The sequence below is a fragment of the Bradyrhizobium sp. ISRA442 genome (assembly GCF_038085055.1).
In the GTDB taxonomy this organism is placed as follows: Bacteria; Pseudomonadota; Alphaproteobacteria; order Rhizobiales; family Xanthobacteraceae; genus Bradyrhizobium.
In genome coordinates this window covers 492,499-672,302 of sequence record NZ_JALGCN010000003.1, presented here as the reverse complement: position 1 = coordinate 672,302, position 179,804 = coordinate 492,499, and the positions used below count along the sequence as shown (strand labels likewise).

The window sequence follows — 179,804 nt, the reverse complement described above, 5'->3', positions numbered from 1 at the left end:
ATCTCAAATAGCGCTTCCTGGATGTCGCGCGGCATATCGCCCCATACGTCCATCGCCGCCCATCCCAGCAGGTTGGGCGAAGCGTTCCGATCCATCCATGTCGGCGGGAACGGCGGCTGGTCGGCGGCGTTCCATTGCCAACATTGCGAAAGGAGCCGTTGAATGGGACTCTTCACCAAGGACATAAAATCGATGGAAGACCTGCTGATCCACGGTCTTCAGGACATGTACTACGCGGAGCAGCAGATCATCAAATCGCTGCCCGACATGATCGAAAAGGCAACCAACCGCGACCTTGTCGCCGGCCTGAAAGGCCATCTCGAGGAGACAAACAAGCAGGTGGAGCGGCTTCAGAAGGTGTTCGAGAAGCTCGGCAAGCAGCCCAGCGGGACGCAGTGTCCGGCGATCGACGGCCTCATCAAGGAGGCCGACGAGATCGCCAGCGAGGTCGAGGACAAGGCCGTACTCGATGCCGCCATCGTCGCTGCCACTCAGGCCGTCGAGCACTACGAGATCTGCCGCTATGGCACGCTGATCGCTTGGACCGAGCAGCTCGGCCACGACGAGATCGTCCGTTTCCTCACGACCAACTTGAACGAGGAAAAGGCGGCCAACACCAAGCTCAACACGGTGGCGTTGCGCAAGGGCGTCAACGCCAAGGCTTCGACCGCGGTTTGATGCCGGAGTCGAACTCTCTTAGCCGCTTCGCCGAACCGCGGAGCCGCTGCCCTTGTTGTACGGTCCACGCTTTTCGCACTGTGCACGTCTTGTGCCGCACATATCAAGCCGCGACGGAGGATCAACCAGGCGAGCGACGCGCTCATGAAGTCAGCCGCGAGGCTACTTTCCGCCGTCAACGAAAAGACGACCGCAAAGGCCAGCATGCCGAGCGCGGTGCCAGCGAAGTCGACCGCGGCTGCCATTTGCCTGCGGCTCGCCGACGAAGCCGGGCCTCCCGCTCGCCGCGGATTTCGTCCGTCGCGATCAACATGATACTGGCGCACAAGATCGCCGGAAGGGCCGAGGAAAAGCCTACGACGCGGGATAGCAAAGTGGCGGGTAAGGCCTGCAGCCGCGCGCGAGCGAGGATTTGACAAACGACGACACTGTAGAGGGCGAGCGCGATCAATCGCTTGAGTTCGCAGGATAGTGGGCTCCAAGCTGGTACACAGCGATTCCGAGCGTGGCGAGCGCGACCGATGGCGCGGCCGCGAAGAGACCGGCGAAGCTAAAGCTCGCGCGCAACAATGCTCAAGTGCGACAGTTCATGACGGCGCCGGAATCGGCCCTGTTACGGCTCTTTGCTTTCTTGCAACGATCGACGACGCTAGGCGCTTTAGAAGGTCAAGAAGCGTCGGAGCCTATGTCGGATTAACGACCCGACGGTATGCTTCCGGCGAGCTCGACTGGAAGGGTCGAATCTCGAAGTGCGGCGACAAGATGTTGCGCAGCTACCTCTACGAGGCAGCCAACGTACTGCTCACCCGCGTAGCAAAATGGTCGACGCTCAAAGCCCGGGTCATTCGGCTCGCGAAACGAAGCGGACTGCGCAAAGCCAACGTTGCCGTTGGCCGAAAACTTGCCGTCATTCTGCACCGGATGTGGGTTGACGGGATCAACTTCACATGGTCGTCAAAGGAGACTGCCGACCAAACAGCGTAAGACTATCGAACCCCGCCGACGACGGCGGGAACCAATGTCCCTGCCGGGACGCTGGCGTTGGTGCGATCGCCCCTGACTTTGCGATGTTCAAAAAGAGCAAGCGCGCTTCACACATTGATCCATCAGCGTCATCCTACGACATCATGCGGAGGGCATGCCCCTACCGCGGAGAGAACCATGAACCCGGCAAGATGTATCTGGAGAGTCTTAACCGCATGCCCGGAATTGGAGAACAGCCAGGGTCGCTTTCGACGGATTCGGCGATGGTCATCGGTTGGTTGATGTCCGGCAGAGTTGCAGGCCAAGATCGGCCGCGCCCCGGGAGCGCCAAGCCGTACGTCACCAAAGCGAGACGCGCGCGCAGAATGCGCAGAGCGCCGCCTCGCCAAGGCCAAGCGACGAGTCCGACGAATTCGAGCGTTGAGCGGCACGCCTGCATCGTAGCTGGTTCCGTTCCGTAGATTCCCGGAGTCGGACATTGTCGCTGGTAGCGATAGTGTCATTGCACCGGAAGGCATTTGAGCACGATTTCATGGTACCGGATGGAGGCTGCAGGCGGTGCTTGCGGCCTCTTTCGTTCCCGCTCGCGGCTGGACCGCCGCTTCCCGGGCGTCGTGGCAGCACCACGCCCTTTCGCACTTCGCGCTCGACGAGCGGTCAGGTCGTGTTGTCGCTCAGAAGGTCCAACCGCCCGAGTGATCCCGTGGAGCCACAGCGTGGCTCGACCGACCTTCAGCGCGTCCTTGACCTCGCGCACTGGCCAGCTCTCGCCGATGGGCATCACGCGCACCTTCACGCCGCCGCCGAGCAACGCATGAGGAGAACTGAGGTCATCGTCGGCCTGGACAACCGTCAGATCCGTTTCGGGCTTCCAGTTCAGCGAGAGATCGATTCTCCGGGAAAGATCCGCCATCGTGAGCCGTCATCGAGCTCGACGACGTGACTCTCGGAATGGGAGCTGATTTTCATCGCGTTAGGCTGCGTCCAGATCCCGAAGCAAATCCGCCTGCAGGACCGCGCCTAGGCGCAGCCGGCCGGCCTCCGCCATGGCACCTTGGGCACTTGAGACGGAGCTCGGGCTGCGCGGACGTCGGTCTCAGTACGTTGGCGGCCATCGGCCAAGCCCCGCAATTGGGACACTTCACCAGTAGGGTGTCCGTTTCGATCATTCTAACGGCTCCTAAATCTTTGCTCCCCCGCCAACAAATACGGATTGCGACCGTTCCCGCCGCATCCGGCCGATGCCGAGAACGGTCGAGAATCGGCAACTTTTCTGCCCTTTCGAGCTTGCCAGGCCTACGATGCGCGAGCATCAGAAAAGCCGCGCTCGGTCTTGAAGCGCCGCTCCGTCCGCGTTCGCGCGCTTGTGGCTCTGGACTGATAGGACTTGTCCGCAGTTTCGTGCACATTGTGATTGCCCGCGCGTGGGGGCGGTGCTGGAGCATTGGCATGAGAAGCCCCTCCATCGCCACCGGCGATCGTACCGGTTCGCTCGCGGCATCGGAGCTGGTCGAGATTGCGACCCACCTCGGGCTCAAGAAAGACGAGAGGATCGCGAGCTAGGTAGCGATTATCGTATCCGCCGCTGCCTATGTCCGGCAAGGGTCTCAGAAGGCGATCACGAGAGATGGATGGGTAGATGCTTCGTCTCCAAAACCAACATCGCCCTTCAATGACATTCGCACTGCGCCGGCACGGCGTACGTGGCCGACCGCCTGTCCATCTGACGAATCGAATGATGTCGCTGATGTGGCACAGAGATTACCTGACGACATCAGTTCAACCGGTGGTCTTCCTTCGCTCCAGCATCTTTTGCTCGACTTTGTCTGCAAGCACCGTCAATTCGCGCTTGGCTTTGTCAGTCGCCAGATCGCGAACGAGGGCACATTCCGCCGCATCCTTGCGCAGCTTCTCAAGCTGTGCCTGATAGTCCTTCATCGGTAGCCTCCGATGCCACTTTTCCCGAATGATGTAGTGGCGGAACTACCAAGTCGATTAAGCAGGATGGCGAAACGTGCTTCCGCCTAGCGGGTTGGGGAGGCAGGCCGGCGAAAACCTGTCCTATGTTATGGCGGGAACATCACGGGAGTGCGGAAATGCAACCTTCAATGGTTGTCCCGGAACGGTCCCGCTGCCGGATGGAAGCACGGGGCCGTTTTGTTTTCTTTCGCATTCATCCTAACGGTTGCCGCTCGAAACGGCATGTAGGTAGGAATATGTCCTTTGACCCAATGGCCGCTGCGGTTAACTGGCTTGATGCCTACCGCGCTGGCGACGTCGATGCACTTCTTGAGATGTACGCGGATGATGCGGTGGTCCATTGTGGCTGCGGAGGGATCAAAACGATCACTGGGAAGGAAGGTCTGCGGGCCTATTGGGTGAAGCGCCTTCGGGAATACCCCGCATCCGACCTGGATAACCTCCAACCATCGGAAGGCGGGACAATAATCGCGTATGTCGCGCCAGACGGCGTGGTCAGTGCCGTGTTGACATTCAACGGGGCCGGACAGATTGCATCGCTTACTTGCGGTCCATCAAGTGGCGCGACCTATAATGCCGTAAGCGGTTTGGTAGTCGTGTCCGGCGCGGTGTGAAGCATCTGCCGCACTCTGCCTCGCAAGCGTGGAGAACGCTCCACGGAACAAAGTTGGTCGGCAATGGTTCGTGGTGCAGCGTGAGTTGCGAACCATGCACGGCACAAACCGCGACCCTCTGCTTGCACGGGCGGAGGATGCCATAAAGGACGCTCATCGGCTGCTTGCCGAGGCAGACACGCTGCTCGCGACGGCGGTCGCACTATGCCGGATCGCGGAACAATCCAAGACCCTCCAGACGGGCTTGCTTCCTGCGTGGTCGATTGCCCTGCGGGTGAGGAGGGACATGTCTACGGCATGGGCCTTGAACGCATCGCGGGTGCGACACTGGCCGTCGAACTCGACAGCAGTTTCCTGCTCTTCGCCAACACGCGATAGCTCTGCTCGACCTCGGCGAGGTGATTGCGGATGGCACCGTCTTGAGCCGAGCCTTTCAAATCACCGTAGTGCGCAGCGATGATCAGGAAGTCATCGAGCGCATGCGCCTTGAAATGCTGTTCGCTCACATTGCGTACTAGACCGAGGTTCGGAAAATGGCTGCCCCAAAAGACAACGCAAGAAATCAACTATTCGGTCGCGATCAAAGCTTCTTTTTCGATTCAACCGATCCAAGGATTCGATACCCGGATCGAAACCGCCCAGGGTCTCGCTTTTTTCGCGTGATCCAGGCGTGACCCAAGTCGTGACGCCAATCGACGTAAGTTCTGAGTGCCTTCTAAGATGATTGATTTACGCTTGATTTTGGTGGGCGCACCAGGGCTCGAATCTGGGACCCGCTGATTAAGAGTCAGCTGCTCTTGTCCGCACAATTCAATGTTTCAGCAAATCGCGAAGTCACCGACCCGCATCGCCAAAGTTGCACTTATTGTTCCGAGCTCTTTCTGGTGACGAAGCATCCGGCTGCCAAACGGTAGCACCGCAGCCTCTTGGTTTCCTCCGGCAAACGAATACTTGCTGAAGAGCAAAATCGCCGCGCGTGAGCTTCAGGAGTCTGCGACGTTTACCCGATCGAATTGTCCCCTCAAATTCCACAGGAACGAGGTAGGGGAAGCTGGCGAGCTGAAGCTGATAATGCGGCATGACCGAAGGCAAGCGGCTTCAAGGAGTCGAATGATGACGAAGCCATTTGCGCAGGCGAGACACCAACTGGACACTTGCCCCAGCAATCCAGCCAAGTACTTGAAAAATGGCGCTCCCTAGGGGAATCGAACCCCTGTTTCAGCCTTGAGAGGGCCGCGTCCTAACCGCTAGACGAAGGGAGCGTGAGGGCTAGCCAATAGCCTCGAAATTTGTCCGCCGCAAGGACCGAACCTGCCTTTTATGGCTCATTGGCAAATTTCAGCTTGCCGGCCGGCCTCAAGGTGTGGGCGTCGAAGGTGCGGATCTCGATCGCCCCGCCGACGTCGAGCGTCACCACCAGGCGGTCCCCCGCAACCCCGGTCGAGACGATCCTGGCGCCCTTCGGCAGGGTGGCGGTGACGTCGCTCAAGGCCTCGGCCGGCCTTCCCTCCGACTTGAAAAGGCGGTAGCCCACCGCGATCAGCACGGCGCAGATCGCCAGCGCCGTGGTCAACCCCGCGATCAGCATCATCCGCCGCACCCGCGCGAACAACGCGGCCTGCTCGGGGGTCGGTTCGGGAACAGCGGTTTCGGTCGTCATGCAGGGCTCTGGTTCAGCGCAAAGGTTGGAGGTTGTCGTTGCCGGCGACGAGGGTTCGGCCCGGCTCGACCGGGTGCTGGCCGCGCGCCTGCCGGACCTGTCGCGATCAAGGCTGAAAGCCCTGATTCTGGCGGGCGCGGTGAGCCAAAGGGGCGCCGCGGTCCGCGACCCCGCTTATCACGTCGCCGCGGGCGATACGATCATAATCGACGTGCCGGAGGCAGCGCCCGCCGAGCCCCAAGGCGAGGACATCGCCCTCGATATCGTGTTCGAGGACGACGACATCATCGTCATCAACAAGCCGAAGGGGCTGGTCGTGCACCCGGCGGCCGGCCACGAGACCGGGACGCTGGTAAATGCGTTGGTCGCCCATTGCGGTTCTTCGCTGTCGGGCATCGGCGGGGTGCGCCGGCCCGGCATCGTGCACCGGCTCGACAAGGACACGACCGGCTTGATGGTGGTCGCCAAGAACGACCTCGCCCACCAGTCGCTGACGGCGCAATTCGCCGATCACGGCCGGACGGGCGCGATGCGGCGCGGCTACATGGCCTTTGCCTGGGGGCTGCCGAACCGCCAGCGCGGCACGGTCGACGCGCCGATCGACCGCCATCCGTATGCGCGGGAGAAGATGGCGGTGCGCCAGAGCGGCCGCGAGGCCATCACCCACTGGGAGATCCTGGAGAGCTTTGCGGGGCGCGACGGCAAGGGCGTGGCGGCGCTGCTCGCGTGCGAGCTCGAGACCGGACGCACCCACCAGATCCGCGTCCATCTCGCCCATATCGGCCATCCCCTGCTGGGCGACGCCGTCTATGGGCCGCATTTCAAGACGAAGGCGAACCAGCTCGGCCCTGAGTCGCAGGCAGCTTTGGCGGCCCTTGGACGACAGGCCTTGCATGCTTATCTGCTGGTATTGGAGCACCCGAGGACAGGAGAATTACTCCACTGGGAGGCGCCTCTGCCGGAGGATTTGCTTCTCCTCGAGAGTGCCCTGAAAGCGGCGCTATGACGCAGGCGGCTTCAGAAAGCCCTTACCTTACAAAAAGTTATAGCTGCCACACGGGGACGTGACGTCAGCAATCCTTCCCTAAATGACCCTCGATGGGGTATATTGCGCGTGCGTTGGAAGACCAACGCGGAACATCGCAGTCCGGCCGGCTTTAACCAAGCGGTCGTCTGCCTGGCCCGCCGCTATCGGGGGCCTGAACCTTTGGAGGGCGCACTATGGCCCGTACCGCTGCTTTGCCGGTCCTCAATGGAGAATCCGGCCTCTCCCGCTACCTCGCCGAGATCCGTAAATTTCCGATGCTGGAACCCCAGCAGGAATACATGCTCGCCAAGCGTTGGCGCGAGCACGACGATCGCGACGCGGCACATCAACTCGTCACCAGCCACCTCCGGCTCGTGGCCAAGATCGCCATGGGCTATCGCGGCTACGGCCTTCCGATTTCCGAGGTCGTGTCGGAAGGCAACGTCGGCCTGATGCAGGCGGTAAAGCGTTTCGAGCCCGAGAAGGGCTTCCGCCTCGCCACCTACGCCATGTGGTGGATCAAGGCGTCGATTCAAGAGTACATCCTGCGTTCCTGGTCGCTCGTGAAGATGGGCACCACCGCGAACCAGAAGAAGCTGTTCTTCAACCTGCGCAAGGCGAAGAGCAAGATCAACGCGCTGGACGAGGGTGATCTTCGCCCCGACCAGGTGAAAATGATTGCAAAGCGCCTCGGCGTCACCGATCAGGACGTGATCGACATGAACCGCCGCCTCGGTGGCGACGCGTCGCTCAACGCGCCGATCCGGGACGACGGAGAAGCCGGCGAATGGCAGGACTGGCTGGTCGATAATTCACCCAACCAGGAAGCCATGATGGCCGAGCACGAGGAGTATGATCACCGCCGTGACGCCCTCAACGGCGCCATGGGCGTGCTCAACCCGCGCGAACGCCGCATCTTCGAGGCGCGCCGCCTCGCCGATGAGCCGATGACGCTGGAAGACCTTGCGGCCGAGTTCGGCGTGTCGCGTGAACGCGTCCGCCAGATCGAGGTCCGCGCCTTCGAAAAGGTGCAGACCGCGGTCAAGGGCGCGATCGCGAAGCAGGAACAGGCTGCGCTGGAAGCCGCGCACTAAGCGCGACTTTCGGCCCCAGAGATTGGCGGATCGAAAAGACAGAAAAGCCGGCGGCAACGCCGGCTTTTTTCTTGCCTTGAAGAAGATGCGGCTACACTTTCGGTGTCATGCCCCGGCTTGACCGGGGCATCCAGTACTCCGCGATGTCAATTGCGAGAGCGAGATCCCAACACAGGTCTCTGGAACACTGGATCGCCCGGTCAAGCCGGGCGATGACGGCCGTGGTTGCAGCCTAATAAAACGCGCGATTGTTCGGCTGGATGACGGCGGCGGTTTAATCCCTCTTGTCATTCCGGGGCGCGACGGGGCTTTACTCTCCCCACACCCGCGCCAGCGTCGCGAGCCAGCAGCCTTCGCAATAGCGCGCGTCCTTGTAGTCGATCCAGTTGTGCGCATAGACGTGGTCGAGCGGGATGTCGTAGCGCGCGCGCAGGACGCGGACGAGGATCCGCCAGGCCGCGACCTGCGCCTCGGTCGGCCCCGCCGCGACGTCCGGATAGTTGCCGGCGAACTCGACGCCGATCGAGTTGTCGCGCACAACCTGGCGATAGGTCGCTTTGTTGTCGATGTACTTGTTGTCGTTGCGGTTGGCACCGTCGCCATGGGTCGGCACCAGATTTTCCGCGACCGCCCAATAGACCGTGCCGTCAGTCTCGACCCAGACAGTGACGCCCCGCCGGGTCGGATTCTTCGACTGCTCCTGCGCGCCGCCGCGTGCCGAGCCCGCAGGCCCCTCGGTCTGATGCACGATGATGTTGCGCCAGGCGTGGGCCTGCGCGACGTCACCCCACGGTGCGAGCCAGACGATCTTCAGGCCGGGAATGTCGGGCGTGCCGGCGACATGCGCGAGCCTGGCGAGGTCGGCATCCGTTGCAGCGGCGTGAATGGTCAAAGCAAGGGCGGCGAGAACGGCCGCGAGCAGGCGAGACATCATCATGCGGGTCCAAATGCGGACCCGAGCCTACAGCATGATCCGGAAAAGTGTGCACCGGTTTTCCCGCGCGACAAACGCGGGACGCGTTTGCGCGGAGATCATGCTCAAACAACAAGTTTGAGCGCGACGACGATCGCGCTTGCTTCAAGCGAATTTGCGCGCGGCCGGAGCGGTCAGCTCGGGCGAGAGCGGCGGCGCCGGATCATAGAGCGCAAAATCGTTCTTGCCGTTCTTCTTGGCGGCATAGAGCGCCTCGTCGGCCCGGGCCATCAGGCGGTCCGGGAATTGGCCGATGGCACGATCCCATTGCGCCACGCCGATCGAGATCGCGATCGGAATATCGTTGCCGGTGCAGGCGGCGGCATCCTGGCGGCAGACCTCCAGCACGCGGCGGGCGATCAGCGCGCCCTCGTGCAGGGATGAGGACGGCAGCACGACGCAAAACTCGTCGCCGCCGGTGCGGGCGAGCATGTCGCCCGGCCGAAGCCGTGTCTGCGCCATCAGGGTGAAGTGCTGCAGGCAAGCATCGCCCGCGGCGTGTCCGTGGGTGTCGTTGATCGTCTTGAAGCCGTCGATGTCGATCAGCAGCAACGCGAAGGGCTGGCCGCTGCGCTCCGAGCGGGCGCATTCCTCGGCGAGGCGCTGCAACAGATGCCGCCGGTTGGCGACGCCGGTGAGATCGTCGAGCAGCGCGAGGTCGGCGACCTCGTTGCGCAGCCGTTCGATCGCCATCAGCAGGCAGCCGAAATTCCAGGCCATTGCCAGGAAGACCAGGATCAGGATCAGCAGCGCCTGCAGCCCGTTGAAATTGACCGCGGTGATGCCGCCGCCCAGCCCGGTGAGCGCCGCGCCGGAGCGGACCACGTGCACGCCAAGGATCATGAACGCCACGATCGCAGCGAGGCGCGCGCCGGGATTTTCGCGTCCGTCCTGCCTACCTAGGAGGCGCTGCAGCACCATCAGGATCGGGGTCGACTGTCCCACAGAATAGATCAACACCCGCATCGGCATGTTATCGACGACGACCAGAAACCAGGTGAGGCCGGCGCAGCTCAGGAGCGAAACGGCGATCGCGGCGGGCCAGGACACCGGCCGGTGGTAGAAGCGCATCACGCCCATGCAGGCGAGGCAGGACGCGAAGATCATCAGCCCGCCGCCGGCGATCAGCGGAAACGCTGGATCCATGACATCGCGCAGCATGGAGATGCCTGCGCCGACGGCCTGGAGCACGGCCGCCGCCATCCAGTATCGGGCCGCCTGGAATTTCGGATAGGAGCGCGTCACGTAGGCCCAGATCAGGCCCAGCGCCAGGAAGTTGATGACGATGACCGTCCAGAGTGTCGGCACGCTCAGCATGGCGACCGCAGGACACGCAGCGTCCCGCTCCCTTCATTTGGCAACCGCCCGTCCATAACCCGCCCCCGTGTTCTTGCGGAGGACCATGCGCGTGGTGCGCTTAATGGAGTCTCACCGCAATCGCGCAAACACGACGTTTGGTTTTGGATTGATGAATCGTGGAGGCGGATACCCGCTTCGTTAAGCAAAGCCTGATGCCCAGGCGCTGACCGTGCCGCGCCGTCGCGATGCGGATTCGCAGGCAAAAATCATCCAAAAATGCTTCTGAGCTGTGGATAACGCAATGACGGAGATGTGACGGCGCGAGGCAGTTGCCCGCGAATCTGCTGAGCTTGCCATTGAGGATGTTGCGAGGCTGGCCCTCCGCCGAGCATCCCTCGTGTCGCGTTTCACCATTAACCCTTGAGAGGATACTATGGCTAAGAAAGCGAAGAAGGCGGCGAAGAAGAAGGCGAAAAAGGCCAAGAAGGCGAAGAAGAAGTAACGCGGCTTCTTTTTCTTTGCCCGGGTGGGGCCTCGCTCCGCCCGGGCGTCGGGTAGGGTTGAGAGAGTTTGAAGGTGGCGGGCGCGGGGCCCGCTTTTTTGTTGACCGGCGCTTAGCTCTCTCACTCTCTCGCCCCGCTCTTGCGGGGAGAGGTGAAGGGAAGATCGCAGCGCTCTTTCTATCGCTCCGCAAACGCCAGCTTCGCGCCGAGCAGCGCAAAGCCGGCTGCAAAACTGCGGCGCAGCCAGGCCATGACGCCGGGGCGGGAGATGACGCGCGCGCGCACCGAGGCCGCAGAGAGCCCGTAGACGACGAACACCGCAAACGTCATCGCCATGAAGACGCCGCTCAGTTCCAGCATCCGCGCCAGCACATGGGGCTCGTCGACCGCGATGAACTGCGGCAGGAAGGCGAGGAAGAAGATCGACAGTTTTGGATTGAGGATGTTGATCAGGAAGCCGGTCATGATGACGCGGCTACTCGAGCGTTCCTTGATCTCGCCCTCGACCGCCAGCGCGCCGGTCTCGCGCAGTGCCTGCCATGACATGTAGAGCAGATAGGCCACGCCGCACCACTTTAGCGCGGCAAAAGCCAGCGCGCTGGTGTGCAGCACCGCGGCAAGGCCGAGCATCGCCGCCGTCATGTGTGGAACGATCCCGAGCGTACAGCCAAAAGCTGCGGCGATACTTGCGCGCGAGCCGCGCGTCAGCGCCGCCGCCAGCGTGTAGAGGACGCCGGTACCCGGCGAAGCGACCACGATCAGTGAGGTGAGCAGGAAGGATAAGGTCATGGATGGACCCTATCACTGCCTCTCGCGCCGAGAAAGCGAGCTCCCGGAACGTACCGTCAGGACAATTGCGCGATCTCGGCCTCGCGCAGCACGTCGAGGGGCGCCCAGGGCTTGGCCCAGAATTTTGCGCCGTCAGGCAGGGGCTGCGCCAGGGGACGGCCCGAGGTGACGACGACGTCGAGCTTCGGATTGCGATCCTTTGCGACATAGGCGAGCTCGACTCCGTTCATGCGGCCGGCAAGCTGCACGTCGGTCAGCATCAGGCATAGCGCACCGGCATCCTTGTCCAGGACGCGCGCGGCCGCCTCGGCACTCTCGCACTGGATCACTTCGTAGCCGCTTTCCTCCAAAAGGAGGCACAGCATCGCACGCTGCATGGCATCGTCTTCGACAATCAGCGCGGTCGCCCGATATGGTTCTGCCTGTCCCATGTGGCCGCTCCAAAAAATGATCGTCCTTGCTGAAGTAACGTATGTTAAGGGCGCTTTCGCGATATGGTTCAGTTCCAAACTGAAAAAATGTACATGTAAGTTCCTTCTTCCGAATTTGGTGTGGTCGCCCTGGCGACCCATAACCACCGAATTCAGTTTGGCGGAGGCTGCTAGTGCTCAGCCAATAGAAGTTGATTGCGAGTCGTCGTAACGACTCCTCCCCGGGGTAATAGGTCCTGGCTTTCGCCAGGACGACGTTGGAGAGAGTCTTCGCCAATATCTCTGCGGTCATGCCCCGGCTTGACCGGGGCATCCAGTACACCGCGGCTCCTCCCTATCGCGTCACTGCTTCGGGAATACTGGTTCACCCGCTTTCGCGGGTGATGACGCAGAGTGTGTGGCGTGAGCGCTCCTTCTCTCAGCCGTGCGAGATCACTGCGCCATCAGCCGATCGGCAAAATACCCGATCGTCTTGCGGTAGATCAGCGCCCTGTTCCACTCGCGCATGGCTTCGAAATTAGCGGTGCCTTCGCCGTAGGGCTGGCCCATCTTGAAGCCGTTGGTGTGGAGCAGGTTCGCGGTGGAGGCGAGCACGTCGGCGGCGCTGTGGCGCAAGTCGACGCGGCCGTCGCCGTCGAAGTCGACACCGTATTTGATGTAGGACGACGGCAGGAACTGGGTCTGGCCGATCTCGCCGGCATAGGCGCCGATGAGGTCGCGCTGCGGCAGGTCGCCACGCTGCACAATCTTGAGCGCGGCCAGCAGTTCGCCCTGGAACAGCTCGGTGCGGCGGCAATCATGCGCGAGCGTGGCGAGCGTACGGATCACCGGCAGCTTGCCCATGTCGCCCTTGCCGAAATCGCTCTCCAAGCCCCAGATCGCGACCAGGATCTGCCGGGGCACGCCGAACTGCTGCTCAATGCGCGACAGCAGCGCGGCGTGACGCTGGAGCAGCGCACGACCGCCATTGATGCGACCCGGGCCGACGCGTGTCGAGACATACTGCTCAAAGCTCTTCTTGAAGGTGTAGCGCTGGCGCCGGTCGAAGGCGAGCACGGCGCCGTCCGGCGTCACGCCGCTGAACGCCGCGCTCGTCACGCTCGCCGAGACGCCGGCGGCCTGCGCCTCCGCAGACATGCCGGCAATGAAGCTGTTGAAATCGCCGCCACAGCGCGCAGCCTCAGCGGAGCCGCCAGCCAGACAAACCATGGAAGCGACGGCCAGAGCAAATCTCAGCATATGGAATGATCCCCCAATTCGCGGCGGGCGATCATGCCCGGGAACAGGAGTCCCGTCAAAGCGGCAAACCCTCGCCAACGGCCCTGCGACGCGGGAGCAGATCGCAAAGTTGCTCGCAAGTCAGCCACAGCTCAACGGTCGTCATCGCCGACCACGCCGACATCGATACCGCGCTACGCGAGACACACGCGCCCTCCTGTCGGGGCGCGCGTCAGCGCGAACCCGGATTCCATCGTACGGCAGTGTCGGTGGCACAATGGAATCCGGGCTCGCGACTCGTCGCGCCCCGGAATGACGAGAGGACAGTGCGCGCCATAGAATTGAGTTTCGTCCGGCGCTAACAATTTGGGCGCGGGAAACGCGAGGTGTGCGCTGCGAGATGGAACTCTCAGCGTGCGTCGGATCCGGACATCTGCGCACAAGACGTAAGACGTGCAGCTCTACGCACTCCCGAGCAAGGCACGCAGCTCTCGTTGCGGCACAGAGCAGACAATGATGGGCAAATGCTTCGACCATCCAAACCATTTGATTCAGGAACAGGTTGGAACCAGAACTCGCAATCAACGCACATCTGTTCCGCCTGCTGCGACATCGACGCCGCAATGATTGGCCTTGCCATCGTAGAGCGCGAGCTATAGTATTCTATTCTAGGTTGTTGCCCTGCCAGCCCCGGGCGACGCTGAAGACCAAAAATAAACGGCGGGCTTTTCGGCCCGCCGTTTATTGAGTCAGAAGCCGGACCTCGCCGGCCAAATCAATCCCGATCAGTTATCCAGGAACGAGCGCAGCTTCCGGCTCCTTGACGGATGCTTCAGCTTGCGCAGCGCCTTGGCTTCGATCTGGCGGATGCGTTCGCGGGTGACCGAGAACTGCTGGCCGACTTCTTCCAGCGTGTGGTCGGTGTTCATGCCGATGCCGAAGCGCATGCGCAGCACGCGCTCTTCGCGCGGGGTGAGCGAGGCGAGCACGCGCGTGGTGGTCTCGCGCAGGTTCGACTGGATCGCGGCATCGATGGGGAGGATCGCGTTCTTGTCCTCGATGAAATCGCCGAGGTGTGAATCCTCTTCGTCACCGACGGGCGTCTCCAGCGACAACGGCTCCTTGGCGATCTTCAGGACCTTGCGCACCTTCTCCAAGGGCATGCCGAGCTTCTCGGCGAGCTCTTCGGGCGTCGGCTCGCGGCCGATCTCGTTGAGCATCTGACGCGAGGTGCGCACGATCTTGTTGATTGTCTCGATCATGTGCACGGGGATACGGATGGTGCGCGCCTGGTCGGCGATCGAGCGGGTGATCGCCTGCCGGATCCACCACGTGGCGTAGGTCGAGAACTTGTAGCCGCGGCGGTACTCGAACTTGTCGACCGCCTTCATCAGGCCGATGTTGCCTTCCTGGATCAGGTCGAGGAACTGCAAGCCGCGGTTGGTGTACTTCTTGGCGATCGAGATGACGAGGCGGAGGTTGGCTTCCACCATCTCCTTCTTGGCCTGGCGCGCTTCGCGCTCGCCCTTCTGCACGGAGTGCACGATCTTGCGGAATTCGCCGATCTCGAGACCGGTGAGAGCTGCGAGCTGATGCACCTCGTGGCGGAGGTCCTTGATGCGGTCCTTCTCGTGGTGGACGAAGTTCTTCCAGCCCTTGGCCGAAAGCTTGGACACCCGGTTGAGCCAGCGCGGATCGAGCTCCGAGCCGGTGTAGTTGCGCAGGAAGTCGTCGCGCGCCACGCCATGGCTGTCGGCAAGGCGCATCAGGCGGCCTTCATGCGAGACGAGGCGCTTGTTGATGTCGTAGAGCTGCTCGACCAGCGAGTCGATGCGGGCCTGGTTGAGGCGCAGCGACTTCACCTCGACGATGATCTCGTCCTTCAGCTTCTTGTACTTGCGCTCCTGGTGCGGCGAGAGCGACTCGTTCTGGAGCTGGTTGGCAATGTCCTGCTCCTGAAGCTTGCGCAGCTTCTTGTAGTTTTCGGCGATCTTGTCGAAGATCTCGACGACCTTCGGCTTGAGCTCGGCCTCGATCGCCGCGAGCGACATCTGGTTTTCGAACTCGTCATCGTCCATGTCGGCTTCGGCTGCGGCCTCGCCCGGATCCTTCTCCTCGCCACCTTCGCCGTTACCGGCAGCGGGCGCGGGACGGAACGGGGTTGGCGACGGCGGTGCCGCGGGCGGAGCGACATGCGCGGGCGCGGCTGCGGCCGGAGCGGCCTCGCCGCCCTCGGCCGTCGCTTCGCCGTTCTCGCCAGCGGGACCGCCGATCATCGCGGTGTTCATGCCGCCCTTGGCGTCGGGGCCGGCATAGGTCGCTTCGAGATCGATGATGTCGCGGAGGAAGATCTTTCCTTCGTTGAGCTCGTCGCGCCAAATGATGATGGCCTGGAAGGTCAGCGGGCTTTCGCAGAGGCCCGCGATCATCGCCTCGCGGCCGGCCTCGATGCGTTTGGCGATCGCGATTTCGCCTTCGCGGGAGAGCAGCTCGACCGTGCCCATCTCGCGCAGATACATGCGCACGGGATCGTCGGTGCGCTCGCCCGGTTCGCTCTTCTTGACTTCGGTGACGGCCTTCTGCGTGACCTCGACGAGTTCGTTGTCGGTCTCGTCCTCGCCATCGTCCTTCTCGTCCTCACCTTCGCTGTCGTCGGCTTCGGTGACGTTGATGCCCATGTCCGAGAGCATCGACATGATGTCCTCGATCTGCTCGGGCGAAGTCTGGTCGGACGGCAGGACTTCATTGAGCTGATCGAAGGTCACGAAGCCGCGCTTCTTGGCCTGCTTGATCATCTTCTTCACTGCCGCGTCGGACAGGTCGAGCAAGGGCGAAGGCGCGTCCTGTGAATCTTTCTCGGGAGCGTCCGCTGCCTTGTCGTCCTTTTCCTTGTCCTTCGCCTGCAGCGTCTTTGCCTTGGTGGCCATCCATTGCTCCTAAACGCGCTTCACACAGACGTTCGCCGCGCCTGCCTGAATTCACCTGAACCTGTTGCTCGACGCTCTCGCTTCGTCGGCTCTCGACACGGAAAGGGCGGCGCAAACCTCTTTCGCCACCCCAAAACTTCTCTCGCCGGATTTGCCTAACGCTTCGTGAGCACCTTTGTCGCGGCGGATGCAGGTGTAATGTCAACAGTCCTGCGCGGATTCATCCCTGACGCGTCTGTTCTGCCTGCGGCCGCCTGTGGGCCAAAGTGCTACAATTCCGTTAAGCCTCGATTAACCCTGTTTCTGCCGCCAAACCTTGGATTTGGCGAGTCTTTTAGCGGTTCCGGCCCCGGCCGTCCGCATGATTCTTCATCAAACGCTCTTCTGGAACCGGCCCGACAGCTCGCCAAAACCCTCGATCAGAGCCTCGGTGCCATCGACCTCACCCATCCGGGCCTTGACGTCACGCAGCCACGCCAAATTGGCCTCGCTAGGGTCCTCCCCCAAGGCCAGCTCAGCGTCTTTCAACTCCCTAAGTAGTGAATGCCACTGCCGATGCAAGGCAACGAGCTGGTGCCAGGTGGCGAGAACATCATCCCGCGCCGCGCCCTCCCGCGCGCCCCATACCGCCTGGGTCGTGATCGCGCGCTCAACCCTTTGAAGTAACGGGATAAATCCTCCTTTCTCAAGATCGGCGCGCATCTTCTCAGCCTGCTCGGTGGGGTCGGGGCTGTGGTGGTGGTCGTGGGCAAAGGCGGCGATGATGCCGGCCCTCAGTTTGTGGGCCTCGGGATGGGCGAGCTCCAGTGCCGCTATCTCCTCCAGGTGCTCATGCAGCAGCCAGGGGTGGTTGATCAGGCATTGCAGGATCAGCGCCTCGCGGCGCGAGATGGCGCTGCGCTGGCCGCGCATAATCGGGCTAGCCGCGAGCTGCGGGCTCGCCGCCTGGTAGGGGCCGGACGGGAGCAGGGTCGGAACGGGCCCGCCACGGCGACCTGATCCAGCGAATCGATTCGCACCGCCGGCGCCGCGCGGCTGGAACGGACGGCCGGAGCCGCCCCGGAAATTGCCGCGGCCGGCGAAGCCGCCACCTCCGCCCTCGGGTGCAAAGGCGCGCTGGAGCCGCTGGACAAAATCGTCGCGATAATAGCGCCGCACCACTTCGTCGCGGATGCCGTTGGAGAGCTCCTTGATACGCGCCTCCAGCGCGGCACGGCGCTCGGGCGTGACGAAGCTGCCGCCTTCGAGTTCGCGCGACCAGATCATGTCGGCGAGCGGACGCGCCGCGGCGATCACCTCCTCGATCGCGCCGCGGCCACCAGACCGTGCGAGGTCGTCGGGATCCTGCCCCTCCGGCAGCAAGGCGAAGCGCAGGCTCTTTCCCGGCGCGAGGAACGGCAGCGCGAGGTCGGCGGCACGATAAGCGGCCTTCTGTCCGGCCCGATCGCCGTCGAAGCAGAGGATCGGCTCATCCGCCATCTTCCAGAGCAGCGCGAGCTGGCTTTCGGTGAGCGCGGTGCCGAGCGGCGCCACCGTACCGGCAAAGCCGGCGGTCACCATCGCGATGACATCGACATAGCCTTCGACAACAATCAGCGGCGCACCATTGTGGGAGGCCGCGCGTGCGGTCTGGTGGTTGTAGAGATTATCGCCTTTGTGGAAGAGCGGCGTCTCCGGCGAGTTCAGGTATTTTGCTGGAACGTCCTTCTCCAACGCGCGGCCACCGAAGGCGATAACACGGCCGCGCAAGTCCGTGATCGGAAACATCACGCGGTCGCGGAAGCGGTCGTAGGGAACGGGAATGTCGTTGCCGCCGATCAGGAGACCGGTCTCGACCATGTCGTCGACGGAGACGCCTTGTTTGCCGAGATGCTCCTTCAGCGCAAAGCGATCGGGCGGCGCATAGCCGAGGCGAAACTGCAATTGCGTCGCCGGCGAGATCGCGCGATCGGCGAGATAGCCGCGCGCTTTTGCGCCGACGCGCGAGGCCAGCGTTTCCGCGAAGAATTTTGCCGCGAGATCCATCACGTCATGCAGCGACTTGCGCCGCTGCTCATGTCGCGCCGCATCGGGCGTCACCGCCGGTAGCGGCAGGCCCGCCATGTTGGCAAGCCGCTCCACGGCTTCGCTGAACGGGACGCCGTCGGTCTCCATCACGAAGGTGATGATGTCGCCATGCTTGCCGGACGAGAAGTCGTGATAAAAGCCCTTCTGGTCGTTGACATAGAAGGACGGCGTCTTCTCCTGCTGGAACGGCGACAGCCCCTTCCACTCCCTGCCGGCCTTCTTCAGCTTCACGCGCCGGCCCACGACTTCCGAGACCGGAAGCCGGGCACGCAATTCATCGAGGAATTGGGGCGTGAAGCGCATGGGCCTGTGTTTAGCGCGAAATCGTGTGAGTCGGACGAAGGGTTACGGATATAGGTGCGGCTCGCCGAAAAGTCAGGATTGTCAGGCTTATCCGGGTTATCCGCGCTGTTCACAGGCCTTTCCGTCATTTCTCTATCATTCCGGGGCGCGCTAGCGCGAGCCCGGATTCCATTCCTCCCAACATACCGGCGGCGCAATGGATTCCGGGCTAGCCTGTTCGAGGCGCCCGGAATGACGGAGCGGCGAAAAAAAGCAGCCTTGAACCCCGGCCGGTTCCGCGCTTCCATAGCGCCATGTTCATGACGTTTCGAGGCGGCCATAGCGGGGGTTGGCGTGTCACCTCGATGTCATCAGTGACGGGCGACCCCCTGCCCTTCGTGCCGGCGCTGTCGGTGACGGACAGCGATGCGGTCTCGTTGCCGTTGGTGCCTTCGCGCAATGCGTGGCGGCTGGTCGGTGTTGCGAGCCATCCGCGCTACACCACGCGCGCCGAGAGGGAGCAGCTCACGGCCGCGCAGGCCGGGCTCGGCCGACCCGAGGCAACCAGCGCGGCGCTGATCCCGATCCGCAAGTCGCAAGCCTGGTGGGAGCTCGCGCCCGAGGAGCGGCGCAAGATCTTCGAGGACAAGTCGCACCACATCGCAAGCAGCCTGCGCTTCCTTCCCGCAATCGCGCGGCAGCTCTATCACTCTCGCGACCTCGGCGAGCCCTTCGACTTCCTCACCTGGTTCGAGTTCACGCCGGCGGATGCCTCGATGTTCGAGGAGCTGGTCGCGATGCTGCGGCGGACCGAGGAGTGGACTTACGTCGAGCGCGAGGTCGACGTGCGCCTGGTGCGGGAGGTGCTCTCAGCCTAATGATCGAGAAAGCGGCCCGACTCGATCAGCGGCAAGTCGGTCACGGGCCAATTGTAGATGTAGGTCCAGGCTTGAGTGGCCACGCCGTCCGCAATCATCACGTCGATCAGCTTACGCAGATATTCGGTCGGCTCCGGAAAGCTCTCGCCACAGGCTTCGTACATGTCGAGCTCGCGCAGCAGCTCGTCGGGCGCGCGCAGGCGGAACAGCTCGCCATGGACGAGGTCCGACGACGTGTCCGACAACAGCAGCCCCGGATAATGCTTCACGAGAACGAGCCGGCCGCGACAGGTCGCCTCCCCCAGGAAATCCGCATGCATCGACAACAGCCGCGCCATCGGATGATCGAAGCCGCGCATCAAGGTGCCGTAGACGAAGAGAAGATCGGAGCTCATGTGCGCTTGTTATCCTGCGCGCACGCGTCGATTCAAGTCGTCTTGCAAGCCATCTCGTCTTGACGATGGTGCTTTGAGGCCGCCTCCTCTATAGCGTTGTCCGATCTCGACCAGAGTGCTGCTTCGATAGGCAATCCGAATGACTTCAGACGCAACGAGCGCGCCGGCTCGACTGCTGGGCACGAACGACGCCGATCCGGTTCATGAGGCCAATCGAGCGGGGCGATCTCCGTTCCTGCTCACCTCCGACCATTACGGGCGGCTCCTGCCGCACGCGCTCGGCGACCTCGGCGTAGCCGGAAGCGAGCTGACGCGGCACATCGCCTGGGACATCGGCATTGCCGGCGTTGCCGAACGATTGGCCGATATGCTCGACGCGCATCTGATCGCGCAGCGCTATTCGCGGCTCGTGATCGACTGCAACCGTCCGCCGAGCGTCGCAAGCTCGATCCCGGCGATCTCGGAAGCCACCGCCATCCCGCGCAATGAGGGGCTTTCGGCGGAGGAGCGCGAGGCGCGGCGCCGCGAGATCTTTGATCCCTATCACAGCCGCATCGATGCCGTCGTCAGCGGCCGCGTGCACGCCAAGCGGCCGACGGTGCTGGTGTCGCTGCACAGCTTCACGGCGGTCTACGCCGGCGTCGCCCGGCCCTGGCACATCGGCACGCTCTATCACCGCGACACGGTGCTGCCGCGCCTCTTGTTGAAGCATTTGCGCAGCGAGGGCGATCTCGTCGTCGGCGACAACCAGCCCTATGCCGTGAGCGATATCACCGACTACACCATCCCCGTACACGGCGAAGCCCGCGGCCTGATCAACACCGGAATCGAAATCCGCCAGGACCTGATCACCGATCAATCCGGCCAGCAGCAATGGGCCGAACGGCTGTCGCGGATCCTCGGCCAGATCGAAGCGGAGCTGCGCGCAGAGGGATTGGTGTAAGCGGCTTGCGTCCCAACCGCCGCGATGCAGTCCGTCTCGACGCATCAAACGCTACAGCCCCATCGCACACCCGATCTCGACCACGGCTGCACCGTTTCCTCGGCTACCCCCTCCCCGGCCCCCCCCCGCAAGGGGGGAGGGAGCAGAGCGGAACGCGCGGATCAATCTACGCCTGACAGCTTCAACCAGGGCTACTTCGCCCGGGTCAGCGCCAGCCAGATTCCGCCGCCGATCATGAAGCCGCCGGAGACGCGCGACAGCATCCGGGTGCGGCGCGCGGAAAAGAATTTTCGCGCACGGCCAGCAAGCGTGGCGTAGAGCGCATCGGTCATCGCCGCCGTCACCATGAAGGTCGCTCCCAACAGCGCGACCTGCGGAAAGTGGTCGCGGTTCATGTCCATGAACTGCGGGATGAAGGCGCCGAAGAATACCAGCACCTTCGGGTTCGACAGCAGCACCAGAAAGCCTTGCAGGAAGAAGCCGCCGCGCGGCGGCGCCGGCGGCTCATCCACATGGACGCCTTCGACCGGCGCCCAGATCAGCTTGATGCCGAGCCAGATCAGGTAGGCAGCGCCGGCAAAGCGCACCCAGTCGAACCAATAGCCCATCGTCGCCATCAGCGAGGTCAGGCCGATCGCGACGACGCCGATCACGATCGCGAGTCCGGCCTGCGCGCCCGCGACATTGGTCAGCGCCGCCCGGGTGCCGTGGCGCAAGCCATTGGCAATCACGAGCGTGACGATCGGACCAGGCAGCAGCGCCAGCGCAATGCAGGCGGCGACGAAGGCGAGATAAGCTTGCAAGGACATCATGGGGAAGGCTCGCTGAAGGCGTTTGGGTGCAATTAATGCATGTTTGGCGCGTGGACGAAAGCTCGACGTGTGTCGCACGCACGGGTCACAAACGCCGTCGTCATACCCCGCGACCCGGCTACGCCAAGGCTTCGCCGGGGCGCACGCTCTTGGGCCGCCGAAGCTTTGGCGTAGGCGGCAAGCGGGGTATCCAGTGGGCCGCGCCCTCTCCGTATCCCACGACCGTCTCTGGAATACTGGATCACCCGCTTTCGCGGGTGACGACGGCGGAAAAAGTGGCGCGATAAGGCCTGCATCACCTTCCGTCCAATGCTGCCGTAATCCATCGCTTCATTTCCTGCGTCTCCAAAAACTCCAGCGCCGCGTGCTTCACAGCCACCACCTCACCCGCCCCTTGCACGACCGCGACCAGCAGATCGCAGCGGCGCGAGAGAGCGATGCCGGTGGCGGCGCGGCGCGCGCCGTCGGGCATGTCGAGATCGTAGGGCCGGGTACGGCCGCGCAACTCGCCGACGCGCGCTTCCTCGCCCGGCGCCATCGCCACAAAACGCGGGCTGATCAAGTCGATGTCGGTGACCTGATCGACCTCGTCGTCATCGGCGACGCCGCGGTCGCAGTTGCAGAAGCCGAGCTTGGCGCGGATGTAGAGCTCGACACCCTCACAGGCCCCATCGCAACGAAATGCGCGGCCGGCGGGCCAGCCGTCGCGCGGGAACGGCCAGGCGATCTCGCGCCAATGCGTCGGCCCGTCCGTCGGCGCCGGCGCGAGTTGATTGGCTCCGACGCCCGACGCACCCAGCGCGATCAGCGCGAGCGCTATCGTCACCGCACGGCGCATCGTCAGTTCTTCGGCAGGCCGGCGACGGCGCGCGCGGGCCCGGTCAGCTCGAGGATATGCAGGCCGGTATTGGCGCGATCGACGATGTAGATGTAGCCGCGATCATCGGTCTCGACATTGTTGGTCTGGATCGCGACCTTGCAGCGCTCGCCACCCTCGACCGGAATGCAGCGCTTGTCGGTCGCGCTCGTGATCGAAGGAATGAAGTAGCCGACTTCCTTGGGATGATAGGGATCTCGGATGTCGAGCGCACGCACGCCGGCATTGAAGAAGGCGATGAAGGCCATCTTCTTGTAATAGACCGGCGCCATGCTCTCGTTCGAGGAATGCGAGCCGAAGCGGCCGCCGCGCTGGCAGAACTGCCCGCTCGCCTCGGGCACGGTGTAACTGGAGATCATCATCGGCCGCGTCTCGGTGGTGACATCGGCGAACCACACCATCTGCCGCGCCTCGCCGCATTCATTCAGAATCGCCTCGTCCACGATCATGACGATGTCGCGGGTCTTGCCGTCCTTGTCCTCGGCGAATTCGGCGATGGGCATGTCCAGCATCGGAAACGTCGTGTGCGCGCCGTTGAAGGCCGACATCGGCAGTCGCGCAATCTCGGGATAGCGCAGATTGTCCGGCGTCGGCTCCTTCGGCCCGTTCAAGAGCTTTTCGCGATCGACGATCTGCAGAATGCCGCCCTTATTGGTGCCGTAGCCGAAATAGACGCGGTTGCCTGTGGGGCCGGTCGAGATCGGCCCGTGCAATTCGGTCGGCACCGCGCCGGTCGCGCCAGGCTCCTGGCCGGGCAGGCCGAAGTCGCGGATCTTCTGCGGATGCGCGGGATCGGAGAGATCATAGACTTGTGTCATGCGGCGCGTGCGCCAGTCCGGCGCGCCCGAGACGAGATAGGCAATGCCGGTGTCGCATTCCCACCAGCTCTTGTGCGTGTCCTTCAGGCCAGCGATGCGGGTGACGAGCGCGGGATTGGCGGGATCGGCAACGCTCCAGATTTCGTGCGCCTCGCTGCCGAAGGTACGGAGCATGTAGACCGCGTTGGGATCGCCCTTCGGCAACGCCTTGCCGTCGCAGACCCGCACCATCTGCGCGCCGCCGGATTCGTACTTGCCCTCCTGCCCCGGCAGGTGCCGCAGGTACTTGGGATGCGCGGGATCGGTGACGTCGACGATCGAGGTGCCGTTGGGCTCGGCCTGTCCCGTCATCGGATTGACAGGGCTCGGCACCGCGTCGGTGCCGCCGTGATGTCCGATATAGGCGATCCAGCGATCGCCCTGGTGATGGATGGTCGGCTGATAGGCGCTGCGCGCCTGCAGGTCGTTCGTGCCGACCAGCTTCATGTTGGAAGCTTCCGGCGGCGCGCCGATCACCTGCTGCTTCTGCGCATGGAGGCATGTGCTGCCGGCGAAAAGGACAAGGCAAGCAGCAAGTTGAACGCGGCTGATCATTGATCCTCCCGGAACCAATCTGCGTTGGCTGAGATGCAAGGCTAACACAGGGGTTCGCGCCCGCCAAAGACACCATCTTGACATGCAACCATTTGGTTGCCTATTATCTCCGCCATGGATGAAGTCTTCAAAGCGCTGGCCGACGCGTCACGACGGTTACTCCTTGACAGACTTCACACCAAGAACGGTCAGACGTTGAACGAACTCTGCGAGGGCCTGGAGATGACGCGCCAGGCCGTCACCAAGCACCTTGCCATCCTCGAAGAGGCCAATCTGGTCACGACCTTCAAGCATGGCCGCGAGAAGCTGCATTACCTCAACCCGGTGCCGATCCATCAGATCGGCGAACGCTGGATCAGGAAATTCGAGCGCGGCAAGCTTGCCGCTCTCAGCGAGTTGAAACGTCAGTTGGAGAAACGCGATGAGTAAGCCGAGCTATGTCTACGTGACCTACATCGAGACCTCGCCCGAGGCGCTGTGGCAGGCCCTGACCGACGGCGATTTCACCGAACGTTACTGGTTCGGCCACCGCATCGCCTCCGACTGGAAGGAAGGCGCGCCGTACCGCTTCACCAATAACGGCAATCCAACGGTCGAGGGCGAGGTCATCACTTTCGATCCGACGCGGCGACTCGCCTATAGCTGGTACAATCGCAAGCCCGAAGCCGCGGGCGAGGGAATCTCGCGCGTCAGCTTCGATCTCGAGCCACGCGGCAAGGTCGTCAAGCTGACCGTCACTCATGACGAGCTCGGCGAAGACGGCAAGACCCTGCGCGATATCTCCGGCGGCTGGCCGATGGTGCTGTCGAACCTGAAGAGCCTGCTCGAGACCGGGCATACGATCGGAATCGTCCCGCCCAGCTACTCGAAGGACGCTGCGTGATGGCCCGGCCCGAATTCATCTATGTCACCTATATCGAGACCACGCCGGAAAAGCTGTGGGACGCGCTCACCAAGAGCGAGTTCACCCGGCAATACTGGTTCGACACCGAGGTCAGGTCCGACTGGAAGGTCGGCTCGTCCTTTGCGCTGGTGATGAGCGGCACGACCACCGACACCGGCGAGATCCTCGAGGCCGACCGGCCGCGACGGTTGTCGTACACGTTCAAGCACGAAGTGAATGAGGAGATGCGGAACGAAGGACCGACCAAGGTGGTTTTCACGCTCGAGCCTTGGGGCAGCCTTGTGAAGCTGACCGTAACCCACGAAGGCTTCGCCGCAGGCAGCAAGCTGCTCGATGGCATTTCCAAGGGCTGGCCGGCGATCCTGTCCGGGCTCAAGAGCTTACTTGAAACCGGCAAGGCACCGACGATCCCGCCCGCGGCGCTTGGCATCGAAGGATTTGAATGATGAACCTCGATCAGTTCAAGCCGCTGACGGTCTACACCATCTACATCGCCTCCACGCCCGAGAAGGTGTGGGAGGCGCTGACCACCGCCGAGTTCAGTCGGAAGTATTTCTTCGGCAATGCGGTCGAGGTCGAGCCGCGGCTCGGCGGCGCCTTCACCGTGCGCACGCCGGACGGGGCGCTGCACATCAGCGGCGAGGTCCTCGCCTACGACCCTCCGCGAAAGCTCTCCGTCACCTTCAACGTCAACTGGCCGGAGCTGGTCGAGAAGCTCGGACCGACGCTCGTGACCTACGAGATCGAACAGGTCGGCGACGCGGTCCGGCTCACCATGAGCGAAGGCCACGACCGGCCGCTCAGCGACGACATTCTGGCCGGCGGCCGCTCGGGCTGGCCGGCGATCCTGTCCAGCCTCAAGAGCGTACTCGAAACCGGCAAGCCACTGGTCATCAAGCTGGGCCCGCCGCAGCGGATGCTCGATGCGCTCAAGGCGATGGGAATCAAGACGCCGTAGCGCCGCCAGTGAATGACCTGACCTTATCCCCTCGCCCGCAGCTCGCGCCGCAGCACCTTGCCGGTGGCGGTCATCGGCAGCGTCTCCGCGAATTCCACGAAGCGCGGATATTCGTGGGCGGCGAGCTGCACCTTGACGAATTCCTGGATCTCGCGCGCGAGCGTATCGCTTGCGGCAAAGCCGGGGCGCAGCACGATCCAGGCCTTGATCGATTCGGTGCGGATCGGATCGGGAATGCCGACCACCGCCGCCATCGCTACCGATGGATGCTTCATCAGCGTGTGCTCGATCTCCGAGGGGCCGACGCGATAGCCGGCGGTGGTAATGACGTCGTCCTCGCGGCTGACGTACCAGAAATAGCCGTCCTCATCCTGCACGCCGAGATCGCCGGTGAGCAGGAATTCGCCGGCATATTTCTTCGCCGTCGCCTCAGGATTGCGCCAATATTCGATCATCGTGACAGGGCACGGCTGGCGCACGCCGATGATGCCGCGCTGGCCGCGCGGCATTTCCTCGCCCTTGTCGTTGACGATGCGGACATCGAAGCCCGGCGTCGCCTTGCCCATCGAGCCGGGGCGGATCGGAAACAGATTGGAGTTGCTGCCGATCACGAGATTGCACTCGGTCTGGCCGAACACCTCATGGGCGTCGATGCCGAAGGTTTCGTGCACCCAGCCCAAAAGCTCGCCGCCAAGGGATTCACCGCCGGTGAAGATGCTGCACAGCTTCACCCCGGGATGCTTCACGCCGGCCTGCCGCATCAGCTTCAGCGCCGTCGGCGGCAGGAAGACGTTGCGCACGCCGAGGTCAGCCATCATCTGCATCGCCGCCTGCGGCTCGAATTTGCGCGCGCGGTGACCGACCAAGGGAATGCCGTGATACCAGAACGCGAACAGGCCATTCACGAGTCCGCCGATCCAGGCCCAGTCCGCCGGCGTCCACATCAGATCGCCGGGACGCGGCAGGAAGTTGTGACACATCTCGACGTTCGGCAGATGGCCGAGCACGACGCGATGGGCATGCAGCGCGCCCTTGGGATTGCCGGTCGTGCCGGAGGTGTAGATGATCAGCGCGGGATCGTCGGCGGAGGTGTCGACGGGCGCAAAGTCCTCGGATGCGGTTTCGATCGCTGACCAGAACGGTTTTGCGCCGGCGTGGACGGCGCCGCTCGTGACATAGATGTCCTGCAAATAAGGCAGCCGATCGCGGATCTTCGTGAGTTTCTCCCAGCCCGCCTCATCGGTGATGATGGCTCTTGCTTGCGAATTCGACAGGCGGAATTCCAGCGCGTCCTCGCCGAACAGGGCGAACAGCGGGATCGAGATCATGCCGGAACGGAACGCGGCCATATGCGCGATCGGCAGTTCCAGCGACTGCGACAAGAACACCGCGACGCGGTCACCGCGCGTCAGCCCGTCGGCCTTCAGCACATTGGCGAAGCGGCGCGACAGCTCCGCGATCTCGTCGAACGAGGTGCGGCTCGTCGTGCCGTTCTCGTCGACATAGACCAGCGCGAGGCGGCCGGTGCCGTCGGCGTGGCGATCGCAACAGGCCTCCGCCATGTTGAATCGCGCCGGGATGTCCCAGCGGAAGTTGCGGTAGAGCTCATCGTAAGTTGCGGCTTCGGTCAGCATGGCTGCGGGCGTTTCCCTCTGGCGTGGACAGCCGGAGTTTCCTCCATCCACGTGCTTCTTGCTTAACCGCCAGTTTAAGGCCGTGAATGCCCGGGACAAGCCCGGGCATGACGATAGGGAAACGTCTCGCCTCGGAATCCATTGATCAACGGATTCGCCGGCGCCATGGTTTCTCGGATGCGCAACTCCGCATCCCGGTTCGACGCTTCGCGTCGCCCGGAATGACACCTATCCGGTGAGCGCAGCCTTCACGAGACCAGAGGCTTTGCCGAAGTCCATCTGTCCGGTGTACTTCGCCTTCAGCGCCGCGATCACCTTGCCCATGTCCTTCATACCGGCCGCGCCGGTCTCGGCGATGACGTCCGAAATCGCCTTCTTCACGTCGTCGTCCGACATCTGCTTCGGCAGGTACACCGAGATCACCGCAATCTCCGCGCGCTCCTGCGCGGCGAGCTCGGCGCGGCCACCCTTGTCGTAGAGCTCGACCGCCTCCTGGCGCTGCTTGATCATCTTCTGGAGCACGCCGAGCAGGTCGGCATCCGACAGCGGCGGCTTGCCGCTGCCGCGCGCCTCGATGTCGGCGTTCTTGATGGTCGAGTTGACCATGCGCAGCGTCGAGAGCTTGCGCTCGTCCTTGGCCTTCATGGCCTCCTTGACCGCATTGTTGATGTCGTCGCGCAACATGGCCGTGATCCTCTCAATCTATCGCGCCTGATCTAAGCCGTTCGCTGGCAAGAGGCCATACCGGACACCAGGCTGTCTCTGGTTCATTGTTTCCCCGTCGACCGCGGAAATTGCTCAAAATTGCCAGTTCCAGCCTAAGTGCCCGGGTGGGCCTGTCAAATATGCAAAAACGCATGTGAATCCGGCCTCTCCCGCTTTGACGGGCGCCACTTGCCGGACTATGAAGCGGGCTCATGACACAACATGACAACGATCCCGCTTGGCCGGACCACAAACCGACCGCGCTCCTCGTGCTCGCCGATGGTACGGTGCTCGAGGGCTTTGGTCTCGGCGCCGAAGACCACGCCGTCGGTGAAGTCTGCTTCAACACCGCGATGACCGGCTATGAGGAGATCTTGACCGATCCCTCCTATGCCGGACAGATCATCACCTTCACCTTCCCGCATATCGGCAACGTCGGCACCAACGAGGAAGACATCGAGACGGTGAACATGGCCGCGACGCCCGGCGCGCGCGGCGTGATCCTGCGCACCGCGATCACCGACCCCTCGAATTACCGCGCGACCAGGCACCTCGACGCCTGGCTCAAGGCGCGCGGCATCATAGGGCTCTCCGGCATCGACACCCGCGCCCTGACCGCGCTTATCCGCTCCAAGGGCATGCCGAATGCGGTGATCGCGCATTCGAAGAACGGCGAGTTCGACCTGCACGGCCTGAAGGAACAGGCACGCGAATGGCCCGGCCTGGAGGGCATGGACCTCGTGCCGATGGTTACCTCGGGCCAGCGCTTCACTTGGGACGAGACGCCCTGGGCGTGGAACAACGGCTTTGGCCGGCAGGACAAGCCGGAGTTCAACGTCGTCGCCATCGACTACGGCATCAAGCGCAACATTCTGCGCCTGCTCGCCGGCGTCGGCTGCAAGGTGACGGTGGTGCCGGCAACGACCTCGGCCGAAGACATCCTGGCGATGAAGCCCGACGGCGTGTTCCTGTCCAATGGTCCGGGCGATCCGGCCGCGACCGGCAAATATGCGGTGCCGGTGATCCAGGACGTGATCAAGTCCGGCACGCCGACATTCGGCATCTGCCTCGGCCACCAGATGCTGGGCCTTGCCGTCGGTGCCAAGACGAAGAAGATGCATCAGGGCCATCACGGCGCCAACCATCCCGTCAAGGACGAGACCACCGGCAAGGTCGAGATCACCTCGATGAACCACGGCTTTGCCGTTGACCAGGCGACGCTGCCGAAGGGCGCGACGCAGACTCATATCTCGCTGTTCGACGGCTCCAATTGCGGCATCCAGCTCGACGGCAAGCCGGTGTTCTCGGTGCAGTACCACCCCGAGGCCTCGCCGGGCCCGCGCGACTCGCATTATCTGTTCCAGCGCTTTGCGGACCTGATGCGGCAGAAGAAGAGCGCCTGAGGCGCTCTCTCGCATTTCCACAACATCTTGCCCGGGCTTGGTCCCGGGCATTTTCGTTTTTGGCTGCAGCCCGTCATTCTGGGGCGCGCCACTTGGCTCGAGCCCGGAATGACGGAGGCTACGACAAAGGAACGTCGCTTCACGCCCCTCGTTGATCCCTGCTACTCTGACGCTGGAGCCCCTCATGTCCGTCGTCCGCGACAATGCCGAGCCGCTCGCCATCGTCTTCGAGGACGACGGTCTCGTGCCGAACAATATCCTTCCCTTCCTGGTCTATCAGGGCGCACTCACGCTCGACCCGAAGACCCCGGAGGAAACGATCGAGACGTTGTTCGGCGCTAACGGCTGGGGCGGCACGTGGCGCAACGGTGTCTACGACTATCTACATTATCATTCGACCGTGCATGAGGTGCTCGGGGTCGCGCGCGGCCATGCCCGCGTCCGCTTCGGCGGCGATCACGGCCAGGAGCTGGAGATTGCGGCCGGCGACGTCGCGATCCTTCCCGCCGGCACCGGACATCAATGCATCAGGGCCAGCGACGATTTCAGCGTGATCGGCGCCTATCCGCCCGGCGCGAAGATGGAGATCACGCGGGCAACGCCCGGGAACCACGCCAAGGCGCTGAAGACGATTCCGCAGGTCGCGATGCCGCCGGCCGATCCGGTGACTGGCAAAGAGGGAGCGCTGATGCGGCTGTGGCGATAGCCGTCAACACGGTGCTGTAGGTGGGTTAGCCGAAGGCGTAACCCACCACGTCTATCGACGCGGAAATAAAAGAGGTGGGTTACGCTTCGCTAACCCACCCTACAGCAAAGCGCCTTACGCCGCGTTGCTGCCTTCCTGGCGGGAGGCTTCGAACAGGAACCACGTGCGGCGCTCGGTCTCGTCGATGAAGACCTCGAGGATACTCGCGCTCGCGACATCGCCGGCCTCGTCGCACACCTCGTGCGCCTTGCGCATCGCGCTAGCGACGTGCTTGTTGTCCTGCATCAGTTCGCGCAGCATCTCACGCGGCGGTACGTAAGGCTCGTTGTTGTCCTTGATGGTCTGGAGCTTGGCGACCTGTCCGATCGACTTTAGCGTCGTACCGCCGATCTTGCGGACCCGCTCGGCGAGCTGGTCGGTGGTGGCGAAGATCTGGTCCGACTGCTCGTCGAGCAGCAGGTGGTAGTCGCGGAAGTGCCGCCCGCTGATGTGCCAGTGGAAATTCTTGGTCTTGAGATAGAGCGCGAACGCGTCGGCCAGAAGCACATTGAGTGCCTCCGAAACCTTGTTGACCGCCTGGGGCGACAGATCGGTGGGGGTGTCTAGGTCGGGCGAGACCTTGTTGTTGGCTTTGCTCACGGGAAACCTTCCTGTTAGGACGCGGACATTGACGGCGCGCCGTCGCACCCCTAACGCAAGGCGGGCAGCGCCGGTTCCTGCACAGGAACTGTTTGGCCGGGACCCTCGAGTACCATGGACGATTGGATCGATTATTACGACTCCACGCACACGATCTATGTCAGCAAGCTGCATCGCGACTTGCACTTCCAGATCATCGCGCGGGACATCATCAGTTATATCCCGTCGCCCGACGCGACGGTGCTGGACTATGCCTGCGGCGAGGCGCTGTCGGCGGGCGAGGTGGCGACGGCCTGCGGCAAGCTGATCCTTGCCGAGCCTGCGCCCGGAGTCCGCGGCCGGCTGATCGCGCGGTTTGCCCCGAACACGAAAATCCGCGTCCGCTCGCTCGAGGACGTCAGGAAAATGCAGGAGCAGTCCGTCGATCTCGTCGTGATGAATTCGGTCGCGCAATACATGACGGCGGACGAGCTCGATTCCGCGCTTCGCAACATCCGCCGGTTGCTCAGACCGTCCGGCAAGCTGGTGCTCGGCGACATCCTCCAGCCGAACGTCGGCATGGGCCGCGACGTGATGGCGCTGCTCAGCTTCGGCCTGCGTCACGGCTTCCTCAAGGACGCGCTGATCGGGCTGATCAGCACCGCGCTGTCGGATTATCGTCACCTGCGTACGCGCATTGGGCTGCAGCGCTACAGCGAGGGTGAGATCACCGCCAAGCTGACCGCAGCCGGGTTCGCGGTCCAGCGCGCCCCTGCCAATATCGGCCACAACCGCTGGCGCATGACCTTCATCGCACGGCCGCCGTTAGTGCGCGGTTAGGGTTAAAACTTAGCTGAGGTGGCTTGCGGTATCCCGATCAGCCATGATCGCGACGGCCCGGTGGCGGAAGCTCCACGCGAGAGCGGTGCATCGCTCTTTATCCTGGTTCAAGTCCAGGCCGGGTCTCCAGCCTTCGCGGCTAACGCCGCTTCCGCTCGGCAAGCCAGCCGAACCAAAATATCGAAAACACCCCATGCAAAATAGCCGGTGATTCCGGCGCGATGCTTGGCTGCATTTTTGCGAAAGCATTGACGCGTCGGGCAGACCGGGCGCCGCGGTGCCTCTCATCTTCAGTCAACCTCCACCACGTCGCACTCGGACAGAAGCAGAAGCCGATCGGCGTCTTTGGCGGCGGAGTTGATCACGGCATCGAGCAGACCTGGGAAGCGCGCCTCCAGATCCGCGCGGCGGAGCTTCGTCAGCCGGCTGGTGCCGACGATGCGGGTCTGCGTCAATCCGCATTCGCGCAGCTTAGCGAAGTGATAGGCAAGATTCGACTTTGCCCCGAGGCCGCTGAAATCGCCGCAGCGCAGCTCGCTGCTGCCACGTTCTTGCTGGGCGAGCTGATAGACGATCGCAAGCCGGATCGGATCGCCCAGGCAATCCAGAACCATCGGGAGTTCGATCTGCTCTCGGGTGGGATGCAGTGGGGTGCGGCTCATATCTGGATGATAGCGCGGCGAGGCCAATGTTCAATAGTTCTTGAACCAATTGACATGGGAAACCCGACAAACAATAGTTCAATAAACATTGAACATAGGGATGCTTCGAATGAGCGTGTTCTGGCTGGCCATGGCAGCCTTTGCGATCGGCACGGAAGGCTTTGTGATTGCAGGACTTTTGCCTGGGATCGCCGCCGACCTGCAGATCTCGGTGTCGGCAGCCGGGCAACTCGTGACGGCCTACGCCCTCACCTACGCGGTGGGCTCGCCCATCCTGGCGGTGACGCTGAACAACGTCGACCGCCGCACCGTGCTGGCGCTGGCGCTGTCGACCTTCATCGCCGGCAATCTCGTGGCGATGATGACCTCGGGCTATATGCTTCTGCTGGCTTCGCGCATGCTGATGGCGCTTGGCGCCGGACTTTGCATGCCGACAGCGCTCGGCGTCTCGGTGGCGGTCGCCTCGCCCGAGCGGCGCGGCCGCGCGGTGGCGCTGGTCACGTCGGGCATTACGGTTGCGACCGTCGTCGGTGTCCCGCTCGGCAACTTCGTCGGCAGCCTGTTCGGCTGGCGCGCGACCTTTGCCATGGTCGCCCTGCTCGGCACCGTTGCGCTCGCCGGCCTCTTGTTCGGCCTGCCCCGCGGCTTGCCGCGCAATACGGCTTCGCTTGCCGAGCGGCTGGCCGTGGCCCGGCACGGCAACGTCCTGATCGCGCTTCTCATCACCATCCTGTGGGCGCTCGGCGGCTTCACCGTCTTCACCTATTTTGCGGTCCCGCTGAAAAGCCTCGGGTTCGATGCCTCCAGGATCAGCCTTGCGCTCCTGGTCTTCGGCGGCGCCGCCGCAATCGGGAACATGCTCGGCGGCGTCCTCGCCGACCGGCTCGGCACGCTGGCCACCGCCGCGCTCGGCCTTGCCGGTATGGCGACAGCCCTAATCCTGCATTCGCTGGTGCTGAAGCTGATGCCGGGCCAGCCGCATTACGCGGTGCTTGGCGCGATCTTGCTCTGGGGCATCTCGGGCTGGGCATTCTACCCGGCCCAATTGGCCAGCATCATCCGGATCGAGCCGCAGGCCTCGATGATCGCGCTCTCGCTCAACGCCTCGGCGATGTACCTCGGCTTCGCGATCGGCGGCGCGCTGGGAGGCGCTGTGCTGACGACGCTCTCGCCAACCGACCTCGGCTGGGTCGGCGGATCGAGCGTCACGGCCTCGCTCCTGGTGCACCTTGCCCGCGGCTGGCAAGCTCGACCAAAACCCGTGAAAATTGCCGGTTGATGGGCATTTTTCGGGGTTTCGCCGCCCCGAAAACTGGTCTAAGACCCACCCGCGCGCGAGGGAAACCCGCGCTCTCGGCTAAAGGGGACGCGCGGCGAGCGCGCCCTTTTTTTGTGCCCAAATTCCAGCCCGCGAGCGGTGATGCCCAAACGAACCGACATCTCGACCATCCTGATCATCGGCGCCGGTCCCATCGTGATCGGCCAGGCCTGCGAGTTCGACTATTCCGGCACCCAGGCCTGCAAGACGCTGAAGGAAGAGGGCTATCGCATCGTCCTCGTCAATTCCAACCCGGCCACCATCATGACCGACCCGGAATTGGCCGATGCAACCTATATCGAGCCGATCACGCCCGAGATCGTCGCCAAGATCATCGAGAAGGAACGCCACGTCATCCCCGGCGGCTTCGCGCTGCTGCCGACCATGGGCGGCCAGACCGCGCTGAACTGCGCGCTCTCACTGCGCAAGCAGGGCACGCTGGACAAGTTCGACGTCGAGATGATCGGCGCGACCGCGGATGCGATCGACAAGGCGGAGGATCGCCAGCTCTTCCGCAACGCCATGGAGAAGATCGGGCTGCAGACGCCGAAGTCGCGGCTCGCCAACGCCTCGGCGCTGAAGAAATCCTATCGCGACAAATACCTCGCCGAACGCGAGAAACTGTCCGGCGCCGCGCTGGAAGAGCTCGACCGGCAGTGGTCGCTGGGCGAGAACGAGCGCCGCAAGCGCTATCAAGAGCACGCGCTCGGCGAAGCGATGATGGCGCTGTCCGAGATCGGACTGCCCGCGATCATCCGCCCCTCCTTCACGCTCGGCGGCACCGGCGGCGGCATCGCCTACAACAAGGAAGAGTTCCTCGACATCATCGAGCGCGGCCTTGACGCGTCCCCCACCAACGAAGTCCTGATCGAGGAATCCGTTCTCGGCTGGAAAGAGTTCGAGATGGAGGTGGTGCGCGACAAGAAGGACAATTGCATCATCATCTGCTCGATCGAGAACTTCGATCCGATGGGCGTGCACACCGGCGACTCCATCACGGTCGCGCCGGCGCTGACGCTGACGGACAAGGAATACCAGATCATGCGCGACGCTTCGATCGCGGTGCTGCGCGAGATCGGGGTGGAAACCGGCGGCTCCAACGTGCAGTTCGGCATCAATCCGGTCGACGGCCGCATGGTCGTGATCGAGATGAATCCGCGCGTGTCGCGTTCCTCGGCGCTGGCCTCGAAAGCCACGGGCTTCCCGATCGCGAAGGTCGCGGCCAAGCTCGCGATCGGCTACACGCTGGACGAGGTCGCCAACGACATCACCGGAGGCGCGACGCCGGCCTCGTTCGAGCCGACGATCGACTACGTGGTGACCAAGATCCCGCGTTTCGCCTTCGAGAAATTCCCGGGCGCCTCGGCCACGCTGACGACCTCGATGAAATCGGTCGGCGAGGTCATGGCGATCGGCCGCACCTTCCAGGAAAGCCTGCAGAAGGCCCTGCGCGGGCTCGAGACCGGGCTCACCGGCCTCGACGAGATCGAGATCGAGGGCCTCGGCCATGGCGACGACAAGAACGCGATCCGCGCGGCGCTCGGCACGCCGACGCCGAACCGGCTGTTGCAGGTCGCGCAGGCGATGCGGCTCGGCTGGTCCGACGAGGAAATCTTCAACTCCTGCAAGATCGATCCGTGGTTCCTCGCCGAGATGCGCGGCATCGTCGAGATGGAGGAGAAGGTCAAGAAGAACGGGCTTCCATCCAATGCCTTCGGCATGCGCACACTGAAGGCCATGGGCTTCTCTGACTCGCGGCTCGCGGTACTTTCGCAAACCACTGAGGCGGAGGTCGCGGCGAAACGCCACGCGCTCGCCGTCCGTCCCGTGTTCAAGCGCATCGACACCTGCGCCGCCGAGTTCGCCTCGCCCACCGCCTACATGTACTCGACCTATGAGGCGCCGTTCGCGGGTGCCCTCGCGGATGAGAGCGCGCCGTCGGACAAGAAGAAAGTCATCATCCTCGGCGGCGGCCCGAACCGGATCGGACAGGGCATCGAGTTCGACTATTGCTGCTGTCACGCCTGCTTCGCGCTGGACGACGCCGGCTACGAGACCATCATGGTCAACTGCAATCCGGAGACGGTGTCGACCGACTACGATACCGCCGACCGGCTCTATTTCGAGCCGCTCACGGCCGAGGACGTGCTTGAGATCATCGCGACCGAGCGCAAGAACGGAACGCTGCATGGCGTGATCGTGCAATTCGGCGGCCAGACCCCGCTGAAGCTCGCGCGCGCGCTCGAGGCGGCGGAAGTGCCGATCCTCGGCACCTCGCCCGACGCCATCGATCTCGCCGAAGACCGCGACCGCTTCAAGCGCGTGCTCGACAAGCTGCGGCTGAAGCAGCCCAAGAACGGCATCGCCTATTCGGTCGAGCAGGCCCGCCTCGTCGCCGCCGATCTCGGCCTGCCGCTGGTGGTACGCCCGTCCTACGTGCTCGGCGGCCGCGCGATGCAGATCATCCGCGAGGAGAACCAGCTCAACGACTATCTGCTCGGCACGCTGCCGGAGCTGGTGCCGGCCGACGTCAAGGCGCGCTATCCGAACGACAAGACCGGGCAGATCAACACCGTGCTCGGCAAAAACCCGCTACTATTCGACCGCTATCTCACCGATGCCACCGAGGTCGATGTCGACTGCCTCAGCGACGGCAAGGACGTCTTTATCGTCGGCATCATGGAGCACATCGAGGAAGCCGGCATCCACTCCGGCGACTCTGCCTGCTCGCTGCCGCCCTATTCGCTCGATGACAAGATGATCGATGAGCTGGAGCGACAGACGCGTGAACTGGCGCTTGGCCTCGACGTCGTCGGCCTGATGAACGTGCAATACGCCATCAAGGACGACGAGATCTACGTCCTCGAGGTCAACCCGCGCGCCTCGCGCACGGTGCCGTTCGTCGCCAAGGTGATCGGCACGCCGGTCGCGAAGATCGCCGCGCGCGTCATGGCCGGCGAAAAGCTTGCCGACTTCAAGCTGAAGAAGCGCGAGCTCAAGCATGTCGGCGTCAAGGAGTCCGTGTTCCCGTTCGCGCGCTTCCCGGGCGTCGACACGGTGCTTGGCCCCGAGATGCGCTCGACCGGCGAGGTCATGGGCATCGACAGCTCCTTCGAGGTCGCATTCGCCAAGAGCCAGCTCGGCGGCGGTACGCGGGTGCCGGGCAAGGGCACGGTGTTCGTCTCGGTGCGCGAAAGCGACAAGCTCCGCATCACCGAAGCGGTGCGCCTATTGCATTCGCTCGGCTTCAAGGTGCTGGCGACGTCGGGCACGCAGCGCTTCCTCACCGACCAGGGCATCCCGACCGAGAAGGTCAACAAGGTGCTGGAGGGCCGGCCGCACATCGTCGACGCCATCACCAACGGCGATATCCAGCTCGTCTTCAATACCACCGAAGGCCCGCAGGCGCTCGCCGACAGCCGTTCGCTGCGGCGCGCGGCCCTCTTGCATAAAGTGCCGTATTACACCACTCTTTCCGGGGCCGTGGCGGCCGCGCAGGGCATCCGCGCCTATCTGGGCGGGGACCTTGAGGTTCGTACCCTGCAGAGCTATTTTTCGGAAACCTGATCGTTGGCGGAGGCCAGCCTTTCGCTAAGTGATTGGCAATGAAGCTACAATGGCCGGAGGAACTGTCCGGCCATGTGGTTGTTCTGTTCCGGCGCCAGACCCACATAACGTTCCGGTGGCCGCGTGTTCCGCCTCCGGAAACAGAGACGAATCATGGTCGCGGCGCCCTTTCTTTTTGGGGACCCGCGACCGGAGAACGAGAGAAGCGATGGAAAAGGTTCCGATGACTCTGGCCGGTTTTACCGCGCTCGGGGAAGAATTGAAGCAGCGCCAGTCCGTGGACCGTCCGCGGATCATCGAGCATATCGCGGAGGCGCGCTCGCACGGAGACCTGTCGGAAAACGCGGAATATCATGCCGCGAAGGAAGAGCAGTCCCACAATGAGGGCCGCATCGCCGAACTTGAGGACAAGCTCGCGCGCGCCGACATCATCGACATCACCAAGCTATCCGGTGACACCATCAAGTTCGGCGCCACCGTGACGCTGATCGACGAGGACACCGAGAAGAAGACGGTGTGGCAGATCGTCGGCGAGGTCGAGGCCGACGCCAAGAAGGGCCGCATCTCCATCACCTCGCCGCTCGCGCGCGCGCTGATCGGCAAGAAGAAGGGCGCCTCCGTCGAGGTCAACACGCCCGGCGGCGCCAAGGCCTATGAGATCACCAAGGTGGAGTGGCGGTAGTCAGCGCCACATCTGACAATGTTTTGAAAAGGCCGCGCCTCGCGCGGCCTTTTTGTTTCGGCGTGTTGTTTGGCGCGGAAGGTGGGCTCGCAGGCTCACCACCCGTCATTGCGAGCGCAGCGAAGCAATCCAGAATCTTCCCGCGGCGACAGTCTGGATTGCTTCGCTTCGCTCGCAATGACGGAGAAGATGGATGACTCGTCACCAAGGATGGGCTTAACGCCGCCCCCTCACATCGAGCGGCACGGCGGCTTCGTATTTCGAATTGTGCAGCACAAGCGAGGTCCGCACGTTGCGCACGTGGGGAGCCGCGGTGAGATGTGTGACGAAATCCTGGAAGGTCGCCATGTCGGGCGCGACGCATTTGAGGATGAAGTCGACCTCGCCCGACAGCATCCAGCACTCCCGCACCAGGGGCTCGGCGCGGACGAACTCCTCGAACGCCCTTAAGTCGGCCTCGGCCTGGCTGGAGAGATGCACCGCGGCGAATACCGTGACATCGAAGCCGAGCTTTCGCGCATCGAGCAGGCCGCGGTAGCCGTGGATATAGCCCTCCTCCTCCAGCGCGCGGACGCGGCGCAGGCAGGGCGGCGGCGAAATCCCGACGCGCTTGGCCAGCTCGACATTGGTGATTCGACCGTCGGCCTGGATCTCGGCGAGAATTTTGAGATCGATCTCGTCTAGGTTCCGCGACACGTGATTGGAACTCCTGGCCTTGCGGCGATATCGGATGGGTCTGTCGCAATCCTCATAGCCGAGTCCGCACCGGGTGCGCAATTTTATTGCGCGTGCAGCGCAATCGACTTTTGTTCCTTGTTGGAAAAATCCGCCGAGAGGGAATGCAATTCTTGCATAGCTCACCAGAAGGCTTAGATTAGCTCTGATATTCCAGCGCCTCCGCAAGCCTTCCTTGGCACGTTCCGCGCCCGCGCTGCGATTCCCCCGAGAAAGGCGTCCCAAGAAAATGCCAACTCCCGTCCATGCAAAGGTCGTCATCATCGGCTCCGGCCCCGCCGGCTACACGGCGGCGATCTATGCCGCGCGCGCGATGCTCGAGCCGATCCTGATCCAGGGGATCCAGCCGGGCGGCCAGCTCACCATCACCACCGACGTGGAGAACTATCCCGGCTTCGCCGACGTGATCCAGGGCCCCTGGCTGATGGAGCAGATGGAGAAGCAGGCGCTGCACATGGGCACCCAGATCAAGACCGATCTGGTGACCAAGCTGGAGACTTCGCAGCGTCCGTTCCGCCTCACCTGCGACTCTGGCGATGTCTATCTCGCCGACACCGTCATCCTGGCCACCGGCGCCCAGGCCCGCTGGCTCGGGATCCCCTCGGAGGAAACCTTCAAGGGGTTCGGCGTCTCCGCCTGCGCCACCTGCGACGGCTTCTTCTATCGCGGCAAGGAAGTGATCGTGGTCGGCGGCGGCAACACCGCGGTCGAGGAGGCACTGTTCCTGACCAATTTCGCCTCACAGGTCACCCTCGTTCACCGCCGCGACCATTTCCGCGCCGAGCGCATCCTTCAGGAGCGCCTGTTCAAGCATCCCAAGATCAAGGTGGTCTGGGAGAGCGTCATCGACGAAATCCGCGGCGAGACCAATCCGAGCAAGGTCACCCACGTCCGCCTGAAGAACGTCAAGACCGGCAAGCTCACCGAGCTGAAAGCCGACGGCGTGTTCATCGCCATCGGACACGCGCCGGCAACCGAACTCGTGAAGGATCAGGTCAAGCTCAAACCGTCGGGCTATGTCGAGGTCGCCCCGAACTCGACCGCCACCTCGGTGCCCGGCCTGTTCGCCGCCGGCGACGTCGCCGACGAGACCTATCGCCAGGCCGTCACGGCCGCCGGCCTCGGCTGCATGGCAGCTCTCGAAGCCGAACGTTTCTTGGCCCTGCGCGCCAGCGAGCGCGCGGCAGCGGAATGAAGACCATGGCACGAACACGCGACGGATTCACGGATATGGACTGGGACAAGCTGAAGGTGTTTCACGCGGCGGCGGAGGCGGGCAGCTTCACGCATGCGGGCGAACAGCTCGGCCTGTCGCAATCGGCGGTCTCACGCCAGGTCAGCGCGCTGGAGCAGGAGCTGTCGGTCTCGCTGTTCCACCGCCACGCCCGCGGCCTGATCCTCACCGAGCAGGGCGACCTCTTGTTCCGCACCGCGCATGACGTCTTCATGCAGCTCCAGGCGGCACGCGCGAAATTGACCGACAGCCGCGAGCGGCCGAGCGGCGACCTAAAGATCACCACCACGCCCGGCGTCGGCATCAACTGGCTGATCCCGCGGCTCGGCGAATTCACCGCGCTCTATCCGGAGATCCGTATCTCGCTGATCGTCACCGACGAGGAGCTGGACCTGTCGATGCGCGAGGCCGACGTCGCGATCCGCACCCGCAAGCCGACGCAACCCGACCTCATCCAGCGCAAGCTGTTCGCGATGGGCTTCCACGCGTATTGCTCGCCGGAATACATCAAGCGCTTCGGCACGCCGCGCACGCTGGAGGAGCTCGACTCGCACCGCATCATCACGCTCTCGGACGGCAACTTCGCTGCGCATCTTCAGAACCGCAACTGGCTGATCGAGGCCGGGCGCAATGGCAGCGGTCCGCGCGAAGCCTACTTCAAGGTCAACAACATCTTAGGGCTCGTGCGCGCCTGTCAGCAGGGCCTCGGCATCGCCGCGCTCCCCGATTACCTCGTCGAGGAGCAAAGCCGTCTGGTGCAGCTCTTCGGCGAATCGGATTCGATCCAACTCGACACGTATTTCGTCTATCCCGAGGAGTTGAAGACGGTCGCGCGCGTGCAGGTGTTCCGCGACTTCGTGGTGAGCAAGGCGCAGCGCTGGCCGTCCTGATTTCCGCATGACTGACATGCGACCTCAACGGTTGCTGCAGGGCGCGGGGCGAGCCCATAATGTTTGCACGCTGAGCCTTCGCGTTGCGCATTTGTCCCCCTCCTCCAGTGGCGCGGGAGTTCAGTAATCCCTCTTGGAAGGTGATTGTGTCGGCCTCACGTGGCCAATACCTAAGCCGGGCCCTTCGGGTCCGGCTTTTTTTCGTCGATTTTGGCCTTCGCGCTCCGCGTGTATTGACAGTTCCAGGCATACCCCGCATCATTTGCCAATGATCACGAAGTCGTGCGCACCTATCTCGAAAAAAGGCCCCCATCCGGGGACCAGGGATATTTGCGCGCGCTAGGTAAAGCTTCGTCATCGTCGCAATCCCGAAAACCCCGCCACCTGGACGGGGTTTTTTCATGTGCCCTCCGTCTCAGGTCAAATCTGAAGGAGATGGAACATGACCGGTCTACGACATCATCTGCACGGACTCTGGCTGCCGCTGGTGACACCGTTTCGCGACGGCCGCCTCGACGAGATGTCGCTGCGGCGATTGACACGGCACTACACCGCGCAAGCCATCGACGGCTTCATCCTGGGTGCGACCTCCGGTGAAGGCATGACGCTGAGAGACGCGGAGCTCGAACGCCTCGTCGCCATCGTGCGTGACGAGATGGCAGCCGGCCGCCGCACAGTGCCGATCTGCCTCGGCCTTTCCGGTGCCGACACGTCGCGGCTCAAGGATCGTCTCGACGAGACCGCGGACTGGCCGATCGACGGCTACCTGATCGCAAGCCCCTACTATGTGCGGCCGTCGCAGCGCGGAATGCTGGCGCATTTCGAGGCGCTCGCCGATCACGCCGCCTGGCCGCTCGCGCTCTACAACATTCCCTATCGCACCTCGGTCAACATCACCAATCAGACGCTGCTGCGTCTTGCCGAGCATCCGAACATCGTCGGCCTGAAGGATTGCGGCGCGAGCCGCGAGCAATCGATCGCGCTGCTGCGTGATCGTCCGAAGAATTTCCGCGTGCTCACCGGCGAGGACGCCAACTATCACGATGCGCTCACCGATGGCGCCGACGGCGGCATCCTGCTCTCCGCCCATATCGAGACCGCGACTTTCGCCGCCGTCTACACGGAGCTGAAGCGCGGCAACTCAAGCGCGGCGCTGGCGCACTGGCAGGAGGTAAAGGAGCTGACGCGCCTGTTGTTCGCCGAGCCAAGTCCCGCGCCGGCGAAGTACTGGCTGTGGCGCAGCGGCCTGATCGACAGCCCCGAAGTGCGGCTGCCGATGGTGGAGGTAAGCAGCGAGCTCGCCGCCACACTCGATCGCGAGATCGAGCGACGCGTGAAAGTCGCGGCGTAGCTGCTTCTTGCCTCTCCCCGCTCGCGGGGAGAGGCCGGATTGCATCGAAGATGCAATCCGGGTGAGGGGGACTCTCCGCGAGTCCAGCTCTCACCGTGATCGCGGATAGAGCCCCTCACCCCACCCTCTCCCCGTAAGAACGGGGAGAGGGAGCGAGAGACCGGCATCCTTGGTTAACCCCGCCCCAATCGTCTTCGCAGGCGCCGCATAGCGCATCCACGTCTCGTTTACGCAATCGCGCCTATCGTCGTCCTAAGATCTTCCAAAGGGGGAAAGCCATGGGACATCGAACCCGGCCTACGGCCGCGCGCCAATTCGCGCCCGCCGATCTCTTGCAGGGAATCCTGGTGGTATCGTCGTTCGGCTTCTGGGCCGTGATGCTCGGCCTGATGCCGGTGCTGCTCTTCCGCGTCTGGCTCCTGGGCTGACGCTGGTCGAGCGCGGATGGTTAATCCGCGGTAGCACCTGTGTTCAAATGCGAGCGGAGTTGCGACCCGGATCTTAAAACATCACGCTTATCACTTAAGCCCATCAGCGAAGAAATCGCGGGGGCGTTTGTGAATAGTCAGAATGATATGGCGTCGCATTACGACGCCGGACGGCAAGGCTTTACCAACCAGGACTTGGCCAACCAAGACTTGGCCAATCAGGACTTTGCCGACCAAGGCTTTAGCACCGAGGACATTCTCTGGGCCGTCGGCATCTGGTCGGTGATCCTGACCCTGTCGCCGGTGATCGTGTTCTACATGCTGATGGTGGCGTAAGGCGCTTCTACCAGCTCTTCCGAAACGCAAAACGCGCGGCTCGCCCGCGCGTTTTTCGTAAGCCAGCAATGAACAAAGAAATTAAGCCGCCTGCTTGTGCATTGCGCCGGATGCCGACGCCGTGCCGCGAATAGCCTTCACTGAACGCTCGATCGCCGCCCACAGCCTTGCGATTTCCTGAGCCGCGCGGCTCTCGGCCTGATATTCCCGCGCGCCTTCGCCGTGGCTCAGCGCCATCAAGAGATCGGAACGGTTGGTGATCTGGCCGCCCCACACCGGCGCACGGAATTTCGCCAGCGCCTCGCGCGCGATGGTGACGATCGGGCTTTCGGCCTCGTCGCGACGAGCCGGCGCACCGTTCAGCACGACCGCATAGGGCTTGCGCGCCGCGCGGCACATCTGGATCGTTTCCTGCACCGCGTTGACGTCGAACACGCCGGGACGCGCTGGAATGATCACCATGGTCGCGTTCCTGATGGCATCGTCGACGACGGCCGACAGGTTCGGCGGCGTGTCGATCAACACCCATTCATAGCCGTCGCGCCTGGCAGCGGAGACGATGCCGCTGACGGAGTTCACCGCAGCCTTGATCTGCGGCTCGTTGGTGCCACGCAGCTTGTGCCACAGCGTGAGCGACCCTTGTGGATCGGCGTCGACGAGCAGAACGGGCTTGGTCGCCTTGATCTGCGCGGCGAGATGTGCAGCCAGGGTACTCTTGCCCGAGCCGCCTTTACGCGATGCAAAAACAATAACGTTCATACCTTGGCCTCCAGATTGACCCCAGGTCGCGAAAATGAATCACCACGCTGATTCGTGAAAGAAAAATTTACCGGGAGTTGCGTTGCGGCCACGAAATAACAAGACGTGTTGGCTTTTGAGTCACACTGCAGCGCGCGACGCAGACGCGAACTGTAACAAAACGCCTGTCAGACCAGCATACCGTGCGCTCTTTGAGCAGCGAGCCGGGAAAATGACGGATGCAACCTCGCCGCGCAAATCCTATTCCGGCTCTTTTCCGCCAATCGCGACGCTGTTCGCTGCAGTCGCGTGCGCGCGATGGGTGAACAAAAGGAGTCCGCTGGCTTTCGCGAAGCTGATGCCGCCAGCCATTTTGACTCAAGGCAGATCAGCCCTCGTCGGTCTTTCTCTTCTTGCTCGCCTTGGAAGTCGGCTTCGAGGTCGGCTTGGTGCTCTTCTTCGCCGTATGCGGCTTGATCTCGGTCGGCCGCCGGGCGCGGACTTCGCCCGGCTCCGGTCCCTGCCGGAAGAACACCCGGCACGGCGGCGAGAGCTGCGCCTTCTTCTGGATCATGCAGGCGGTGATGGCATCGACGTTCGGAACGAACTCGCCACACAGCCGCATCGCGTCCGGCGTGCAGGCCTGCTGCTGCTCCGGAGTGTAGGCGAAGCCAGCGCCAGGCTGGACGAGGATGGCCAGGGCAATCCCACAGATTGCAGCCAAGGACTTCCTAGAGCGAAACGCCATCGATCCCCTCCAATCGTCAAGTTGGAGGGGATAGTGGGTGAACGCTCATTCGTTGGCAACCGAGCCGAGATGCGAAAACCGCAAGCTGTGCGCTCTCGGCAACAGAGCGGTCAGCCCACGGCCTGAGGCTCCGGTGACGGTCCGACAAAAAAACGCGAAAACAACCCCATGCAAAGTAGCCGATGGGGCCGAAGCGGCCGATTGCTGATTTTACGAAACCCGTTTGACACGTCGGGCAAAACAGCGGCATGATGCCATCATCGAGGGTGTGGGGTGGTCTCAGCGGATATCCCCGTAAAGTGAGGGCCGCATGGCCACCGTGTTGATCGTCGCGCCGGTCTTTGCCCTGATCGCGGCCGGCTATGCCGCGGTACTGTTTCGCTTCGTCTCCGAGACCGCGCACAAGGGCATCTCCGAATTCGCCTTCAGCATCGCCATCCCTGCGCTGCTGTTTCGCACCATCGTCGTCTCGGAATTCCCGCATCTGAGTCCTTTCCGGATGTGGGGCGCCTATTACGGCGCCCTCGCCATCACCTGGATCGCCGCGCTCGCGCTGTCGACCCTGCTGCGCGAGCAGCGCGAGGACCGCGCGGACCGCGTCGTGTTCGCGATCGGCTCGGTCTACGGCAACATCGTGATGCTCGGCATTCCGCTAACGCTCTCGGCGCTGGGAAACGAGGCGGCAGGACCGATGGCGCTGATCCTGTCGGTGAACACGCCGCTGCTCTGGCTCTGCGGCACGCTGCAGATGGAATGGACCGGTCGCAAGCAGAAAGGCCCGGCCTTGTCCGTCATCCTGCCGGTGCTCCTGGATCTTTCGCGCAACCCGATCATGCTGGCGATCGGCTTCGGCCTGGTCTGGCGCCTTGCCGGACTCGGCCTCCATCCCGTCGTCGACAGGACGATCGAGCTGCTCGCACAGGCGGGATCGCCGGCGGCGCTGATCGCGCTCGGCATCACGCTGTTCCGCTTCGAGATCAAGGGCGAGAAGCTCGGCATCACCGTCATGTGCGCGCTCAAGCTGCTGGCGATGCCGGCAGTCGCCTTCCTGCTGGCAAAACTATTGGAGCTGCCGCCGCTGGCGGCCGGCGTGGTCGTGCTGTTCGCGGCGATGCCGACCGGCGCGAACGCGTATATCTTTGCGGTCCAGTATCAGCGGCTGGTGAACCCGGTGTCGGGCGCGGTGGCGCTGGGCACGCTGCTGGCTGCGGTGACGCTGCCGGTGGTGGTGATCGTGGCGGGGATGGGTTAGCTCCGGAAAGCGGTGCTTGAGGCCCCCTTGACTGTCCCTAGTCATTTCGATAATCGTTGAATTATGGAAAAGACAGATGCTGTCGCGGCCCTTTCTGCGCTGGCCCAGGAAAACCGGCTCGATGCCTTTCGGCTCCTCGTGCAGGCCGGACCGGAAGGCATGGCCGCGGGCGCCATCGCGGCTACGCTTGATGTTGCGCCGAATACGCTGACCTTCCATTTCGACCGCCTGCGCATGGCCGGCCTCGTGACCGTCCGCCGCGACGGCCGCTCGATGATCTACGCCGCGCAATTCGAGCAGATGAACGCTCTGCTCGCCTTCCTGACCGAGAATTGCTGCGGCGGCGCACCATGCGCCCCAGCGACCGCGTGCAAGCCTACGCGCAAGACCAAAGTGCCAGCTTGAAAGGACACGCCATGAAGCGCCTTCACGTTCACGTCTCCGTCGAAGACATCACGCACTCCATCGGCTTTTATTCGGCGCTCTTCGCGTCCAAGCCCACGGTCGTGAAGCCGGACTATGCGAAGTGGATGCTGGAAGATCCCCGCGTCAATTTCGCGATCTCTACGCGTGGCCGTCAGCCCGGCCTCGACCATCTCGGCATCCAAGTGGAGAGCACCGAGGAGTTGCACGAAGTCTACGAGCGGCTTCGGCAAGCTGGCGGCAATATCATCGAGCAAGGCCAGACGGCATGCTGTTACGCGAAGTCGGAGAAATCGTGGATCGACGATCCGGCCGGGATCGCCTGGGAGACTTTCCACACCACAGGCGAAAGCACGACCTATGGCGATGGCTCCGGCGAGAACGGTGCACGCGTGGCTCATGAGAAGCAGGGTGCTTGCTGTGCTCCGCAAGCCGCCGCCAAGCCCAATTCGGCGTGCTGCTGATGGATGTCATCATCTACCATAATCCCGATTGCGGGACCTCCCGGAACACGCTCGCGCTGATCCGCAATGCGGGCGTGGAGCCGCATGTCGTCGAGTATCTCAAGACACCGCCATCTCGGGCGATGCTGCAGGCGCTGATCGCTCGCATGGGCATCAGCGCACGCGAGCTCCTCCGCGAAAAGGGCACGCCCTACCAAGACTTGGGGCTGGACGACGAGAGCTTGAGCGACGATGCGCTGCTCGACGCCATGATGGCGCACCCAATTCTCATCAATCGACCGATTGTCGTATCACCGCTCGGCGTGCGGCTTTGCCGGCCGTCGGAGGCCGTCATTGACCTTCTTCCGCCCCAGCAGGGCGAATTCGTCAAGGAAGACGGCGAGCGAGTCATCGACAAGAGAACGAAGGGCGCGACATAGATGCAGTCGCTGGGGCGGCGACTATTTGCCGAATGGCTAGGGACGTCATTCCTTTTGGCCGCAGTCGTCGGCTCAGGGATCATGGCCCAAAAGCTCGCCGGTGGGAATGTAGCGATTGCGCTGCTCGGCAACACCATCCCGACCGGCGCAATCCTCGTCGTACTCATCTTGATCTTCGGACCCGTTTCCGGCGCTCACTTCAATCCAGCCGTCACCCTGGCTCTGGCTGCACGCGGCGAACTGCCTTGGCGACTGTCGCCAGCCTACATCGTGGCCCAGCTTGCTGGTGCTATCGCGGGGGTCTGGATCGCCCATCTGATGTTCGAGCTTCCCCTGTGGCAAGTCTCGATGACGCAGCGGACGGGCGGCGCTCAATGGCTGGCGGAGGGCGTGGCGACCTTTGGCCTTGTGCTCACGATCTTCGGCTGCGCTGCCAAATCGCCGAGCGCGATCCCTTATGCGGTCGGCCTTTACATCACGTCGGCCTACTGGTTCACGGCCTCGACATCGTTCGCCAACCCTGCCGTGACGATAGCAAGATCACTATCCGATACATTCGCCGGAATTGCGCCCGCGGGCGTTATCCCCTTCATCATCGCTCAGCTCTTGGCCGCCGCTGCTGCGACCGCATTGAGCGGCTGGCTCTGGCGGACGCCTTCCTGCTGGCAACGCTCTTGAACCTGCAGCCGCTAGCGGCCGGCCTGGTCGTGCTGTTCGCGGCGATGCCAGCCGGCGCGAACGCGTATATCTTTGCGGTTCAGTATGAGCGGCTGGCGAACGGTGTCGGGCGCGGTTGCGCTGGGGACACTGCTGGCGGCGGTGACGTTGCCGGTGGTGGTGGCTGGGATGAAGTAGCTTCCTGAGCGGAGGCCTACGCTCGGGCCATTCACGCGAAGCGAGGATCGGAGAGCGGTACACTCCGCGCAATAGAGCTGGTCAACGCCAGATCAGCCAGAGCAGCGGCGCCAGGACGCAGAGGCTCAAGCCAACGCCGAGAGACAACCGCGCGCGCTTGCGCCACGACACATCCGGCTGAATGTCCGGCCAGCGGCGAAAGCACTTGAGCAGCCATCCGATCAGACGGCCAACGATCTCGATCAGATCGATCAGCAGACCGAATATGAACTCCGCACCGTCGAAAACGAGTTCGAACAGGATCTCCATGCGCTACGGGTCGCTGCCTGCGGCAATTGACGTGGGGCGGCCGGCAGGGCTAGGCGCATCGCCTTCCGGGGAACGCTGCGTGAGCTCGGCTTAAGTCATTGAGAGCACTGGTACAGTTGGTGGGGCTGCCTTACCGCCACCTTGCTATTGATTTTACTGCAGATTTTCGGAAAAGACGCCTTTGCTTTGTAGCGGATTTTGTATCGGAAGAACCCGCGAGGGCAAATTCATTGTGGGGCTGTGTAGAGGCGACCACACGCGTTAAGGATTGCTCCAAGTAGTTTTGGCTCTCTGTCCGAGACACTGGAAATCAGCTATCCTATCAATACATTTGTGCGCCTACCCTCGAAAGAAACGATCAACATGAGAAGCCGCTTTGACTGGATCATCCAAGGACAAACCGTGGGGCCAGACCTAAAATGCGACGTAGACCTCTTGCCCGGCGGTCCGTTCGCCGTCGTTCCGAGCCTTGGTTCTCTTTGCCCGGGCTGGGTCTTGGCCATCCCGAGAAAGCCGCTCCTCTCGATTCGCCAGCTTCCGACCAATGAACGAACGGCATTTCTGAGGTCCTGCGAAGCGGTCGCGGACTCGCTTTCTGGCTTTAACCCGAACGTCCATTACTTCGAGCACGGTCCCAGTACGAGGAAGAGCGTTGTCGGTTGTGGGGTCGATCAAGCGCACCTGCACATCGTGCCTACGCCGCTAAAGCTCTTGGAGTTCGTTTTGGCTGACAAGTCGGTGGGATGGACAGAAGTTGACAGTGTCGATCCTTGGGCCACGGTCCGCCCTGACGCCGAGTACTACCTGATTGCGACCTCAACGACAGCGTACGTAGGCATCCCCACAAAGCCGGAATCGCAGTACTTCCGTAAGCATCTGGCGGCCCTAAGTGGCATTCCGAATAGATGGAACTACCGAGAGTGGCCGCACTATGAGCACATCGAGCGAACAGTCGACTGTTTTGCCATTGAGCGCGCCCGCGAAGCCGCCTGAGGTTTTCACTGCGCCCCCAAGCGTAACCGACTTAAACAGTCTCACTGATGGTCGCAATGAAGGTGCCTACGCAACAAGATATGGTGTAGGCGCATGGATCCAAATAGCACTCGAGCTGGGCTACTTGGTAGGCATGCTCGCGGCCGCACTCATTGGCCTTGTGCTGCTGGCCAAGTACGCTGTGTTCAAGGAGCAATCCGGTTTCATCTTCTCCCTGCTTGGGCCCGCAGAGCGCAGCAAAGCGTTGCAACTCTACGCGACGATTTCTCTGTCGGGCATTTGCGGCGGTTGCAGTTCGGCACTCAAATGGCTGTACCACACCGTGGCCAAGCAGAGATGGCACCGCGACCGGGTTGTCTGGCGGCTAACTGTGCCAGTGTTATCCGGCACCTTGGCAGTCTTCACGGGCATGATGATCGTGTCCGGGCTCGTCCCCTTCCTAGCTCGCACCTGGTTGACGGGCCTCACTGCCGCCGCCGCGTTCGGCTTTTTTGTGGGTCTTTTTTCTGATAACCTTCTGGCAGCACTAGAAAAAGTAGCATTCAACATCTTTGGTACGATGAACGACCGTACACCGAAACAGACGGATCAAACCGATTCTACCTCGAAATGACTGATGCAGTTCCGCCCTCCAAGCTCACCGTCTTCTCGCAGCTCGGGCGCTATCTGCTAAAGCCATCACGTGACCAGATCACTCAACCGCAGAAGCTTGCAGACCGCGATCTCGCCGGATCGAAGGCATGTGGTCTCTTGGCGCTGCCGTTAGCGTGGACACCTCCCTTCCTTATTTTGAGTGCGGAGCTTCATCAAGATTGGCTCGCCAGCAATAAATCCGACGAAATACTGCGCAACGCCGGCGAGGAAATCGTCGATCACTGCAATGCTTGGCAGAGAACTTGGCCGCGCGGACTCATTCTGCGATCCAGTGCCGTTTCCGAGACCCTCCACGACCGCGGCGCCTACAAATCTTATGAACTACCGGCTGATTTTAACCCAGACAGCATCGCACTTGTCATTCGCCAAATCTACGATGCGTTTGAAGCGGAAGGCGGTGACGGTTTCATGGCCGTTATCGTTCAAGCATTGGCAGGTGGCGACATTCGGGGTCACGTGTCGAATGAATTGCGTGTCGCAAAATCGATAAACCACTGGATGTGGGAGATAGAGACTCCCAGTCCGGCAGCCGACCGCTTCAATTCGCAAAGGTCAGCAACTCCAGACATCTCATCTCCCCTCGCAGTCAAATCTGCGACCGCTAAGCACCTAACAACAGTACTGAAGAGTGTTTGTCGTTGGGTGACGACGAAACACGGGCGACGCTCACACTTGGAATGGGGTTTGGTGGGCGGCAGCCTTTGGCTCTTTCAGATCGATTTCGAGGATGACCTCGCGGACATTGGTTGCGATCCAAGAATGCTGCTGCGCGAGAACGACAATCGTCCAGCGGGAACGCCGCAACCTGGATCGCCTTGGAAACGGGTGGATTCCAGTGAGGAAACAGGTTGGTCAAAAATCGACAAGATCAAGTTGTTCGTTGAGGATCGAGTAGATCCCTATCCTTCCCTGTACTACCTAACCGCTGCGGAGGCTCTCGAAGCGATAGCAACGGGCTATGACCTCGTTGCCGACATCGAGCAGATCACCCACGGACGAGCCGTCTGCCGTACCGATTGCACCTCCCCGTGTGTTAGCAGGCTGAACCTGCCTCGAACGGACAGCGTCTCCGCGACGAAAGCACTTGAATTTATTGTTGGAGCAACGAGCGAACTGAAAACGCGAGGGGCTCTCGAAAGTGAAATCTGCTTCATCTTACACAAGTTCATTCCCGCGCGCGTAGCTGCTTGGGCTGTCGCGCGGCCAGACCAGCAAATCGTGCTTGTCGATACTTTGTGGGGGCTAGACAAGGCAGAATCTCGTGCAGCATTGGTGGTCAAGCTGTTTGAGGAGGCCCAGGAGTTACTAAGTGCCAGCAGCCCCGATGAGGTGACTGCCGAGCTGGCGGACCTCGCAGAAGTCTTGCGGTCACTTTGCGCGGCTACAGGAGTCGATTGGGATGCGGTCCAGCTTGCGGCGGAAGAAAAACGTCGAGCTCGCGGAAGCTTCGAACACAACGTAGTTCTTATGGAGACCTCGTGGCCCAGATGGAAGGATCAAGCCCTGACCTCAGAGGCCAAGGTTATCCCACTGTCCGCGCTAGCGTTGGTCACGAGCAAAGATAAAGAGCACAATGTCAACTTCTCGGCTGCAGCAGCAAAGGGAGCCGACAATGTCGTGACTTTGACAAGCGGGCGAAGGATCAGTGTGTCGATTACCCGCGACGGCATTCGGCTTGTCGAGCGCGATGAGCCATCTGACTCAGATACGCAGCTTACCTTCCGGTTCTGACGAGGCGTACGCCTTACCTCTTGCGGCCCCATCGCTCGATCTACCGCGACCACGCGCAACGCGCCCCGCACATGTCTTCAAGGCGAAAAAAGTTAAGCTTGTCAGTACGATAAAGAACTGCAGGCTGATCTGAAATCATTGGTACAGTTGGGTGGGCTCGAACCACCGACCTCCTGTTCCACAGACAGGCGCTCTAACCAACTGAGCTACAACTGCATCCTTGCGAGCCGCTTTGGGCGCCTTGAGCAGGCCGGGCCAAGGGGGCTGGACGGGGCGGAAACTAGGTGCAACGGGGGTTTTTGGCAAGGCCGCAATCCCCGCGAATCGCCCCTTCAAACGACGTTATTTCCAAAACAAAACCCGGGCCACTGGGCCCGGGTTTCTTAACTAAAACGGGCCAAATCGATCAGGCGGCGGGCCTGCCGAATTTCGCGGCGCTGGCCTTGATCGGCTCGGCGGTCTCGGCGGCGACGCGCTGGCTGATCTCGACGAGCTCCTTGGCCTGGCTCTGGAAGGTCTCGAGCTGCTTGCGGGTGTGGCTGGTCCACAGCTCCATCGCTTCCGACGGCGATTTGACGCCGAGCAGCTCCTGGGCGAAGTCCAGATGGGCGCTGGTGTTGGCCTTCATGAACTCCATCAGCTTGGCGGTGTACTCGCTCGCGCCCTTGCTGGCGGTGGTGAACACCGCCTCGATGGTGCCGTTCTGGCTTTCGGCCGCGTCCTTGAACTTGGCGTAGCTTTCGCGGGCCTGCGAAACGCCCTTCTCGGCGAACGCCCGCATCTGTTCCGGAACCTCGAACGGAATGATCGAGGCGGAGAATGGATCAGTCGCACCTGTCATGATTGTCCCTCACGATTAAGTTGAAAATCGAGTGAGCCGTCCGGCGCGCCCGCCGGCCAAGATCGGCGGGTACGAAAACTGCTAACGCTTCAAACGAGAGATGGCTCGCCCAGCGCCAGCATTCTCCACGCCTATCATGTCAACATTGTGCAATGCAATGTGATCGGAGGTGCGTCGCGAAAATTTAACCCGGCCAGGATGCGGTTCCTCGCCGGGGGAACTCTTGGTTGCGGCAGCTCCTCTGTCATTCCGGGGCCCGAGCGGAGCGCGGGAGCCCGAAATCCATCGGGCCGCAGCGAACGTGGATGAATCGATTCCGGGCGCACGCCAAGTGGCGCGCCCCGGAATGACGTTTTCCTAGTGCTTGGGCTTGGTCGCGTCGATCGCGGCGCGGCTGACGACCTGGCTCATTTCGCTGGCCTGTTCGGCAAGCGTATGCATCTGAGCCTGCACATATTCGCCGTGCAGCCGCATCACCTCGGAGAGGTCCCTGGCGTGGGCCAGCGACTGGGCGTAGTCGAGGGAAGCCTGCACATTGGTTTCCGCGAAGGCGCTAGCCTTCGCGCCGATGTCCCTGGCGCCTGCGCGCATGGTCGCGCCGCGCTCCTCCATCGAGCCGGCCGCGGCCTGCGCGCCGGCGAACAGCTTCTCGAACGTCTCGCGCGCCCGCTTGAAGTTCGTTTCCGCCATGGATCGCATCTCCGCCGGAATCTCAAAACGTTCATGCGCCTGCTGGGTCATGCCTGCTACTCCTGTCAATGTTGCTGTCGGCCTTTGCGCCCGTCCCCCGACGCGCCCGGGCCGTCCCTGACCTGCCCGCGATGAGACTAGCAGCGGGGATATTGCCGGTATGACGCAGCACCCGGCCCCTCGCGAATCTCAGGGGAAGCAACGCAGGCCCACCCTTGCGGGTTCATCCAGATTAAGGTTATCGCGGCTTTCGGCTCCTCCTTTGGCCTAGCGGCGTGGACCTGCCCGCGCCCGCGCGCGATACTAACCCTTTCTTAAGGCTGTCATTCCGGCAGTCCCCGCAACCCGACGCCCAAGACGCGTGAGAGCGACGCGTGAGAGTGAAAAGCAAGCCGGTTGGATGACTAGTTCGGATTTCCAGTTGCGAGGCGTGGGCGATCCGCGGCTGGCCGTGCATGCGACCTCTCCGCTGCCTGCGTGGCTCTGGTCGACCGACGGCACGCACGTGCTCTGGGCCAATCCCGTTGGCGCAAGGCTGTTCGGCGCGCCCAATGCCGCAGCGCTCGCGGCAAGGACGTTCGGACCTGCGGATCCGCATCGCCGCCAGGTTGCCCGTCTCGCGCGCCAGCTTGCGGCGAGCGGCGCGGTCCGGCTCGAGCGGCTGCGCGGCTTCGGCGCCCGGCTCGGCACGCTGATGACCTGCGCCTGCGCACGGCTCGACTTTCCCGACGGCGGCCGCGGCGTGCTCGTCACCGCGATGGACCCGACCGGCCGCACCATGCCGCTGGTGGAGCGCCTCCAGCGCCTGGTCGAAGGTGTCCACCTGCCGATGGCCGCGTTCGCGCCCGACGGGCTTTTCATCGGCGCAAGCGAAGCCGCCCGCCCCCTGCTCGGCTTTCGCGATCTCGGCGAGGCCGGGCTCGAACAGGCTCGCAGCGAGGCGCTGGGGCAGGGCCGCGTCGAGGCGCCGATCGGTATCGGCCACATGGTGCTGCAACGGGTCGGCCTGGGGGCCGATGTCGGTCTCATCGCGCTGCTCGCGCCGGACACCAGGCAAGTGCCGCCTGAGACGACGGCTGGGGCCACTGAAGACACCGGGCGCGAGCCGGCCGGGGTGCCGGACTATGAGCAGCCGGCGCTGTCGAACGAGGCGCCTGCCGAATTTGCGCTGTTCGACGCGTTCGCCGAGCCCGTCGAGATGCCGGCGCCCGTGCCGACCGAGCCGGAGCCGCCCGCGTCCAACGCGGCGCTGGCGCAGGCTGCAATCGATTCTCCGGTTGATAGCTTGGCAGAGGCCATTGTCTCGCCCCAAGCCGAGCCGATCACGGCTGTCATGGTCGAGCCGCCGTCAGCACATGCGGAGCCGCCTGCACCGCGCCATCAGCCGCTGCGCTTCGTGTGGCAGATGGATGCGCAGGGACGCTTCGTGCTCGGCTCCGACGAGTTCATCCGCCTGATGGGCGCGCACACGGCGGCCAGCTTCGGCCGGTCCTGGCACGAAATCGCGCAGGAGCTTTCGCTCGATCCGGACGGCCGCGTCGCGGAGGCGCTGGCGAGCCGCGACACCTGGGCCGGGATCACGGTGAACTGGCCGGTCGACGGCGACGAACGAATCCCGGTCGAGCTCGCCGGCCTGCCGGTCTATGACCGGATGCGCAACTTCGCCGGCTTCAAGGGCTTTGGCGTATGCCGCGATCTCGACCGCCTCAACCGGCTCGACGCGCTGCGGCGGTTCGAGCTGTTCACGGAATCTCCGACGCCGCAGCGCCATTCCGCCGACATCGTCGAGCCTGGGCCTGAGCCCGAACCGGAGGGGCCGCCTCCGCCGCTCGAGCCGATCTCGTCCGCACCCGAACTGCCAGAACCTGAACCATCCGAGCCTGAACCGAACGAAGCCGAGCTGCCCGAGCCTGCAACCGACGCGAATTCACACCCAACCGATCTGGAAACATCAGTGGAAACGCCTCCGCCCGTGGAAACGCCTCCCAACGTTGTGCCGTTCCGCCCGCTCGGCGATGCCAAATCGCCGACGCTCACGCCGGTCGAGAACAGCGCGTTCAACGAGCTTGCCCGGCAATTGTCGGAGCGGCTCGAACGCGAGCGGGAGGCGATGGGGAGCGCACCGTCCGAGCCGCCGACGGGCGAGGTCGCCGCCGAGCCATCGCCGCCGGAGCCGGAGCCGCCGCGCTTGCCTGCGGGATGGCTGATCGAGCCCGAGCCGCCGGCGCATGGCGACAGCGGGCGCGACCGCACGCTGCTCGACCTGTTGCCGACAGGCATCCTGATCTATCGCCTCGACCGCCTGCTCTACGCCAACCCCGCCTTTCTCGCGCGCATCGGCTATGACAGCCTGAGCGCGCTGGAGAATGCCGGCGGACTGGACGCGCTCTACATCGAGGCGGGCGTCTCTGCGGCGAGCAGCACATCGCAAGCCGGCACGCCGGTCACGATCAGCACGAGCATGACGAATGGCGATCAGCCGCTCGCCGCCACCGAGGCGCATCTGCACGCAATCGCCTGGGACGGCGACACCGCGCATGCGCTGATCTGCGCGCTGCCGCAGGCCGCCGCTGTTGCTGCCGAGCCCGCGGTTGCGGAGGGTGTGGTGATGATCGCCGATGCGCCCGAGCCGGAGCTGGATGCCGGCGAGGCGGATGCCGAGGACCTTGCGGCGATCCTCGACACGACAGCCGAAGGCATCGTCATGTTCGATGCCGAAGGCAACATCCACGCCTGCAACCGCAGCGCCGAGGCGCTGTTCGGCTATGACGGCGAGGCGCTGTTGCAGCAGAACCTGCTGACCCTGTTCGCGCCCGAGAGCCAGCGTGTCGTCACCGATTATCTGGAAAGCCTGAGGAGCCAGGACATCTCGAGCCTGCTCGACCACGGCCGCGAGGTGCTGGGACGCGAGAAGAAGGGCGGCGTCATTCCGCTTGCCATGATCATGGGCCGCACCAGGCCCGACGGCCCGAACTTCTTCGCCGTGTTCCGCGACCTGTCGCAGAGCAAGAAGGGCGAGAGCGAATTGAAGCAGGCGCGGCGGCTCGCCGACGGCGCCGCCAGTGCCAAGGCCGACATGCTGGCGCGGATCAGCCACGAGATCCGAGCGCCGCTGAACGCCATCATCGGCTTTGCCGAGGTGATGATCTCCGAACGCTTCGGCGCGCTCGGCAACGAGCGCTACGGCGAATATATGAAGGACATCCGCGCCTCCGGCGAGCGCGTGATCGCGATCATCGACGATCTCCTCGAGCTTTCGCGCATCGAGACCGGCAAGCTCGACCTCAACTTCGCCAAGCTCCACCTCAACGATCTCGTCGAAGCCTGCGTGACGGTGATGCAGCCGCAGGCCAACCGCGAGCGCATCATCATCCGCACCTCGCTCGCGCACGCGCTGCCGCAGGTCATGGCCGATGCACGCGCGGTGCGGCAGATCACCATGAACCTGATCTCCAACTCGATCCGGCTCGCCAGCGCCGGCGGCCAGGTCATCGTCTCGACCGCGCTGACCGATCGCGGCGAGGTTGCCCTTCGCATCCGCGACACCGGCCATGGCCTCAGCGAGAAGGAGGTCGCGGCCGCGATGGAGCCGTTCCGCACGCCGCCGCCCGGCGATGCCTCGGACAATTCAGCGCTCAGCCTGTCCTTGACCAAGGCGCTGGTCGAAGCCAACCGCGCCCAGTTCAACATCAAGAGCGCCGCCAATTCCGGCACGCTGATCGAGGTCGTGTTCGCGCCGGCGCTGGCGCGGGCTTAAAGCGAGATCAGGTTGATTGCTGCCAAGGGTGAGGTGCGCTCCGCCGCGCTCGCCATGCGAGGCGCGAGTGAGGGAACGACGCGTCAGAGACCGGACCGACGTCTTGCCGCTCTCATCAAGACCCCCATGTTTCCGAGAAGATGCCTTGCCGCTATCGCCGCACTCTTGCCTTCGGTGACTTCCTGTAGCTTGTACTCGAAGTAGTCCGGCAAGACACGATCCAGATCGAAGGCTCCGGTCGTCGGGGAATAGCCTTGGGGGCAATAATCGCCTCGACAAAAGACGAGAAGGTTCTGTCGATACCAGGGCCGAATCCGGCGATCGTCGTAGATCTGCGGCCGGATGCAATCGACGGCGTGGTAACCGTGGCTACTGAAACGTCTTGCCCAATAGGATGGCCACTGTTCGTTCAGGTGGTTTCTTCCGCCTTGTCCTTTGACGGCAGCAGAGAACAGCACGACCGGTGCAGCGACCACGAGCGCGGAAACGAAATCATCGGCACTACTCTCGGGCAAATGCTCCGCGACTTCCAACGAGCACGCCAAATCGAATTTGCGGCCGACATCGGTGATGTATCGAAGGTCCATGGATTTGAACCTTTCTGACGGAATCCTGAGCTGATCCCGAGGCACATAGTCGCCGTCAATTCCGAGATAGTCGCCAACACCGTTCGTGGCGAATTCATGTAACCAGGCGCCGACGCCGCAACCGACGTCGACGACCGAATTCACCCTGAAAAGTCGAAGCACCAGCGGGACGATGACCGACGCAGATTCGAAAGACCCGCCGGATTGCTCCCTGTAGAACTGCGCCCCGTAATGCCCGGCTACAGAATTCGCCATATCAATACCTCCGGTCACTCGCAGAAGGCTGCGCCATGCCGCCGCAGAACGTCAAGCCCATCGCTCATTGAGATTTGCAAAGAGGTGGCTCGCGCCATCGAGTTCCACGATGTCACCGCGTTGCCATCATCGTTAGGTTTAATTTTCCGGTGGGCTGTTCGGGCGACAAGAACACAGGCGAATTCGCTATGCTTAGGGCGCCGCTACACATTGCCGGTCGATTGCGCCGCTATCTCTATCGCCGCGTTTACGGCGATCCGGACAACTATCTGCAACTATGTTCCGGTGTGATTCATGTCGGCGCAAATGCTGGCCAAGAACGAGACCTCTATGCTCGACACAAGCTCAAGGTGGCGTGGATAGAGCCTATCCCGGAACAATTCGAGAAGCTTCAGCAAAACATCCGTTCCCTGCCCGACCAGCGAGCAATCAATGCGCTGATCGCAGATAGCGATGGCAAGCCCTACACCTTCCATGTCTCGAACAATGATGGCCTGTCGTCATCTATTCTGGATTTGCGCGGCCACAAGGACATTTGGCCAGATGTGCACTACGTCCGCGACATAACGATTCATTCGTCAACCTTGAAAACGGCTCTTGAGATGTCGGGGATCGATCCGGGTCGATACAATGCCCTTGTGTTGGACACTCAGGGCTCGGAGTTGCTGGTCCTGCGAGGTGCGGAGGACATCTTGCGGCAGTTCCGATTCATCAAGGCCGAAGCGGCGGACTTCGAGTCGTACCGAAATTGTGCGACCGTTGACCAACTATGCTCGTATCTGAAACCCTTCGGATTTCAGGTGAACCGCGAGGATCGGTTTGCGAAGCGCGCATCCGGTGGCGCCTATTTCGACATCTTGTTCGAGCGACTCTGATCGAAGAAGGTCTGACCAGAATCACGCCACGAACCTATGACCGAACCGAGCGTTTGGCCGGCCCCAAACAAAAAGGCACGGCGCTTGCGGCGCCGTGCCTTTTGCATTCTTACGGCCTTGATCAGCTATAGATCTCGAACAGGCCGGCGCCGCCCTGGCCGCCGCCGATGCACATCGTCACGACGCCCCACTTGGCCTTGCGGCGCGCGCCTTCCTGGAGCAGGTGGCCGGTCAGGCGTGCGCCGGTCATGCCGAAGGGATGGCCGATCGCGATCGAGCCGCCGTTGACATTGTACTTGGCCGGATCGATGCCGAGCTTGTCGCGGCAGTACAGGCACTGGCTGGCGAAGGCTTCGTTGAGCTCCCAGAGATCGATGTCGTCGATCTTCAGGCCGGTGCGCTTCAACAGCTTCGGGATCGCGAACACCGGACCGATGCCCATCTCGTCAGGCTCGCAGCCGGCGGTCGCCCAGGCGACGAAGCGGCCGAGCGGCTTGAGGCCGCGCTTCTCGGCGTCCTTGGCTTCCATCAGCACCACGGCCGCGGCGCCGTCGGAAAGCTGGCTGGCATTGCCGGCGGTGACGAACTTGCCGGGGCCCTTGACCGGCTCGAGCTTGGCGAGACCTTCCATCGTGGTCTCGGGGCGGTTGCACTCGTCGCGGTCGACGATGTAGTCAACGATGCTCTCCGCCTTGGTCTGCTTGTCGACGACCTTCATCTTGGTCTTCATCGGGACGATCTCGTCCTTGAACTTGTTCGCCTGCTGCGCCGCCGCCATGCGGCGCTGCGACTCCAGCGAGAACTCGTCCTGATATTCGCGGCTGAGCTTGTAGCGCTCGGCGACGATGTCGGCGGTGTCGATCATCGCCATGAAGATGTCGGGCGCGACCTTGAGCAGTTCCGGATCGATCGATTCCTTCGGCGAGCCGCCGCCGGGAATCGAGATGCTCTCGACGCCGCCGGCGACGATGCAATCGGCGCCGTCGGAGCGGATCGAGTTGGCGGCCATCGCGATGGTCTGCAGCCCCGAGGAGCAGAAGCGGTTCACCGACACGCCGGCGGTGGTCTTCGGCAGGCCTGCGAGCAGCGCGGCCTGCCGGCCGATGTTCGGCGCGCCATGGGCGCAATTGCCGAGATAGCAGTCCTCGACATAGTCCTTCTCGACACCGGCGCGATCGACCGCATGGTGGATGGCGTGGGCCGCGAGAGACATCGGCGGCGTGATGTTGAATCCGCCGCGGGCGGACTTCGCCAGGCCCGTGCGCGCATAGGAAACGATGACGGCTTCACGCATTGGTTTCTCCCTTTTCGAACGATTTGGAGCTAGCGACTTGGAGGTCGCATCCTCGCGCCATTGGTACACAAAGTTTGGAGGTCGCGGGGAAAATAAAGCGCCGGCCTGATCAAACAAAAACGCCGCCCTCGCAGGAGAGCGGCGTTTGTTCCGTAGGTCGGAATATATGATATGATATCCGTCATTCCGGGACGCGCGAAGCGCTCCGGAATGACAAAATCGTCGATCAGAACGTCAGCGCCTTGACCTGCTTGACCTGCGGCAGGGCCTGCACCTTGGCGAGCACGTCCGCCGGCACCGCGCCGTCGACCTCGACGAGCGCGATGGCATCGCCGCCCTGCTCGACACGGCCGAGATGGAAGGTCGCGATGTTGATCTTGGCGTCGCCCAACAGCCCCGCGAACTTGCCGATGAAACCCGGCTTGTCCTCGTTGGTGACATAGATCATCGACTTGCCGAACTCGGCGTCGACGCGGATGCCCTTGATGTCGACCAGGCGCGGCTTGCCGTCGTGATAGACGGTGCCGGAGACCGAACGCTCCTGGCGTTCGGTCGCGACCGTGACGGTGATCAGGCTCTCATAGTCGCTCTGCGCGGCGCGGGTCACCTCGTCGACCACCATGCCGCGCTCCTTGGCGACGACGGGTGCGGACACGACGTTGACCTCGCCCAGCATCGGCCGCAGCAGGCCCGACAGCACCGCGGAGGTCAGCGCCTTGATCTTCATCTCGGCGACGTGGCCCTCATAGGTGATCGTGACCTTCGAGATTCCGGTTTCGGTGAGCTGGCCGGCGAAAGAGCCGAGCTTCTCGGCAAGCGCGATGAACGGCCTCAGCTTCGGCGCTTCTTCCGCGGTGATGGACGGGAAGTTGATCGCGTTGGAGATCGCGCCGGAGATGAGATAGTCCGACATCTGCTCGGCGACCTGGAGCGCGACATTCTCCTGCGCCTCGGTGGTGGAGGCGCCGAGATGCGGCGTGCAGATCACGTTGGGATGGCCGAACAGCACGTTCGAGGTGGCGGGCTCCTCGACGAAGACGTCGAAGGCGGCGCCGGCGATGTGCTTGGAATTGAGCGCCTCGACCACCGCCTGCTCGTCGACCAGGCCGCCACGGGCGCAGTTGATGAGGCGCACGCCCTTCTTCATCTTGGCGATCGCGGCTGCGTCGATGATGTTCTTCGTCTTGTCGGTGAGCGGGGTGTGCAGCGTGATGAAGTCGGCGCGCCTCAAGAGGTCGTCGAGCTCGACCTTCTCGACGCCGATGTCCTTGGCCCGCTCCGGCGACAGGAACGGATCATAGGCGATGACCTTCATGCGCAGGCCGAGCGCGCGGTCGGCGACGATCGAGCCGATGTTGCCGCAGCCGACCACGCCGAGCACCTTGCCGGTGATCTCGACGCCCATGAAGCGGTTCTTCTCCCACTTGCCGGCCTGGGTCGAGATATCGGCCTGCGGAATCTCGCGCGCCAGCGCCAGCATCAGCGTGATGGCGTGCTCGGCGGTCGTGATCGAATTGCCGAACGGCGTGTTCATCACGATGATGCCCTTGGCGGTCGCCGCGGGAATCTCGACGTTGTCGACGCCGATACCGGCGCGGCCGATCACCTTCAGCTTCGTCGCCTTCTCGATGATCTTGGCGGTCGCCTTGGTCGCGGAACGGATCGCTAGGCCGTCATAGTTGCCGATGATCTCGGCCAGCTTGTCCTTGTCCTTGCCGAGATTGGGCTGGAAGTCGACCTCGACGCCGCGATCCCTGAAGATCTGCACGGCAGCGGGAGAGAGCGCGTCGGAAATGAGAACTTTGGGTTTGGTCATGGGAATAGTCCTTCACCTTCCCTGAGGAGAGGATCGGCCTACGAGGGCCGGAATGGGTGAGTGTCGCGGAAGTTCGTTCTCTCCCTCTCCCCGTCCTTACGGGGAGAGGGCTGGGGTGAGGGGCAGCCACAAGCACCAGCGCAGGCGGTGAGAGCCCCTCACCCGGATTTGCGCTGGACGATGCTTCGCGTCGCCAGGTGCAATCCGGCCTCTCCCGTAAAAGCGGGGAGAGGTGAAAAAGTTACGCCGCCTTCGCCAGCGCGGCCTTGGTCTCGGCGAAGGCCCAGTCGATCCACTGGGTCAGGAGCTCGACGTCCTTGGCCTCGACCGTGGCGCCGCACCAGATGCGCAGGCCCGCCGGGGCATCGCGGTAGTACGCGAAGTCGAAGCCGGCGCCTTCCTTCTCGACCAGCGCGACCAGCTTCTTGCAGAAGTCGGCCTGCGCGTCCGCGGGAAGCGAGGTGATCGCCGGGTCGGTGAACTTCAGGCACACCGAGGTGTTGGAGCGGATCGAGGCGTCCTTGGCCAGGAAATCGATCCAGGGCGTCTTCGCCTTCCAGTCGGCGAGCACCTTGGTGTTGGCGTCGGCGCGCGCGATCAACGCCTTGAGGCCGCCGATCGACTTCGCCCAGTTCAGCGCATCGAGATAGTCCTCGACGCAGAGCATCGAGGGCGTGTTGATGGTCTCGCCGACGAAGATGCCTTCGTTGATCTTGCCGCCCTTGGTCATGCGGAAGATCTTGGGCAGCGGCCAGGCCGGCTTGTAGGTCTCGAGCCGCTCCACGGCGCGGGGCGAGAGGATCAGCATGCCGTGCGCGGCTTCGCCGCCGAGCGCCTTCTGCCAGGAGAAGGTGACGACGTCGAGCTTTGCCCAGTCGAGCGGCTGCGCGAACGCTGCCGAGGTGGCGTCGCAGATGGTCAGGCCTGCGCGCGTCGCGCTGATCCAGTCGGCGTTCGGCACGCGCACGCCGGAGGTGGTGCCGTTCCAGGTGAAGACGATATCGCTGTTCGGATCAACCTTGGACAGATCGGGGATTTCACCATAGGCCGCATTGAGCTTGGTGACGTCCTTGAGCTTCAATTCCTTGACGATGTCGCTGACCCAACCTTCGCCGAAAGATTCCCAGGCGAGCGTGGTGACGGGCTTTGCTCCGAGCAGCGACCATAGCGCCATCTCGACCGCGCCGGTATCGGACGCCGGCACGATGCCGATGCGATAATCGGCGGGCACCTCGAGCACTTCGCGCGTCAGATCGATCGCGAGCTTGAGCTTGGTCTTGCCGATCTTCGCGCGATGCGAGCGGCCGAGAGCTGCGTCTTTGAGATTTTGGGCGTTCCAGCCGGGGCGCTTGGCACAGGGGCCGGAGGAGAAATGCGGCACGTTCGGCCGCGAAGCGGGCTTCGCAACAGTCATAATCTACCCTTCCAGATAGTAAGCCTCCCGTTGGGGGGAGGTGTCCCGCCGCGGCTCATACGGGAAACGGGTAGCATCGTCAAGGAAGTTCGGGTGGCTCACGCTGGAGTGATGGCGATTCCGGTGCAGTTTCCGGGGCTTCGACTGCGGCCAGCGCATTCAGCAAATCCGTTGCCTCGCTGATCAATTGCGCGGCCCGGCGGCGGCTACCGACTTTCAAAATGCTTTTGTCGCCGGCCTGCACGACATAGTCGTTGCCGACCTTGATCAGAGAATAGCTTGTCATCGAAATCCCCGAACCAACCGAGCCCGGTGTTCGACGCTGCGTAGCACCGTTCGCCCGCCGGCAAACGTGAACGACGGCCCGGTAGTTTATCAGCTCTTAACACGAACGAATGCGCGATCCGATTTTGCAAGCAACGCAACGGTCGCGGCGGCGTCCTCAAAAGCGGACAGTCATGCCGACATGACTCGGTTCAAATCCAAGCCGCTTGTAGAAGCGCTGTGCATCGACGCGGCTCGCGTGCGTCAGCAGCTCGACGAGATTGCAACCGCGCGCCTTCGCTTCCGTCACCGCCCATTGCACGAGTTGCTCGCCGATGCCGCGGCTGCGGCAGTCGGAAGCCACGCGGACATCCTCAAGCAAACCGCGCACGCCGCCTTGCGAGCTGAGGCCGGGCAGGATGGCGAGTTGCAGGCAGCCGACCACCTTGCCCTCGCTCTCCGCGACCACGAGCTGGAGATTGGGATCGCGCTCGACCCGCTCGAACGCCTCGTAATAGGAGGCGGGCAAGGGATCCTCGAGCCGCTCGCGGGCGCGCCCGAGATGGTCGTCGGCGAGCATCGCCACGATCGCCGCGACATCGTCGCGGCGCGCGCGGCGGATGGAGACGGATTTCGCATTCATGCTTAGAACTCCAGAGTCAGCGCGCCGGCGGAAGGTCGAGACCGGCCTCGGCCTCGCCGATCCAGCGGCGGATCGCCGCGTGACGGTCGAGGTCGAAGCCGCCTTCATGCGCGAGGCGCGTATAGGCGAGCAGCGCGACGTCGGCGAGCGAAACGGCATCGCCAACGAAGAAGCGGCTTGCCGCAAGATGCTGCTCCATGCGGTCGAGCGCCGCATAGCCGCGCTTGACTTTCTCCGGATCGAGCTCGGACGCGGACTTGCCGAGATAGACGATAAGGAAGCGGCACACCGCGATATAGGGCTCGTGGCTGTACTGCTCCCAGAACAGCCATTCGTCCATCTTGGCGGCCGTGAAGGCATCGCGCGGAACGAGCGCGCTGTCGCGAGCGAGATAGCGGATGATGGCGTTGGACTGCGCCAGCGTGCGGCCGTCGTCGAATTCGACGGTCGGCACCTGGCCGGCGCCGTTCAGCTTCAAAAATTGCGGCGTGCGGGTTTCGCCCTTGCGCGTGTCGATCTCGATCCAGCGATAGGGCAGCGCGAGCCTGTCGCAGACCCACCTCACCTTCAGACAATTGCCGGAATTGCTGTCGCCGTAGATCTTCATCGCTGCCGCCCCGCTTCGCGCGACAGAGCATCAGGACGGCGCGAGCCTGTCAACCACGGCGCCGCGCAGCCGCGTCAGAACTTGTAACCGAGCCCGACGCGCGCATTGTTCAGCGTCACCGAGGTGTTCATGACGGGAGAGAATTTTACATACTCGTACTCCACCCGCGCGAACAACCCTTCCCACAGGCAGTATTCCAGCCCGAGGCCGGCGACCCAACCGACCGCGAAGGCGTTGGTTCTATGCTGGCCCTGCGTCTGCGACTGCGCCGGAACTGGGTTCGGTCCGACCGAGGTGACCGTCGTGTTGCCGAAGATGTCCGTTGTCGTCGTATCCTGGCGCAGGGTCACGTTGCTCGTCACCGTGCGCGAGACGTCCATGCGGCCGACGGCGGCGCCGGCGAACATGTAGGGCATGAAGTCGCCCCCATCCCAACCCATGCGCCCGCGAAGCGTGATCATGTCCTTGACCTGCGCCGTCGCGGCACCGGTCAACGACACGTTCCAGTGGTCGATCGTGTTGGCGGGCGGGGTGTCGCCTGGCGGGTTGATGATGTCGAGCGCGTTGGTGCCTCTCGTCGCGGTCGCCATGTTGTTGAAATAGCTGTAGGTGCCCTCGAGACCGAGAATGGCATCGTACCATTGCCAGTTGCGCCCGATGAAGGCGCCGAAATTGGTGCCTTGCGTGGTGGTCTTGTTCATCAGCGACCACGTCGACGTCGGCTGCTGCAGCACGCTGTCGCGGAAGATGTAGTTCGTCAGGCCGACGACGCTCTGGCTGAAATCCGTCGAGTCGCTGGTGTAGCCGACATGACCACCGACATAGACGCCGTCCCAATTGTGGGTCGTCTTCGACAGGCCGTCGGTGAAGCCGCCGCGCAGGACGGGCAGATCCGGCATATCGGCCGCCTGTGCCGCAGACGCTGCCGCCGCCATCGCCGCCGCCAACCAAAGCCTACGCATTGCAACGCTCCATCAAACTCGAACTTTCGCTGTAATCATCGCGCGTTAACCTTAACCAATGGTTGAACTAGGCAATTTCGTCACGCCCAGCCGTGAAAAATACGCAAAGCAAAACGGCGCGAGATGATCCCGCGCCGTTAAGAAATTTTAAAGCGACCTGAGTTGCCGATCAGCCCTTGGTGACGAGCGGCGGCGGCGCATAAACCGGCGGGCTGCTGAGATCCCAGCGCACGCCGAGCTTCACGTCGTGCGAGGTGATGTCCTTGATCTGGATCGTGGATGGGCCCGAGATGCTGTTGTCGAACGCACGGTAGTTGCCGGGCGCCGCATCGCCGAGATTCATGTAGCTGTAGGCCAGTTCGACGGTGAAGCCGGGATTGACCTTGTAAGCGAGACCGGCATGCGCGGCCCAGGCGAAATTCCACTTTCCGTTGTCGCCGAAGTAGGTGACGCTGTTCGACAGCGCACCGGCGGTGTAGCGGACGCCGTCATCGCGGAAGCCGCTGAGCTTGTTGAAGGAGCCGCCGACGCCGGCGCCGATGAACGGCGTGATGCACCACCAGGTGCCGAGATCGACATAGGCATTGGCCATGACGACCCACTCGGACTTGCTGCCGCTGTAGTTGTCGGCTTCGACGTCGGCGGGGCCGAGGATGACGTTGTCGGAGCCGTGCAGGTTGGCCTTGCCGCGATACTGGCCGATCAAGTCCGCGCGAAACCAGTTGTTGAAGCGGTAGCCGACGCCGAGGTCGAACAGCGGCGAGGAGTCGAAACCGAGGCCCACCGTCGTGGTCGGGAACGCCCGCGCGGTCGCGCTGTCGATCCGGTTCGCGCTCTGGTTCGTCATGCCGATATCGCCGCGCAGATACCAGCCGCCGAAGTCGGCGGGCGGAGCCGGCGCGTACATAGGGGGCGCCGCGATCGGCATATCGGCAGCAAACGCCACCGACGAGATCAGGGTTGCCGCACCCGCGGCAAGGAGAGACTTAACGCTACGCATTTGGCTTCGTCCTTTTGGCCGGTGAGGCAAAATACGCAGGCCTCACGTTCTGGAAACTCACGGACGGACGATGGCACTAAATGCTTAAGCGCCACTTAACCCTAATTTTTAAGGTTGATTTTTTCCCACTACACACGCAGCCGCCGTACGAGCGTTGCAAAAATGCGATGCCCACGGGGCCCAATTGCTAACGATGTATGAAAGCGCGAGACCGAAGGAGAGGATGCGTTCGTGCCGCGGCAGTTTCGGCAGGAATACCGCGAGCAAGCCGATCGCCGGCAAATAGGCGCAGACCTGGTAGACGAACTCGATCGAGGTGTGATCTGCGAGCTTGCCGAGCACCGCCGCCCCCAAGCCGCCGATGCCGAAGGCGACGCCGAAGAACACGCCGGAGATCATGCCGAAGCGATGCGGTACCAATTCCTGCGCAAACACGATGATCGACGACGTCGTCGAGGAGATGATGAGTCCGATGATCACGGAGAGCACCGCGCTGCCGACGAGACCCGCATAGGGCAGCGCCAGCGTGAACGGCAACGCGCCGACGATCGAGATCCAGATCACGATCTTGCGGCCGAAGCGGTCGCCCAGCGGCCCGCCGAGGAACGCACCGACCGCGTTCGCCGCCAGGAAGACGAAGAGATAGATCTGCGCCGCCTGTGTCGACACGCCGAAGCGGTCGATCAGATAAAAGATGTAGTAGCTCGACAGGCTCGAGACGTAGAGCTGCTTGGAGAACAACAGCGCCACCAGCACGAGAAGCGCAACCGCGACGCGGCGCGAGCTCGGCCCGCCGGGCTGGGCGTGCGCCGGTGCCACCTTCTTCGTCGTGATCTGCGGTGCATACCAGCGGCCGATGCGCCAGAGGATGAGGATCGCAAGGAACGCGATCGAGGAGAACCAGGCGATGCTGCCCTGTCCGAACGGCACGACGATGAGCGCGGCGAGCACCGGCCCCATCGAGGTACCGAAGCTGCCGCCGAGCTGGAACACCGATTGCGCGAAGCCGTAGCGGCCGCCGGAGGCGAGCCGCGCGATGCGCGCGGATTCCGGGTGGAATACCGCCGAGCCGAGGCCGACCAGCGCGGCGGCAACGAGGATGACAAGATACTGATGCGCGATGCTGAGCAGCAGCAGGCCGAAGAAGGTCGACGCCATGCCGATCGCGAGCGAATAGGGCTGCGCCTTCTTGTCGGTGTAGTGCCCGACGACCGGCTGAAGCAGCGAGGCTGTGAACTGGAAGGCCAGCGTGATCATGCCGATCTGCGCGAAGTCGAGCGCGTAGGTGTCCTTCAGGATCGGATACACCGAGGCGATCAACGACTGCATGGTGTCGTTGAGGAAATGCGAGAAGCTGATGCCGGCAAGCACGATGTAGGCCGGCCCCGCGCTCGGCCTCACTGCTGCGGACGCCATATCATCCACGACGACTGGCTCGGTCAGCGTTTCCTCAGGTACGACGACTGGCTTGTTCAATGGAGGAATCCCGGCAGGCGCGGCGAACCGCCACATCCGCTAGATACGACGCCCATGGCGGTGGAACCAGCGCCAATCGCCGATGGCTGGGATGCGCTTGCCCGGTTTCACTTCGAAGCAGAGCGGCCTGCATCCTTCGAGACGCCCGCCTCTGGCGGGCTCCTCACCATGAGGGTCCTAGATCTCATCGAGAAGCACGACCTCATCCTGAGGAGCCCGCGAAGGCGGGCGTCTCGAAGGATGGCTATAAGCTCAGGCGGCCGCGTGCCCAAGCGCGGAGACGATGGTGTCGACGATATCCTCGACCAGGACGCGGTCCTCGCCCTCGCCCATCACACGGATCACCGGCTCGGTGCCGGAGGAGCGGATCAGGAGGCGGCCGTGGCCGTTGAGGCGCTTCTCACCGTCGGAGATCGCCGATTTGACGTCGGAATCGTCGAGCGGCTTGCCGCTCTTGTAGCGGACGTTCTTCAGGATCTGCGGCAGCGGATCGAAGCGGTGGCAGACTTCCGAGACCGGCCGGCGCAGCCTCTGCACCACCGCCAGCACCTGCAATGCCGCGACGAAGCCGTCGCCCGTCGTCGCATAGTCGGACAGGATGATGTGGCCGGACTGCTCGCCGCCGAGATTGTAGCCGCCGCTCAGCATCTGCTCGAGCACGTAGCGGTCACCGACCGGCGTACGCACGAGATCGAGCCCCTGCCCTTTCAGGAAGCGCTCGAGCCCGAGATTGGACATCACGGTCGCGACGATGCCGGGCCGCGACAGCCGTCCATCTTCCTTCCAGCTCTGCGCGATCACGGCGAGGAGCTGATCACCATCGACGAGATGGCCGCGTTCGTCGACCAGGATGACGCGGTCAGCATCGCCGTCCAGCGCGATGCCGATGTCGGCGCGCATCTCACGCACCTTCTTCGCCAGCGCTTCCGGCGAGGTCGAGCCACATTCCTTGTTGATGTTGAAGCCGTCGGGCTCGACGCCGATCGGCACCACGTCGGCACCGAGCTCCCACAGCGCTTCCGGCACGACCTTGTAGGCGGCGCCATTGGCGCAATCGATGACGACGCGCAGGCCGTCCAACGACAGGTCGCGCGGCAGCGTGCGCTTGGCGAATTCGATGTAGCGGTCATGCACGCCGTCGATACGGCGGGCGCGGCCGAGGCTCGCGCTCTGGGCCAGCCGCTTGTCGAGGGATTCGTCGAGAAGTTGCTCGATCTGCTTCTCGACGTCGTCGGAGAGCTTGAAGCCTTGCGGCCCGAACAGCTTGATGCCGTTGTCTTCGAACAAATTGTGCGAGGCCGAAATCATCACGCCAAGATCGGCGCGCATCGACTTGGTCAGCATCGCCACCGCCGGCGTCGGCATCGGGCCGACCAGCAGCACGTCCATGCCGACGGAGGTGAAGCCCGCGACCATGGCATACTCGATCATGTAGCCGGACAGGCGGGTGTCCTTGCCGATCACGACGCGATGGCGGTGTTCGCCGCGCTGAAACGCAAGGCCGGCCGCCTGACCGACCTTGAGCGCGAGCTCCGGCGTGATCAGTCCGTTAGCGCGGCCCCGAATCCCGTCCGTCCCAAAATATTTGCGGCTCATATGATCCCCCACGCAACTATCAGGGATCCCCGCTACAACCATCGGGTGCCCGAGCGGGCCCCGCATCCCTGATTTGCTTTCTGCCTTATAAAGCCAACAGGGCTAACTTGGCTTCAAAAAATATGATGAATCGTTACGGAACCGGGCGCGCCGGTACCCCGGTAACCACATGTTAACGTTGAAATTCCCGCTGAGGCGGGGGAGCGGAATGGAACCGGCCCGCTAGTCCGTGCGCTTGACGTGGCCATCCTCGCGGGACGGCGGCGGCTGGGTGACATTGACGGGATCCGAGGCCGGAAAGGTCTCTTCCAGACCCTCCTCCAGCGCCTCTTCGAGACGGTGCTTTTCCTTGGTCGCTTCCGACGTCGCTTCACCGCGCGGCTTGCTCATGGCGGCCTCCCTAGAAAACGATCCGGCAAATGATTTGGCTGTGCATCCAACCATGGTAGATGACCCCTGAAATCTTCTGACGCAAGATGGGCCGGGGAACGTTCATGAAGCATATCACCTGTATCGACGATCTACGCGCGCTGCATATGCGCCGCGTGCCGAAAGCCTTCTTCGACTATTGCGACCGTGGCTCCTATGCCGAGGAAACGCTGCGCGCCAATCGCGAGGATATGCAGGCGATCAAGTTCCGCCAGCGCATCCTGGTCGACGTCTCCAAGCGCGACACCTCGACCACGATACTCGGCGAGCCCTCGACCATGCCGCTGATCCTGGCGCCGGTGGGCCTTTTGGGCATGCAGCATGGCGACGGCGAAATTTACGCCTGCCGCGCCGCGCAGGCTGCCGGCATCCCGTTCACGCAGTCGACGATGTCGATCTGCTCGATCGAGGATATCGCCGCCAATGTCGACAAGCCGTTCTGGTTCCAGCTCTACGTGATGAGGGACCGCGGCTTCATCAAAGATCTGGTCCAGCGCGCGATCACAGCGAAGTGCAGCGCGCTGGTCCTGACCGTCGATCTCCAGGTGATCGGCCAGCGCCACGCCGACATCAAGAACGGCATGACCGTGCCGCCGGAATGGTCGCTGTCGAAGCTCTTGGATTTCGCCAGCAAGCCGGCCTGGGTCTCCGGCGTGCTGCGCGGCAAGCGCCGCACCTTCGGCAACATCGCCGGCCACGTGAAGAACACCGAGGACCTCAACCGCCTCGCCGAATGGACGGCGTCGCAGTTCGACACTTCGTTGAACTGGAAGGACGTCGAGTGGGTCCGCAGCATCTGGCCGGGCAAGCTCATCATCAAGGGCATCCTCGACGTCGAGGACGCCGAGGAAGCCGCCAAGACCGGCGCACAGGCACTGGTCGTGTCGAACCATGGCGGCCGCCAGCTCGACGGTGCGCCGTCCTCGATCGAGGTGCTGCCCGAGATCGTCGACGCCGTGGGCTCGAAGATGGAGATCATGTTCGACGGCGGCATCCGCTCCGGGCAGGACGTGATGCGCGCACTCGCGCTCGGCGCAAAGTCCTGCATGATCGGCCGCGCCTACGCCTATGGCTTAGGTGCCGGCGGCCAGGCCGGCGTCGCCAAGGCGATCGACATCATCCAGAAGGAGCTGCTCACGACCATGGGCCTGTGCGGCGTCAACAGGATCGACGAGATCGACGATCACATCATTGCGGTGTGAGGCGCGGGCGGCCCCGAGGCTTCAGAAGGCCCGCGCTCCAATAACCAAAGTCGTTTGGCGAGGACTCGGGGTTGCCTGCTCGCGCCAAACTTCTCCCTGGGGTAATGGGTCCTGGCTTTCGCCAGGACGACGTTAGACGTCACATCGGCGGCGTCAGGCCGTCACGGCCGACGCTGACGCGGTTGGCTTCGAGCGAACCGTCCGGCAGCGGCTTGACGAAGGCGATGATCTTGGCGCCGGCCTTCAGGTCGGACTTTTCGCCGGGCACGTAGGTGACCACCGGCGTTTCCGGGGACACGAAAACCTTCTTCTCGCCGTCCTTGTATTTGACCAGCAGGGTGTGACCGTCATTGCCGACCACGCTCTCGGCGACCGTCGCATTGGTCATGCTCGAGTTCGGCTTCAGATCCCAGGGACGCGAGCCCTCGCCGGTGCCGCGCATGCTCTCCGGAAAGACGTGGACCTCGACCGCGTTCTGGCCACCATCCGGACCCGGCACCGTGGTCGCGCCGACGAAGGAGCCGACCTTGATATCCGAGAGCGAAATCTTCGTGATCCCGGACACCATCAGATCGGAAGGGATGTGCAGCTTGACGTCCTCGCCACTGCGAGACTTCACGGAAAGCGTATCACCATTAAGGCTTTCGATCGTGCCGCGCACGCGCGTCGGCACCGGCGGTTTCTGCGCGAATGCGTAAAGGGTCGAGACGGCCACCATGGCCACGGCGAGAAGCGGGCGTGCGAAAGTTACACGTTGAACAGTCATTGACGATCTCCGATTACCCCACAGGGACAGAACTCCGGAGATCGCCCGCTCTTCCCTCAAGTCTTTGTGAGATCGGTCTCGACCAGCGCGCGCAGTTCCGCCGTCACTCGCGGCCTTTGACCGAACCACAGCTCGAAGCCGCGCACGGCCTGGTGCAGCAGCATGCCGAGCCCGTCCGCGGTCCTCAGCCCGCGCGCCTGGGCAGCCGCGAGCAGCGGCGTGACCAGCGGAACATAGACGAGATCCGCGACCACGGCGGCCTGCGGCAGGCGTGTCACATCGACATCGAGTGAAGCCTGGCCGTGCATGCCGAGCGAGGTGGTGTTCACCAGCAATTTCGCTCGCGGCAGAACGTCGTTGATCCCATCCCATGCGATGGGATGGACGTTCGGCCCGAACTGCTTCGCAAGCGCCTCGGCCCGAACAACGGTGCGATTGGCGAGATGAACGCGACTGATGCCGCGTTCCAGCAGGCCGAACACGACCGCGCGCGAGGAACCGCCGGCGCCCAACACCAGCGCCTCCTCGGCGGCATCCCAACCGGGTGCGCTGGCATCGAGATTGTTGATGAAGCCCTCGACATCGGTGTTGGTCGAACGCAACTCGCCGCCCTCGAACCACAGCGTGTTGGCGGCACCGACCGCCGCGGCACGTGCGTCGGGCGTGGACAGCGCCAGCACGCCTTCCTTGTGCGGAATGGTGACGTTGGCGCCGACGAAACCTCGCAGCGACAGCCGCAGCACGAAGTCGCGCAGATCCTCAGGGGGAACGGCCTCGATGACATAGCCACCGGCGATGCCGAGCGTGCGCAACCAGTAATGGTGGATCAGCGGTGAGCGCGAATGCGCCGCCGGCCATCCGATCAGGCAAGCTGCGGGAGCCTTGGTCACGATCGTCCTCTCAAGCCGCAGGCCTGCATGGTCCCCTCCCCGGTGCTGTCGCGGCGATCCATTTCGCGTCCCGCCAGCCCTGTCAAGCGCGCGCCACGAGGCGGCGGCGATAATGGCGGCGGCCGCGGACGCGGTCGCGGCCCGAGCGCCCTTGATGTCGGCGATCGCGCGCTCGATCGTCTCGCGGTAACGCGCGCGTGGCGGCAACACGCCATGGGTGAGCAGCGCCCGGCGGACCGTGGGCGAGGCGCCGGTGACGAACAGCCTGAGCAGCCCCTCACCGCACCCTCTCCCCGAAAAGACGGGGAGCGGGTGTGAGAGGGCGGTGCGTCTCTTACCGCGAGAGTTGGCTCACGCCGCGTGTGCGGCAATGATCTGGTCGGCCGCGCGCCCGGTCACCTCGGCCATGTGGTCGAAGGTACGGGTAAAGCTGCCGGCGCCGGCGGTGGCCGAGCGCAGCTCCACGATCAGCTCGCCGATCTCGGCCTCCGGCATCATGGCGCGGACGCAGTCCCAGCCGCTCCAGCCGTCGCGGGTGTCGAAGCCGAGGATCTGCCCGCGCCGCGCCGACAGGATCGCATTGATCTTGGCGGTGGCGTCGGTCGGACAGACGATCTCGACCACGTGGATCGGCTCCAGCAGCACCGGCTGGCATAGCGGCAGGCCTTCGTTGAGCCCGATCCGGGCCGCCGTGCGAAACGCGAGGTCGGAGGAATCGACGCTGTGAAAGGAGCCGTCGGTCAGCGTCACCTGCACGTCGGTGACGGGGAAGCCGAGCGGCCCGCGCGCGAGTCCGTCGATGACGCCTTCTTCCACCGCCGGGATGTAATTGCGCGGCACGGCGCCACCCACCACCTTCTCGGCGAACTTGAAGCCATCGCCGCGCGGCAGCGGCCTGATGTCGAGCACGACGTCGCCGAACTGCCCGTGGCCGCCGGACTGCTTCTTGTGCCGGCCACGCTGGGTGATCGGCTTGCGGATGGTCTCCTGATAGCCGATCGCGGGTGGATGCGACTTCACGTTGACGCCGAAGCGGTCGCGCAGCCGCTCGACCGCAACACGCAAATGCATCTCGCCCTGTCCCCACAGCACGGTGTCGTGGGTCTGGGCGTTCATCACGATGACGAGCGAGGGATCTTCCTCGTGCAGCCGCGCCAGCGCCTGTCCGAGCTTCACATCGTCCTTGCGATCGCTCGCCGCGATCGAGGCCGCGAGCACCGGCGGCGTCGGTTCTGCGGCGACCAGGGCCGGCGGCTGGGTCTTTCCGCTCGAGACCATGTCGCCGGTCTTGACCGGATCGAGCTTGCCGAGCGCCACCGTGTCGCCGGCTTCCGCCGCGGCACGCTTGGTGTCGTAGGCGCCGTTGACGGCGAGAATGCCGGAGATGCGGCCCGCGCCTCCGGAAGAGGACTGCAGCGTGGCGCCGTCATCGAGATGGCCGGCGATGAGCCGCGTCAGCGACAGCTTGCCGCCGTGCTGGGAGTGCAGCGTCTTGAAGACGTAGCCGAGCGCGTCCTTGGCTTCCGGCGTACCGAGACGCTTGGCAGTCTCGGCAATACCGGGCGCCTCATGGCGCAGCGCCTTCATCAGGCGCAGCACGCCGTTCTCGCGCGCGGCGGCGCCTATCAGCACGGGACAGATGAGGCCCTCGCGCAATTCGCGGGCAAGATCGTCGAACACGGCATCGCGCGGCGGCTGGATGTCCTCAAGCAACTGCTCCATCAGCGCGTCATCGTGATCGGCGAGCTTCTCCAGCATCGAGAAGCGGGCTTCCTTCTCGCGGTCGAGATTGCCGCCTTCAAGCGCGATCACCTCGGACGCCTTGTGCTCGCGATAGACGAACGCGCGCTCCAGCGCGAGATCGACGAAGCCCTCGATCAGCTCGCCATTCCAGATCGGGATCTGGCGCAGCACCAGCGGCACGCGGGAGGCCGGCTGGAGCATCGCAAGCGTCTCGCGGATGCGTTCGTTGGCGCGGTCGATCTTGTTGAGGAACAGGAAACGCGGAATCTTCAGCTCCTCCAGCTCGCGCAGGATGATCTGAAGCTGCGGCAGCTTCTTCTCGTCGGCCTCGCAGACCACGACCGCGGCATCGACCGCGGGCAACGCGGCGCGCATGTCGTTGGCGAATTCGACGGAACCGGGACAGTCGAGAAAGGTGTAGCTGTCGCCCATGAAACTCGTGGTGGCAGCAGTCAGCCCGACGGTCATCTTGTGATGACGGGCCTCGGGACTGGCGTCGCCGACGGAAGTTCCGGCGTCGACGCTTCCAGCGCGCGGGATTGCGCCCGTTCGCGCCAGTATTGCTTCAAGAAGAGTGGTTTTACCGCTTTGGAAAGGGCCCACCAGCGCAATGCACCGTGGACCTCGGGGACTTCTGACGTCTTGTCCCATTCGCCGCCTCCTTCATCTGGAGCTCGGCCCGTGATTGGGTCGGCAAACGTTGATGCTCTGCCCGTCCTCACGGTTTGGCAAGCATCAAACGTCGCTGCGGTGCGTCGTCAGTTAGATCAAGTCTTAGCGACTAAATGAGATCAGGTACGACCTATTGCCCCAGGGGCATTTACCTCTTCGGGAGAGGTGAAGGGAGAGCTCCTCCGCTGGCACTCACTCAACCTACAATTGATTCAGCGACCCGGGCGCAGTTCCAGGCTCTCGAGACCGGCGGCGACGTTGAGGCCGACCTGGCCCTGCACGCTAAGCGGTTGAAGTGCGATCGAATTGTTGGAGCCGCCGACGAGCACATTGCCCCCTAAGCCGACGCCGACCGACGCGCTGCCCTGCGCGCCCGCATAGTTACCGGAGAGATCGCCGGGGCCGAGCCGGTCGACCGGCGCGAACACGCCCCAGGCGAGCGCAGTCTCCTGCGTGATGCCGATGTCGAGGCCGACCTTACGGATCGTCGCGACGTAGCGGTCCTCGGGCACGCCGTCGGCGCGCAGGACGCAGCCGAGATGGGTCACCGATCCCACCACGAAGCCGACGCTGGCGCCGCCGCGGCATTCGAGCACGCCGACCCGCGCCATCCGCTGCTGCGCGCCGGCACAAGCGATGGAGGCAACGAGGCTCGCGACAGTGAGGCCGGCGAGGAGGAATGAGCGGCGCATGAAATGTCTCCGGCTATGATGTGATGCGAGGATGGAGGGGGCGGCACAAGCGCGGGACGTTCTATGCCACAATCGTCCCGGTGGTACCAGTTCGCGCGGACGTGAAAGAAAAAGGGCCCGCAGGATGCGGGCCCTTTCATGTCACATCGTTACCGTCAGCTTAGCGCAGATTGCCGCAGAAGCGCTGGATGCGCTTGCAGGCGTCTTCGAGGTCCGAGGTCTTGGTCGCATAGGAGATGCGGAAGGCCGGACCGAGGCCGAAGGCCGAGCCCTGCACGACGGCGACGCCTTCGGTCTCCAAAAGCTCGGTGACGAACTGCTCGTCGTTGGAGATCACATTGCCCGACGGCGCGGTCTTGCCGATGGTGCCGGCGCAGGACGGATAGACATAGAACGCGCCCTCCGGCCGCGGGCACTCGATGCCGTTCGCCTGGTTGAGCATGGAGACGACGAGATCGCGGCGCTCCTTGAACACCTTGTTGTTGGCGGGGATGAAGTCCTGCGGACCGCTCAGCGCCTCCACCGACGCCCACTGCGCGATCGAGCACGGGTTCGAGGTCGACTGCGACTGGATGGTCGCCATCGCCTTGATGAGCTGCGCCGGACCGCCGGCGTAGCCGATGCGCCAGCCGGTCATGCAATAGGCCTTCGACACGCCGTTCACGGTCAGCGTGCGGTCATACAGCTTCGGCTCGACCTGGGCGACGGTGGTGAACTGGAAGTCGTCGTAGACGAGATGCTCGTACATGTCGTCGGTCATCACCCAGACATGGGGATGCTTGACCAGCACGTCGGTGAGCGCCTTCAGCTCGGCCTTGGTGTAAGCCGCGCCGGTCGGGTTCGAGGGCGAGCACAGGATGACCCATTTGGTCTTCGGCGTGATCGCGCGTTCCAGCGCCTCGGCCTGGAGCTTGAAGCCGGTCGCGGCGGTGCAGACCACCGGCACCGGCTCGCCGCCGGCGAGCGCCACCATCTCGGGATAGCTGACCCAGTAGGGCGCCGGGATGATCACCTCGTCGCCCGGATTGATGGTCGCCATCAACGCATTGTAGAGCACCTGCTTGCCGCCGGTGCCGACGATCACCTGGTTCGGCTTGTAGCTGATGCCGTTCTCGCGCTGGAATTTCGCGATGATGGCGTCCTTCAGCTCGGGGATGCCGTCGACCGCGGTGTACTTGGTCTTGCCGGCTTCGATGGCGCGGATCGCCGCCAGCTTGATGTTGGCGGGCGTGTCGAAGTCGGGCTCGCCGGCGCCGAGGCCGATGACGTTGCGGCCCGCCGCTTTCAGCGCGCGTGCTTTATCCGTGACCGCGATGGTCGCGGACGGCTTCACACGGTCGAGCGCAGCGGCAAGGAAGGACATCATCATCTCCTGGCAAGCGTCGTGAACCCTTGGGGCCTCACGACTCTGATTGTGGGAATGCGCCACCCTAAAACGTGCGCCGCTGCACCGCAAGAAACTTCGGCCCGATCTTCGAAAAGTTTACGAATTTGGCGCGCTTCGCGTACGGCGGAACGCAATATTGCGCAACTTTGCCGCCGGAATCCCTCATATCCGGCAAGGCCTGTCCTCGGAGCAATTTACGCTTCCAAAGCGCCAAGAGACTGCCAAGAGACTGACGCCGGGCTGACGGTGCGAGCCGGCGCCCGATCGACACCGGCTGATGAGAGCACAGCCCAAGATCCTCGCACACGATCGCGCGCGGGCGAGCGTTCGCATGTTGACGCAAGCGTGATCCGGTTTGCATCAGCGCCGCGGAAATGATTTTCCGCAGCGCTGCAGTGCGGTAGGCTTTTCGAGTTTTTCTATTGGTCAGGCCTTGCGGCGGATTCGCAACGGCATCATTGTTTAGCCGCGTTGCGGGGCAACAAGCGCCGCGCCTTCCCGTCGCTGGAATTGAATTCTTAAGAATGTACAAGCTCTACTCGATGCAACGCTCCGGCAACAGCTACAAGGTCCGCCTTGCGCTGGCGCTGCTGAATGTGCCCTACGAAGCGATCGAGGTGGACATTCTGCGCGGCGAGAGCCGCACGCCGGAGTTTCTGGCGAAGAATCCGTCCGGACAGGTGCCGCTGCTCGAGGTCGGCGACAACCGCTACATCGCCGAGTCCAACGCCATCCTCTGGTACGTCGCGGTCGGCACGCCGCTCGCGCCCGAGAACCGCATCGAACGCGCCGAGGCGCTGCAATGGATGTTCTTCGAGCAGCACGCGCTCGAGCCGAACCTCGGCGCGGCCTATTTCTGGCTGTCGTTGGTCAAGGGCGGGCGCGATCTGCAGACCCACGCGCTGGAGGACTGGATGGAGCGCGGCTATGGCGCGCTGCAGGTGATGGAAAATCACCTCAGGACCAACGCCTACTTCGCTGCGCGCCAGCTCACGGTCGCCGACATCGCGCTCTACGGCTACACCCATCTCGCCGATCGGTGCGACTTCGACCTCTCGACCTTCCCGGCGATCCGGAACTGGCTGAAGCGGGTCGAAGAGACGCCCGGCTTTGTCACGATGGACTGGCGGCCGGCCGATATCGACGACCCTGCCAGCATTGCGGCCGGCGCCTGACGGCCCGCCGCCAGGGTTGGGGGAAATAGCGGGCATAACGAAAGCCGCTGCCGCAATCTCGCCGTAATCGGCGCGGCAGCCGCCCCAATGTTGCCGGTTGAAGTTGTGAAATTCTCCGCGTCGCGGGTGATTCGCTCGCGCGTTGAAGGATTTAGACCATGATTCGGGCGTCCGGCACGGCAGGCTTTCAGGGCCGCCCCGTCATCGCCGCCTCTTCCCGGTTGACCAACGCTGTCGCGGCCTCGCTCGCGATCGCTGCGCTTTCGCTCTGCCTGATCGTCACCCTGACGGTGCTGTCGACAAAGGCGACCATGGCAATGGGTCTTCCGGTCTGATCCCGTCTCATCCTGGACCAGCCTTCAGGGCGCCCTGTGAGCACCCGCGCCGATCGGCACCGCTACAGGACATCGATGAAGTCACCGGTGATAGTCGTTGCAATTACCCTGACTGCGGCCATCCTGGTCGCGGCGTCGCTCTTGATTTTTGCGGGCACGCGCAAGAACACCGGAACCTTGACGCTGAACGCGCCCACGCTGCAGCGGCACGTCATGCCCGCACATTTGCTCTAAAATCATCGATAAGCTTTGCGCTTGCGCGCAAGTCCTTCTTAAGCGCGACGCACGAATTCCGTCGCCTTTGTGCAACGATCGGTCAGTCTGACGGCCTTACTCGTTCGTGGAGCAGCGAGACGGGCCATGCGATTCGGATGGCGTGCGATCTCCGGTCCGGCGCTGACGGCAGCGGTCGCGCTGCTGGCGACCCTGCTCGACCAATCCCTTACTGTCCCCTCACCCGCGCCGCTGTTCGTCTGCATCGTGGCCGTTGCCGGCTCGCTGTCGGGCTTCGCCTCCGCCGCGGCCAGCGCGGCCATCGCGGTGATCGGCGCGGCGCTGTTCCGCTTCTATCATGGCGCCGTTCCCGGCATCACTGCGATCGATCTGGGCCGGCTCGGCCTTCTGGCAATGACGGCTGCCGGCACCGCCGCCATCACCGGGCTGATGCGCGAGCGCCTGCTCGAGGCGTTCGCCGCCGAGCGTCGCAACCACGCCACCGCCGCCCGCCTGTCGGCGGCGCTTGACCAGGTCGATATCGGCATCGTGCTGCTCGATGCCGAGACCCGCGCCGAGTTCATCAACCGCGCCTTCCGCGATTATTTTGCGCTGCCCGATGCGAAGGCCGACGGCAAGCCGCCCTTCATCGCGCTGATGTATCACGGCCGCGACACCGGCGCATTCGAACTGCCGGAGGACGAGCTCAGCACTTTCATCGCGCAGCGCATGGAGATGGTGCGGATCGGCGACGCCACGCCGATCAACATCAACCTCGCCAATGGCGAAGTGCTGCGCTTCGTCTGCACCGTGCTGCCTGATGGCGGGCGCATGCTGAGCTACACGCCGGTGACCGACCTCGTGCGTCACACCGACACGCCGGCACAGGCCGACTACTACCGTTCGCTGCGCGATCCATCGAACCGCAAGCTGATCCGGTATCTGCGCGTTGCGGAGTAGCGATTGATCGGCCCGCCCGTCATCACGTATGAAGGACGCCACACCGGCACTTCGCCTTGCGTCCTCCGAGATCGGGAAATTTCCAGATGTCGCTCACCGTTCGCTCCGTCACACGGCAGGATTACGATCAGTGGCTCCCGCTGTGGGACGGCTACAATGCCTTCTACGGCCGCTCCGGCCCGACCGCGCTCGCGCCCGAGATCACGCGCATGACGTGGCAGCGCTTCTTCGATGCCTACGAGCCGGTGCATGCGCTGGTGGCCGAGAGCGAGGGCCGTTTGCTCGGGCTGACGCACTATCTGTTCCACCGCAGCACGACTGCGATCGAGCCGTCCTGCTATTTGCAGGACCTGTTCACGCTCGAAGCCGCGCGCGGCAAGGGCGTCGCCTCGGCGCTGATCTACGGCGTCTATGAGCGGGCAAAACTCGCAGGTTCGCCGCGCGTCTATTGGCAGACGCACGAGACCAACCTCACGGCGCAGAGCCTCTACGACAAGGTCGCGGAACGCTCCGGCTTCATCGTCTACCGCAAGCTGTTCTGATCGCTGCGGCCTAGACGCCCTGTGGATAACTTGGCCTGTCACCCGCACGTTACAGTAGAGGGCTAGGCTCGCGCCTGCGTCTGATCAGGCCCCCGTCACCGATCAAGCGCCTCGAAGCGGTCCCCGTCAGTCGCCGCGTCTGACAGGGGCCGCGTTTTTTGCCTGCAATTCTCATGTCAGCATGGCAGCAACGCATTCGCCGCCTTGCCGGTGCGGCGCATGGCGGGCCACAATGCCATCGCTGCTTGCTTCTGACAGGATCTCCCATGGAAATTCGCAATCTCGGCGCCTCCGGCCTGCGCGTCTCTGCGGTCGGGCTCGGCTGCAACAATTTCGGCCAGCGCACGGATCTGGAGACCTCGCGCAAGGTGATCCATCGCGCCCTCGACCTCGGCATCACGCTGTTCGACACCGCCGACATCTATGCGGGCATGGGCGGATCGGAGACCGTGCTCGGCATTGTGCTCGGCGATCGCCGCAAGGACATCGTGCTCGCCACCAAATATTCGAAACCGATGGCGACCGACGGCACCAAGCAGGGCGCCTCGCGCCGCTACATCATGAACGCGGTCGAGGCGAGCTTGACGCGGCTCAAGACCGACTACATCGATCTCTACCAGCAGCATGACTACGACCCGCTGACGCCGATGGAAGAGACGCTGCGCGCACTCGACGATCTCATTCGCCAGGGCAAGGTCCGCTACATCGGCAATTCCAACTTCCCGGCCTGGCGCATCGCGGAAGCCGAGTTCACCGCCCGCGCGATGAACGTCAGCCGTTTCGTCTCCTGCCAGGACGAATACAGCCTCCTCGTCCGCGACATCGAGAAGGACCTGTTGCCCGCCGCGCAGGAATACAGGCTGGGCCTCTTACCATTCTTCCCGCTGGCAAGCGGCCTGCTCACCGGCAAATACCAGCGTGGCGCAGCAGCGCCCGCCGACACGCGCTTTGCCAAGGCGCCGGCGCTGCGCGACCGCTATGTCACGCCGCGCAACGAAGACATCGTCGAAAAGCTCCAGTCCTTCGCCAAGGCGCGCGGCCACACCATGCTCGAGCTGGCCTTTTCCTGGCTCGCGGCGCGCCCGCAAGTGTCGAGCGTGATCGCAGGCGCCACCCGCGTCGAGCAGGTCGAGGAGAACGTCAAGGCGATCGCCTGGCAGCTCGGCGCGGATGATCTGGCCGAGATCGATGGGATCACCAAGGCCTGATGCCTGCAGCGCGGCGCTATTTCGCGCCGCGTGCCACCGTCTGCATCACCTCAAAACCCTCGAACTGCGGATGGCCGAGATAGAGCGGCTTGTTGTCGCCGGCCCGTTGATGCGCCGCGCGAAACGCCTCCGACTTGGTCCAGGCCTCGAACGCCGCGTGGTTGGCCCACACGGTGTGGGAGGCATAGAGCGTATGATCCTCGAGCTCGGGTCCCCTGAGCAGATGAAATTCGATGAAGCCCGGCACCTTGTCGAGATGGGTGTCGCGGCTGAGCCAGACCTGCTCGAAAGCAGCCTCCGAACCCTTGGCAACGCGAAAGCGATTCATGGCGATGTACATTGCGGAAGGTCTCCTGATGTTCGGTCAAATATTTCGTCATTCCGGGATGCGCCGCAAGGCGCAGGCCCGGAAGCCATCGCTCCGCGGATGAATGGATTCCGGGTTCGCGCTGACGCGCGCCCCGGAATGACAGTGTTGGTTAGATGATCAACCCCTTCATCGGCCGCGCCGCGGCGCTGTCGGGAAACACCGTCTCGGCCAGCACGCGATCGGACAGGCCGAACTGGTCTTGCAGCACGCCCTTGATCACCGAACGCAAATCGGTGGTGGGCTTGAGGTCGCGGCCTTCGTAGAGGTTGGCGAGCTTGAGGCCAGGCCAGTCGGAGATCACCCGGCCACCCTTCACGGCGCCGCCGGCGAGCAGCGCGACGGTAGCCGTGCCGTGGTCGGTGCCGTCGGTGCCGTTGATGCGCGCGGTGCGGCCGAACTCGGTTGCGACCACGATGACGGTGTCGCGCCAGCGCTCGCCGAGGCCGCTTTCGAATTCGCCGAGCGCGCCGTCGAGCCCGCCGAGCAGGAACGCCAGGCGACCGACCGGGCCGCCTTCATTGGCGTGCGTGTCCCAGCCGTCGAAGGCAAGCGCCGCGATGCGCGGGCCGTCGGCGGCGGCCATCAGCTTGGCGGCGCCGCGCGCCACTTGCCGCATCTGCGCGACCACATTGCCGGGCTTGCGCTTCATGTCGTCGCCGCTCGCGGCCTTTTCGAGCTGGAGACCTTGCGACAGTGCCGACGCCAGCGCGGGATCGCGATGGCGGTAGAGATCGACGAGCCGCATTGCGGTGTCGTCATCGGCCTGCGGCAGCGCAACCGGCGCCCAGCCAACGGTCGGAGCAGCGCCGCGCAGCACCAGCGGCGTGGTGGGGCCGACCGCAAGCCCGCTGGACACGCGCTCGCCACGCGGCAGCGCCTCGAGCGCACGGTTGAGCCAGCCGGACTGCACGCGGCCGGGACCCGCGTAGCCGCTTTCGAGCACGTCCTGGCCATCGAAATGCGATCGGTCACGATAGGGCGTCGCGACGGCGTGGATCACCGCGGCACGCTTGTCGCGATACATGCGTGCGAATTCCGGCATCGCCGGATGCAGCGCAAAGAAGGTGTCGAGCATGATCGCGGGGTGTGCGCCATCCGCCGCGAGCGCGATCGAGCCGTGCAGGCCCGCATAGTCGGGATCGCCGATCGGCGCGACGGTTGAGAGCCCATCCAGCGCGCCGCGCAGGATCACCACGACCAGCCGGGGATCGCGCCCGTCCGCCGCGCGCGCAAATTTCGGCAAGTAAGCCCACGCCGCGAAGCAGGCGCCGCCGAGCAAGAGGCCGCGACGCGAGGTGAGGAGCCGGTTCTCGGTGCAATCCATCACATCATCTCCTCTGCATTTCCGGCGACATCAACAGCAGCGCCAAGGCCTGCTGGCGCGATTCCGCGCGCTCGATGGTCCGCCGCGTCTCGATGGAGGCCGCATCGGCCGCCGCGAATTCCAGAAGGTCGAGCGGGTCGATGTTGTTGCCGAGCCGCGCACCCATCTGCGAGGCGATATCGAGCCGGAGCTTGATGCCTTCGGGCGCGGCCCAGGCGGCACTGGTGTCCGGGAAACCATTGGGCCCCGCCGGCGACCATAGCGGCTGGCCGAGCAGATTGAGACTGTTGAGATATGGACCGGGGTCTTCCGGCACACGCGCGAGCAGCCTGCCGCTCGCGACCAGGAAATCGTAAGGCGAGCGCATCTTGGTCAGCGGCGCCTTCCAGGCCTCGTCCGAATCAACCAGCACGGTCGCAAGCGCCTTCAGATCGCCGTCGGTCCTGACGAAGACGTCGCGCAATCGCGCGACCAGAGCGGGCGGCGGGTCATCGGCGACGAAATGACGAACGAATTTGGTGGCGATGAAGTTTGCCGTCGAGGGATGCCGCGCGATGTCGGCGAGCGCGGCCTCGCCCTGCGCGAGGCCGGTCGGCTGATAGGTCTTGCCGAGCAGCACCTGCGGCCCCGGCTGGTGCGCATTGCTATTGAACACGAACGAGCCGGGCACCCCTAGCTGCCCCTGCCGGCCGGCAAAGGTCCAACCCGTGATGATGCGCGCGAGCGAGGTGACGTCCTCCTGGGTATAGCCGCCGCTGACGCCGAGCGTATGCAGCTCCATGATCTCGCGCGCGAGGTTCTCGTTCAGCCCGCGCTTGCGATTTTGGCCCGCGCGCGAGTCCGGACCGAGCGATTGCTGGTTGTCGAGAAAGAACAGCATCGCCGGGTGCTGCTCGACCGCCTTCAGCATGTCGGCGAAACGCCCGAGCACATGCGGGCGGATCGCCTCGCGCTCGAACGCGCCGGCCCACATCCGCGCCAATTCGCCCTTGCTGGCGGAGATGCAGAAATGGTTGGACCAGAACACGACCAGCCGCTCGGTAAAGCCGCAGTCGGCCAGCGTCGCGCGCTGCAACCGCGCCAGCGCTTCGGCGCGGAAGGTCTTCTGGATGACGTTGAGCGGCTGCGGCGCGGGCTTTGTGGGCGTCGGCGCGGCCGCATCGGGCTGCATGGTATCAGGCTTGGCCGCATTGTCCGCCGGCTTCGTCTTGGCCATCTGGCCGGCGATCTCGGTCATCACGGCGTTGAGCGACGGGTTGCGGCGCAGTTTGGTATCGGACTTCGGATCGGCCGGCGCCTGCGGAGGCGGCGCTTCGGCGGGCGCAGCCGTCTTTGCGGCCTCGCGCGCCTGCCTGACCTGGTCCTGATAGGCGAACACGGCCTGCCCGAGCTGCGGCGTCGATTGCAGGCCTGGCGCCTCTAGCAGCACACCGTTGGGCCGGCTGAGTTCCGCCTTCACGAAACCGCGCGGATCGGAAGCCGCGTTGATGAGATCGCCGGAGGCCCCGCCCCGCGCGCCAAAGCCGAACCGGTTGAGCGCAACAAGGGCGGCATGCGAATCGCGGGCCATCGATTTGTCCTCTGCGCCTCGCCCAACGCTTTCCGGGCGTATGCGCGACGTTTAATATATCGCGGTGGGGGATGAACCCGACATGAAAATGACGGCGAAGCTTCGGCGTAGATCATGACAAATCCGAAAGAATTGACCCTGCAGGATTCGCCGGCTCGCCGCCTCGCCTGTTCCCGTTGCGGCACCGAATTCGGCTGCGACCTCTCGGGCACCTGCTGGTGCGTCGAAGAGACGGCGCGCCTGCCGATGCCGGTCGAGGCTGAGGATTGTTTGTGCAGGGAGTGTTTGCGGAAGCTGGCGGCGGAGGGGACGAAATAGCTTGCGATCGTTGCGCGCTAAATTAGACGCTAGCAGCCGCCAGGCCTCCGGTGTCGTCCTGGCGAAAGCCAGGAGCCCCGCGCGAGCGCTTTTGCGCTCGTCGCGATTACCCCAGGGAGAGGTTTGGCGAAGGCTCGTGGTTCGGTACTACGACCATTCGCGCTCGATAGATCACGCGGTATGGGCCCTGGCTTTCGCCCGGACGACGTTAGGGAGAGAGCCTACATTCAAACCGCATGCCCCGGCGACTTGCGCGCCATGCCGTCGAACGCGTCCAGCAGTTTTTCGCGCCACGCATACACGGGATCATCCGCCTCGAGCAGCTTGAACGGGCTGACGACGCGCGCCCATTGGAAGCCTCCGAACACGATGTAGTCGGCATAGTTCGGCGCGCTGCCGCCGAGATAGGCTTGCGTCTTGAACGTCTGGCGCAGCACTTCCAGCGACTTGCGGAAGGCAACCACACCGGTGTCGCGGCTTGCCATGATGTCTTCCAGCGCCTTGCCGCCGAAGCGCGCTTCGCGCGACTCGCGGAAATAGGCGGCATCGGCCTTGGCGAGATTGTTCGGGATGTCGGCGATGATCAGCGGGAAGATGCCGCCGACGATCGCGATGTCGCCCCACGCGTTGAGCATCCGCGCCATGGCGCGGCCGCCCTCACCGCCGAACAGCGACGGACGATCCGGAAAGGTCTCTTCGAGATAGTTCGCGATCGTCCAGGAATCGACCACCGGCTTGTCGTGATGCAGCAGCACCGGAACCTTTTCCGAGCCATGCGGCGCGATCGCGCTCTTCTCGGTGAAACGCCAGGGCAGCGATTCCGCAGAGAGGCCTTTGTGCGCGAGTGCCATGCGCGTGCGCCAGCAATACGGGCTGAAGGGGCGGCTGGCGTCGGTGCCGACGAGTTCGTACAGTTTGAGTGACATGGCAGGCTCCACAGTCTCCGTCATTGCGAGCGAAGCGAAGCAATCCGGACTATCGCCGCGGAAACATTCTGGATTGCTTCGCCGGCGCTCGCAATGACGATGTGGAGAGAAGTGCGTACACCAATTTCCGTCGTCATGTCCTCGCGACCCGGCTACGCCAAGGCTTCGCCGGGGCTTACGCTCCTGGGCCGCCGAAGCTTTAGCGAAGGCGGCAGGCGGGCATCCAGTACGCCGCGGCGGTCGAATGACCCACTGCCGCTTGTGATTACTGAATCATCCGCCTTCGCGGATGATGACGACGGAAATCCTACCGCACCACCGACGCCGTCTGCCCGAACAGGATCTTGCGCTCCTCTTCGGTGCGGATGGCCGGCTTGCCGAAGTTCGGATTGACGTCTTTCGCGAGCGCATAGGCGCGCTCGGTGGCGGGGCGTGCGCGGATGGTTTCGAGCCAGCGCTTCAGATGCGGGAAGTCGTCGATGTTCTGGCCCTGGTTCGCATAACCGACCACCCAGGGATAGGACGCCATGTCGGCGATCGAATATTCGCCGGCGATGAATTCGCGATCGGCGAGGCGCTTGTTGAGCACACCATAGAGACGGTTGGTCTCATTGACGTAGCGGTCGATCGCATACGGAATCTTGTCCTGCGCGTAGTTGCGGAAATGGTGGTTCTGGCCCGCCATCGGGCCGAGGCCGCCCATCTGCCAGAACGTCCATTGGATCACGTCATAGCGGCCATAGAGATCGGCCGGCAGGAATTTTTCGGTCTTCTCGGCCAGATAAAGCAGGATGGCGCCGGATTCGAAGACCGACAGCGGCTTGGTCCCGCCTTTCGGCGCGTGGTCGACGATCGCGGGAATGCGGTTGTTGGGCGCTACCGCCAAGAACTCCGGCTTGAACTGCTCGCCCTTGCCGATGTTGACCGGAATGATCTTGTACTTCAGCCCGGTCTCTTCGAGGAACATCGTTATCTTGTGGCCGTTCGGCGTGGTCCAGTAGTGCAGGTCGATCATGGCTGGATGTCCCGGGCTGGAAGGAAAGGCGATCGCAAATAGATGCGATTGCATGAACTTCGCGCCAAGCCCGGCCTGTGTCAATGGTTCCGGCAATGACGGCCGCGTGATTGCAGGAGCGCGCTTTCTTCTCCCCTGTCCGTTCTGACGGGGAGAGGCGAGGATGTCACCGCCCGTTCGCGCGCAAAAAGCTTTCGCCGTCTTCGGTCACCGCGATGATCAACCCGACGCCGGCAACGGTCTCGCGTGCGACGTAGCCGCGATCAGCGGCGTCTTCCCAGATGGTGAGGCGCGGGCAGGATGTTTTCCAGGTCGAGACCACCTCGGCGTAGGCGCGCGGCTCGCGCGCGATCCACTCGACGAAATCAAGCACCAGCGGATCGGCCATCTCGCTCATTGCAGTCCTCCCTTGTCGAAGGCCGCCAGCACCGGTGTGCGGACCAGCAGCCAGCCTCCATAGGCGATGTAATAGCAGGCGATGGTGGTGATCAGACGCGTCGCCCAGACACGGTATTGCTGGTCGCTCATCGCCTCGAGCAGGCGGCGGGCGAGGCTAGTGCCGAGCATCGAGGCGGCGATCGCAACCGCAGCCAGCACCGGATCGAGCGAGGCGGCCTGGTCGACGATGCCGCCGAAATAGAGCAGCTTGGTGAAATGGCTCGCGACCTGGCAGGTCGCTTTCGTCGCCACGATCTCGCGCCGGCCGAACTTGCCGCCGAGGAAGAACGTGTCCATCAGCGGACCCGAAACGCCGGTCATCAGCATCAGACCCATGCAGACCGAGCCGTAGAAGGCGCCCTGCCAGATGCTGTCCGGATTCGGCTTGATGCCCGCGGGCATCATCCGCGCCATGAACGGCGTGACGCCAAGCATCAGGAGCGCGACCGGCTTGTCCGGCACGTAGCGCGTGATCGACCATAGCGCCAGGGCCAGCGCGCAGCCGATCAGATAGACGAACACCGGCCGCCACCGGATATGCGCACGCCACAGCAAGGCGCGCCAGCCGTTCGACGCCATCTGGGTGATCGCATGCAGCACCATCGCGGTCGGCAGCGACATCAAGGCCAGTAGCACGCCGATCAGAATCAGCCCGCCCGCCATGCCGAACAGCCCCGACAGGAATGCGGTGCCGACCATCAGCAATCCGAGGGCAGCGATCATGATGGGCGTCACGAAGGTCTCCTGTGGCAAGTGAGGGACGCAGGCTGTCCATTCTCCCTCTCCCTGTTCTTACGGGGAGAGGGTTGGGGTGAGGGGCTGCGTCCGCGATCACGGTGACAGTTGGACTCGCGGAAGCTCCCCCTCACCCGGCGCGCCTTGCGCGTCGGCCTCTCCCCGCAGGCGGGGAGAGGCGAAGGCCGCCATCCTCGCTTCAACAGATCAGCACAAATTTACGCTGCAAGTTGTGCCTCGCTTGTTCCCCTCGCGCAAACTGAGTTATCTTGGCCTGGCATCAGCTTTCCTGAGGGTACGGCATTTGCGGCGGCTGCTCTTTCTCAACGGCATCAAGGCGTTCGAGGCGGCGGCGCGGACCGGCAGCTTTGCCTCCGCCGGCGTCGAGCTGAACGTGTCGGCCGCCGCCGTCAGCCGCATGGTGCATCTTCTGGAAAAGCGCCTCGGCGTCGCGCTATTCGAGCGCAAGGCCAACCGCCTCGTGCTGACGCAGGCAGGACGCGCCTATCAGAGCGGGCTGACGCCGATCTTCGACGCGCTCGCAAGCCTCACCGCCCAGGTGACGGCGTCCTCGAGCGTCCGCGTGCTCACCATCGGCGTCGGACACACCTTTGCGATGCGCTGGCTGATCCCGCGGCTGTCGGAGTTTCGCAACGAAGAGCCCGACATCGAGGTGCGCTTCACCACCGGCGGTGCGGCGGTGCCGTTCGGAGAGGACTGGAGCTGCGGCATCAAGCTCGGCACCGGCGACTGGCCCGGCCTCGTCGCCGAGCCGCTGTTCGCCGGCGACCTCACACCGGTCTGCGTGCCGCGCCTCGCCGCCAGCCTGAGACGGCCGGCCGACCTGAAAGGCCCGAGCCTGATCCGCGTCGCGCATTCGCCAGAGGACTGGCCGATCTGGCTGAAGGCGGCCAGCCTCACCCGGATCAACGCACGCGGCCCTGAATTCGAGTTCTACGGCCAGTCGCTGCAGGCCGCTGCCGACGGGCTCGGCATCGCCATGGGCATCCGGCCCTATATCGACGACGATCTCGCCGCCGGCCGGCTGGTGGCGCCGTTCGACATCTCGGTGCCCAAGGGCATGCGCTGGTACCTGGTGTATCGCAGCTTCCAGACCGAACAGCGCGACTTTGCCGCGTTCCGGCGCTGGATCATGCGTGCCGCGGCCGAGCCCGCGGCGCGTCCGGCCAGGCGGATCGGCCGCGCCGCCGCACGGAACTGAAGGGGTCAATCTGCTCTTGGGCGAATCTTGGGCGAAAAAGCCGGCGGCTTGTGAACCGTTTCACATACGCAAATCTGGAAACGTGGTCCCCTAATTTCCCAACAAGAAACGTGGGGGACCACTATGACGACCCTTTACGACGGCTTTGACATCGAATCCTTCGAGGCAGGCAAGGGACTGTGGCACGCCCGGATCCGGCGCGCCGACTTCAGCCCTGTTGCCATCGACGGCGTGCTGTTTCCGGCCATGGAAGTCGGCTTCGCCTGGCCCGATCCCGACGCTGCGATCGCCGATGCCAAGCACCACATCGACCGCTTCCGCCGCCGCGCCGAGAACGACGACGAGTAAGCAAGCGGGATGGCGAAGGACCGCAGCGACAACGCGGCGGGAAACGAGGAACCGGGGATGTCGTACATCGAAATCGAAGAGACACAGCCGCTGGCACGATCCTACGCGCGGTCCGTGCTGGCGAAATGTCCTGAGTGCGACGAGGATCTCGCGGTGCTCCGCGTGATCGGCGGCCGCGCCGGATGCGAATACTGGACCATGCGTTGCACTAGTTGCGGCGGGATCCATCTCGACATCCTCCAACCGCGCAGTGTGCGCGAGGACGACGACGGGCCGCTGCCGGCGGCGTGACGCCCGCGCCTGCTGCCAACCTGCTGTCAGCAGGCCGAGCCGGACAGGGCATTCGCCCTTTTCTGCCGGGCGAACTCGTCCCATATTCGGAGCATGGCGAAGAAACCTGCACCCTCCGAAAAATCCGGCAAATCCCCCAAAACCAAGACGCCCAACTCGAAGGCGCCAAATTCTCGCGCGTCACGGCCTGACGTGCAGCCGATCGCGCCGGCGCTGGCCGAGCTGCTCAATCCCGCCATCAATCGCGGCGATGCCGGGCTTGGATCGGGCACCGGCCTGCAGCCACCGCCGGACAATTCGCGTGACCGCCGCGCCGGCGGCGAGGCCGCTGCGCATCGCGCGCGGGCCTCGACGCCGAAGGATTTTCCGCAGGACTCTCGTCAGCCGACTCGCGGCTCACCCCCCTCCCCGGCCCTCCCCCGCAAGGGGGGAGGGAGCGGAGAGACTGGTGGTTTGGAAGAGGCGCCGCAAGCCAATTACGGCACGAGCGCGACGGTGCCGTTCCTCGACCCGGAACTGGCAAAGCAGCTCGGACTGCCGACCGAAGAGGACGATGCCGAGGCGCTGGCGCGGCCGCCACGTTCGAGGACCGAAGCGCTCGGCGTGAAGGCGACCGCGGACGCGCTGGAGACGCTGATCCGAGAGGGCCGCCCCGAGTTCCGCAAGGACGACGGCTCCATGAAAGTGTGGACGCCGCACCGGCCGCCGCGCCCGGAGAAGTCCGAAGGCGGCGTGCGCTTCGAGATCAAGTCGGAGTACCAGCCCAAGGGCGACCAGCCCACCGCGATCGCCGAGCTCGTCGAAGGCATTGAGCGTAACGACCGTTCGCAGGTTCTGCTCGGCGTCACCGGCTCGGGCAAGACCTACACCATGGCCAAGGTGATCGAGGCGACGCAGCGCCCTGCCCTGATCCTGGCGCCGAACAAGACGCTCGCCGCCCAGCTCTATGGCGAGTTCAAGAACTTCTTCCCCGACAATGCGGTCGAGTACTTCGTCTCGTATTACGACTACTACCAGCCCGAAGCCTACGTGCCGCGCACCGACACCTATATCGAGAAGGACTCGTCCATCAACGAGCAGATCGACCGCATGCGCCACTCGGCGACGCGCGCGCTGCTCGAACGCGACGACGTCATCATCGTCGCCTCGGTGTCCTGCATCTACGGTATCGGCTCGGTCGAGACCTATACCGCGATGACCTTCGCGCTGAAGAAGGGCGAGCGCATCGACCAGCGCCAGCTCATCGCCGACCTCGTCGCCTTGCAATACAAACGCACGCAGGCCGATTTCACCCGCGGCACGTTCCGGGTGCGCGGCGACATCATCGACATCTTCCCGGCGCACTATGAGGACCGCGCCTGGCGCGTGAACCTGTTCGGCGACACCGTCGAGAACATCGAGGAGTTCGATCCGCTCACCGGCCACAAGCAGGACGAGCTCGAATTTATCAAGATCTACGCCAACTCGCACTATGTGACGCCGCGCCCGACGCTGGTGCAGGCAATCAAGTCGATCAAGTTCGAATTGAAGCAGCGGCTCGACCAGCTCCACGATCAGGGGCGCCTTTTGGAGGCGCAGCGGCTGGAGCAGCGTACGATGTTCGACCTCGAGATGATGGAGGCGACGGGAAGCTGCGCCGGCATCGAGAACTATTCGCGCTACCTGACCGGCCGCCGCCCCGGCGAGCCGCCGCCGACATTGTTCGAATACGTGCCCGACAACGCGCTGATCTTCGCCGACGAGAGCCACGTCACCATCCCGCAGATCGGCGCCATGTTCCGCGGCGACTTCCGCCGCAAGGCGACGCTCGCCGAATACGGTTTCCGCCTGCCCTCCTGCATGGACAACCGTCCCTTGCGCTTCGAGGAATGGGACATGATGCGGCCGCAGACCATCGCGGTGTCCGCAACGCCGAGCGGCTGGGAGCTGAACGAGAGCGGCGGCGTTTTCGTCGAGCAGGTGATCCGTCCGACCGGACTCATTGATCCTCCCGTGGACATCCGTCCCGCGCGCACGCAGGTCGATGACCTCGTCGGTGAGGTCCGCGCGACCGCTGCGGCGGGCTACCGTTCGCTGATCACGGTTTTGACAAAACGCATGGCGGAGGACCTCACCGAATATCTGCACGAGCAGGGCATTCGCGTGCGCTACATGCACTCGGACATCGACACCATCGAACGCATCGAGATCATTCGCGACCTGCGCCTCGGCGCGTTCGACGCGCTGGTCGGCATCAACCTGTTGCGCGAAGGCCTCGACATTCCCGAATGCGCACTGGTCGCCATCCTCGACGCCGACAAGGAAGGCTTTCTGCGCAGCGAGACCTCGCTGATCCAGACCATCGGCCGCGCCGCGCGCAACGTCGACGGCAAGGTGATCCTCTATGCCGACAGCATGACCGGCTCGATGGAGCGCGCGATCGCCGAGACCAATCGCCGCCGCGAGAAGCAGGTCGAGTACAACAACGCCAACGGCATCACGCCGGAGAGCGTGAAGAAGCAGATCGGCGACATCCTCAACTCCGTCTACGAGCGCGACCACGTGCTGGTGGAGGTCGGCGGCCACGACATGACCGACGACGTCATCTCGATCGGCCACAATTTCGAGGCCGTGCTCGCCGATCTCGAAACGAGGATGCGCGAGGCCGCCGCCGATCTGAACTTCGAGGAAGCCGCGCGCCTGCGCGACGAGGTCAAGCGCCTGCGTGCGACCGAGCTCGCCGTGGTCGACGACCCCACCGCCAAGCAGCGCGCGGTCCAGAGCAAGGCCGGCGCCTATGCCGGTACAAGGAAATACGGCGACGCTGCCAACCTTCCTGTCAGCGCCATGAAGAAAAGGACCGTGGGCTCCGCGCTCAAGGCCAGCGGCGGCGGCAGCGGCTCGAAGGTGCACAAGCCGCATCTCGACGAAATGCACGGCCCGGAGTCGTTGCCCTATCGGGCAAGCCGCGCCCGGCCGTCAAAGCCGTTCGGCGGAAGCAGCCGCATCATCCAGCCGACCGACTCGCGGCAGTCGGGGCCGGAGTTCGGACCGGCGCCCAAGTCGACGGGCGGTGCGCCGGGGCGACGGGGTGGGTGGAAGAAGAGGTAGATTGCTCGCTGCGTGAGGAGAGCGGCTCGCCGTCACCGGCGGGACGCGCCGGGCAATGTGCGTGCGGCGACGGCCGCCGGGCCGAATGCGTGCGCGCAGCCGCATGCGCAACCCATCGCTGCACCCCATGAACCTGGCATTGCGTTTGTGCGTCATACAATCTGCAATCATCCCCTGTGGTTTTGCGGATTGATGGGCGCCCGGACTGCGCGATAGCGTTTGCGATCGACGGCCGACGAAGGCGGACGTAGCATGACGGTTGAATCGTTGAACAGACAGCGCGTGCTCCATCTGCTCGACAGTTTTGCGCGCGGCGATCTCGACGCGGCGCTGTCGTGCTGCACCGAGGATGTCGACTTCCTCACCCACGCGCCGATCGACGTGCTGCCGCACATGGTGCCGCGGCACGGCAAGGAGGAGCTGCGCGAGCTCTGGCAGACGATCTGGTCGCGCTATTCCGAAATTCGCTACAAGACGCCGCACATCGTCACCGAGGGCGAGGAGGTCGCGACCTACATGCACACCTATTTCAAGAAGCGCAGCAACGAGCGCATCGTGCAGTTCGACATGGCCGTGTTCTACACCTTCCGGGGCGGGCTGGTGGCAGAGATCCGCGAGATCATCGATTCCTACGATTTGGTGCAGCAGGTGCTGGAGCGCGACATCGGACCGCTGATCGTGGGCGCGAGGGTGGAGTAATTTGCTGACGTTGTATTGGCTTTCGCCAGGACGACACGGAATGCGTGGCGCCCGCGCCCGGGCCGACGCGCGGTGGCGACCGGCAAAATACGGGGTTCTATTGCAAATCTCACAAACTACGCACAATTGTGCATTGCAAAAACGTGAATTGCGTTTTGGCCGAAATCCCGTATTTGTTCGCGCACCAATGAGTTGACGGGCCCGGCGGCACTGCATGGGGCTGTTTTCCATTTTTTTGCAAGCCAGCTTCAGGACTGCTCAAAATGACAGAGCACAGCCTCTGGCGTTTCTCGCGCGCGTTGCATCGCGCGATCAACGACCGGCATTTCGCTGACATCGAGGCCTTGATCGACGAGGACGTCGACTGGGCACTCTATGGCCCGATCGACATGTTTCCGTTCTTCGGCGCGCGCCACGGCAAGCAGGCGGTGCTCGACGTCATCCGCCAGCTCGCCGACAACTTCCATGTCCGCCGCTTCGATCGCGAAAGCATCATGCTGGGCATCGATTCCGCCGCCTCGATGCTGCGCTATTCGCTGACCGCACTCGATTCCGACAAGCCGCTCTCGCTGCGGGTGGCGCAGTTCGCCCAGTTCAAAGCGGGCCGCCTCGTCAACATGCGCGTGCTGATCGACACCTTCGACCTCGTGGAGCAGGCACTTGGCCGCGCCATTCATCTGCCCAAGATGACCAGCGTGGGGTGAGGGGGACGCCAACGGGCCCCGCTTTCGGGACCGATGGCGACGCTCGCGATGTCCTGGCCTCCAGCCCCGCCGGATGCCGTCGCGCAGAGTTCGTCATCGGGCGCGCGCCTGCCGCGCGGCCCGTTGGTTCGCGGCCTCAATAACTGCCGCCACAATTTCGCAATGATATAACCGCATGTTCGACACGGACCGAATGGCGCATGGTCTTCGCGGAATGCCGCTCTATATTGGTTCTGAAAGCATGCGCCGGGGCTCGCGGGCAGGACGATGGAATTCTCGACAGGTTTTGGCTGGAGGCTGCCAGTGCTGGCGGCCGCGTTGATTTTCGGCTCGGTGCTGACGGCCTCGGCCCAGATCATTCCACAGGCCGCCGCTGCGCCTGACGACGAGGCGGAGGCTGCGGCGACGCCTGATGTCAACGACACCGACGTGCTCAAGGGGATCGACGTCGACAAGCTCGACTGGAGCCAGCTCGCAGTCGACGCCGGCACGCTCAACGATATCATCGCCGCGAAGAAGCGCGCGCAGGCGGCAGCCAAGGACGGGTTGGACTGGTCGTCGAACCCCAACGCGAACGGCTCCTCCGCCGTCACCGTGAAGCGGTCGGTGTTTTCGTTCTGGGACACGCGGATCGGCGCCGATATGACGGTGGCGAGCGAGCCGACCACGATGTCCGAGCTTTTGGCGGAAAAGGCCGCCAATGGCGGCAGCCTGCCGCAATCCTCCGGCAGCGCCTGGGCGAAAGCGACCGCGCCGGGCGCGGGTTCGATCTGGGACAAGACCGCGGTGGAAGCCCGGGTCGATCCCGGCGCCGAGCAGAGCCGGCTCGGTGCCTCCCTGACCAAGTCGGTGCCGCTCTCGAGCGACTATTCGCTAACGCTTCAGAACGGCTACAGCGTGAACCAGCAGGGCACGACGGCGCTCCCCGGCATCGGCGGGCACACCATCCGCAATTACGAGACCGACCAGTCCGCCAAGGTCACGATCACCGACACCGGCACCAGCATCACCGCCGGCCAGACGCTGTCGACCACCGACGACAAATGGCTGCGCAAGTTCGGCGCCGAGCAGAAGCTGTTCGACAACGTCACCGTCTCCGGCTCCGTCGGCGAGACCTCGCAAGGTGCGATCAACAAGAGCCTCACCGCGGGCTTCAAGACGAGCTGGTGAGTCCTCTTCGCCCCTCCCCGCCGGCGGCAAGCCTTCAGACATTCGTAACCTTACGCCACGGCAAAGCCCCCGAATGGTCCGCCCTTGCCGCATCTTGGCCTAGTTGCTGTCAAAATCGGACGCCTTGATGGAGGTCGCCTCACAGACGTCGTCGTGCGGGGGAGACTCGCGCTGCGCTCAACGCGAACAGGGGAACAACGATGAACGCCACTCGCCCGGAAAAGATTGAATCCACCGAGACCGAGACGGTCGACACCAACCTTGCCGCCGTGACGGAGGTCGAGGCCGGCATCCGCGATTTCGTGCGCAACGATATTGCCTATCTGCGCCGGCCGGCATCCGGCAGCGAGCCTGCGCTCGATCCCAACGCGGAGGCCACCGTCAACAACGTCAACTCGCTGATCCAGCGCGTCGCCGGCACCTCGCTCGCCGAGATCGAGAACCTGATCTCCGAGCTCGAGAGCCTGCGTGACCTGCTCCACGCCGAAGGCCAGCGCGTCCAGCGCGAGATCTCCGGCTACGCCCAGCTCAGCCAGGCCGCGATGAAGTCGACCCGCATGATCGCCGACAACGTTTCCCAATGGAAGCGCGCCGCCGACGGTCTGCGCAATAGCTGATCACGCTTCACACGTCATGGACCGCCGCGCTCCCGCAACGGGCGCGGCGGTTTTGATTTTGGGGGGATGCGTGGGGCACGCTGGCGCCCCACAGTCGGTGTCATCACCCGCGCAGGCGGATGATCCAGTATTCCAGAGACAACGAGGCTGGAGCCGAGAAGCCGCGGCGTACTGGATGCCCCGGTCAAGCCGGGGCATGACGGCGGAGATTGCGGCACCGGCCACGCAGTCAGACCGGCCCCCGCCCGCTTTGAACTTTCCCCAACGCCCCGACGACCAATGCCAAGCGCCCGCAGCCTTTGCGGCCGGGCCAGGGGACAAGACACATGGAAAGCATTCGGCCCGACAACACGGACCCGATTCCGCTGCGGCCCGCGCCGACCCAGTTCGGCACGATCATGCTGCGCTTCGTCGGACTATTGGCCATCGCGATTGCGGTGCTGGCGTTCGTCTACAGCCGCTGAGCGGCGATGCCGGGGAATCCGGCTCGACAGCGTTAACGAAGTCTTAGTCGCTCGCTTCGACGGTCGAGGCTTCGAGAGTGTAGCCACCGTCGGCATAGCCCTTCACCACCATGCCGGCGACCAGCATCACTGCCAGCGTCGCGGTAGCGAAGATAAATCCGACCAGCTTAAGTGCGCCGCGGTCTGCCATTGTTCTCGTCCCCTGTCCTCTGCCTATTCGTTCAAATAGGCTGCGACAGGTTCATAATTGGTTAGCAACTGGTGGTTCCGCCGGATGCTTCGCGGGCGGCGCCGTTTCGAAAAGGCTTATGGCAGCCGGCCTGAATCGCGTCCATAGCGCGCGAGCAACACTCCGCCATTCATTTCCGCCGTTGAGATTGGAACTGGTCTAACCGCCCTTCTCGCGCATCGGCACGAACGCAGTGGCGGTGATGGAGTAGACCTCTTCGCCGCGCTGGTTGGTGCCAGTGGTGCGGGCCGTCAGGATACCCCAGCCGGGACGCGAGCCAGATGCGCGCTTGTCGATGATGACGCTGACGTAGCTGACGGTGTCGCCGGCCAGCACCGGCTTGATCCAGCGCAGATCGCGGAATCCCGGCGACGGCCCCCACACAGCGACCTCCTCGCCGCGCGCGGCCGCCTGTTTCGCCAGCCGCTGGCCGTCCGCGACGAGCAGGCTCATGCAGGCGGAGCCGACGTGCCAGCCGGATGCTGCGAGCCCGCCGAACAGCGAGTTCTTGCCCTCCTCCTCGTCGAGATGGAAGCGCTGCGGGTCGAACTTCGCGGCGAACGTCTTGATGGATTCGGCCGTGAACGTATAGGCGCCGATCTCGCGGCGCTGGCCGATCTCGATCTCTTCGAAGAACCACATCAGACCGCCCCCTCGCGCCGCTTGATCAGGATCGGCGAGGTCATCTCGCACAGCACCTCGCCCTTGGCGTTGCGCGCGACGCATTTGAACTTGACGATGCCGAGTGCGGGCCGGCTCTTCGAGGTGCGCGCTTCCACGACGTCGACGTCGAGCGTGAGGTCATCGCCGGGCCGCAATGGCGAGAGCCAGCGCACCTCGTCGACGCCGGGCGAGCCGAGCGAGGCGGCGCGGGTGATGAAGCCATCGGCCATCATCCGCATCATCAGCGAGCAGAGGTGCCAGCCCGAGCCGGACAGGCCGCACAGCATGCTTCTAGCTGCCGCCTCCTCGTCCAGGTGCATGGGCTGCGGATCGAACTCGGCGGCAAAGGCCAGAATCTCGTCGCGGGTGACATGGCGCGGGCCGAACGTGCCGAACCGGCCGGGCGGGAAGTCTTCGAAGGTCAGGGTCATCTTGGGAAAGCTTTGCGGAATTGACAGATTGTGGCCGCACTTTGCGGCAATCTCAACCCGCCGGCCCGCATGGCTCGTGCTACATTCGACGCGGCGGCCTGGGTCCGAGTCGTTTGGTTTTGAGTCGGATCAACCAAGGGCCGAGGCCCGATTTGCCCTGGGGGGAGTAATGTTTTCATTCAGCGATCTGTTTCAATGGGACCGCTTCATCACGCCGACGATCATCAAGACCTTCTACTGGCTGGTGATCGCGCTGATCTGCCTGTTCGGCCTCTCCGGCGTCTTCTCCGGTCTCGCTACGATGGCGATCAGCCCGTTCGGCGGTTTCCTGGTGCTGCTGTCGTCGATCGCAAGCGTCGTCGTCGGCATCGTGTTCTCGCGCATCGCCGCCGAGCTGATCCTGATCGTCTTCCGCATCAACGAGCATCTCGGCGCGATCCGCGACCAGGGCGGCGGGATGAAGTGAGGCAGGCACCGGCGCCGTAGGGTGGGTTAGCCGAAGGCGTAACCCACCGCTTTCATCGCCGCGGGAGAAGTGGTGGGTTACGCTTCGCTAACCCACCCTACGAATCCCGCAAGAACTCACGTATTAAACCGGAAATGCATCACATCGCCGTCGGCGACGGTATAGTCCTTGCCTTCGAGGCGCAGCTTGCCGGCATCGCGGGCGCCGGCTTCACCGCCAAGCGCGACATAGTCGTCATAGGCGATGGTCTCGGCGCGGATAAAGCCCTTTTCGAAATCGGTGTGGATCACGCCGGCCGCCGCCGGCGCCTTGGTGCCGCGATGGATGGTCCAGGCGCGTGTCTCCTTCGGCCCCACGGTGAAGTAGGTGATGAGGTCGAGCAGCTTGTAGCCGGCGCGGATCAGGCGGTCGAGGCCGGCCTCTTCGAGGCCGAGGGTCTGAAGGAAATCGACGCGCTCCTCACGTGAGAGCGTCGCGATCTCGGATTCGATCTTGGCGGAGATGACGACGGCGACCGCCCCCTCCTTGGCAGCCTGCTCTTCGACCGCTTTGGAAAAAGCGTTGCCGGTGGCGGCGGAGCCTTCCTCGACATTGCAGACGTAAAGCACGGGCTTCGACGACAACAGGCCGAGCATCGAGAAGGCGCGCTCCTCCTCCGCCTTGCGTTCGACGAGGCGCGCCGGCTTGCCGTCGCGCAGCAGCACCAGCGTGCGGTTGACGAGGTCGAGCTGCTCCTTGGCTTCCTTGTCGTTGCCCTTGGCCTTCTTGGTGAGGTTGTCGACGCGCTTCTCGAGGCTGTCGAGATCGGCGAGCATCAGCTCGGTCTCGATGGTCTCGATGTCGGCGAGCGGCGCGATCTTGCCCTCGACATGGGTGATGTCGGAGTCTTCAAAGCAGCGCACGACATGGGCGATCGCATCGACCTCGCGGATGTTGGCGAGAAACTGGTTGCCGAGGCCTTCGCCCTTGGAGGCGCCGCGCACGAGACCGGCGATGTCGACGAAGGTCAGCCGGGTCGGGATGATCTGGGCCGACTTCGCGGCCGCCGACAGCTTCTCCAGCCGCGGATCGGGCACGGCGACCTCACCGACATTCGGCTCGATCGTGCAGAACGGATAGTTCGCAGCTTGCGCTGCAGCCGTCTCGGTCAGCGCGTTGAACAAGGTCGACTTGCCGACGTTGGGCAACCCGACAATTCCGCATTTGAATCCCATCGTGTCCTCTAGCGCAGTGCAATCGTAGGGTGGGTTAGCGTAGCGTAACCCACCACTTTTCCCGCCGTGGCATGGTGGGTTACGCCTTCCGCCTTCGCTTGTTGAAGCTTCGGCGAACGCGATCGGCTAACCCACCCTACTCTTTGCCGTTGTCGTCCTTGGTCAAAAACCCCTTCGCCTGCATGGCGAGATGCACCTTGTTCGCGAACGTCGCGTCCGTGCCCTTGGCAAGGAGCGCGGCGTGCTCGGCAACCGCATCGCAGAGCGTCGCCACCCATTCGCCGTCGGCCTTCGAGAAGTCCGACAGCACGTGGCCGTGCACCAGTTCCTTGACGCCGGGATGACCGATGCCGAGCCGCACCCGGCGGTACTCATTGCCGATATGGGCAGAGATCGAGCGCAGACCGTTGTGGCCGGCGATGCCGCCGCCGATCTTGACCCGCACCTTGCCCGGCGGCAGTTCGAGCTCGTCCTGGAACACGGTGACGTCGCCAGGTGCGATCTTGAAGAAGCTTGCCGCCTCCTGAACGCTGCGGCCCGACTCGTTCATGTAGGTCGTGGGCTTGAGCAGGATGACGCGCTCAGGTCCGAGTACGCCTTCCGAGGTCTCGCCCTGAAAGCGACGGCGCCATGGCGAGAAACCATGACGCCGCGCGATCTCGTCGACGGCCATGAAGCCGATATTGTGCCGGTTGCGTGCGTATCGTGCGCCGGGATTGCCGAGCCCAACAAAGAGTCGCATGACGCGGCGCGCCCCTCGCTCGGCGCGCGATCAGGACCGCGCGCCGGCTTTGAGAGATTACTTCTTCTTGTCGCCGCCGGCGGGAGCCTTGGCAGCCGCCGCCGGAGCCGCAGCACCCGGAGCCGGCGCAGCCGCGCCAGCCGCCGGAGCAGCCGCCGCAGCACCCGGAGCCGCAGCACCGGCCGCAGCCGCAGCCGCCGCCTTCTGCTCTTCGGCATAGCCGGACGGCGGCACGATGGTGACGAGGGTCGCGTCCTCGCGGGTCAGCGCCCTCACGCCCTTCGGCAGCTTGACGTCCGACAAATGGAGCGAGTGACCGATCTCGAGCGAGCCGACATCGACCTCGATGAACTGCGGGATGTTCTCGACACCGCATTCGAGCTCGACTGCGTGGGCAACGATGTTGACCGTGCCGCCGCGCTTCACGCCGGGCGAGCCTTCCGCCTTCACCACATGCAGCGGCACGCTGATGCGGATGGTGGCGCCTTCGCCAAGCCGCATGAAGTCGACATGGATCGGGAAGTCCTTGACCGGATCGAGGTGGAAGTCGCGCGGAATCACGCGGTGCTTCTTGCCGTCGAGGTCGATGTCGACCAGCGTGGTCAGGAACCGGCCGGCGAGGATGCGCTGGCGCAGTTCGCGATGGTCAACCGAGATCGGGAGCGGGGGCTGGTTGTTGCCATAGATCACTCCGGGCACTCTCCCGGCGCGACGCTCAGCCCGGGCGGCCCCCTTGCCGCTCTTCGGACGTGCAGTCGCCTTCAATTCCTTGACGGTCGCCATAACGTTAAGTCCTTGTTTTTGCAAAAGTTAATGGGCCGCAAGGCGGCCCATGGTGCTGTCCACAGCAAGCCTCCAGGGGTGCGGGGGCCGCGGACGTGGCGGGCTTTTACCCGGAAGATGCGGAAATGACAAGGAGAATGGGCCGCCGACCAGTACCGGGTAGGCCGGATGGAGCGCAGCGAAATCCGGGTGGAACGCGGCTCCCGGATTGCGCTGCGCTGGATCCGGGTACGGGCAATTGATGAGCCCCTCAAGCCGTCGATGTTCCGCCCAGCTTGGCCTCCAGCGCCGCAATCCGTGCCTTCAGCGCCTCGTTCTCCTCGCGGGCGAGGCGCGCCATGTCCTTGACCGCCTCGAACTCCTCGCGCTTGACCAGATCCATGTCGCGCAGGAATTTTTCGGCCTGGCTGCGCATCACGGTATCGAACTCGCGCTTGACGCCCTGGGCGGCACCGGCGGCGTCGTTCATCAGACGGCCGATCTCGTCGAAAAACCGATTGGTGGTCTGGGTCATGGCGGCCTCCGATAAACTTTGCGCGAACAGCTCAAGGAACAATGGCAATCCGGACAGGACGGTTCAAGGGCCTTTGCCCGGCCCGGAGGTATCCTTGTCATGCCCTGGTTTCCTTGCAATCGTATTCAACGTCCCTGCATAAGAAGAATCACAAGGCGCAAGAGATGATCGACCAGCAGATCGCAATTCCCACCAAGGACGGCCACACCGCAACCTTCATCTCCCATCCCGAACGCGGCGGGCCGTTTCCGGTCATCCTGTTCTACATGGATGCGCCGGCGATCCGCGAGGAGCTGCGCGACATGGCGCGCCGGCTCGCGACATCGGGCTATTACGTGATGCTGCCGAATCTCTACTACCGCTCCGGCGTAATGGAGCTCGGAGCGCTACCGGCCGACCCGAATGCGCCGGAACGCAAGCGCATGTTCCAGCTCATGAGCTCGCTCAGCATTCCCATGATCATGGAGGACAGCAAAGCCCTGCTCGCCTATGCGGAGGGCCAGGCCGCCGCGAACACGAAGATCGTCGGCACCGTCGGCTATTGCATGAGCGGCCGCTACGCGGTCAACGCCGCCACGCATTTTCCCGATCGCGTGAAAGCGGCCGCCTCGATCTACGGCACGCAGCTTGCGACGGACCAGGACGACAGCCCGCATCTCGCCGCCGGCAAGACCAAGGCCGAACTCTATTTCGCCTGCGCCGAGACCGACATCTATGCGCCGGCCGAGATCATCGAGAAGGTGAAGCAGGGTATGAGCGGTGCGAAGGCCGAGGTCGAGATCTATCCTGGCACCCATCACGGCTTCGCCTTCCCCAAGCGTCCGGTCTATGACCGCGACGCGGCCGAGCGGCACTGGGAGCGGCTGCTCGCACTCTATCGCCGCAATCTCGTCTAGATACAGAAGGCGCGATGCCCCTCCTGCTCATCGACTTCCCGTCCTTCGATCCGATCGCAATCGCGATCGGACCGTTCGCCATCCGCTGGTATGCTCTGGCCTATATCTGCGGCATCGTATTTGGCTGGCTCTATGCGCGCTCGCTGCTGAAGAACGAGAAACTGTGGAGCGGGCCAGCGCCGATCTCGCTGGTGCAGATCGATGACTTCATCCTGTGGGTCACGCTCGGCATCATCCTGGGCGGCCGCACCGGCTACGTGCTGTTCTACAACCTGCCCTTCTTCATCGAGCATCCCGCCGCGATCTTCCGGTTGTGGGAGGGCGGCATGTCCTTCCATGGCGGCTTCCTCGGCTGCGTCGTCGCGGTGATGTGGTTTGCCTATCGCAACGGCATCTCGATCCTGTCGCTTGGCGACATCACCACCGCGGTCGCCCCGGTCGGGCTGCTGCTCGGCCGCATCGCCAATTTCATCAATGGCGAATTGTGGGGCCGCGCCACCGACCCGGACCTGCCCTGGGCTATGATCTTCCCCAACGATCCCACGCATTTGCCGCGCCATCCGAGTCAGCTCTATGAGGCTGGAATGGAGGGTATCCTGCTGTTCACCGTGCTCGCGGTCATGATCCGCCTCGGCGCGCTGAAACGACCGGGCATGATCCTCGGCAGTTTCATCCTGATCTATGGCCTGACCCGGATCGCCGGTGAGCATTTCCGCGAGCCGGACGTCCAGCTCGGCTTCCTGTGGGGCGGATTAACCATGGGCATGCTGCTGTCGATCCCGATGCTTATTGTCGGCGGCATACTTATTGTATGGGCTGTGCGGCGCGGGGCGCCGAGGCCGGCAGAGGCCGTTCGTTAGTTCCTTTCGAGAAGGCAGGCCGTGACCGACTCGCCGCTGTTGAACGAGATCAAGGCACTGATCAAATCGTCGGGCCCGATGCCGGTCTGGCGCTACATGGAACTGTGCCTGATGCATCCGCGCTACGGCTATTACGTCTCGCGCGATCCGCTCGGCCGCGAGGGCGACTTCACCACCGCGCCCGAAGTCAGCCAGATGTTCGGCGAGCTACTCGGCCTGTGGAGCGCGTCGGTGTGGAGGCAGATGGGCTCGCCGCAGATGCTGCGGCTGATCGAGCTCGGCCCGGGCCGCGGCACCATGATGGCGGATGCGCTGCGCGCGCTTCGCGTGCTGCCGCCGCTCTTCCAGGCGCTTCATATCCACATGGTCGAAGTCAACCCGGTGCTGCGCGAACGGCAGAGGGCGACGCTCTCTGGCATGCGCAACATCACCTGGCACGAGACCATCGACGACGTGCCCGAAGGCCCGAGCATCATCCTCGCCAACGAATATTTCGACGTGCTGCCGATCCACCAGATGGTCCGGCACGAGAACGGCTGGCATGAGCGCGTGATCGAGATCGACGACAACGGCAGGCTTCAGTTCGGCGCGGCGGCCGACCCGACGCCGCGCTTCGACGTGCTGCTGCCGGGCTTGGTGCGCGCCGCGCCCGTCGGCGCCGTGTTCGAATGGCGCCCCGACACCGAGGTCATGAAGCTCGCGAGGCGGGTGCGCGAGCAGGACGGCGCGGCGCTGATCATCGACTACGGCCACTTGCGCAGCGACGCCGGCGACACGTTCCAGGCGATCGCACGCCACTCCTTCGCCGATCCCTTGAAAGCGCCGGGCCGGGCCGACGTCACCGCCCATGTCGACTTCCAGGCGCTGGCGCGCGCGGCCGAGGACGTCGGCGCCCGCGTACACGGCCCGGTGACGCAGGGCGATTTCCTCAAGCGCATCGGCATCGAAACCCGCGCGGCCGCCTTGATGCAGAAGGCGACGCCGGACATCGCCAGCGACATTTCGGTGGCGCTGAAGCGTCTGACCGACACCGGACGCGGCGGCATGGGCTCGATGTTCAAGGTGCTCGGCATCTCCGAGCCGCGGCTGACCGGAATTGCGGGGCTTAGCGATCTCGAACAGGCTGGAGGGGCCTCATGACCATTGCTTCGTCGCTGCTGTCGGCAGTGCCTGGCCTGCGCCACGCCTTCTTCACCCGCGAGGGCGGCGTCTCCGGCGGCATCTATGCCGCGCTCAACGGCGGGCTCGGCTCCAACGACGATCCGGCCCACGTCGCGGAGAATCGCCGCCGCATGGCCGAGCATGTCGGCGTCGCGCCGGAGCGCTTTCTCAGCCTGCACCAGATCCATTCGCCCGACGTCCTCGTCGCCGAAAGCGCGTGGCCGAGCGGGCCGCGACCCAAGGGCGATGCGCTCGTCACCAGGACGCCCGGCATCGCGCTCGGTGTCTCCACCGCCGATTGCGGGCCCGTGCTGTTCGTCGATCCCCATGCGCGCGTCATCGGCGGCGCGCATGCCGGCTGGAAAGGCGCGCTGACCGGCGTGCTGGAACAGACGATAGCGGCGATGGAGAAGCTCGGCGCTGCGCGCAGCAGCATCATCGCCGCGGTCGGCCCGCTGATCCGCCAGGAGAGCTATGAAGTCGGCAACGAGTTCGTCGCGCGCTTCATCGAGGCGGATGCAGACAACGCGATGTTCTTCATCCCCTCGGTGCGCGACGGCCATGCGATGTTCGATCTCGCCGGCTTCATCCGGATGCGACTGGAGGCCGCCGGCATCTTGATGATCGACGATCTCGGTCTCGACACCTATGCCGACGAACGCTTCTTCAGCTACCGCCGCTCAGTGCATCGCAAGGAGCCGGATTACGGCCGGCACATCCACGCCATCGCGCTGGAAGGGTAAGAGCCTCCAGAGACGACGATGACGTTAGGCCAAATCGCCACCGCGTCTCATCCCTCATTGGTCGCTGCACTTCTCGAATAGCGGCATTTGCCGCTGCGTGCGCACCCATTGCGTCAGCAGCACATCGTAGGCCTTGGCGGGTGGAGGTGGCGGTGGCGGCCGGACCTCAAAACCCTCTTCGACGTCAATCTTCTTCCGATCCTCGCGATGTGCGGAAAATGTGCGATATTTGTCGCCGACCTTGAGCAGGACGATCTCCCAGACCTCGCCAGGTTGCCGCCACCACACCAGCGTCGTGCTAGGTGGAGGGTCTTGAACCGACACGATCTTGATCTTGTCGTCCGCGACCCGAGTTGCGGAATAGATCGTGCTGACGAATGTCCTGACCTGCCCTGGTGAAAACGTGCCGATGACGTTTCTGATCGTCGGCGGTCCGGAGAAGGGTACAACGTAGGTCAGTCGCGCGCCGCAACCGTTGTTCGTGCAAACCTGATTTGGATCCCGTTTGCAATCGACCGACCACGTCCCGATCAATCCAAAGGATCGAATGACTTCCGCCGCACTCTCCTCAGCGGCAGCCGGCACCAACCCAAGGCACGCGACGATCACGCCGAACGCCAAGCCCCTCATCCGACCGTCCCCATGCGCACTGGCTTGATCAGTTAAGCCCTGTGTCCCGCCTGCCCTAGACGTTAAGGTATTTTAACGATATCGCAAGGCGCAATGAGGGAAGCGTCAACCCGTCTGCGCCAAACCGGGACAACCGTGCGCGCCGCAATCGCGGCCGCATCGGTCGCGATTGCTTGCGCGCTCGGCGGCTGTGCCGGCGGCGGGGCGCCGAGCAACTCGTATGCGATGGCGCCGAGCGCGGGCAGCGGCGCGACCGTGGCCTTCGAATCCATCGACGGGCCGCCGCCGCAGGTGTTCGACCGCATGGTGGGCGTGCTCGACAGCGAATCCAAGCTGCGCAGCCTGTCGATCGTCTCCCGCGAAGGGGCGGCCGCCTACCGCGTGCGCAGCTACCTCTCCGCCCAGGTCGTGCGCGGCAAGACCGTGATCGCCTGGGTCTGGGACGTCTACGACGCCAATCAGCAGCGCGCGCTGCGGCTGTCGGGCGAGGAACCGGCCTCGGCCAAGGGCGGGCGCGACCCCTGGTTAGCCGCCGACGACCTCGTCCTGCGGAAGATCGCCCAGGCCGGATTCAGCGGACTTTCCAATATGATCAACGGGACTTCGCCGGATGTGCCGGGGGCTGCCCCGGGGCTGAGGGGACCGGCGGTGGCGGGTGTGCTGCCGGGCGCCATAGCGCCGGACATGCCCGCCTCCGCACTCGGCTATGCCAGCGATAACCAGCGCTAAACCACGCCCCCAGGTATTTTCAGAAGTCCCGGCCAAACCGTTGGCCCGACTCGGGATTTTCGCATGGAAAACGTAGCATCCCGGGTTGCCAGTGCGGCCTTGGGCCTGATATTTCCTCGCCCGTCGTAAACCGTGCTTCCAGTGGGTCTGAGATGTTGAAAGTCGTATCCAGCAAAGCGCGGGAGGAAGCGTCTATGTCGGCCAAGAACGGCTCAATCAAGCTTGTCGCCGGCAACTCCAATCCGGCCCTCGCACAAGCCATCGCGCAAGGCCTGGATCTGCCGCTGACCAAAGCGGTGGTGCGGCGCTTTGCCGACATGGAAATCTTCGTCGAGATCCAGGAGAACGTCCGCGGCTCGGACGCCTTCATCCTGCAATCGACCTCGTTTCCGGCGAACGACCATCTAATGGAATTGCTGATCATCACCGATGCGCTGCGCCGCTCCTCGGCGCGCCGTATCACGGCGGTGATCCCCTATTTCGGCTACGCCCGCCAGGACCGTAAATCGGGTTCGCGTACGCCGATCTCCGCCAAGCTCGTTGCCAATCTGATCACGCAGGCCGGCGTCGACCGCGTCATGACGCTCGACCTGCATGCCGGCCAGATCCAGGGCTTCTTCGACATCCCGACCGACAACCTCTACGCCGCACCGCTGATGGTACGCGACATCAAGGAGCGGTTCGACCTCTCCAAGGTGATGGTGATCTCGCCCGACGTCGGCGGCGTCGCGCGTGCGCGCGGTCTTGCCAAGCGCATCAACACCCCGCTCGCGATCGTCGACAAGCGGCGCGAGCGTCCCGGCGAGTCCGAGGTCATGAACGTGATCGGCGACGTCTCCGGATATACCTGCATCCTGGTCGACGACATCGTCGATTCCGGCGGCACGCTGGTGAACGCGGCCGGCGCGCTGCTCGCCAAGGGCGCCAAGGAAGTCTACGCCTACATCACCCACGGCGTGCTCTCCGGCGGCGCGGCGGCACGCATCGCCTCCTCGCAGCTCAAGGAGCTCGTGATCACCGACTCGATCCAGCCGACCGAGGCCGTGCTCAAGTCGGCCAACATCCGCACGCTGCCGATCGCCAGCCTGATCTCGGACGCGATCACGCGCACCGCCGCGGAAGAGTCGGTTTCGAGCCTGTTCGACTAGTTTTTTCTTTGCCTCTCCCCGCTTGCGGGGAGAGGCCGGAATTCGAGCGAAGCTTGAATTCCGGGTGAGGGGGAGCTTCCGCGAGTCCCGCCCTCACCGACGTTGCGGAGACTCCCCTCACCCCACCCTCTCAGCGCGAGCGAAGCTCGTCGCGACCCCGCAAGCGGGGCGAGGGAGAGCGCGGTCCTCCCGTCCCGTCCCTCACCGATCAAGCAGCTTACCCCACGATTCCCGCCGCGACCTGGCCGCGCAGGCGCTCGAGACCGAGCAGCGTGTTGGCGCAGGCTTGCGCGACTTCGGTGCCCTTGATGGCGAAGTGCTTGCGGAAGAAGTCGTAATGCACCTCGGTCTCATGGAATTGCTGCGGCGTCAGCACGGCCGAGAACACAGGCACCTCGGTGCGGAGCTGCACGTCCATCAGCGCCTTGATCACGGTGTCGGCCACGAACTCGTGACGGTAGATGCCGCCGTCGACGACGAGGCCGGCTGCCACGATCGCGGTATAGCGCCGCGTCTTGGCGAGTATCTGTGCATGCAGCGGAATCTCGAACGAACCGGGCACCTCGAACACGTCGACATGATTGAGGTGGCGTGCCTCCGCCTCCTTCAGGAAGGCGATGCGGGCCTCCTCGACCACCTCGCGATGCCAGCAGGCCTGCACGAAGGCCACGCGTTGCGGCCTGGCGAAGCGTGGATGCTCGAGCACCGGCGGCAGATCCTGTGGAACCGGCGGCGGTTGCGTTTGGGCTTGTTCGGAAGTTTGGGCTTGCGAAGCTTCGACTTGCGGGTCTTGCAACATCTGATTCATGGCTTTCCTCGGTTAAGGACCAGAATCAGGGCACACGGAACGACAAACAGCCGCATCTTGCGATGCGTCTGCCACCGACCGTTCTCTTTCATCCGGACTTTGACCGTCGGCTTCGGAGTTGCACCGAATCTGCTGACCCTTCCATTCGGCGAAAACCCGGCTGGAAGGCGCTCGCGGGCTTAGGCCTTTTGGGCCCTTACCGCCGGTGGGGACTTTCACCCCGCCCTGAGAACATCGGCCGCCCGGGATGAGCGACCTGAACGGAAATATGACGCGGGTGCGCGGCCGCAGCAAGTGCGTTCCGCATAGGCAAACCGCATGGTCCCATGCCGCCATGTCGGTCCCGCCCCGCAGGGCGGAATTCGTGAGCGGTTGCCCTTTCGGGAATCCGATTCCGGTTTGTTCTTCCCGTTAAGAATTGTGGCGGAGATGAGCTGTGGACGAACGAGTCCGAGGTTGTGGACGGACTCGGGACCCAGTTGCGCAGATTCCGCAAATCACATCACTTGATCGCGACAGGCCCGCGTTGATCCGAGGGATCGCAACAGCGACTCCGAGGGGATCGCGTAGCGACGTTGAGGGAGCGTGCGCCGGGCCAACCGCGTGCGTATCAAAGACAACAAGAAGGCAAGAGGTCGAGACGGCATGTCCCTGCTCGAAGGCACTATCGATTCCCGAAACCATCCGCTCGCGGTGGTCGAGGACATCGCCGCCAGCAACAACTGGCCGTTCGAACGTTCCGGCGAGGACGAGCTCACCATCGTCTCCAAGGGACAGTGGACCGACTATCAGCTCTCCTTCACGTGGATGGGCGACATCGAGGCGCTGCATCTGGCCTGCGCGTTCGACATGAAGATTCCGCTCGCGCGCCGACCGGAGGTGCAGCGGCTCGTCGCTGCCGTCAACGAGCAATTGTGGATCGGGCATTTCGATCTTTGGACCAACACCGGCATGATCATGCATCGTCAGGCCCTGGTGCTGCCCGCCGGCCTGACCGCCTCGACCGCGCAATGCGAGACCATGCTCGCCGGCGCCATCCATGCCTGCGAGCGCTATTTTCCCGCGTTCCAGTTCGTAGTGTGGGCAGGCAAGACCACGACTGAAGCGATGGACGCGGCGATGTTCGATACGGTGGGAGAGGCGTAAGGCCCTCGTCGTCCCGGGACGCGCCAACGGGTCCGCGCGAAGCGGGACCCGATGACAGGCTCCGCGCGAGCCCGGGACCCATACCGCGTGATGCCGCTTGTGGCACGCCTTGTTGCTCTGCCCTTCATCCACTAGAACCCCTTGGGGTAATGGGTCCTGGCTTTCGCCAGGACGACGGTTTTACGTGTGGCAACAGCGATGGCGAACGACAGCACTCTTCAAAACGTCACCGGCACCATCCTCCTCGCCGGCGCCGGCAAGATGGGCGGCGCGATGCTGAGCGGGTGGCTGGCGGGCGGGCTCGACCCGCGCCGCATTGCGGTGATCGATCCGCACCTCTCGCCGGAGATCAGCGCGCTCGCGGCAAAGGGCGTTGCGCTCAACCCCGATGTGACGGCGGCCGGCACGGTCGAGACGCTGGTCGTCGCGGTGAAGCCGCAATCCTTCCGCGAGGCCGGCGCCAGGCTGAAGCCGTTCGTCTCGGACAAGACCTCGGTGGTGTCGATCATGGCGGGCACCACGATCGCCTCGCTTCAGGAGGTCTGCGGCGGCGCGGTGGTGCGCGCGATGCCGAACACTCCGGCCGCGATCGGCCGCGGCATCACCGTTGCGGTCGCGGCGAGCAATGTCAGCACGCAGCAGCGCGCGGTGGCCGATGCATTGCTGCGCGCCACCGGCTCGGTGGAATGGGTTGACGACGAAACCCTGATGGATGCGGTGACCGCCGTCTCCGGCTCGGGCCCGGCTTACGTCTTCCTGCTCGCCGAAGAGCTTGCCCGCGCCGGCGTGGAAGCCGGCCTGCCCGAGGCGCTCGCGACCAAGCTCGCACGCGAAACGGCCGCCGGCGCCGGCGAGCTCTTGCACCGCTCGGAGCTTGCGACAAGCACGCTGCGCCAGAACGTGACCTCGCCCGGCGGCACCACCGCTGCGGCTCTCGAAGTGCTGATGGGCGAGCCCGGCCTGCGCGATCTGATGATCCGCGCAATCGCCGCAGCGACGAAGCGATCGAAGGAGCTGGCGAAGTAGCTAAGTTTCGTAGGGTGGGTTAGCCCGGCGGCTGCGCCAAGCGCGGTCCGCTCGGCGTAACCCACACTTTAGCTTCCGCTGGAACAGACCGTGGTGGGTTACGCCTTCGGCTAACCCACCCTACGGTTTCGAGCCCGCGGCTATGCGACATTGACGAGACCGCGAGCGTGGCGGCCCTCGCCGAGCTTGCGCGTGCCCTCGAACGCCTCGACCTCGAAGCGGATGACGCGGCGCTCGACCGCGACCACCTTCGCGGTGGTCCGCACCGTCGCGCCGACGAGGGCTGCTGCGAGATGGCGGATATCGACCTCGGTGCCGACCGTGACCCAACCCGGCCTCAACACGCTGCGGATCGCGTCGCCCGAGGTCATCTCCATCTCCAGGATCATCATCGGCGTCGCATAGACCATCGGCATGCCGGGCACGAAATGCCCGACCGTGCGCTCCGCCGGGACCACCAGCGTGCGCTCGGCGCTCATGCCGATTTTGATGAAGTCGCGTGCGTCCATGCTTGCTCCATCCAAATCGTCGTCCCGGACAAGCGAAGCGGAGGATCCGGGACCCATAACCACAAGCTTGAGTTTGGCGAAGACTCGCAACTCATAGCTCACGCCCACAACCGCTCCCTGGGGTTATGGGTCCCGGCCTTCGCCGGGACGACGGCTGTGATTGCTTCAGCAGCCGGGCTTATCGCTGTGGTCGAAACTATTTCTTCGCCGCGGCTGCGCGTTCTACAAACGTCTTGCCGCCCTTCATCTTGTGGCGAAGCGGAGCTTCGTTGATCTGGATGACGACGGCTTCGGCGTCGACGCCGAGATTCTTCACCAGCGCCTGAGTGATGTCGCGCATCATGCCGGCCTTCTGTTCGTCGGTGCGGCCTTCGGCCATGCTGATGGTGATCTCAGGCATCTTTCTCTCCCTTGCGGCCGAACACCGGCCATTGACGGCCGCCATCAAACAGGACGCGGATGCCCGGGACAAGCCCGGGCACGACGTCGCTTGCGAATGGCTAGCCCCAGCTCACGTCATGGCGCGCCAGCACCTCGCGCACCTTCGCGACGAGCTCGGCTTCGCTGCATGAGAACTGCGCCGGGCGGCTCTCGCGCCATTCCTGGTTGGAGGCAATCGCAGCGGCCGCCTTCGCGCCTTCGATCAGATCCTTGATCTGCACCTCGCCGCGGGCCTTCTCATCAGACCCCTGGATGATCACGCAAGGCGCATTGCGGCGGTCGGCATATTTGAGCTGGTTGCCCATGTTCTTGGGATTGCCGAGATAGAGCTCGGCGCGGATGCCGGTGCCTCGCAAGGTCGCGACCATCTTCTGATAGTCTGCGACGCGGTCGCGATCGAATACTGTAACGACGACGGGCCCGAACTCGGGCCGCGTGTCGAGCTTGCCGAGCAGCGTCAGCGCGGCCTGCAGCCGCGACACTCCGATGGAGAAGCCGGTCGCCGGCACCGGCTCGCCGCGGAAGCGCGAGACCAGGCCGTCATAACGGCCGCCGCCGCCGACCGAGCCGAATCGCACTGGGCGGCCCTTCTCGTCCTTGGTGTCGAGCAGGAGTTCGACCTCATAGACGGGGCCGGTGTAGTATTCGAGGCCGCGCACGACCGACGGATCGATCTTGATGCGGTCCTCGCCATACCCCGCGGCGGTCACGAGCCTGCGGATCTCTTCTAGCTCGTCGCGCCCCTGCTGTCCGATCGCGCTTGCACCGAGGCGCGGATCGATCGGAGCATCTTTGTTCTGTTCGATGGCGGAAACGACCAGCGTGATGTCATCCTCGTTCAGCCCTGCCCCTTTGGTGAAGTCGCCGGACTCATCCTTGCGACCCGTGCCGAGCAACTGCCGGACGCCGTCAAGGCCGAGCCGGTCGAGCTTGTCGATCGCGCGCATGACGGTGAGCCACTGACCGTCATCGGCGATGCTGAGCGCATCGCGCACACCATCGAGCACCTTGCGGTTGTTCACCTTGACCACATACTGGCCACGCTTGACGCCCAGCGCCTCCATCGTATCGGCGGCCATCATGCAGATCTCGGCATCGGCCGCCGGCGTCGCGGAGCCCACCGTGTCGGCATCGAACTGCATGAACTGGCGGAAGCGGCCGGGGCCGGGCTTTTCGTTGCGGAAGACGTAGCCGGCGCGGTAGCTGCGATAGGGCTTTGGCAACGTGTCGAAATTCTCGGCGACGTAGCGGGCCAGCGGCGCGGTCAGGTCGTAGCGGAGCGAAATCCACTGCTCGTCATCGTCCTGGAACGAGAACACGCCCTCGTTCGGGCGGTCCTGGTCGGGCAGGAACTTGCCGAGCGCATCGGTGAATTCCATCGCCGGCGTCTCCACTGGCTCGAACCCGTAGAGCTCGTAGACGGCGCGGATCTTCTCGACCATCTGGCGCGTCGCCTTGATCGCGGCGGGATCGCGATCCTCGAGCCCGCGCGGCAGGCGCGCCTTCAGTTTCTGGGGTTTTTTGGGTTTCTCGGCCATGCGCGGCGTTTACCAGCCGACGCGCAAGGCGGCAACCGGAGTTCTCTTCACCTAGCCACGCTTGCGGGGGAGTTCATGGCGCCTCGACTGCCTGTGGCGTTCCCCGGATGCTGCGCAGCACGCCGCGCTTGCGGCGTGGTGCGCTGCTGATCCGGGGTCCAGACGCGGCGGGATGGGTCCCGGCTCTGCGGCACAGCGCTGAAGCGGCGCTGTACCGCGTCCGGGACACGAGAGCTTCCTACGCCGCCGCCTGCTTGCCCTTGGGCTGCACCTCCGCGGCGTAGTCCCGCATCAACTGCTCGCAGATTGCGCCCGGGGTGAATTTCCACGCCGCAATCTCGGAGACCGGAGTTATCTCGGCGGCGGAGCCGGTGATGAAGCACTCGGTGAATCCGTCGAGCTCCTCCGGCATGATGCGGCGCTCGACCACCTCGATGCCGCGGCGCTGCGCCAGTTCGATCGCGGTCGCGCGCGTGATGCCGGGCAGAAAGCAATCGGCGATCGGTGTGTGCAGCTTGCCGTCGCGGACGAAGAAGATGTTGGCGCCGGTGCATTCGGCGACCCGGCCCTCCCAGTCCAGCATCATCGCATCGGCGTAGCCCTTCCGTTCGGCCCTATGCTTGGAGATGGTGCAGATCATGTAGAGACCGCTCGCCTTGGCAAGCGCGGGGATCGTGCGCGGATCGGGCCGGCGGTACTCGGCAAGATCGATGCGGATGCCCTTCAGCCTCTCCGCGGGATCGAAATAGCTCGGCCAGGTCCAGGCGGCGATCGCCAGATGAATGGTGTTGTTCGGCGCCGAGACGCCCATCATCTCCGAGCCGCGCCAGGCGATCGGGCGCAGGTAGGCATTTGGCAGGCCGTTGCCGTCGATCACGAGCTGTTTTGCGGCATCGATCTCGGCGACCGAATAGGGAATCTCGAAATCGAGGATGCCCGCCGACGCCTTCAGCCGCTCGGAATGCGCGGTGCTCCTGAACACCCTGCCGCCATAGGCGCGCTCGCCCTCGAACACGCAGCTCGCGTAATGCAGGCCGTGGGTCAGCACATGGACATTGGCCTCCGTCCACGGCACGAGCTTGCCGTCGAACCAGATGACGCCGTCGATCTTGTCGAATGAAACTCCCATGGCTCTCTCCCGGTGCCGTTGAATTTTGCGCGCACGCGGCCGCGCGCGTCCCGGCGAGACGCGTGCCGTCCGTGCTTCAGTCAGGAAATCTCAGTCTGTCGCAGACGCGGCGGAGTAATTCCGCCGCCGGTTCAGACGACCTGTCTGATCCAGTTGTGCGGATCGTTGGTCCGGCCGTACTGGATGTCGACGAGCTGCTTGCGCAGTCCCATGGCGACCGGGCCTGCCACACCGCCACCGATCTCGAAGTCGCCACTCACCGAGCGTACCTTGCCGATCGGCGAGATCACGGCGGCGGTGCCGCAAGCGAACGCTTCCTTCAGCTTGCCGCTCGCTGCATCCTTGCGCCACTGATCGATCGAATAGAGCTCCTCGCGCACCGTCTTGCCGGCGTCCCTGGCGAGCGCGATGATCGAGTCGCGGGTGATGCCCGGCAGGATCGTGCCGAGCGGCGGCGTCGAGAGCGAGCCGTCGTCGAAGACGAAGAAGACGTTCATGCCACCGAGCTCCTCAATGTAGCGGCGCTCGATCGCGTCGAGGAAGACGACCTGATCGCACCCATGCGTGATGGCCTCAGCCTGCGCCCGCAGGCTCGCGGCGTAGTTGCCGCCGCATTTGACGGCGCCGGTGCCGCCGACCGCGGCACGCGTGTAATTCTCCGACACCCAGATCGACACCGGCGCAGGGCCGCCCTTGAAATAGGAGCCGACCGGCGAAGCGATGACCGCGAAGATGTATTCGGAGGACGGCTTCACGCCGAGGAAGGTCTCGCTCGCAATCATGAAGGGACGAAGATAGAGGCTGCCCTCGCCGCCCGGGATCCAGGCGCGGTCGATGCGCACGACCTGCTCGACCGCTTCGATGAAGACGTCTTCGGGCAACGGCGCCATCGCCATGCGCTCGGCCGAAGCCTTGAAGCGCCGCGCATTGGCGTCGGGGCGGAACAGGTTCACGCCGCCGTCGTCGCGCCTGTAGGCCTTGAGGCCTTCGAAAATCTCCTGCGCGTAGTGCAGCACGGCACCGGCGGGATCGAGCTGAAAATTGGCGCGCGCCTCGATGTGCGCATCGTGCCAACCGCCTTTGGCCTGGCTATAGCGGACGATCGCCATATGATCGGTGAAAATCCGCCCGAAGCCGGGGTCCACGAGCTTGGCCATGCGGTCCTTCTCGGAGGTCGGATTTGCGGCGGGCTGGATGTCGAATTTCATGCTCATTTCCTTGCCTCCCGCTGTCGGTATCGGCGCCATTCCGGCGCCGGCCTGTCTGTTTCGGGCCCGGCTGGCTCGATTGAATTTGAACCGGACCACCGCCAGCCTTTTTACGGCCGGTTTCCGTGGCCAGCATGCCGCGGAGGACATGCTTTTGCGGAAGGCGGAAGTCCAGTATGTTTTGCCGAAATGCCGCTCGACAATCGCACGGTAGATCTCATCCGGCCGTCGCCGTCTGTCCGGCTATCCCCGGCCGACTTGGACGAAGCCACCCGACGCGAAGCGATCTAAAATTTCGTGCGGGCTGATCGTTTTGTAACATTGAACCCAAGATACGTCAATATGCCTGACATAAATTTCGCGACATCCTCTCATGACGCCGCCGAGCCCAGGCCGGCCGCGTCCGATGGAGGCAATTTGCGCTGGGATATCATCGAGCTCCTGTTCTTCGCCTATCGCGATTTCGTCGGTGATCCCGACCAGGAGCTGGAGGCTTTCGGCTTCGGCCGGGCGCATCACCGGGTCATGCACTTCGTCTACCGCTACCCCGGCCTGAAGGTCGCCGACCTCCTGGACGTCCTGCGCATCACCAAGCAGTCGCTCGGCCGCGTGCTCAAGCAGCTCCTGGACGAGGGCTACATCGTGCAGAAGACCGGAGACAACGACCGCCGCCAGCGCCTGCTATATGCGACGCCAAAGGGCGAGGCGCTGGTGCAGAAGCTCGCCGGGCTCCAGACCACGCGGATCACCAAGGCGCTCGCCGAAATGGGCCCGCAGGATGCGGAGACCGTCAAGCGCTTCCTGCGCGCGATGATCGACCGCGACGATCCGGACAAGGTGCTCGAGACGATCTTCGCCTCGGGCAACCCTGACGCAAAGGAGTGAACGTGCCGCTCGCTGCCACTCTCGCACGTCCGCCGGCGCGCCCGGCCGACGATGCCCCGCATCTCCTCTTGGTCGACGACGACCGCCGCATCCGCGATCTCTTGTCGCGCTTTCTCGCCGGCGAAGGCTACCGCGTCACCACCGCCGCGAGCGCGTCGGACGCCCGCGCAAAGCTCATGGGACTGCATTTCGACCTGTTGATCCTCGACGTCATGATGCCCGGCGAGACTGGCTTCGACCTCGCCCGCTTCATCCGCCAGTCCTCGTCGGTGCCGATCGTGATGCTGACGGCGCGGCACGAGGCGGAAGCTCGGATCGAGGGTCTTCAGATCGGCGCCGACGACTACGTGGCAAAGCCGTTCGAGCCGCGCGAGCTCGCGTTGCGCATCATCAACATTCTCAAGCGTGCCGCACCGCCGCCGCAGGCCGCGACGGTCGAGAAGATCGCGTTCGGGCCATACGTCTTCCACCTCGATCGCGGCGAATTGCGTCAGGGCGAAGAGGTCATTCACCTGACCGACCGCGAGCGCGAGATGCTGCGGATCCTCTCGGAGACCCCCGGTGAAACCGTGCCGCGCAGCGCGCTGACCGGAAACGGCAGCGTCAACGAGCGCGCCGTCGACGTGCAGATCAATCGCCTACGGCGCAAGATCGAGACCGACCCCGCCAATCCGCTGTTCCTCCAGGCGGTGCGCGGCATCGGCTACCGGCTGGTGGCGACGCCGTAAGTCCAGAGCAGTGAAGCGCGACCGATGAGCACGATCGATACCGGGCTGACGCTGCTAAGGAGCGCCGCCGGCCGCGTCTCCGCCGCCAATGGCTGGATGGGCAACGCGTTCAAGGGCTGGATGCCGACCGGCCTCTACGCCCGCGCACTGCTCATCATGATCGTGCCGATGGTGGTGCTGCAATCGGTCGTCGCCTTCGTGTTCATGGAGCGTCACTGGAACACGGTGACGCGAAGGCTGTCCGCTGCGGTGGTGCAGGACATCGCCGCCCTGATCGACGTCTACAAGGGCTATCCGCAGGACAAGGACCGCGACCAGATCCGCCGCATCGCGCAGCAGCGCTTGGGGCTGGTGGTGGATTTCCTGCCTGCCGGCGATATGCCGCCGCCGGGACCGAAACCGTTCTTCTCGCTGCTCGACCAGACGCTCTCGGTGCAGCTCGGCCGCCAGATCGGGCGCTCGTTCTGGATCGATACCGTCGGTCGCTCCAACCTCGTCGAGATCCGCATTCAGCTCGACGACGCCGTGATGCGGGTGTTCGCACAGCGCAGCGCCGCCTATGCCTCGAACTCGGAGATCTTCCTGTTCTGGATGGTCGGCACGTCCTCGATCTTGCTGATCGTCGCGGTGCTGTTCCTGCGCAACCAGATCAGGCCGATCCTGCGCCTTGCCGACGCCGCCGAAAGTTTTGGCAAAGGCCGCGAGGCACCGAATTTCAGACCGCGCGGCGCGCGCGAGGTGCGGCGCGCCGCCGTTGCCTTCCTAGAGATGAAATCGCGCATCGAGCGCGCGATGGAGCAGCGCACCGCGATGCTGGCCGGCGTCAGCCACGACCTGCGCACGATCTTGACCCGCTTCAAGCTCGAGCTGGCGCTGATCGGCGACAGCCCCGAGCTCGAGGGCATGCGCAAGGACGTCGACGAGATGTCGATGATGCTGGAAGACTACCTTGCCTTTGCCCGCGGCGATTCCGGTGAGCAGGCGCAACCGACCGACATGGCGCAGGCGCTCGAAGAGCTGCGCAGCGACGCCGAACGCCACGGCCACACCGCGACCGTGACGTTCCACGGACTGCCGGTGGTGACGGTGAAGCCGGCCTCGTTCAAGCGCTGCCTCGCCAACCTCGTCACCAACGCGGCCCGCTACGGCAAGACCATCGCCATCGCCGGCCAGCGCGATCACCGTTACTTGACCGTCACGGTCGATGACGACGGACCGGGCATTCCACTCCATCTGCGCGAAGAGGTGTTTAAGCCGTTCCTGCGCCTGGACAATGCCCGCAACCAGGACGAAGGCGGCACGGGCCTTGGCCTTGCGATCGCCCGCGATATCGCCCGCTCCCATGGCGGCGACATTACGCTCGGCGACAGCCCGATGGGCGGCTTGCGGGCGAGCGTGCGGATACCGGTGTAGCCGTTGCCTTACCTCGCCCCGCTTGCGGGGAGAGGTCACCCCAATCCTCTCCCGTAAGAACGGGGCAAGGGAGCGCATCGCGCCGCGTGACTAGAATCCGAGGCGCGGAAACCGGATTTCGCGGCGCTCCGTCCGGATTACAACCCCTGCTACTTCGGCAGCAGGTTCTTCAGCTTGTCGGCGTCGCGCATGTTCATCTTGAAGCCGCCGGGCATTACGATGTCGCCGGGCTTCTGATCCGGCTTGCAGGCCCCGAGCCACTTGGCTTCGATCGTCATCGTGGAATCGCGCCCCGCCACGCCGGCCACACCACCTTGCGCGTGCGACGAAGTCTTCACCGTGTAGGCCGAATTGAAATCGCCTGATACCTCGGCATGCGCGGTCGTGGTCACGCCGGCGACGCTGCATTCGGAATCGCTGACATATCCGGTCGCCGTCTTCTTGATGTCCTGCTTGGAGCAGAGCTGCTTGGCCATCGGGGAGAGGTTGTTGCTCATCTCCTTGTCGACGGTCTCGTCGGTGCAGTGCTGCATGGTCATTTCCGGTATCGGCGAGCCGGCACTGACCATCTTCATCTCCCACAGGCCGGCCTTGCGCGTCGGCAGATCGTCCGCACAGGCGGCGCCTGCCGACAACACGAGGCAAACGGCCGAACCAAGCAAAGCAAGCTGCCGCGTCATGCGAGAGGCCCCCGAATCTGTCGTGGCGTGACGAGCAACGGCTCAGTAGAGCGTGCGGATCGGCCGGTCAGCGGTGCCATAGGGCACCCAGCGGCAGGCAAACGAGATGTAGCCGCCCTCATAAGCCTGCACGGCGAGGAATTTCACCACCTTGCCGTACTGCGCGCAGTGATTGACCGCGACCTGTCGCGCATCGGTCTGGGTCGCCATCGAATACGCGATGATGCCGCCGGTGTCGTTGCCCTTGAACGGCGGCACCGGCAGGATGTCGGCGCGTGCCGGCTGGCTCGCCAGCATTCCCAAGACAAGAAGGCCCGCGGCCGCAATGATTCGCATTCCCGTCACTCCATTTGGCTGGTCCCAGTTTACGGCGCCTGCGAGACGCTGAAAAGAACGGAAGGCCCGCCTGCCGCGCCGTGACCGTCAACTCGTCGGCAAGTGTTGCCGCGCTGCACTTGACCTCCTTCAGCCTTCGCGGCACCGTCCGACCTTCGCAGACCACGCCTTTTGGATTGCCCATGCGCGCCCTTTCGACCTCCCTGAAATCGCTCCGCCTTGCCGCGGGGCTCGGCCTCCTGTTCGGAGCGCTGTCGCTCGGCGAGGCCAAGGCCGCCAATCCACTGGAGCTGAACTTCTGGCTGAGCGGGCCGCGCTATGACGGCCGCGTCGCCGATTGCGACAAGGCCCTGCCGACGATCGCCACCCAGTTCTGGGAAAAAGAAAGCTCATTCTGGAATTCCCCGCTGAAGATCACCGGCTTTTCCAGCGTCCACGAGATCGCATTCCGGCCCTGGCAGTCCGACAACATTCCGCGCCGCTACTGCACCGGCGAGGCCATGCTGAACGATGGCAAGGTGCGCAGGGTGCATTTCTCGATCATCGAGGACGGCGGCTTCGCCGGTTTCGGGCAAGGTGTGGAATGGTGCGTGGTCGGGCTCGACCGCAACTGGGCTTACAACCCCGCCTGCCGCGGCGCCAAGCCCTGATTCGGATCGACGGCGCCCCGACGCGCGTGGCCTGACGAATTTTGTTCTTGAAATGTTCCTATCGCCTGCTAGGCTTCGCGCAGTCTAGTTGAGGGGCGTTGCCATGTTTCATTCCAGATTGCAGTCGTTTTCCCGCTTGATGATCTCGCTCACGTTTGCCGCCGTGCTGATGTCGCTCGCCGGCGCTGCGATGGCGCAGGACAAGCGGCAGAATGCACCCGGCGAATTCGATTTCTACGTCCTGTCGCTGTCATGGTCGCCATCCTTCTGCGAAGAGACCGCAGAGCGCGGCCGCGGCGGCGGACGCTCCCAGATGCAATGCGACGGGCGGCCCTATTCCTTCGTGGTGCATGGGCTCTGGCCGCAATATGAGAACGGCTTCCCGGAATACTGCCAACGGCCGGCGCCGCGGCTGAATCGCAGCATCGTCTCTTCGATGCTGGACCTGATGCCGGCGCCGGGCCTGATCTTCAACGAGTGGGACAAGCACGGCACCTGCTCTGGGCTCACCGACCGCAATTATTTCGAGACGATCCGGAAAGCACGCGCTGCAATCAAGATTCCGGCCGAATATCTCGACCTGTCGCAGACCAAGACCGTGGCGCCGGCCGAGGTCGAGGAAGCCTTCATCAAGGCCAATCCGGGCCTGAGCAATGCGGCCGTTTCGGTCACCTGTAACCGGACACGGCTGTCCGAGGTCCGCATCTGCCTCAGCAAGGATCTGCAATTCCGGGCCTGCGAGGAGATCGAACGCCGCGCCTGCCGCCGCGACCAGGTCACCATGCCGCCGATCCGGGGCGGTTAGGCCCCGCGTCCGTCATTGCGAGCGCAGCGAAGCAAATCCAGACTGCCACCGCGGATAGATTCTGGATTGCTTCGCTGCGCTCGCAATGACAAGGGGTTGGGACCGCGTAAGACAACGTAGCCCCGCCATGAACTACCGTCACGCCTTTCACGCCGGCAACTTTGCCGATGTCATCAAGCACATCGTGCTGGCGCGCATCCTGACCTATCTGCAGGAGAAGCCGGGCGCGTTCCGCGTCATCGACACCCATGCGGGGGCCGGCCTCTACGATCTCGAAAGCGACGAGGCACGCCGCAGCGGCGAATGGCTGACCGGCATTGCGCGGCTCATGCAGGCGCGGCTCTCGAACGAGACCGCAGTGCTGACCAAGCCCTATCTCGACATCGTCCGCGCCTTCAATCCGAAGGGCGAGCTCAAGGCCTATCCCGGCTCGCCGCTGATCGCGCGCGGCCTGCTACGTCCGCAGGACCGCCTCGTCGCCTGCGAGCTGGAGCCGAAGGCGCGCAAGGCGCTGATCGATGTGCTGCGGCGCGACGAACAGGCCCGCGTGGTCGATCTCGACGGCTGGGTGGCGCTACCTGCCTTTGTGCCGCCGAAAGAGCGGCGCGGCCTCGTGCTGATCGACCCGCCCTTCGAAGCAAAGGACGAGTTCGAGCGGCTGGGTGAGGCCTTCTCGAGCGCCTTCGCGAAATGGCCGACCGGTATCTATGTAATCTGGTATCCGGCCAAGAGCCGGCGCGCCACCGACACGCTGGCGCAAATTGTCGCGCGGGCCGCAGCCGCGGCAAAGCCGCCCGGAAAATGCCTGCGGCTCGAATTCAGCGTCGCTCCGCAGGTCGATGGTGCACTCACGACTACCGGCCTCCTGATCGTCAATCCTCCCTACATGCTGCAAGGCGAGCTCAGGACCATCTTACCGGAGCTGGAGAAGCCGCTCGGCCAAGGCGGCGCGGCGCGCTTCCGCCTCGAAGTGCCGAAGCCGTAAAGCCCCGGCATCTTTGGGAAAAAGATGCATGAATGGTAGTCAATCTGCAAAGAACCGTATTATGCTGTGTTCGTGACTGGCTTTGCGTTCCGCTTCCGCGAATGGTTGCGGCGGAGTGAAGGCCTAAGAAAGATCCGAACGGACAGAGATGTCCGTCCAAGGATGGCCAGCTCCCGGGCTTCGTGAAGCCCGGTCACGTCGTGACGTGAGTCTGCGTTGCGACGGAGGAGCATTGCGGGGGAGGAGTTTCCCGATGGCCATGACGGGAACGGTCAAGTTCTTCAACGGCGAGCGCGGCTACGGCTTCATCAAGCCGGACGACGGCGGTCGCGATGTTTTCGTTCATATCACTGCTGTGGAGCGAGCTGGTTTGAAGGACCTTGCCGAAGGACAGCGGATTACATTCGAAGTCGAACCGGACAAGAAGGGCAAGGGACCCAAGGCGGTCAACTTGGTGATCCTGTCCTAGCAAGCCTGACGAAAAAATTCCCGGCCGCAAGCGGCCGGGAGGGTTAATGTCCGGTCTTTTCTTGTTGCTATCAGAAGTGATAGTTCACGCCCGCGCGCACAACGCTGGCGCTATAGCCGTTTGACACGCCAGTAATTGCGAACTGACTCGTCGACAGATCGATGTAGAGATATTCGAGCTTTGCGCTCCAGTTCGGCGCAAGCCCGACTTCGGCGCCGACACCCGCAGTCCAGCCCGCGGTGGTGTGCGATTCGGTCAAGCCGAACGTCTGTCCCTTCAGCTCGCCGAAGGCGAGACCGGCGGTGCCGTAGAACAGCACGTTGCTGAAGGCGTAGCCGGCGCGGCCGCGCAACGTTCCGAACCAGGGATTGGAGAACTTCCACGGCGCGAAGGTGTCGTCGGCGCCGGTCGCCTGGATGTCGCCCTCGATGCCGAACACCCACGGACCGTTCTGGAAATTGTAGCCCGCCTGCACGCCGCCGACGAAGCCGGAGGGCTTGGTCGGATTGTTGCTCACCGAGCCCCATTCATAGCCGATGTTGCCGCCGAGATAGGGTCCGGCCCAGCTATAGGCATTGAGCGGTTGATTGACGGTGTAGGGCGCGCGCTGCCCGTAATTGAGATCGGCGGCCTCTGCCGAAGCTGTCCAGCCGGCTGCAACCAACGCGGCTGCGCCCACAATGAACCTCTTCATCACACTCTCCAACGCAACTGCCGCCACGCGTGCGAGGCGAGCGCCGCCGCGCTACGCCCTGCCCGATGGTTACGGAACCAAAAAGCTTTCGCGTGGGATTTATCGAGAGTTTTAAGTTAAAGGGCTGTTAAGGCCGGTTACCGCGCACTTAACAGACTTAAGGAAGCGTTACCGGGAACTGCGCGCGCCCTGTTGCGTGCCGCGGTGGCGGAACTTCAAATCGGTGCCCCCAGCGCCTAAATTTGCCCCATGGATCACGATTCCACCGATAACCCCGAGACTGCGCGCGCGCGCAAGGCTCGGCGCGGCGCGGCGCCGGGTGCCCCGACCGAGGAACTGGTGCCCCCGGACGTCGACCCCGCCGCGGCAAGCGGCGAGGACGAAGACGACGCGCGGCTGCCGGACATGCTGGAAGAGAGCGGCGCGATCGGCGAAGGCCCGCTCGCGACAGGCCATGAGGCGATCGAGCGCGCCGTCCGGCTCGCCCCTACCTCGGCCGGCGTCTATCGCATGCTGAATGCGAACGCCGACGTGCTCTATGTCGGCAAGGCCAAGAACGTCAAAAAGCGCCTGTCCAACTACGCCCGCGTGGGCGCGCCGCAGCCGGCGCGGATCCTGCGCATGATCGCAGCCACGGTCACCGTCGAGATCGTCTCGACCAACACCGAAACGGAAGCGCTGCTGCTCGAGGCCAACCTCATCAAGCAGCTCCGGCCGCGCTTCAACGTGCAGCTTCGCGACGACAAGTCGTTTCCCTACATCCTGATCACCGGCGACCATTGGGCGCCGCAGATCCTGAAGCACCGGGGCGCGCAGACCCGACCGGGGCGGTACTTCGGGCCATTCGCCTCCGCCGGCGCCGTCAACCGCACCATCACCGCCTTGCAGCGCGCGTTCCTGATCCGCTCCTGCACCGATTCGTTTTTCGAGAGCCGCAGCCGGCCCTGCCTGCTCTACCAGATCCGCCGCTGCGCCGGCCCCTGCACCCGCGAGATCGACTTTACGGGCTATACGACCCTGGTGCGCGAGGCGACCGACTTCCTGTCCGGCAAGAGCCAAGCGGTGAAGCAGGAGCTCGCCGCCGAGATGGAGAAGGCGTCCGGCGAGCTCGAATTCGAGCGCGCCGCGCTCTACCGCGACCGCCTCGCTGCACTCTCCGCGATCCAGTCGCAGCAGGGCATCAATCCGCGCACGGTGGAGGAAGCCGACGTGTTCGCCATCCACCAGGAAGGCGGCTTCTCCTGCGTCGAGGTGTTCTTCTTCCGCACCGGGCAGAACTGGGGCAACCGCGCCTATTTTCCGCGCGCGGAGAAGACCTTCACGCCGGAGGAAGTGCTCGGCTCCTTCCTTGCGCAGTTCTACGACGACAAACCGCCGCCGAAGCTTATCCTGCTCTCGCATGAGATCGAGGAGAGCGAGCTGCTTGCGAATGCGCTGTCGATCAAGGCCGGCCACAAGGTCGAGGTCACCGCGCCCAAGCGCGGCGAGAAGAAGGAGCTCGTCAGCCACGCGCTGACCAATGCGCGCGAGGCGCTGGGGCGCAAGCTCGCCGATACCGCGACGCAGAGCCGACTGCTCGAGGCGATGGCGGGAACGCTGAGCCTGCCGCATCCGCCAAAGCGGATCGAGGTCTACGACAACAGCCACATCCAGGGTACCAATGCGGTCGGCGCGATGATCGTCGCCGGCCCCGACGGCTTCGTGAAGAACCAGTACCGCAAGTTCAACATCAAGTCCGAGGGCCTCACGCCCGGCGACGACTACGCCATGATGCGCGAGGTGCTGCAGCGCCGGTTCAAACGCCTGCTCAGCCCGCCGGAAGAGAGTGCGGCCAAGGCCAAGGACGACGACTTCCCGCAATGGCCGGACCTCGTCATCATCGACGGCGGCCGTGGCCAGCTCAACGCCGTGCGCGAGATCTTCGAGAGTCTCGGTCTCACCCAGGTCTCGCTGATGTCGGTCGCCAAGGGCCCGGACCGGGATGCCGGCCGCGAGACCCTGTTCATGCCGGACCGCGAGGCGATCAAGCTCGAGCCGCGCGATCCCGTGCTCTATTTCATCCAGCGCCTGCGAGACGAGGCCCACCGCTTCGTCATCGGCTCGCACCGCAAGCTGCGCAAGAAGGACATCCGTGAGGCCGGTTTGCAGGAGATCCCGGGCATCGGCCCGTCACGCAAACGTGCCTTGTTGCATCATTTCGGAACGTTGAAGGAGATCGAGCGGGCCTCGATCGCCGATCTCGGCAAGGTTCCGGGGGTGAGCGCCGAGAGCGCACGCAGGATTTTCGAGTATTTCCATCCCCAACCGGGGTGAACTAAAGGGGATCGTAGTCATATGGTCGTCGTGTCCCCGTCCCATTTGGGGGCGGACGGTTGACCTTCATGCCACAGCGGTATTGGTAGAGCGGATGAACATCGCCACGACACGAGGGGCCGCCAAGAGCTCGATGTCCCTCCCGAACATCCTGACCTACGCCCGGATCGCCGCGGTCCCGGTCGTCGTCGGGTGCATCTATGCCCAGTCGATCATGGACCAGCCGCTCTGGTTGCGCTGGGTGGCGGTCGCCATCTTCATCGCGGCAGGCGTGACCGATTACCTCGACGGCTATTACGCCCGCATCTGGAATCAGCAATCGGCGTTCGGGCGGATGCTCGACCCGATCGCCGACAAGCTCCTGGTCTCCTCGTGCCTCTTGATGCTGGCCGCCGACGGCATCATCCATGGCTGGTCGCTATGGGCCGCCATCGTCATCCTGTGCCGCGAGATCCTGGTGTCGGGCCTGCGCGAATATCTGGCGGCACTGCGGGTCAGCGTGCCCGTGACCAAGCTTGCCAAGTGGAAGACCACGATCCAGCTCGTCGCGATCGGCTTCCTGCTCGCGGGCGAAGCCGGCGACCAGGTGGTGCCGGTGGTCACGCAGATCGGCCTCTTGCTGTTGTGGATCTCGGCGATCTTCACGATCTACACCGGTTACGATTATTTCCGCGCCGGCATCCATCACCTCATCAGGGAGGATGAGGGATGAAGCTGAAATACTTCGCCTGGGTGCGCGAGCGGATCGGCAAGGCCGAGGAAACCGTCGAGCCGCCAGCGAGCGTACGCACCGTAGAGGAGCTGATCGCCTGGCTGTCCGGCCGGAGCGAGGCCCATGCCTATGCCTTCGAGAAGCCGAAGGTGATCCGCGCCGCGATCGACCACGCCCATGTCAGGCCGGACGCCACGATCGCGGGCGCACGCGAGATCGCATTCTTTCCGCCGATGACCGGCGGCTAGCGGCATCGGTATGACCGGCCCCGTCACCATCCGCATCCAAGAGGACGATTTCGACGTCGCGCGCGAGATCGCGGGCCTGACGAAGGGCCGCACCGACGTCGGCGCGGTCGTGAGCTTCTCCGGCATCTGCCGCGGCGACGAGGACAGCGCGAAGATTTCGGCGCTCACGCTCGAGCACTATCCGGGCATGGCGGAGGAAGAGATCCGGCGCCATGTCGACGAGGCGACCTCGCGCTGGCCATTGAACGGCGTCACGATCATCCATCGCGTCGGCCGGATCACGCCCGGCGAAAACATCGTACTGGTGGTGACGGCCTCGCAGCACCGCCAGGCGGCGTTCCAGGCGGCAGAGTTTCTGATGGACTACCTCAAGACCAGCGCCCCGTTCTGGAAGAAGGAAGAGAGCGGCAGCGGCACCGGCTGGGTCGAGGCCCACGCCCGTGACGACGCGGCCGCCGCACGCTGGACCAAATCCTAATGGCAAGAACATCGAAGAAGACACCGCGCGGCCGCGCCATCCCAAAACTTGCGAAAGTCGGAGCCGGCGAGCTCGTCACGCTGCTCGATTACGTGCGCTATGGGGTGAGCCGTTTCGTCGAGGCCAAGCTCGCCTTCGCGCATGGCACCACCGATCCCGTGGCGGAGGCCGCCTTCCTGGTCAGCGAGGCGCTTCACCTCCGCCCCGACCAGTTCGAAGTCTTTGCCAATGCCAGGGTCACCGCGGCGGAGGGCAAGATCATCCTCGACCTCATCAACAAGCGCGTCACCACCCGCAAGCCGGCCGCCTATCTCGTCAACAAGATCTACATGCGCGGCCTGCCCTTCTATGTCGACGAACGCGTGATCGTTCCGCGCTCGTTCATTGGCGAACTGCTGGAGTCGCATTTCGGCGGCGACGGCGAAGCCGGCTCCCTCCTCGACGATCCCTCGGCCGTCGGACGGGTGCTCGACCTCTGCACCGGCTCGGGATGCCTTGCGATCCTCGCTGCGCATCATTTCCCGAACGCCGTGATCGATGCCGTCGACATCTCCAAAGGCGCGCTCGAGGTTGCCGCGCGCAATGTCAGAGAGCACGGGCTCGAGCATCGCGTCACGCTTCATCGCGGCGATCTTTTCACGCCCCTTGGCGACGACAGCTACGACCTGATCATCTCCAATCCGCCCTATGTCGACGCGGAAGGCATGGCCGCGCTGCCGCCGGAGTGTCGGGCCGAGCCGAAGCTCGCCTTCGACGGCGGGTTCGACGGTCTCGACGTGGTGCGTCGAATCCTGCGCGATGCGCCCAAACACCTTGCGCCGCAAGGCGGCCTGCTTTGCGAGATCGGACGCGGCCGCGAGTTGCTCGACGAAGCCTTCCCGGAACTGCCGCTGCTCTGGCTCGATACCGAGGAGTCCGAGGGCGAGGTGTTCTGGATCGCCGCCGCCGACCTCGGCTGATCCCCGGCAGCGCACGCCCGCGCAGCATCGGAACAAGTCAAACACCGCCACGTTCATCCCCGAAAGAACGTCTCGGCTGCCGGAGGATGTCCGTATGCTTGCGCCGTCGGGCGAATTGCTGCGCACGGGGTTGACGCTCAAGGCCAACCACCTCAAGCGCGCGACCCAATCCTACCTGCGCGACCGCGCCAACCAGACGACCGGCCGGATGACCTCGTACGCGATCGCCGCCGGATTGTTCGCGGTCGCGGGCCTGCTCGTCGTCGCGGCCTGTTTCGTCGGCTTGATGGCCCTGTTCCGCTGGATCGAGCTCTATTACGGGCAATTCTGGGCCTTCGGCGCGGTCGGCGCGGTCCTGCTGGCGGTCGCGGCGATCTGCGCCGGCATGGCCATGATCCAGATGCGCCGTCCCGCCAAATCCGTCGTGCCTCTCGCGAGCCGATTGCGGGTGGCGGTCACCACGCCCCGGATCCCCCGTGGGACGGTAACGCAGGCCGTCAAGGAGGTCGCGACCACGATACCTCTGGTGCCGCTCGCACCGGGCGAGAGGCAAAGAGGTCAACCCTCGCCTTTCGGCAGCAACCGCTCGGTGCAACTTGGCTTGATGCTCGCAGCCATCGGGCTGTTGGGCATGACGGCGGCGCGTCGCAGGCGCTACAGCCGCCGACCGGATGCATGATGCTGGCCCGGCGCTCCGAGCAGCTCGATAGCTGGCTTCTGGTCGCGGCCACCACCATCCTGGTCCTGACCGCCGAGCGCTACCTCAAGGCGTCCGGCTTCATGCAATCGGAGCCTGTGCCGGATCGCCGCAACAGCGAGACAAGTTCGCCCGAGACGAACGCCGCGCGCGCAGCCGCGCAGACGGGCCGCGGCCGCCGGTCCAAAAGCCCGTTCGCGATCCGCTGGGCGGGGTGGAAGGATATCGGCTGGCGCACCTATCAGCGCATCAGTGACGATCGCCTGCTCGCGACCGCCGGAGGCGTCGTCTTCTTCGGGCTGCTCGCGATCTTTCCCGCCGTGACCGCGCTCGTGTCGTCATACGGCCTGTTTGCCGACCCCTCGACGATCAGCGCCAATCTGCAGACGCTGGCGACGATGCTGCCCGAGGGCTCGTTCCAGATCGTCGAGGATCAAGTCGCGCGCGTGGTCTCGAAAGGCAACACGGCGCTCGGCGCCACCTTCCTGTTCGGCCTCGTGCTGGCGATCTGGAGCGCCAACGCCGGTGTCAAGTCAATCTTTGACGCCCTCAATGTCGCCTATGAGGAGCGCGAGAAGCGCAGCTTCATACGGCTCAATCTGGTGTCCCTTGCCTTCACGGTCGGAAGCATCATGGCACTCCTGGTGATGGTGGGCGCGGTGGTCGCCTTCCCGCTCGCGCTCAATCATCTGGGCCTCGCCCCCGAGAGCAAGCTGATCGTTGCGCTCGCGCGGTGGCCGCTATTGTTCGTCATTCTGCTGATCGCACTTGCCGTCCTCTACCGCTTCGCCCCCAGCCGGGACCCGCCACGCTGGCAATGGCTGAGCATCGGCGCAGTGATGGCCGCCGTGCTCTGGATCGCCGGCTCGGCGCTGCTGTCCTGGTATCTGTCGGAATTCGCCAACTACAGTGCCACCTACGGCTCGCTCGGTGCAGCGATCGGCTTGATGATGTGGATGTGGGTGTCCGCCATCGTCATCATGTTCGGGGCTGAGCTGAACTCGGAAATCGAACGGCAGACGCGGCGGACCACCGGGCAGCCCAAGCCTCTCGGCAGCCGCGAAGCGGTATCGGCCGATACGGTCGGGGCCGCCGCACCATCCTAGTTCGATGGTCAGACCGAACATGATGACGATCTGACCACCGCCGCGCTCAGTTCAGCGCTTACTGATCACCGCCTCCAGATATTCGCTGTGCACGACCACCGTGCCGTCGTCGGCGTGGTTGAACTCGCCGAGCAGGCTCAACAGATCGCGCCGCAGCGCGGCCTGGCCGGTCTCATCGAGCGCGGCGAAGGCTTTGAGCATCGGGCCATAGAACGACTTGAATATCTCGAGCCAGTGCATGGGCGAGCGATAGCGGAACACGAACATCCTGGGCTCGGCGGCGATCTCGGACGCCTGGCTGCCGAACATCTCGTCGAGCCGCGCCGCGGTGCCCCATAGGGCGGGCGACTTCACGCCGGCCGGCGGCGGCAGGTGCTTGCCGATCGTCTTGAAGAGCTGTCCGATGAAGCCCTGCGGCGTCCAGTTGGCGAGTCCGATCTTGCCGCCGGGTTTGCAGACCCGCGCGAGTTCGGACGCCGCCTTGTCCTGGTCCGGCGTGAACATGACGCCGAATGTCGAGACCACCACATCGAAGCTCGCATCGGCAAACGGCAGCGCTTCGGCGTCCGCCTCGCGGAATTCGACCATCAGATGCTCCGCCGCGGCCCGTTCACGGCCGCGCCTGAGCAGCGACGGCACGTAATCTGTGGATGTGACCTCGCACCAGCGCCGCGCCGCGGCCAGCGTGGCATTGCCGTTGCCAGCGGCGACGTCGAGCACTCTGCTACCGGCGCGCAGGTCGAGCGCCTCGCAGAGCTGCTCGCCGACGATCTGCAAGGTCGTGCCGACAATGGCATAATCGCCGGACGACCAGGCGCCGTGCTGACGCTGCTTGACGGCGGCAAGGTCGGGTTGGGTTTCGATCTTGTTGCTGAGCGCTGCGGATGTCGACATGGCCATCTCCTGTGGTTGAGAGTGCCGGGACGATAGGGCGCACGCGATCGGCTGGCCTTGAGAGGCTCGTTATTTTACCCTGAGAGCCGCTTTATTTCCGAGCGGGAGCCGAGGCGAAGGTGGCGTTCCGGTTCGAGGACTTCGTACTTGACCCCGCGCGCCGCGAACTGCGGCGGGCGGACACGCTGATTGCGCTCGAGCCCCAGGTGTTCGATCTCCTGATCTATCTGGTCCGCAACCGCGAGCGTGTGGTGACGCGGGACAATCTGCTCGATGCGGTCTGGAACGGCCGCGTCGTCTCGGATTCCACGCTGACGAGCCGGATCAACGCGGCGCGGCGCGCGGTGAATGATTCCGGCGAGGAGCAGCGGCTGATCCGCACCGTGGCGCGCAAGGGCGTACGCTTCGTCGGCGAGGTGCGTGAAGCCGCCATCGCCGGCAGTCCCGCCATCCCGATACAGCCGGTCGAGGCGGCTCCGGCCGGCCTGCCGCTGCCCGATCGCCCTGCGATCGCGGTGCTGCCCTTCACCAACATGAGCGGCGAGGCCGAGCAGGACTATTTCTCCGACGGCATCAGCGAGGACATCATCACGGCGCTGTCGAAGTTGCGCTGGTTCTTCGTTATCGCGCGCAACTCCTCCTTCATCTATAAGGGCCGCACCGTTCATCTGCGGCAGATCGCCAAGGAACTCGGCGTGCGTTACGTCGTCGAAGGCAGCGTCCGCAAGGGCGGCGGCCGCGTCCGCATCACGGCCCAGCTCAACGACGTCGCCAGCGGCAGTCATCTCTGGGCCGAACGCTACGATCGCGAGCTTGCCGATGTGTTCGCCGTGCAGGACGAGATCACGGAGGCGATCGTCGCCGCGATCGAGCCGCAGCTCTATGCCGCCGAAAGCTTCCGCGCCCAGCGCAAGCCGACCGACAGCATGGACGCCTGGGATCTGTTGATGCGGGCGCTGTCGCATTACTGGCGGGTGACGCGACAGGATCATGTGGTCGCGCAGGCGCTGCTCGAAAAGGCCATCGCGCTCGACCCGAATTACGGCAAGGCACTCGGGCTGCTCGGCACCAGCTACATGTTCACGGCCCATATGGGCTGGATGGAGATGGCATCGGCAATGTCGGCCGCCGAACGCGCCGCGCGTGCCGCGATCCACGCCGACGACGAGGACGCCTGGGCGCACAACGCGCTCGGCCACGTCCATCTGTTCGCGCGGCGGTTCGACGACTGCCTCGCCGAATTCGAGACCGCGCTGCGGCTCAATCCGAACTTCGCGCTGGCGCAGGGCTATTACGGGCTGGCCCTCAGCTATTGCGGCCGCTGGCAGGACGCCGACACCGCTGCGCGCCGCGCGATCCGCCTCAGCCCACGCGACCCCTATGCGCCGGTCTATTTCGGCATCAAAGCCTATGCCCGCTTCCTCGGCGCCGACTACGAGGAGGCGATCCGGCTGGCGCAGGAGTCCTTACGCCAGCGCGGCGACTTCGTCGGCGCGCACAGGGTACTGACCTCCGCCGCCGGCATGGCGGGACATACCGAGATCGCCCGTGCGGCACTGCTGGAACTCCGCCGCGCCCAGCCGAATGTCTCACTCGCCTGGATCGCCGAGTTCATGCCGATCAAGCTCGCCCCGGATCGCGAGCGTTACCTGGAAGGCTTCCGCCGTGCCGGCCTGACGTGAGCCGCAACGAGGCCGCTATCCCCTCGAATCAACAATGATGTTAAGCTCACCCCGCTTGGGGGAGCATGCGGCGTGACGGGTCGGAACGGCAGCCCGTGCTTTCCCGGAAGAGGCAATCAGCTCTTGGGGCGTGACGCGCGGCATGATTCGCATTTCGACGATCTTCATCGCCATCTGCATGGTTCTGGTCGCGGCCTCGCTCGGGCTCGTACTGTATTCGGTCGCCGGCATCAGCGGCACGGAGTCAGCCATCGTGGCGCTGACCGCGCTGACTTTCCTGATCCTCTACAATGCGGTCTCGATGCGGCTGCGCGACCGCAGCGACGTCGGCACCCAGATCGCCGACCTGTCGCGCGGCACCGCCGACCTTGCTCGCCAGGTCGCCGAGTTCGGGCGCCGGCTCGCGGCAATCGAAGGGCGCATCGCTTCGGCCAACTCGACCAACTCCGACCGGATCCAGTCCGTCGTCGGCGAGATCAATGAGCTCGGCGGGCTGGTCAAGCAGCTCGCCGCGACCGTATCGGCCCATGAGGACCTGCTGACCAGCGCCCCGCCGGTAGCTGCCACCCCGGTTGCCAAGCCGGAACCGGGCGCACCGCTCGAATTTGTCGCGACGAGCGAGGAGAAGCCCGTCGCTCCGCCCCTGCCGCCGGCCGCGCCACGACCGACGGCAGCCCTGCAGACCGCAGGCGGGCGCAGCCAGACCCAGCTTTTGGCCACGCTGCGGAGCGCGATCGACGAGAACCGCATCGACATCTTCCTCCAGCCGATGGTGACGCTGCCGCAACGCAAGGTCCGCTTCTACGAGGCGGTGACGCGGGTGCGCGACGAGCGCGACCAGCTCATCGCGGCGGAGGAGTTCATCAGCATTGCCGAAACCTCGGGGCTGATCGGACGCATCGACAACATGGTGATGCTGCGCTGCGTGCAGGTGCTGCGCCGGCTCATGGTGCGCAACAAGGATGTCGGCGTGTTCTGCAACGTCGCCGCCTCCACGCTCAGCAACTCCACCACCTTCGCGCAATGCCTCGACTTCCTCGAAGCCAACCGGGCACTCGCGCCCTCGCTGGTGCTGGAGTTCAAGCAGTCGACGCTCCGCAACCTCGGCCCGGCCGAGACCGAAAATCTCGCGGCGCTCGCCCAGCGCGGCTTCCGCTTCTCGATCGACCATGTCACGGACTTGCGGATCGAGCCGCGCGAGCTGGCCGACCGCGGCGTGCGCTTCATCAAGGTGCCGGCCGCCCTTCTGCTCGACCCGAAGCAGGCCTCGGCCTCGGACATCCACCCGTCCGACCTGTCCGACCTGCTCGGCCGTTTCGGCATCGACCTGATCGCCGAGCGGATCGAGGGCGAGCGCGCGGTGGTTGATCTGCTCGACTATGACGTACGGTTCGGCCAGGGTTTCCTGTTCGCGCCGCCCCGGCCATTGCGGCCGGAGGGTGCATCTGCTACGGCCGGAGCCTCGCCGAACCCGGCGCAGGACATTCAGGGATCCAATGTCTCCGGTACCCCCAGCCCCGTGGCGACGCCTGCCGCGCCTCCGTCACAACGTATCACCGGCAATGCGGCACTCGCGCGCCGCATCTGATCGGCCGCGCGCATCATGACCACGCTGCATTTCGTCGAAAGCCTGCGCGATCTCGTGGGCGGCGTGGACGTCGTGCTCAGCGATATCTGGGGCGTGGTCCATAACGGCCTGGAATCCTTCCCCGAGGCGTGCGAGGCGCTGCACACCTATCGCAGCCGCGGCGGTACGGTGATTTTGATCACCAACGCGCCCCGCCCCGCCGATTCCGTGCAGCGGCAACTGCGCAAGCTCGGCGTCGCCGACGAGACCTATGACGCGATCGTCTCTTCGGGCGATCTGACGCGGCTCTATGTCGCCGACCATCCCGGCCGCAAGATGTTCTGGCTCGGCCCCGAGCGTGACAACTCGATCTATCGCGGTCTCGACGCGGTGCTCGCGCCGCTGGAGGAGGCCGACTACATCGTCTGCACCGGCCTCTATGACGACGAGACCGAAACGGCGGAAGACTATCGCGGCATGATGCTGCAGGCGCGCGAGCGCAAGCTGACGCTGGTCTGCGCCAACCCCGATATCGTGGTGGAGCGCGGCGACCGTCTGATCTATTGCGCGGGTGCGATCGCCGAACTCTATCGCGAGCTCGGCGGCGAGGTGATCTTCTACGGCAAGCCGCACCGGCCGATCTACGAGCGCGCGATGTCGCTCGCCGGCGAACGCCAGGGTCACCAGATCGACCGGAAGAAGGTGCTGGCAATCGGCGATTCCGTCCGCACCGACCTCACCGGGGCGCGCGAGTTCGGCATCGATTGCCTGTTCGTCACCCGCGGCATCCATTCCGAGGAGTTCGAGGGTCTCGACCAGCTCGACCCGGCCTCCGTGATGGAGTTGTTCGGCCACCCGCCGAAGGCGCTGATCCGCGAATTGAAGTGGTGAACATCTAGCCTTTCGTCATCGTTCCGGACGCGCGAAGCGCAACCCGGAATGACATCGAGAAACGCAAATGCCCGGGACAAGCCCGGGCATCCAAATCTCTCTTCTCTCTGATGACGATGGGGCGCTTACGCGCTCGCCATATCCGGGAAGACCGCCTCGATCTTGGTCTTCAGCGTCGCCGCGTTGAACGGCTTGACGATGTAGTTGTTCACGCCGGCCTTCTTGGCCGCGATCACGTTCTCGGTCTTGGATTCCGCCGTGATCATGATGAAGGGCGTGGTGGCGAGGTTGGGATCCGCGCGCACTTCGCGCAGCAGGTCGTAACCCGTCATCGGCTCCATATTCCAGTCGGAGATCACGAGCCCGTACTTCTTGCCGCGCATCTTGTTCAGCGCCGCCGAACCGTCGCTGGCATCATCGATATTCTCGAAGCCAAGCTGCTTCAGCAGATTTCTGATGATACGGATCATGGTGCTGTAGTCATCCACCACCAGGACCGGCATCGACAAATCAACCGCCATCTCGACTCCCCCAACGCATACCCAGGAATATTATGATCGGACCCGCCGGACCGAAGATCCCGCAGTTCCACGTTTCAAGGACTAGCATCAAGGCGTTAAACAGCGCGTTAACTGGGCCTATCGACCAAGGTCTGAAATCGTCTCCAACGCGGCCGTATCCCCCGCTTGACTTCATCCGGCGGGTCAAGCCACGGTCCGGACCGGTCCCGCCGCCTCGAGAATTCCCCTGATGGCCCCGCATTTTACCGTTATCCGCGACACCACACCGGCCTCCGCGATTCCGAGGGGCGCAGTGGTCGCCATGGGCAATTTCGACGGGGTTCATCTCGGACATCGCGCCGTGATTGCCGCGGCGCTGGAAATGGGCAGGACGCATGGCCGTCCGGCGCTGGCGTTGACCTTCGAGCCGCATCCGCGGCGGTTTTTCAGCCCTAACACCCCGCAATTCCGCCTGACCGATGAGGCGGCAAAACTGCGGCTGCTGGCCGGCACCGGGCTTGCCGGCGCCGTGGTCATGACCTTCGACAAGGCCCGCGCCGGGACCAGCGCGCAAGATTTCATTCACCATGACCTGATCGGCCGTCTCGGCGTCAGCGGGATCGCGGTCGGTTACGACTTCCATTTCGGCAAGGGCCGGGTCGGCTCGCCGGGCCTGCTGGTCAACGAGGCGCCCCGGCTCGGCATCGAGGTCGACGTGCAGCCGCATGTCGATATCGACGAGCGGCCGGTCTCCTCCAGCGCTATCCGGATCGCGCTCGCGGAGGGGCAGCTCAACGAGGCCACCGCCATGCTCGGCGCCCCCTGGTTCGTGACCGGCGAGGTCGTCCATGGCGAAAAACGCGGCCGGGACCTCGGCTATCCCACGGCCAACATCCGCCTGGATGACAATTGCGGCCTGAAGCACGGAATCTACGCAGTGCGGATCGGACGCGGCACCGAGCGCCTGGATGGGGTGGCGAGCTTCGGCCGACGCCCGACCTTCGACAACGGCGCACCGCTCCTGGAGATATTCCTGTTCGACTTCAAGGGCGACCTCTACGGGCAGGTGCTGGACTGTGCCTTCATAGGCTTCATCCGCGAAGAGCTGAAATTCGACAGCATCGAGACCCTGATCCGTCAGATGGACGACGATTCCGCCCGCGCCCGCGCCATGCTGGCCGCCGCCCCGGACGCATTTCCGAGGCTGGGAACGATCGATTGAGGGGCCCACGGCCTGCTGCCCGCCCCCTTTGCGCTTCCCCGGCCCGGCTGCTATGGAGAGCCCATGTTTGCGCGGCGCATCATAGGGATTAGCGGCCCGGCTTCCGCCTGAGCCTTTCGGCTCGGCGCAAGACCGGGATTTTGTCGTTTCACCCCCGCGATTCCAGTCGCCATCCGTTCCCGCGCCCTTCCGAGCCAGTCATCCTCATGTCCGAAAAGCCGCAAAAGTCCGACGCCAAAGACTATTCCAAGACGCTGTTCCTGCCCCAGACGGAATTCCCGATGCGCGCAGGCCTGCCGCAGCGCGAGCCGGAGATCCTCAAGCGCTGGTACGAGATCGGCCTCTACGAGAAGCTGCGGGCCGCCGCACGCGGCCGCGAAAAATTCGTGCTGCATGACGGCCCGCCCTATGCCAACGGCAACATCCATATCGGCACCGCGCTGAACAAGATCCTGAAGGATCTCGTCACCAAGAGCCAGCAGATGCTCGGCTTCGATTCCAACTACGTGCCGGGCTGGGACTGCCACGGCCTGCCGATCGAGTGGAAGGTCGAGGAGGAGAACTATCGCAAGAAGGGCAAGCAGAAGCCGGATTTTCGCGACAGTGCCGCGATGATCGACTTCCGCAGGGAATGCCGCGCCTATGCGACGCACTGGCTCAACGTGCAGCGCGAGGAATTCAAGCGTCTCGGCGTGATCGGCGACTGGGCGCATCCCTACGCCACCATGAACTATCCGGCGGAAGCCCAGATCGCGCGCGAGCTGATGAAGTTCGCCGCCAACGGCACGCTCTATCGCGGCTCCAAGCCGGTGATGTGGAGCGTGGTCGAGAAGACGGCGCTGGCGGAAGCCGAGGTCGAATACGAGGACTACACGTCCGACATGGTCTGGGTGAAATTCCCGGTGATCTCTCCGGCACACGGTGCGCTTGCCTCCGCAAGTGTCGTGATCTGGACCACCACACCCTGGACGCTGCCGGGCAACCGCGCCATCTCGTTCTCGCCCAAGATCGCCTACGGCCTTTACAAGGTCACGGATGCGCCGGCGGATAACTGGGCCAAAACAGGCGATCTCCTGATCCTCGCCGATGCGCTCGCCGAAGAGGTGTTCAAGCAGGCACGCGTGAACGCCTATGAAAAGGTGCGCGACATTCCCGGCGACACCATGGACGCGATCGAATGCGCCCATCCGCTGAAGGGCCTTGCCGGCGGCTACGAGTTCATCGTGCCGCTGCTGCCGGGCGACCACGTCACCGACGACACCGGCACCGGCTTCGTGCACACGGCGCCCGGCCATGGCCGCGAGGACTTCGATGCCTGGATGGCGCAGGCGCGCGATTTGGATGCGCGCGGCATCAACACGGCGATCCCCTACACCGTCGACGAGAACGGCGCCTACACCGATCATGCGCCGGGTTTTGTTGGCAAACGCGTCATCAACGACAAGGGCGAGAAGGGCGACGCCAACGACGCCGTGATCAAGGCGCTGGTCGACAGGGGCATGCTGCTCGCACGCGGCCGGCTGAAGCACCAGTATCCGCATTCCTGGCGTTCCAAGAAGCCGGTGATCTTCCGCAACACGCCGCAATGGTTCATCGCGATGGACAAGGACGTCGCGGTAAACGGCAAGACCAAATCCGGCGACACGCTGCGCGCCCGCGCGCTGCAGGCGATCTCGGTGACGCAATGGGTGCCGCCATCGGGCGAGAACCGCATCAACGGCATGATCGAGGCGCGGCCTGACTGGGTGATCTCGCGCCAGCGCGCCTGGGGCGTGCCGATCGCCGTATTCGTGCGCGAGAAGGGCGACGGGTCCGCCGAGATCCTCCAGGACGACGCGGTCAACGTCCGGATCGGCGAGGCCTTCGAGAAGGAAGGCGCCGACGCCTGGTACGCGCAGGGCGCGCGCGAACGCTTCCTCGGCCCGCGCGCGAGCGAGGACTGGCAGAAGGTCGACGACATTCTCGACGTCTGGTTCGATTCCGGCTCGACGCACGCCTTCGTGCTCGAAGACCCCGTGCATTTCCCCGGCCTTGCCGGCATCAAGCGCAAGGTCGACGGCGGCAAGGACACCGTGATGTATCTGGAGGGCTCGGACCAGCATCGCGGCTGGTTCCACTCCTCGCTGCTGGAAAGCTGCGGAACGCGGGGGCGCGCGCCCTACGACATCGTGCTGACGCACGGCTTCACCCAGGACGAGCACGGCCGCAAAATGTCGAAGTCGCTCGGCAACACGATCGAGCCGCAAGCGGTCATCAAGGAATCCGGCGCCGACATTTTGCGGCTCTGGGTCGCCGCCTGCGACTACACCGACGACCAGCGCATCGGCCCCGAGATCCTGAAGAACACGGTCGAGACCTATCGCAAGCTGCGCAACACCGTGCGCTGGATGCTCGGCACGCTGCATCACTACAAGCCGGCCTACGCGGTCGCGCCGGCCGAGATGCCCGAGCTCGAACGGCTGATGCTGCACGAGCTCGCGGTGCGCGCCAGCGCAGTCCGCAAGGCCTACCGGGAGTTCGACTACAAGACAGTGGTCGCGATCCTGTCGGCCTTCCTCAACAGCGAGCTCTCCGCGTTCTATTTCGACATCCGCAAGGACACGCTCTATTGCGATCCGCCGTCCTCGCTGACGCGCAAGGCGGCGCTGACCACGATCGACCTGCTCTGCAACGCGATCCTGAAATGGCTGGCGCCGATCCTGAGCTTTACCGCGGAGGAAGCCTGGCGGATGTACAGACCGGATGCCGAGCCCTCTGTGCATCTGACGCTGTTCCCGGAAGGTCTGGAAAAACTCCGCGACGACAAGCTCGCCGCGAAATGGGAGACGATCCGCAACGTTCGCCGCGTCGTCACCGGCGCATTGGAGCTCGAGCGCGCCGCCAAGAATATCGGCTCGTCGCTCGAGGCCTCGCCGGTGATCTACGTGGCTGACCGGAACACGATGATGACGCTGTTCGACACCGATCTCGCCGAGGTCTGCATCACCTCGAGCTATGAGGTGCGTGAGGGCGAGGCGCCCGCTACTGCGTTCCGCCTTGATGCCGTTCCCGGCGTCGCCGTCGTGGTCGAAAAGGCGGTCGGCACCAAATGCGCCCGCTCCTGGAAGATCTCACCGACGGTTGGCGAAGATCCTGAATATCCCGATGTCACCCCGCGCGACGCCAAGGCGCTGCGCGAGTGGAAGGCGCTGGGGGTAGCGGTCTAAATCTCCACCCGCCGTCCTTGCGAAAGCCAGGACCCATTACCACCGCTGTCCAACGTAGCGAAGGTCGATGACCCCGAGTCTTCCAAACAACTATCACCCGGGGTTACCGCGACGAGCGCAGAGCGCTCGCGCGGGGGTCCCGGCCTTCGCCGGGACGATGGCGGAGTTTCTGGCCACGGGAGTGAGCACCTCCGCATGACCCCACTCCGCGCCGGCATCATCTCGGCCGTGGCCACGGTCGTGCTCGACCAGGCTTCAAAGCTCTGGCTGCTGAACATCTTCGACCTCGCCCATCGCGGTGTGGTGCGCCTCACGCCGTTTTTCGACCTGGTGCTGGCCTGGAATATCGGGATCAGCTTCGGCTGGCTCCAGAACGACGGTCAGGCGGCACAGATCGCGCTGATGGTCGTGAAGGCGGTCGCCGTGGTCGCGCTGGCGGTCTGGATGGCCCGGTCGCACACCCGGCTCGCGACGGTGGCACTGGGGCTCATCATCGGCGGCGCCATCGGCAACGGCATCGACCGCCTGGCCTACGGCGCGGTGGTCGATTTTGCCCTGTTTCACATCCAGATCGGCGAAACGATCTATAATTGGTACGTTTTCAACCTGGCGGACGTGGCCATCGTTGCTGGGGTGGCGGCCCTATTGTATGATTCCTTCCTGGGGGTACCCGCCGCAAAAGCGCCCTGATCCCGGCCGATACGGCCGGGGGTGGAACCGTGCTTGCGAGGGTCGGCCGTGCCTGGCGCGGCGATCTGCCACAATATGGAACAGGTACAGTAATGCGCAGCTCCGAGACCAGCGGTTCGATGGTTCGAGACCCCAAGCAGGGGATCTGGCGGGTGCTGAAATTGTCTGCCGTCGCACTTGGCATCGGCCTCGTCATGGCAACGGGCGCGGCCCGCGCCGGCGATGACGACGACGATGACGACATGACCTTCGAAGAGAAGCTCATCGACAACCTGATGTCCGGCCTCGGCGCCAAGAGCATGGAAAAGCCCGGCATCGAGTACCGCGAGCGCTCGCCGCTCGTCGTGCCGCCCAAGCTCGATCTGCCGCCGCCCGCCTCGACCCAAGCCAGCGTTGCGCCGAACTGGCCGAAGGATCCCGACGAGAAACGCCGCAAGGAGGCTATCGCCGCGCGGAAGAAGGCGAGCAAGGCAAAGGAGAACTGGGAGGCCGCCCGGCCGCTGACGCCGGCCGAAATGAATGCCGCCAAGACGGCCACGCCCACCCGCGAGAACAACGATCCGATCCAGCCCGGCACCAACGGCAACCCCTCGCTCATGCCGGCCGAGCTCGGCTATTCCGGCGGCCTCTTGGGCATGTTCAAGGGCAACAGCTCCGAGGAGAAGCAGTTTACGTCCGAACCCCCGCGTCAGTCGCTGGTCGAGCCACCGCCGGGATATCAGACGCCGTCTCCGAACTACGCTTATGGCGCCGGGCCGGACAAGTCGCGACGGATGTACTACGACATCATGTCCGGCAAGGAGAAGGAGCAATAGGCTCCTTGCCTGCGCGCGCTTGGACGCGTGGAACTGCCGCAATTGTCCGGTGTAGGTTGGACGCGGCAGATGACCTGTTTTTAAGTTCAACTTGACGGCGTTCTCTGCTTCGTGACGCGAAGCTCAAAGCCGCGCGGTGTAGCATGCCGCGCTTTTACGCCCGGACATCAGGATCCGGGCTTTCACAAGGATCGTGATGCCCTCATACCGATCGATTGCCTGCCTCCTCACCGCGCTGCTCTCGACATGTGCCCTCTCGGCCGGCAGCGCGCTCGCCCAGACCACGGTCACATCTGCACCGCCCGCGAGCTTCACGCTCAGCAACGGCCTCCAGGTCGTGGTCATCCCGGACCACCGCACGCCCGTGGTCACGGAGATGATCTGGTACAAGGTCGGCTCGGCCGACGAGACGCCGGGCAAGTCCGGACTTGCTCATTTCCTCGAGCATCTGATGTTCAAGGGTACGCAGAAGCATCCGGTCGGCGAGTTCTCCCAGACCGTGCTCCGCGTCGGCGGCAACGAGAACGCATCGACCTCGGTCGACTACACCAACTATTACCAGCGCGTGCCGCGCGAGCAGTTGCCGACCATGATGGAATTCGAGGCCGACCGCATGACCGGCCTCATCCTCAAGGACGAGAACGTGCTGCCCGAGCGTGACGTCGTGCTCGAAGAGTACAACATGCGCGTCGCCAACAATCCCGATGCCCGGCTCAACGAGCAGATCATGGCTGCGCTCTATCTCAACCATCCCTATGGCCGGCCGGTGATCGGCTGGCACCAGGAGATCGAGAAGCTCGACCGCGAGGATGCGCTCGCCTTCTACCGCCGCTTCTACGCGCCGAACAACGCGATCCTGGTGATCGCCGGCGACGTCGAGCTCGCCGATGTCCGTCCGCTCATCGAGCGCAATTTCGGACCGATCCCGGCCCAGCCCGCTATCCCGGCGCGGCGCATCCGTCCGCAGGAGCCGGAGCCGAGCGCCCCGCGTACTGTCACGCTCGCCGACGCACGCGTCGAGCAGCCCAATCTGCGACGCTACTATCTGGTGCCGTCGGCGACGACGGCAGCGCTTGGTGAGAGCGCAGCCCTCGACGTGCTCGCGCAGTTGATGGGAAGCGGCAGCAACTCCTATCTCTATCGCGCGCTTGTCGTCGATCGGCCGCTCGCAGTCTCCGCCAGCGCCAGCTACTCGAGCATCTCGCTCGATCCGACGCAGTTCTCGATCTCGGCCGCGCCGAAGCCCGGCGTCAGCTTTGCCGAGGTTGAGCAGGTGGTCGACGGCGTCATCGCCGATATCGTGCGGAACCCGATCCGCGCCGAAGACCTGGAACGGGTCAAGACCCAGCTCATTGCCGAAGCGATCTACGCCCAGGACAACCAGGCTGTGCTGGCGCGCTGGTATGGCGGCGCGCTGACCACGGGCCTGTCGATCGAAGACATCCGGAGCTGGCCGGACCGCATCCGCGCCGTCACCGCCGAGCAGGTTCGCGCCGCCGCACAGAAGTGGCTCGAGAAGAAGCGCTCGGTGACGGGCTATCTGATCAAGGACACCGCTGCCGCCAAGCGCGAGGAGAAGCGTTCGTGACCCATCCCTTCCTTGCCGCACGACAGATCGCCCTGTCCTTCGTCACCGGCGCTGCGCTGGCGCTGGCTGCGATTTCGCCGTCCGAGGCCGCCGCAAAGATCCAGCATCTCGTCTCGCCGGGCGGCATCGAGGCCTGGTTCGTCCAGGACGCGACGGTGCCGCTGATCGCCATGGAATATTCGTTCGCGGGCGGCTCGTCCCAGGATCCCAAGGACAAGGCTGGCGTCGCCAATCTCGTCGGCGACCTCCTCGACGAAGGCTCAGGCGACCTCGACTCCAAGACGTTCCACGAACGGCTGGACCGCCGTGCCATCGAGCTCAGCTTCAGCGCCAGCCGCGACACTTTCCGCGGCAGCCTGCGCATGCTGCGCGACAACAAGGACGAAGCCTTCGATCTGTTGCGGATGGCATTGACCTCGCCGCATTTCGACACCGTCGATGTCGAGCGGATCCGCTCGCAAGTCATCTCGGGGCTGCGCCGCGAGACCACCAACCCGACGTCGCTGGCAAGCCGCAAGTTCCTGGAGACCGCCTTTGGCGATCATCCCTACGGGCGGCAGACCAACGGCACGCTGGACAGCGTACCGACCATCACGGTCGCAGACTTGAAGGACTATGTCGGCCGCGTGCTTGCCAGGGACACGCTGAAGGTCGCAGTCGTCGGCGACGTCGATCCCGCGACCCTGGGCAAGCTGCTCGACCACACCTTCGGCAGCCTGCCCGCCAAGGCCAACCTTACACCGGTCCCCGACATCGAAGCCGCAAAGCCGCCGCAGCGCGCCTTCGTACCGCTCGACGTGCCGCAAACCGTGATCACCTTCGGCGGGCCCGGCTTCAAGCGCAACGATCCGAACTTCATGGCGGCCTATGTCGTCAACCATATCCTGGGCGGCGGCGGATTGTCCTCGCGGCTCTATCGCGAGGTCCGCGAGAAGCGGGGTCTCGCCTACTCGGTGTTCGAATCGCTGCTGTGGATGGAGCATTCGGCGCTGTTCATCGGCAATACCGGCACCCGCGCCGACCGCGCCGGCGAGACGATCGACGCCATCGAGAAGGAGGTGCGCCGCATCGCCGAGGAGGGCCCGACGCAGAAGGAGCTCGACGAGGCCAAGTCCTACCTCAAGGGCTCGCAGATGCTGGCGCTCGACACCTCCTCCAAGCTCGCGCAGGCGCTGCTGCAGTATCAGCAGGACAAGTTGCCGATCGACTATATCGAGAAGCGCAACGCGATCGTCGATGCGGTGACGCTGGACGACGCGAAGGCGGCCGCCAAGCGCCTGTGGGGTCAGGGGCTCCTGACCGTGGTCGTCGGCCGCGCCCCGCAGGCCGCCGCGCAGCCCGCGGCAGCACCGGTGACGAAGTCGAACTGAGCCGGCGTCGTAGTACTCCGCGCTCAGACACATGACACACTGCGCTCCCTCCCCCACAAGGGGAGGAGGGAACGGATAGAGCGCAGCAAGGCAAGTTCACCCAAAACCGCTATGTTGCGCGCACCCGAATCTTTTCCTGGTGCCACCATGCTGCGGATATCCCGCGATCTTGCCATCGACGAGGACGACATCGAGATCAGCTTCGTCCGTGCCTCCGGGCCGGGCGGGCAGAACGTCAACAAGGTCGCGACCTCGGCCCAACTGCGCTTCGACACAAGCAGGCTGACCCTGCCGGAAGACGCCAGCCTGCGCCTTGCCCGCATCGCCGGCCAGCGCATGACCAAGGACGGCGTCATCGTTATCCATGCGCAGCGCTTCCGCACCCAGGAGCGCAACCGGCAGGACGCCGTCGACCGCCTCGTCGGGATGCTGACCGAGGCCATGGTCCGGCCGACGCCGCGGCGCGCGACCCGGCCGACATTCGCCTCCAAGCAACGCCGGCTCGAAGGCAAGAAGCGTCGCAGCGACATCAAGGCGAAGCGCGGCGGGCGCTTCGACGATTGAGTGACAAGAAGGCCTCCAGCCGCAAAGCGACTGGAGGTTTGCTGTTTCGCGTCTCGGCGTTAGTAGCGCTTGCCGCCGGCGGCATTGCCCGAAGCGGAACCATCGACCGACCCTCTGGGCGCTGCGCTGCCCGTGGTGCCGCCCGCGCCCTTCGTCCCCTTGGTGGACTTCATGCCAGTCTTCTCGCCAGCAGCACCCGGCTGTGCGCCGACATCGTCATCCTCGCTGCCTACCGCGCCGCCCTGCATGGGCTTGCTTTGCACAGTGCCGCGTGTAGTCGCGCCGGGTGACGCACCTTGTGCAAAAACGGGCGTCGCAATGAGAGCCGAGAGAGCGCATGCGATCACAGAGGTCTTCACCAACTTCATCCATTTCTCCTGGATTTTTTCGCGATGAACGGATCGGCTGCTTCCTGCGCCGCTCGTCTGCACCGGACCATTTCATCGCGTAGAGAGCTCGAACGGCGCGGTCGTCATGCAATCCGCGTCGTGTGGTCATCGTTTAGGGATTTCGGGGCTATTTCGCGGAATTCTGCTCCTCATATGCGGCAGCGCGGAACACACGCAGACCGCGAGCGCCTCCGCTTGCAGCGAAACAGCCCGCTACTACCACCGCTCATTTGACGCCGCCTAGAGTTCGCGCAAGTCGACGTTGATCTGGATGAGCGGACTCTTGGCGATGCGCTTAGCCGTGCTGGGATTGTGCACCGCGGTGGTGCTGGTGGTGCGGGTCGCCGACGCGCAAATGCCGTTGCCCGCCGCAACGCCGCCGGATGGCGCGACGCTGTTCAAGCAGCAATGCGCGGTGTGCCACACGATGGACACGTCAGCACCGATGCGGCAAGGCCCGCCACTGGTCAGGATCGTCGGACGACCGGCCGGCAAAGTCGACGGCTTTCGCTATTCACAGAACCTCGGGAACGCGGACTTCGTCTGGGACGAGGCCAGGCTCGATGCCTGGCTGACCAATCCGCAAGCCGTCATTCCCGGCGCGGTCATGACCTACCGGCAGGCGAGGCCGGAGACGCGCGCTGCCATCATTGCCTATCTCAAGGAGCAGAACTGAATGGCGAAACCGGTTCACTCCATGATCCGCGTGCTCGACGAGGCGCGATCTCTCGACTTCTACAAGCGCGCCTTCGACCTCGAAGTCGCCGATCACCTGAAGTTCGCAGACTTCGCCCTGATCTATCTGCGTCACCCCTCCTCACCTTTCGAGGTGGAGCTGACCGTGAATTTCGATCGCAAGGAACCGTATGCGCTCGGCGACGGCTACGGCCATCTCGCCGTGGTGGTCGAGGATCTCGACGCCGAGCATGCCCGCTTCGAGCGCGAGAAGCTCGCGCCGGGACCGCTGCGCGACTTCAAGCACGACGGCAGGACACTGGCGCGCTTCTTCTTCGTCAGTGATCCCGATGGCTACAAGATCGAGGTGATCCAGCGGGGCGGACGTTTCAACTGACCAAATCACATATCCAGGGAGGAAATCCATGAGAGAAGTCGATCGTCGAAGCAAGCACAGCCGCCGCGTCTTTCTCAAGGGCGCGGCGACGGCCGTGCCAGTCGCGGCCGTGGCAACCAGCCTCAGTGTCAGCATCGAGAGCGCCTGGGCCGATGATGCGAGCGCGCTCTCACCCGCGACGATGAAGACCCTGCTGAAGGTCGCACGCGACATCTACCCGCACGACGTTCTCGGCGACAGCTACTACATCATCGCGATCAAGCCGTGGGACGGCAAGGCGGCCAAGGACCCCGCCGTCAAGTCCCTCATCAGCAACGGCGTCGCCAGGCTCGATCAGAATGCGCGCGACCGCCACAAGGTGCCCTATGCCGAGGTGCCCTGGGAAGCCGACCGCGTGGTGCTGCTGAAGGAGATTGAGCAGAGCGACTTCTTCCAGAAGGTACGCGGAGACCTCATCGTGTCGCTCTACAACCAGAAAGCGGTCTGGCCGCGGTTTGGCTACGAGGGCTCCTCCGCCGAGCACGGCGGCTACATCAACCGCGGCTTCGCCGACATCGACTGGCTGCCGAAGGCTTAAGTCGCACCCCAACGGTTCAGGAGAACGCATATGGCAAAATTCGATCTGAACGACAGCGGCGTTGTGGTGATCGTCGGTTCGGGTGCCGGAGGCGGCACGCTGGGCAACGAGCTCGCGCAGAAGGGCGTCAAGGTCGTCATCCTCGAGGCAGGTCCCCGCATCGAGAACCAGGACTTCATCAACGATGAGTGGGACAGTTTTTCCCAGCTCGCGTGGTCGGACGCGCGCACCACCTCGGGCACATGGCGCGTCGCCAAGGACTTCCCGAATCTTCCCGCCTGGATCGTCAAGGCGGTCGGCGGCTCCACGGTGCATTGGGCCGGCGCCTCGCTCCGCTTCGACGAGCACGAGTTCAAGGTGAAGAGCACCTACGGCAACATTCCCGGCGCGAATCTTCTGGACTGGCCGGTCACGCTCGCGGAAATGGAGCCGTGGTACGCCAAGGCCGAGAACAAGATGGGCGTGACCCGCACCAACGGCATTCCCGGCCTCCCCGGCAACAATAACTTCAAGGTACTCGAGGCCGGCGCCAGGAAGCTCGGCTACAAGACCGTGCACACCGGCAACATGGCGATCAACAGCCAGCCGCGCGACGGACGCGGCTCCTGCCAGCAGATCGGCTTCTGCTTCCAGGGCTGCAAATCCGGCGCGAAATGGTCGACGCTCTACACCGAAATCCCGAAGGGCGAAGCGACCGGCAATCTCGAGGTCCGGCCGAGCAGCATGGTGATCAAGATCGAGCACGATGCGAGCGGCAAGGTGACCGGCGTGGTCTATGCCGACGAGACCGGCACGACGCAGCGCCAGAAGGCGCGTATCGTTGCGGTGGCAGGCAACTCGATCGAGAGCCCTCGGCTCCTCCTCAACAGCGCCTCGACCATGTTCCCCGATGGCCTTGCCAATTCGAGCGGCCAGGTCGGCCGCAACTACATGCGCCACATGACCGGCAGCGTCTACGCAGTGTTCGAGAAGTCGGTGCACATGTATCGCGGTACGACCATGGCCGGCATCATCCGCGATGAGGCGGCCAACGATCCGAAGCGCGGTTTCGTCGGCGGCTACGAGATGGAGACGCTGTCCGTCGGACTGCCCTTCATGGCGGCTTTCCTCAATCCCGGCGCCTGGGGACGACCGTTCACCGCCGCCCTCGACGGCTATTCGCGGATGGCCGGCATGTGGCTGGTCGGTGAGGACATGCCGCAAGAGACCAACCGCATCACGCTCGATCCGGCCGTGAAGGACAAGTTCGGACTGCCGGTCGCGAGCGTGCATTTCGACGACCATCCCAACGACGTTGCGATGCGCGCTCACGCCTACAAGCAAGGGGCGGCGGTCTACGACGCCGTCGGCGCCACCGTGACTTATCCGACGCCGCCTTATCCGAGCACCCACAATCTCGGCACCAACCGGATGAGCGAGAAGCCGCGCGATGGCGTCGTCAACAAGTTCGGTCAGACCCACGACATCAAGAATCTGTTCGTCTCGGACGGCAGCCAGTTCACCAGCGGTGCAGCCTGCAATCCGACGCTGACCATCGTCGCGCTCGCGATCCGGCAGGCCGACTACATCGCCGGCGCGATGCAGAAGAAGGAGATCTGAGACCCGATATAGCGAAGCGGCTCTGTCCTGCCGGACAGAGCCGCTTTTGCTTTCGAAGGAGCGCCCGAGCCGTCGACAGATCGGCCTACTCGGCCGCATCGAGAATGGGCGTCACCGCGACCTTGAATTCCTGCACCGGCGTCACGCTTCTGGAACGGTAGATCAGGCAGGAGCAGCGCAGCAGCGAGGCGAAGTTGTTGACTTCGCCATGGTGGTCGAGGACCTCGTTATAGAGCGTCGTCAGGAATTTGCCGAGGCTCATGCTCTCCTTGGCGGCGATCTCCTCCAGCGTGTCCCAGAAGGCCATCTCCAGGCGGATCGAGGTGCAATGCCCGTCTATTCGTAGCGAGCGGGTCTGGGACTCGTAGTCGCGTTGGGGCTGATGCGCGAAGAGATGGCACATGGCGTCCTCCCGTCCTGTTGCCATTTTTTCACGATGCTACACCCGCGCCCGACGCCTCACAATCATGACCCGCCGCAGGAGATCGGCCCATCGCCGGCGCGCGATTTGTTCGAACGTCCAATGTCTTCAATGTGATAGACACCCTCCTTCCCCAGCCCGGCACGATGTTGTTGCTCAACACATGCTTTTGACGCAACACGGCTTAAGATAGCAGCGACACGCGAATCCAACACTGAGCCATGCCCGTCCGCCAACTTCCAGAGCAAGTCGTCAACCGCATCGCCGCCGGCGAGGTGGTCGAGCGCCCGGCGAGCGTGGTCAAGGAACTCATCGAGAACGCGATCGATGCCGGCGCGAGCCGGATCGACGTGTTCACCGATGGCGGCGGACGGCGGCGGATCGGCATCACCGACGACGGCGGCGGCATGACCGCGGGGGATCTGTCGCTTGCGGTCGAGCGCCATGCCACGTCCAAGCTCGATGATGAGGACCTCCTGCAGATCCGCACGCTCGGGTTCCGCGGCGAGGCGCTGCCCTCGATCGGCTCGGTCGCGCGACTTTCGATCACGACGCGGCATGCGAGCGAGCCTCACGCCTGGGCGCTATCGGTTGAAGGCGGCGACAAGTCCGAGATCATGCCGGCGGCGCTGGCCCACGGCACCCGCGTCGAGGTCAACGACCTCTTCTACGCGACGCCGGCCCGGCTGAAATTTCTGAAGACCGACCGCACCGAGGCCGAGGCTATCCGCGAGGTGGTGCGGCGGCTGGCGATGGCGCGGCCCGATATCGCCTTCACGCTGGCCGGTGAAGAGCGCGCGCCTGTGACCTGGGCCGCGGCGCTGCCCGGCGCGGCCGGCCGCCTGACGCGGCTCGGCGATATTTTGGGGGCGGAGTTTCGCAGCCATGCCATCGAGGTTCACGCCGAGCGCGAGGGCGTGGTGGTGGCTGGCTACGCCGCAGCGCCGGCGCTGACGAAAGCCAACGCGCTCGGGCAATATCTCTTCGTCAACGGCCGTCCGGTGCGCGACAAGCTGATCCTCGGCGCGGTGCGCGCGGCCTATTCCGATTATCTGCCGCGTGACCGCCATCCCGTGGTGGCGCTGTTCGTCACGCTCGACCCGCGCGAGGTCGACGCCAACGTGCATCCGGCCAAGACCGAAGTGCGCTTCCGCAACGCGGGTCTCGTCCGCGCATTGATCGTGCATGGATTGAAGGAAGGGCTCGCGCGCGAGGGCCGGCGCACGGCCGCCAACAGCGGCGGCAGTGCGCTGTCCTCGTTCCGACCGGCCTTCACACCGCGGCCCGGCAATTGGGACTGGCGGCAGTCGCCGTCGGCACCAACGGCGCCGCTGCCCTCGTTCGATGGCGCCGCCGCGCCCGCTTTCGCAGAACGCGCGCAAGCCGCGTTCGATGTCGGCGCGCCGATGGCCGACGTGCGGATCGAGACACAGCCCGTGGGAGATCTGGTCGATCGCCCACTCGGGGCCGCCCGCACGCAGATCCACGAGACCTACATCGTCTCGCAGACCCGCGACGGGTTGATCATCATCGACCAGCATGCTGCGCATGAGCGCATCGTCTATGAGCGGCTGAAGGCGTCGCTGGCAGCGAACGGCGTGCAGCGGCAGATCCTGCTGATCCCCGAGATCGTCGAGATGGACGAAGCCACGGTCGAGCGGCTGCTAGCGCGCGGCGACGAGCTTGCTTCGTTCGGGCTAGCGATCGAATCCTTCGGCCCCGGCGCGGTCGCGGTGCGCGAGACGCCGTCGCTGCTTGGCAAGACCAACGCGGGCGGCCTGTTGCGCGACCTCGCCGAGCACATGGCCGAATGGGACGAGGCGCTGCCGCTGGAGCGCCGGTTGATGCACGTCGCCGCCACCATGGCCTGCCACGGCTCGGTGCGCGCCGGCCGCCGGCTCAAGCCGGAGGAGATGAACGCGCTACTCCGCGAGATGGAGGAGACGCCGAACTCCGGCCAGTGCAATCACGGCCGGCCGACTTACGTCGAGCTGAAGCTTGCGGATGTCGAGAAGCTGTTCGGGCGAAGGTAGCGCTCGAACTCGTAGGGTGGGCAAAGGCGCCTTGCGCCGTGCCCACCATCTTTCCATGATTGCGAGAGAAGCGGTGGGCACGGCGCGCGAAGAGCGCGCCTTCGCCCACCCTACGATTTCTTCAGGAACACGAACTCGGTATCGTCATAAGCGCGCCGCTCCAACTCCTCGTATCCTTCCGGTGCAGCGAACTGTGCGGCTTTCGCCTCCTCGACGACCAGCAATGCGCCCGGCGTGAGCCAGCCATCGTCGCGCAAGCTCGCGAGCGCCTGCTCGGCAAAACCCTTGCCATAGGGAGGATCGAGGAACACCAGCGAGAACGGCTCGACCGGATGCGCAGGACCGAGATCGGTCGCGTCGCGACGATAGACCTTGGTCACCCCGCCGAGGCCGAGCGCTTCGACATTGTTGCGCAGGAGCGCACGCGCCTCGGCACCGTTGTCGACGAACAGCGTGAACTTCGCTCCACGCGAGACTGCCTCGATCCCGAGCGCGCCGGTACCGGCGAAGAGATCGAGCACACGCGCATCTTGAATCGGATCGTCGTACGCATGCACGAGGATGTTGAACACGGACTCGCGCAGGCGATCCGCGGTCGGGCGGATGTCGCGCGAGGACGGTGAGGCGAGATTGCGCCCCTTCAATCGGCCGCCGACGACGCGCATTAGCTGGGCCACCCTGCGGCAACACGAAAGGTGCGCTCCCCTCCCCCTTGCGGGGAGGCGTTGGGGAAGGTGCCACAAGCGCAGACCTCGCCCGGGGCACCCTCCTCCCTAACCCTCCCCCGCAAGGGGGGAGGGAATGAGAGAGTGCCGAATGAACGAGCGCAATTCACCTCAATCCTCCCGCGGCTTCAGGTCGCGTTTGCCGTGATAGCCGCGCTTGGGCCGGCGCGGCGGGCCGTAGCCGCTGGCTTCCCACTCGTTGCGCTCCCGTGCCTCCTCGCTGCCGGTGCGCTGCACCAGCACGCGGCGGCCCTTGCGGTCGTTGATCACCGCCCTCTTGCTCACCGGCTTCTTCTCGCGCGGTGCATCGTCGTGATCGCGCGACGAAGACTTCTGCGGCACATCGAACTGCGCGCCCGACTTCTCGATCACCTTGTCGCCGAGCTGCTCGCGCAGCACGCGGGACTTGATCTCGTCGACCTGGCCTTCGGGGATCTCGCCGAGCTGGAACGGGCCGTAGGAGACGCGGATCAGCCGGTTCACCTCGAGCCCGAGATGGGCGCAGACGTTGCGCACCTCGCGGTTCTTGCCCTCGCGGATCGCGAACACGAGCCAGACATTGGCGCCCTGGTCGCGCTCCAGCGTCGCCTCGATCGGACCGTATTTGACGCCCTCGACCTCGATGCCGTTCTTCAGCTCGTCGAGCTGTGCCTGCGTGACGTCACCATGGGCGCGGACGCGATAGCGGCGCAGCCAGCCGGTATCCGGCAACTCGAGGGTGCGCGCGAGTCCGCCATCATTGGTGAGCAGCAAGAGACCTTCGGTGTTGAAGTCGAGCCGGCCGACCGAGATCAGCCGCGGGAGGCCTTCGGGCAGATTGTCGAACACGGTCGGACGCCCCTCGGGATCGTCATGCGTCGTCATCAGTCCGCGCGGCTTGTGATAGAGGAACAGCCGGGTGCGCTCGCGCGGCGGCAACGGCTTGCCGTCGACGGCGACGACGTCGTTCTGCGTGACGTCGAGCGCCGGTGAGTTGATGACGCGCCCGTTGACGGTGACACGGCCCTGCGTGACCATCTCCTCGGCATCGCGGCGCGAAGCGAGACCTGCACGCGCCAGCACCTTGGCGATGCGCTCGCCGGCCTTCTTCGGCTTCGGCGCCTCGTCGCGACGCGGCCGACCCTCGAAATCACGATCGCGCTCGCGATAGGCGCCGCGGCCGCCAAAGGCCGGGCGCCTGGTGAAGATCTGGCTGTCGTCCTCATTGTCGCGGCGCGGACGGTCGCGGAAGCGGCCCTCGCTGCGCGGATGCTCGTGCCAGTCGGAGCGGCCTCCTGCGCGATCCTCGCGCGAGCGACCGAACCTCGGGCGGTCGTCGCCAAAACGCTCCTCGCGCGAGCGCGGGAAGCGTGGACGATCCTCACCACCCTCGTCGCGCCGCCGGGAGAAGCGCGGACGGTCCTCTCCGCGCCCGCCTTCGCGGCGGTCGTCGCGCTGACGCCAGGGCTTTTCGTCGCTGCGGTCGCGGCCGCCAAAATCCTTGCCCAGGCTCTTGCCAAAATTCTTGCGAGGCCGATCGTCCCGGTCGCGCGGGCGGTCGCCGAAGCTGCGCTTGCGATCGCCGAAGTCGCGTTTGCGATCTTTGCCCTCGAAGTCGCGATCGCGGCCAAACTCCTTGCGCGGCCGGTCCGAGCCGCCTCGCGAAAACTTGCGGTCCTCGAATCGCCGCTCGGAACGCTCGCCGCGCGGCGCCCGCTCGTCGGAAGCGAATTTCGGCCGATCTCCGTGCGCCTTGAACGGACGGTCGCCACGCGGCTTGAAGCTGCGTTCGCCGCGATCCTCGCGCCCGCGGTCGTCACGCTTGAAGCGCGGCCGGTCGCCGAACTCGCGGCGCGGCGCGTCGCCCTCCTCGCGGCGGCGGAACGGGCGGCTGTCGCGGTCGCCGCGGGACGGGCGCTCGTCGCGGTCGCCCTTGCCGGCAAGGCCACGCTTGGCGAACTTCTTCTCCGGCCCCCTCGGCTTGCCGGTGCGGCCCTTGAATGATCCCTTCGGCCCGCCTCGGTCACGCCGGCCGCGCGGGGAATCGTTGTGTTTGTCGCTGTCGCGGGGCATGAATCGTCTCACTTAGGGAATGGTCAAAGGGCATTATGCGCGCTCATTCCGAGCCGCATGCTCAGGCAAAACCGGTATCCACTCTTGCTGAAGGCGGAGCTAGTAGCAGGTTTCTGGCGATGATACGAGGCATGAAAGCCCCTTCTTTCATGGATTTGGCGCTCAAGACGGCAGAAAACGCCGGAAAATCGGGCGAAGTTCCGATCGGGTGCGTGGTGGTCCGCAATCACGAGGTGATCGCCACCGCGGCCAACCGGACGCTGACCGACCACGACCCCACGGCCCATGCCGAGATCATCGCGCTGCGCGAGGCTGCGAAAAAGATCGGCAGCGAGCGCCTGGTGGACTGCGATCTCTACGTGACGCTGGAGCCCTGCACCATGTGTGCGGGCGCGATCTCGTTTGCAAGGGTCAGGCGACTCTATTACGGCGCCGCCGACCCCAAGGGCGGCGCGATCGAGTCCGGCGTGCACTTCTTCGCCTCGCCCACCTGCCACCATGCACCGGAGGTCTACTCCGCGGTCGGCGAGAGCGAGGCGGCGCGGCTGCTGCGGGAGTTCTTTCGGGAGCGGCGGTAAGTCCCTCCCGCGCACCGCTGTCATGCCCCGGCTTGACCGGGGCATGAAGTACGCCGCGGCCTCTCGACCAATCACTACCGTCTCGGAGTACTAGATCGCCCGGTCAAGCCGGGCGTCCAGTGTGGATCAAGCGGAGAAGAACTCGCGCAACGCCTTGGCGATGACTTCCGGATTCTCCTCCGTCAGGAAGTGTCCGGAATCCACCGGCATGCCTTCGACATTCGTGGCCCATTGTTTCCAGGTGTCGAGCGGGGTGGCGGCGGCTTGCGCCACGCCGGCATTGCCCCACAGCGCCAGCATCGGGACGGTGATCTTCTTGCCGGCTGCGAAATCAGCCTTGTCGAGGTCGTAATCGAAATAGGCGCCGGCGCGGTAGTCCTCGCACATCGCGTGCACGCGGGCGGGATCGCGGAACGGCGCGATGTAGTGCTCGAGCGCGCGCTTGTCGATCGCGTCCAGCGTCTTCGACTTGGTCTGGCTCGCCATCTTGAAGCGCAGGAAGAACTCGCCGTTGCCTGAGATCAGCGTCTCCGGCAGCGGATAGGGCTGCGCGAGGAAGGTCCAGTGATAGATCTTCAGCGCATACTGCCGGTTCATCCGCTCCCAGTAATTATAGGTCGGCAGGATATCGAGCACGGCAAGCCGCGACAGCCGGCCGGGATGATCGAGCGCGAGGCGGTACGAGACGCGGCCGCCGCGATCGTGGCCGGCCAGCGCAAAGTGCACATGGCCGAGCTGCTCCATCGCTTCCACCATGGCCTTCGCCATCGCGCGCTTGCTGTAGGGGATATGCAGCGCATCGCTCTCGGGCATGTCGGACCAGCCATAGCCCGGCAGGTCGGCGATGATCAGCGTGAAGGCGTCCGCAAGCTGCGGCGCCACGCGGTGCCACATCACGTGCGTCTCGGAGAAGCCGTGCAGCAGCAGGAGCGGCGGCCCCTTGCCGCCGATGCGCGCGAAGACGCGGCCGAAGGAGGTGTTAATCCACTCGGAGGCGAAGCCCGGATAGAGGTCGGCAAGATCGGACATGGCTTCGTTCCTTCCAATGGTCATTTGCGAGCGCCCCCAACCAACAAAATGTCGAAAACAACCCCATGCAAAGTAGCATGGTGGTCGCCGGCGAGGGACGCTAACCCCAATCCCTAATTGCGCTTTTTCGGAATGTCGATGAGGCGGAACGGTGACATCCGAAAATCCCGATTCCGGATCGGCGCGCATCGCGCGCCGATGGGAAAAACGGCTGTCAGCCCTTGGACTTCTCCGCTTCCACCGCCTGCCAGCCGATGTCGCGGCGGCAGAAGCCTTCCGGCCAGTTGATGCGGTCGATGGCCTGATAGGCGCGCACCTGCGCCTCCGTTACGGTCTTGCCGAGCGCGCAGACGTTGAGCACGCGGCCGCCATTGGCGAGGATCGCACCGTCCTTCGCGACCGTGCCGGCGTGGAAGATCTCGACGGTGTCGACCTTGGCGGCCTCGTCGAGCCCGTCGATGCGCGTACCCTTCCGGTAGTCACCGGGATAGCCCTTGGCGGCCATCACCACGGTGAGCGCGGATTCCGGATACCAGCGCAGATCAAAATGCTTCAACTCCCCGTCGCAGGCGGCGATGAACGCCGGCACGATGTCCGACATCATGCGCAGCATCAGCACCTGGCACTCGGGATCGCCGAAGCGCACGTTGAACTCGAACAGTTTCGGGCCCTGCGTGGTCAGCATGATCCCGGCATAGAGCACGCCACGGAACGGCGTGCCGCGCTGCTTCATGCCGGCGACCGTCGGCAGGATGATCTTGGCCATGATCGCATCATGGATCGCAGGCGTGACCAGCGGCGTCGGCGAATAGGCGCCCATGCCGCCCGTGTTCGGGCCGACGTCGTGGTCGAACACGCGCTTGTGGTCCTGGGCGGAGGCCAGGGGTATCGCGGTCTCGCCGTCGCACAGCGCGAAGAAGCTGATCTCGCGGCCCGGCAAGAATTCCTCGATGACGACCTCGGCGCCGGCTTCGCCAAAGGCGCCCTCGAACATCATGGCGATGGCGTCCTCCGCCTCGCGCACGGTCTTGGCCACGACGACGCCCTTGCCGGCGGCAAGACCGTCGGCCTTCACCACGATCGGCGCGCCCTGGCTATGGACGTAAGCGAGCGCATCAGCGGCCTTGGTGAAACGCTTGTAGGCGCCCGTGGGAATGCCGAATTCAGTGCACAGCGCCTTGGTAAAACCCTTGGAGCTTTCGAGCTGCGCCGCCGCCTTGCTTGGCCCGAATGCCTTGATGCCGGCGGCGGTGAGGTCATCGATGATGCCGGCCGCAAGCGGCGTCTCCGGGCCGACCACCACGAGCTCGACCCCGTTCTTCTTGCAGAACTCGATCACGGCGGCATGGTCGGCGACATCCAGCGCCACGCATTCAGCCTCGCGCGCGATGCCGGCATTGCCGGGCGCGCACCAGAATTTGGTCACCAGGGGAGAGGCGGCGATTTTCCACGCCAGGGCGTGTTCGCGGCCGCCAGAACCGAGCAGAAGGATGTGCATGATAGGCCCAGATGTTGTTGCCGCAATGCGGCAGTGCGGTTTAGCATGGTCCCGTTCCACCGCAACAAGGCTGCCGCCTCGCCGTGTGGATATATGGTTGCCCGCGCAGCCCTGGGCCGGTAACCCTGCGCAAACAGCCCGAATCGAGCCTGAATGCCGCCTGCGGAACAACTGCTCAACGCGCCCGAATTCACCGTCTCCGAGCTCTCGCTGTCCCTGAAACGGACGGTCGAGGACGCCTATGGCCATGTCCGGGTCCGCGGCGAGATCTCCGGCTTTCGCGGCGCCCATTCCTCCGGGCACTGCTATTTCGCGCTCAAGGACGACAGCGCCAAGATCGAGGCAGTGATCTGGAAGGGTGTGCACAGCCGGATGCGCTTCAAGCCCCAGGAAGGGCTCGAGGTCATCGCCACCGGCAAGCTCACCACCTATCCGGGGTCCTCGAAGTACCAGATCGTGATCGAGGCGCTGGAGCCGGCCGGCATCGGCGCGCTGATGGCGCTGATGGAGGAGCGCAAGAAGAAACTCGCCGCCGAGGGCCTGTTCGACGAAGCGCGCAAGCAGCTTTTGCCCTGGCTGCCCGAGGTGATCGGCGTCGTGACCTCGCCGACCGGCGCCGTCATCCGCGATATCCTGCACCGGCTCGAGGACCGCTTCCCCCGTCGCGTGCTGGTATGGCCGGTGCGCGTGCAGGGCGAAGGCTCGGCCGAGCAGATCGCGGCCGCGATCCGCGGCTTCAATGCGCTGCCCGAGGGCGGGAAAATCCCGCGGCCCGATGTGCTGATCGTGGCGCGCGGCGGCGGCTCGCTGGAGGATCTCTGGTCGTTCAACGAGGAGATCGTGGTGCGTGCCGCGGCCGAGAGCATGATCCCGCTGATCTCGGCGGTCGGGCACGAGACCGACATCACGCTGATCGATTTTGCCGCCGACAAGCGCGCGCCGACACCGACGGCGGCGGCGGAGATGGCCGTGCCGGTGCGCAGCGATCTCTTCGTCGAGGTCGCCGACCTCGCCCGCCGCACCCGCGCCTGCTGGCAACGCGGCCAGGAAAGCCGCCGCAACGAGCTGCGCGCCGCCGCACGCGCGCTGCCGGCCGCAGGCGATCTCCTCGCCATTCCGCGGCAGCGGCTGGACTCTGCCGGTGCTGCCTTGCCGCGCGGGCTCAAGGCCAATACCCATGCGCATTTCCGCCGCTTCGCCGCGAGCAGCGCGCGGCTGACGCTGCGCGTGCTGCACGGCCAGATCGCGCAGGCCGATCATCGGCTCACCGTCTGCGGCGAGCGGCTCGGCCTGTCCGCGCGTTCGCTGCTGCGGCAGCGGCGCGACCGTTTCGGCGGGCTCGAGGTGCGGCTGCGCGCCTCGCGCCTGTCCAACGCGCAGGCGCAGCGCAATGCGATCGCGCGGCAATGCGAACGCACGCAGCGGCTTGCCGAGCGCGCCGGCCGCGCGCTGGCGACGCTGCTGCAGCGGCTCGATGCCCGCGTCGAACACAGCGGCAAGCTGCTCTCCGCCTTGTCCTATCGCAGCGTGCTCGCGCGCGGCTTTGCCCTGGTGCGCGACGAGGCCGGCCATCCCCTGCACTCGGCTGGCGCAGTCGGGCCGAATGCACGGCTCGAGATCGAGTTTGGGGATGGACGCGTGGGCGCGACAGCGGATGCCGATCGCCCCGCCCCGGCCGCAAACCCGGCGCCAGCAGCACAGCCGAAGCCGGCGTCGCGTGAGTCAAAGCCGGCGCAGAAGCGCGTGGCCAAGCCGGTGGATCAGGGCAGCTTGTTCTGAGTGCGGCGCACTCTGTCATTCCCCGCGAAAGCGGGGAATCCAGTACCCCGCAGCTTCTCAATGAACTACGGACGTCTCGGAATACTGGATCGCCCGATCAAGTCGGGCGATGACAGCGAGTGGGACGCGCATACCACAAACTCCCTGTCGTCCCGGCGAAGGCCGGGACAACGTTGAGGACAGTGTTTTGCGGTCTCTCAACGCCGTCATTGCGAGGAGCGCAGCGACGAAGCAATCCAGAGTCTCTCTGCGGAGGGATTCTGGATTGCTTCGCTGCGCTCGCAATGACGGAAGGCGGGGCAGCGACCGGGCGTCGCCTCAGCGGCAGGACAATCCCGCGTCGATCGTGGTCCAGAAGCCGCAATGTTCCGGTGCGAGTTGCGGCGCGCCGGCGCGGGCTTCGAAGAGGAAGATCGCGATGCTGAAGACGACCAGTGCCGAGGAAAAGAGCAGGACGCGGTGGCGCATGGGATCTGCGTTTAATCGACTTCATGGTCGAACTATGGCGTCACCGTTTGCGCTGAAACAGGCCTTGGTTCCATCCGTAGATTCCCGGTCGGCCATCATGTTCCGTGCAGGGCGGTGGCCGATGCGGGGCCGCCCGCCTCACATTGTTCCTCGGGTGGCCCCGCTTCGCCGGAAAGGGCAGGAACGCGTAGCCCGCATGAGCGTAGCGATATGCAGGATCGTGCCGCATATTGAGGTCCCGGGTGTCGCTTCGCTCATCCGGGCTACGAAAGGCGCTCACCGCGCCAACCACTCCGCGACTTCCTTCTGCGCTTCCGCGCGCGCTTCGGTGTCGGTGCCGAGATGACCGCGGTCGGGCGTGGTGGCGTCGGTGCTGCCGGCGAGGGCGTGCACCGGCAGGTTGGCGCGGTCGAAATCGTGATAGGCGCCGGGATAGACCACGATGCGCGCGAGCGCGCTGCGGCCATGCGCGCCGTCGACCATCTGACGGCAGGCCGGCGGCGACGACACGTCGTCATTGCCGCCGATCAGGACCAGCGTCGGCACTCTGGTACTCCAGCCGAGGCCCGCCGAAATCCGACAATCCGGATAGAAGGCGACGGCGGCGCGAAAATCGGGCCCGGCGTCGCGCGCCGCATTCTGCGGGCGCACCGCCCAGAGCAACGCGCTGGCGCCGTTCGCCCAGCCGATCAGGCTGACGCGATTATGCGCCACCCAGGTCTGCTTCATCAGCCAGGCACGCGATGCCACGATGTCGGCGACGCGCTCGCGCCGCGCCTTGACGTGCCCTTCCTTGACCCGGCATTGCGCCCCGACCTCGCGCGAGCCGTAGCTGTCGGGCAGCAGCACCGCGTTACCTGTCTTGAGCAATTGCAGGGCCCAGTCGCGATAGCGTGGCAGCACTGGATCGGAATGGCCGCCGAGCCCGTCGCAGCCATGCAGCGCAATCACGGTCGGAAATGGTCCCGCACCGTCGGGCTTGTAAAGCTGCGCATGCAGGATCCCGCTCGAAACGGGAATATCAACCTGTTGCGGCACGGGCGCCGGCGCCGCATGGGCGGCGGGCAGCACAAGCGCCAGGAACAGCGCGATTGACGGAAGGCGCATCAGACTTTGCCGTGAGTAAGTGGGGCCAGCGATCCTTCGCGTGAGCACTATCATGCGGGAACGGCGGCAAAACATCACAAACCGGTGGGTTTAACGGGCGGACAAGGCACCCTATTTGTGCTAATCGGACTCATCACATTCGCCCACAATGGGCCTTCCACGGAGACTTTCGACCAGTGCTGAACAAGTTCGGTCCCTCGGGCCATGGCGAGGCGCAGGTGCAATATCTCGACGGCGACTTCCGCGTGATCTCGCCGGGGACCTATGTGCGCTGCGCCGTAACCGACACGCGGATCCCGCTCGACGAGTTGAAATATTGGAGCGTGGACCTGCAGGAGGCCTACGCCACTCCCGCCGCGGTGCTGCAGCGGCATTTTCCCGGCGCGCTGAAGCCGCAGCCGTAAGGATCGCGCCTGGTGCCTATTGCTCCGCGCCATCGGTGCCAACACAGGTTTTGACGAAAGTCTTGCGGGGCTCACCAACGATCTTCTGATCGATCGCCTGCTTCAGGCAGTCGAGCCGCGCCTGGGCCATGCAGAGCTGCATCTGGTCCCGCTTGTCCTGTCCCTTCAGGTTTTGCGTCGAGCTGAGACACGTCACGCGCTTGGTCGCGGGAACCGGCACCGTAGCGCTCGGGGAAGTCGGCGCGGCTGCAGGCGGCGAGGCCGTCTGCGCAAGGGCGGACGCAACAATCAGACACACAAGGGCGCCGACAACGGTCGCGGACGGCAGTTTCATCGAACTCTCCTGATCGAATTTAACTCGATAGGAGCTGCGCGATGAATGTCGGGTGAATACCAGGTGCCGTAGGGCGACCGCCAATTCCGTGTCTGACCTTCCGAAAAAGGTGTAAGGTGTTCTGGGGTCACGGTTCCGGCGCAGCGACTTGTCGGCGTTCACCGGTGCAGGAGGCGAGCATGACCCTCGTATGGCTTGGTGTGCTCCTTGTTTTCGGCGGCGTGCTCCAGATGGCGTCTCAGCCGATCTGGCATGGCCGATTAAGTAGCACGAGGCGGCTTCCCGGGCGCGACACGCTGGAACCTACAAGACCGGGTAGCGGCTTCGGCATTAAAGCGAATTGGCCTGGACTTGTGATGGTCGCGCTTGGCGGCGCCTTCTTGCTGGCCGGAGCTGTCATCTGAGTCATCTAGGAGTTTCTATTCGACGTTTACCGGGTGAGCGACAGCATAACCTCTGGCTTCCCGACGAGAACGGTGTGATGCGCGAAGCCTTTCAGGTTGTGCCCCCGACATAGACATCAGCCGGCCCGCCTCAATCCAGAGCTCGCACCATCAGCCAAGGCAAAAATGGCAAAGCGCCTTCAACGACCGCCATTGATCCGAGCGGAATAGCATCCAGGAGACGCCACGGTCCGGAGCTCCCGACCTGTTTGCCGGGTGAGCACGTCCCGCTCCTGCTTGCATCGGTGTCCTGGTCCATGCCAGATCGCCCTCTTGAGCTGCTGCTACTGCCGTTTGCGGCGAATTCCTTTGTCCAGCCTAATCGCTTCCCTGCTCTTCCGCCGCGCCGGCCTCATCGACTGCGGCGTCGGCAAGTCTTGGCAGACTGAGGCCTCAATCCTTCTTCCTGCACAGTTTCTCTAAAATTGTCTCGTTCGCGTTGGGGCGAGCTTAAGTCGTCCTGCATCAACCTGCGTCCGGGAAAAAGTAGCAAGCCTCCCAGGGAGAAGACATGGAGCGCCGGAGACTCTGCAGCCGTTCATTCAATGCACCATTGTGCCGGCCATGGGGTAATGCTCATAGGCACGAACGGACGGCCGGCCTGTTTCGGCAATTCGCTCGAGACCAGTCGGGCAGCTATGTCATCATTTCAGCACTGCTGATGCCGGTCCTGGTCGGCACAGCAGGGCTCGGCACTGAAGTGGGATGGTGGTACTACAAACACAAAAATATGCAGAGCGCGGCTGACTCTGGCGCCGTAAGCGCTGCAACAGCGGCAAGTGCAGGCACCGATCTTTTGTCCGAAGCCAATGCGGTTACGGCAAACTACGGTTATACGAACGCGGTGAACAACGTCACGGTTACGGTGAATCAACCGCCGAAAACAGGCAATTTCACATCGAACCCGCAGGCGGTCGAAGTCATCGTGAGTCAACCGCAACCGCGGCTGCTGTCAGCTTTGTTCGGCTCGGATCCCGTACTCATCACCGCGCGCGCGGTCGCCCTGCCCAATTCCGGGACGGGCTGCGTACTTGCACTGAACGCGAGCGCGAGTCCCGCCGTCAACGTCAGCGGCGGCAACCAGCTCAACCTGATCAAGTGCAACCTCTATAGCAACTCGAGCGCGAGCCCGTCGCTCAACGTTGCCGGCAGTGCGTCGGTCTCCGCCAATCAGGTCGGAGTGGTTGGCGACGTCTCCGGCGCGAGCAGCATCACGGCGACCAACGGCATTAAAACGCACATACTGGCGGTCGCTGACCCCTATGCGAACGTCTCTCCTCCATCGGAGCCGAGTTGCGATAACAAGAAGTACACGATCAACGCCAATGGAAAGACAAACTCCCTTGATCCCGGCTGTTACAGCGGCAGCATCACCGTCAATGCTGGTGCGACATTAAATCTGAACCCCGGAAACCTTAATCCCGCGATCTACTATCTCGACGGCGCGAACTTGAGCGTGGCAGGCAATGCCACGATCACAGGTAACAACGTGACCCTTGTCTTTACAGGTTCGGGAAGCAACTGGGGCACCGCTTCAATCGGCAGCAACGCGACCATCAATTTGACGGCACCGACTACCGGCTCCACGAAAGGCATCGTCATGTATGGCGACCGCAATATGCCGGCCGGGACTGCTTTTAATCTCACCGGTGGCAGCACCCAGAACTTCGGCGGTGCCATCTACCTGCCAAAGGCCAACCTGAGCTTCAGTGGCGGTAACGGCACCAGCACGTCCTGCACCAAGATCATCGCGGATACGCTGACGTTCAGTGGCACCTCGAATCTTCAGGTCAATTGTACCGCGCTCGGCACCGCGACGATCGGCTCGCAAACCGCGCAACTCATCGAATGAGGTTAGCCCCAATGCAAACCCAGAAGTCCTCATCCCAGAGCCGCAGCCGATTGCTTGAGTCTCTAGCGGGGCACTTGCACGCTGCCGTCAGCGACAGACGTGGGGTTGCGGCCGTCGAATTCGGCATTATGATCCCGTTGCTGTCTCTGATGGTCGTTTCAGTGACCGATATCGGGCTCGCACTCTATCGCAAGATGCAGGTTGAAGATGCCGCACAAGCGGGAGCGCAATACGCAATCGCGCGCGGCTTTGATACGAATGGCATTTCCAGCGCCGTAACAAACGCCACGAATTCCACAGCCATCACTGCTTCACCCGGGCCGGTCAAATTTTGCGGATGCCCAACGAGTACGGGAGTTAGCGCTGTCAGTTGCGGTGCGGTTTGCACCGGCGGCGCGCAGGCCGGAACATATGCGACGGTTTCGGCGCAAGCGACGTACTATACGCTCATCAACTACCAGATCGTGGCGGCGACATACTCTTACAGCGCCCAGTCCACCGCGAGGCTGCAGTGAAACTCACGGCGTTATGGCAAGACATTCGGGGAGCGTCCGCGCTGGAATTTGCCCTGACCGCTCCGGTGTTTTTCCTGTTCATATTTGGGATCATCGAATTCGGACTGCTGTTTTGGACCCAGCTCGGGCTTCAACATGGAACTGAGATGGCTGCGCGTTGCGCAACCGTCAACAGCACGCTCTGCCCAAGCGGCAGCGCCATAACGAATTATGCTGCCCAGCAGGCGTTCGGCCTCACGCTCCCAGCGGAGACATTCACCTATTCCAGCTCAACATGCGGCAACCAGGTAAGCGCGAGTTATTCGTTTCAATTCCCGCAAATTCTCAATCTGTCCCCAGTGATGCTGACTGCCCGGGCATGCTTTCCGAGTTGAGCTCGTGGACAGGCCGCTTGCCCACCCGACGCGATCATCGCCTGCCGCCGCACTTCGTCTTGCGCCAAGAGCAGTCTGCTCACATTGTCGGATTCGCAGGTTCCGTTTTTGCGAAGAGCACGAACTGCCGAGTTGCCATGTGGAATGATCCGTTTGCGGACGCCTCGTCGCTTCATCCTTCCGTCTAATGGCGATCCTGCCGAACCTGAGCGAGACTAAAAGAGTCAGGGGGGCGAGGGAGCACCCCAATGACTGCAATGTCACCTACCGATCGGCCCGCGGAGCGGGCCTCCGAAGCGATCCGTTGGAGCCAACTGATTGTCGGCATCATCTGCATGGTGATGATCGCCAATCTCCAATACGGCTGGACGCTGTTCACAATTCCCATCAGTCAAAAGCAAGGCTGGAACCTGGCCTCGATCCAGGTGGCATTCACGCTTTTTGTGCTGTTTGAAACCTGGCTCGTGCCAGCCGAGGGCTACCTCGTCGATCGTTTCGGGCCGCGGATTGTGGTGTTTGCAGGCGGGTGCCTTACCGGACTCGCCTGGGTTCTCAACTCCGCCGCAGATTCGCTTGCTATGTTGTACATCGCTCAGATCATCGGCGGCCTGGGCGCGGGCGCCGTTTACGGCACCTGCATCGGCAACGCACTCAAATGGTTTCCCGACCGCCGCGGCCTCGCGGCCGGGCTGACGGCCGCAGGCTTCGGCATTGGTTCAGCTCTCACGATCATTCCCATTCAAAAGATGATTTCCACACATGGGTACGAGGCCACGTTCTTCACCTTCGGTATCGGTCAGGGCTTGATCGTGGTGGTGCTGTCGTTGTTGCTGTTCGCACCGCGTCATGGACAGACTCCGGAGGTCTCGACCAGCGGGCTCGTCCAGCAAAGTCGCATTCAATACGAACCGCTGCAGGTGCTCAGAGAGCCGACGTTCTGGGTCATGTATGCGATGTTTGTGCTGATGGCGGCGGGCGGGCTGATGGCAACGGCGCAGCTCAAGCCCATCGCCAAGGACTTCCATCTCGACACCGTGCCGGTCACGCTCATTGGCATCACTCTGCCCGCGTTGACATTTGCATTGACGATCGATCGCGTTCTCAACGGATTGACGCGACCGTTCTTTGGCTGGGTTTCCGATTTCCTCGGGCGGGAAAACACCATGTTCATCGCCTTCCTGCTGGAGGGCGCTGGCATTTGGGCTCTGTACGTTTATGGGCAGAACCCCCTGGGGTTCGTGCTTCTAAGCGGGGTCGTGTTCTTCGCCTGGGGAGAGATCTACAGCCTCTTCCCAGCCACCTGCACCGATTGCTTCGGCGCCGCCTACGCCACCACGAATGCGGGCTTGCTCTACACCGCGAAAGGAACGGCCTCGTTGCTGGTGCCGCTCGCCAACGTGTTGGTGATGGAGACTGGAGGCTGGAGAAGCGCCTTTATCATCGCCGCGCTCTTCAATGTCGTTGCCGCCCTGATGGCCATCTTCGTGCTCAAACCAATGCGGCAGGATCTGGTGGCGCGCCGGCGCGAAGAGCCCGCGTGGGCCGCTGGACCGCAGCCGGAGCACCATCCGCATGCATCACATCAATCCGGTTGATGCGGTATGTTCTTCTGACTTGCGGAATGTGAGGACACAGGCTTCCGCCTTCGCTCTTTGAGCTGCCGGCGGACAAGTCGCCCTGCCCAGCTTGCGCGATCATCGCGCGCTGAATCGTCGCTCGCGCGCCTTGTAGAGATGGTCGCTGATCAAGCGGGGGAGCGCCGCCGCGTCGCCGAACTCGAGCTTGACCGCGAACGGCACGATGCCATCAGGCACGCCCTCGCTGCCGCGTAGGCGTGAAAAATCCTTTTCGGTGGTCACGAGCGTGAGCTGCTCGCGTCTGGCGTCCGCCACCAGTGCGGCGATCTCGGCTTGCGAGAACATGTGATGATCGGCGAAGGGACGCGTCCGCGCGACATCGATGCCGCTGGCCCGCAGCGTGCGGAAGAAGCGTTCGGGATCGCCGATGCCGGCGAAGGCCAAGACCTGCTTGCCGAAGAGCCGCGCAATTGAGGCGGCGTCCGGCTTCAGGCGGGCGCGCAGCACCGGCCTCTCGCGCGCGGCGATCTCCGCCGCGACACCCTCGGCGGCATGGCCGTCGCCGATCAGCACCAGCGCGTCGGTGCGCGCAAGCTGGCCCTTCAGCGGCGCGCGAAGGGGACCGGCGGGAAACACCTTGCCGTTGCCGAGACCCCGCTCACTGTCGATCACGACCAGCGAGACATCCTTCATGAGGCGCGGGTTCTGGAAGCCGTCGTCCATCAGGATGACGGTCGCGCCTTTCGATTTGGCGAGCGCCACGCCGTCGAGGCGGTCGCGCGCGACCGCAACCGGCACGTCGCGCACCATCATCAGAGGCTCGTCGCCGACATCGGCCGCAGTGTGCCGCTCGCGATCGACCATCACCGGACCCTTCAGGCGCCCGCCATAGCCGCGGCTGAGCACCACCGGCGTTTCGCCGAGCTCGCGCAAGACGTTCGTCAGCGCCAGCACGGTCGGCGTCTTGCCGGCGCCGCCGACATGATAGTTGCCGACGCAGATCACGGGGATGCCGGCGTCAAAACCCTTGCGTGCCATGCGTCGCGCCGCGATCGCGCCATAGAGCGTGCCCAACGGCTGGAGGAGATGCGACTTCGCGGAACGTGGCCGGTACCAGAAGGCCGGCTCACGCATTGGCGGCTCCCATCTCGATCCGCAATTGCATCAGATACGGCTCGAGCGCGATCATGGTGCGATCGAGCGCACCGCCGAGCCGCTCGACCACGCCCGCGCCAGCGCGCTGCATCTTGTCGCGCACGGCGGGATCAGCCAGCAATTGGCCGAGTTGCTTCACCAGCGCTTCCTGCGTCTCCGCCTGCCGTGCCGCGCCGCTTCCGTCGAGCGCCTCATAGACGTCGGTGAAGTTGAAGACGTGCGGACCATGAACGATCGCCGCACCGAGCTTGATCGCCTCGATCGGATTTTGCCCGCCATGTCGGATCAGCGATCCGCCCATGAACACGATGCTCGAGAGGCGGTAGAACAGGCCAAGCTCGCCCATGGTGTCGGCGACGTAGATGTCGGTTGTGGCGCTCGGCAGCTCCTCGTGCGAGCGCAGGGCCGGGGTCAAGCGCGAGGCCGTGACCAGGCCCGCAATCGATTCGCCGCGGTCCGGATGGCGCGGCACGATCACGGTCAGGAGCTGCGGGAAGAAGCCAGCGAGGCTGCGATGCGCCGCCACCAGCATCTCATCCTCGCCCGGATGGGTCGAAGCCGCGACGATGATCGGACGGCCCCGCGTCATTGCCATCAGACGCTCGAGCTTGACGAAGTCGGCGGGCGGCGCCGGCACATCGAGCTTCAGATTGCCCGTGGTGACGACGTCACGGCCGCCGAGCGCAGAAAAGCGCTCGGCATCGGTCTTCGATTGCGCGAGACAGATGTCGAAGCGCGACAAGAGCGCCGAGATGGTGCCGTGCATCCGCCGCCAGCGCGGGAAGGAGCGGTGTGACATCCGCCCGTTGATCAGCACCATCGGCAGCCGGCGCGCCGCGCTCGCCAGGATCAGGTTCGGCCACAAGTCGGATTCGATGAACAGCGCCAGCGACGGCTTCCAGTGATCGAGGAAGCGCGCGACATAGCGCGGGGAATCATACGGCACGTATTGATGGATGACGTCGGGCGGAAAGCGCTTTGCCACCACGGCGGCGGAGGTCACGGTGCCCGAGGTGAGCAGGATGCGCAGATTGAAATCGCGTAAGCGCTCGATCAGCGCGGCCGCGGCCAAGACCTCGCCGACGCTCGCGCCATGGATCCAGACCAGCGGCCCGTGCGGCCGCACATCCTGGGACAGGCCGCGCCGCTCGCCGACGCGCGCGGGGTCTTCCTTGCCCTGCTTCAGCCGCCGCTTGATCAATGCAGGCGCGAGCGGCACCAGGCCGCTGGCGAGGCGTTGATACATCCGCAGCGTCATCGGCAGCGAATTAGGCATCTTCGGGTCCCGGCCGGCCGAGTTGCGCATAGGCGCGACGGGTCGCTTCGTTCAACGTGTCTTCCAGCTCCTGCCGCAGCGCTTCCATGGTGGCCGCGTCGGCATCCGGTGGAACGTGGATCTCCTTGATGCCGACCAATGCGCCGCGTCCGAACGGCAAATTGATGGTGGTGCGGTCCCAGTTCTTCAGCCGGATGAAGCGACTGGTCGCCATCGCGAAAGGCATGATCGGCCGCCCCGATTCCCGTGCCAGCATGATGATGCCGAGCCCGGCCACGCGCGAGCGCTTCGGGACATCGGCGGTGAGAGCGACATTACAACCGTCCTGGAGCGTTCGCACCATCTCCTTGAAGGCGCCGACCCCACCTTTGCGGTGGAAAGCTCCGCCATGATCGCCGGAACCGCGGATGGTGCCGATCCCGAGCCGCTCGGCGGCAATCGCGTTGAACTCGCCGTCGCGGTGGCGCGAGATCAGCACCCTGGCCTTGTACCAGTCCTTGTTCTTGATGAAGGGGGTGAGGAAATGCTGGCCATGCCAGAAGGCGAAGATCGCCGGGATCTGCGGCTCGACGCGCTCATAGACATCAGCCGGATCGAACGTGAACTTGTTGGTCCGCCAGACCAGCCGCAGATATTCGGCCGCCAGGATCCCGACGGCACGCTGAAACAAGCTGCTTCGCAGCGTATTGCGAAGCAGTCTCTTCAACGTGCCGGCTTCGGTTCTTGACCCGGGTCGAGCAGCCGGTGGAGATGGACGATGAAGTAGCGCATCTGCGCGTTGTCGACCGTCATCTGCGCCTTGGCCTTCCAGGCGGTGTAGGCGGTCGCATAATTCGGATACAGGCCGACGATATCGACGTCGTCCAGGTTCTTGAAGGTGTTGTGCTCGAGGTCGACGAGCTCGCCGCCGATGACGAGATGAAGCAGTTGTTGCTGCGGGGCGTTATCTGGCATGGGTTCTCTTCCTAACAGGCTGCCCGGCAAACATTGTTCGACAGCACAGCGGACGCGCTCAGGGCAAGGGGCGGTTTCGAAAATGCGCGACAATGCTCGCATGACGATCGCGGCCCGCTGCCACCAGCACTCCGTGCGCCACTTCCCGGCGGTTATAGAGGATGGGTTCTCCGGAGAGGTCGCTCATCCTACCATCCGCTTCCTGCACGATCAAATCCGCCGCCGCAAGATCCCAATCATGACTATTGCCCCCCGCAAAAGCCGCATCCAGCGCGCCGTGGGCGACCCGGCAAAGCCGAAGCGCGAGCGAACCGATTCGCGGATGCAGCTTGATCTCGCCCGGCGACGGCTTGAGCCGCTCGACCAGGGGCTTCGGACCGGCCACGCGGGAGAAGTCGAGCTCGGCCCCCGGCGTGGTCCGCACCGGCACGTCATTGAGGGTCGTGCCCTGCCCGCGCGCGGCGAAAAAGAACTCGCCGCTCGTCGGCGCGAACACCGCGGCGAGGACGGGTGAGGCATTCTCGACCAGCGCGACGCTGACGCACCAGTCGTCATGGCCGCCCAGATAGTTGCGCGTGCCGTCGATGGGATCGACGACCCAGACCAGGCGCCGCGCGAGCCGCGCCGCGTCGTCGGCGCTCTCCTCCGACAGCCAGCCATAATCGGGCGTCGCTGCACGCAAGCGCGCCTCCAGGAGATCGTTGACGGCGATGTCGGCCTCGGAGACCGGCGAGGACACGCCCTTGATCCACTTCTTCAGCTCGGTGCGGAACATCGACTGCGCAAGCGCGCCTGCTTCCCGCACCGTGTCTTTCAGCAGCGCCGCGTCGCGTACGAGGATGGTCTCGTCCAGGGAGTTCGCGTCAGCGTCCGCCAAGCGTCAAACCTTCGATGCGCACCGTCGGCGCATTGATGCCGTAGCGGAAATCGAGATCGCTTGCGGGCTGCATCGTCCTGAATATCTCGAACAGATGGCCGGCGATCGTGACCTCGCTCACCGGATAGGTGATCTCGCCGTTCTCGATCCAGAAGCCGGAGGCGCCGCGGCTGTAGTCGCCGGTGACGCCGTTGACGCCGGAACCGATCAGGTCGGTGACGTAGAAGCCTTGGCTGATGTCGGAGATCAGTTCGGCCGGCGTCGGCGTGCCTGCCTCAAGGTGCAGGTTGTACGGCCCCGGCGATGGCGAGGACGACACGCCGCGATGGGCGTGGCCGGTGGTGGTGAGCCCCAGCTCGCGCGCGGTCGCGCAATCCAGCAGCCAGGTCGTCAGCACGCCCTCGTCGACCAGCGCCTGCCGCTTCACGGCGACGCCTTCCGCATCGAAGGTCTGCGAGCGCAGGCCGCGCTTGCGCAGGGGATCGTCGATGATGCGGATGTTCCTGGCGAAGAGCTGCTGGCCGAGCTTGTCCTTCAGGAAGCTCGTCTTGCGCGCGATCGAGGCGCCGTTGATGGCGCCGACGAGATGGCCGACCAGCGAGCCCGACACGCGCGGATCAAACACGACCGGCACCTTGCAGGTCTCGACCTTGCGCGGATTGGAGCGCTTGACCGTGCGCTCGCCGGCGGAACGGCCGACGTATTCGGGCGACAGCAGATCGGCGGCATGCGGCGCCGAAGTGAAATCATAGTCGCGCTCCATGCCGGTGCCTTCGCCGGAGATCGCGGTCGCGGAGATGCCCTGGCTCGAGCGCAGGTAAGAGCCGTGGAAGCCGGTGCTGGTGACGAGCACCATGCCGCCGATGCCGGCGGAAGCCGATGCGCCGCCGGACTTGGTCACGCCCTTCACAGCGAGCGCCGCGGCCTCGGCTTCGAGCGCGCGGCGCTCGAGTTCGGCAGTCGCCGGCACATTGGAATCGAGCAGGTCGAGATCGGGGAAGTCGCGCGCGAGCAGCGCGGGATCGGCGAGCCCGACATATTTGTCCACCGGCGCAACGCGCGCCATCGCCACCGCACGCTCGGCGAGCTTGGCGACGGCATCACCGCTGACATCGTTGGTCGACACCACCGCCTGGCGCTGGCCGACCAGCACGCGCAAGCCCACATCGTCACCTTCGGAACGCTCGGATTCCTCGACGCGGCCGTCGCGTACCTCGACGCCCTGCGAGATGCCGCGCACCGCGACGGCATCTGCAGCATCCGCACCGGCCCGCTTCGCCGCATCCACCAGCCGCTGCGCGAGATCCGACAGTTGAGACTGGTCGAACAGGTCGCGGCCGGACTTGGACGAATCCTTGGACGAAAGCGTCGAGCTTGCGGATGGTGAAGAGTTCACGAAGGAAATCCTGTTGGGGGCGGGCCGAGGGGCCGAACCCACCAGATGTGCCCGATTGGAACGGACTTCAAGCACTTTCAGTCTGCCAAAAGCTCAGATTCGCGGCATCCGGGCAACGTCTCGTCAATCATGCGCGCCAAGGTCTTGTCAATCATGCGCGGCAGTGACGGGGGATTAACCAGCCTTTTTAAGCGGTTTCGGAAGCTTCCCGCGCTAAGGTCTTCGCATCGACCGGGAACATAATCCCGGCGGGGAGACTAAAGCCGTGAGGCGTCAAACAGTAACATGCGGGGTCGCTCCCGCCGGGTCGAGCCGCGCATTGCGGCTCGACCCTCTTTCTCTTCCCGTCCGCTTCGACGCGCACGATCCGCGCGCCGACGGTCACACCCGGCAGATCGAGCTTCATCGCGAACGTGTCGTGCTGCGCCGTGCGATCCGCGGCATGCAGATGGCGGTCAACGTCCGCGTCAGTGATTTTGCCGGCATTGCGCTGCGCGGCGACGACGAGGCGAAGACCCTCGTCCTGGTCCACCGCGATCCCTCGCTGTCCGTTCCGCTGCTCGTCAGCACCGATGGTGACGAGATCACGGAGGCCTGGGCGAGGTGGAGCGAGATCTTCGCGCTGCCGCAGCTCGACGAAGGCACGCGCAAGTCCGCGCCGCGGCGCCGCCGCCGCAATGCGATCCGCGCCCGCCGTCCCAAATTCCTGATGCGCCGCCGCGCCGGCATCGCACGCGAGCTTTCGGTTCATCGCGGCGAGCGCGAGATCATCGCGCGGAATTGAGAGAGGTTCCGTAGGATGGGTTAGCGAAGCGTAACCCACCAGCTTCTATCCGCGCGGAAAAACAAAGAAGTGGGTTACGCCTTCGGCGATCCCCCTACAAGCGCTACGCCGCCCGCATCACCGCGTCGGCCAGCAATCCCGCGAACAACAGAAGACCTGCATCGCGGTTCGATTTGAACAGGCGCAGGCACAGCGCGGGATCGTTGATCCTGAGCCGCGCGATCTGCCAGACCATATGCAGGGCGAAGGCCAACAGCCCGAGCCAGGCCGGCCAGCGCGCATCGCCCGATGCGAGCGCGACGCCGATCAGCATCACCGCGAGCCCATAGAACATGATCAGCGCCTGATGCGTGTGCGCACCGAACAGGCGCGCGGTGGACTTGATGCCGATCAGCGCGTCGTCCTCGGTGTCCTGATGCGCATAAATGGTGTCGTAACCGATCACCCAGGCGATCGCGCCGGCATAGAGCACGAGCGCGGTTACATCGATGCGGGCGAAGGTGACGGCAAATCCCATCAGCGCGCCCCAGGAAAAGGCGAGGCCGAGCACGATCTGCGGCCACCAGGTGATGCGCTTCATGAAGGGATAGATCGCAACGATCACGAGCGAGGCGATCCCGGTCATGATCGCAAAGCGGTTGAACTGCAGCAGCACGATGAGGCCGATCAGGGCCTGCGCGACCAGAAAGGCAAATGCCTGCGTCACGCTCACCTGACCCGAGGGCAGCGGCCGCGAGCGCGTGCGCTCGACCCTGGCATCGAGGTCACGGTCGGTGATGTCGTTCCAGGTGCAGCCGGCACCGCGCATCACGAAGGCGCCGATGAAGAACAGGACGATGGTGAGCGGCAGGCGGCTGACATCGTGTGCCATGCCGGCGGCGAGCGCCGCCGACCACCAGCACGGCATCAACAGAAGCCAGGAACCGATCGGACGATCGAAGCGCGACAGCCGCAAATAGGGCCGCGCCCATTGCGGCGCGAGCGTATCGACCCAGTTGCCGGTAGAATCGGCAACGCGGGCGGATGCGCTAGTGCCCAGTTTTCGAAGTTCGTATTCCATCGCAATACATTCCGGTACGAACTTCGAAAACTATAACAGGGCACTATCTGGAAATCATAGCTCACGTGCCGCTTATCGATTTGAAGTTCCTGTGAGGAGTTCGCGACAAGCACTGTAGGAACTTCAAATCGGCGGCACGTGGCCTCATCGGGTCAGGACGTTGCCGTTGAGCGTATCGAAGGTGCTGCCTCCCTTCTTGCCGGCATTGGCCTCCGGTACCGAAGCCGACGAACCGAGCACCTCGCTCAGCGATGGGCCGGCTGGCCCGCGCTGCTGCATTTGCTGCGCCACGTTGCAGACCTTCTTCTGCATGGCTTCGGTATTCTTGTGCCCGGCCTTCATCTGATCGCCGATCTGCGGCGGGATTCCGCATTTGGCCGCGTGGCTGTCGATGTACTTGATCATCTTGGATTCGGCCTGGCTGAAGGCCCCGATCAGCTTGCAGGCCTCGTCCGGCGGGGCGTGACGATCGCTCGCGGCCTTGATCAGCTTGCCGCGCTTCTCCGCCTCCTCACGCAGGGGAATGAACGCCTTCATGCATTCCTCACCGGGACCGCTTTGCGTCGGCGGCGCCGCGCTGAACGCGCCTGCACCGCCGAGGGGCGCCGCACCGTTCACGGGGAAAGATGATTGCGGCGGCGCGCCCACCGAGGCGACCGGAGCCGAGCCGTTGACCGGCGGAAAGGCGGGATCGCTGGCGGCTTGGTTGGGCAGCGGCGCCGGGAACGCGCCTTGCGCATGAGCTCCTGCGGCGCCCATGGTCACCATGGCGACAGTGATCGGAACCATCAAACGACGGATCATCAAGGCACTCTCTCCGGCGGGAGCTACGGGGTTCGGCGCCTTCCCAATTGAAGCGCAACCAGCGTGTTCGCGCTTTTACGATTCCCGCCACCGCTTAACAACCCGTCGAATTGGGCAAGAGCGCGGCGCTGGGACGCACCGATGGGGCAATAATTACCCCCGAAACTGCTGCTTTCGGTTAAGAACGGCGTCAAAACGGACCCCAAAGCAATGCCTTCTCACGATTTTCGCGCCCCTCGCCTGTTCGTCGACGCCCCGCTTGCCCAGGACGGCAGGGTCGCGCTCGACCGCGACCAGAGCAACTATCTCGGCAATGTATTGAGACTCGGCGCCGGTGCCTCGATCCTCGCGTTCAACGGGCGCGACGGCGAGTGGCAGGCCGCGATCGAGGGCCGGAAGCGCCCGGACAGTCTGGTGATCCTACAGCCGACCCGCCCCCAGGACACCCTGCCCGACCTCGCCTATGTCTTCGCGCCGCTGAAGCACGCCCGGCTCGATTACATGGTCCAGAAGGCCGTGGAGATGGGCGCCGCCACCCTGCAGCCGGTCCTGACCCGGTTCACCCAGACGTCCCGCGTCAACAGCGAACGCATGCGCGCAAATGTGATCGAGGCGGCCGAGCAATGCGGCATCCTGAGCCTCGCCGCGGTGGCCGAACCTGTGCCGCTGGAGCGCTTCCTCAGCCAGCGCCCAACCGACCGCCTGCTGGTGTTCTGTGACGAGGCGACCGAGGTCGAGAACCCGATTCGCAGCCTGCAGAGCGCGCACGAGGCGGGGCACGGCATCGACGTGCTGATCGGCCCCGAGGGCGGTTTTGCCGAGGAGGAGCGGGCCCTGCTGCTGCGGCAATCCAAAATTCTGCGGCTGGCGCTTGGCCCCCGGATCCTGCGCGCCGACACGGCCGCGGTCGCGGCCATGGCGCTGGTCCAGGCGGTGCTGGGCGATTGGGGCGGCCGGGCCGGCTAGTCGCCACATTGGCCGACCGTTAAGCGATTGATCCTTTGGAGGTCGAAACCGCCTTCCGGCCATGCTAAGGGGCTGCGCCAACACCCCTTCCCCTTTTTCGCCCGGTTCCGCCGGGACATGGGACCTGAGATGACCGCGACTGCCACCCCGAACGCTGCCGGCTCCGCCTGGGCGGATACGCTGCTCCTGTCGTTCGCGCAGGCCGGCTATCTCAGGGCCGAGCCGCCTATCCTGCAACCGGCCGAGCCGTTCCTGGATCTCTCCGGTGAGGACATCCGCAAGAGCCTCTATCTCACGACGGATCCGACCGGCGAAGAGCTCTGCCTGCGCCCGGACCTGACCATTCCGGTGGCGCGCGACTACCTGGCCTCCGGACGCGCCGGCCAGCCGGCCGGCTTCAGCTACCTCGGGGCGGTGTTCCGCTACCGCGGTGGACAGGCCAGCGAATTCCTGCAAGCCGGCATCGAGTCCTTTGGCCGCCAGGACCGCGCCGCAGCCGACGCCGAGATGCTGGCACTGGCGCTGGAGGCGACCGCCGCCTTCGGCGTGCGGGAGGTCGAAATCCGCACCGGCGATGTGGCGCTGTTCAACGCGCTGCTCGACGCGCTCGAGCTCTATCCGGTCTGGCGCCGCCGCCTGATCAAGGACTTCAACCGCAAGATCAGCCTGGAGCAGGACCTGGAGCGGCTGGCGCTCGCCACGACCGCGACCCGCAGCGAATATGAGGGCGTGCTCGCCGCGCTCGCCGGCTCCGACCGCAAGGCGGCGCTCGCCTTTGTCACCGACCTGATGTCGATCGCCGGCACCACCAATGTCGGCGGCCGCACCACGGCGGAGATCGCCGACCGCTTCCTCGAACAATCGACGCTGAAGGGCGGCGCGCTGCCGCGCGAGGCGCTTGCGGTGCTGAAGCGCTTCCTGGCGATCTCGGGCAATCCCGATGAGGCCATTGCCGAGCTGCGCGCGCTCACGATCGACGCAAAGCTCGACATCACCGCTGCGATCGACCAGTTCGAAAGCCGGGTCGGCTTCATGGCGGCACGCGGCATCGACGTGAAGCAGACGCGCTTCTCGACCGCGTTCGGGCGCGGGCTCGATTACTACACCGGCTTCGAATTCGAACTGCATCACAGGGGCAACGGCGCCGAACCGCTGGTCGCCGGCGGCCGCTATGACGGGCTGATGACCCAGCTCGGATCGAGCGAACCGATCCCCGCCGTCGGCTTCTCGGTCTGGGTCGATGCGCTGACCCGGATCGGCCGCAAGCTGGGAGCTTAAGTCATGAGCGCGCCATTCGTCCTGGCCGTTCCCTCCAAGGGCCGTCTTCAGGAAAACACCGAAGCCTTTTTCGCCCGTGCCGGCCTCAAGCTGTCGAAGGCCGGCGGCGCCCGCGACTATCGCGGCACGATTGCAGGCCTCAACAATGTCGAGGTCGCCTATCTGTCGGCGAGCGAGATCGCCTCGCAGCTCGCCCGCGGCTTCGCGCATCTCGGCGTCACCGGGGAAGATCTGGTGCGCGAGAACATTGCGGACGCCGACAAGCGCGTATCCCTGATCGAGGGGCTCGGTTTCGGCTACGCCGACGTGGTCGTCGCCGTGCCGCAGGCCTGGATCGACGTCCGCACCATGGCCGACCTCGACGACGTCACCACCGGCTTCCGCGAGCAGCATCACATGCGGATGCGGGTCGCGACCAAGTTCATCAACCTCACCCGCGCGTTCTTCTCGAGCCACGGCATCGTCGACTACCGCATCGTCGAAAGCGCTGGTGCGACGGAAGGCGCGCCGGCGGCCGGCGCCGCCGAGCTGATCGTCGACATCACCACGACCGGCGCGACGCTCGCTGCCAACGGACTGAGGGTGCTGGACGACGGCGTGATCCTGCGCAGCCAGGCCAATCTGGTCGCCTCCAGAGAGGCTGACTGGTCGCCGCAGGCGCGGGAGACCGCGCGCGTCATCCTGGATCACATCGCGGCGCGGGCGCGGGCCAACAAGTACCGCGAGGTGCGGACCCGTTTCCGGCAATGCGACGCCGCCCTGCTCAGCGAAGCCCACCAGCGTTTCGGCGTCGAGACTCCTTTCGGCGGGCCAACCTCGTCGGGCATGCTTACGCTGCACTGCCCACCGGGACAGCTCTATGCGCTCGCGAGCTTCCTGCGCGAGCATGGCGCCGAGACGGTGTCGGTCGGCTCGCTCGACTATGTGTTCGACCGGGAGAACCCGCTGTTCGCCAAGCTCGAGGCGTTCCTGCGGCGGTGAACCTCAGGTCCGTTCAGCGTAGCGACAGCAAGCGACGGCTACCATATGCCGTTTGGAACTATTGAAGGTCTCTGGAACCTTGATCGATGACATTCGGCTCTGACGTTTCCGCCCTGACGACCACCGTGGCCAGCGCCGCGGCCAAAGGGCTGTCGATTGTCGTCCCCGTCTACAATGAGGCGGCGGGACTGGCCTCGCTGCACCAGCGGATCTGCGAGCTCGCCGCGTCGCTGCGGCAGCGCTACCGCCTCGCTTGCGAGGTCGTCTATGTCGATGACGGCAGCGCGGACGCGACGCTGTCGATCGCCCGCTCGCTGCCGGCCGACGCGATCGACGTGCAGGTGGTTTCGCTGTCGCGCAATTTCGGCAAGGAGGCGGCGCTGATGGCCGGCCTCGATCATGCACGGCTCGGCGCCGTGATGTTCATGGACGGCGACGGCCAGCATCCGCCGGCGCTGGTCGAGCAGCTCGTGCGGCACTGGATCGAGGACGGCTATGATGTCGTCTATACCGCCAAGGCGCATCGCGATAACGAGAGCTTCATGCGGCGCCTTGCCGTGCACGGCTTCTACGCGCTGATCAACTGGGGTGCGCGCCAGAAGATTCCCGAGGACGCCGGCGACTTCCGCCTGCTGTCGCCGCGCGCGGTCGCCGCGCTTCGCCAGTTGCCGGAGCGCAACCGCTTCTTCAAGGGGCTGGCGAGCTGGATCGGCTTCCGCCAGATCCGCGTCGACTACGAGCCGGCGCCGCGCGCCCATGGCGTGACCACGTTCAATGCCGCACGCCTGCTCGGTCTTTCAATCGAGGGCCTGACCTCGTTCTCCGTTGCGCCCTTGCGCTTCGCGAGCCTGCTCGGTGTGCTGCTTGCCGCCGGCGCTTTCCTGTTCGGCCTCTCGATCCTCTGGGAGGTCTGGACCACCGGCAAGCAGGTTCCCGGCTATCCCTCGCTGGTGGTCGGCCTGATGACGATCGGCGGCGTGCAGCTCATCATGATCGGCATTGTCGGCGAATATATCGGCAAGATCCTCTCCGAGCTGAAGGCGCGTCCGATCTACTTCGTCGCCGAGCATAGCGAGAAGCGTTTCGAGACCGACACGGCCGACGACGCCTCGAAGAGGACGGCGGCCGAATGAGCGAGGCCGCGACGCCGCGGCGGATCTGGCTCTGCGCCGATGATTACGGCATCAGCCCGGGCGTCAACCGCGCCATCCGCGATTTGATCGAACGCGGCCGCCTCAACGCTACCTCGGTGATGATGGTCGGCCCCGCGATCGATCGCGGCGAGATCGACGCGTTGAACGCTGCGGCAAAGCAAAGCCCGCGCTGCGCGATCGGACTGCATGTGACGCTGTCGGCGCCATTCCGGCCGCTCACCATGCATTTCCGCCCGCTCGACGGCGACATGTTCTTGCCGTTCCCGAAACTGCTGCGCGCGGGTTTGGCGCGGCGGCTCGACCGCGAATTCTTTCGCAATGAGGTGAAGGCGCAGCTCGCGGCCTTTGCCGAGGCCTTCGCGCGTGCGCCGGATTTCGTCGACGGGCACCAGCATGTCCAACTCTATCCCCAGGTGCGCGACGGCTTCGTCGATGCGGTCAGCGAGGTCGCGCCAAAGGCCTGGGTGCGCCAGGGCGGCCGCGATCTGCCGCTGGCGCAGCGGCTCACCTCGCCGAAGGCGCTGGTGCTCGATATCCTCAGCGCGCAATTCCGCCAGCGCGCGCGCCGTGCCGACCTCAGCTTCAATCCCGGTTTCGCCGGCGCCTATGACTTCACGCGGGCGACCGATTACGGCGCGCTGATGCAGCAATTCATCAAGGACCTGCCGGATGGCGGCCTCATCATGTGCCACCCCGGCTTCGTCGACGATGTCCTCACCGGCCTCGATCCGATGACCGACGTGCGCGAGCGCGAGCACGCTTATCTCGCCAGCGAGGCGTTCGCGCGCCTGCTTGCGTCAGGAAACGTGACATTGGGATGAAGCCGGCCAATGAAGCTGGCCGAGACGGGCCGGTCGGGCAGCTTGTCGCATACGGAAATTTAATCCGCAGGCCACTGTTGGGGCCACATTGGAACCCTACATTTTCTGCGCGCTTGTTTCGCGCAAAGGAGATTGATCATGACGCCGCAGGAACGCCAGCTCGTCGACGAGCTTTTTGACCGGCTTTCGAAACTTGAGAATGCACCGCGCGATCCCGATGCGATCGCCGCGATCTCCGACGGGCTGCGCAAGGCGCCCGGCGCGGTCTATGCGCTGGTGCAGACCGTGCTGCTGCAGGACGAAGCGCTGAAGCGCGCCA

Annotated in this window: 187 protein-coding genes, 2 tRNA genes, 2 pseudogenes and 1 riboswitch (1 of these 192 running past the window's edge); of the genes and pseudogenes, 102 read left to right on the top strand and 89 right to left on the bottom strand. The window is 64.3% G+C overall.

Annotated features, from left to right (window positions below):
- Window positions 1-162 precede the first annotated feature (162 nt).
- A complete protein-coding gene (locus MTR72_RS09515; RefSeq protein WP_341510316.1) occupies window positions 163-678 on the top strand; it encodes a YciE/YciF ferroxidase family protein in 516 nt (171 codons plus the stop codon).
- Between the two features lie 340 nt (window positions 679-1,018).
- On the opposite strand, the pseudogene MTR72_RS09510 reads toward MTR72_RS09515, so the two are convergent.
- Window positions 1,019-1,230, bottom strand: a pseudogene (locus tag MTR72_RS09510) (DUF3147 family protein); the annotation flags it as partial.
- 48 nt (window positions 1,231-1,278) lie between these two features.
- Between MTR72_RS09510 and MTR72_RS09505 the strand changes: the two are divergent.
- Window positions 1,279-1,662: pseudogene (locus MTR72_RS09505) on the top strand (transposase); the annotation flags it as partial.
- Between the two features lie 499 nt (window positions 1,663-2,161).
- On the opposite strand, the gene MTR72_RS09500 reads toward MTR72_RS09505, so the two are convergent.
- On the bottom strand, window positions 2,162-2,575 hold the full coding sequence (locus tag MTR72_RS09500) for a hypothetical protein (RefSeq protein ID WP_280968563.1): 414 nt from the start codon (window positions 2,573-2,575) through the stop codon (window positions 2,162-2,164).
- A gap of 866 nt (window positions 2,576-3,441) precedes the next feature.
- Window positions 3,442-3,600: a hypothetical protein gene (locus MTR72_RS09495; RefSeq protein ID WP_280968562.1), complete on the bottom strand. Its 159-nt coding sequence runs from the start codon at window positions 3,598-3,600 to the stop codon at window positions 3,442-3,444.
- Window positions 3,601-3,878: 278 nt separating this feature from the next.
- Here MTR72_RS09495 and MTR72_RS09490 point away from each other — a divergent pair, with 278 nt between their 5' ends.
- Entirely contained in the window at window positions 3,879-4,256 is a 378-nt protein-coding gene (locus MTR72_RS09490) for a nuclear transport factor 2 family protein (RefSeq protein WP_280985397.1), read from the top strand.
- A 290-nt stretch (window positions 4,257-4,546) separates the two neighbouring features.
- Here MTR72_RS09490 and MTR72_RS09485 read toward each other — a convergent pair whose 3' ends face one another.
- From MTR72_RS09485 to MTR72_RS09475, 3 genes are all read right to left on the bottom strand, one after another.
- The gene (locus MTR72_RS09485; RefSeq protein WP_280968560.1) at window positions 4,547-4,762 is read right to left on the bottom strand and encodes a hypothetical protein; all 216 of its coding nucleotides are present in this window, start codon (window positions 4,760-4,762) and stop codon (window positions 4,547-4,549) included.
- A gap of 681 nt (window positions 4,763-5,443) precedes the next feature.
- Window positions 5,444-5,518 (bottom strand) — tRNA-Glu (locus tag MTR72_RS09480).
- A gap of 56 nt (window positions 5,519-5,574) precedes the next feature.
- Window positions 5,575-5,916, bottom strand: coding sequence for a hypothetical protein (locus tag MTR72_RS09475; protein ID WP_280968559.1), 342 nt, complete (start codon window positions 5,914-5,916; stop codon window positions 5,575-5,577).
- Between MTR72_RS09475 and MTR72_RS09470 the strand changes: the two genes are divergently transcribed.
- Both MTR72_RS09470 and rpoH read left to right on the top strand, forming a co-directional pair.
- Window positions 5,915-6,922, top strand: a complete 1,008-nt coding sequence (locus MTR72_RS09470) for an RluA family pseudouridine synthase (RefSeq protein ID WP_280968558.1) — start codon at window positions 5,915-5,917, stop codon at window positions 6,920-6,922. The two genes, MTR72_RS09475 and MTR72_RS09470, sit on opposite strands and share 2 nt — an antisense overlap.
- Before the next feature lie 215 nt (window positions 6,923-7,137).
- Window positions 7,138-8,037 (top strand): RNA polymerase sigma factor RpoH, encoded by a 900-nt coding sequence (gene rpoH / locus MTR72_RS09465; RefSeq protein ID WP_280968557.1) that lies wholly within the window; start codon window positions 7,138-7,140, stop codon window positions 8,035-8,037.
- Between the two features lie 310 nt (window positions 8,038-8,347).
- Here rpoH and MTR72_RS09460 read toward each other — a convergent pair whose 3' ends face one another.
- The 7 genes from MTR72_RS09460 to dnaG all read right to left on the bottom strand — a co-directional run bounded on the left by MTR72_RS09460 (window position 8,348) and on the right by dnaG (window position 18,547).
- Entirely contained in the window at window positions 8,348-8,974 is a 627-nt protein-coding gene (locus MTR72_RS09460) for a peptidoglycan recognition protein family protein (RefSeq protein WP_280968556.1), read from the bottom strand.
- A gap of 141 nt (window positions 8,975-9,115) precedes the next feature.
- Window positions 9,116-10,327, bottom strand: a complete 1,212-nt coding sequence (locus MTR72_RS09455; RefSeq protein ID WP_280968555.1) for a GGDEF domain-containing protein — start codon at window positions 10,325-10,327, stop codon at window positions 9,116-9,118.
- A gap of 662 nt (window positions 10,328-10,989) precedes the next feature.
- Window positions 10,990-11,601: a LysE family translocator gene (locus MTR72_RS09450; RefSeq protein WP_280968554.1), complete on the bottom strand. Its 612-nt coding sequence runs from the start codon at window positions 11,599-11,601 to the stop codon at window positions 10,990-10,992.
- 56 nt (window positions 11,602-11,657) lie between these two features.
- Window positions 11,658-12,032: a response regulator gene (locus MTR72_RS09445; protein WP_280968553.1), complete on the bottom strand. Its 375-nt coding sequence runs from the start codon at window positions 12,030-12,032 to the stop codon at window positions 11,658-11,660.
- 432 nt (window positions 12,033-12,464) lie between these two features.
- Window positions 12,465-13,271 (bottom strand): lytic murein transglycosylase, encoded by an 807-nt coding sequence (locus MTR72_RS09440; protein ID WP_280968552.1) that lies wholly within the window; start codon window positions 13,269-13,271, stop codon window positions 12,465-12,467.
- Between the two features lie 764 nt (window positions 13,272-14,035).
- Entirely contained in the window at window positions 14,036-16,177 is a 2,142-nt protein-coding gene (rpoD, locus tag MTR72_RS09435) for an RNA polymerase sigma factor RpoD (RefSeq protein WP_280968551.1), read from the bottom strand.
- A gap of 372 nt (window positions 16,178-16,549) precedes the next feature.
- Window positions 16,550-18,547: a DNA primase gene (gene dnaG / locus MTR72_RS09430; protein ID WP_341510315.1), complete on the bottom strand. Its 1,998-nt coding sequence runs from the start codon at window positions 18,545-18,547 to the stop codon at window positions 16,550-16,552.
- 293 nt (window positions 18,548-18,840) lie between these two features.
- On the opposite strand from dnaG, the gene MTR72_RS09425 reads away from it, so the two are divergent.
- Entirely contained in the window at window positions 18,841-19,404 is a 564-nt protein-coding gene (locus tag MTR72_RS09425; protein WP_280968549.1) for a chlorite dismutase family protein, read from the top strand.
- On the opposite strand, the gene MTR72_RS09420 is transcribed toward MTR72_RS09425, so the two are convergent.
- Window positions 19,401-19,799, bottom strand: a complete 399-nt coding sequence (locus MTR72_RS09420; protein ID WP_280968548.1) for a gamma-glutamylcyclotransferase family protein — start codon at window positions 19,797-19,799, stop codon at window positions 19,401-19,403. The two genes, MTR72_RS09425 and MTR72_RS09420, sit on opposite strands and share 4 nt — an antisense overlap.
- Window positions 19,800-19,938: 139 nt before the next feature.
- Here MTR72_RS09420 and MTR72_RS09415 point away from each other — a divergent pair, with 139 nt between their 5' ends.
- Window positions 19,939-20,742, top strand: coding sequence for an N-formylglutamate amidohydrolase (locus MTR72_RS09415; protein WP_280968547.1), 804 nt, complete (start codon window positions 19,939-19,941; stop codon window positions 20,740-20,742).
- A 191-nt stretch (window positions 20,743-20,933) separates the two neighbouring features.
- On the opposite strand, the gene MTR72_RS09410 is transcribed toward MTR72_RS09415, so the two are convergent.
- The 3 genes from MTR72_RS09410 to MTR72_RS09400 form a co-directional block, all read right to left on the bottom strand.
- Complete coding sequence (locus MTR72_RS09410) at window positions 20,934-21,551, bottom strand: LysE family translocator (protein WP_280970848.1); 618 nt, start codon at window positions 21,549-21,551, stop codon at window positions 20,934-20,936.
- 298 nt (window positions 21,552-21,849) lie between these two features.
- Window positions 21,850-22,392 carry a hypothetical protein gene (locus MTR72_RS09405; RefSeq protein ID WP_280968546.1) on the bottom strand — a complete coding sequence of 181 codons (543 nt, stop codon included), beginning with the start codon at window positions 22,390-22,392 and terminating at the stop codon, window positions 21,850-21,852.
- A gap of 2 nt (window positions 22,393-22,394) precedes the next feature.
- Window positions 22,395-23,843 (bottom strand): LVIVD repeat-containing protein, encoded by a 1,449-nt coding sequence (locus MTR72_RS09400; RefSeq protein ID WP_280968545.1) that lies wholly within the window; start codon window positions 23,841-23,843, stop codon window positions 22,395-22,397.
- A gap of 114 nt (window positions 23,844-23,957) precedes the next feature.
- Between MTR72_RS09400 and MTR72_RS09395 the strand changes: the two genes are divergently transcribed.
- Genes MTR72_RS09395 through MTR72_RS09380 form a run of 4 tightly spaced genes read left to right on the top strand, consistent with a single transcriptional unit; the run spans window position 23,958 to window position 25,705 of the window.
- Window positions 23,958-24,272, top strand: coding sequence for an ArsR/SmtB family transcription factor (locus tag MTR72_RS09395; RefSeq protein WP_280970847.1), 315 nt, complete (start codon window positions 23,958-23,960; stop codon window positions 24,270-24,272).
- Window positions 24,265-24,726 carry an SRPBCC family protein gene (locus MTR72_RS09390; protein ID WP_280968544.1) on the top strand — a complete coding sequence of 154 codons (462 nt, stop codon included), beginning with the start codon at window positions 24,265-24,267 and terminating at the stop codon, window positions 24,724-24,726. The genes MTR72_RS09395 and MTR72_RS09390 overlap by 8 nt, the downstream gene beginning before the upstream one ends.
- Window positions 24,726-25,193 carry an SRPBCC family protein gene (locus MTR72_RS09385; RefSeq protein ID WP_280968543.1) on the top strand — a complete coding sequence of 156 codons (468 nt, stop codon included), beginning with the start codon at window positions 24,726-24,728 and terminating at the stop codon, window positions 25,191-25,193. Before MTR72_RS09390 ends, MTR72_RS09385 begins: the two co-directional genes overlap by 1 nt.
- Window positions 25,193-25,705, top strand: coding sequence for an SRPBCC family protein (locus MTR72_RS09380; protein ID WP_280968542.1), 513 nt, complete (start codon window positions 25,193-25,195; stop codon window positions 25,703-25,705). The genes MTR72_RS09385 and MTR72_RS09380 overlap by 1 nt, the downstream gene beginning before the upstream one ends.
- A 23-nt stretch (window positions 25,706-25,728) precedes the next feature.
- On the opposite strand, the gene MTR72_RS09375 is transcribed toward MTR72_RS09380, so the two are convergent.
- Both MTR72_RS09375 and MTR72_RS09370 read right to left on the bottom strand, forming a co-directional pair.
- The gene (locus MTR72_RS09375) at window positions 25,729-27,339 is read right to left on the bottom strand and encodes an acyl-CoA synthetase (RefSeq protein WP_280968541.1); all 1,611 of its coding nucleotides are present in this window, start codon (window positions 27,337-27,339) and stop codon (window positions 25,729-25,731) included.
- A gap of 228 nt (window positions 27,340-27,567) precedes the next feature.
- Window positions 27,568-28,023, bottom strand: a complete 456-nt coding sequence (locus MTR72_RS09370) for a GatB/YqeY domain-containing protein (RefSeq protein ID WP_280968540.1) — start codon at window positions 28,021-28,023, stop codon at window positions 27,568-27,570.
- Window positions 28,024-28,256: 233 nt separating this feature from the next.
- On the opposite strand from MTR72_RS09370, the gene carA reads away from it, so the two are divergent.
- Both carA and MTR72_RS09360 read left to right on the top strand, forming a co-directional pair.
- Window positions 28,257-29,447 carry a glutamine-hydrolyzing carbamoyl-phosphate synthase small subunit gene (gene carA, locus MTR72_RS09365; protein WP_280968539.1) on the top strand — a complete coding sequence of 397 codons (1,191 nt, stop codon included), beginning with the start codon at window positions 28,257-28,259 and terminating at the stop codon, window positions 29,445-29,447.
- A gap of 184 nt (window positions 29,448-29,631) precedes the next feature.
- A complete protein-coding gene (locus tag MTR72_RS09360; RefSeq protein ID WP_280968538.1) occupies window positions 29,632-30,153 on the top strand; it encodes a hypothetical protein in 522 nt (173 codons plus the stop codon).
- A 114-nt stretch (window positions 30,154-30,267) separates the two neighbouring features.
- Here the strand turns inward: MTR72_RS09360 and MTR72_RS09355 are convergent, their stop codons facing one another.
- A complete protein-coding gene (locus tag MTR72_RS09355) occupies window positions 30,268-30,792 on the bottom strand; it encodes a Dps family protein (protein ID WP_280968537.1) in 525 nt (174 codons plus the stop codon).
- 114 nt (window positions 30,793-30,906) lie between these two features.
- Here MTR72_RS09355 and MTR72_RS09350 point away from each other — a divergent pair, with 114 nt between their 5' ends.
- The gene (locus MTR72_RS09350) at window positions 30,907-31,611 is read left to right on the top strand and encodes a class I SAM-dependent methyltransferase (RefSeq protein ID WP_280968536.1); all 705 of its coding nucleotides are present in this window, start codon (window positions 30,907-30,909) and stop codon (window positions 31,609-31,611) included.
- Between the two features lie 290 nt (window positions 31,612-31,901).
- On the opposite strand, the gene MTR72_RS09345 is transcribed toward MTR72_RS09350, so the two are convergent.
- Window positions 31,902-32,273, bottom strand: coding sequence for an ArsR/SmtB family transcription factor (locus tag MTR72_RS09345; RefSeq protein WP_280970846.1), 372 nt, complete (start codon window positions 32,271-32,273; stop codon window positions 31,902-31,904).
- Between the two features lie 109 nt (window positions 32,274-32,382).
- Here MTR72_RS09345 and MTR72_RS09340 point away from each other — a divergent pair, with 109 nt between their 5' ends.
- From MTR72_RS09340 to greA, 3 genes are all read left to right on the top strand, one after another.
- Window positions 32,383-33,552 (top strand): MFS transporter, encoded by a 1,170-nt coding sequence (locus tag MTR72_RS09340; RefSeq protein WP_341510314.1) that lies wholly within the window; start codon window positions 32,383-32,385, stop codon window positions 33,550-33,552.
- Between the two features lie 141 nt (window positions 33,553-33,693).
- Complete coding sequence (gene carB, locus MTR72_RS09335) at window positions 33,694-37,158, top strand: carbamoyl-phosphate synthase large subunit (RefSeq protein WP_280968534.1); 3,465 nt, start codon at window positions 33,694-33,696, stop codon at window positions 37,156-37,158.
- A 208-nt stretch (window positions 37,159-37,366) separates the two neighbouring features.
- A complete protein-coding gene (greA, locus tag MTR72_RS09330; RefSeq protein WP_280968533.1) occupies window positions 37,367-37,840 on the top strand; it encodes a transcription elongation factor GreA in 474 nt (157 codons plus the stop codon).
- 216 nt (window positions 37,841-38,056) lie between these two features.
- Here the strand turns inward: greA and MTR72_RS09325 are convergent, their stop codons facing one another.
- Window positions 38,057-38,536, bottom strand: a complete 480-nt coding sequence (locus MTR72_RS09325) for an Lrp/AsnC family transcriptional regulator (RefSeq protein WP_280968532.1) — start codon at window positions 38,534-38,536, stop codon at window positions 38,057-38,059.
- Window positions 38,537-38,804: 268 nt separating this feature from the next.
- Between MTR72_RS09325 and trxB the strand changes: the two genes are divergently transcribed.
- The 5 genes from trxB (at window position 38,805) to MTR72_RS09300 (ending at window position 42,814) form a co-directional block, all read left to right on the top strand.
- A complete protein-coding gene (trxB, locus tag MTR72_RS09320; protein ID WP_280968531.1) occupies window positions 38,805-39,770 on the top strand; it encodes a thioredoxin-disulfide reductase in 966 nt (321 codons plus the stop codon).
- Between the two features lie 5 nt (window positions 39,771-39,775).
- Window positions 39,776-40,699 (top strand): LysR family transcriptional regulator, encoded by a 924-nt coding sequence (locus MTR72_RS09315; protein ID WP_280968530.1) that lies wholly within the window; start codon window positions 39,776-39,778, stop codon window positions 40,697-40,699.
- A gap of 442 nt (window positions 40,700-41,141) precedes the next feature.
- Window positions 41,142-42,050, top strand: coding sequence for a 4-hydroxy-tetrahydrodipicolinate synthase family protein (locus MTR72_RS09310; RefSeq protein ID WP_280968529.1), 909 nt, complete (start codon window positions 41,142-41,144; stop codon window positions 42,048-42,050).
- A 278-nt stretch (window positions 42,051-42,328) separates the two neighbouring features.
- Window positions 42,329-42,478, top strand: a complete 150-nt coding sequence (locus tag MTR72_RS09305) for a hypothetical protein (protein ID WP_280968528.1) — start codon at window positions 42,329-42,331, stop codon at window positions 42,476-42,478.
- Window positions 42,479-42,625: 147 nt separating this feature from the next.
- Window positions 42,626-42,814, top strand: a complete 189-nt coding sequence (locus tag MTR72_RS09300) for a hypothetical protein (protein WP_280968527.1) — start codon at window positions 42,626-42,628, stop codon at window positions 42,812-42,814.
- Window positions 42,815-42,895: 81 nt separating this feature from the next.
- On the opposite strand, the gene MTR72_RS09295 is transcribed toward MTR72_RS09300, so the two are convergent.
- Together MTR72_RS09295 and MTR72_RS09290 are read right to left on the bottom strand one after the other, a co-directional pair.
- The gene (locus MTR72_RS09295; protein WP_280968526.1) at window positions 42,896-43,573 is read right to left on the bottom strand and encodes a ParA family protein; all 678 of its coding nucleotides are present in this window, start codon (window positions 43,571-43,573) and stop codon (window positions 42,896-42,898) included.
- Between the two features lie 367 nt (window positions 43,574-43,940).
- Window positions 43,941-44,300: a hypothetical protein gene (locus tag MTR72_RS09290; protein WP_280968525.1), complete on the bottom strand. Its 360-nt coding sequence runs from the start codon at window positions 44,298-44,300 to the stop codon at window positions 43,941-43,943.
- Window positions 44,301-44,610: 310 nt separating this feature from the next.
- On the opposite strand from MTR72_RS09290, the gene MTR72_RS09285 reads away from it, so the two are divergent.
- The 5 genes from MTR72_RS09285 (at window position 44,611) to MTR72_RS09265 (ending at window position 47,536) form a co-directional block, all read left to right on the top strand.
- Window positions 44,611-45,552, top strand: coding sequence for an AEC family transporter (locus tag MTR72_RS09285; RefSeq protein ID WP_341510313.1), 942 nt, complete (start codon window positions 44,611-44,613; stop codon window positions 45,550-45,552).
- 63 nt (window positions 45,553-45,615) lie between these two features.
- A complete protein-coding gene (locus MTR72_RS09280) occupies window positions 45,616-45,957 on the top strand; it encodes an ArsR/SmtB family transcription factor (RefSeq protein ID WP_280968523.1) in 342 nt (113 codons plus the stop codon).
- A gap of 11 nt (window positions 45,958-45,968) precedes the next feature.
- The gene (locus MTR72_RS09275) at window positions 45,969-46,439 is read left to right on the top strand and encodes an ArsI/CadI family heavy metal resistance metalloenzyme (protein ID WP_280968522.1); all 471 of its coding nucleotides are present in this window, start codon (window positions 45,969-45,971) and stop codon (window positions 46,437-46,439) included.
- The gene (arsC, locus tag MTR72_RS09270) at window positions 46,439-46,858 is read left to right on the top strand and encodes an arsenate reductase (glutaredoxin) (protein WP_280968521.1); all 420 of its coding nucleotides are present in this window, start codon (window positions 46,439-46,441) and stop codon (window positions 46,856-46,858) included. Before MTR72_RS09275 ends, arsC begins: the two co-directional genes overlap by 1 nt.
- Window positions 46,859-47,536, top strand: coding sequence for an MIP/aquaporin family protein (locus MTR72_RS09265; protein WP_280968520.1), 678 nt, complete (start codon window positions 46,859-46,861; stop codon window positions 47,534-47,536).
- Between the two features lie 258 nt (window positions 47,537-47,794).
- On the opposite strand, the gene MTR72_RS09260 is transcribed toward MTR72_RS09265, so the two are convergent.
- Window positions 47,795-48,022 carry a hypothetical protein gene (locus MTR72_RS09260; RefSeq protein ID WP_280968519.1) on the bottom strand — a complete coding sequence of 76 codons (228 nt, stop codon included), beginning with the start codon at window positions 48,020-48,022 and terminating at the stop codon, window positions 47,795-47,797.
- Between the two features lie 363 nt (window positions 48,023-48,385).
- Here MTR72_RS09260 and MTR72_RS09255 point away from each other — a divergent pair, with 363 nt between their 5' ends.
- From MTR72_RS09255 to MTR72_RS09245, 3 genes are all read left to right on the top strand, one after another.
- Window positions 48,386-49,015 carry a hypothetical protein gene (locus MTR72_RS09255; protein ID WP_280968518.1) on the top strand — a complete coding sequence of 210 codons (630 nt, stop codon included), beginning with the start codon at window positions 48,386-48,388 and terminating at the stop codon, window positions 49,013-49,015.
- A gap of 133 nt (window positions 49,016-49,148) precedes the next feature.
- A complete protein-coding gene (locus MTR72_RS09250; protein ID WP_341510312.1) occupies window positions 49,149-49,628 on the top strand; it encodes a hypothetical protein in 480 nt (159 codons plus the stop codon).
- Window positions 49,625-51,400 (top strand): nucleoside triphosphate pyrophosphohydrolase, encoded by a 1,776-nt coding sequence (locus MTR72_RS09245; protein ID WP_341510311.1) that lies wholly within the window; start codon window positions 49,625-49,627, stop codon window positions 51,398-51,400. Before MTR72_RS09250 ends, MTR72_RS09245 begins: the two co-directional genes overlap by 4 nt.
- Window positions 51,401-51,539: 139 nt before the next feature.
- Here the strand turns inward: MTR72_RS09245 and MTR72_RS09240 are convergent.
- The 3 genes from MTR72_RS09240 to MTR72_RS09230 form a co-directional block, all read right to left on the bottom strand.
- Window positions 51,540-51,616, bottom strand: a tRNA-His gene (locus MTR72_RS09240).
- Between the two features lie 190 nt (window positions 51,617-51,806).
- The gene (locus tag MTR72_RS09235) at window positions 51,807-52,241 is read right to left on the bottom strand and encodes a phasin (protein ID WP_280968517.1); all 435 of its coding nucleotides are present in this window, start codon (window positions 52,239-52,241) and stop codon (window positions 51,807-51,809) included.
- 357 nt (window positions 52,242-52,598) lie between these two features.
- On the bottom strand, window positions 52,599-52,982 hold the full coding sequence (locus tag MTR72_RS09230; RefSeq protein ID WP_280968516.1) for a phasin family protein: 384 nt from the start codon (window positions 52,980-52,982) through the stop codon (window positions 52,599-52,601).
- 349 nt (window positions 52,983-53,331) lie between these two features.
- Between MTR72_RS09230 and MTR72_RS09225 the strand changes: the two genes are divergently transcribed.
- Complete coding sequence (locus MTR72_RS09225; RefSeq protein ID WP_341510310.1) at window positions 53,332-56,688, top strand: PAS domain-containing protein; 3,357 nt, start codon at window positions 53,332-53,334, stop codon at window positions 56,686-56,688.
- Between the two features lie 83 nt (window positions 56,689-56,771).
- Here the strand turns inward: MTR72_RS09225 and MTR72_RS09220 are convergent, their stop codons facing one another.
- Window positions 56,772-57,530 (bottom strand): class I SAM-dependent methyltransferase, encoded by a 759-nt coding sequence (locus MTR72_RS09220; RefSeq protein ID WP_280968514.1) that lies wholly within the window; start codon window positions 57,528-57,530, stop codon window positions 56,772-56,774.
- 188 nt (window positions 57,531-57,718) lie between these two features.
- Here MTR72_RS09220 and MTR72_RS09215 point away from each other — a divergent pair, with 188 nt between their 5' ends.
- Window positions 57,719-58,405: an FkbM family methyltransferase gene (locus tag MTR72_RS09215; RefSeq protein ID WP_280968513.1), complete on the top strand. Its 687-nt coding sequence runs from the start codon at window positions 57,719-57,721 to the stop codon at window positions 58,403-58,405.
- A 121-nt stretch (window positions 58,406-58,526) separates the two neighbouring features.
- Here MTR72_RS09215 and MTR72_RS09210 read toward each other — a convergent pair whose 3' ends face one another.
- The 11 genes from MTR72_RS09210 to MTR72_RS09160 form a co-directional block, all read right to left on the bottom strand.
- Window positions 58,527-59,699, bottom strand: a complete 1,173-nt coding sequence (locus tag MTR72_RS09210; protein WP_280968512.1) for a thiolase family protein — start codon at window positions 59,697-59,699, stop codon at window positions 58,527-58,529.
- A 226-nt stretch (window positions 59,700-59,925) separates the two neighbouring features.
- Window positions 59,926-61,515, bottom strand: a complete 1,590-nt coding sequence (gene serA / locus MTR72_RS09205) for a phosphoglycerate dehydrogenase (RefSeq protein ID WP_280968511.1) — start codon at window positions 61,513-61,515, stop codon at window positions 59,926-59,928.
- 241 nt (window positions 61,516-61,756) lie between these two features.
- Entirely contained in the window at window positions 61,757-62,929 is a 1,173-nt protein-coding gene (locus MTR72_RS09200; RefSeq protein WP_280968510.1) for a phosphoserine transaminase, read from the bottom strand.
- Between the two features lie 79 nt (window positions 62,930-63,008).
- Window positions 63,009-63,215, bottom strand: a complete 207-nt coding sequence (locus tag MTR72_RS09195; protein WP_280968509.1) for a hypothetical protein — start codon at window positions 63,213-63,215, stop codon at window positions 63,009-63,011.
- Window positions 63,216-63,371: 156 nt separating this feature from the next.
- Window positions 63,372-63,836, bottom strand: coding sequence for a GNAT family N-acetyltransferase (locus MTR72_RS09190; protein WP_280968508.1), 465 nt, complete (start codon window positions 63,834-63,836; stop codon window positions 63,372-63,374).
- A gap of 16 nt (window positions 63,837-63,852) precedes the next feature.
- On the bottom strand, window positions 63,853-64,443 hold the full coding sequence (locus MTR72_RS09185; protein WP_280968507.1) for a glutathione S-transferase family protein: 591 nt from the start codon (window positions 64,441-64,443) through the stop codon (window positions 63,853-63,855).
- A gap of 74 nt (window positions 64,444-64,517) precedes the next feature.
- The gene (locus MTR72_RS09180) at window positions 64,518-65,405 is read right to left on the bottom strand and encodes an outer membrane protein (RefSeq protein ID WP_341510309.1); all 888 of its coding nucleotides are present in this window, start codon (window positions 65,403-65,405) and stop codon (window positions 64,518-64,520) included.
- A gap of 169 nt (window positions 65,406-65,574) precedes the next feature.
- On the bottom strand, window positions 65,575-66,405 hold the full coding sequence (locus tag MTR72_RS09175) for an outer membrane protein (RefSeq protein WP_280968505.1): 831 nt from the start codon (window positions 66,403-66,405) through the stop codon (window positions 65,575-65,577).
- A gap of 108 nt (window positions 66,406-66,513) precedes the next feature.
- Entirely contained in the window at window positions 66,514-67,881 is a 1,368-nt protein-coding gene (locus MTR72_RS09170; protein ID WP_341510308.1) for an MFS transporter, read from the bottom strand.
- A gap of 252 nt (window positions 67,882-68,133) precedes the next feature.
- Complete coding sequence (glmM, locus tag MTR72_RS09165) at window positions 68,134-69,477, bottom strand: phosphoglucosamine mutase (RefSeq protein ID WP_280968503.1); 1,344 nt, start codon at window positions 69,475-69,477, stop codon at window positions 68,134-68,136.
- 222 nt (window positions 69,478-69,699) lie between these two features.
- The gene (locus MTR72_RS09160; protein WP_280968502.1) at window positions 69,700-69,867 is read right to left on the bottom strand and encodes a hypothetical protein; all 168 of its coding nucleotides are present in this window, start codon (window positions 69,865-69,867) and stop codon (window positions 69,700-69,702) included.
- 104 nt (window positions 69,868-69,971) lie between these two features.
- On the opposite strand from MTR72_RS09160, the gene MTR72_RS09155 reads away from it, so the two are divergent.
- Window positions 69,972-71,108 (top strand): alpha-hydroxy acid oxidase, encoded by a 1,137-nt coding sequence (locus MTR72_RS09155; RefSeq protein ID WP_280968501.1) that lies wholly within the window; start codon window positions 69,972-69,974, stop codon window positions 71,106-71,108.
- A gap of 139 nt (window positions 71,109-71,247) precedes the next feature.
- On the opposite strand, the gene MTR72_RS09150 is transcribed toward MTR72_RS09155, so the two are convergent.
- The 6 genes from MTR72_RS09150 to MTR72_RS09125 form a co-directional block, all read right to left on the bottom strand.
- Complete coding sequence (locus MTR72_RS09150) at window positions 71,248-71,874, bottom strand: hypothetical protein (protein ID WP_280968500.1); 627 nt, start codon at window positions 71,872-71,874, stop codon at window positions 71,248-71,250.
- 56 nt (window positions 71,875-71,930) lie between these two features.
- Window positions 71,931-72,764 carry a shikimate dehydrogenase gene (locus MTR72_RS09145; protein ID WP_280968499.1) on the bottom strand — a complete coding sequence of 278 codons (834 nt, stop codon included), beginning with the start codon at window positions 72,762-72,764 and terminating at the stop codon, window positions 71,931-71,933.
- Between the two features lie 351 nt (window positions 72,765-73,115).
- On the bottom strand, window positions 73,116-75,158 hold the full coding sequence (locus MTR72_RS09140; RefSeq protein ID WP_280968498.1) for an elongation factor G: 2,043 nt from the start codon (window positions 75,156-75,158) through the stop codon (window positions 73,116-73,118).
- Window positions 75,159-75,391: 233 nt separating this feature from the next.
- Window positions 75,392-75,871, bottom strand: coding sequence for a DUF992 domain-containing protein (locus tag MTR72_RS09135; protein WP_280968497.1), 480 nt, complete (start codon window positions 75,869-75,871; stop codon window positions 75,392-75,394).
- Between the two features lie 160 nt (window positions 75,872-76,031).
- Window positions 76,032-77,234, bottom strand: a complete 1,203-nt coding sequence (locus MTR72_RS09130) for a pyridoxal phosphate-dependent aminotransferase (protein WP_280968496.1) — start codon at window positions 77,232-77,234, stop codon at window positions 76,032-76,034.
- 67 nt (window positions 77,235-77,301) lie between these two features.
- Window positions 77,302-77,790: a hypothetical protein gene (locus MTR72_RS09125; protein ID WP_280968495.1), complete on the bottom strand. Its 489-nt coding sequence runs from the start codon at window positions 77,788-77,790 to the stop codon at window positions 77,302-77,304.
- Here MTR72_RS09125 and MTR72_RS09120 point away from each other — a divergent pair.
- The 6 genes from MTR72_RS09120 to MTR72_RS09095 all read left to right on the top strand — a co-directional run bounded on the left by MTR72_RS09120 (window position 77,783) and on the right by MTR72_RS09095 (window position 81,691).
- A complete protein-coding gene (locus tag MTR72_RS09120; protein WP_280968494.1) occupies window positions 77,783-78,433 on the top strand; it encodes a glutathione S-transferase family protein in 651 nt (216 codons plus the stop codon). The genes MTR72_RS09125 and MTR72_RS09120 overlap by 8 nt on opposite strands.
- 158 nt (window positions 78,434-78,591) lie before the next feature.
- Window positions 78,592-78,768: a hypothetical protein gene (locus MTR72_RS09115; protein WP_198024695.1), complete on the top strand. Its 177-nt coding sequence runs from the start codon at window positions 78,592-78,594 to the stop codon at window positions 78,766-78,768.
- Window positions 78,769-78,843: 75 nt separating this feature from the next.
- A complete protein-coding gene (locus MTR72_RS09110) occupies window positions 78,844-79,002 on the top strand; it encodes a hypothetical protein (protein ID WP_280968493.1) in 159 nt (52 codons plus the stop codon).
- Window positions 79,003-79,128: 126 nt separating this feature from the next.
- On the top strand, window positions 79,129-79,941 hold the full coding sequence (locus MTR72_RS09105) for a PAS-domain containing protein (RefSeq protein WP_280968492.1): 813 nt from the start codon (window positions 79,129-79,131) through the stop codon (window positions 79,939-79,941).
- An 86-nt stretch (window positions 79,942-80,027) separates the two neighbouring features.
- On the top strand, window positions 80,028-80,483 hold the full coding sequence (locus MTR72_RS09100) for a GNAT family N-acetyltransferase (protein WP_280968491.1): 456 nt from the start codon (window positions 80,028-80,030) through the stop codon (window positions 80,481-80,483).
- Window positions 80,484-80,749: 266 nt separating this feature from the next.
- A complete protein-coding gene (locus tag MTR72_RS09095; protein ID WP_280968490.1) occupies window positions 80,750-81,691 on the top strand; it encodes an aldo/keto reductase in 942 nt (313 codons plus the stop codon).
- 16 nt (window positions 81,692-81,707) lie between these two features.
- Here the strand turns inward: MTR72_RS09095 and MTR72_RS09090 are convergent, their stop codons facing one another.
- The 3 genes from MTR72_RS09090 to MTR72_RS09080 form a co-directional block, all read right to left on the bottom strand.
- Window positions 81,708-82,031, bottom strand: coding sequence for an antibiotic biosynthesis monooxygenase family protein (locus MTR72_RS09090; RefSeq protein WP_341510307.1), 324 nt, complete (start codon window positions 82,029-82,031; stop codon window positions 81,708-81,710).
- 139 nt (window positions 82,032-82,170) lie between these two features.
- Window positions 82,171-83,385 carry a DUF1501 domain-containing protein gene (locus tag MTR72_RS09085; protein ID WP_280968488.1) on the bottom strand — a complete coding sequence of 405 codons (1,215 nt, stop codon included), beginning with the start codon at window positions 83,383-83,385 and terminating at the stop codon, window positions 82,171-82,173.
- Between the two features lie 4 nt (window positions 83,386-83,389).
- The gene (locus tag MTR72_RS09080; RefSeq protein WP_341510306.1) at window positions 83,390-84,955 is read right to left on the bottom strand and encodes a DUF1800 domain-containing protein; all 1,566 of its coding nucleotides are present in this window, start codon (window positions 84,953-84,955) and stop codon (window positions 83,390-83,392) included.
- A 114-nt stretch (window positions 84,956-85,069) separates the two neighbouring features.
- Between MTR72_RS09080 and MTR72_RS09075 the strand changes: the two genes are divergently transcribed.
- Window positions 85,070-85,273: a cysteine-rich CWC family protein gene (locus MTR72_RS09075; protein ID WP_280968486.1), complete on the top strand. Its 204-nt coding sequence runs from the start codon at window positions 85,070-85,072 to the stop codon at window positions 85,271-85,273.
- Between the two features lie 227 nt (window positions 85,274-85,500).
- Here the strand turns inward: MTR72_RS09075 and MTR72_RS09070 are convergent, their stop codons facing one another.
- From MTR72_RS09070 to MTR72_RS09055, 4 genes are all read right to left on the bottom strand, one after another.
- Window positions 85,501-86,199, bottom strand: a complete 699-nt coding sequence (locus MTR72_RS09070) for a glutathione S-transferase family protein (RefSeq protein WP_280968485.1) — start codon at window positions 86,197-86,199, stop codon at window positions 85,501-85,503.
- 307 nt (window positions 86,200-86,506) lie between these two features.
- Window positions 86,507-87,214: a glutathione binding-like protein gene (locus MTR72_RS09065; RefSeq protein WP_280968484.1), complete on the bottom strand. Its 708-nt coding sequence runs from the start codon at window positions 87,212-87,214 to the stop codon at window positions 86,507-86,509.
- A 166-nt stretch (window positions 87,215-87,380) separates the two neighbouring features.
- Entirely contained in the window at window positions 87,381-87,611 is a 231-nt protein-coding gene (locus MTR72_RS09060; RefSeq protein WP_280968483.1) for a hypothetical protein, read from the bottom strand.
- Window positions 87,608-88,387 carry a sulfite exporter TauE/SafE family protein gene (locus MTR72_RS09055; protein ID WP_280968482.1) on the bottom strand — a complete coding sequence of 260 codons (780 nt, stop codon included), beginning with the start codon at window positions 88,385-88,387 and terminating at the stop codon, window positions 87,608-87,610. The genes MTR72_RS09060 and MTR72_RS09055 overlap by 4 nt, the downstream gene beginning before the upstream one ends.
- Window positions 88,388-88,691: 304 nt before the next feature.
- On the opposite strand from MTR72_RS09055, the gene MTR72_RS09050 reads away from it, so the two are divergent.
- The 9 genes from MTR72_RS09050 (at window position 88,692) to MTR72_RS09010 (ending at window position 96,992) form a co-directional block, all read left to right on the top strand.
- Entirely contained in the window at window positions 88,692-89,609 is a 918-nt protein-coding gene (locus MTR72_RS09050; RefSeq protein WP_280968481.1) for a LysR substrate-binding domain-containing protein, read from the top strand.
- 123 nt (window positions 89,610-89,732) lie between these two features.
- Window positions 89,733-89,957 carry a hypothetical protein gene (locus tag MTR72_RS09045; RefSeq protein ID WP_280968480.1) on the top strand — a complete coding sequence of 75 codons (225 nt, stop codon included), beginning with the start codon at window positions 89,733-89,735 and terminating at the stop codon, window positions 89,955-89,957.
- Between the two features lie 57 nt (window positions 89,958-90,014).
- A complete protein-coding gene (locus tag MTR72_RS09040) occupies window positions 90,015-90,248 on the top strand; it encodes a hypothetical protein (protein ID WP_280970845.1) in 234 nt (77 codons plus the stop codon).
- A 93-nt stretch (window positions 90,249-90,341) separates the two neighbouring features.
- Window positions 90,342-93,338, top strand: coding sequence for an excinuclease ABC subunit UvrB (uvrB, locus tag MTR72_RS09035; protein ID WP_280968479.1), 2,997 nt, complete (start codon window positions 90,342-90,344; stop codon window positions 93,336-93,338).
- A 252-nt stretch (window positions 93,339-93,590) separates the two neighbouring features.
- On the top strand, window positions 93,591-94,037 hold the full coding sequence (locus MTR72_RS09030; RefSeq protein ID WP_280968478.1) for a nuclear transport factor 2 family protein: 447 nt from the start codon (window positions 93,591-93,593) through the stop codon (window positions 94,035-94,037).
- Between the two features lie 263 nt (window positions 94,038-94,300).
- On the top strand, window positions 94,301-94,741 hold the full coding sequence (locus MTR72_RS09025; RefSeq protein ID WP_280968477.1) for a nuclear transport factor 2 family protein: 441 nt from the start codon (window positions 94,301-94,303) through the stop codon (window positions 94,739-94,741).
- A 267-nt stretch (window positions 94,742-95,008) separates the two neighbouring features.
- Window positions 95,009-95,911: a hypothetical protein gene (locus MTR72_RS09020; protein ID WP_280968476.1), complete on the top strand. Its 903-nt coding sequence runs from the start codon at window positions 95,009-95,011 to the stop codon at window positions 95,909-95,911.
- Window positions 95,912-96,111: 200 nt separating this feature from the next.
- A complete protein-coding gene (locus MTR72_RS09015) occupies window positions 96,112-96,528 on the top strand; it encodes a hypothetical protein (protein WP_280968475.1) in 417 nt (138 codons plus the stop codon).
- Window positions 96,529-96,854: 326 nt separating this feature from the next.
- Window positions 96,855-96,992 (top strand): hypothetical protein, encoded by a 138-nt coding sequence (locus tag MTR72_RS09010; protein WP_280968474.1) that lies wholly within the window; start codon window positions 96,855-96,857, stop codon window positions 96,990-96,992.
- Between the two features lie 43 nt (window positions 96,993-97,035).
- Here MTR72_RS09010 and MTR72_RS09005 read toward each other — a convergent pair whose 3' ends face one another.
- From MTR72_RS09005 to MTR72_RS08995, 3 genes are all read right to left on the bottom strand, one after another.
- Window positions 97,036-97,182: a hypothetical protein gene (locus MTR72_RS09005; RefSeq protein ID WP_280968473.1), complete on the bottom strand. Its 147-nt coding sequence runs from the start codon at window positions 97,180-97,182 to the stop codon at window positions 97,036-97,038.
- A 198-nt stretch (window positions 97,183-97,380) separates the two neighbouring features.
- The gene (locus MTR72_RS09000; RefSeq protein ID WP_280968472.1) at window positions 97,381-97,863 is read right to left on the bottom strand and encodes a MaoC family dehydratase; all 483 of its coding nucleotides are present in this window, start codon (window positions 97,861-97,863) and stop codon (window positions 97,381-97,383) included.
- Window positions 97,863-98,315, bottom strand: coding sequence for a MaoC family dehydratase (locus MTR72_RS08995; RefSeq protein WP_280968471.1), 453 nt, complete (start codon window positions 98,313-98,315; stop codon window positions 97,863-97,865). The genes MTR72_RS09000 and MTR72_RS08995 overlap by 1 nt, the downstream gene beginning before the upstream one ends.
- A gap of 169 nt (window positions 98,316-98,484) precedes the next feature.
- On the opposite strand from MTR72_RS08995, the gene MTR72_RS08990 reads away from it, so the two are divergent.
- Complete coding sequence (locus MTR72_RS08990) at window positions 98,485-98,781, top strand: DUF4282 domain-containing protein (RefSeq protein ID WP_280968470.1); 297 nt, start codon at window positions 98,485-98,487, stop codon at window positions 98,779-98,781.
- A gap of 116 nt (window positions 98,782-98,897) precedes the next feature.
- Here the strand turns inward: MTR72_RS08990 and ychF are convergent, their stop codons facing one another.
- The 4 genes from ychF to MTR72_RS08970 all read right to left on the bottom strand — a co-directional run bounded on the left by ychF (window position 98,898) and on the right by MTR72_RS08970 (window position 102,034).
- The gene (gene ychF / locus MTR72_RS08985; protein ID WP_280968469.1) at window positions 98,898-99,995 is read right to left on the bottom strand and encodes a redox-regulated ATPase YchF; all 1,098 of its coding nucleotides are present in this window, start codon (window positions 99,993-99,995) and stop codon (window positions 98,898-98,900) included.
- 136 nt (window positions 99,996-100,131) lie between these two features.
- Entirely contained in the window at window positions 100,132-100,737 is a 606-nt protein-coding gene (gene pth, locus MTR72_RS08980) for an aminoacyl-tRNA hydrolase (RefSeq protein WP_280968468.1), read from the bottom strand.
- A gap of 57 nt (window positions 100,738-100,794) precedes the next feature.
- Window positions 100,795-101,520, bottom strand: a complete 726-nt coding sequence (locus MTR72_RS08975; protein WP_280968467.1) for a 50S ribosomal protein L25/general stress protein Ctc — start codon at window positions 101,518-101,520, stop codon at window positions 100,795-100,797.
- A gap of 250 nt (window positions 101,521-101,770) precedes the next feature.
- Window positions 101,771-102,034 (bottom strand): accessory factor UbiK family protein, encoded by a 264-nt coding sequence (locus tag MTR72_RS08970; protein ID WP_280968466.1) that lies wholly within the window; start codon window positions 102,032-102,034, stop codon window positions 101,771-101,773.
- Window positions 102,035-102,198: 164 nt separating this feature from the next.
- On the opposite strand from MTR72_RS08970, the gene MTR72_RS08965 reads away from it, so the two are divergent.
- The 4 genes from MTR72_RS08965 to pgeF are packed head-to-tail and all read left to right on the top strand — an operon-like array spanning window position 102,199 to window position 105,694.
- Window positions 102,199-102,930: a dienelactone hydrolase family protein gene (locus MTR72_RS08965; protein WP_280968465.1), complete on the top strand. Its 732-nt coding sequence runs from the start codon at window positions 102,199-102,201 to the stop codon at window positions 102,928-102,930.
- A 14-nt stretch (window positions 102,931-102,944) separates the two neighbouring features.
- Window positions 102,945-103,790 carry a prolipoprotein diacylglyceryl transferase gene (gene lgt, locus MTR72_RS08960; RefSeq protein WP_280968464.1) on the top strand — a complete coding sequence of 282 codons (846 nt, stop codon included), beginning with the start codon at window positions 102,945-102,947 and terminating at the stop codon, window positions 103,788-103,790.
- A gap of 21 nt (window positions 103,791-103,811) precedes the next feature.
- Window positions 103,812-104,930: a class I SAM-dependent methyltransferase gene (locus MTR72_RS08955; protein ID WP_280968463.1), complete on the top strand. Its 1,119-nt coding sequence runs from the start codon at window positions 103,812-103,814 to the stop codon at window positions 104,928-104,930.
- Complete coding sequence (gene pgeF / locus MTR72_RS08950; protein WP_280968462.1) at window positions 104,927-105,694, top strand: peptidoglycan editing factor PgeF; 768 nt, start codon at window positions 104,927-104,929, stop codon at window positions 105,692-105,694. The genes MTR72_RS08955 and pgeF overlap by 4 nt, the downstream gene beginning before the upstream one ends.
- 54 nt (window positions 105,695-105,748) lie before the next feature.
- Here the strand turns inward: pgeF and MTR72_RS08945 are convergent, their stop codons facing one another.
- A complete protein-coding gene (locus tag MTR72_RS08945) occupies window positions 105,749-106,324 on the bottom strand; it encodes a hypothetical protein (protein ID WP_280968461.1) in 576 nt (191 codons plus the stop codon).
- Window positions 106,325-106,417: 93 nt separating this feature from the next.
- Between MTR72_RS08945 and MTR72_RS08940 the strand changes: the two genes are divergently transcribed.
- Both MTR72_RS08940 and MTR72_RS08935 read left to right on the top strand, forming a co-directional pair.
- Entirely contained in the window at window positions 106,418-107,053 is a 636-nt protein-coding gene (locus MTR72_RS08940) for a hypothetical protein (protein WP_280968460.1), read from the top strand.
- A gap of 194 nt (window positions 107,054-107,247) precedes the next feature.
- The gene (locus MTR72_RS08935) at window positions 107,248-108,201 is read left to right on the top strand and encodes a ribose-phosphate pyrophosphokinase (protein WP_280968459.1); all 954 of its coding nucleotides are present in this window, start codon (window positions 107,248-107,250) and stop codon (window positions 108,199-108,201) included.
- Between the two features lie 217 nt (window positions 108,202-108,418).
- On the opposite strand, the gene MTR72_RS08930 is transcribed toward MTR72_RS08935, so the two are convergent.
- Window positions 108,419-109,009, bottom strand: a complete 591-nt coding sequence (locus MTR72_RS08930) for a 6,7-dimethyl-8-ribityllumazine synthase (protein WP_280968458.1) — start codon at window positions 109,007-109,009, stop codon at window positions 108,419-108,421.
- 76 nt (window positions 109,010-109,085) lie between these two features.
- Window positions 109,086-109,246: riboswitch (FMN riboswitch) on the bottom strand.
- Window positions 109,247-109,654: 408 nt separating this feature from the next.
- On the opposite strand from MTR72_RS08930, the gene MTR72_RS08925 reads away from it, so the two are divergent.
- A complete protein-coding gene (locus MTR72_RS08925) occupies window positions 109,655-110,155 on the top strand; it encodes a type III secretion system chaperone family protein (RefSeq protein WP_280968457.1) in 501 nt (166 codons plus the stop codon).
- A gap of 198 nt (window positions 110,156-110,353) precedes the next feature.
- A complete protein-coding gene (gene proC / locus MTR72_RS08920; protein WP_280968456.1) occupies window positions 110,354-111,181 on the top strand; it encodes a pyrroline-5-carboxylate reductase in 828 nt (275 codons plus the stop codon).
- A 140-nt stretch (window positions 111,182-111,321) separates the two neighbouring features.
- Here the strand turns inward: proC and MTR72_RS08915 are convergent, their stop codons facing one another.
- From MTR72_RS08915 to MTR72_RS08895, 5 genes are all read right to left on the bottom strand, one after another.
- A complete protein-coding gene (locus tag MTR72_RS08915) occupies window positions 111,322-111,690 on the bottom strand; it encodes a thioesterase family protein (RefSeq protein ID WP_341510305.1) in 369 nt (122 codons plus the stop codon).
- 196 nt (window positions 111,691-111,886) lie between these two features.
- On the bottom strand, window positions 111,887-112,135 hold the full coding sequence (locus tag MTR72_RS08910) for a tautomerase family protein (protein WP_280971319.1): 249 nt from the start codon (window positions 112,133-112,135) through the stop codon (window positions 111,887-111,889).
- A gap of 55 nt (window positions 112,136-112,190) precedes the next feature.
- Window positions 112,191-113,573 (bottom strand): histidine--tRNA ligase, encoded by a 1,383-nt coding sequence (gene hisS / locus MTR72_RS08905; RefSeq protein ID WP_445819566.1) that lies wholly within the window; start codon window positions 113,571-113,573, stop codon window positions 112,191-112,193.
- 334 nt (window positions 113,574-113,907) lie between these two features.
- Window positions 113,908-114,798 (bottom strand): branched-chain amino acid aminotransferase, encoded by an 891-nt coding sequence (locus tag MTR72_RS08900; protein ID WP_280968453.1) that lies wholly within the window; start codon window positions 114,796-114,798, stop codon window positions 113,908-113,910.
- A 131-nt stretch (window positions 114,799-114,929) separates the two neighbouring features.
- Window positions 114,930-116,012 (bottom strand): branched-chain amino acid aminotransferase, encoded by a 1,083-nt coding sequence (locus MTR72_RS08895; RefSeq protein ID WP_280968452.1) that lies wholly within the window; start codon window positions 116,010-116,012, stop codon window positions 114,930-114,932.
- Between MTR72_RS08895 and MTR72_RS08890 the strand changes: the two genes are divergently transcribed.
- The 4 genes from MTR72_RS08890 to MTR72_RS08875 all read left to right on the top strand — a co-directional run bounded on the left by MTR72_RS08890 (window position 115,993) and on the right by MTR72_RS08875 (window position 119,032).
- On the top strand, window positions 115,993-116,220 hold the full coding sequence (locus MTR72_RS08890; RefSeq protein ID WP_280971190.1) for a hypothetical protein: 228 nt from the start codon (window positions 115,993-115,995) through the stop codon (window positions 116,218-116,220). The two genes, MTR72_RS08895 and MTR72_RS08890, sit on opposite strands and share 20 nt — an antisense overlap.
- Window positions 116,221-116,348: 128 nt before the next feature.
- On the top strand, window positions 116,349-116,891 hold the full coding sequence (locus tag MTR72_RS08885) for a MarR family winged helix-turn-helix transcriptional regulator (RefSeq protein ID WP_280968451.1): 543 nt from the start codon (window positions 116,349-116,351) through the stop codon (window positions 116,889-116,891).
- Entirely contained in the window at window positions 116,888-117,619 is a 732-nt protein-coding gene (locus MTR72_RS08880) for a response regulator (RefSeq protein WP_280968450.1), read from the top strand. The genes MTR72_RS08885 and MTR72_RS08880 overlap by 4 nt, the downstream gene beginning before the upstream one ends.
- A gap of 24 nt (window positions 117,620-117,643) precedes the next feature.
- Window positions 117,644-119,032, top strand: a complete 1,389-nt coding sequence (locus MTR72_RS08875; protein ID WP_280968449.1) for an ATP-binding protein — start codon at window positions 117,644-117,646, stop codon at window positions 119,030-119,032.
- Window positions 119,033-119,181: 149 nt separating this feature from the next.
- Here MTR72_RS08875 and MTR72_RS08870 read toward each other — a convergent pair whose 3' ends face one another.
- A complete protein-coding gene (locus tag MTR72_RS08870; protein WP_280968448.1) occupies window positions 119,182-119,712 on the bottom strand; it encodes a DUF3617 domain-containing protein in 531 nt (176 codons plus the stop codon).
- Window positions 119,713-119,754: 42 nt separating this feature from the next.
- On the bottom strand, window positions 119,755-120,048 hold the full coding sequence (locus MTR72_RS08865; protein ID WP_280968447.1) for a hypothetical protein: 294 nt from the start codon (window positions 120,046-120,048) through the stop codon (window positions 119,755-119,757).
- A 182-nt stretch (window positions 120,049-120,230) separates the two neighbouring features.
- On the opposite strand from MTR72_RS08865, the gene MTR72_RS08860 reads away from it, so the two are divergent.
- The 4 genes from MTR72_RS08860 (at window position 120,231) to MTR72_RS08845 (ending at window position 122,957) form a co-directional block, all read left to right on the top strand.
- On the top strand, window positions 120,231-120,698 hold the full coding sequence (locus MTR72_RS08860; protein ID WP_280968446.1) for a hypothetical protein: 468 nt from the start codon (window positions 120,231-120,233) through the stop codon (window positions 120,696-120,698).
- A 103-nt stretch (window positions 120,699-120,801) separates the two neighbouring features.
- The gene (locus tag MTR72_RS08855) at window positions 120,802-121,503 is read left to right on the top strand and encodes a ribonuclease T2 (protein ID WP_280968445.1); all 702 of its coding nucleotides are present in this window, start codon (window positions 120,802-120,804) and stop codon (window positions 121,501-121,503) included.
- A gap of 127 nt (window positions 121,504-121,630) precedes the next feature.
- The gene (locus MTR72_RS08850) at window positions 121,631-122,488 is read left to right on the top strand and encodes a 23S rRNA (adenine(2030)-N(6))-methyltransferase RlmJ (protein WP_280968444.1); all 858 of its coding nucleotides are present in this window, start codon (window positions 121,631-121,633) and stop codon (window positions 122,486-122,488) included.
- A 253-nt stretch (window positions 122,489-122,741) separates the two neighbouring features.
- Complete coding sequence (locus MTR72_RS08845) at window positions 122,742-122,957, top strand: cold-shock protein (protein ID WP_008544396.1); 216 nt, start codon at window positions 122,742-122,744, stop codon at window positions 122,955-122,957.
- 70 nt (window positions 122,958-123,027) lie between these two features.
- On the opposite strand, the gene MTR72_RS08840 is transcribed toward MTR72_RS08845, so the two are convergent.
- Window positions 123,028-123,651 carry an outer membrane protein gene (locus tag MTR72_RS08840; RefSeq protein WP_280968443.1) on the bottom strand — a complete coding sequence of 208 codons (624 nt, stop codon included), beginning with the start codon at window positions 123,649-123,651 and terminating at the stop codon, window positions 123,028-123,030.
- A 249-nt stretch (window positions 123,652-123,900) separates the two neighbouring features.
- Between MTR72_RS08840 and uvrC the strand changes: the two genes are divergently transcribed.
- From uvrC to MTR72_RS08805, 7 genes are all read left to right on the top strand, one after another.
- The gene (uvrC, locus tag MTR72_RS08835) at window positions 123,901-125,964 is read left to right on the top strand and encodes an excinuclease ABC subunit UvrC (RefSeq protein ID WP_280968442.1); all 2,064 of its coding nucleotides are present in this window, start codon (window positions 123,901-123,903) and stop codon (window positions 125,962-125,964) included.
- Window positions 125,965-126,058: 94 nt separating this feature from the next.
- Window positions 126,059-126,676, top strand: coding sequence for a CDP-diacylglycerol--glycerol-3-phosphate 3-phosphatidyltransferase (gene pgsA, locus MTR72_RS08830; RefSeq protein WP_280968441.1), 618 nt, complete (start codon window positions 126,059-126,061; stop codon window positions 126,674-126,676).
- Entirely contained in the window at window positions 126,673-126,924 is a 252-nt protein-coding gene (moaD, locus tag MTR72_RS08825) for a molybdopterin converting factor subunit 1 (protein ID WP_280968440.1), read from the top strand. Before pgsA ends, moaD begins: the two co-directional genes overlap by 4 nt.
- A 10-nt stretch (window positions 126,925-126,934) precedes the next feature.
- Entirely contained in the window at window positions 126,935-127,402 is a 468-nt protein-coding gene (locus tag MTR72_RS08820) for a molybdenum cofactor biosynthesis protein MoaE (RefSeq protein ID WP_280968439.1), read from the top strand.
- Window positions 127,402-128,361: a 50S ribosomal protein L3 N(5)-glutamine methyltransferase gene (gene prmB, locus MTR72_RS08815; RefSeq protein ID WP_280968438.1), complete on the top strand. Its 960-nt coding sequence runs from the start codon at window positions 127,402-127,404 to the stop codon at window positions 128,359-128,361. Before MTR72_RS08820 ends, prmB begins: the two co-directional genes overlap by 1 nt.
- 94 nt (window positions 128,362-128,455) lie before the next feature.
- A complete protein-coding gene (locus tag MTR72_RS08810; protein WP_280968437.1) occupies window positions 128,456-129,040 on the top strand; it encodes a phage holin family protein in 585 nt (194 codons plus the stop codon).
- On the top strand, window positions 129,040-130,164 hold the full coding sequence (locus MTR72_RS08805; protein ID WP_341510304.1) for a YihY/virulence factor BrkB family protein: 1,125 nt from the start codon (window positions 129,040-129,042) through the stop codon (window positions 130,162-130,164). Before MTR72_RS08810 ends, MTR72_RS08805 begins: the two co-directional genes overlap by 1 nt.
- A gap of 51 nt (window positions 130,165-130,215) precedes the next feature.
- On the opposite strand, the gene MTR72_RS08800 is transcribed toward MTR72_RS08805, so the two are convergent.
- Window positions 130,216-131,058, bottom strand: coding sequence for a class I SAM-dependent methyltransferase (locus MTR72_RS08800; RefSeq protein WP_280968435.1), 843 nt, complete (start codon window positions 131,056-131,058; stop codon window positions 130,216-130,218).
- Between the two features lie 119 nt (window positions 131,059-131,177).
- On the opposite strand from MTR72_RS08800, the gene MTR72_RS08795 reads away from it, so the two are divergent.
- From MTR72_RS08795 to MTR72_RS08785, 3 genes are all read left to right on the top strand, one after another.
- Window positions 131,178-132,740, top strand: a complete 1,563-nt coding sequence (locus tag MTR72_RS08795) for a winged helix-turn-helix domain-containing protein (RefSeq protein WP_280968434.1) — start codon at window positions 131,178-131,180, stop codon at window positions 132,738-132,740.
- A gap of 142 nt (window positions 132,741-132,882) precedes the next feature.
- Window positions 132,883-134,328 carry an EAL domain-containing protein gene (locus tag MTR72_RS08790; protein WP_341510303.1) on the top strand — a complete coding sequence of 482 codons (1,446 nt, stop codon included), beginning with the start codon at window positions 132,883-132,885 and terminating at the stop codon, window positions 134,326-134,328.
- 15 nt (window positions 134,329-134,343) lie between these two features.
- Complete coding sequence (locus MTR72_RS08785) at window positions 134,344-135,198, top strand: TIGR01459 family HAD-type hydrolase (protein WP_280968432.1); 855 nt, start codon at window positions 134,344-134,346, stop codon at window positions 135,196-135,198.
- A 125-nt stretch (window positions 135,199-135,323) separates the two neighbouring features.
- Here MTR72_RS08785 and MTR72_RS08780 read toward each other — a convergent pair whose 3' ends face one another.
- On the bottom strand, window positions 135,324-135,719 hold the full coding sequence (locus tag MTR72_RS08780; RefSeq protein WP_008567674.1) for a response regulator: 396 nt from the start codon (window positions 135,717-135,719) through the stop codon (window positions 135,324-135,326).
- A gap of 229 nt (window positions 135,720-135,948) precedes the next feature.
- Between MTR72_RS08780 and MTR72_RS08775 the strand changes: the two genes are divergently transcribed.
- The 7 genes from MTR72_RS08775 to arfB all read left to right on the top strand — a co-directional run bounded on the left by MTR72_RS08775 (window position 135,949) and on the right by arfB (window position 145,153).
- Entirely contained in the window at window positions 135,949-136,920 is a 972-nt protein-coding gene (locus MTR72_RS08775) for a bifunctional riboflavin kinase/FAD synthetase (RefSeq protein ID WP_280968431.1), read from the top strand.
- A gap of 206 nt (window positions 136,921-137,126) precedes the next feature.
- Window positions 137,127-140,126: an isoleucine--tRNA ligase gene (gene ileS / locus MTR72_RS08770; RefSeq protein WP_280968430.1), complete on the top strand. Its 3,000-nt coding sequence runs from the start codon at window positions 137,127-137,129 to the stop codon at window positions 140,124-140,126.
- Window positions 140,127-140,321: 195 nt separating this feature from the next.
- Complete coding sequence (lspA, locus tag MTR72_RS08765; protein ID WP_280968429.1) at window positions 140,322-140,816, top strand: signal peptidase II; 495 nt, start codon at window positions 140,322-140,324, stop codon at window positions 140,814-140,816.
- Window positions 140,817-140,908: 92 nt separating this feature from the next.
- Entirely contained in the window at window positions 140,909-141,631 is a 723-nt protein-coding gene (locus MTR72_RS08760; RefSeq protein ID WP_280968428.1) for a hypothetical protein, read from the top strand.
- 196 nt (window positions 141,632-141,827) lie between these two features.
- Window positions 141,828-143,219 (top strand): M16 family metallopeptidase, encoded by a 1,392-nt coding sequence (locus tag MTR72_RS08755; RefSeq protein WP_341510302.1) that lies wholly within the window; start codon window positions 141,828-141,830, stop codon window positions 143,217-143,219.
- Window positions 143,216-144,589, top strand: a complete 1,374-nt coding sequence (locus tag MTR72_RS08750; protein ID WP_280968426.1) for a M16 family metallopeptidase — start codon at window positions 143,216-143,218, stop codon at window positions 144,587-144,589. Before MTR72_RS08755 ends, MTR72_RS08750 begins: the two co-directional genes overlap by 4 nt.
- 147 nt (window positions 144,590-144,736) lie before the next feature.
- Entirely contained in the window at window positions 144,737-145,153 is a 417-nt protein-coding gene (gene arfB / locus MTR72_RS08745) for an alternative ribosome rescue aminoacyl-tRNA hydrolase ArfB (protein ID WP_280968425.1), read from the top strand.
- A 59-nt stretch (window positions 145,154-145,212) separates the two neighbouring features.
- On the opposite strand, the gene MTR72_RS08740 is transcribed toward arfB, so the two are convergent.
- On the bottom strand, window positions 145,213-145,521 hold the full coding sequence (locus MTR72_RS08740; protein ID WP_341510301.1) for a hypothetical protein: 309 nt from the start codon (window positions 145,519-145,521) through the stop codon (window positions 145,213-145,215).
- Between the two features lie 310 nt (window positions 145,522-145,831).
- Here MTR72_RS08740 and MTR72_RS08735 point away from each other — a divergent pair, with 310 nt between their 5' ends.
- The 4 genes from MTR72_RS08735 to MTR72_RS08720 are packed head-to-tail and all read left to right on the top strand — an operon-like array spanning window position 145,832 to window position 148,790.
- Window positions 145,832-146,218, top strand: a complete 387-nt coding sequence (locus MTR72_RS08735) for a c-type cytochrome (protein WP_341510318.1) — start codon at window positions 145,832-145,834, stop codon at window positions 146,216-146,218.
- Window positions 146,219-146,614, top strand: a complete 396-nt coding sequence (locus MTR72_RS08730; RefSeq protein ID WP_341510300.1) for a VOC family protein — start codon at window positions 146,219-146,221, stop codon at window positions 146,612-146,614.
- A 28-nt stretch (window positions 146,615-146,642) separates the two neighbouring features.
- Complete coding sequence (locus tag MTR72_RS08725) at window positions 146,643-147,191, top strand: gluconate 2-dehydrogenase subunit 3 family protein (protein ID WP_280968423.1); 549 nt, start codon at window positions 146,643-146,645, stop codon at window positions 147,189-147,191.
- A gap of 30 nt (window positions 147,192-147,221) precedes the next feature.
- Entirely contained in the window at window positions 147,222-148,790 is a 1,569-nt protein-coding gene (locus tag MTR72_RS08720) for a GMC family oxidoreductase (RefSeq protein WP_280968422.1), read from the top strand.
- A gap of 85 nt (window positions 148,791-148,875) precedes the next feature.
- Here the strand turns inward: MTR72_RS08720 and MTR72_RS08715 are convergent, their stop codons facing one another.
- The gene (locus tag MTR72_RS08715) at window positions 148,876-149,193 is read right to left on the bottom strand and encodes a ribbon-helix-helix domain-containing protein (RefSeq protein WP_280968421.1); all 318 of its coding nucleotides are present in this window, start codon (window positions 149,191-149,193) and stop codon (window positions 148,876-148,878) included.
- Between the two features lie 239 nt (window positions 149,194-149,432).
- On the opposite strand from MTR72_RS08715, the gene mutL reads away from it, so the two are divergent.
- Window positions 149,433-151,244, top strand: a complete 1,812-nt coding sequence (gene mutL, locus MTR72_RS08710) for a DNA mismatch repair endonuclease MutL (protein ID WP_280968420.1) — start codon at window positions 149,433-149,435, stop codon at window positions 151,242-151,244.
- Window positions 151,245-151,354: 110 nt separating this feature from the next.
- Here the strand turns inward: mutL and rsmD are convergent, their stop codons facing one another.
- Window positions 151,355-151,909, bottom strand: a complete 555-nt coding sequence (rsmD, locus tag MTR72_RS08705) for a 16S rRNA (guanine(966)-N(2))-methyltransferase RsmD (RefSeq protein ID WP_280968419.1) — start codon at window positions 151,907-151,909, stop codon at window positions 151,355-151,357.
- Window positions 151,910-152,080: 171 nt separating this feature from the next.
- Window positions 152,081-154,021, bottom strand: a complete 1,941-nt coding sequence (locus MTR72_RS08700) for a pseudouridine synthase (RefSeq protein ID WP_280968418.1) — start codon at window positions 154,019-154,021, stop codon at window positions 152,081-152,083.
- A 119-nt stretch (window positions 154,022-154,140) separates the two neighbouring features.
- Here MTR72_RS08700 and MTR72_RS08695 point away from each other — a divergent pair, with 119 nt between their 5' ends.
- Window positions 154,141-154,599, top strand: a complete 459-nt coding sequence (locus MTR72_RS08695; protein WP_280970843.1) for a nucleoside deaminase — start codon at window positions 154,141-154,143, stop codon at window positions 154,597-154,599.
- Window positions 154,600-154,725: 126 nt separating this feature from the next.
- Here MTR72_RS08695 and MTR72_RS08690 read toward each other — a convergent pair whose 3' ends face one another.
- Both MTR72_RS08690 and purD read right to left on the bottom strand, forming a co-directional pair.
- Window positions 154,726-155,628, bottom strand: a complete 903-nt coding sequence (locus MTR72_RS08690) for an alpha/beta fold hydrolase (protein WP_280968417.1) — start codon at window positions 155,626-155,628, stop codon at window positions 154,726-154,728.
- A 214-nt stretch (window positions 155,629-155,842) separates the two neighbouring features.
- Window positions 155,843-157,126, bottom strand: coding sequence for a phosphoribosylamine--glycine ligase (gene purD, locus MTR72_RS08685; RefSeq protein WP_280968416.1), 1,284 nt, complete (start codon window positions 157,124-157,126; stop codon window positions 155,843-155,845).
- A gap of 153 nt (window positions 157,127-157,279) precedes the next feature.
- Between purD and xseA the strand changes: the two genes are divergently transcribed.
- Window positions 157,280-158,905 carry an exodeoxyribonuclease VII large subunit gene (xseA, locus tag MTR72_RS08680; protein ID WP_280968415.1) on the top strand — a complete coding sequence of 542 codons (1,626 nt, stop codon included), beginning with the start codon at window positions 157,280-157,282 and terminating at the stop codon, window positions 158,903-158,905.
- A gap of 318 nt (window positions 158,906-159,223) precedes the next feature.
- Here the strand turns inward: xseA and MTR72_RS08675 are convergent, their stop codons facing one another.
- Both MTR72_RS08675 and MTR72_RS08670 read right to left on the bottom strand, forming a co-directional pair.
- Window positions 159,224-159,373, bottom strand: a complete 150-nt coding sequence (locus MTR72_RS08675; RefSeq protein WP_279375094.1) for a hypothetical protein — start codon at window positions 159,371-159,373, stop codon at window positions 159,224-159,226.
- A gap of 276 nt (window positions 159,374-159,649) precedes the next feature.
- The gene (locus MTR72_RS08670) at window positions 159,650-160,480 is read right to left on the bottom strand and encodes a dienelactone hydrolase family protein (protein ID WP_280968414.1); all 831 of its coding nucleotides are present in this window, start codon (window positions 160,478-160,480) and stop codon (window positions 159,650-159,652) included.
- Window positions 160,481-160,656: 176 nt separating this feature from the next.
- Here MTR72_RS08670 and MTR72_RS08665 point away from each other — a divergent pair, with 176 nt between their 5' ends.
- Window positions 160,657-160,884, top strand: a complete 228-nt coding sequence (locus tag MTR72_RS08665; protein WP_027551939.1) for a DUF2093 domain-containing protein — start codon at window positions 160,657-160,659, stop codon at window positions 160,882-160,884.
- 16 nt (window positions 160,885-160,900) lie between these two features.
- Here MTR72_RS08665 and MTR72_RS08660 read toward each other — a convergent pair whose 3' ends face one another.
- On the bottom strand, window positions 160,901-161,218 hold the full coding sequence (locus tag MTR72_RS08660; RefSeq protein WP_280968413.1) for a hypothetical protein: 318 nt from the start codon (window positions 161,216-161,218) through the stop codon (window positions 160,901-160,903).
- A 954-nt stretch (window positions 161,219-162,172) separates the two neighbouring features.
- On the opposite strand from MTR72_RS08660, the gene MTR72_RS08655 reads away from it, so the two are divergent.
- The 4 genes from MTR72_RS08655 to oxlT all read left to right on the top strand — a co-directional run bounded on the left by MTR72_RS08655 (window position 162,173) and on the right by oxlT (window position 165,997).
- Window positions 162,173-163,513, top strand: coding sequence for a pilus assembly protein TadG-related protein (locus MTR72_RS08655; RefSeq protein ID WP_280968411.1), 1,341 nt, complete (start codon window positions 162,173-162,175; stop codon window positions 163,511-163,513).
- An 11-nt stretch (window positions 163,514-163,524) separates the two neighbouring features.
- Window positions 163,525-164,028, top strand: coding sequence for a TadE/TadG family type IV pilus assembly protein (locus MTR72_RS08650; protein WP_280968410.1), 504 nt, complete (start codon window positions 163,525-163,527; stop codon window positions 164,026-164,028).
- Window positions 164,025-164,402, top strand: coding sequence for a TadE/TadG family type IV pilus assembly protein (locus MTR72_RS08645; protein WP_280968409.1), 378 nt, complete (start codon window positions 164,025-164,027; stop codon window positions 164,400-164,402). Before MTR72_RS08650 ends, MTR72_RS08645 begins: the two co-directional genes overlap by 4 nt.
- Before the next feature lie 257 nt (window positions 164,403-164,659).
- Window positions 164,660-165,997 carry an oxalate/formate MFS antiporter gene (gene oxlT, locus MTR72_RS08640; RefSeq protein ID WP_280970842.1) on the top strand — a complete coding sequence of 446 codons (1,338 nt, stop codon included), beginning with the start codon at window positions 164,660-164,662 and terminating at the stop codon, window positions 165,995-165,997.
- A gap of 99 nt (window positions 165,998-166,096) precedes the next feature.
- On the opposite strand, the gene lpxK is transcribed toward oxlT, so the two are convergent.
- From lpxK to MTR72_RS08610, 6 genes are read right to left on the bottom strand one after another with little or no spacing between them, the layout of a single operon-like run.
- Window positions 166,097-167,113 (bottom strand): tetraacyldisaccharide 4'-kinase, encoded by a 1,017-nt coding sequence (gene lpxK, locus MTR72_RS08635; protein ID WP_280968408.1) that lies wholly within the window; start codon window positions 167,111-167,113, stop codon window positions 166,097-166,099.
- Entirely contained in the window at window positions 167,106-168,440 is a 1,335-nt protein-coding gene (locus MTR72_RS08630) for a 3-deoxy-D-manno-octulosonic acid transferase (RefSeq protein ID WP_280968407.1), read from the bottom strand. Before MTR72_RS08630 ends, lpxK begins: the two co-directional genes overlap by 8 nt.
- Window positions 168,403-169,116 carry a lysophospholipid acyltransferase family protein gene (locus MTR72_RS08625; RefSeq protein ID WP_280968406.1) on the bottom strand — a complete coding sequence of 238 codons (714 nt, stop codon included), beginning with the start codon at window positions 169,114-169,116 and terminating at the stop codon, window positions 168,403-168,405. Before MTR72_RS08625 ends, MTR72_RS08630 begins: the two co-directional genes overlap by 38 nt.
- Window positions 169,113-169,364: a DUF4170 domain-containing protein gene (locus MTR72_RS08620; RefSeq protein ID WP_280968405.1), complete on the bottom strand. Its 252-nt coding sequence runs from the start codon at window positions 169,362-169,364 to the stop codon at window positions 169,113-169,115. The genes MTR72_RS08625 and MTR72_RS08620 overlap by 4 nt, the downstream gene beginning before the upstream one ends.
- A gap of 58 nt (window positions 169,365-169,422) precedes the next feature.
- Window positions 169,423-170,241, bottom strand: a complete 819-nt coding sequence (locus tag MTR72_RS08615) for a 3'(2'),5'-bisphosphate nucleotidase CysQ (RefSeq protein ID WP_280968404.1) — start codon at window positions 170,239-170,241, stop codon at window positions 169,423-169,425.
- Window positions 170,228-171,637 (bottom strand): TldD/PmbA family protein, encoded by a 1,410-nt coding sequence (locus MTR72_RS08610; protein ID WP_280968403.1) that lies wholly within the window; start codon window positions 171,635-171,637, stop codon window positions 170,228-170,230. The genes MTR72_RS08615 and MTR72_RS08610 overlap by 14 nt, the downstream gene beginning before the upstream one ends.
- Before the next feature lie 265 nt (window positions 171,638-171,902).
- On the opposite strand from MTR72_RS08610, the gene MTR72_RS08605 reads away from it, so the two are divergent.
- Window positions 171,903-172,421 (top strand): DUF6101 family protein, encoded by a 519-nt coding sequence (locus MTR72_RS08605; protein WP_280968402.1) that lies wholly within the window; start codon window positions 171,903-171,905, stop codon window positions 172,419-172,421.
- A 103-nt stretch (window positions 172,422-172,524) separates the two neighbouring features.
- Here MTR72_RS08605 and ubiA read toward each other — a convergent pair whose 3' ends face one another.
- A complete protein-coding gene (gene ubiA, locus MTR72_RS08600; protein WP_280968401.1) occupies window positions 172,525-173,481 on the bottom strand; it encodes a 4-hydroxybenzoate octaprenyltransferase in 957 nt (318 codons plus the stop codon).
- Window positions 173,482-173,625: 144 nt separating this feature from the next.
- Entirely contained in the window at window positions 173,626-174,285 is a 660-nt protein-coding gene (locus MTR72_RS08595; RefSeq protein WP_280968400.1) for a hypothetical protein, read from the bottom strand.
- A 210-nt stretch (window positions 174,286-174,495) separates the two neighbouring features.
- On the opposite strand from MTR72_RS08595, the gene MTR72_RS08590 reads away from it, so the two are divergent.
- The 6 genes from MTR72_RS08590 to MTR72_RS08565 form a co-directional block, all read left to right on the top strand.
- Entirely contained in the window at window positions 174,496-175,251 is a 756-nt protein-coding gene (locus MTR72_RS08590; RefSeq protein WP_280968399.1) for a 16S rRNA (uracil(1498)-N(3))-methyltransferase, read from the top strand.
- 129 nt (window positions 175,252-175,380) lie between these two features.
- Window positions 175,381-176,529 carry an ATP phosphoribosyltransferase regulatory subunit gene (locus tag MTR72_RS08585; protein WP_280968398.1) on the top strand — a complete coding sequence of 383 codons (1,149 nt, stop codon included), beginning with the start codon at window positions 175,381-175,383 and terminating at the stop codon, window positions 176,527-176,529.
- 3 nt (window positions 176,530-176,532) lie between these two features.
- Entirely contained in the window at window positions 176,533-177,510 is a 978-nt protein-coding gene (gene hisG, locus MTR72_RS08580) for an ATP phosphoribosyltransferase (RefSeq protein WP_280968397.1), read from the top strand.
- 86 nt (window positions 177,511-177,596) lie between these two features.
- On the top strand, window positions 177,597-178,643 hold the full coding sequence (locus MTR72_RS08575) for a glycosyltransferase family 2 protein (protein ID WP_280968396.1): 1,047 nt from the start codon (window positions 177,597-177,599) through the stop codon (window positions 178,641-178,643).
- Window positions 178,640-179,485: a ChbG/HpnK family deacetylase gene (locus MTR72_RS08570; protein WP_280968395.1), complete on the top strand. Its 846-nt coding sequence runs from the start codon at window positions 178,640-178,642 to the stop codon at window positions 179,483-179,485. Before MTR72_RS08575 ends, MTR72_RS08570 begins: the two co-directional genes overlap by 4 nt.
- 138 nt (window positions 179,486-179,623) lie before the next feature.
- A protein-coding gene (locus tag MTR72_RS08565) for a DUF2076 domain-containing protein (protein ID WP_341510299.1) crosses the window boundary here: on the top strand, window positions 179,624-179,804 show its start. 644 nt of this gene lie beyond the right edge of the window; only the first 181 of its 825 coding nucleotides appear in the window; it begins with the start codon at window positions 179,624-179,626; its stop codon lies beyond the right edge, outside the window.

Excerpts from the sequence above, each read along its gene's own strand:
- MTR72_RS09515 (WP_341510316.1), top strand. The coding sequence starts at position 163 with ATGGGACTCTTCACCAAGGACATAAAATCGATGGAAGACCTGCTGATC.
- MTR72_RS09500 (WP_280968563.1), bottom strand. The coding sequence starts at position 2,575 with ATGGCGGATCTTTCCCGGAGAATCGATCTCTCGCTGAACTGGAAGCCC.
- MTR72_RS09495 (WP_280968562.1), bottom strand. The coding sequence starts at position 3,600 with ATGAAGGACTATCAGGCACAGCTTGAGAAGCTGCGCAAGGATGCGGCG.
- MTR72_RS09490 (WP_280985397.1), top strand. The coding sequence starts at position 3,879 with ATGTCCTTTGACCCAATGGCCGCTGCGGTTAACTGGCTTGATGCCTAC.
- MTR72_RS09470 (WP_280968558.1), top strand. The coding sequence starts at position 5,915 with ATGCAGGGCTCTGGTTCAGCGCAAAGGTTGGAGGTTGTCGTTGCCGGC.
- MTR72_RS09475 (WP_280968559.1), bottom strand. The coding sequence starts at position 5,916 with ATGACGACCGAAACCGCTGTTCCCGAACCGACCCCCGAGCAGGCCGCG.
- rpoH (WP_280968557.1), top strand. The coding sequence starts at position 7,138 with ATGGCCCGTACCGCTGCTTTGCCGGTCCTCAATGGAGAATCCGGCCTC.
- MTR72_RS09460 (WP_280968556.1), bottom strand. The coding sequence starts at position 8,974 with ATGATGATGTCTCGCCTGCTCGCGGCCGTTCTCGCCGCCCTTGCTTTG.
- MTR72_RS09455 (WP_280968555.1), bottom strand. The coding sequence starts at position 10,327 with ATGCTGAGCGTGCCGACACTCTGGACGGTCATCGTCATCAACTTCCTG.
- MTR72_RS09450 (WP_280968554.1), bottom strand. The coding sequence starts at position 11,601 with ATGACCTTATCCTTCCTGCTCACCTCACTGATCGTGGTCGCTTCGCCG.
- MTR72_RS09445 (WP_280968553.1), bottom strand. The coding sequence starts at position 12,032 with ATGGGACAGGCAGAACCATATCGGGCGACCGCGCTGATTGTCGAAGAC.
- MTR72_RS09440 (WP_280968552.1), bottom strand. The coding sequence starts at position 13,271 with ATGCTGAGATTTGCTCTGGCCGTCGCTTCCATGGTTTGTCTGGCTGGC.
- rpoD (WP_280968551.1), bottom strand. The coding sequence starts at position 16,177 with ATGGCCACCAAGGCAAAGACGCTGCAGGCGAAGGACAAGGAAAAGGAC.
- dnaG (WP_341510315.1), bottom strand. The coding sequence starts at position 18,547 with ATGCGCTTCACGCCCCAATTCCTCGATGAATTGCGTGCCCGGCTTCCG.
- MTR72_RS09425 (WP_280968549.1), top strand. The coding sequence starts at position 18,841 with ATGTTCATGACGTTTCGAGGCGGCCATAGCGGGGGTTGGCGTGTCACC.
- MTR72_RS09420 (WP_280968548.1), bottom strand. The coding sequence starts at position 19,799 with ATGAGCTCCGATCTTCTCTTCGTCTACGGCACCTTGATGCGCGGCTTC.
- MTR72_RS09415 (WP_280968547.1), top strand. The coding sequence starts at position 19,939 with ATGACTTCAGACGCAACGAGCGCGCCGGCTCGACTGCTGGGCACGAAC.
- MTR72_RS09410 (WP_280970848.1), bottom strand. The coding sequence starts at position 21,551 with ATGTCCTTGCAAGCTTATCTCGCCTTCGTCGCCGCCTGCATTGCGCTG.
- MTR72_RS09405 (WP_280968546.1), bottom strand. The coding sequence starts at position 22,392 with ATGCGCCGTGCGGTGACGATAGCGCTCGCGCTGATCGCGCTGGGTGCG.
- MTR72_RS09400 (WP_280968545.1), bottom strand. The coding sequence starts at position 23,843 with ATGATCAGCCGCGTTCAACTTGCTGCTTGCCTTGTCCTTTTCGCCGGC.
- MTR72_RS09395 (WP_280970847.1), top strand. The coding sequence starts at position 23,958 with ATGGATGAAGTCTTCAAAGCGCTGGCCGACGCGTCACGACGGTTACTC.
- MTR72_RS09390 (WP_280968544.1), top strand. The coding sequence starts at position 24,265 with ATGAGTAAGCCGAGCTATGTCTACGTGACCTACATCGAGACCTCGCCC.
- MTR72_RS09385 (WP_280968543.1), top strand. The coding sequence starts at position 24,726 with ATGGCCCGGCCCGAATTCATCTATGTCACCTATATCGAGACCACGCCG.
- MTR72_RS09380 (WP_280968542.1), top strand. The coding sequence starts at position 25,193 with ATGAACCTCGATCAGTTCAAGCCGCTGACGGTCTACACCATCTACATC.
- MTR72_RS09375 (WP_280968541.1), bottom strand. The coding sequence starts at position 27,339 with ATGCTGACCGAAGCCGCAACTTACGATGAGCTCTACCGCAACTTCCGC.
- MTR72_RS09370 (WP_280968540.1), bottom strand. The coding sequence starts at position 28,023 with ATGTTGCGCGACGACATCAACAATGCGGTCAAGGAGGCCATGAAGGCC.
- carA (WP_280968539.1), top strand. The coding sequence starts at position 28,257 with ATGACACAACATGACAACGATCCCGCTTGGCCGGACCACAAACCGACC.
- MTR72_RS09360 (WP_280968538.1), top strand. The coding sequence starts at position 29,632 with ATGTCCGTCGTCCGCGACAATGCCGAGCCGCTCGCCATCGTCTTCGAG.
- MTR72_RS09350 (WP_280968536.1), top strand. The coding sequence starts at position 30,907 with ATGGACGATTGGATCGATTATTACGACTCCACGCACACGATCTATGTC.
- MTR72_RS09345 (WP_280970846.1), bottom strand. The coding sequence starts at position 32,273 with ATGAGCCGCACCCCACTGCATCCCACCCGAGAGCAGATCGAACTCCCG.
- MTR72_RS09340 (WP_341510314.1), top strand. The coding sequence starts at position 32,383 with ATGAGCGTGTTCTGGCTGGCCATGGCAGCCTTTGCGATCGGCACGGAA.
- carB (WP_280968534.1), top strand. The coding sequence starts at position 33,694 with ATGCCCAAACGAACCGACATCTCGACCATCCTGATCATCGGCGCCGGT.
- greA (WP_280968533.1), top strand. The coding sequence starts at position 37,367 with ATGGAAAAGGTTCCGATGACTCTGGCCGGTTTTACCGCGCTCGGGGAA.
- trxB (WP_280968531.1), top strand. The coding sequence starts at position 38,805 with ATGCCAACTCCCGTCCATGCAAAGGTCGTCATCATCGGCTCCGGCCCC.
- MTR72_RS09315 (WP_280968530.1), top strand. The coding sequence starts at position 39,776 with ATGGCACGAACACGCGACGGATTCACGGATATGGACTGGGACAAGCTG.
- MTR72_RS09310 (WP_280968529.1), top strand. The coding sequence starts at position 41,142 with ATGACCGGTCTACGACATCATCTGCACGGACTCTGGCTGCCGCTGGTG.
- MTR72_RS09305 (WP_280968528.1), top strand. The coding sequence starts at position 42,329 with ATGGGACATCGAACCCGGCCTACGGCCGCGCGCCAATTCGCGCCCGCC.
- MTR72_RS09300 (WP_280968527.1), top strand. The coding sequence starts at position 42,626 with ATGGCGTCGCATTACGACGCCGGACGGCAAGGCTTTACCAACCAGGAC.
- MTR72_RS09295 (WP_280968526.1), bottom strand. The coding sequence starts at position 43,573 with ATGAACGTTATTGTTTTTGCATCGCGTAAAGGCGGCTCGGGCAAGAGT.
- MTR72_RS09290 (WP_280968525.1), bottom strand. The coding sequence starts at position 44,300 with ATGGCGTTTCGCTCTAGGAAGTCCTTGGCTGCAATCTGTGGGATTGCC.
- MTR72_RS09285 (WP_341510313.1), top strand. The coding sequence starts at position 44,611 with ATGGCCACCGTGTTGATCGTCGCGCCGGTCTTTGCCCTGATCGCGGCC.
- MTR72_RS09280 (WP_280968523.1), top strand. The coding sequence starts at position 45,616 with ATGGAAAAGACAGATGCTGTCGCGGCCCTTTCTGCGCTGGCCCAGGAA.
- MTR72_RS09275 (WP_280968522.1), top strand. The coding sequence starts at position 45,969 with ATGAAGCGCCTTCACGTTCACGTCTCCGTCGAAGACATCACGCACTCC.
- arsC (WP_280968521.1), top strand. The coding sequence starts at position 46,439 with ATGGATGTCATCATCTACCATAATCCCGATTGCGGGACCTCCCGGAAC.
- MTR72_RS09265 (WP_280968520.1), top strand. The coding sequence starts at position 46,859 with ATGCAGTCGCTGGGGCGGCGACTATTTGCCGAATGGCTAGGGACGTCA.
- MTR72_RS09260 (WP_280968519.1), bottom strand. The coding sequence starts at position 48,022 with ATGGAGATCCTGTTCGAACTCGTTTTCGACGGTGCGGAGTTCATATTC.
- MTR72_RS09255 (WP_280968518.1), top strand. The coding sequence starts at position 48,386 with ATGAGAAGCCGCTTTGACTGGATCATCCAAGGACAAACCGTGGGGCCA.
- MTR72_RS09250 (WP_341510312.1), top strand. The coding sequence starts at position 49,149 with ATGCTCGCGGCCGCACTCATTGGCCTTGTGCTGCTGGCCAAGTACGCT.
- MTR72_RS09245 (WP_341510311.1), top strand. The coding sequence starts at position 49,625 with ATGACTGATGCAGTTCCGCCCTCCAAGCTCACCGTCTTCTCGCAGCTC.
- MTR72_RS09235 (WP_280968517.1), bottom strand. The coding sequence starts at position 52,241 with ATGACAGGTGCGACTGATCCATTCTCCGCCTCGATCATTCCGTTCGAG.
- MTR72_RS09230 (WP_280968516.1), bottom strand. The coding sequence starts at position 52,982 with ATGACCCAGCAGGCGCATGAACGTTTTGAGATTCCGGCGGAGATGCGA.
- MTR72_RS09225 (WP_341510310.1), top strand. The coding sequence starts at position 53,332 with ATGACTAGTTCGGATTTCCAGTTGCGAGGCGTGGGCGATCCGCGGCTG.
- MTR72_RS09220 (WP_280968514.1), bottom strand. The coding sequence starts at position 57,530 with ATGGCGAATTCTGTAGCCGGGCATTACGGGGCGCAGTTCTACAGGGAG.
- MTR72_RS09215 (WP_280968513.1), top strand. The coding sequence starts at position 57,719 with ATGCTTAGGGCGCCGCTACACATTGCCGGTCGATTGCGCCGCTATCTC.
- MTR72_RS09210 (WP_280968512.1), bottom strand. The coding sequence starts at position 59,699 with ATGCGTGAAGCCGTCATCGTTTCCTATGCGCGCACGGGCCTGGCGAAG.
- serA (WP_280968511.1), bottom strand. The coding sequence starts at position 61,515 with ATGACCAAACCCAAAGTTCTCATTTCCGACGCGCTCTCTCCCGCTGCC.
- MTR72_RS09200 (WP_280968510.1), bottom strand. The coding sequence starts at position 62,929 with ATGACTGTTGCGAAGCCCGCTTCGCGGCCGAACGTGCCGCATTTCTCC.
- MTR72_RS09195 (WP_280968509.1), bottom strand. The coding sequence starts at position 63,215 with ATGACAAGCTATTCTCTGATCAAGGTCGGCAACGACTATGTCGTGCAG.
- MTR72_RS09190 (WP_280968508.1), bottom strand. The coding sequence starts at position 63,836 with ATGAATGCGAAATCCGTCTCCATCCGCCGCGCGCGCCGCGACGATGTC.
- MTR72_RS09185 (WP_280968507.1), bottom strand. The coding sequence starts at position 64,443 with ATGAAGATCTACGGCGACAGCAATTCCGGCAATTGTCTGAAGGTGAGG.
- MTR72_RS09180 (WP_341510309.1), bottom strand. The coding sequence starts at position 65,405 with ATGCGTAGGCTTTGGTTGGCGGCGGCGATGGCGGCGGCAGCGTCTGCG.
- MTR72_RS09175 (WP_280968505.1), bottom strand. The coding sequence starts at position 66,405 with ATGCGTAGCGTTAAGTCTCTCCTTGCCGCGGGTGCGGCAACCCTGATC.
- glmM (WP_280968503.1), bottom strand. The coding sequence starts at position 69,477 with ATGAGCCGCAAATATTTTGGGACGGACGGGATTCGGGGCCGCGCTAAC.
- MTR72_RS09160 (WP_280968502.1), bottom strand. The coding sequence starts at position 69,867 with ATGAGCAAGCCGCGCGGTGAAGCGACGTCGGAAGCGACCAAGGAAAAG.
- MTR72_RS09155 (WP_280968501.1), top strand. The coding sequence starts at position 69,972 with ATGAAGCATATCACCTGTATCGACGATCTACGCGCGCTGCATATGCGC.
- MTR72_RS09150 (WP_280968500.1), bottom strand. The coding sequence starts at position 71,874 with ATGACTGTTCAACGTGTAACTTTCGCACGCCCGCTTCTCGCCGTGGCC.
- MTR72_RS09140 (WP_280968498.1), bottom strand. The coding sequence starts at position 75,158 with ATGGGACAAGACGTCAGAAGTCCCCGAGGTCCACGGTGCATTGCGCTG.
- MTR72_RS09135 (WP_280968497.1), bottom strand. The coding sequence starts at position 75,871 with ATGCGCCGCTCATTCCTCCTCGCCGGCCTCACTGTCGCGAGCCTCGTT.
- MTR72_RS09130 (WP_280968496.1), bottom strand. The coding sequence starts at position 77,234 with ATGTCCTTCCTTGCCGCTGCGCTCGACCGTGTGAAGCCGTCCGCGACC.
- MTR72_RS09120 (WP_280968494.1), top strand. The coding sequence starts at position 77,783 with ATGTACAAGCTCTACTCGATGCAACGCTCCGGCAACAGCTACAAGGTC.
- MTR72_RS09115 (WP_198024695.1), top strand. The coding sequence starts at position 78,592 with ATGATTCGGGCGTCCGGCACGGCAGGCTTTCAGGGCCGCCCCGTCATC.
- MTR72_RS09110 (WP_280968493.1), top strand. The coding sequence starts at position 78,844 with ATGAAGTCACCGGTGATAGTCGTTGCAATTACCCTGACTGCGGCCATC.
- MTR72_RS09105 (WP_280968492.1), top strand. The coding sequence starts at position 79,129 with ATGCGATTCGGATGGCGTGCGATCTCCGGTCCGGCGCTGACGGCAGCG.
- MTR72_RS09100 (WP_280968491.1), top strand. The coding sequence starts at position 80,028 with ATGTCGCTCACCGTTCGCTCCGTCACACGGCAGGATTACGATCAGTGG.
- MTR72_RS09095 (WP_280968490.1), top strand. The coding sequence starts at position 80,750 with ATGGAAATTCGCAATCTCGGCGCCTCCGGCCTGCGCGTCTCTGCGGTC.
- MTR72_RS09090 (WP_341510307.1), bottom strand. The coding sequence starts at position 82,031 with ATGTACATCGCCATGAATCGCTTTCGCGTTGCCAAGGGTTCGGAGGCT.
- MTR72_RS09085 (WP_280968488.1), bottom strand. The coding sequence starts at position 83,385 with ATGGATTGCACCGAGAACCGGCTCCTCACCTCGCGTCGCGGCCTCTTG.
- MTR72_RS09080 (WP_341510306.1), bottom strand. The coding sequence starts at position 84,955 with ATGGCCCGCGATTCGCATGCCGCCCTTGTTGCGCTCAACCGGTTCGGC.
- MTR72_RS09075 (WP_280968486.1), top strand. The coding sequence starts at position 85,070 with ATGACAAATCCGAAAGAATTGACCCTGCAGGATTCGCCGGCTCGCCGC.
- MTR72_RS09070 (WP_280968485.1), bottom strand. The coding sequence starts at position 86,199 with ATGTCACTCAAACTGTACGAACTCGTCGGCACCGACGCCAGCCGCCCC.
- MTR72_RS09065 (WP_280968484.1), bottom strand. The coding sequence starts at position 87,214 with ATGATCGACCTGCACTACTGGACCACGCCGAACGGCCACAAGATAACG.
- MTR72_RS09060 (WP_280968483.1), bottom strand. The coding sequence starts at position 87,611 with ATGAGCGAGATGGCCGATCCGCTGGTGCTTGATTTCGTCGAGTGGATC.
- MTR72_RS09045 (WP_280968480.1), top strand. The coding sequence starts at position 89,733 with ATGACGACCCTTTACGACGGCTTTGACATCGAATCCTTCGAGGCAGGC.
- MTR72_RS09040 (WP_280970845.1), top strand. The coding sequence starts at position 90,015 with ATGTCGTACATCGAAATCGAAGAGACACAGCCGCTGGCACGATCCTAC.
- uvrB (WP_280968479.1), top strand. The coding sequence starts at position 90,342 with ATGGCGAAGAAACCTGCACCCTCCGAAAAATCCGGCAAATCCCCCAAA.
- MTR72_RS09030 (WP_280968478.1), top strand. The coding sequence starts at position 93,591 with ATGACGGTTGAATCGTTGAACAGACAGCGCGTGCTCCATCTGCTCGAC.
- MTR72_RS09025 (WP_280968477.1), top strand. The coding sequence starts at position 94,301 with ATGACAGAGCACAGCCTCTGGCGTTTCTCGCGCGCGTTGCATCGCGCG.
- MTR72_RS09020 (WP_280968476.1), top strand. The coding sequence starts at position 95,009 with ATGGAATTCTCGACAGGTTTTGGCTGGAGGCTGCCAGTGCTGGCGGCC.
- MTR72_RS09015 (WP_280968475.1), top strand. The coding sequence starts at position 96,112 with ATGAACGCCACTCGCCCGGAAAAGATTGAATCCACCGAGACCGAGACG.
- MTR72_RS09010 (WP_280968474.1), top strand. The coding sequence starts at position 96,855 with ATGGAAAGCATTCGGCCCGACAACACGGACCCGATTCCGCTGCGGCCC.
- MTR72_RS09005 (WP_280968473.1), bottom strand. The coding sequence starts at position 97,182 with ATGGCAGACCGCGGCGCACTTAAGCTGGTCGGATTTATCTTCGCTACC.
- MTR72_RS09000 (WP_280968472.1), bottom strand. The coding sequence starts at position 97,863 with ATGTGGTTCTTCGAAGAGATCGAGATCGGCCAGCGCCGCGAGATCGGC.
- MTR72_RS08995 (WP_280968471.1), bottom strand. The coding sequence starts at position 98,315 with ATGACCCTGACCTTCGAAGACTTCCCGCCCGGCCGGTTCGGCACGTTC.
- MTR72_RS08990 (WP_280968470.1), top strand. The coding sequence starts at position 98,485 with ATGTTTTCATTCAGCGATCTGTTTCAATGGGACCGCTTCATCACGCCG.
- ychF (WP_280968469.1), bottom strand. The coding sequence starts at position 99,995 with ATGGGATTCAAATGCGGAATTGTCGGGTTGCCCAACGTCGGCAAGTCG.
- pth (WP_280968468.1), bottom strand. The coding sequence starts at position 100,737 with ATGCGACTCTTTGTTGGGCTCGGCAATCCCGGCGCACGATACGCACGC.
- MTR72_RS08975 (WP_280968467.1), bottom strand. The coding sequence starts at position 101,520 with ATGGCGACCGTCAAGGAATTGAAGGCGACTGCACGTCCGAAGAGCGGC.
- MTR72_RS08970 (WP_280968466.1), bottom strand. The coding sequence starts at position 102,034 with ATGACCCAGACCACCAATCGGTTTTTCGACGAGATCGGCCGTCTGATG.
- MTR72_RS08965 (WP_280968465.1), top strand. The coding sequence starts at position 102,199 with ATGATCGACCAGCAGATCGCAATTCCCACCAAGGACGGCCACACCGCA.
- lgt (WP_280968464.1), top strand. The coding sequence starts at position 102,945 with ATGCCCCTCCTGCTCATCGACTTCCCGTCCTTCGATCCGATCGCAATC.
- pgeF (WP_280968462.1), top strand. The coding sequence starts at position 104,927 with ATGACCATTGCTTCGTCGCTGCTGTCGGCAGTGCCTGGCCTGCGCCAC.
- MTR72_RS08945 (WP_280968461.1), bottom strand. The coding sequence starts at position 106,324 with ATGAGGGGCTTGGCGTTCGGCGTGATCGTCGCGTGCCTTGGGTTGGTG.
- MTR72_RS08940 (WP_280968460.1), top strand. The coding sequence starts at position 106,418 with ATGAGGGAAGCGTCAACCCGTCTGCGCCAAACCGGGACAACCGTGCGC.
- MTR72_RS08935 (WP_280968459.1), top strand. The coding sequence starts at position 107,248 with ATGTCGGCCAAGAACGGCTCAATCAAGCTTGTCGCCGGCAACTCCAAT.
- MTR72_RS08930 (WP_280968458.1), bottom strand. The coding sequence starts at position 109,009 with ATGAATCAGATGTTGCAAGACCCGCAAGTCGAAGCTTCGCAAGCCCAA.
- MTR72_RS08925 (WP_280968457.1), top strand. The coding sequence starts at position 109,655 with ATGTCCCTGCTCGAAGGCACTATCGATTCCCGAAACCATCCGCTCGCG.
- proC (WP_280968456.1), top strand. The coding sequence starts at position 110,354 with ATGGCGAACGACAGCACTCTTCAAAACGTCACCGGCACCATCCTCCTC.
- MTR72_RS08915 (WP_341510305.1), bottom strand. The coding sequence starts at position 111,690 with ATGGACGCACGCGACTTCATCAAAATCGGCATGAGCGCCGAGCGCACG.
- MTR72_RS08910 (WP_280971319.1), bottom strand. The coding sequence starts at position 112,135 with ATGGCGGCCGTCAATGGCCGGTGTTCGGCCGCAAGGGAGAGAAAGATG.
- hisS (WP_445819566.1), bottom strand. The coding sequence starts at position 113,573 with ATGGTCGAGAAGATCCGCGCCGTCTACGAGCTCTACGGGTTCGAGCCA.
- MTR72_RS08900 (WP_280968453.1), bottom strand. The coding sequence starts at position 114,798 with ATGGGAGTTTCATTCGACAAGATCGACGGCGTCATCTGGTTCGACGGC.
- MTR72_RS08890 (WP_280971190.1), top strand. The coding sequence starts at position 115,993 with ATGTCGAATTTCATGCTCATTTCCTTGCCTCCCGCTGTCGGTATCGGC.
- MTR72_RS08895 (WP_280968452.1), bottom strand. The coding sequence starts at position 116,012 with ATGAGCATGAAATTCGACATCCAGCCCGCCGCAAATCCGACCTCCGAG.
- MTR72_RS08885 (WP_280968451.1), top strand. The coding sequence starts at position 116,349 with ATGCCTGACATAAATTTCGCGACATCCTCTCATGACGCCGCCGAGCCC.
- MTR72_RS08875 (WP_280968449.1), top strand. The coding sequence starts at position 117,644 with ATGAGCACGATCGATACCGGGCTGACGCTGCTAAGGAGCGCCGCCGGC.
- MTR72_RS08870 (WP_280968448.1), bottom strand. The coding sequence starts at position 119,712 with ATGACGCGGCAGCTTGCTTTGCTTGGTTCGGCCGTTTGCCTCGTGTTG.
- MTR72_RS08865 (WP_280968447.1), bottom strand. The coding sequence starts at position 120,048 with ATGCGAATCATTGCGGCCGCGGGCCTTCTTGTCTTGGGAATGCTGGCG.
- MTR72_RS08860 (WP_280968446.1), top strand. The coding sequence starts at position 120,231 with ATGCGCGCCCTTTCGACCTCCCTGAAATCGCTCCGCCTTGCCGCGGGG.
- MTR72_RS08855 (WP_280968445.1), top strand. The coding sequence starts at position 120,802 with ATGTTTCATTCCAGATTGCAGTCGTTTTCCCGCTTGATGATCTCGCTC.
- MTR72_RS08850 (WP_280968444.1), top strand. The coding sequence starts at position 121,631 with ATGAACTACCGTCACGCCTTTCACGCCGGCAACTTTGCCGATGTCATC.
- MTR72_RS08845 (WP_008544396.1), top strand. The coding sequence starts at position 122,742 with ATGGCCATGACGGGAACGGTCAAGTTCTTCAACGGCGAGCGCGGCTAC.
- MTR72_RS08840 (WP_280968443.1), bottom strand. The coding sequence starts at position 123,651 with ATGAAGAGGTTCATTGTGGGCGCAGCCGCGTTGGTTGCAGCCGGCTGG.
- uvrC (WP_280968442.1), top strand. The coding sequence starts at position 123,901 with ATGGATCACGATTCCACCGATAACCCCGAGACTGCGCGCGCGCGCAAG.
- pgsA (WP_280968441.1), top strand. The coding sequence starts at position 126,059 with ATGAACATCGCCACGACACGAGGGGCCGCCAAGAGCTCGATGTCCCTC.
- moaD (WP_280968440.1), top strand. The coding sequence starts at position 126,673 with ATGAAGCTGAAATACTTCGCCTGGGTGCGCGAGCGGATCGGCAAGGCC.
- MTR72_RS08820 (WP_280968439.1), top strand. The coding sequence starts at position 126,935 with ATGACCGGCCCCGTCACCATCCGCATCCAAGAGGACGATTTCGACGTC.
- prmB (WP_280968438.1), top strand. The coding sequence starts at position 127,402 with ATGGCAAGAACATCGAAGAAGACACCGCGCGGCCGCGCCATCCCAAAA.
- MTR72_RS08810 (WP_280968437.1), top strand. The coding sequence starts at position 128,456 with ATGCTTGCGCCGTCGGGCGAATTGCTGCGCACGGGGTTGACGCTCAAG.
- MTR72_RS08805 (WP_341510304.1), top strand. The coding sequence starts at position 129,040 with ATGCTGGCCCGGCGCTCCGAGCAGCTCGATAGCTGGCTTCTGGTCGCG.
- MTR72_RS08800 (WP_280968435.1), bottom strand. The coding sequence starts at position 131,058 with ATGTCGACATCCGCAGCGCTCAGCAACAAGATCGAAACCCAACCCGAC.
- MTR72_RS08790 (WP_341510303.1), top strand. The coding sequence starts at position 132,883 with ATGATTCGCATTTCGACGATCTTCATCGCCATCTGCATGGTTCTGGTC.
- MTR72_RS08785 (WP_280968432.1), top strand. The coding sequence starts at position 134,344 with ATGACCACGCTGCATTTCGTCGAAAGCCTGCGCGATCTCGTGGGCGGC.
- MTR72_RS08780 (WP_008567674.1), bottom strand. The coding sequence starts at position 135,719 with ATGGCGGTTGATTTGTCGATGCCGGTCCTGGTGGTGGATGACTACAGC.
- MTR72_RS08775 (WP_280968431.1), top strand. The coding sequence starts at position 135,949 with ATGGCCCCGCATTTTACCGTTATCCGCGACACCACACCGGCCTCCGCG.
- ileS (WP_280968430.1), top strand. The coding sequence starts at position 137,127 with ATGTCCGAAAAGCCGCAAAAGTCCGACGCCAAAGACTATTCCAAGACG.
- lspA (WP_280968429.1), top strand. The coding sequence starts at position 140,322 with ATGACCCCACTCCGCGCCGGCATCATCTCGGCCGTGGCCACGGTCGTG.
- MTR72_RS08760 (WP_280968428.1), top strand. The coding sequence starts at position 140,909 with ATGCGCAGCTCCGAGACCAGCGGTTCGATGGTTCGAGACCCCAAGCAG.
- MTR72_RS08755 (WP_341510302.1), top strand. The coding sequence starts at position 141,828 with ATGCCCTCATACCGATCGATTGCCTGCCTCCTCACCGCGCTGCTCTCG.
- arfB (WP_280968425.1), top strand. The coding sequence starts at position 144,737 with ATGCTGCGGATATCCCGCGATCTTGCCATCGACGAGGACGACATCGAG.
- MTR72_RS08740 (WP_341510301.1), bottom strand. The coding sequence starts at position 145,521 with ATGAAGTTGGTGAAGACCTCTGTGATCGCATGCGCTCTCTCGGCTCTC.
- MTR72_RS08735 (WP_341510318.1), top strand. The coding sequence starts at position 145,832 with ATGCGCTTAGCCGTGCTGGGATTGTGCACCGCGGTGGTGCTGGTGGTG.
- MTR72_RS08730 (WP_341510300.1), top strand. The coding sequence starts at position 146,219 with ATGGCGAAACCGGTTCACTCCATGATCCGCGTGCTCGACGAGGCGCGA.
- MTR72_RS08725 (WP_280968423.1), top strand. The coding sequence starts at position 146,643 with ATGAGAGAAGTCGATCGTCGAAGCAAGCACAGCCGCCGCGTCTTTCTC.
- MTR72_RS08720 (WP_280968422.1), top strand. The coding sequence starts at position 147,222 with ATGGCAAAATTCGATCTGAACGACAGCGGCGTTGTGGTGATCGTCGGT.
- MTR72_RS08715 (WP_280968421.1), bottom strand. The coding sequence starts at position 149,193 with ATGTGCCATCTCTTCGCGCATCAGCCCCAACGCGACTACGAGTCCCAG.
- mutL (WP_280968420.1), top strand. The coding sequence starts at position 149,433 with ATGCCCGTCCGCCAACTTCCAGAGCAAGTCGTCAACCGCATCGCCGCC.
- rsmD (WP_280968419.1), bottom strand. The coding sequence starts at position 151,909 with ATGCGCGTCGTCGGCGGCCGATTGAAGGGGCGCAATCTCGCCTCACCG.
- MTR72_RS08700 (WP_280968418.1), bottom strand. The coding sequence starts at position 154,021 with ATGCCCCGCGACAGCGACAAACACAACGATTCCCCGCGCGGCCGGCGT.
- MTR72_RS08695 (WP_280970843.1), top strand. The coding sequence starts at position 154,141 with ATGATACGAGGCATGAAAGCCCCTTCTTTCATGGATTTGGCGCTCAAG.
- MTR72_RS08690 (WP_280968417.1), bottom strand. The coding sequence starts at position 155,628 with ATGTCCGATCTTGCCGACCTCTATCCGGGCTTCGCCTCCGAGTGGATT.
- purD (WP_280968416.1), bottom strand. The coding sequence starts at position 157,126 with ATGCACATCCTTCTGCTCGGTTCTGGCGGCCGCGAACACGCCCTGGCG.
- xseA (WP_280968415.1), top strand. The coding sequence starts at position 157,280 with ATGCCGCCTGCGGAACAACTGCTCAACGCGCCCGAATTCACCGTCTCC.
- MTR72_RS08675 (WP_279375094.1), bottom strand. The coding sequence starts at position 159,373 with ATGCGCCACCGCGTCCTGCTCTTTTCCTCGGCACTGGTCGTCTTCAGC.
- MTR72_RS08670 (WP_280968414.1), bottom strand. The coding sequence starts at position 160,480 with ATGCGCCTTCCGTCAATCGCGCTGTTCCTGGCGCTTGTGCTGCCCGCC.
- MTR72_RS08660 (WP_280968413.1), bottom strand. The coding sequence starts at position 161,218 with ATGAAACTGCCGTCCGCGACCGTTGTCGGCGCCCTTGTGTGTCTGATT.
- MTR72_RS08655 (WP_280968411.1), top strand. The coding sequence starts at position 162,173 with ATGGAGCGCCGGAGACTCTGCAGCCGTTCATTCAATGCACCATTGTGC.
- MTR72_RS08650 (WP_280968410.1), top strand. The coding sequence starts at position 163,525 with ATGCAAACCCAGAAGTCCTCATCCCAGAGCCGCAGCCGATTGCTTGAG.
- oxlT (WP_280970842.1), top strand. The coding sequence starts at position 164,660 with ATGTCACCTACCGATCGGCCCGCGGAGCGGGCCTCCGAAGCGATCCGT.
- lpxK (WP_280968408.1), bottom strand. The coding sequence starts at position 167,113 with ATGCGTGAGCCGGCCTTCTGGTACCGGCCACGTTCCGCGAAGTCGCAT.
- MTR72_RS08630 (WP_280968407.1), bottom strand. The coding sequence starts at position 168,440 with ATGCGCAACTCGGCCGGCCGGGACCCGAAGATGCCTAATTCGCTGCCG.
- MTR72_RS08620 (WP_280968405.1), bottom strand. The coding sequence starts at position 169,364 with ATGCCAGATAACGCCCCGCAGCAACAACTGCTTCATCTCGTCATCGGC.
- ubiA (WP_280968401.1), bottom strand. The coding sequence starts at position 173,481 with ATGGAATACGAACTTCGAAAACTGGGCACTAGCGCATCCGCCCGCGTT.
- MTR72_RS08595 (WP_280968400.1), bottom strand. The coding sequence starts at position 174,285 with ATGATCCGTCGTTTGATGGTTCCGATCACTGTCGCCATGGTGACCATG.
- MTR72_RS08590 (WP_280968399.1), top strand. The coding sequence starts at position 174,496 with ATGCCTTCTCACGATTTTCGCGCCCCTCGCCTGTTCGTCGACGCCCCG.
- MTR72_RS08585 (WP_280968398.1), top strand. The coding sequence starts at position 175,381 with ATGACCGCGACTGCCACCCCGAACGCTGCCGGCTCCGCCTGGGCGGAT.
- hisG (WP_280968397.1), top strand. The coding sequence starts at position 176,533 with ATGAGCGCGCCATTCGTCCTGGCCGTTCCCTCCAAGGGCCGTCTTCAG.
- MTR72_RS08575 (WP_280968396.1), top strand. The coding sequence starts at position 177,597 with ATGACATTCGGCTCTGACGTTTCCGCCCTGACGACCACCGTGGCCAGC.
- MTR72_RS08570 (WP_280968395.1), top strand. The coding sequence starts at position 178,640 with ATGAGCGAGGCCGCGACGCCGCGGCGGATCTGGCTCTGCGCCGATGAT.